Source organism: Microbacterium sp. LTA6, assembly GCF_045690355.1.
GTDB lineage: Bacteria > Actinomycetota > Actinomycetes > Actinomycetales > Microbacteriaceae > Microbacterium.
Map to the genome: position 1 here is coordinate 3,180,524 of NZ_CP147855.1, position 226,705 is coordinate 3,407,228.

Annotated in this window: 212 protein-coding genes, 7 tRNA genes, 1 other RNA gene and 1 pseudogene (2 of these 221 cut by a window edge); 140 read left to right on the top strand and 81 right to left on the bottom strand. The window is 67.3% G+C overall.

The features are described 5' to 3' along the window. Positions 1-352 carry the 3' portion of a YczE/YyaS/YitT family protein gene (locus LTA6_RS15110; RefSeq protein WP_407358190.1) on the top strand. It extends 314 nt beyond the left edge of the window, so 352 of the gene's 666 nt are visible here — the last part of the coding sequence; its start codon lies beyond the left edge, outside the window; it ends in the stop codon at positions 350-352. Between the two features lie 69 nt (positions 353-421). Here LTA6_RS15110 and LTA6_RS15115 read toward each other — a convergent pair whose 3' ends face one another. The 6 genes from LTA6_RS15115 to aceE all read right to left on the bottom strand — a co-directional run bounded on the left by LTA6_RS15115 (position 422) and on the right by aceE (position 8,047). After that, the gene (locus tag LTA6_RS15115; RefSeq protein ID WP_341974564.1) at positions 422-1,660 is read right to left on the bottom strand and encodes a beta-ketoacyl-ACP synthase II; all 1,239 of its coding nucleotides are present in this window, start codon (positions 1,658-1,660) and stop codon (positions 422-424) included. Positions 1,661-1,757: 97 nt separating this feature from the next. Then, on the bottom strand, positions 1,758-2,006 hold the full coding sequence (locus tag LTA6_RS15120; protein WP_102192880.1) for an acyl carrier protein: 249 nt from the start codon (positions 2,004-2,006) through the stop codon (positions 1,758-1,760). Positions 2,007-2,073: 67 nt separating this feature from the next. Beyond that, complete coding sequence (locus LTA6_RS15125; RefSeq protein ID WP_341974566.1) at positions 2,074-3,075, bottom strand: beta-ketoacyl-ACP synthase III; 1,002 nt, start codon at positions 3,073-3,075, stop codon at positions 2,074-2,076. Beyond that, complete coding sequence (locus LTA6_RS15130) at positions 3,072-3,992, bottom strand: ACP S-malonyltransferase (RefSeq protein WP_341974567.1); 921 nt, start codon at positions 3,990-3,992, stop codon at positions 3,072-3,074. Before LTA6_RS15130 ends, LTA6_RS15125 begins: the two co-directional genes overlap by 4 nt. 94 nt (positions 3,993-4,086) lie before the next feature. Continuing rightward, positions 4,087-5,289 carry a helix-turn-helix domain-containing protein gene (locus LTA6_RS15135; protein WP_341978407.1) on the bottom strand — a complete coding sequence of 401 codons (1,203 nt, stop codon included), beginning with the start codon at positions 5,287-5,289 and terminating at the stop codon, positions 4,087-4,089. Positions 5,290-5,320: 31 nt separating this feature from the next. Next, positions 5,321-8,047 (bottom strand): pyruvate dehydrogenase (acetyl-transferring), homodimeric type, encoded by a 2,727-nt coding sequence (aceE, locus tag LTA6_RS15140; protein ID WP_341974568.1) that lies wholly within the window; start codon positions 8,045-8,047, stop codon positions 5,321-5,323. A gap of 153 nt (positions 8,048-8,200) precedes the next feature. Between aceE and LTA6_RS15145 the strand changes: the two genes are divergently transcribed. From LTA6_RS15145 to LTA6_RS15155, 3 genes are all read left to right on the top strand, one after another. Then, positions 8,201-8,276, top strand: a tRNA-Val gene (locus LTA6_RS15145). A gap of 73 nt (positions 8,277-8,349) precedes the next feature. Then, a complete protein-coding gene (locus LTA6_RS15150) occupies positions 8,350-8,916 on the top strand; it encodes a hypothetical protein (RefSeq protein ID WP_341974569.1) in 567 nt (188 codons plus the stop codon). Positions 8,917-8,935: 19 nt separating this feature from the next. Continuing rightward, positions 8,936-9,823 carry a TIGR01777 family oxidoreductase gene (locus LTA6_RS15155; RefSeq protein WP_341974570.1) on the top strand — a complete coding sequence of 296 codons (888 nt, stop codon included), beginning with the start codon at positions 8,936-8,938 and terminating at the stop codon, positions 9,821-9,823. A gap of 17 nt (positions 9,824-9,840) precedes the next feature. On the opposite strand, the gene LTA6_RS15160 is transcribed toward LTA6_RS15155, so the two are convergent. Continuing rightward, complete coding sequence (locus tag LTA6_RS15160) at positions 9,841-10,692, bottom strand: aldo/keto reductase (RefSeq protein ID WP_341974571.1); 852 nt, start codon at positions 10,690-10,692, stop codon at positions 9,841-9,843. Positions 10,693-10,735: 43 nt separating this feature from the next. Between LTA6_RS15160 and LTA6_RS15165 the strand changes: the two genes are divergently transcribed. From LTA6_RS15165 to rnpB, 4 genes are all read left to right on the top strand, one after another. Then, positions 10,736-11,158, top strand: a complete 423-nt coding sequence (locus tag LTA6_RS15165) for a YchJ family protein (protein ID WP_341974572.1) — start codon at positions 10,736-10,738, stop codon at positions 11,156-11,158. Then, positions 11,155-11,886: a C4-type zinc ribbon domain-containing protein gene (locus LTA6_RS15170; RefSeq protein WP_341974573.1), complete on the top strand. Its 732-nt coding sequence runs from the start codon at positions 11,155-11,157 to the stop codon at positions 11,884-11,886. The genes LTA6_RS15165 and LTA6_RS15170 overlap by 4 nt, the downstream gene beginning before the upstream one ends. A 70-nt stretch (positions 11,887-11,956) precedes the next feature. After that, positions 11,957-13,612 (top strand): bifunctional 3'-5' exonuclease/DNA polymerase, encoded by a 1,656-nt coding sequence (locus LTA6_RS15175; RefSeq protein WP_341974574.1) that lies wholly within the window; start codon positions 11,957-11,959, stop codon positions 13,610-13,612. Between the two features lie 14 nt (positions 13,613-13,626). After that, positions 13,627-13,998: RNase P RNA component class A (gene rnpB, locus LTA6_RS15180), an RNA gene on the top strand. 63 nt (positions 13,999-14,061) lie between these two features. Here the strand turns inward: rnpB and ppgK are convergent. Further along, positions 14,062-14,808, bottom strand: coding sequence for a polyphosphate--glucose phosphotransferase (gene ppgK, locus LTA6_RS15185; RefSeq protein ID WP_407358191.1), 747 nt, complete (start codon positions 14,806-14,808; stop codon positions 14,062-14,064). 68 nt (positions 14,809-14,876) lie between these two features. Between ppgK and LTA6_RS15190 the strand changes: the two genes are divergently transcribed. From LTA6_RS15190 to LTA6_RS15205, 4 genes are read left to right on the top strand one after another with little or no spacing between them, the layout of a single operon-like run. After that, complete coding sequence (locus tag LTA6_RS15190) at positions 14,877-15,092, top strand: SPOR domain-containing protein (protein ID WP_341974578.1); 216 nt, start codon at positions 14,877-14,879, stop codon at positions 15,090-15,092. A gap of 2 nt (positions 15,093-15,094) precedes the next feature. After that, a complete protein-coding gene (gene glnA / locus LTA6_RS15195) occupies positions 15,095-16,432 on the top strand; it encodes a type I glutamate--ammonia ligase (RefSeq protein ID WP_341974580.1) in 1,338 nt (445 codons plus the stop codon). A 6-nt stretch (positions 16,433-16,438) separates the two neighbouring features. Next, positions 16,439-19,414, top strand: a complete 2,976-nt coding sequence (locus tag LTA6_RS15200; protein WP_341974581.1) for a bifunctional [glutamine synthetase] adenylyltransferase/[glutamine synthetase]-adenylyl-L-tyrosine phosphorylase — start codon at positions 16,439-16,441, stop codon at positions 19,412-19,414. A gap of 45 nt (positions 19,415-19,459) precedes the next feature. Further along, positions 19,460-20,380 carry a diacylglycerol/lipid kinase family protein gene (locus LTA6_RS15205; RefSeq protein WP_407358192.1) on the top strand — a complete coding sequence of 307 codons (921 nt, stop codon included), beginning with the start codon at positions 19,460-19,462 and terminating at the stop codon, positions 20,378-20,380. Here the strand turns inward: LTA6_RS15205 and LTA6_RS15210 are convergent. Both LTA6_RS15210 and glnA (LTA6_RS15215) read right to left on the bottom strand, forming a co-directional pair. After that, positions 20,367-21,518, bottom strand: a complete 1,152-nt coding sequence (locus LTA6_RS15210) for an AI-2E family transporter (protein ID WP_407358193.1) — start codon at positions 21,516-21,518, stop codon at positions 20,367-20,369. The two genes, LTA6_RS15205 and LTA6_RS15210, sit on opposite strands and share 14 nt — an antisense overlap. 146 nt (positions 21,519-21,664) lie before the next feature. Further along, entirely contained in the window at positions 21,665-23,089 is a 1,425-nt protein-coding gene (gene glnA / locus LTA6_RS15215; RefSeq protein ID WP_341974585.1) for a type I glutamate--ammonia ligase, read from the bottom strand. Between the two features lie 122 nt (positions 23,090-23,211). Between glnA (LTA6_RS15215) and LTA6_RS15220 the strand changes: the two genes are divergently transcribed. Next, the gene (locus LTA6_RS15220) at positions 23,212-23,640 is read left to right on the top strand and encodes an RDD family protein (RefSeq protein WP_407358194.1); all 429 of its coding nucleotides are present in this window, start codon (positions 23,212-23,214) and stop codon (positions 23,638-23,640) included. A gap of 3 nt (positions 23,641-23,643) precedes the next feature. On the opposite strand, the gene LTA6_RS15225 is transcribed toward LTA6_RS15220, so the two are convergent. Further along, entirely contained in the window at positions 23,644-24,132 is a 489-nt protein-coding gene (locus tag LTA6_RS15225; protein WP_363547009.1) for a RimK/LysX family protein, read from the bottom strand. 17 nt (positions 24,133-24,149) lie between these two features. Between LTA6_RS15225 and LTA6_RS15230 the strand changes: the two genes are divergently transcribed. Beyond that, a complete protein-coding gene (locus tag LTA6_RS15230) occupies positions 24,150-25,337 on the top strand; it encodes a RimK family alpha-L-glutamate ligase (protein WP_341978409.1) in 1,188 nt (395 codons plus the stop codon). Between the two features lie 68 nt (positions 25,338-25,405). Here the strand turns inward: LTA6_RS15230 and LTA6_RS15235 are convergent, their stop codons facing one another. Continuing rightward, entirely contained in the window at positions 25,406-26,116 is a 711-nt protein-coding gene (locus LTA6_RS15235; protein ID WP_341974588.1) for a DUF4191 family protein, read from the bottom strand. 191 nt (positions 26,117-26,307) lie between these two features. On the opposite strand from LTA6_RS15235, the gene LTA6_RS15240 reads away from it, so the two are divergent. Continuing rightward, positions 26,308-27,699, top strand: a complete 1,392-nt coding sequence (locus LTA6_RS15240) for a hypothetical protein (RefSeq protein ID WP_407358195.1) — start codon at positions 26,308-26,310, stop codon at positions 27,697-27,699. A gap of 21 nt (positions 27,700-27,720) precedes the next feature. Here the strand turns inward: LTA6_RS15240 and sucB are convergent, their stop codons facing one another. The 3 genes from sucB to LTA6_RS15255 form a co-directional block, all read right to left on the bottom strand. Next, complete coding sequence (sucB, locus tag LTA6_RS15245; protein ID WP_407358196.1) at positions 27,721-29,463, bottom strand: 2-oxoglutarate dehydrogenase, E2 component, dihydrolipoamide succinyltransferase; 1,743 nt, start codon at positions 29,461-29,463, stop codon at positions 27,721-27,723. Positions 29,464-29,531: 68 nt separating this feature from the next. After that, entirely contained in the window at positions 29,532-30,905 is a 1,374-nt protein-coding gene (lpdA, locus tag LTA6_RS15250) for a dihydrolipoyl dehydrogenase (protein WP_407358197.1), read from the bottom strand. A 3-nt stretch (positions 30,906-30,908) separates the two neighbouring features. Next, positions 30,909-32,381: a leucyl aminopeptidase gene (locus LTA6_RS15255; RefSeq protein ID WP_407358198.1), complete on the bottom strand. Its 1,473-nt coding sequence runs from the start codon at positions 32,379-32,381 to the stop codon at positions 30,909-30,911. Positions 32,382-32,496: 115 nt separating this feature from the next. Here LTA6_RS15255 and LTA6_RS15260 point away from each other — a divergent pair, with 115 nt between their 5' ends. The 6 genes from LTA6_RS15260 to LTA6_RS15285 all read left to right on the top strand — a co-directional run bounded on the left by LTA6_RS15260 (position 32,497) and on the right by LTA6_RS15285 (position 38,679). Further along, complete coding sequence (locus LTA6_RS15260; protein ID WP_341974593.1) at positions 32,497-33,438, top strand: PAC2 family protein; 942 nt, start codon at positions 32,497-32,499, stop codon at positions 33,436-33,438. Positions 33,439-33,605: 167 nt separating this feature from the next. Then, complete coding sequence (locus LTA6_RS15265) at positions 33,606-34,874, top strand: RNA polymerase sigma factor (protein ID WP_341974595.1); 1,269 nt, start codon at positions 33,606-33,608, stop codon at positions 34,872-34,874. Next, the gene (locus tag LTA6_RS15270) at positions 34,874-36,190 is read left to right on the top strand and encodes a MurT ligase domain-containing protein (protein WP_407358199.1); all 1,317 of its coding nucleotides are present in this window, start codon (positions 34,874-34,876) and stop codon (positions 36,188-36,190) included. Before LTA6_RS15265 ends, LTA6_RS15270 begins: the two co-directional genes overlap by 1 nt. Then, entirely contained in the window at positions 36,187-36,945 is a 759-nt protein-coding gene (locus LTA6_RS15275) for a glutamine amidotransferase (RefSeq protein ID WP_407358200.1), read from the top strand. Before LTA6_RS15270 ends, LTA6_RS15275 begins: the two co-directional genes overlap by 4 nt. Position 36,946: 1 nt before the next feature. Beyond that, entirely contained in the window at positions 36,947-37,645 is a 699-nt protein-coding gene (locus tag LTA6_RS15280) for an alanine racemase (protein ID WP_407358201.1), read from the top strand. Further along, a complete protein-coding gene (locus LTA6_RS15285; protein ID WP_407358202.1) occupies positions 37,642-38,679 on the top strand; it encodes an alanine racemase in 1,038 nt (345 codons plus the stop codon). The genes LTA6_RS15280 and LTA6_RS15285 overlap by 4 nt, the downstream gene beginning before the upstream one ends. Positions 38,680-38,683: 4 nt before the next feature. Here the strand turns inward: LTA6_RS15285 and LTA6_RS15290 are convergent, their stop codons facing one another. Further along, entirely contained in the window at positions 38,684-38,902 is a 219-nt protein-coding gene (locus tag LTA6_RS15290; RefSeq protein ID WP_102192227.1) for a hypothetical protein, read from the bottom strand. Positions 38,903-39,084: 182 nt separating this feature from the next. Here LTA6_RS15290 and LTA6_RS15295 point away from each other — a divergent pair, with 182 nt between their 5' ends. After that, a complete protein-coding gene (locus LTA6_RS15295; RefSeq protein WP_407358203.1) occupies positions 39,085-41,163 on the top strand; it encodes a type IIA DNA topoisomerase subunit B in 2,079 nt (692 codons plus the stop codon). On the opposite strand, the gene LTA6_RS15300 is transcribed toward LTA6_RS15295, so the two are convergent. Beyond that, positions 41,125-42,387: a glycosyltransferase gene (locus LTA6_RS15300; protein ID WP_407358204.1), complete on the bottom strand. Its 1,263-nt coding sequence runs from the start codon at positions 42,385-42,387 to the stop codon at positions 41,125-41,127. The genes LTA6_RS15295 and LTA6_RS15300 overlap by 39 nt on opposite strands. 74 nt (positions 42,388-42,461) lie before the next feature. Between LTA6_RS15300 and LTA6_RS15305 the strand changes: the two genes are divergently transcribed. Genes LTA6_RS15305 through LTA6_RS15325 form a run of 5 tightly spaced genes read left to right on the top strand, consistent with a single transcriptional unit; the run spans position 42,462 to position 47,409 of the window. Continuing rightward, a complete protein-coding gene (locus LTA6_RS15305; RefSeq protein WP_407358205.1) occupies positions 42,462-43,451 on the top strand; it encodes an NAD-dependent epimerase/dehydratase family protein in 990 nt (329 codons plus the stop codon). Further along, a complete protein-coding gene (locus LTA6_RS15310) occupies positions 43,448-44,242 on the top strand; it encodes an MBL fold metallo-hydrolase (RefSeq protein WP_407358206.1) in 795 nt (264 codons plus the stop codon). The genes LTA6_RS15305 and LTA6_RS15310 overlap by 4 nt, the downstream gene beginning before the upstream one ends. Beyond that, entirely contained in the window at positions 44,242-45,546 is a 1,305-nt protein-coding gene (locus LTA6_RS15315; RefSeq protein ID WP_407358207.1) for a F390 synthetase-related protein, read from the top strand. Before LTA6_RS15310 ends, LTA6_RS15315 begins: the two co-directional genes overlap by 1 nt. After that, on the top strand, positions 45,530-46,465 hold the full coding sequence (locus LTA6_RS15320; protein WP_407358208.1) for a 3-oxoacyl-ACP synthase III family protein: 936 nt from the start codon (positions 45,530-45,532) through the stop codon (positions 46,463-46,465). The genes LTA6_RS15315 and LTA6_RS15320 overlap by 17 nt, the downstream gene beginning before the upstream one ends. A 26-nt stretch (positions 46,466-46,491) precedes the next feature. Further along, complete coding sequence (locus tag LTA6_RS15325; RefSeq protein ID WP_407358209.1) at positions 46,492-47,409, top strand: arginase family protein; 918 nt, start codon at positions 46,492-46,494, stop codon at positions 47,407-47,409. Here the strand turns inward: LTA6_RS15325 and LTA6_RS15330 are convergent. Together LTA6_RS15330 and LTA6_RS15335 are read right to left on the bottom strand one after the other, a co-directional pair. Next, positions 47,406-47,948 carry an AAA family ATPase gene (locus LTA6_RS15330; protein ID WP_407358210.1) on the bottom strand — a complete coding sequence of 181 codons (543 nt, stop codon included), beginning with the start codon at positions 47,946-47,948 and terminating at the stop codon, positions 47,406-47,408. The two genes, LTA6_RS15325 and LTA6_RS15330, sit on opposite strands and share 4 nt — an antisense overlap. Then, the gene (locus LTA6_RS15335; protein WP_363546963.1) at positions 47,948-50,389 is read right to left on the bottom strand and encodes a DNA topoisomerase IV subunit A; all 2,442 of its coding nucleotides are present in this window, start codon (positions 50,387-50,389) and stop codon (positions 47,948-47,950) included. The genes LTA6_RS15330 and LTA6_RS15335 overlap by 1 nt, the downstream gene beginning before the upstream one ends. A gap of 45 nt (positions 50,390-50,434) precedes the next feature. Between LTA6_RS15335 and LTA6_RS15340 the strand changes: the two genes are divergently transcribed. Continuing rightward, entirely contained in the window at positions 50,435-51,562 is a 1,128-nt protein-coding gene (locus tag LTA6_RS15340) for a nucleotide pyrophosphatase/phosphodiesterase family protein (protein ID WP_363546960.1), read from the top strand. A gap of 16 nt (positions 51,563-51,578) precedes the next feature. Here LTA6_RS15340 and sepH read toward each other — a convergent pair whose 3' ends face one another. Beyond that, a complete protein-coding gene (sepH, locus tag LTA6_RS15345; RefSeq protein WP_363546957.1) occupies positions 51,579-52,643 on the bottom strand; it encodes a septation protein SepH in 1,065 nt (354 codons plus the stop codon). Positions 52,644-52,839: 196 nt separating this feature from the next. Between sepH and LTA6_RS15350 the strand changes: the two genes are divergently transcribed. Next, complete coding sequence (locus tag LTA6_RS15350) at positions 52,840-53,133, top strand: DUF4193 domain-containing protein (RefSeq protein ID WP_102192284.1); 294 nt, start codon at positions 52,840-52,842, stop codon at positions 53,131-53,133. Between the two features lie 97 nt (positions 53,134-53,230). Here LTA6_RS15350 and LTA6_RS15355 read toward each other — a convergent pair whose 3' ends face one another. Next, a complete protein-coding gene (locus LTA6_RS15355; RefSeq protein ID WP_407358211.1) occupies positions 53,231-53,704 on the bottom strand; it encodes a DUF3093 family protein in 474 nt (157 codons plus the stop codon). A gap of 3 nt (positions 53,705-53,707) precedes the next feature. On the opposite strand from LTA6_RS15355, the gene dut reads away from it, so the two are divergent. The 4 genes from dut to LTA6_RS15375 all read left to right on the top strand — a co-directional run bounded on the left by dut (position 53,708) and on the right by LTA6_RS15375 (position 58,504). Next, positions 53,708-54,199, top strand: a complete 492-nt coding sequence (gene dut / locus LTA6_RS15360; RefSeq protein ID WP_363546951.1) for a dUTP diphosphatase — start codon at positions 53,708-53,710, stop codon at positions 54,197-54,199. Next, the gene (locus LTA6_RS15365) at positions 54,192-54,779 is read left to right on the top strand and encodes a DUF3710 domain-containing protein (RefSeq protein WP_363546948.1); all 588 of its coding nucleotides are present in this window, start codon (positions 54,192-54,194) and stop codon (positions 54,777-54,779) included. The genes dut and LTA6_RS15365 overlap by 8 nt, the downstream gene beginning before the upstream one ends. Continuing rightward, the gene (locus LTA6_RS15370) at positions 54,776-55,516 is read left to right on the top strand and encodes a DUF3159 domain-containing protein (protein ID WP_407358212.1); all 741 of its coding nucleotides are present in this window, start codon (positions 54,776-54,778) and stop codon (positions 55,514-55,516) included. The genes LTA6_RS15365 and LTA6_RS15370 overlap by 4 nt, the downstream gene beginning before the upstream one ends. Before the next feature lie 153 nt (positions 55,517-55,669). After that, positions 55,670-58,504 carry an aconitate hydratase gene (locus tag LTA6_RS15375; RefSeq protein WP_363546942.1) on the top strand — a complete coding sequence of 945 codons (2,835 nt, stop codon included), beginning with the start codon at positions 55,670-55,672 and terminating at the stop codon, positions 58,502-58,504. A 395-nt stretch (positions 58,505-58,899) separates the two neighbouring features. Here LTA6_RS15375 and LTA6_RS15380 read toward each other — a convergent pair whose 3' ends face one another. Together LTA6_RS15380 and LTA6_RS15385 are read right to left on the bottom strand one after the other, a co-directional pair. Next, a complete protein-coding gene (locus LTA6_RS15380; protein ID WP_407359305.1) occupies positions 58,900-59,379 on the bottom strand; it encodes a hypothetical protein in 480 nt (159 codons plus the stop codon). Between the two features lie 163 nt (positions 59,380-59,542). After that, positions 59,543-59,782 (bottom strand): annotated as a pseudogene (locus LTA6_RS15385) (hypothetical protein); the annotation flags it as partial. Here LTA6_RS15385 and dxs point away from each other — a divergent pair. Further along, complete coding sequence (gene dxs / locus LTA6_RS15390) at positions 59,763-61,703, top strand: 1-deoxy-D-xylulose-5-phosphate synthase (protein WP_407358213.1); 1,941 nt, start codon at positions 59,763-59,765, stop codon at positions 61,701-61,703. The pseudogene LTA6_RS15385 and the gene dxs overlap by 20 nt on opposite strands. Positions 61,704-61,743: 40 nt before the next feature. Here the strand turns inward: dxs and LTA6_RS15395 are convergent, their stop codons facing one another. The 3 genes from LTA6_RS15395 to LTA6_RS15405 all read right to left on the bottom strand — a co-directional run bounded on the left by LTA6_RS15395 (position 61,744) and on the right by LTA6_RS15405 (position 64,631). After that, positions 61,744-62,439: an SPFH domain-containing protein gene (locus tag LTA6_RS15395; protein ID WP_341974627.1), complete on the bottom strand. Its 696-nt coding sequence runs from the start codon at positions 62,437-62,439 to the stop codon at positions 61,744-61,746. Between the two features lie 138 nt (positions 62,440-62,577). After that, positions 62,578-64,026 (bottom strand): glycerol-3-phosphate dehydrogenase/oxidase, encoded by a 1,449-nt coding sequence (locus tag LTA6_RS15400; protein WP_407358214.1) that lies wholly within the window; start codon positions 64,024-64,026, stop codon positions 62,578-62,580. Next, positions 64,023-64,631: a TetR/AcrR family transcriptional regulator gene (locus tag LTA6_RS15405; RefSeq protein WP_407358215.1), complete on the bottom strand. Its 609-nt coding sequence runs from the start codon at positions 64,629-64,631 to the stop codon at positions 64,023-64,025. Before LTA6_RS15405 ends, LTA6_RS15400 begins: the two co-directional genes overlap by 4 nt. A 20-nt stretch (positions 64,632-64,651) precedes the next feature. Here LTA6_RS15405 and LTA6_RS15410 point away from each other — a divergent pair, with 20 nt between their 5' ends. From LTA6_RS15410 to LTA6_RS15420, 3 genes are read left to right on the top strand one after another with little or no spacing between them, the layout of a single operon-like run. Then, complete coding sequence (locus tag LTA6_RS15410; RefSeq protein ID WP_407358216.1) at positions 64,652-66,274, top strand: FAD-binding oxidoreductase; 1,623 nt, start codon at positions 64,652-64,654, stop codon at positions 66,272-66,274. A 1-nt stretch (position 66,275) separates the two neighbouring features. Then, positions 66,276-67,187, top strand: coding sequence for a YegS/Rv2252/BmrU family lipid kinase (locus tag LTA6_RS15415; RefSeq protein WP_407358217.1), 912 nt, complete (start codon positions 66,276-66,278; stop codon positions 67,185-67,187). Continuing rightward, positions 67,184-68,806, top strand: coding sequence for a GMC oxidoreductase (locus tag LTA6_RS15420; protein WP_407358218.1), 1,623 nt, complete (start codon positions 67,184-67,186; stop codon positions 68,804-68,806). Before LTA6_RS15415 ends, LTA6_RS15420 begins: the two co-directional genes overlap by 4 nt. A gap of 49 nt (positions 68,807-68,855) precedes the next feature. Here LTA6_RS15420 and LTA6_RS15425 read toward each other — a convergent pair whose 3' ends face one another. The 4 genes from LTA6_RS15425 to LTA6_RS15440 all read right to left on the bottom strand — a co-directional run bounded on the left by LTA6_RS15425 (position 68,856) and on the right by LTA6_RS15440 (position 74,053). After that, positions 68,856-71,000 carry a 3-hydroxyacyl-CoA dehydrogenase NAD-binding domain-containing protein gene (locus tag LTA6_RS15425; RefSeq protein WP_341974635.1) on the bottom strand — a complete coding sequence of 715 codons (2,145 nt, stop codon included), beginning with the start codon at positions 70,998-71,000 and terminating at the stop codon, positions 68,856-68,858. A gap of 5 nt (positions 71,001-71,005) precedes the next feature. Then, positions 71,006-72,211, bottom strand: a complete 1,206-nt coding sequence (locus tag LTA6_RS15430; protein WP_341974637.1) for a thiolase family protein — start codon at positions 72,209-72,211, stop codon at positions 71,006-71,008. A 74-nt stretch (positions 72,212-72,285) separates the two neighbouring features. Next, complete coding sequence (locus tag LTA6_RS15435; RefSeq protein ID WP_341974639.1) at positions 72,286-73,479, bottom strand: ribonuclease D; 1,194 nt, start codon at positions 73,477-73,479, stop codon at positions 72,286-72,288. Continuing rightward, positions 73,472-74,053, bottom strand: coding sequence for a DUF3000 domain-containing protein (locus LTA6_RS15440; RefSeq protein WP_341974640.1), 582 nt, complete (start codon positions 74,051-74,053; stop codon positions 73,472-73,474). Before LTA6_RS15440 ends, LTA6_RS15435 begins: the two co-directional genes overlap by 8 nt. A gap of 25 nt (positions 74,054-74,078) precedes the next feature. Between LTA6_RS15440 and LTA6_RS15445 the strand changes: the two genes are divergently transcribed. Then, a complete protein-coding gene (locus LTA6_RS15445) occupies positions 74,079-75,233 on the top strand; it encodes an alpha/beta fold hydrolase (RefSeq protein ID WP_341974641.1) in 1,155 nt (384 codons plus the stop codon). On the opposite strand, the gene LTA6_RS15450 is transcribed toward LTA6_RS15445, so the two are convergent. Next, positions 75,217-75,648 carry a SufE family protein gene (locus LTA6_RS15450; RefSeq protein WP_341974643.1) on the bottom strand — a complete coding sequence of 144 codons (432 nt, stop codon included), beginning with the start codon at positions 75,646-75,648 and terminating at the stop codon, positions 75,217-75,219. The genes LTA6_RS15445 and LTA6_RS15450 overlap by 17 nt on opposite strands. A 35-nt stretch (positions 75,649-75,683) precedes the next feature. Next, positions 75,684-76,577, bottom strand: a complete 894-nt coding sequence (locus tag LTA6_RS15455) for a sulfurtransferase (RefSeq protein ID WP_407358219.1) — start codon at positions 76,575-76,577, stop codon at positions 75,684-75,686. 147 nt (positions 76,578-76,724) lie between these two features. Between LTA6_RS15455 and zapE the strand changes: the two genes are divergently transcribed. The 3 genes from zapE (at position 76,725) to LTA6_RS15470 (ending at position 79,723) form a co-directional block, all read left to right on the top strand. Further along, on the top strand, positions 76,725-77,780 hold the full coding sequence (zapE, locus tag LTA6_RS15460) for a cell division protein ZapE (protein WP_407358220.1): 1,056 nt from the start codon (positions 76,725-76,727) through the stop codon (positions 77,778-77,780). Positions 77,781-77,894: 114 nt separating this feature from the next. Next, complete coding sequence (locus tag LTA6_RS15465) at positions 77,895-79,130, top strand: ammonium transporter (RefSeq protein WP_363546911.1); 1,236 nt, start codon at positions 77,895-77,897, stop codon at positions 79,128-79,130. Between the two features lie 23 nt (positions 79,131-79,153). Then, positions 79,154-79,723, top strand: coding sequence for a type II toxin-antitoxin system PemK/MazF family toxin (locus LTA6_RS15470; protein WP_407358221.1), 570 nt, complete (start codon positions 79,154-79,156; stop codon positions 79,721-79,723). Between the two features lie 24 nt (positions 79,724-79,747). Here the strand turns inward: LTA6_RS15470 and LTA6_RS15475 are convergent, their stop codons facing one another. Further along, a complete protein-coding gene (locus tag LTA6_RS15475) occupies positions 79,748-80,890 on the bottom strand; it encodes a DUF1611 domain-containing protein (protein ID WP_407358222.1) in 1,143 nt (380 codons plus the stop codon). Between the two features lie 234 nt (positions 80,891-81,124). Here LTA6_RS15475 and LTA6_RS15480 point away from each other — a divergent pair, with 234 nt between their 5' ends. Further along, positions 81,125-81,511 (top strand): SPW repeat protein, encoded by a 387-nt coding sequence (locus LTA6_RS15480; protein WP_341974652.1) that lies wholly within the window; start codon positions 81,125-81,127, stop codon positions 81,509-81,511. A 69-nt stretch (positions 81,512-81,580) separates the two neighbouring features. Here the strand turns inward: LTA6_RS15480 and LTA6_RS15485 are convergent, their stop codons facing one another. Then, entirely contained in the window at positions 81,581-82,006 is a 426-nt protein-coding gene (locus LTA6_RS15485) for a GIY-YIG nuclease family protein (RefSeq protein ID WP_407358223.1), read from the bottom strand. Positions 82,007-82,099: 93 nt separating this feature from the next. Further along, positions 82,100-82,175: transfer RNA gene (locus tag LTA6_RS15490), tRNA-Val, on the bottom strand. 151 nt (positions 82,176-82,326) lie between these two features. Here LTA6_RS15490 and LTA6_RS15495 point away from each other — a divergent pair. The 3 genes from LTA6_RS15495 (at position 82,327) to LTA6_RS15505 (ending at position 82,621) form a co-directional block, all read left to right on the top strand. Beyond that, positions 82,327-82,398 (top strand) — tRNA-Gly (locus LTA6_RS15495). 53 nt (positions 82,399-82,451) lie between these two features. Then, positions 82,452-82,522, top strand: a tRNA-Cys gene (locus tag LTA6_RS15500). Positions 82,523-82,549: 27 nt separating this feature from the next. Next, positions 82,550-82,621: transfer RNA gene (locus tag LTA6_RS15505), tRNA-Val, on the top strand. A gap of 62 nt (positions 82,622-82,683) precedes the next feature. Here the strand turns inward: LTA6_RS15505 and LTA6_RS15510 are convergent. From LTA6_RS15510 to LTA6_RS15520, 3 genes are read right to left on the bottom strand one after another with little or no spacing between them, the layout of a single operon-like run. Beyond that, positions 82,684-82,866: a hypothetical protein gene (locus LTA6_RS15510; protein ID WP_341974677.1), complete on the bottom strand. Its 183-nt coding sequence runs from the start codon at positions 82,864-82,866 to the stop codon at positions 82,684-82,686. Between the two features lie 44 nt (positions 82,867-82,910). Beyond that, positions 82,911-84,260, bottom strand: coding sequence for a cryptochrome/photolyase family protein (locus LTA6_RS15515; protein ID WP_407358224.1), 1,350 nt, complete (start codon positions 84,258-84,260; stop codon positions 82,911-82,913). Continuing rightward, positions 84,257-84,682, bottom strand: coding sequence for a hypothetical protein (locus tag LTA6_RS15520; RefSeq protein ID WP_407358225.1), 426 nt, complete (start codon positions 84,680-84,682; stop codon positions 84,257-84,259). The genes LTA6_RS15515 and LTA6_RS15520 overlap by 4 nt, the downstream gene beginning before the upstream one ends. A 122-nt stretch (positions 84,683-84,804) precedes the next feature. On the opposite strand from LTA6_RS15520, the gene LTA6_RS15525 reads away from it, so the two are divergent. The 4 genes from LTA6_RS15525 (at position 84,805) to LTA6_RS15540 (ending at position 88,984) form a co-directional block, all read left to right on the top strand. After that, complete coding sequence (locus tag LTA6_RS15525; protein WP_407358226.1) at positions 84,805-85,494, top strand: alpha/beta fold hydrolase; 690 nt, start codon at positions 84,805-84,807, stop codon at positions 85,492-85,494. A 118-nt stretch (positions 85,495-85,612) separates the two neighbouring features. After that, positions 85,613-86,377: a GIN domain-containing protein gene (locus tag LTA6_RS15530; RefSeq protein WP_407358227.1), complete on the top strand. Its 765-nt coding sequence runs from the start codon at positions 85,613-85,615 to the stop codon at positions 86,375-86,377. Between the two features lie 136 nt (positions 86,378-86,513). Then, positions 86,514-88,439, top strand: a complete 1,926-nt coding sequence (gene thrS / locus LTA6_RS15535; protein WP_407359292.1) for a threonine--tRNA ligase — start codon at positions 86,514-86,516, stop codon at positions 88,437-88,439. Then, positions 88,436-88,984 carry an HIT family protein gene (locus LTA6_RS15540; RefSeq protein WP_407358228.1) on the top strand — a complete coding sequence of 183 codons (549 nt, stop codon included), beginning with the start codon at positions 88,436-88,438 and terminating at the stop codon, positions 88,982-88,984. Before thrS ends, LTA6_RS15540 begins: the two co-directional genes overlap by 4 nt. Positions 88,985-88,986: 2 nt before the next feature. Here LTA6_RS15540 and pdxY read toward each other — a convergent pair whose 3' ends face one another. Together pdxY and LTA6_RS15550 are read right to left on the bottom strand one after the other, a co-directional pair. Further along, positions 88,987-89,838, bottom strand: coding sequence for a pyridoxal kinase PdxY (pdxY, locus tag LTA6_RS15545; RefSeq protein WP_407358229.1), 852 nt, complete (start codon positions 89,836-89,838; stop codon positions 88,987-88,989). Positions 89,839-89,873: 35 nt separating this feature from the next. Next, positions 89,874-91,181: an aminotransferase class I/II-fold pyridoxal phosphate-dependent enzyme gene (locus tag LTA6_RS15550; protein ID WP_341974685.1), complete on the bottom strand. Its 1,308-nt coding sequence runs from the start codon at positions 91,179-91,181 to the stop codon at positions 89,874-89,876. A gap of 94 nt (positions 91,182-91,275) precedes the next feature. On the opposite strand from LTA6_RS15550, the gene pdxS reads away from it, so the two are divergent. After that, positions 91,276-92,172, top strand: coding sequence for a pyridoxal 5'-phosphate synthase lyase subunit PdxS (gene pdxS, locus LTA6_RS15555; protein ID WP_341974686.1), 897 nt, complete (start codon positions 91,276-91,278; stop codon positions 92,170-92,172). Next, a complete protein-coding gene (gene pdxT / locus LTA6_RS15560) occupies positions 92,162-92,779 on the top strand; it encodes a pyridoxal 5'-phosphate synthase glutaminase subunit PdxT (protein WP_341974687.1) in 618 nt (205 codons plus the stop codon). The genes pdxS and pdxT overlap by 11 nt, the downstream gene beginning before the upstream one ends. Here the strand turns inward: pdxT and LTA6_RS15565 are convergent. Beyond that, positions 92,776-94,140 (bottom strand): aminotransferase class V-fold PLP-dependent enzyme, encoded by a 1,365-nt coding sequence (locus LTA6_RS15565; RefSeq protein WP_341974689.1) that lies wholly within the window; start codon positions 94,138-94,140, stop codon positions 92,776-92,778. The two genes, pdxT and LTA6_RS15565, sit on opposite strands and share 4 nt — an antisense overlap. A 125-nt stretch (positions 94,141-94,265) precedes the next feature. Here LTA6_RS15565 and LTA6_RS15570 point away from each other — a divergent pair, with 125 nt between their 5' ends. The 8 genes from LTA6_RS15570 (at position 94,266) to LTA6_RS15605 (ending at position 102,891) form a co-directional block, all read left to right on the top strand. Further along, on the top strand, positions 94,266-95,024 hold the full coding sequence (locus tag LTA6_RS15570) for a YebC/PmpR family DNA-binding transcriptional regulator (protein ID WP_341978420.1): 759 nt from the start codon (positions 94,266-94,268) through the stop codon (positions 95,022-95,024). A gap of 46 nt (positions 95,025-95,070) precedes the next feature. Beyond that, on the top strand, positions 95,071-95,655 hold the full coding sequence (gene ruvC, locus LTA6_RS15575) for a crossover junction endodeoxyribonuclease RuvC (protein WP_341974691.1): 585 nt from the start codon (positions 95,071-95,073) through the stop codon (positions 95,653-95,655). 9 nt (positions 95,656-95,664) lie between these two features. After that, a complete protein-coding gene (gene ruvA / locus LTA6_RS15580; RefSeq protein ID WP_341974693.1) occupies positions 95,665-96,285 on the top strand; it encodes a Holliday junction branch migration protein RuvA in 621 nt (206 codons plus the stop codon). Next, positions 96,278-97,306, top strand: coding sequence for a Holliday junction branch migration DNA helicase RuvB (gene ruvB, locus LTA6_RS15585; protein ID WP_341974694.1), 1,029 nt, complete (start codon positions 96,278-96,280; stop codon positions 97,304-97,306). The genes ruvA and ruvB overlap by 8 nt, the downstream gene beginning before the upstream one ends. Positions 97,307-97,380: 74 nt before the next feature. After that, entirely contained in the window at positions 97,381-97,788 is a 408-nt protein-coding gene (gene yajC, locus LTA6_RS15590) for a preprotein translocase subunit YajC (RefSeq protein WP_341974696.1), read from the top strand. A gap of 64 nt (positions 97,789-97,852) precedes the next feature. Continuing rightward, on the top strand, positions 97,853-99,583 hold the full coding sequence (gene secD / locus LTA6_RS15595) for a protein translocase subunit SecD (RefSeq protein ID WP_341974697.1): 1,731 nt from the start codon (positions 97,853-97,855) through the stop codon (positions 99,581-99,583). Further along, positions 99,583-100,572 carry a protein translocase subunit SecF gene (secF, locus tag LTA6_RS15600; RefSeq protein WP_341974698.1) on the top strand — a complete coding sequence of 330 codons (990 nt, stop codon included), beginning with the start codon at positions 99,583-99,585 and terminating at the stop codon, positions 100,570-100,572. The genes secD and secF overlap by 1 nt, the downstream gene beginning before the upstream one ends. 69 nt (positions 100,573-100,641) lie before the next feature. After that, positions 100,642-102,891, top strand: a complete 2,250-nt coding sequence (locus LTA6_RS15605) for a bifunctional (p)ppGpp synthetase/guanosine-3',5'-bis(diphosphate) 3'-pyrophosphohydrolase (protein WP_341974700.1) — start codon at positions 100,642-100,644, stop codon at positions 102,889-102,891. A gap of 8 nt (positions 102,892-102,899) precedes the next feature. On the opposite strand, the gene LTA6_RS15610 is transcribed toward LTA6_RS15605, so the two are convergent. After that, positions 102,900-103,439 carry an SAM-dependent methyltransferase gene (locus tag LTA6_RS15610; RefSeq protein ID WP_341974702.1) on the bottom strand — a complete coding sequence of 180 codons (540 nt, stop codon included), beginning with the start codon at positions 103,437-103,439 and terminating at the stop codon, positions 102,900-102,902. Between the two features lie 62 nt (positions 103,440-103,501). After that, positions 103,502-104,854 carry a DUF349 domain-containing protein gene (locus LTA6_RS15615; RefSeq protein ID WP_341974704.1) on the bottom strand — a complete coding sequence of 451 codons (1,353 nt, stop codon included), beginning with the start codon at positions 104,852-104,854 and terminating at the stop codon, positions 103,502-103,504. A gap of 219 nt (positions 104,855-105,073) precedes the next feature. Here LTA6_RS15615 and nirB point away from each other — a divergent pair, with 219 nt between their 5' ends. From nirB to LTA6_RS15635, 4 genes are read left to right on the top strand one after another with little or no spacing between them, the layout of a single operon-like run. After that, positions 105,074-107,656, top strand: coding sequence for a nitrite reductase large subunit NirB (nirB, locus tag LTA6_RS15620; protein ID WP_341974706.1), 2,583 nt, complete (start codon positions 105,074-105,076; stop codon positions 107,654-107,656). After that, positions 107,653-108,015 carry a nitrite reductase small subunit NirD gene (gene nirD, locus LTA6_RS15625; RefSeq protein WP_341974708.1) on the top strand — a complete coding sequence of 121 codons (363 nt, stop codon included), beginning with the start codon at positions 107,653-107,655 and terminating at the stop codon, positions 108,013-108,015. The genes nirB and nirD overlap by 4 nt, the downstream gene beginning before the upstream one ends. Beyond that, complete coding sequence (gene cobA, locus LTA6_RS15630) at positions 108,012-109,247, top strand: uroporphyrinogen-III C-methyltransferase (RefSeq protein WP_341974709.1); 1,236 nt, start codon at positions 108,012-108,014, stop codon at positions 109,245-109,247. Before nirD ends, cobA begins: the two co-directional genes overlap by 4 nt. Further along, complete coding sequence (locus LTA6_RS15635) at positions 109,244-110,383, top strand: uroporphyrinogen-III synthase (RefSeq protein WP_341974710.1); 1,140 nt, start codon at positions 109,244-109,246, stop codon at positions 110,381-110,383. The genes cobA and LTA6_RS15635 overlap by 4 nt, the downstream gene beginning before the upstream one ends. A 58-nt stretch (positions 110,384-110,441) precedes the next feature. On the opposite strand, the gene LTA6_RS15640 is transcribed toward LTA6_RS15635, so the two are convergent. Together LTA6_RS15640 and LTA6_RS15645 are read right to left on the bottom strand one after the other, a co-directional pair. Further along, complete coding sequence (locus LTA6_RS15640; protein WP_341974711.1) at positions 110,442-111,356, bottom strand: formate/nitrite transporter family protein; 915 nt, start codon at positions 111,354-111,356, stop codon at positions 110,442-110,444. 144 nt (positions 111,357-111,500) lie between these two features. Continuing rightward, positions 111,501-111,806 (bottom strand): hypothetical protein, encoded by a 306-nt coding sequence (locus tag LTA6_RS15645; RefSeq protein WP_341974712.1) that lies wholly within the window; start codon positions 111,804-111,806, stop codon positions 111,501-111,503. Between the two features lie 88 nt (positions 111,807-111,894). Between LTA6_RS15645 and LTA6_RS15650 the strand changes: the two genes are divergently transcribed. The 12 genes from LTA6_RS15650 to LTA6_RS15705 all read left to right on the top strand — a co-directional run bounded on the left by LTA6_RS15650 (position 111,895) and on the right by LTA6_RS15705 (position 124,256). Next, positions 111,895-113,241, top strand: coding sequence for a replication-associated recombination protein A (locus LTA6_RS15650; protein WP_341974713.1), 1,347 nt, complete (start codon positions 111,895-111,897; stop codon positions 113,239-113,241). Positions 113,242-113,424: 183 nt separating this feature from the next. Next, on the top strand, positions 113,425-114,054 hold the full coding sequence (gene rpsD / locus LTA6_RS15655; RefSeq protein WP_341974715.1) for a 30S ribosomal protein S4: 630 nt from the start codon (positions 113,425-113,427) through the stop codon (positions 114,052-114,054). A gap of 105 nt (positions 114,055-114,159) precedes the next feature. Then, positions 114,160-114,348, top strand: a complete 189-nt coding sequence (locus tag LTA6_RS15660) for a hypothetical protein (RefSeq protein WP_102192160.1) — start codon at positions 114,160-114,162, stop codon at positions 114,346-114,348. Between the two features lie 57 nt (positions 114,349-114,405). Then, entirely contained in the window at positions 114,406-117,066 is a 2,661-nt protein-coding gene (gene alaS, locus LTA6_RS15665; RefSeq protein ID WP_341974718.1) for an alanine--tRNA ligase, read from the top strand. Then, entirely contained in the window at positions 117,063-117,536 is a 474-nt protein-coding gene (gene ruvX, locus LTA6_RS15670; protein WP_341974720.1) for a Holliday junction resolvase RuvX, read from the top strand. Before alaS ends, ruvX begins: the two co-directional genes overlap by 4 nt. A 2-nt stretch (positions 117,537-117,538) precedes the next feature. Next, positions 117,539-118,942: an endolytic transglycosylase MltG gene (gene mltG, locus LTA6_RS15675; RefSeq protein WP_341974723.1), complete on the top strand. Its 1,404-nt coding sequence runs from the start codon at positions 117,539-117,541 to the stop codon at positions 118,940-118,942. 15 nt (positions 118,943-118,957) lie between these two features. Further along, positions 118,958-119,788: a shikimate dehydrogenase gene (locus tag LTA6_RS15680; RefSeq protein ID WP_341974724.1), complete on the top strand. Its 831-nt coding sequence runs from the start codon at positions 118,958-118,960 to the stop codon at positions 119,786-119,788. 60 nt (positions 119,789-119,848) lie between these two features. Beyond that, positions 119,849-121,078: a chorismate synthase gene (aroC, locus tag LTA6_RS15685; RefSeq protein WP_341974725.1), complete on the top strand. Its 1,230-nt coding sequence runs from the start codon at positions 119,849-119,851 to the stop codon at positions 121,076-121,078. Next, positions 121,065-121,580, top strand: a complete 516-nt coding sequence (locus LTA6_RS15690; RefSeq protein ID WP_341974726.1) for a shikimate kinase — start codon at positions 121,065-121,067, stop codon at positions 121,578-121,580. Before aroC ends, LTA6_RS15690 begins: the two co-directional genes overlap by 14 nt. Beyond that, entirely contained in the window at positions 121,577-122,665 is a 1,089-nt protein-coding gene (gene aroB, locus LTA6_RS15695; RefSeq protein ID WP_341974727.1) for a 3-dehydroquinate synthase, read from the top strand. The genes LTA6_RS15690 and aroB overlap by 4 nt, the downstream gene beginning before the upstream one ends. Further along, a complete protein-coding gene (locus tag LTA6_RS15700) occupies positions 122,662-123,192 on the top strand; it encodes a GNAT family N-acetyltransferase (RefSeq protein ID WP_341974729.1) in 531 nt (176 codons plus the stop codon). Before aroB ends, LTA6_RS15700 begins: the two co-directional genes overlap by 4 nt. Before the next feature lie 104 nt (positions 123,193-123,296). Next, entirely contained in the window at positions 123,297-124,256 is a 960-nt protein-coding gene (locus LTA6_RS15705) for a squalene cyclase (protein ID WP_341974732.1), read from the top strand. Here the strand turns inward: LTA6_RS15705 and LTA6_RS15710 are convergent. Together LTA6_RS15710 and LTA6_RS15715 are read right to left on the bottom strand one after the other, a co-directional pair. Beyond that, positions 124,246-125,034 carry a PaaX family transcriptional regulator gene (locus LTA6_RS15710; protein ID WP_407358230.1) on the bottom strand — a complete coding sequence of 263 codons (789 nt, stop codon included), beginning with the start codon at positions 125,032-125,034 and terminating at the stop codon, positions 124,246-124,248. The two genes, LTA6_RS15705 and LTA6_RS15710, sit on opposite strands and share 11 nt — an antisense overlap. Beyond that, positions 125,031-125,621, bottom strand: coding sequence for a GNAT family N-acetyltransferase (locus tag LTA6_RS15715; protein ID WP_341974735.1), 591 nt, complete (start codon positions 125,619-125,621; stop codon positions 125,031-125,033). The genes LTA6_RS15710 and LTA6_RS15715 overlap by 4 nt, the downstream gene beginning before the upstream one ends. Before the next feature lie 38 nt (positions 125,622-125,659). Here LTA6_RS15715 and LTA6_RS15720 point away from each other — a divergent pair, with 38 nt between their 5' ends. The 37 genes from LTA6_RS15720 (at position 125,660) to LTA6_RS15900 (ending at position 170,368) form a co-directional block, all read left to right on the top strand. Then, complete coding sequence (locus LTA6_RS15720) at positions 125,660-126,670, top strand: serine aminopeptidase domain-containing protein (protein ID WP_341974736.1); 1,011 nt, start codon at positions 125,660-125,662, stop codon at positions 126,668-126,670. 19 nt (positions 126,671-126,689) lie between these two features. Next, complete coding sequence (gene aroQ / locus LTA6_RS15725) at positions 126,690-127,124, top strand: type II 3-dehydroquinate dehydratase (RefSeq protein WP_341978422.1); 435 nt, start codon at positions 126,690-126,692, stop codon at positions 127,122-127,124. A 221-nt stretch (positions 127,125-127,345) separates the two neighbouring features. After that, complete coding sequence (gene efp, locus LTA6_RS15730; protein ID WP_341974740.1) at positions 127,346-127,906, top strand: elongation factor P; 561 nt, start codon at positions 127,346-127,348, stop codon at positions 127,904-127,906. A gap of 3 nt (positions 127,907-127,909) precedes the next feature. Further along, on the top strand, positions 127,910-128,320 hold the full coding sequence (gene nusB / locus LTA6_RS15735; protein ID WP_341974742.1) for a transcription antitermination factor NusB: 411 nt from the start codon (positions 127,910-127,912) through the stop codon (positions 128,318-128,320). Between the two features lie 47 nt (positions 128,321-128,367). Continuing rightward, positions 128,368-131,643, top strand: coding sequence for a DEAD/DEAH box helicase (locus tag LTA6_RS15740; RefSeq protein ID WP_341974744.1), 3,276 nt, complete (start codon positions 128,368-128,370; stop codon positions 131,641-131,643). A 205-nt stretch (positions 131,644-131,848) separates the two neighbouring features. Next, positions 131,849-133,252: a nitrate/nitrite transporter gene (locus tag LTA6_RS15745; RefSeq protein WP_341974746.1), complete on the top strand. Its 1,404-nt coding sequence runs from the start codon at positions 131,849-131,851 to the stop codon at positions 133,250-133,252. A 2-nt stretch (positions 133,253-133,254) separates the two neighbouring features. Continuing rightward, the gene (locus LTA6_RS15750) at positions 133,255-134,877 is read left to right on the top strand and encodes an FAD-dependent oxidoreductase (protein WP_407358231.1); all 1,623 of its coding nucleotides are present in this window, start codon (positions 133,255-133,257) and stop codon (positions 134,875-134,877) included. Then, complete coding sequence (locus tag LTA6_RS15755; protein ID WP_341974749.1) at positions 134,874-136,982, top strand: molybdopterin oxidoreductase family protein; 2,109 nt, start codon at positions 134,874-134,876, stop codon at positions 136,980-136,982. The genes LTA6_RS15750 and LTA6_RS15755 overlap by 4 nt, the downstream gene beginning before the upstream one ends. A gap of 72 nt (positions 136,983-137,054) precedes the next feature. After that, positions 137,055-138,632 carry a Rieske 2Fe-2S domain-containing protein gene (locus LTA6_RS15760; RefSeq protein WP_341974751.1) on the top strand — a complete coding sequence of 526 codons (1,578 nt, stop codon included), beginning with the start codon at positions 137,055-137,057 and terminating at the stop codon, positions 138,630-138,632. An 81-nt stretch (positions 138,633-138,713) separates the two neighbouring features. After that, positions 138,714-139,244: a bifunctional pyr operon transcriptional regulator/uracil phosphoribosyltransferase PyrR gene (gene pyrR / locus LTA6_RS15765; RefSeq protein ID WP_341974753.1), complete on the top strand. Its 531-nt coding sequence runs from the start codon at positions 138,714-138,716 to the stop codon at positions 139,242-139,244. Beyond that, positions 139,241-140,206, top strand: a complete 966-nt coding sequence (locus tag LTA6_RS15770; protein ID WP_341974755.1) for an aspartate carbamoyltransferase catalytic subunit — start codon at positions 139,241-139,243, stop codon at positions 140,204-140,206. Before pyrR ends, LTA6_RS15770 begins: the two co-directional genes overlap by 4 nt. Beyond that, on the top strand, positions 140,203-141,507 hold the full coding sequence (locus LTA6_RS15775) for a dihydroorotase (protein ID WP_341974757.1): 1,305 nt from the start codon (positions 140,203-140,205) through the stop codon (positions 141,505-141,507). Before LTA6_RS15770 ends, LTA6_RS15775 begins: the two co-directional genes overlap by 4 nt. After that, positions 141,504-142,031: a hypothetical protein gene (locus tag LTA6_RS15780; RefSeq protein ID WP_341974758.1), complete on the top strand. Its 528-nt coding sequence runs from the start codon at positions 141,504-141,506 to the stop codon at positions 142,029-142,031. The genes LTA6_RS15775 and LTA6_RS15780 overlap by 4 nt, the downstream gene beginning before the upstream one ends. After that, positions 142,028-143,170, top strand: coding sequence for a glutamine-hydrolyzing carbamoyl-phosphate synthase small subunit (gene carA, locus LTA6_RS15785; RefSeq protein ID WP_341974760.1), 1,143 nt, complete (start codon positions 142,028-142,030; stop codon positions 143,168-143,170). Before LTA6_RS15780 ends, carA begins: the two co-directional genes overlap by 4 nt. Further along, complete coding sequence (gene carB, locus LTA6_RS15790) at positions 143,170-146,457, top strand: carbamoyl-phosphate synthase large subunit (RefSeq protein ID WP_341974762.1); 3,288 nt, start codon at positions 143,170-143,172, stop codon at positions 146,455-146,457. The genes carA and carB overlap by 1 nt, the downstream gene beginning before the upstream one ends. Beyond that, on the top strand, positions 146,454-147,299 hold the full coding sequence (gene pyrF / locus LTA6_RS15795) for an orotidine-5'-phosphate decarboxylase (protein ID WP_341974764.1): 846 nt from the start codon (positions 146,454-146,456) through the stop codon (positions 147,297-147,299). The genes carB and pyrF overlap by 4 nt, the downstream gene beginning before the upstream one ends. After that, the gene (gmk, locus tag LTA6_RS15800; RefSeq protein ID WP_341974767.1) at positions 147,292-148,200 is read left to right on the top strand and encodes a guanylate kinase; all 909 of its coding nucleotides are present in this window, start codon (positions 147,292-147,294) and stop codon (positions 148,198-148,200) included. Before pyrF ends, gmk begins: the two co-directional genes overlap by 8 nt. A 64-nt stretch (positions 148,201-148,264) precedes the next feature. Next, positions 148,265-148,522 carry a DNA-directed RNA polymerase subunit omega gene (rpoZ, locus tag LTA6_RS15805; RefSeq protein ID WP_042536631.1) on the top strand — a complete coding sequence of 86 codons (258 nt, stop codon included), beginning with the start codon at positions 148,265-148,267 and terminating at the stop codon, positions 148,520-148,522. 90 nt (positions 148,523-148,612) lie between these two features. After that, the gene (metK, locus tag LTA6_RS15810) at positions 148,613-149,806 is read left to right on the top strand and encodes a methionine adenosyltransferase (RefSeq protein WP_341974769.1); all 1,194 of its coding nucleotides are present in this window, start codon (positions 148,613-148,615) and stop codon (positions 149,804-149,806) included. Positions 149,807-149,840: 34 nt separating this feature from the next. Continuing rightward, positions 149,841-151,799, top strand: a complete 1,959-nt coding sequence (locus tag LTA6_RS15815) for a primosomal protein N' (protein WP_341974771.1) — start codon at positions 149,841-149,843, stop codon at positions 151,797-151,799. 17 nt (positions 151,800-151,816) lie between these two features. After that, positions 151,817-152,737: a methionyl-tRNA formyltransferase gene (gene fmt, locus LTA6_RS15820; protein WP_341974772.1), complete on the top strand. Its 921-nt coding sequence runs from the start codon at positions 151,817-151,819 to the stop codon at positions 152,735-152,737. Beyond that, positions 152,734-154,263: a transcription antitermination factor NusB gene (locus LTA6_RS15825; protein WP_341974773.1), complete on the top strand. Its 1,530-nt coding sequence runs from the start codon at positions 152,734-152,736 to the stop codon at positions 154,261-154,263. The genes fmt and LTA6_RS15825 overlap by 4 nt, the downstream gene beginning before the upstream one ends. Further along, positions 154,241-154,948, top strand: a complete 708-nt coding sequence (gene rpe / locus LTA6_RS15830) for a ribulose-phosphate 3-epimerase (RefSeq protein ID WP_341974775.1) — start codon at positions 154,241-154,243, stop codon at positions 154,946-154,948. Before LTA6_RS15825 ends, rpe begins: the two co-directional genes overlap by 23 nt. Then, entirely contained in the window at positions 154,945-155,208 is a 264-nt protein-coding gene (locus LTA6_RS15835; protein WP_341974777.1) for a phosphoribosyl-ATP diphosphatase, read from the top strand. The genes rpe and LTA6_RS15835 overlap by 4 nt, the downstream gene beginning before the upstream one ends. A gap of 38 nt (positions 155,209-155,246) precedes the next feature. Next, positions 155,247-156,086 (top strand): ATP phosphoribosyltransferase, encoded by an 840-nt coding sequence (gene hisG, locus LTA6_RS15840; protein WP_341974779.1) that lies wholly within the window; start codon positions 155,247-155,249, stop codon positions 156,084-156,086. Beyond that, on the top strand, positions 156,086-156,847 hold the full coding sequence (gene hisF, locus LTA6_RS15845; protein ID WP_341974781.1) for an imidazole glycerol phosphate synthase subunit HisF: 762 nt from the start codon (positions 156,086-156,088) through the stop codon (positions 156,845-156,847). Before hisG ends, hisF begins: the two co-directional genes overlap by 1 nt. Next, positions 156,844-157,203: a phosphoribosyl-AMP cyclohydrolase gene (gene hisI / locus LTA6_RS15850; protein WP_341974783.1), complete on the top strand. Its 360-nt coding sequence runs from the start codon at positions 156,844-156,846 to the stop codon at positions 157,201-157,203. Before hisF ends, hisI begins: the two co-directional genes overlap by 4 nt. Beyond that, complete coding sequence (locus LTA6_RS15855) at positions 157,200-157,790, top strand: Trp biosynthesis-associated membrane protein (RefSeq protein WP_341974786.1); 591 nt, start codon at positions 157,200-157,202, stop codon at positions 157,788-157,790. The genes hisI and LTA6_RS15855 overlap by 4 nt, the downstream gene beginning before the upstream one ends. Positions 157,791-157,838: 48 nt before the next feature. Further along, positions 157,839-158,084: an HGxxPAAW family protein gene (locus LTA6_RS15860; protein ID WP_341974788.1), complete on the top strand. Its 246-nt coding sequence runs from the start codon at positions 157,839-157,841 to the stop codon at positions 158,082-158,084. After that, the gene (trpC, locus tag LTA6_RS15865) at positions 158,084-158,863 is read left to right on the top strand and encodes an indole-3-glycerol phosphate synthase TrpC (protein WP_341974790.1); all 780 of its coding nucleotides are present in this window, start codon (positions 158,084-158,086) and stop codon (positions 158,861-158,863) included. Before LTA6_RS15860 ends, trpC begins: the two co-directional genes overlap by 1 nt. Then, positions 158,860-160,083, top strand: coding sequence for a tryptophan synthase subunit beta (gene trpB / locus LTA6_RS15870; RefSeq protein ID WP_341974792.1), 1,224 nt, complete (start codon positions 158,860-158,862; stop codon positions 160,081-160,083). Before trpC ends, trpB begins: the two co-directional genes overlap by 4 nt. After that, positions 160,080-160,883, top strand: a complete 804-nt coding sequence (gene trpA / locus LTA6_RS15875; RefSeq protein ID WP_341974795.1) for a tryptophan synthase subunit alpha — start codon at positions 160,080-160,082, stop codon at positions 160,881-160,883. Before trpB ends, trpA begins: the two co-directional genes overlap by 4 nt. A gap of 10 nt (positions 160,884-160,893) precedes the next feature. Then, on the top strand, positions 160,894-161,922 hold the full coding sequence (lgt, locus tag LTA6_RS15880; protein WP_341974797.1) for a prolipoprotein diacylglyceryl transferase: 1,029 nt from the start codon (positions 160,894-160,896) through the stop codon (positions 161,920-161,922). An 80-nt stretch (positions 161,923-162,002) separates the two neighbouring features. Then, on the top strand, positions 162,003-166,577 hold the full coding sequence (gene gltB, locus LTA6_RS15885) for a glutamate synthase large subunit (protein WP_341974799.1): 4,575 nt from the start codon (positions 162,003-162,005) through the stop codon (positions 166,575-166,577). Continuing rightward, the gene (locus LTA6_RS15890; protein WP_341974801.1) at positions 166,570-168,036 is read left to right on the top strand and encodes a glutamate synthase subunit beta; all 1,467 of its coding nucleotides are present in this window, start codon (positions 166,570-166,572) and stop codon (positions 168,034-168,036) included. Before gltB ends, LTA6_RS15890 begins: the two co-directional genes overlap by 8 nt. Before the next feature lie 55 nt (positions 168,037-168,091). Further along, complete coding sequence (pyk, locus tag LTA6_RS15895; protein ID WP_341974803.1) at positions 168,092-169,540, top strand: pyruvate kinase; 1,449 nt, start codon at positions 168,092-168,094, stop codon at positions 169,538-169,540. A gap of 171 nt (positions 169,541-169,711) precedes the next feature. Further along, the gene (locus LTA6_RS15900; protein WP_341974804.1) at positions 169,712-170,368 is read left to right on the top strand and encodes an alpha/beta hydrolase; all 657 of its coding nucleotides are present in this window, start codon (positions 169,712-169,714) and stop codon (positions 170,366-170,368) included. 42 nt (positions 170,369-170,410) lie between these two features. Here the strand turns inward: LTA6_RS15900 and LTA6_RS15905 are convergent. Next, positions 170,411-170,493: transfer RNA gene (locus LTA6_RS15905), tRNA-Leu, on the bottom strand. 99 nt (positions 170,494-170,592) lie between these two features. Between LTA6_RS15905 and LTA6_RS15910 the strand changes: the two genes are divergently transcribed. Continuing rightward, positions 170,593-171,228 carry a response regulator gene (locus LTA6_RS15910; RefSeq protein ID WP_341974806.1) on the top strand — a complete coding sequence of 212 codons (636 nt, stop codon included), beginning with the start codon at positions 170,593-170,595 and terminating at the stop codon, positions 171,226-171,228. Next, positions 171,228-171,791 (top strand): GNAT family N-acetyltransferase, encoded by a 564-nt coding sequence (locus LTA6_RS15915; RefSeq protein WP_341974808.1) that lies wholly within the window; start codon positions 171,228-171,230, stop codon positions 171,789-171,791. The genes LTA6_RS15910 and LTA6_RS15915 overlap by 1 nt, the downstream gene beginning before the upstream one ends. Here the strand turns inward: LTA6_RS15915 and LTA6_RS15920 are convergent. Then, positions 171,766-172,194: a hotdog fold thioesterase gene (locus tag LTA6_RS15920; protein ID WP_341974809.1), complete on the bottom strand. Its 429-nt coding sequence runs from the start codon at positions 172,192-172,194 to the stop codon at positions 171,766-171,768. The genes LTA6_RS15915 and LTA6_RS15920 overlap by 26 nt on opposite strands. Positions 172,195-172,239: 45 nt before the next feature. Between LTA6_RS15920 and polA the strand changes: the two genes are divergently transcribed. From polA to LTA6_RS15950, 6 genes are all read left to right on the top strand, one after another. Further along, positions 172,240-174,873 (top strand): DNA polymerase I, encoded by a 2,634-nt coding sequence (gene polA / locus LTA6_RS15925; RefSeq protein ID WP_341974810.1) that lies wholly within the window; start codon positions 172,240-172,242, stop codon positions 174,871-174,873. Between the two features lie 63 nt (positions 174,874-174,936). Then, positions 174,937-176,610 carry a DUF885 domain-containing protein gene (locus tag LTA6_RS15930; RefSeq protein WP_341974811.1) on the top strand — a complete coding sequence of 558 codons (1,674 nt, stop codon included), beginning with the start codon at positions 174,937-174,939 and terminating at the stop codon, positions 176,608-176,610. Between the two features lie 108 nt (positions 176,611-176,718). Further along, the gene (locus LTA6_RS15935; protein ID WP_341974812.1) at positions 176,719-177,753 is read left to right on the top strand and encodes an LLM class flavin-dependent oxidoreductase; all 1,035 of its coding nucleotides are present in this window, start codon (positions 176,719-176,721) and stop codon (positions 177,751-177,753) included. Positions 177,754-177,802: 49 nt separating this feature from the next. Further along, positions 177,803-179,155: an MFS transporter gene (locus LTA6_RS15940; protein WP_341974814.1), complete on the top strand. Its 1,353-nt coding sequence runs from the start codon at positions 177,803-177,805 to the stop codon at positions 179,153-179,155. Between the two features lie 50 nt (positions 179,156-179,205). Continuing rightward, a complete protein-coding gene (locus tag LTA6_RS15945; protein WP_341978424.1) occupies positions 179,206-179,952 on the top strand; it encodes an SGNH/GDSL hydrolase family protein in 747 nt (248 codons plus the stop codon). A 19-nt stretch (positions 179,953-179,971) separates the two neighbouring features. Further along, positions 179,972-180,721, top strand: coding sequence for a formylglycine-generating enzyme family protein (locus tag LTA6_RS15950; protein ID WP_407358232.1), 750 nt, complete (start codon positions 179,972-179,974; stop codon positions 180,719-180,721). Positions 180,722-180,730: 9 nt separating this feature from the next. Here LTA6_RS15950 and LTA6_RS15955 read toward each other — a convergent pair whose 3' ends face one another. Genes LTA6_RS15955 through LTA6_RS15965 form a run of 3 tightly spaced genes read right to left on the bottom strand, consistent with a single transcriptional unit; the run spans position 180,731 to position 183,038 of the window. Continuing rightward, positions 180,731-181,150: a GNAT family N-acetyltransferase gene (locus LTA6_RS15955; protein WP_407358233.1), complete on the bottom strand. Its 420-nt coding sequence runs from the start codon at positions 181,148-181,150 to the stop codon at positions 180,731-180,733. 21 nt (positions 181,151-181,171) lie between these two features. After that, positions 181,172-182,503: an MFS transporter gene (locus tag LTA6_RS15960; protein WP_341974820.1), complete on the bottom strand. Its 1,332-nt coding sequence runs from the start codon at positions 182,501-182,503 to the stop codon at positions 181,172-181,174. A 28-nt stretch (positions 182,504-182,531) separates the two neighbouring features. Continuing rightward, complete coding sequence (locus tag LTA6_RS15965) at positions 182,532-183,038, bottom strand: DUF2127 domain-containing protein (RefSeq protein ID WP_407358234.1); 507 nt, start codon at positions 183,036-183,038, stop codon at positions 182,532-182,534. A gap of 70 nt (positions 183,039-183,108) precedes the next feature. Between LTA6_RS15965 and LTA6_RS15970 the strand changes: the two genes are divergently transcribed. After that, entirely contained in the window at positions 183,109-183,474 is a 366-nt protein-coding gene (locus LTA6_RS15970; protein WP_407358235.1) for a VOC family protein, read from the top strand. 62 nt (positions 183,475-183,536) lie between these two features. Here the strand turns inward: LTA6_RS15970 and LTA6_RS15975 are convergent, their stop codons facing one another. Together LTA6_RS15975 and LTA6_RS15980 are read right to left on the bottom strand one after the other, a co-directional pair. After that, positions 183,537-184,016, bottom strand: a complete 480-nt coding sequence (locus LTA6_RS15975) for a hypothetical protein (protein WP_407358236.1) — start codon at positions 184,014-184,016, stop codon at positions 183,537-183,539. A gap of 117 nt (positions 184,017-184,133) precedes the next feature. Then, positions 184,134-184,679 carry a GNAT family N-acetyltransferase gene (locus LTA6_RS15980; RefSeq protein ID WP_407358237.1) on the bottom strand — a complete coding sequence of 182 codons (546 nt, stop codon included), beginning with the start codon at positions 184,677-184,679 and terminating at the stop codon, positions 184,134-184,136. A 129-nt stretch (positions 184,680-184,808) separates the two neighbouring features. On the opposite strand from LTA6_RS15980, the gene LTA6_RS15985 reads away from it, so the two are divergent. Beyond that, entirely contained in the window at positions 184,809-185,891 is a 1,083-nt protein-coding gene (locus LTA6_RS15985) for a DNA polymerase IV (protein ID WP_407358238.1), read from the top strand. 31 nt (positions 185,892-185,922) lie between these two features. On the opposite strand, the gene LTA6_RS15990 is transcribed toward LTA6_RS15985, so the two are convergent. Both LTA6_RS15990 and LTA6_RS15995 read right to left on the bottom strand, forming a co-directional pair. Continuing rightward, positions 185,923-186,477: a GNAT family N-acetyltransferase gene (locus tag LTA6_RS15990; protein WP_407358239.1), complete on the bottom strand. Its 555-nt coding sequence runs from the start codon at positions 186,475-186,477 to the stop codon at positions 185,923-185,925. Between the two features lie 11 nt (positions 186,478-186,488). Next, positions 186,489-186,824, bottom strand: a complete 336-nt coding sequence (locus LTA6_RS15995) for a glyoxalase (protein ID WP_407358240.1) — start codon at positions 186,822-186,824, stop codon at positions 186,489-186,491. A 197-nt stretch (positions 186,825-187,021) separates the two neighbouring features. On the opposite strand from LTA6_RS15995, the gene LTA6_RS16000 reads away from it, so the two are divergent. The 4 genes from LTA6_RS16000 (at position 187,022) to LTA6_RS16015 (ending at position 189,507) form a co-directional block, all read left to right on the top strand. Continuing rightward, positions 187,022-187,549 carry a GNAT family N-acetyltransferase gene (locus LTA6_RS16000; RefSeq protein ID WP_407358241.1) on the top strand — a complete coding sequence of 176 codons (528 nt, stop codon included), beginning with the start codon at positions 187,022-187,024 and terminating at the stop codon, positions 187,547-187,549. Between the two features lie 93 nt (positions 187,550-187,642). After that, entirely contained in the window at positions 187,643-188,020 is a 378-nt protein-coding gene (locus LTA6_RS16005; RefSeq protein ID WP_363546686.1) for a YciI family protein, read from the top strand. 71 nt (positions 188,021-188,091) lie between these two features. Next, positions 188,092-188,637, top strand: a complete 546-nt coding sequence (locus LTA6_RS16010) for a GNAT family N-acetyltransferase (RefSeq protein ID WP_407358242.1) — start codon at positions 188,092-188,094, stop codon at positions 188,635-188,637. Between the two features lie 114 nt (positions 188,638-188,751). Continuing rightward, positions 188,752-189,507, top strand: coding sequence for a CPBP family intramembrane glutamic endopeptidase (locus tag LTA6_RS16015; RefSeq protein ID WP_407358243.1), 756 nt, complete (start codon positions 188,752-188,754; stop codon positions 189,505-189,507). A gap of 153 nt (positions 189,508-189,660) precedes the next feature. Here the strand turns inward: LTA6_RS16015 and LTA6_RS16020 are convergent, their stop codons facing one another. Then, on the bottom strand, positions 189,661-190,479 hold the full coding sequence (locus LTA6_RS16020) for a phosphotransferase (RefSeq protein ID WP_341978426.1): 819 nt from the start codon (positions 190,477-190,479) through the stop codon (positions 189,661-189,663). A 72-nt stretch (positions 190,480-190,551) separates the two neighbouring features. Between LTA6_RS16020 and LTA6_RS16025 the strand changes: the two genes are divergently transcribed. Continuing rightward, the gene (locus tag LTA6_RS16025) at positions 190,552-191,202 is read left to right on the top strand and encodes a GNAT family N-acetyltransferase (RefSeq protein WP_407358244.1); all 651 of its coding nucleotides are present in this window, start codon (positions 190,552-190,554) and stop codon (positions 191,200-191,202) included. 408 nt (positions 191,203-191,610) lie between these two features. Further along, entirely contained in the window at positions 191,611-192,264 is a 654-nt protein-coding gene (gene tyrS / locus LTA6_RS16030; protein WP_407358245.1) for a tyrosine--tRNA ligase, read from the top strand. Between the two features lie 67 nt (positions 192,265-192,331). Here the strand turns inward: tyrS and LTA6_RS16035 are convergent, their stop codons facing one another. The 4 genes from LTA6_RS16035 to LTA6_RS16050 form a co-directional block, all read right to left on the bottom strand. Next, positions 192,332-193,420: a serine hydrolase domain-containing protein gene (locus tag LTA6_RS16035; protein WP_407358246.1), complete on the bottom strand. Its 1,089-nt coding sequence runs from the start codon at positions 193,418-193,420 to the stop codon at positions 192,332-192,334. Between the two features lie 137 nt (positions 193,421-193,557). Further along, positions 193,558-195,915, bottom strand: coding sequence for an ATP-binding cassette domain-containing protein (locus LTA6_RS16040; RefSeq protein ID WP_407358247.1), 2,358 nt, complete (start codon positions 195,913-195,915; stop codon positions 193,558-193,560). A gap of 35 nt (positions 195,916-195,950) precedes the next feature. After that, positions 195,951-196,361 (bottom strand): VOC family protein, encoded by a 411-nt coding sequence (locus LTA6_RS16045; RefSeq protein ID WP_341974856.1) that lies wholly within the window; start codon positions 196,359-196,361, stop codon positions 195,951-195,953. Positions 196,362-196,366: 5 nt separating this feature from the next. Beyond that, on the bottom strand, positions 196,367-196,765 hold the full coding sequence (locus LTA6_RS16050; protein ID WP_341978428.1) for a helix-turn-helix transcriptional regulator: 399 nt from the start codon (positions 196,763-196,765) through the stop codon (positions 196,367-196,369). Between the two features lie 178 nt (positions 196,766-196,943). On the opposite strand from LTA6_RS16050, the gene LTA6_RS16055 reads away from it, so the two are divergent. After that, a complete protein-coding gene (locus LTA6_RS16055; protein WP_341974857.1) occupies positions 196,944-197,498 on the top strand; it encodes a DUF308 domain-containing protein in 555 nt (184 codons plus the stop codon). Between the two features lie 96 nt (positions 197,499-197,594). Here LTA6_RS16055 and LTA6_RS16060 read toward each other — a convergent pair whose 3' ends face one another. Continuing rightward, the gene (locus LTA6_RS16060; protein WP_407358248.1) at positions 197,595-198,359 is read right to left on the bottom strand and encodes an SDR family oxidoreductase; all 765 of its coding nucleotides are present in this window, start codon (positions 198,357-198,359) and stop codon (positions 197,595-197,597) included. A gap of 120 nt (positions 198,360-198,479) precedes the next feature. Between LTA6_RS16060 and LTA6_RS16065 the strand changes: the two genes are divergently transcribed. The 4 genes from LTA6_RS16065 (at position 198,480) to LTA6_RS16080 (ending at position 201,173) form a co-directional block, all read left to right on the top strand. Then, positions 198,480-198,953 (top strand): NfeD family protein, encoded by a 474-nt coding sequence (locus tag LTA6_RS16065; RefSeq protein WP_407358249.1) that lies wholly within the window; start codon positions 198,480-198,482, stop codon positions 198,951-198,953. Positions 198,954-198,962: 9 nt separating this feature from the next. Continuing rightward, positions 198,963-199,898: an SPFH domain-containing protein gene (locus tag LTA6_RS16070; protein WP_341974863.1), complete on the top strand. Its 936-nt coding sequence runs from the start codon at positions 198,963-198,965 to the stop codon at positions 199,896-199,898. Further along, positions 199,895-200,671, top strand: coding sequence for a glycerophosphodiester phosphodiesterase family protein (locus LTA6_RS16075; protein WP_407358250.1), 777 nt, complete (start codon positions 199,895-199,897; stop codon positions 200,669-200,671). Before LTA6_RS16070 ends, LTA6_RS16075 begins: the two co-directional genes overlap by 4 nt. Before the next feature lie 118 nt (positions 200,672-200,789). After that, on the top strand, positions 200,790-201,173 hold the full coding sequence (locus tag LTA6_RS16080; RefSeq protein ID WP_341974867.1) for an RNA polymerase-binding protein RbpA: 384 nt from the start codon (positions 200,790-200,792) through the stop codon (positions 201,171-201,173). On the opposite strand, the gene lnt is transcribed toward LTA6_RS16080, so the two are convergent. The 9 genes from lnt to LTA6_RS16125 form a co-directional block, all read right to left on the bottom strand. Beyond that, positions 201,170-202,693: an apolipoprotein N-acyltransferase gene (gene lnt / locus LTA6_RS16085; RefSeq protein WP_407358251.1), complete on the bottom strand. Its 1,524-nt coding sequence runs from the start codon at positions 202,691-202,693 to the stop codon at positions 201,170-201,172. The two genes, LTA6_RS16080 and lnt, sit on opposite strands and share 4 nt — an antisense overlap. A 10-nt stretch (positions 202,694-202,703) precedes the next feature. Continuing rightward, positions 202,704-205,175, bottom strand: coding sequence for a DEAD/DEAH box helicase (locus tag LTA6_RS16090; RefSeq protein WP_341974870.1), 2,472 nt, complete (start codon positions 205,173-205,175; stop codon positions 202,704-202,706). Beyond that, on the bottom strand, positions 205,172-205,930 hold the full coding sequence (gene tatC / locus LTA6_RS16095; RefSeq protein ID WP_341978430.1) for a twin-arginine translocase subunit TatC: 759 nt from the start codon (positions 205,928-205,930) through the stop codon (positions 205,172-205,174). Before tatC ends, LTA6_RS16090 begins: the two co-directional genes overlap by 4 nt. A 63-nt stretch (positions 205,931-205,993) precedes the next feature. After that, complete coding sequence (tatA, locus tag LTA6_RS16100; protein ID WP_363546648.1) at positions 205,994-206,230, bottom strand: Sec-independent protein translocase subunit TatA; 237 nt, start codon at positions 206,228-206,230, stop codon at positions 205,994-205,996. Positions 206,231-206,270: 40 nt separating this feature from the next. Then, positions 206,271-207,254 (bottom strand): helix-turn-helix transcriptional regulator, encoded by a 984-nt coding sequence (locus LTA6_RS16105; protein WP_407358252.1) that lies wholly within the window; start codon positions 207,252-207,254, stop codon positions 206,271-206,273. Further along, positions 207,251-208,243: a helix-turn-helix transcriptional regulator gene (locus tag LTA6_RS16110; RefSeq protein WP_407358253.1), complete on the bottom strand. Its 993-nt coding sequence runs from the start codon at positions 208,241-208,243 to the stop codon at positions 207,251-207,253. Before LTA6_RS16110 ends, LTA6_RS16105 begins: the two co-directional genes overlap by 4 nt. Then, positions 208,243-209,169, bottom strand: coding sequence for a hypothetical protein (locus LTA6_RS16115; RefSeq protein WP_407358254.1), 927 nt, complete (start codon positions 209,167-209,169; stop codon positions 208,243-208,245). The genes LTA6_RS16110 and LTA6_RS16115 overlap by 1 nt, the downstream gene beginning before the upstream one ends. Positions 209,170-209,179: 10 nt before the next feature. Then, positions 209,180-210,199 carry a tRNA (adenine-N1)-methyltransferase gene (locus LTA6_RS16120; protein ID WP_341974881.1) on the bottom strand — a complete coding sequence of 340 codons (1,020 nt, stop codon included), beginning with the start codon at positions 210,197-210,199 and terminating at the stop codon, positions 209,180-209,182. Beyond that, on the bottom strand, positions 210,196-210,846 hold the full coding sequence (locus LTA6_RS16125; RefSeq protein WP_407359293.1) for an HAD family hydrolase: 651 nt from the start codon (positions 210,844-210,846) through the stop codon (positions 210,196-210,198). Before LTA6_RS16125 ends, LTA6_RS16120 begins: the two co-directional genes overlap by 4 nt. Before the next feature lie 123 nt (positions 210,847-210,969). On the opposite strand from LTA6_RS16125, the gene LTA6_RS16130 reads away from it, so the two are divergent. Then, positions 210,970-211,818, top strand: a complete 849-nt coding sequence (locus tag LTA6_RS16130) for a PAC2 family protein (RefSeq protein WP_341974883.1) — start codon at positions 210,970-210,972, stop codon at positions 211,816-211,818. A gap of 4 nt (positions 211,819-211,822) precedes the next feature. Here LTA6_RS16130 and LTA6_RS16135 read toward each other — a convergent pair whose 3' ends face one another. Then, the gene (locus LTA6_RS16135; protein WP_363546633.1) at positions 211,823-212,647 is read right to left on the bottom strand and encodes an undecaprenyl-diphosphate phosphatase; all 825 of its coding nucleotides are present in this window, start codon (positions 212,645-212,647) and stop codon (positions 211,823-211,825) included. Between the two features lie 50 nt (positions 212,648-212,697). Further along, positions 212,698-213,993 carry a M20/M25/M40 family metallo-hydrolase gene (locus LTA6_RS16140; RefSeq protein ID WP_407358255.1) on the bottom strand — a complete coding sequence of 432 codons (1,296 nt, stop codon included), beginning with the start codon at positions 213,991-213,993 and terminating at the stop codon, positions 212,698-212,700. A gap of 111 nt (positions 213,994-214,104) precedes the next feature. Here LTA6_RS16140 and LTA6_RS16145 point away from each other — a divergent pair. After that, positions 214,105-214,187: transfer RNA gene (locus LTA6_RS16145), tRNA-Leu, on the top strand. A 61-nt stretch (positions 214,188-214,248) separates the two neighbouring features. Beyond that, positions 214,249-215,340 (top strand): PQQ-dependent sugar dehydrogenase, encoded by a 1,092-nt coding sequence (locus tag LTA6_RS16150; RefSeq protein WP_407358256.1) that lies wholly within the window; start codon positions 214,249-214,251, stop codon positions 215,338-215,340. Between the two features lie 6 nt (positions 215,341-215,346). Here LTA6_RS16150 and LTA6_RS16155 read toward each other — a convergent pair whose 3' ends face one another. Next, a complete protein-coding gene (locus LTA6_RS16155) occupies positions 215,347-216,447 on the bottom strand; it encodes a VIT1/CCC1 family protein (RefSeq protein WP_341974887.1) in 1,101 nt (366 codons plus the stop codon). Between the two features lie 130 nt (positions 216,448-216,577). Beyond that, complete coding sequence (locus LTA6_RS16160) at positions 216,578-218,320, bottom strand: DEAD/DEAH box helicase (protein WP_341974888.1); 1,743 nt, start codon at positions 218,318-218,320, stop codon at positions 216,578-216,580. Between the two features lie 126 nt (positions 218,321-218,446). Between LTA6_RS16160 and LTA6_RS16165 the strand changes: the two genes are divergently transcribed. After that, positions 218,447-219,274 (top strand): SGNH/GDSL hydrolase family protein, encoded by an 828-nt coding sequence (locus tag LTA6_RS16165; RefSeq protein WP_407358257.1) that lies wholly within the window; start codon positions 218,447-218,449, stop codon positions 219,272-219,274. A 3-nt stretch (positions 219,275-219,277) separates the two neighbouring features. On the opposite strand, the gene LTA6_RS16170 is transcribed toward LTA6_RS16165, so the two are convergent. Further along, positions 219,278-219,970, bottom strand: coding sequence for a hypothetical protein (locus LTA6_RS16170; protein WP_407358258.1), 693 nt, complete (start codon positions 219,968-219,970; stop codon positions 219,278-219,280). A 40-nt stretch (positions 219,971-220,010) separates the two neighbouring features. Next, a complete protein-coding gene (locus tag LTA6_RS16175; protein WP_407358259.1) occupies positions 220,011-220,811 on the bottom strand; it encodes a TrmH family RNA methyltransferase in 801 nt (266 codons plus the stop codon). A gap of 64 nt (positions 220,812-220,875) precedes the next feature. Between LTA6_RS16175 and LTA6_RS16180 the strand changes: the two genes are divergently transcribed. Together LTA6_RS16180 and LTA6_RS16185 are read left to right on the top strand one after the other, a co-directional pair. Continuing rightward, complete coding sequence (locus tag LTA6_RS16180) at positions 220,876-221,706, top strand: Sir2 family NAD-dependent protein deacetylase (protein WP_407359294.1); 831 nt, start codon at positions 220,876-220,878, stop codon at positions 221,704-221,706. Then, positions 221,703-222,287, top strand: a complete 585-nt coding sequence (locus tag LTA6_RS16185) for a histidine phosphatase family protein (protein ID WP_363546613.1) — start codon at positions 221,703-221,705, stop codon at positions 222,285-222,287. The genes LTA6_RS16180 and LTA6_RS16185 overlap by 4 nt, the downstream gene beginning before the upstream one ends. Positions 222,288-222,294: 7 nt before the next feature. Here the strand turns inward: LTA6_RS16185 and LTA6_RS16190 are convergent, their stop codons facing one another. The 3 genes from LTA6_RS16190 to pdhA are packed head-to-tail and all read right to left on the bottom strand — an operon-like array spanning position 222,295 to position 225,790. After that, positions 222,295-223,665 carry a dihydrolipoamide acetyltransferase family protein gene (locus LTA6_RS16190; protein WP_341974893.1) on the bottom strand — a complete coding sequence of 457 codons (1,371 nt, stop codon included), beginning with the start codon at positions 223,663-223,665 and terminating at the stop codon, positions 222,295-222,297. Next, positions 223,662-224,672, bottom strand: a complete 1,011-nt coding sequence (locus LTA6_RS16195; protein ID WP_341974894.1) for an alpha-ketoacid dehydrogenase subunit beta — start codon at positions 224,670-224,672, stop codon at positions 223,662-223,664. Before LTA6_RS16195 ends, LTA6_RS16190 begins: the two co-directional genes overlap by 4 nt. A gap of 2 nt (positions 224,673-224,674) precedes the next feature. Beyond that, positions 224,675-225,790, bottom strand: a complete 1,116-nt coding sequence (gene pdhA, locus LTA6_RS16200; RefSeq protein ID WP_407358260.1) for a pyruvate dehydrogenase (acetyl-transferring) E1 component subunit alpha — start codon at positions 225,788-225,790, stop codon at positions 224,675-224,677. A gap of 171 nt (positions 225,791-225,961) precedes the next feature. Between pdhA and LTA6_RS16205 the strand changes: the two genes are divergently transcribed. After that, a complete protein-coding gene (locus LTA6_RS16205) occupies positions 225,962-226,435 on the top strand; it encodes an Lrp/AsnC family transcriptional regulator (protein ID WP_341974896.1) in 474 nt (157 codons plus the stop codon). Here LTA6_RS16205 and LTA6_RS16210 read toward each other — a convergent pair. Continuing rightward, positions 226,407-226,705, bottom strand: the 3' portion of a protein-coding gene (locus tag LTA6_RS16210) for an alpha/beta fold hydrolase (protein ID WP_407358261.1). The gene runs 601 nt beyond the window's last position; the window shows 299 of its 900 coding nt (coding positions 602-900); its start codon lies off the right edge, out of view; its stop codon occupies positions 226,407-226,409. The genes LTA6_RS16205 and LTA6_RS16210 overlap by 29 nt on opposite strands.

Sequence of the window (226,705 nt, forward strand, 5' to 3'; positions counted from 1 at the left end):
GTGGCTGCTCCCGCCGGTGCCCTCGGTGTGGGTCGGGGCGCCGCTCTTCGTTCTCGGACTCGTGCTGCTCGCGTTCGCCACCGGGCTCTACATCGCCGCGCGCTTCGGTCCCGGCCCGCGTGACGGGTTGATGACCGGACTCGTCCGGGTCACCGGGTGGAAGGTGTGGATCGTGCGCACGTTTATCGAAGGCAGCGTCCTCCTCGTCGGCTTCCTGCTGGGCGGCCCCGTGGGCGTCGGCACGGTGCTCTTCGCCCTGGGCGTCGGGCCGCTCATCGGATGGTTCCTGCCGAGGATCACCCGGCTCGGCGAGCAACGATCGCGTCGGCTCGTTCCCGCTGATTCGTACTGAGACCGACGACGGCAAGAACGACGAAGGCCCCGGGAGCGATTCCCGGGGCCTTCGTCGTATGCACGTCGGTCAGTCGGCGCTCGCGAACGCGACGACGGCGTTGTGGCCGCCGAAGCCGAACGAGTTGCTGATGGCGAGCTGCGGGCCGTCGCCCAGAGGCTGCGCTTCTCCGGACAGACGGAACGGAACGGCAGGGTCCTGTTCGGTCATGTTGATCGTCGGCGGTGCGACACGATCGCGAAGAGCGAGGATCGTGAAGATGGCCTCCAGCGCGCCTGTTCCGCCGAGGAGGTGGCCGGTGGAGGCCTTGGTCGCCGAGACCGGGATCTCGTCGATCCGGTCGCCGAACACGCGCTTCAGCGCGACGTACTCGTTCGGGTCACCGACGGGCGTCGAGGTCGCGTGGGCGTTGATGTGAGTCACCTGGTCGGCGCTGGCTCCGGCCTCTTCCAGAGCCTGCGTGACGGCGCGCGCCGCGCCCCAGCCCTCGGGGTCGTTGCCGGTGATGTGGTACGAATCGGCCGTGATGCCGCCGCCGACGAGGTAGGCGTAGATCTTCGCGCCGCGCGCCTTGGCGTGCTCTTCGGTCTCGAGGATCAGCACGGCGGCGCCTTCGCCCATGACGAAGCCGTCACGGTCGATCGCACCGGGGCGCGAGGCGGTCGCGGGGTCATCATTGCGGCGCGAGAGGGCCTGCGCCGAAGCGAAGGACGCCATCGTGATCGGGTGGATCGCCGACTCGGCGCCACCGGCGATCACGACGTCCGCGAGACCGTCCTGAAGATGGTGGAAAGCATGGATGAGCGACTCGGTGCTGGAGGCGCAGGCGCTGACCACGGTCTGCGCGTACGCGCGGGCATGGAACTGCAGCGACAGGTTGCCGGCTGCGGCGTTCGCCATCAGCATCGGGACCGTCAGCGGCATCACGCGTCGGGGGCCCTTCTCCCTGAGCGTGTCCCAGGCGTCCAGCAGCGTCCACAGTCCGCCGATGCCGGTGGCGAAGTCGACGCCGAGACGCTCTGGCGCGACTTCGGGGGATCCGGCGTCTTCCCACGCCTCGCGGGCGGCGATCAGCGCGAACTGGGAAGACGGGTCCAGGCGCTTGGCCTCGTGGCGGGGGAGGATCTCCTCCGGACGCACCATCGCCTCGGCCGCGAAGGTGACCGGAAGCTCATACTTCTGCACCCAGTCGTGCTCGAGGGTGCGGGTGCCGGACATCCCGGCGAGCAGGTTGGTCCAGTTCTCCGGTGCCGTACCGCCGATGGCGGAGGTGGCGCCGATGCCGGTGACGACGATGCGCTTGGTCATGGGGGTGTGGTTCCTTGTCGAACGGGTGTCGAGCGGATGTCGAGGGGAGGCAGGAAGGATGCCACCCCGCGCAGGGCGGAGGTGGCATCCTGCAGTATTACTCCTGGCCCGCGACGATGAAGTTCACAGCATCGCCGACGGTCTTGAGGTTCTTGACCTCGTCGTCGGGGATGGTGACGCCGAACTTCTCCTCGGCATTGACGACGATCGTCATCATCGAGATCGAGTCGATGTCGAGGTCGTCGGTGAACGACTTCTCGAGTGCGACCTCGTCTGCGGAGATGCCGGTCTCGTCGGTGATGAGCTCTGCGAGGCCAGCGAGGACCTCATCGTTGGTGAAAGCCATGTGGTCTTCCTCTTTCTTGCGGGTTGTATTCGGAACCGTGGAACAGTCTAGAGAAGGTCGGGCGTTCTCAGGGGAGGACGACGACCTGTGCGGCGAACACGAGTCCGGCGCCGAAGCCGATCTGCAGCGCCAACCCGCCGGACAGCTCGGGGTGCTCGGCCATCAGGCGGTGGCTCGCCAACGGGATGGAGGCCGCCGAGGTGTTGCCCGTCGTCTCGATGTCGCGCGCGATGACCGTGGTCTCCGGCAGCTTCAGCTGCTTGGCGAACTCGTCGATGATGCGCAGGTTGGCCTGATGCGGGATGAAGGCTGCAAGGTCGGATGCCTCGATCCCTGCCTTCTCCAGCGCCTGGCGGGCGACCTTCGCCATCTCCCACACCGCCCAGCGGAACACCGTTGGTCCTTCTTGACGCAGGGTGGGCCATGGCGCGACGCCGTCGCGGAAGTCCGTGAGGGTGTGGTTCATGCCGACGGCATCCGCCTTGGAGCCGTCGGACCCCCATACGGCCGGGGCGATTCCCGGTGTGTCGCTGGGGCCGATGAGGGCGGCGCCGGCGCCGTCGCCGAGGAGGAACGAAATGCTGCGATCGGTCGGGTCAACCACGTCGGACAGCTTCTCGGTGCCGATGACCAGGGCATAGCGAGCGGCCCCGGCCCGGATGAGCGCGTCGGCCTGCGTCACTGCGTAGGCGTAACCGGCGCACGCGGCGTTGATGTCATAGGCGGCCGCCGGGTTCGATCCGACGCGATCGGCGACGATGGCGGACACCGAGGGAGTCTGCTTGGGGTTGCTGATGGTGGCGACGATCACCAGGTCGATCTGGTCGGCGGGAACTCCGGCCTTCTCGATCGCCTCCGTCGCAGCGGCGGTCGCGAGATCGATCGCATCGGTCTCCTTGACCGCACGGGTGCGCGTGATGATGCCGGTGCGCTGCTGGATCCACTCGTCGCTGGAATCGATCGGGCCGACGAGGTCGTCGTTCGGCACGGCGATCTCGCCGCGAGCCGCGCCGAAGGAGTAGATCCGCGTGAACGCGGGACCCGTGATCTGAGTCAGCGTCGGGCTCATGCGGCTTCTCCATTCAGCAGCGCGACGGCCGCATCGAGGTCTTCGGGGGTCTTCACGGCGACCGTCGGCACACCGCGCAGGCCGCGCTTGGCGAGGCCCGTCAGGGCGCCGGCGGGCGCGAGTTCGATGAGTCCGGTGATGCCCTGCTCGGCGAACGACGCCATGCACAGATCCCAGCGCACCGGCGAGGAGACCTGATCGACGAGGTAGTCGAGAGCCTGGACGCCGCTGTTGACCACGGAACCGTCACGATTCGTCCAGAGAGTGATCTGGGGATCGGCGGGCGTGACCGTGTCGACGGCATCGCGGAGGGCGGCGACGGCCGATGCCATGTACGCGGTGTGGAACGCCCCGGCGACCTGCAGCGCAATGACGCGGGTTCCCTTAACCGGCTCCGCGGCGAGAGCGGCGAGCGCGGGGAGGGCGCCGGCGACGACCAGCTGGCCACCGCCGTTGTAGTTCGCGGGGGAGAGGTCCAGTTCGGCGAGTCGTTCCAGCACAGCCTGCTCGTCGCCACCGAGGACGGCGCTCATGCCGGTCGGGGTCTGGGCGGCGGCATCCGCCATCGCACGGCCGCGGATGCCGACCAGACGCATTCCGGTCTCGGCGTCGAGAACCCCGCTGCCGACGAGTGCGGCGATCTCTCCGACCGAGTGGCCGGCGATGCCGTCGGCCGAGCGTCCGGCGCGGGCGGCCAGGGCGTCTGCGGCGATCAGTGATGCCGCGACGATGAGCGGCTGTGCGACGCGCGTGTCACGAATCGTGTCGGCATCCGAGACGGTGCCGTGCTCGTGCAGATCGACGCCGGCGGCTTCGGAATAGCCGGCGAGGCGCTCGGCCGCACCGTCCAACTCAAGCCACGGAGAGAGGAAACCGGGGGTCTGCGAACCCTGACCTGGGCATACGACGACAATCACACCCCCAGTCTGCCAATGATCGGGGGCGAGCGGTGGATGATCCATCACAAGATTGCGAGAAACCCTTGTGTGTGGCGCACAGTACCCGCGGGTCTCAGCGCGGGGTGCGGCGCAACCCGGGACGGCGCCGTACCTGATCGGCGGCGCCGATGGAACCGAGGATCAGCGCGGTCTGCAGGATCAACGCCTCGCGGGGCCCCGTGGCGTCCCAGCCAATGACCTCGCTGACGCGCTTGAGACGGTATCGGACCGTGTTCGGATGCACGAACAGCTCGCGGGCCGTCGCCTCGAGGGAGCGGCCGTTGTCGAGGTAGCTCCACAGGGTGGTCACGAGGTCGGTCGAATGTGCCTGCAGCGGGCGGAAGATGCGTTCGATCAAGGTCTGCTTCGCGAGAGGGTCGCCGGCGAGGGCGCGCTCGGGGAGCAGATCGTCGGCCTCGACCGGGCGCGGGGCGCTCCGCCAGGCACGGGCCACCGCGAAACCGGCGAGTGCGGCGCGAGCGCTCTGGCTGGCATCCACGAGAGCGGCGACAGCGGGGCCGAGCACGACGTAGCCAGGGCCGAACAACGGCTCCAGGCGGGCGGCGATCTCCAGGAACGCCAGCTCGTCGTCTTCTTCCTCGTTCTCGTGACCCGCGATGCGCGCGCGACCGAGCACGAGGACGAGACGGGAACCCTGCACCCCGATCAGCACGTCGACGGCGAGCTTCCTGGCGGTTCGGCGCACCTGGTCGACGTCGAACTGCGGAGGAGTCGTGCCCACGAGGACGGCGACCTCTCCGTGACCGTGCCAGCCGAGAGCGGCGATCCGGCTGGGCAGCTCCTCATCGGCTTCACCGGTGAGGATCGAGTCGACGACCAGCGCTTCGAGGCGTGCGTCCCAGAGTCCGCGGGCTTCCGCGGCGCGGGCGTACACGTCGGCGGCGGCGAAAGCGACGTCGCGTGAATACAGCAGGATCGCCTCACGGATGCTGTCGCCCCTGCCGGCGACGCGCTCCTCGGTGACTTCGACCGTCACGCGGATCAGTTGCAGCGTCTGCTGAAGGCTGACGCTGCGCAACAGCTCCCGCGGCGCCGCGGCGAAGATGTCCGCCGCGATCCAGGGGGTCGAGGTCGGGTCGTCGTACCACTGGATGAACGACGTGATGCCGGCCTGAGCCACCAGCCCGACCGCAGAGCGGCGGGCCGGTGGCATATCGGCGTACCACGGGAGGGTGTCCTCGAGCCGCTTGATCGTCACCGAGGCGATGTCGCCGGAGATCCGGCGCAGCCAGGTGAGAGTTGCGGCCTTGTCCATGGCCGTGCGGGACGAACCTGTCACCGAGAGCTCAGCTCTCGCCGCCCGCGTTGCCGCTGGTCCCGGCGTTCACGTCGTGCAGTCGATACTTCTCGATGGCCTGAGCGGCGAGCGAACGATCGACGACGCCGTCGTCGGCAAGCGACTGCAGCGTGCGCACCACGATCGACGGGCCGTCGATCTTGAAGAAGCGACGCGCTGCCGCGCGCGTGTCGGAGAAGCCGAACGTGTCGGCTCCGAGCGTCGCGTACCGCTGCGGCACCCACGGGCGGATCTGATCCTGCACGGCGTGCATGAAGTCACTGACCGCGACGACCGGTCCCTGAGCATCCCGCAGCTTCTCGGTGAGGTAGGCCGTCCGCGGCTGCTCGTTCGGGTACAGGAAGTTGTGCTCGTCGGCGGCGAGGCCGTCGCGGCGCAGCTCGGTCCACGACGTGACCGACCAGACATCTGCGACGACACCCCAGTCGTTCTTCAACAGCTCCTGGGCCTCGAGCGCCCAGGGCAGACCGACGCCGGAGGCGAACAGCTGCGCGCGGTGTCCTTCGCCGGTGCCCTCGGAGACGCGGTGGATGCCACGGACGATGCCATCGACATCGACGTTCTCCGGCTCGACCGGCTGAACGATCGGCTCGTTGTACAGAGTGATGTAGTACATCACGTTCGGGTCGGGGTGGTTCCCGCCGTACATGCGCTCGAGTCCGGTACGCACGATGTGCGCGATCTCGTAGCCGTATGCCGGGTCGTAGGAGACCGTGGCGGGGTTCGTCGAGGCGAGCAGGTGTGAGTGCCCGTCCGCGTGCTGCAGCCCCTCACCGGTGAGCGTCGTGCGACCGGCTGTGGCGCCCATGATGAATCCGCGGGCCATCTGGTCGGCAGCAGCCCACTGGGCGTCTCCGGTGCGCTGGAAGCCGAACATCGAGTAGAAGATGTAGATCGGGATCAGCGGCTCGCCGTGCGTGGCGTACGACGTTCCGGTCGCGGTGAAGGCGGCGAGAGCGCCCGCTTCGTTGATGCCGACGTGGATGATCTGGCCCTGCGGGCTCTCCTTGTAGGCGAGGAGCAGCTCACGGTCGACCGACGTGTAGTGCTGGCCGTTCGGGTTGTAGATCTTCGCCGTCGGGAAGTACGCGTCCATGCCGAAGGTGCGTGCCTCGTCCGGGATGATCGGCACGATGCGGTGACCGAAGTCCTTGGACCGCAGGAGGTCCTTCAGCAGTCGGACGAACGCCATCGTCGTGGCGATCTCCTGCGAGCCGGAGCCCTTCTTGGGGAGGGCGTACGCGGAGTCATCCGGAAGCGACAGCCCGACATGCGTGGAGCGGCGCTCCGGCAGGTATCCGCCGAGGTTCTTGCGTCGTTCCAGCATGTACTGGATGGTCTCGTCCTGAGCGCCCGGGTTGTAGTACGGGGGCAGGTACGGGTTCTCCTCGAGCTGCGCATCCGTGATCGGGATGTGCATCGTGTCGCGGAACGTCTTGAGGTTGTCCAGCGTCATCTTCTTCATCTGATGGGTCGCGTTGCGGCCCTCGAAGTGCGGACCCAGGCCGTAGCCCTTGACCGTCTTCGCCAGGATGACGGTCGGCTGGCCCTTGTGCTCGACGGCGGCCTTGTACGCGGCGTACACCTTGCGGTAGTCGTGGCCACCGCGCTTGAGCTGCCAGATCTGGTCATCGGTGTAGTCCTTGACCAGGGCGGCTGCGCGCTCGTCACGGCCGAAGAAGTGCTCGCGGATGTAGGCGCCGGACTCCGTCTTGAAGGTCTGGTAGTCGCCGTCCGGAGTGACGTTCATGATGTTCAGCAGCGCACCCTCGGTGTCGCGTGCGAGCAGGTCATCCCATTCGCGGCCCCAGACCACCTTGATGACGTTCCAGCCGGCGCCGCGGAAGAACGACTCCAGCTCTTGGACGATCTTGCCGTTGCCGCGGACCGGGCCGTCGAGGCGCTGCAGGTTGCAGTTGATCACGAAGTTCAGGTTGTCCAGGCCCTCGTTCGCGGCGACCTGGAGCTGACCACGGCTCTCGACCTCGTCCATCTCGCCGTCGCCGAGGAACGCCCACACCTGAGATGCGGAGGTGTCCTTGATGCCGCGGTTCTCCAGGTACTTGTTCGACATGGCCTGGTAGATCGCGTTGATCGGGCCGAGGCCCATCGACACGGTCGGGAACTGCCAGTAGTCCGACATCTGGCGCGGGTGCGGGTAGGACGGGATGCCGAACGGCGCACGGGACTGCTCCTGACGGAAACCGTCGAGGTTGTCCTCGCTCAGCCGGCCCTCGAGGAAGGAACGGGCGTAGATCCCGGGGGAGGCGTGACCCTGGACGAAGATCTGGTCTGCGCCGCCGGGGTTGTCCGCACCGCGGAAGAAGTGGTTGAAGCCGACCTCGTAGAGCGCGGCCGACGATGCGTAGGTGGAGATGTGGCCGCCGACGCCGATGCCGGGACGCTGCGCGCGGTGCACCATGACAGCGGCGTTCCAGCGCATCCAGGCGCGGTAGCGGCGCTCGACGTCTTCATCGCCGGGGAAGTCGGGCTCGTTCTCCGAGGCGATGGTGTTGATGTAGTCCGTGGTCGGGACCATCGGCACGTTGAGGTGCAGCTCCTTCGAGCGCTTGAGAAGGCTGAGCATGATCTCGCGGCCACGTCCGTGGCCCTTCGAGTCCACCAGCTCGTCGAGCGACTGCTGCCACTCACCGGTCTCTTCCGGATCGCTGTCGAGGGGGCCCTGGGAGTACGGATCCTGGTCGTGGACGGTCACGGTGGAGCCTTTCGTCAAGCTGGCGGTTCTCGCCGGGAAACGGGAAGCGACGCGGGGGAGTCTTGTCGACTCGACACAACGCACGCCGGAATCAGCCTAGCCCTCTTCTACGACGACGCGGATCACTGTGGCATGGATAGACTGATCGGGTCAGGGCCTTTAGCTCAGCTGGTAGAGCGCCACGTTTACACCGTGGATGTCGTCGGTTCGATCCCGGCAGGGCCCACCACAGTTCCTCGTTGCACTGAGATCGCCTGCTCCGCCGGGAGTGCGGACAGAGCTGCACCTGCGAGGATCGAACGGTGACTGAAATCCCGCTCTGGCTCCGACCGACTTCCGCAGGCTGGCGTGTCGTCGTGGACGACGACCGTACGCATATGGACGTGCTGGACCCCGCCGGTGCTCGACAGGCTCGCGTGCCGATCAAACCGACGGAGACCTTCACCGGACCCTTCGCCGACAGGATGAACTCCACGACGAACAAGGCGTTCGAAGACAACGGGCCGCAGCTCACGTTCGCCCGAAGACCTGTTCCGTTCGAACTGCCCGGCAGCGGTGACACCGGAACTCTGACGCCGGGTGCGGCGGACGGGAAGCGTTCGACCAAGAGCATCGTGATCGAGCTCCGAGGCCGGCACTACGTCTTGCGCCACACCTCGAGCAGCAAGGCCGACGTGCTCCGCGACGGCTCCCTGATCGTCACGTTCTCGAAGGGACGTCAGAACGGCGTGCTTCAGTACCTTCGCACCGACCTTGTCGGACTGGATGCGACGGACGAGATCGCCCTCACCATCTTCGAGAAGCTGGGTCGCCCAGGCCGCGCCGGGGCGATATCCGACTTCTTCACTGCCCTGTCGAACCTGTCCTGACGTACCGGGAGGAAGCACCATGAAACGTCGCATTGTCATCAGCGGAGCATCCGGTCTGATCGGCTCCGCGCTCTCAGACTCGTTGCGCGCCGACGGCGCGGAAGTGACGACACTCGTGCGTCGCCCACCGCGCGATGGTTCTGAGATCCAGTGGGCGCCGGGGGAGCATCCGCTCCACGCCGATATCCTCGCCGGGGCTGACGCCGTCGTCGCGCTCGGCGGTGCCAGCGTCGGCCGGCTGCCGTGGACGCGGGCTTACCGGCGAGAACTCGTCCGCTCCCGCCTGCAGGCCACTGGCTCGCTCGCCACCGCGTTGCGCGCCCTGGGAGCCGATGCTCCGGCTTTCGTCTCCGCGTCTGCCGTGGGCTACTACGGCTCGGCGCCGAGCGCCGTTCTCGACGAGAGCTCGGCGGCCGGCGACACATTCCTCGCGAAGCTCTGCGTCCGCTGGGAGGATGAGGCACGGCGCGCGGGCGACGACGTCAGGGTCGCCCTGTTGCGCACCGCACCCGTCATCCACCCACGCGGCGTGCTCAAGCCCCTGATCACTCTCACCAGGCTCGGCATCTCCGGCCCGCTTGGGACGGGCACCCAGGTCTGGCCGTGGATCTCGCTCGATGACGAGGTGCGGGCGATCCGGCACGTCATCGACGAGCAGCTGGACGGACCGGTCAACCTAACGGGACCCACAGCAGCCACCGCGAACGACATCGGACGCGCCCTGGCCCGAAAGATGAATCGGCCGTTCTGGCTACCCGCTCCCGCGTGGGCGCTACGTTTCGGACTCGGAGCGGCCGCGGATTCCCTGCTCCTCTCCGACGCCGACGTGCGACCGGCCGCTCTGGAGAAGTCGGGCTTCCGCTTCACGCACGTGACAGCGCAGGAGGCCGTCGACGCCGCGGTCTGACGAGGGTCGACGGCCTGCTACGACTCCTCGTGCGTCGCCGGATCCCCGTTGAACAGTCGTCCGTCAGGCCTGCCCAGCGCCGTGATCGCCGCGACCTCGGCATCGTCGAGGACGACGGCTGCCGCGGCGAGGTTTGCGACCTGGTGCTCCACCGACGAAGCCTTCGGAATCGCCACCGTGCCCCGGGCGACGTGCCACGCGAGCACGGCCTGAGCAGGGCTGATGCCGTGCGCCGAGGCGATCTCCCCGATGATCGGCTCGGCGAGTACGTCTTGACCTCGCCCGATCGGACTCCATGCCTCGGTGAGGATTCCGCGTTCCCGGTGGTACGCGAGCTGCTCCTCCTGTGGGAAGTACGGATGCACCTCGATCTGATTCACAACGGGGCGGACCCCTGTCTCGTTCTCGATGCGCTCCAGGTGCTCCGGCAGGAAGTTGGACACGCCGATCTGGCGCACGGTGCCGCGTTCCTGAGCCTCCACGAGGGCCGTCCAGGCCTGCAGGTACTCGTCCTGCGCAGGATTCGGCCAGTGGATGAGATGCAGATCGGTGACGCCGACGCCGAGCCGGAAGCGGCTCTCTTCGACACTCGTGCGGGCACGCGCTACGGGGTGGTGCCGACCGGGGAGTTTCGTGGTGACGATGATCTCGCCTCGGTCCACTCCGGAATCCCTGACGCCCTGACCGACGGCGCCTTCGTTCTCGTAGTTGAAGGCGGAGTCGACGAGTCGGTAACCGGCGTCGAGGGCGCCGGCCACTGCGGCCGCACCGGCTTCGCCGTTCAAGCGATATGTCCCGAGGCCGATCGCGGGGAGAGCGAAGCCGTTGTGGGCGGCAAACAGGGGGACGGTGACGGGCTGAGTGCTCACGGTGCTCCTTCGAGGCGGACTGGCTTCAGCGTACGCTGGGGCGATGGTCTCAGCAGGTGACGTTGCCCCAGATGACCGCTGCCCCTGCTTCTCGGGAGATCTCTACCGCGGATGCTGCGGTCCACTGCTGGAAGGCGCATCCGCCCCGACGGCTGTCCGCCTGATGCGCTCGCGATATACGGCCTTCGCGGTCGGCGATGCCGAGTACCTCCTGGCGACCTGGCATCCGTCCACGAGACCGCTACGCGTCGAGATCGACGACGAACTGGTCTGGCGCCGGCTCGTCGTCCTGGAAACGGTCGCGGGCGGACCGTTCGACCGGGAAGGCGTCGTCGAGTTCGAGGCGCTCTGGCGACAGGGCGACGAACGCGGCGTGATGCACGAGCGCAGCCGGTTCGTGCGGGAAGACCGTCGCTGGCTGTACGTCGACGGCGGTGTCGCGCCAGCGACTAGGTTGGAAGGGTGAACGCAGCCCCGGAACACCAGCGCATCCTGCTCGACGTCGCCGACCTCGATCGGCGCATCGCGCAGGCCGAGCGTGCGCGTACCCAGCCGACGCAGTCCGGGCGGATCAGTGAACTCGCCGCGCTCCGTCAGGAGCAGCTGCGAGACCTCACGGCCCTCACCGGAACACGCGAAGATGCACGTACCGAACTCGTCCGGCTGGAGGCCGACGTCAAGGTGGCCGAGCAGCGTCGCGCACGCGATGCGGATCGGCTCGCCGCCTCTGCGAACTCCAAGGAGGCGCAGGCTCTCGAGCATGAGCTCGCCAGCCTGGCCAAGCGGCTCAGCGACCTCGAAGACGCCGAGCTCGACGTGATGGGCCGCGTCGAGGATGCAGATGCCGCCGTCGCGGCGCAGCAGGCACTCATCGATGCGACCACCGCCGAGGGCACTGAGCTCACGGTGCAGGCAAAGGCCGACATCGCGGCGGCGACCGAGCTGATCGCCCAGCTCGGACGCGATCGCGCTGCCGTCACGGCGCCGCTCCCGGCTGACCTCCTCGCCGAGTACACGCGGCGCTCCGCGAAGACCGCCGGAGCGGGACTGCTCACTCGAGGCACCTGCGAAGGATGCCGCATGGTGCTCTCCAGCACCGATCTGAACGACATCCGCCGTGCCGCGCCCGACGCCGTGATCTCCTGCCCCGAGTGCGGCTGCATCCTGGTGCGTACCGAAGAATCCGGCCTGTGATCTTCCGCCGGGGCGCTCGACGGCGGTGACCGCCACGCCTCGACCAGCTCCAGAACGCCGGATCGCTCTCGTGGAGACCGCACCGAACGCGTTCCTGGCGATCGAGGTCGACGAGCTCGGCGTCGAGACGAGCCGTGTGCCGCTGGACGCGACCGGTCTCATCGACTGGGTGCGAGAGGTCGAGGCTGCGCAGACGCCGCGCTGGATTCTGCGCAGCGCCAGACAGATCTATCCGCGACTCCTCGAGGCCGGTGTACGCCTCGCCCGCACGCACGATCTGATGCTGTGCCACGCCATCCTCCGGGACACGGCCTCGGTGGAGCATCCGCTGCCGCCGTCCCCGGATTGGGTGCCCCGCGAACTCGTCGTCGAGGCGCCGGCGCTGTTCGACGTGGACGAGCGCTCGGCTGGCGACCCGGTCACCGAACTCCTCGACCAGTACCGTGCGCACCGTCGAGTCATCGGTGAGGCAGCCGACGGCCGGTTGACCCTCCTGTGCGCGGCGGAGTCGGCGGGCGGACTCGTCGCCGAGGAGATGCGCGCTGCGGGGCTGCCCTGGGACGTGGCCGCCCACGAGGCGATCCTCACCGAGACGCTCGGAGCCCGCCCGATCGCTGGCGGTCTGCCCAGCGGGATGGTCGCACTCGGCGAGAAGGTGCGGGCGATCCTCGACGACCAGACGCTGCATCTGGACAGTCAGCCCAAGCTGCTCAGGGCGCTGCACCGGGTGGGCGTGCACGTGGAATCGACAGGCCGGTGGGAACTGGCCGAGCATGATCACCCCGTCATCGAACCCCTGCTGGCGTACAAGAAGCTCTCGCGCCTGCTCAGCGCCAACGGTTGGTCGTGGCTGGCCGAGTGGGTGCACGACGGACGCTTTCGCCCCGTCTACATCACCGGCGGTGTCGTCACCGGCCGCTGGGCATCATCGGGTGGCGGAGCGCTCCAGGTGCCGCGGAGTCTCCGGCCGGCGGTCAGGGCTGATCCCGGATGGATCCTGGTCGTCGCGGACGTCGCCCAGCTGGAGCCGCGGATGCTGGCGGCGATGGCGCACGATGAGGCGATGGCCAGAGCGGCGCGGGGGACCGACCTGTATGCCGGTGTCGTCGAATCCGGTGCCGTCAGCACGCGCGAAGAGGCGAAGTACGCGGTGCTCGGGGCGATGTACGGTGCGACGACCGGAGACAGCGGTCGCCTCGTTCCGCGGTTGCGCAAGGTCTACCCGCGGGCGATGGGGCTCGTCGACGAGGCAGCGCGTGTCGGGGAAGACGGCGGCGTCGTGTCGACCTGGCTGGGCCGCTCGTCGCCGCGTCCGTCCGCCGAGTGGGCGACGCTGCAGTCGCGTGCCACCGCCGCGGATGCCGATGCAGCGGAGGTGAACGTGGCCCGACGGCGTGCGAGGGACTGGGGGCGGTTCACCAGGAACTTCGTCGTGCAGGGCACGGCCGCGGAGTGGTCGCTGATCTGGCTCGCCGAGCTGCGCCACCGGCTGCAGCGCCTTCCCGCTGCGCGGACGCCGGCACCGGCATCCGGGCCCTTCGCCCACGAGGCTCATCTGGCGTTCTTCCTGCACGACGAGGTGATCCTGCATGTTCCCGAGGAGTGCGCGGATGCCGCCGCCGAGGCCGTCCGTGAGGCCGCGGCCGCTGCGACCCGCCGTCTGTTCGGAGCGTTCCCGATCGATGTTCCGCTTGATCTGCGGATCGCGCGCTCGGCCGAGAAGTAGACTGGGCCTGCGAATGGGTCGACTGGACGGTCGCGTGGCGGGAAACCGCACCGAGGAACGTCCGGGCTCCACAGGGCAGGGCGGTGGGTAACACCCACCCGGAGCAATCCGCGAGAAAGTGCCACAGAGAGTAGACCGCCGGAACCTCGCTCGTCGAGGATCCGGTAAGGGTGAAAGGGTGGTGTAAGAGACCACCGGGGGCCGTGGTGACACGGCCCGCCAGGTAAACCTCGCCCGGAGCAAGGTCAGACAGAGGATGTTGACGCGGCTCGCCGAGTCCTCGGGTAGACCGCTGGAGCGGCACGGCAACGTGTCGCCGAGAGAGATGGCCGTCGAAGGGGCGAAGAACCCCGGAACAGAACCCGGCGTACAGGTCGGCCCATTCGCCTACACACGCAGAAGGCCCCGCTGGATCAGCGGGGCCTTCGTGCGTTCGGATTCGTCTGAGGTCAGTCGCCGGCCAGGGATGCCGCGCCGATGATGCCCGAGTTGTTGCGGTGGATCGCGGGAACGATCGGGGTCTTGAGCTCGAGCAGCGGGAGGAAGTCGCCGGCGTTCTTCGATACGCCGCCGCCGACGACGAACAGGTCGGGGCTGAAGAGGAACTCGATGTGCGAGTAGAACGCCTGCAGGCGCTCGGCCCATGCGGCCCAGCTGAGGCCCTCGCGTTCGCGTGCCGAGGTCGCTGCCCACTTCTCCACGGAGTCGAAGGTGCCGAAATTCAGGTGCCCGAGTTCGGTGTTGGGGATCAGGACGCCGTCATAGAGGAACGCCGAGCCGATGCCGGTGCCGAGCGTCGTCATCAGGGTCAGACCGCGAACGTCCCTGGCGGCGCCATGACGAGCTTCAGCGACGCCGGCGGCGTCGGCGTCGTTCACGAAGACGATGTTGCGTCCGAGACCGTCGCGGAAGAACCGCTCGGCGTCGAAGTCCACCCATTCCTTGGAGACGTTCGCTGCCGACAGCGTCTTCCCGTGCTTGACGATCGCCGGGAAGGCGACGCCGAGAGGAAGAGTCGAGTCGTGCACGTCAAGGGTCTTGAGGACCGTCTGCACCGCCACGAGGACATCCTGCGGTGATGCGCCTTCGGGGGTGGGGACGCGCACCCTGTCGGATGCCATGGTCCCGTGGTCGAGATTGACGATTCCTGCCTTGATGCCAGTGCCGCCGATGTCGACGCCGATTGCTTGAGCCATGGCCGATAGCTTAGCGAGCGGTGGTACTCCCAGTAGGATCGATGACAGTTGATGAAGGGACTTGGACCATGTCAGACGGCGATCAGAAGTACTGGTACAACCTCAAGACCGCGCAGGTCGAGTTCGGGATGATCTCGCCGGCGGTTGACCGCGTCGGCCCGTTCGACACCGAGGCTGAGGCGGCTCGCGCACCGGAGACGCTGGAGGAGCGTTCGCGCGCCTGGGCCGAAGACGACGCAGCAGACGACGGCTGGGCTCCCGGCAAGGGCGCTGGCGGAAAGTAACCATGGACAAGCAGAGGGATTTCGTGCTCCGCACGATCGAAGAGCGCGGCGTGAAGTTCGTCCGGCTGTGGTTCACGGACGTCATCGGCACGCTCAAGTCGGTCGCCATCGCGCCGGCCGAGGTCGAAGGCGCGTTCGCGGAGGGCATTGGTTTCGACGGCTCCGCCATCGAAGGCCTGACCCGCAGCTTCGAGTCCGATCTGCTTGCGCAGCCGGATCCGACCACTTTCCAGACCCTGCCGTGGCGCGGTGAGATCGACCCGACCGCGCGGATGTTCTGCGACCTCACGACTCCCGACGGCCAGCCGGCAGTGGCCGATCCGCGTCACGTGCTCAAGCGTGCGCTGGCGAAGGCTGCGGACGCCGGTTTCACGTTCTACACGCATCCGGAGATCGAGTTCTACCTGCTCAAGTCTTCCTCGTTCGGTCCTGAGGGTCCGGTCCCCGTCGATTCCGCCGGCTACTTCGACAACGTTCCAGGCGGTACGGCGCACGACTTCCGCCGCCGCTCCGTGCGGATGCTCGAAGACCTCGGCATCTCTGTGGAATTCAGCCACCATGAGGGCGGACCGGGTCAGAACGAGATCGATCTGCGCTACGCCGACGCGCTCACGACTGCAGACAACGTGATGACCTTCCGTACCGTCATCAAGGAGGTCGCGATCGAGCAGGGCGTGTACGCGACGTTCATGCCGAAGCCGCTCGGCGGCCAGCCGGGCAGCGGTATGCACACGCACATGTCGCTGTTCGAGGGCGACCAGAACGCCTTCTACGAAGAGGGCGCGAAGTACCAGCTCTCCAAGACCGGTCGACACTTCATCGCGGGACTCCTCAAGCACGCCAATGAGATGGCTGCGGTCACGAACCAGTTCGTGAACTCGTACAAGCGTCTCTGGGGCGGAGATGAAGCGCCGAGCTTCGTCACCTGGGGGCACAACAACCGCTCGGCTCTGGTGCGCGTGCCGATGTACAAGCCGAACAAGGGCCAGTCATCCCGCGTCGAGTATCGCGGACTGGACTCCGCGGCCAACCCGTATCTCGCATACGCGCTCATGCTCGCTGCGGGCCTCAAGGGCATCGAGGAGGGCTACGAGCTGCCGCCGGAGGCCGAGAACAACGTCTGGTCGCTCAGCGAATCGGAGCGACGGGCCCTGGGTTACTCGGCGCTGCCGACCAGCCTGGACCACGCCCTGGAATTCATGGAGGGGTCGGAACTCGTCGCCGAGACGCTGGGGGAGCAGGTGTTCAACTACGTGCTGCTCAACAAGCGCAAAGAGGTCGAGGCCTACCGCAGCCAAGTGACGCCGTTCGAGCTGAAGAGCAACCTCGAGCTGCTCTGAGCCCGTATGGCACGCCTGGACGATTCCGTCTCGCTCTCCGCGCTCGCACGCCTCGGATTCGCGGAACTCAGCGCAGCTGCAGAATCCCTCGCCGAACTGGCGACGCTGCTCGGCCGTGAGCGCGCGCTGCTGCTCGAAGACGTCGGAGCCGCCGATCCCGACGCCGCGGTTCTCGGGATGCTGCGGGTCGCTCGCCGCGACCCTGCGCCGCTGCGGGCGCTGAGCGACGACCCGGCTGCCCGGCGCAGAATCTGGCGCGTGTTCGGAGCGTCGCAGGGGCTTGCGGACTTCTTCCTGCGTCATCCCGGGGAGATCTCCGTCCTCGGTGAGGCGACGGACGAGCTGCCGACGGCGGAGCAGCTGCGCGACGACCTGCTCGCCTCGGTCGGGGCCCGCGACGGGTTCGCTGAAACCGGCGACGATGCGGCTCTCGTCGCGTTGCGAGTCGCCTACCGCCGCAGCATCGCGGCGATCGCGGCCGTCGACCTCGCGCATCCGGATCCGACCGCCTTGGTGGCGGCGGTGTCGGCCGCCCTGGCCGATGCGGCCGGTGCAGCACTGGAGGCGTCACTCGCCGTCGCCCGTACGCGCCTGCTGGACACGACCGGCCGCGAAGAGATCGCGGCGACGCAGCTCGCGATCATCGGGATGGGCAAGGCCGGTGCGCGGGAGCTGAACTACGTCAGCGACGTCGATGTGATCTTCGTCGGAGGAACCGCGGACGAAGATGTCGTCGCGGAGCCCAAGGCCATCGACATCGCGACCCGCCTCGCCCGGGAGACGATGCGCGGACTCAGCGGCATCGAGGTCGAGCCCCCGCTCTGGGAGGTCGACGCGGCGCTGCGCCCCGAGGGCAAGCAGGGCGCGCTCGTGCGGTCGCTGGCCTCGCATCTGGCGTACTACGACCGCTGGGCGAAGAGCTGGGAGTTCCAGGCGCTGCTGAAGGCTCGGCCTCTTGCGGGGGACCAGGCGCTCGGCATCGAGTACATCGCCGCCGTGCAGCCGAAGATCTGGTCCAGCGCCGCCCGTGAGGACTTCGTCGACAGCGTGCAGCGGATGCGCGAGCGCGTCATGGAGCACATCGACCCGGAGGACGCGCCGTACCAGCTCAAGCTCGGCTCCGGTGGCCTGCGTGACATCGAGTTCACGGTGCAGCTGCTGCAGCTCGTGCACGGGCTCACCGACGCCACTCTGCGAACGCGCGGGACCCTGGAGAGTCTCGACGCGCTCGTCGAGGGCGGGTACATCGGTCGAGCCGAGGCGGCGACGTTCGCCGACGACTACTGCATCCTTCGGCTCATGGAGCACCGGCTGCAGTTGCGAGAACTCAGCAGAACGCACCTCATGCCGCGCACGCCGGCCGGGCTGCGCATCCTTGCCCGGGGCAGCGGCCTCGCCGAAACGGGCGACGGCATCTGGGAGCGTTGGGAACATGTCCGCCGCGAGGTCCGAGACATCCATACGCGCCTCTTCTACCGGCCGCTGCTGAGCGCTGTGGCTTCACTGCCGGAGGAGGAGCGCACTCTCTCCACGGAGCAGGCGCGCGATCGACTCGCCGCCATCGGATTCCGCGACCCGGCAGGCGCTCTCCGCCACATCGGCGCCCTCACGACCGGTCTCAGCCGCAAGGCGACGATCCAGCGCCATCTGATGCCGATCATGGTGCGCTGGTTCGCGGACGGCAGCGACCCCGACTACGGCTTGTTGGCGTTCCGCCGGATCAGCGAGCGTCTGGGCGACACCCCGTGGTTCCTCCGGATGCTGAGGGACTCATCCGGAGCGGCCGAGAGCCTGACACGACTGCTGTCGTCGTCGCGCTACGTCGGCGAGCTCATGGACGGGTTCCCGGAGTCCGTCGCCTGGCTCGACAGCGCAGAGCTCCTCACGCCGCGCGGACAGTCGGCCCTCGACGAGGAAGCCAGGGCCATCCAGACCCGGCATGGCACGACCGGGGATGCGCTGCGCGCGGTGCGTGCGCTGCGCCGCCGCGAGCTGCTGCGCACTGCGATGGGCGGCGTGCTCGACGTCCTCTCGATCGAGCAGATCGCCACCGCGCTCACCGAGATCACGGACGCGACGATTCAGTCCGCCTTGCGCGCCGTTCGTCGTGAGATCGTCCCGCCCGAAGACGATGCGCTGGACTTCGCCGTGATCGGGATGGGTCGATTCGGCGGTGCTGAGCTCGGGTTCGGCTCGGATGCGGACATCCTGTACGTCTATGACGCGAACGGGGTCGATCCCCAGCGTGCGCAGACCCTCGCCGCTCGTCTCGTCGCAGCGCTCCGCGAGCACCTCACCGATCATCGTGTGCCTCTCGATCTCGATGCCGACCTCCGACCCGAGGGCCGCAACGGGCCCGTCGTGCGTTCGATCGAAGCGTACGCGGAGTACTACCGCCGCTGGTCGCTCTCCTGGGAGGCGCAGGCGCTCCTCCGGGCGCGCGGCGTCGCCGGAAGCCTCAAGCTGATCGCGAAGTTCACCGCGATGGCCGATGCCATCCGATACCCGGCGACGGTCGATCTCCAGGGCCTCCGCGAGATCAAGCGCATCAAAGCCCGCGTCGAGGGGGAGCGGCTACCGCAGGGCGCCGATCCTCGACGGCATCTGAAGCTCGGACCCGGGTCGCTCAGCGACGTCGAGTGGCTGGTGCAACTCGTGCAGCTGCAGCACGCCCACGACGTGCCAGGGCTGCGGACGACCTCGACGCTCGGTGCGCTCGATGCCGCTGTCGCATCAGATCTGATCCCGGAGCAGGCCGCGGAGCTTCTTCGGGAAGCTTGGCGCCTCTCCAGTCGGCTGCGTTCCGCGATCACGCTGCTCACCGGGCAGACCAGCGACGTGCTCCCCACGGACCGCAGGCAGCTCGACGCCATCGGCCGTCTGCTCGGATATCCCGATCGCTCGGCCACCGAGGTGGAGGAGGACTACCTCGCCGTCACTCGTCGCGCACGGCGTGCCTTCGAGCAGCTGTTCTACGGCTGATACGGCCGAGTTGCACGGATCGTCATCGTCGCGCAGAGTGGCCTCATGACGAACTCCACCATCGGCGTGATCTGGAATCCCTCGAAGATCGACGAGGAGAAGCTGCGCGCGGCTGTAGCGGATGCCTTCGCCGCAGACGCCGACGTGCAATGGTGGGAGACGAGCGTCGATGATCCCGGGAGGGGAATGGCGCAGGAGGCCGTGGATGCCGGATGCGACACCGTGCTCGCCGTCGGCGGCGACGGCACCGTCAGGGCGGTCGCCGAGACTCTCGTCGGCACAGACGTCGCTCTCGGCATCGTTCCTCAGGGCACCGGCAATCTCCTCGCCCGCAACCTCGAGCTTCCGCTCGACGACATCCCCGCAGCGCTCGCCCGCGTCAGGTCGGGCAAGACCCGGACCATCGATCTCGGCTGGGTGGAGGTCAACGGTGAGGAACACGCCTTCGCCGTCATGGTGGGCTTCGGCATCGATGCGCAGATGCTGGTCGAGACCAATGATGACCTGAAGGATCGTGCAGGCTGGCTCGCTTACGTCGAGGCGATGGGCCGCGCTCTCGCCGGTACGGAGATGACGCCGATCACGTTGACCCTCGATGACCAGGAACCGCAGACGGTCGAGGGTCATACGCTGCTGATCGGGAACTGCGGGATGGTTCAGGGCGGAATCCGCCTGCTGCCGGGTGCGACCCTCGATGACGGGCTGCTCGATCTGCTCCTGATCAGCTCGGACGGAGCCCTACAGTGGCTCGACACGGTGCGCTCGGTCGTCTGGGACAACGGCATCCGTCGGTTGTTCACCCCTGGCCAGGAGGCGGTGAGCACGGACTCGACCCGCCATCTCTCCGCGAAGCGGATCGTGGTCGAACTGGAGAAGCCTCAGGCGTTCGAAGTCGACGGGGAAGAGCTCGGCGACGTGTCGGGGTTCACCGTGCGCGTGCAGCCCGCTGCCGTCAGGGTGTACTGACGATCAGATCGCCGTCCGGCGGCACGGTCTTGCTGTCCTGAGCGGGGAACGTCACCTTCTGGATGATGATGATGACGCTCGCGGCGATGGGAATCGCCACGAGTGCGCCGAGGATTCCTCCCAGCGCGCCGCCGCCCACGGCGGCGATCACCACGACAGCACCGGGGACTGCGACAGCCTTGCTCATGATTCTCGGGCTGAGGAAGTATGCCTCGATCTGCATGTAGACGAGGTAGTAGATCGAAGCGATCAGCGCCATCTGCGGGTCGGTGATCAGGCAGACGAGCGAGATGATCACGGATGCGGTGAGCGTGCCCACGAGCGGGATCAGCGAGCCGATGAAGGCCAGGAGGGCGAGCAACGCCGGAACCGGGGCTCCGATGATGCTGAGGAAGAACAGGCTGAGGACGCCGTTGATCAGAGCGAGACTCGCCTGGCCGATGACGTAACGACCGACAGCGCCGGACACGTCCTCGAGGAGTCCGCTGAACCGCTCCCGCTGGTACGCGGGGACGAAGCGGACCGCTGTGCGCTTGATGCTGCGAAGAGACGCCATGAAGTACAGGGTGAGGATCAGGACGATCGTGACGGCGGTGAAACCACCGGCGATGCCGGCGCCGACAGCGAAGACGCCGCCACTGATGTTCGCGAAGTTGCCCGGATCCTTGAAGAAGTCGAGGATGCCGTCCGCGGCGTCCTGGAACACCGAGCCGAACTGGGCGCTCATGTCCTTGAACCAGGCGCTGGCGGTGATGTCGGCGACCATCTGGGGCCCGTCATCGATCAGGTTCGTGATCTGCTCGACGACGATGGGAACGATGGCGACGATGATTCCCGCGAACACGAGCAGCACGGACGCGACGACGATCGTGACGGCGGCCGGGCGGGGCAGCTTGGCTTCGATGAGAGTGACGATCGGGTCGAGACCCAAGGCGAGGAAGAGCGCAACGCCGATGTAGACGAGCACGGTCGCGAGCTGACCGACCATGCTCCCGATGAGCAGCGCGACGAGGACCCCGAGGGCACCGAGCAGACCGAACAGGAACGGGTTGATCTTCCACGCCCCCGAAGGACTGGTCTTTCCGGGCGCGTGAAGGTGATGTTCGACCGTCGTGACGGCAGCCTTGCGTCGACGCATGATTATCCCCCTGGTGTTTCCGATCCCGATGCAACAGTTGAACTCTATGTCGATCCGCGGTCAAACCCCTTGACGAAGCGCCGGGTGCAACGGCGAGAGCCCGCCCCAGCAGGCGCTGGGGCGGGCTCTCTCGGTGCTGCAGTGGATCAGACCCCGAAGTACAGCTCGTACTCGAACGGGTGCGGGCGCTGGGCCATCGGCAGGATCTCGTTCTCGTACTTGTAGGAGATCCAGGTCTCGATGAGCTCCTTGGTGAAGACGCCGCCCTCGAGCAGGAAGTCGTGGTCCTCCTCGAGCGCCGTCAGCGAGTCCAGCAGCGAGTTCGGCACCTGGGGGATGTTCTTCGCCTCCTCGGGGGGAAGCTCGTACAGGTCCTTGTCGATCGGCTCGAGCGGCTCGATGCGGTTCTTGATGCCGTCGAGGCCGGCCATCAGCTGTGCGGCGAATGCCAGGTACGGGTTGCCAGAGGCATCCGGCACGCGGAACTCGATGCGCTTCGCCTTCGGGTTGGAGCCCGTCAGCGGGATGCGGATCGCTGCCGAGCGGTTTCCGGCGGAGTACGCCAGGTTGACCGGAGCCTCGAAGTGCTTCACCAGGCGGTGGTAGCTGTTCAGCGAGGGGTTGGTGAACGCGAGCACGGCGTGAGCGTGCTTCAGCAGACCGCCGATGTACCAGCGCGCGACGTCGCTGAGCTGGCCGTAGCCGGTCTCGTCGTAGAACAGCGGCTTGCCTTCGCTCCACAGCGACTGGTGGGTGTGCATGCCCGAGCCGTTGTCGCCGTACAGCGGCTTCGGCATGAAGGTGGCAGCCTTGCCCCACAGCTCAGCGGTGTTCTTGACGATGTACTTGAACTTCAGGATGTCGTCTGCCGCGTGCACCATGGTGTCGAAGCGGTAGTTGATCTCCTGCTGCCCGGCGGTGCCCACCTCGTGGTGCGAGCGCTCGAGGATGAAGCCGGCGTCGATGAGCTTCAGGGTGATGTCGTCGCGCAGGTCGGCGGTCTTGTCGACCGGCGAGACGGGGAAGTAGCCGCCCTTGTACGGGGTCTTGTTGGCGAGGTTTCCGCCCTCTTCCTCACGACCGGTGTTCCACGCGGCCTCCTCGGAGTCGACCTGGTAGAAGCTCTTGCCTGCCGAGACCTCGTAGCGGACGTCGTCGAAGAGGTAGAACTCGGCCTCGGGGGCGAAGTATGCGGTGTCGGCGATGCCGGTGGAGGCGAGGTACTTCTCGGCCTTCTTGGCCACCTGACGCGGGTCCTTCGAGTAGATCTCGCCGGTGCGCGGGTTGTAGATGTCGAAGAGCATCACGATGGTGCTCGCCTCGCGGAACGGGTCGACATAGGCCGTGGAGACGTCCGGGATGAGCTGCATGTCGGACTCGTGGATGCTCGCGAAGCCGCGGATCGAGGAGCCGTCGAACAGCTGGCCGTTGACGAAGAAGTCCTCGTCGACCGTGCTCGCGGGAATGTTGAAGTGCTGCTGAACGCCAGGCAGATCGGTGAAACGGATGTCAAGGAACTTGACGTCGTTCTCCTTGATGTAGCTCAGCACCTCAGATGAATCTTTGAACATGTGTAACGACTCCTGAATAGCGGATCGGGGTTCACGGCCACTCTGCACAGTACGGCGAGGGGGTTACCTCCCAGTATCCACTTTGTTTCGGGCGTGTTACAGACGCTGGGTAGGCTGGGGAGGTGACGGATGCTGTGAACGCGTACCCCGGTGAACGACTCGGACTCCCGCGAACGGGCAGTGGCAGCGTCGCCCGCGTCGGTCGCCGGATCGGCGCCCTGCTGATCGACTACACAGCCGCGACCATCATTGCGACCGCGTTCCTCGGCTTCAATCAGTTCGCGCTGCCGTCAGAGGCCGGACTCACGCAGTTCACCCCGCTCGTGGTGTTCGCGCTGCTGCAGATCCTCTTCATCCCGACCGCGGGTGGCAGCCCGGGTCACCGCATCCTCGGGATGCGTCTGGTCAGTCTCGACGGCGGCTGGGTGGGCCTGTGGCGCCCGATCGTGCGGACACTCCTGCTGATCGTGGTGATCCCCGCCGTCATCTGGGACGAGGATCAGCGCGGCCTGCACGACAAGGCCGTGCGGACCGTACTCGTCCGGACCTGAGACTCAGTCGCGTCCGCGATTACGGCGACGCGCCTCGCGCGGCGCGCGGCCGCCGAGGAACGACCGAGCGGGATCGACGATGTAGCCGCCGCGGAGTGCCTCCCGGCCGATGAGCATCCGGAATCCCATCTCGTCGCGGTTGCTGAGCGTCACTTCCGCGAGAACCTCGCGATCGACCAGACGGACCAGCAACTTCACGACGAGCCGTTGCTGTGCGTGGCCGGAGGAGCTGCGGATGGCGCGGCGGTCATGCACCGGGCACTCGACGACCACGGCATCCTCTTGGCTGTCCTGCCAGGGCTTGACCTTGAAGCGCACCCAGGCGACATCGTCGCGTTCGAACTCGTGGATGTCGAAAGCGTGCAGCGACGAGGTGCGTGCGCCGGTGTCGATCTTCGCTTTGAGCCAATCGACACGGAGATCGGGCAGGCTCACCCACTCACGCCAGCCCGTAAGGGTGTTTGAATGGGTTGACCTACTCACCTGATACATCCTGGCAGGAAAACTTCGTGAAGATCGCCGTGCTCTCCCGTGCCCCGCAGGCATACTCGACTCAACGACTGCGAGCCGCCGCCTTGCAGCGCGGCCACACCGTCAAAGTCCTCAACACCCTGCGCTTCGCCATCGACCTCACCGCTGATGAACCCGACCTGCACTACCGGGGCCGCCAGCTCAGCGACTACGACGCGATCCTGCCCCGGATCGGCAACTCGATCACCTACTTCGGCACCGCTGTGGTCCGGCAGTTCGAGCAGATGGACGTCTATACGCCCAATACGGCGAACGGCATCTCCAGCGCGCGCGACAAGCTCCGTGCCAATCAGATCCTGTCCCGCCACAACATCGCCATGCCGCCGACGGCCTTCGTGCGCAACCGCGCCGATGTGCGGCCGGCGATCGAACGCGTCGGGGGAGCGCCCGTCGTCATCAAGCTGCTCGAAGGCACCCAGGGGATCGGCGTCATCCTCGCCCCGCAGGTGAAGGTCGCCGAGGCGATCATCGAGACGCTGCATTCGACGAAGCAGAACGTGCTGATCCAGAAGTTCATCTCCGAGAGCCGCGGCCGCGACATCCGCGCCCTGGTCGTCGGTGACCGCGTCGTCGCCGCGATGCGCCGATCCGCCGCCGGTGACGAGTTCCGCTCGAACGTCCATCGCGGCGGATCCGTGGAGCGGGTCGAGCTCGACCCGGTGTACGAGCGCACCGCGGTGCGCTCAGCCCAGATCATGGGACTGCGCGTCGCCGGTGTCGACATGCTCGAGGGCGAAGACGGTCCGTTGGTGATGGAGGTCAACTCCTCGCCGGGCCTGCAGGGCATCGAGACGGCGACGAACCTCGACGTCGCCGGAGCGATCATCGACTACATCGCCGGCCAGGTGGCGTTCCCCGAGATCGACGTCCGTCAGCGGCTGACGGTGTCGACCGGATACGGCGTCGCCGAGCTGCTCGTGCACGGTGCGGCCGACCTCGTGGGCAAGACGCTGGGAGAGGCGGGGCTCTGGGAGAGGGACATCACCGTGCTGACTCTGCACCGTGGCGTATCGGTGATCCCGAACCCCCGAAAGCATGTCGTGCTGGAGGCAGAAGACCGCTTGTTCTGCTTCGGCAAGCTGGACGAGATGCGTTCGATGATTCCTGAGCGTCGTCGACGCCGGGCGAAGGTGCGCCGGCTCCCGCGCGAGCCGCTCTCGGAGTGATGCCCTGAGAATGCAGAAGCGCGGCCGCCCTCGAAAGGGGCGGCCGCGCTTCTCTGTCTGCGGGGGCGTCAGCGCGGACGTTGCGCCCGGGCCTTTGTCGGGTCGATCCCCTTGGGGATGGGCAACGAAGACAGAGACTGCGAGACGGATTCGATCCGCCGGATGACCGCGGCCATCGTCGTCTTGTCGATCGCCTTGGGCAGCTTCTTGATGGTCTTGGCGAGTTGGCTGATCGGCACATCGTCTTCGCCGTGACCGACGTAGAGCACCGTCACCGGGACGCCCTGCGCGACGCGCTGCACCTTCTGGCGCTCTTCGTTGATGAGGCGGGTGAGGCGTCCACGGGAACCCTCGCCGACGACGACGACCCCGCCGCGCCCGACGGTGCGGTAGACCGCCTCCTGGGTCTTGGGGTTGATGCCGACGGGGGAGTCCGATGCCTGCCAGCTGCGACCGAGGCTGCTGCTGAGCACGTGACCGGTGGCACCGGGCATGCCGTCGATCTTCTTGTACATCGCGTTCGTCGACAGACGCGTCATCAGGAAGAGCGCACCGAGCACACCGAGCATGAGGCCGGTGATACCCCAGAGGACCAGCGTCCACACCTGGAAGGGCGGAATCACATAGCCGACCACCAGGCCGACGAGGATGCCTCCGAGGAGGATCGCGATCTGGGCCCAGGGCAGCCAGGCATAAGCCTCACGCGTGAACCGGAAGAGGGACTTGATCTGGGAGAAGAACCCAGGACGCTTCTCGGGGTCAGGAGCACGCTTTGCCATAGGTATCAGCCTACCGAGTCCGGGATGCTGCGGATGTCGGCGTTCGCGTCGGGCGGATTCGAATTTCTCTGCACGATCCCGGGACGATCTCTCCGCCACCACTTCTCCTGCACAATGGCGGGTTCGACGGAGTTCGTCCACATCGGGCTCCCGGGCCCCCATCGGATGCGTCGCTGCGCTCTCATGGATCCATGGCAGATCGTGAAACGGACGGCGGCGACCGGACGCTCGTGACCGGCGCGCATCGCGTGATCCGGACGTTGGACGCGCAGGAGGGGCCCTATCCCGGTGCTCTCGTCACGCGCGGGGACGGCGTCGCGGTGCAGACCGATGCCGCCTCGCTCAGTGGATGGGACGGGTGGGCGTATGCCGGCGCAGAGCACGTGGCCGGCCCTTTGGACGTGGTGCGCCGTGTCGACGGCCAGGATGTCCTCCTGCCGTGGTGTTCCGAGCGGCTCGCGGCCTTCTTGGGGCGGCGTGCAGCCGCCGGCGTCGCCGTGTCGGCCGGGGAGACGGCCACGCTCGTCGGCAGCCTTCTGCGAGGCCTCGACGAGCTCGGCGGCGGGGCGACTGTCGGCGGCAGCTGGTGGCTGACCGACGAAGGACGGCCGGTCTTCGTTCTCGGCGATGGTGAGAGTGCTCGGGAGTCCGCAGCGCGGATCGTCGGACGACTGCAGGAGAGCACCACGGATCGGGCGCTGGGGCGCACGCTCACCACCGTGCAGCAGGGACTTGTACAGCCGCGGGTGCCGCGACGCGTGCAGGACGATTGGGAGCGCGAGCTGTTCGAGAACGCGGCGCCCAAGCCGCTGCGCCGTGAAGTCTTCCCGCCGGAGCGGGCGCGTGACATCGCTCCGCAACGCGCTGCTCTCGACGACTTCTCCGAACCGGTTCACGGTCATGGACCGGCGGTGTTCGTCGAGGGGCTGCGCAGCCGCATTCTCGAGCGATGGCGGATGCTGATCGCTGAGCGTCCGCAGAAGGACCGGGGGCGGAGATCGAAGGTTTCTGAGAGTGCGCCGCGACGACGCAGAACTCTGGTCGTGGCGGGTGCGGCTGCCGCTGCGGTGCTCGCAGTCGGTTTGCTCTGGCCCACCGGCGGGTCGGACGAGGCCGGTGCGCAGACCGACGGGGCATCGGAAGCGGCGACGCGTGCGCAGGACGACGCGGTGCCGCCCGCCGAGAGCTCGACTCCGAGTTCGGAGACGCACGAGCCGACGGACGAGACGGATGCTGCACCGACCGCGGAGACCAGCGACCCGCTGTACGCCGCCACAGCGCTGCTGGCGGTCATCCGAGCCTGCGCGGAGGCGGAGGACGGGACGTGTGACGCAGCGGTTGCTGAGGGAGCCGCCGGTGTCGTGGAGCGCCTGGGGGCGGTTGCGCAGGATCGGGAACTGGCGCTCGTCGACGAATACGGCGATGTCGCGGTGATCCGACTGACCCCGACGGCTTCGACTTCCGAGCCGGGCGGAGCGGACGAAGAGGAGAAGCCGATGTCAGAGCTGATGATCGTGCTCGTGCGCCTCAACCAGAACTGGCTGGTCCGCGACGTGTACGACGTCGCGGACCAGCCAGGCTGATCGGTTCAGATGTCTGTCGGATCAGGCGCCGAGAGCGGCAGCGAAGTCCGCGGACTCCAGGCGAGCCTTGACCGCGCCGAGATAACGCGCGGCATCCGAGCCATCGATGATGCGGTGATCGTACGAGAGCGCGAGGTACACGTACGAGCGGATGGCGATCGCGTCGGCGCCGTCGACCTTGACCAGGCCGGGACGCTTCACGACCGTTCCGGTTCCGAGGATCGCCGACTGCGGCAGGAACACGACAGGCGTGTCGAACAGCGCGCCGCGGGAGCCGGTGTTGGTCAGCGTGAACGTGCCGCCGCCCAGCTCGTCGGGCTTCAGCTTGTTGTCGCGGGTGCGCGCGGCGAGGTCAGCGATCTCATGTGCGATCTGCGCGATGTTCTTCGACGCGGCATCCCGCAGCACCGGAGTCAGCAGGCCGCGCTCGGTGTCGACGGCGATCGAGAGGTTCTCGGTCGCCGGGTACACGATGTCGGTGCCGTCGACCGTCGCGTTGACGATCGGGAACGCCTGCAGCGCCTCGGCGGCCGCAAGAGCGAAGAACGGCAGGAACGACAGCTTGTCGCCGGTCTTCTGCAGGAAGGACGCCTTCACGCTGTCGCGGTACTCGGCGAGCTTCGTGACATCGACCTCGACGACCGTGGTCAGCTGAGCGGTCTGCTGCATCGAGGCGACGGCACGCTCGGCCAGCACCTTGCGCAGGCGCGACATCGGCTGCGTGGTTCCGCGCAGCGGCGAGACCTCGAGCGGCGCGGGAGCCGCAGCGGCGGGAGCAGCGGCCGGGGCGGCGGATGCCGTCTCCGCTGCCTTCAGCACGTCTTCCTTGCGGATACGGCCACCGACACCCGTGCCGGTCACCGAGGCGAGGTCGACGCCCTGCTGAGAGGCCAGACGGCGCACCAGCGGGGTGACGTAGAGGCTGTCGCTCTCGGTCGGCAGCGTGAGCTTCGGAGCAGCAGGCTCGGCCGCGGCGGGAGCTGCCGGAGCGGGAGCCGGGGCAGCAGGGGCGGGAGCCGCAGGAGCAGCGGCTGCCGGTGCCGGCGCGGCAGGGGCGGCAGGAGCTTCAGCAGCCGGAGCGGCAGGAGCTTCAGCGGCCGGAGCGGCAGGCGCGGCTGTCGGAGCGGCACCCGATCCGACCCGGGCGAGGACAGCGCCGACGGCGACGGTCTCATCTTCGCCGGCGACGATCTCCTGCAGGATGCCGGCGACCGGCGAAGGGATCTCCGTGTCGACCTTGTCGGTCGAGATCTCGAGCAGAGCCTCGTCGACGGCGATGGTGTCACCGACCTGCTTGAGCCAACGGGTGACCGTGCCCTCGGTGACGCTCTCGCCGAGCTCGGGGAGCACGATGTCGGTGGCGTCGCCGGCCGGAGCGGAGGGAGCGGCTTCTGCCGGAGCCGCGGGGGCCGGGGCTTCGGCGGCCGGCGCCGCGGGGGCGGCCGGTGCTGCTGCTTCGGCCGCAGGCGCTTCCTCTGCTGCCGGAGCGGCGGCTTCCGGAGCATCCGCTGCCGGTGCCGCATTCGAACCATCACCGATACGGGCGAGCAGAGCGCCCACCTCGACGGTCTCATCCTCGGCGACGAGGATCTCCTCGATCACACCGCTGACGGGGGAGGGGATCTCGGTGTCGACCTTGTCGGTCGAGATCTCGAGCAGGCCCTCGTCCGCCTGAACGGTGTCTCCCACCTGCTTGAGCCAACGGGTGACCGTACCCTCGGTGACGCTCTCACCGAGAGCGGGGAGGACCACGGATGTGCTCATGACGGAGTCTCCTTCAAGAAGTTGTATAACGCTTGTCTAGCTTAGTGACCTGGTTGGCCGATTGGTGTTCAGAGGGCGTGCAGCGGTTTGCCTGCGAGGGCGAGGAACGCCTCGCCCAGTGCCTCGCTCTGTGTGGGGTGGGCGTGGATCAGAGGAGCGATGTCCTCCGGGTGCGCCTCCCAGGCGACAGCGAGCTGGCCCTCGGTGATGAGCTCGCCGACGCGATCTCCGAGCAGGTGGACACCGAGCACCGGGCCGTCCTTGAGGCGGACGATCTTCACCAGGCCGCCGGTGCCGATGATCTCGCTTTTGCCGTTTCCGGCCAGGTTGTACTCGTAGGCGACGACGCTGTCCGCGCCGTGCTCGGCGACGGCGGCTTCCTCGGTGACACCGACGGAGGCGACCTCCGGGCTGGAGTACGTGACCTTCGGGATCTGCACATCGGGGATGTTCGCGGGCGAGAGTCCGGCGATCCGCTCGGCGACGGCGATGCCCTGCTGGAAGCCGCGGTGGGCGAGCTGCAGGCCGGGAACGATGTCGCCGACGGCCCAGACGCCGGCTGCGGAGGTCCGGAGGTCCTGATCGACGGTGACGAAGCCACGGTCCAGGGTCACGCCTGCCTCTTCGAAGCCGAGATCCGCGGTCACCGGACCACGGCCGACGGCCACGAGCAGGTAGTCGGCGGTGAACTCGGTGCCGTCTTCGAGCGTGACCGTGACGGACACGTCATCCTGTGCGGCGGTCTGGAATCGCTTGCCCAGCGAGTACTGGATGCCGCGGCGGCGGAAGGCGCGCTCGAGGCCCTTGCTGAGCGCGATGTCCTCGTTCGGGACCAGGTGCGGCAGAGCCTCGATGATGGTGACTTCGGCGCCGAACGAGCGCCACACACTGGCGAACTCGACGCCGATGACACCGCCGCCGAGAATGAGGACGCGCTCGGGGATGACGTCGAGCGCCAGAGCCTGCTCGCTCGTGAGGATGCGTCCGCCGATCTCCAGACCGGGGAGGGTGCGGCTGTAGGAGCCGGTCGCGAGGATCACGTCGGCACCGACGTACACGTCGTCCCCGACAACGATGCTCCGGTCAGCCTGCAGTCGTCCGAGACCGGGGACCGTCGTGATGCCGCGTGCTTTGACCAGGCCTTCGAGGCCCTTGAACTTCTTGGCGACGATGCCCTCGCGGTACGCCCGGACGCCCGCGGGGTCGATGCCCTCGAGAGTGGCGGTGATGCCGACGTGCGCGGCGTCACGCACGTGCTCGGCGACCTCCGCCGCGTGCAGCAGCGCCTTGGTGGGGATGCATCCGCGGTGCAGGCAGGTCCCGCCGACCTTGTCCTTCTCGATGAGTGCGACGGACTTGCCGAGTTCGCTGGCGCGGATGGCTGCGGCGTAGCCGCCGCTGCCGCCGCCGAGAATGACGACGTCGAAGTTGTGAGTGGTCATGTGTCATGCCTCCGTGTGGGATGCTTCGGCGAAGGCGATGATCGATCGGACCATCGCTCCGGTGGGGCCCTTCTCAGTGAAACCGTACGGCGCGCCGTTGTGCTCGCTGGAGCCGGCGATGTCGAGATGCACCCAGGGGATGCGGGGTGCGTCGTCCTCGGTCGATGTGCGTCCGACGAACCGGCGCAGGAACAGACCTGCGTACGAGGCTCCGCCCATGCGATCGCTCATGTTGACGTTCTGCAGGTCGGCGATCGGGGAATCCATCGCCTCCTCCATGTGCGCGGGCAGCGGCATGTGCCAGGCCGGCTCGTCCGCGGCGTCGGCCGCGGCGAGGAACCGGGCGACGGTCTCGTCGTCCCCGAAGACTCCGGTGAGGCGGTGTCCGAGCGCGGCGACGATGGCACCGGTGAGGGTTGCGACGTCGATGATGACGTCGGGGTTCTCACGGCTGGCGGCCACGAGCGCGTCGGCGAGGACCAGTCGGCCCTCGGCATCCGTGTTCAGCACCTCGACGGTCGTGCCGTCGAGGATCCGCACCACGTCGCCGGGGCGGATGGCCCCGCCCGACGGCATGTTGTCGGTGATGCCCAGCCACGCGGTCACCCGCACCGGAAGCTGCAGGGTGGCGATCGCGCGCAGCGCGGCGAGACTGGTCGCGGCACCCGCCATGTCGAATTTCATGCCGACCATCGAGGCGGCGGGCTTCAGAGACAGGCCGCCGGTGTCGAAGGTGATGCCCTTGCCGACGAGCGCGATGTGCTGAACGGCGTCGGCGGGGGAGTAGTCGAGTCGGACCAGGCGCGGCGGGCGCTCCGAGCCCTGAGCGACGCCGAGGATGCCACCGAAGCCCTGCTTCGCGAGCGCCTTCTCGTCGAGGATCTCGACGGTCACGTCGAGATCAGCCACGCTGTCTGCAGCGCTCTGCGCCAGCTGGGCCGGGCTCTGCCACTCGGCGGGGACGAAGACCAGATCCTTCACCAGCGACACAGCGTCGCCCACCGTATTGACGCGAGCGGCGGCCGCGTCGTCGAGATCGGCGTGCAGGATGACCGCTGTGGCCCGCGGCTTGCCCTTCTCGGCCTTGTAGTTCTCGAAGCGGTAGCCGCCGAGGACGGCGCCCTCAGCGGCGGCGCCCGCGAACTCCTCGATGCCGGGCGCAAGTGCCACGGAGACGGTCTCGAACCCGGTCAGAGTGCGGAGCGCCGTACCGACGGCGTTCCGCACGGCGGCAGCGTTCGGCGTCTTGCCGGCGCCGACGACCGCGAACGGGAGAGCGGTCACCTCCGGGGCGTACACGCGTGCGAACGCGGATGCAGCGCCGGTGAAGCCGATGCCGTTCAAGGCCTCAGCGAGACCGCTGAACGCACCGATCGACTCTGTCGAATCGGAGAGATCGGGAACGACGAGCACTGCGGCATCTGCGGTGCTTCCGGGAAACGGGTCAGTCGTGTGCGACAGCACGGGAAGCGTCATGTCTCCATCCTAGGTATTCGCGCACCCGTCGGCGCGCGAGCGGCACGAGCTGCGTGTTCGCTCTCAGCATGACCCGGCCAACCCCCGGATGGATGGTGCCTCGTAGCATGGTCATATGCCGTTTTCCGGAGACCTCTACGAACGCGTCGCCAACGCACCGACTGTGCCGCGCGGACTCCCGCTGGTGATGCTCCTGACCGGCTTCACAGATGCCGGGAGCGCTGTTTCCGGCCTGATCGACCACCTCCGCGAGACGACTTCGCCGCAGCCGATCGTGGTGTTCGACAACGACGTACTGCTCGATTACCGCGCCCGGCGTCCGGTGATCGTCTTCGAGCAGGATCACCTCACGGAGTTCCGTCCGGCGCGGCTCGAGCTCTCCCTCGCCACGGACGCGCTCGGACAGCCGTTCCTTCTGCTGGCCGGTTACGAGCCGGACTTCGCCTGGAATGCGTTCGCGCAGACGATCCTCCAACTGGCCGCAGACCTCGAGGTGTCCGGGCTCAACTGGGTGCACTCCATCGCGATGCCGGTGCCGCATACCCGTCCGATCGGGACCACAGTCAGCGGCAACCGTCGCGAGTTGACCGTCGCGCATTCGGTCTGGCGTCCCCGCACTCAGGTTCCTGCGACAGCGGGCCACCTCCTGGAGTTCCGCTTCGCCGAGCGCGGTGACCGGGCCGTCGGTTTCGTGCTGCTGGTGCCGCATTACCTCGCCGAGACCGAGAACCCGGATGCGGTGATCACGGCGGCCGAACGCCTGATGGCCGCGACCGGGCTCGTGCTGGTGATGGATGACGTGCAGGAGCGGCGAGACGACTACCTGGCGCGCGTCGACGAGCAGGTCCTCGGCAACGAGGAACTGCAGCAGATGGTGCACACCCTCGAACGGCGCTACGACGCATACATGGCCGGTCGGAACCCCGACGACGACTCATATGACGATGGTGGCTTCAGCGAGCGCGATCTCCCGAGCGCGGACGAACTCGCCGCTGAACTCGAGCGCTACCTCGCGTCACGGCCCTCCAGTGATGACGAGAAACCGGGCCGGGGCTGACCCGATCTCAACGAACTTCGACGGAATGCGCTCGCTCGGTCTCTCGTGTGCGATACTAGGACTCTGACCCGTTGTCAATCGTTCTTTCCGGAGAACGGACTTGACAAGGGTCTTACTAGTGTCCGAAATGTCCCGGGGCGTATCTGTGGCCCCGTGAAAGGCGAAACGTGACTCCTGCCACGACCAACAGTTCCCGGACGAAGAAGACCGCTGACGAGCCCGCGCTCGACGCGCAGCCCGAGGTTGCAGCGGAGAAGGCTCCGGCGGCGAAGGCTGCTGCCGAGAAGCCCGTCGCCCAGACCGCCGCGAAGCGCGCGGCGGCGAAGCGAGCGCCCGTCAAGAAGAAGAAGGCCGACGACATCGTCGAAGACGATGAGGTTCCCCCTGCTGCAGCCACCGACGTCGATGACGACGACGAGGACAGCAAGCCGAAGTTCACCGAGCCGCTGCCCACGGGCGCGATCGTCATCTCGTCGAACGACGATGAAGACGTCCCGGTCTACTCGACGCAGATCACCGGGGCCACCGCCGACCCCGTCAAGGACTATCTGAAGCAGATCGGTAAGGTCGCACTGCTGAACGCGGCCGAAGAGGTCGAGCTCGCGATGCGCATCGAGGCGGGTCTCTTCGCCGAGGAGAAGCTGTCGACGATGTCCGGCGCAGAACGGACCGGCCAGCTCGGACTCGACCTGCAGTGGGTCGCCCGCGACGGCCAGCGCGCGAAGAGCCACCTGCTGGGTGCCAACCTGCGCCTCGTGGTCTCGCTCGCGAAGCGTTACACCGGTCGCGGCATGCAGTTCCTCGACCTCATCCAGGAAGGCAACCTGGGCCTGATCCGTGCTGTCGAGAAGTTCGACTACACCAAGGGCTTCAAGTTCTCCACGTACGCCACCTGGTGGATCCGTCAGGCGATCACCCGGGCCATGGCCGACCAGGCTCGCACCATCCGCATCCCTGTGCACATGGTCGAGGTCATCAACAAGCTGGCGCGTGTGCAGCGTCAGATGCTGCAGGACCTCGGTCGCGAACCCACTCCGGAAGAGCTCAGCCGCGAGCTGGACATGACGCCGGAGAAGGTCGTGGAGGTGCAGAAGTACGGCCGCGAGCCGATCTCGCTGCACACCCCGCTCGGCGAAGACGGCGACAGCGAGTTCGGTGACCTCATCGAGGACACCGAAGCCGTGGTTCCGGCTGACGCCGTGGGCTTCACGATGCTGCAGCGTCAGCTCGAGCAGCTGCTGGATTCCCTCTCCGAGCGCGAGGCCGGCGTGATCCGCATGCGCTTCGGGCTGGGCGACGGTCAGCCCAAGACGCTCGACCAGATCGGCGACACGTTCGGTGTGACGCGTGAGCGCATCCGCCAGATCGAGTCCAAGACCATGGCGAAGCTGCGTCACCCGAGCCGCTCGCAGTCGCTCCGGGACTACCTCGAATGATGACGGGCGCACCTCAGGCGCGCTCCGCAGGCATCCGCTACGTCTTCCCGGTTCTGGCTGGGAAGCTGGCTCGATTCGCGACGCGTCTGCGGGGCGGCGGTTCGGCGTTTCCTGGGTACCTGACGAACAAGCTCTCTCCGTCACTGCTGCCCACTCTGGCTGATCAGTTCCGGTACGGGGTCGTCTTCGTGCTGGGCTCGAACGGCAAGACGACGACGACGCACATGATCAGCGAGGTGCTGCGCGCACACGGGCTGACCGTGTTCACGAACCCCACCGGGGCGAACCTGCCTCAGGGGGTCACGAGCGCGCTGCTGGCCGACGCGACGCTCACCGGTCGCATCCGCGCCGATGTCGCAGTGCTCGAGGTCGACGAGGGCTACGCCGCCGATCTCGCGGATCAGCTGTCGCCCGCGGTGATCCTGTCGTTGAACGTGCAGGTCGACCAGCTGTACCGGTTCTACGAGACCGAGCGCGTCGCCGACATGATGCTCGATGCCTCGACTCGCGCCTCGAGGCATGTCGTCGTCAACCGCGACGATCCCTATCTGAGCAAGATCGACACTGACGCGATGCGCGGCGAGGTCTCGTTCTTCGGCGTCTCGCCGGAACTCGTCGCCGCATCCGCGCACGGTCTCGCCAACGCGGCGGACACCCGCAGCGGCAACACGGGCACGCGTGCCCGTGACGCGTACTCCGAGGTGCTCAGAGCCCAGGGACGCGAGATCGCGGTGCGCGTCGGCGACGTGGACGCGGAGATCACGCTTCCGGCCCGCGGCCTGCACTACGCCGCCGACGCCGCCGCCGCGCTCACGGTCGCAGCCCGCGTGCTCGGCTCTGACTTCTCCGCCGCGAAGGCGGCGACCGGATTCGCCAGGATGGCTCCGGCCTATGGTCGCGGCGAAGTCATTCCGCTGCGCCGGGATCCGGCGGGCGAACAGGTCGAATTCGTGATGTTCAAGAACGCGCCGAGCCTGCAGATGAATCTCGATGCACTGGACGGAGCGCCCGAGCGCGCGCTCATGGCGATCGACGAGGGAACTCCCGACGTCTCCTGGCTCTACGATGTCGATTTCGATGCGCTCCCGCGGGTGGATGTCGTCACCGGTGAGAAAGCCAGTCAGCTCGCGTTGAGTCTCGAGCACGCCGGCGTCGAGATCGGCGTCGTCGAACCGGACATGGAGAAGGCCGTCGCGCTGATGCGCGCGCTGGACCCGGCGGCGTCCGGACGTCAGACCTGGTTCGTCAACTACGAGCTGATGATGATCGGCCGCAAGCTGCTCGGTCACGGAGACCAGGAGGTTGCACGCCGATGAGCGAGTCAGTGCGAATCGTCCAGCTGTATCCGGTGGAGCTCGGCATCACCGGAGATCGCGGGAACGTGCGCGCCCTGCAGGTGCGCCTGGAGCGCGGCGGCGTCGCCACGGACGTGCAGACGGTGGGCATCGGAGAGGCGATTCCTGCCGACACCGACGTCCTGGTTCTCGGAAACGGTCCGCTGTCGGCGATGCGCGGCGTGATCGACGACCTGCGCGGTCGTGCTGCAGAGCTGGAGAGCTTCGTCGATGGCGGCGGTACGCTGCTCGCCGTCGGCGGCTCGGCCGAGCTTCTGAGCGAGGGTGTGGAACCGCTCGAGGGCGCGCCCCTCACGGGACTCGGCATCTTCCCCTTCCGCGTCGTGCGCACGCGCGAGCGCAAGGTGGGATACATCATCGTCGATACGTCGGACGGCCGGGTCATCGGGTTCGAGGATCACGCGTCCCAGTGGTCGCTGGGAAACGGCGCGCTCCCGTACGGAACGGTGGCCGCCGGCCGCGGCAGCTTCGAGCATGCCGGTTCGCGCGGCGAGATCGTCCGTCGTGGCCAGGCCTTCGCGACCAACGTGCAGGGTCCGGTGCTGCCGTTGAATCCACGCTGGACCGATGCGATGCTCACCGCCGTGACGAACCGTCGCGGCATCGATTGGGCTCCTGGCACGGCGCATGCGCCGCTGGACGAGCACGCGGACGGCGCCCGCGCCGCGATCGAGCGGCTCGTGCACGGCAAGGACATCAGCTCGATCGGACTCTGAGGTGACGGGCAGCAGTGCGCTTCCGCGGGCGGTGATCTCACGCTCCGCTCTCACCGCTGCAGCCGCGGCGGCCGTTGCCGCCGGCGGGACCATCGCGGATCTCCGGCGTGACGCCTGGGGCCACGGGATCCTGTCGGTCGCACACGTCGCCCTGGCGGCGGGCGCAGAGGCCGTTCTCGTCGACTCGTCGGACGAGGTGGATGCGCTCGGAGACGAGGGGATCACGGCGACCGCGGATGCGGAGGCGGACATCGACTCCCGCATCCTGTACGGCCTGCCGGATGCGGACGGGCAGCTGAGCACGGCACCCGTGCTGCGTCTGGTCGGACGGGTGCTCTCCACCAAGCGCCTCCTCGCGGGTGAGGCCGTCTCCTACGGGTACACGCACCGCGCCACGACCGACACGACCGTCGCACTGGTCTCGGGCGGGTACGCGCAGGGGATCGTGCGCGCGCTGGGCAATCAGGTCCACGTCGCGGTCGACGGGGAGCAGCGGCCGATCGTCGGCCGGGTCGCAATGGATGTCTGCGTCGTCGACCTCGGGGGCCGCGATGTGCCGGTCGGCGCCGAGGTGACCTACTTCGGCGGATCCGGATCCGCCGCGCCTGCCCTGGCACGATGGGCCGCAGTGACCGGGTTCACCGTCGCTGAGCTCGTGACCGTGACGGGGCTGCACGCCGAGCGGGAGTGGGAAGCATGATTCGACCGACCCTGCACATCTCGCGTGACCAGTTCCGCGCGAACATCACGGCGGTGGAACGGCGGATCGCCCCCTCCGCGCTGATGCTCGTCATGAAGGACGACGCCTATGGCCACGGGCTGGGCTGGGCAGTGGAGGAAGCCGCCGACGCAGGCGTGACCTGGTTCGGCGGCTACGACATCCGCACGGCGCTGCGTATCCGCCGGCTGTTGGTCGGCTCGCAACGGGTTCTGGCGTGGGCGACGTCCACCGACGAGGAGATCGCCGAAGCGCTTCTGCACGATATCGACCTCGGCATCGGCACGTCCGAGTACCTTCGCCGAGTGATCGCCCAGGCGCAATCGCTGGGTCGACGGGCGCACGTGCATCTGAAGATCGACACCGGGCTGCGCCGCAACGGCGTGCTCCCCACGGAGTGGGACGGCTTCGTCGCCGAAGCCCGCGCGGCGGAGGGCGCCGGCACGCTGGAGGTCGTCGGCGTGTGGAGCCATCTCGCCGAGGCGAGTGACCCGGAGGACGATGAGGCGCAGCAGGTGTTCCTCGCCGCGGTCGACGCGGTTCGTCGCGCCGGGAGTTCACCGGAGCTGTTGCATCTGACGGCGTCAGCCGCGTCGTGGTGGCGGCCGGAGCTGCGCGGCTCACTGTCTCGGGTCGGCGCGTTCTGCTATGGCATCCGATCTGCAGACGGCCCGGAGCTCGACGGCATCCGTCCGATCGCCACCCTGAGCGTGCCGGTGGTACACGTCGACGACGGTGACGCCGTGATCGCGATCGGCAGTTTCGACGGCCTGCCGTCGACGCTCGCCGGCATCGAGGTCGGAACCCCTGCCGGTCTCCGGCTTCTGCGCGAGGTCGATGCGACGACGTCCATCGTCGCGGGGTGGCCGGGGATGCAGCCGGGCGATCAGGTCCGCGTGTTCGGTCCGGGGGACCAGGGTGAGCAGAGCGCGACGACGCTCGCCGAGCGCATCGGCACGGTCGGCGAGGAGATCCTCACCCGACTCACGCCGCGCGTGCGGCGAACGATCGTCTGAGCGGTCAGACCGCGTCGATCAGGCGAGCGGTCTCATCGTGCCAGCTGGTCGCGATGCTGCGCAGCTTCTCTTCGTACTTGCGGCCGTGGTGGGCGCAGAAGAGCAGTTCGGAGCCGTTGACCTCGGCAGCGATGTAGGCCTGAGCGCCGCATGAATCGCATCGATCCATCGCGGTCAGTCGGAACTCGATAACGGAGGCCTCACGTTCGGTCGTAGCGTTCATCTCGGTGCCTCCTCGGGTGTCAGGCTCATTGCTTGAGTGTGCTCAATACAACCACGCCACAGCTGTATGCATGCCCGGATCACGGCGTGTTTCGCTCAGCGCGTACGGCGATGGGCTCGGCCGCATCACGATGGGGAGTGTCTGCGGGGCTGCGGGGCGCCCCGGGAATAGAATTGTTGATTGTGACCGCCGAGTATTCCGCCCATCATCTCCAGGTGCTCGAAGGGCTCGAAGCGGTCCGCAAGCGCCCCGGTATGTACATCGGGTCGAACGGCTCGCCCGGGCTCATGCACTGCCTCTGGGAGATCATCGACAACGCCGTCGATGAGGCCGTCGACGGCAACGGCAACCGGATCGACATCATCCTGCATGCGGACGGCAGCGTCGAGGTGCACGACCGCGGCCGCGGCATCCCGGTCGATGTCGAACCGCGCACCGGTCTCAGCGGCGTCGAAGTCGTCTTCACCAAGTTGCATGCCGGCGGCAAATTCGGCGGTGGCTCGTATGCGGCATCCGGAGGACTGCACGGTGTCGGCGCCTCCGTCGTGAACGCACTCTCGGAGCGTCTGGACGTCGAGGTCGATCGCGGCGGCAAGACCTATGCGATGTCCTTCCATCGCGGCGAGCCCGGCAACTTCAAGGACACCGGCGAGAAGCGTCCGGATGCTCCTTTCTCGCCGTTCGAGGAGAAGAGCGAGTTGCGGATCGCCGGCAAGGCGCCGCGCGGTGTCACCGGCACGCGTGTGCGCTACTGGGCGGATCGCCAGATCTTCACGAAGGATGCCGCGTTCCAGCTCGCCGATCTCGAGACTCGCGCCCGTCAGACCGCGTTCCTCGTGCCCGGTCTCGAAATCGTCATCAAGGACGAGCGCGGTGAGGGATCGAACGAGACCTCGTACCGCTACGACGGCGGCATCGCGGAGTTCGTCGAGTACCTGGCCACGGACGCGCCGGTGACCGACACCTGGCGGATCCAGGGTGAAGGCTCCTTCAAAGAGACCGTGCCGGTACTGCAGGCCGATGGCCACATGATCGCCACCGAGGTCGAGCGCGCATGCGTCGTCGACATCGCGCTGCGCTGGGGAACCGGCTACGACACCACGTTCCGCTCGTTCGTCAACATCATCGCCACGCCCAAGGGCGGCACTCATCAGCAGGGCTTCGAGCAGGAGATGCTCAAGGTGCTCCGCGCACAGGTCGAGCAGAACGCGCGCCGGCTCAAGGTCGGCAACGACAAGCTGGAGAAGGACGACGTCCTCGCCGGTCTCACTGCGGTGCTGACGGTGAACGTACCGGAGCCGCAGTTCGAGGGACAGACCAAGGAGATCCTCGGAACTCCGGCCGTGCGCCAGATCGTCGCGCAGGTGGTGCGCAAGGAGCTGGGCGAGCGTTTCAGCTCGACCAAGCGCGATGACAAGAGCCAGGCGACGCAGCTGCTCGACAAGATCGTCGCCGAGATGAAGGCCCGCGTCTCTGCGCGGGCCCATAAGGAGACCCAGCGCCGCAAGAACGCGCTCGAATCGTCGACGCTGCCCACCAAGCTCGTCGACTGCCGTACGAACGAGGTCGATCGCAGCGAACTCTTCATCGTCGAGGGCGACTCGGCGCTCGGCACGGCGAAGAATGCCCGCAACAGCGAGTTCCAGGCACTGCTTCCGATCCGGGGCAAGATCCTCAACGTGCAGAAGGCCTCTGTCGGCGACATGCTCAACAACACCGAGTGCGCGTCGATCATCCAGGTGATCGGTGCGGGCTCAGGGCGCAGCTTCGACATCAGTGCCGCGCGCTACGGCAAGGTCATCCTGATGAGCGACGCCGACGTCGACGGCGCGCACATCCGCACGCTGCTGCTCACCCTGTTCTTCCGCTACATGCGGCCCCTCATCGAAGACGGCCGCGTCTATGCTGCGGTTCCGCCGCTGCACCGCGTGATCGTGATGAATCCCGGCTCGAAGCCGAACGAGACGATCTACACGTACAGCGAGCAGGAGATGCACGCGCTGCTGGCGAAGCTCCGCAAGGCGGGCAAGCGGTGGCACGAGCCGCTTCAGCGCTACAAGGGCCTCGGCGAGATGGATGCCGAGCAGCTGGCGAACACGACCATGGATCGCGGCGGGCGTCTGCTCCGCCGGGTGCGCATGGAGGACGCCGAGGCGGCAGGGCGGGTCTTCGAGCTGCTGATGGGCAACGAGGTCGCCCCGCGCCGTGAGTTCATCATCGAGTCATCCGATCGGCTCTCCCGCGAGGCGATCGACGCCTGACCCGTCCGACGGCCCCGGGCGAGCCGCTGCCTCGTAGACCGCGAGCAGGGCCTCGAGATGCGTGTTCTGGGTGACCAGCGGGCGGTGCGCGATCGCAGCAGCGCTCATCTCTCGGATGCGGGCGGGGGAGTCTCGCAGCTGCGACAGGGCGGACGCCACACCGGCGGCATCCGGGGTGTCGGTGACGATGCATCCGTATTCCGGGAGCGTCTCGGCCAGATCGGGGTCCGTGACCACCACAGGGAGCCCGGACGCGATCGCCTCGAGCAGCACCATCGGCTGGTTGTCGAAATCGAGCGAACTCGAGACCAGGACATGCGCGTCGCGCATCGCCTGCAGGACCGCTGACTGCGGCACGGCGCCGTGCACGGTGAGCCGCTCACGGGGCAGCGCATCGACGCGTTTCGCGATCGCCGCGCGTGCGATGCCGTCGCCGAACATGCCGGCAACGATTCCCGACACCTCTGCCACGGCGTCGACGAACACGTCGGGCCTCTTCTCGGGCGACACGCGACCGCACCACATCACGCGCAGCGCCTCTCCCGGTGTGACGGATCGGGGCATCGGATCGCCGACCGCATCCAGCACGGAATCCTCCAGCCCGTTCGAGATCACGGTGACGGGTGTGGTCACGCCTTGTGCGAGCAGTTTCGCGGCGAAGTGCCCCGAGGGCACGATCACCTGATCCGCGTGGTTGGCCTGACTGACCATCAACCGCCAGATCCGGCGAGCCATCCGGGTCCGGGTGTACGGGGTGTCCGCACCGATCCGCACCTCGCCGTGGCTCAGCTGTCGTCGGTGCAGAGCGGCCAGCAGCACTGTCGTCACCGCCGGCACCGGGAGCACGGAGCGGGTGTAGACGTCGACGCGGCCGTGCATGGTCTGCACGATCGGGATGCCGAGATCCTTGGCCGCGCGGAATCCGGCGAGCGCAGCGAACATCTCGGAGTGCACGTGCACCACCTCGATGCCGCGCACTCTCAGCTCGGTCCGGAGGGTCGCTGCCGCCGCGGACGGGGTCCAGGTGAACGGGTATCCATCGGGTGCGAAGCCGCGCGCGGTCGGCAATCCCACCACGGTGGGGTCGCTGCTCGGCGATGTCAGCGGTGAGAACACGGTCACCTCGTGGCCGGCGTGTTCCAGAGCCTCCTTGTGGGCCTTGATCACCGTCTGCACGCCGCCCAGAGTCGGCAGGTAGTAGTCGGTGACCATTGCAATGCGCACCCCACCACATTAGGGGGAGAGGGTCGTGCTGCCCGGCCGACGCCGAACCGTGCCCTAGCATCGGGGATATGTCGATGGCCGCCTCCCGCGTGCTCGTGACGGGGGCCAGCGGGTTCCTCGGCGGGTATGTCGTGCGCGATCTCCGCGCCAACGGACACGAGGTCTTCGCCGCGGGACGCAACGCGAATGCCCTCGCCGCAGTGGCGGATTCCGCGCACCGTGTCATCGGCGACCTCGCGTCGTTCGCCGATCTGCGTCTGGACGTGGATGCCGTGATCCACTGCGCCGCGCTCTCCACGCCCTGGGGGCGGTGGCGGGCCTTTCAGGAGACGAACATCGACGGTACCGGGCACGTGGTGGAGTTCGCGCGCCGCAACGGCGTGCGACGGATCGTGCACGTCTCGTCGCCGAGCATCTATTCGGCTGCGCGGGATCGGCTGAAGATCAGCGAGGACGACGTCGACTCGAAGAACCGGCTCAACGGATACATCCGCTCGAAGATCGCCGCCGAGGAGCTGCTGCAGCGCGCCCGGCGTGAAGGAGCCGTCGACGAGCTGATCATCATCCGCCCGCGCGGTCTGATCGGAGTCGGCGACCCGAGTCTGATGCCGCGGCTGCTGGACGTGCACCGCCGTGTCGGCGTGCCGCTGTTCGACGGCGGCGAGAACGTCATCGACGTCACCGCGGTCGAGAACGTGGCGACGGCGCTGCGGCTCGCGCTGACAGCGGGGGACGCCGCCGGCGGCGTCTACAACATCACCAATGACGACCCCCGACCGTTCCGAGAGTTGCTCGGCACCTTGCTGCAACTGCTGGGGGAGACCCCGCGGCTGCGGCCGATGAACCGGCGCGCGGCGTGGGTTCTGGCGGCTGCGCTCGAAGGCGTGTGCCAAGCCATTCCCGGACAACCGGAGCCCCCGTTCACCCGCTACACCCTCAGCACCATCGCCTACTCGCAGACGCTCGATATGACGCGGGCGAAGGCGGAGCTCGGTTACCGCCCAGAGGTCGCCCTGGATGATGCGCTCCGCCGTGTCGCCGAGCATCTGCGGGTGGCCGCGTGAACGGGCGGCTTCGTCACTACGGGTGCGGCAGCACGACGCACGATGCCGCCCGGATGTTCCGCGGTGCGCAGCCGGGAATCCGCACCTTCCCCTCAGGGTCGTTCCTCTACGACGGCGGCGAGGGACGCCGCGTGCTGTTCGATACCGGATACGCGACCGGTCACTGGGACACCGGCTGGCGAGGTGCCGCGTACCGGCGCTTGCTCCCACCGCAGGTGTCCGAAGAGGATGACATTGCTGCGCGCCTTCGCGAAGACGGCCTGGATCCGGCATCCGTCACCCATGTCGTCCTCTCGCACTTGCATCCGGACCACGTCGGCGGAGCCCGCCGCTTCCCCGACGCGACCTTCGTGCTCACGGCGGGGCACCTGCGCACGCTCGCCTCGCCGCGCCTGAGCGCTGGAGTCCTGACCGGGCTGTTGCCTGAAGGGTTCCCGGGGGCGGCGCGCATCATCGGCGATGACGATTTCGAACAGGTGACGCACGCGGGCACCGTGCTGCGCGCGGTCGACCTCTTCGACGATGGCTCCTACCTCGTGATCGATCTGCCCGGTCACGCCGACGGCCACATCGGCGCTCTCGTCGAGGGCCAGGTGCTGCTGGCCGGCGACGGAGCGTGGGGGCGCGACCTCCTCGACGCCGCACCGCGCATGAAGGCGCTGCCGCGGGTCGTGCAGTACGACTTCGATGCGTACCGACGCACGGGCGACCTTCTCACGGAACTCGCCGCCTCCGGAACCCGCGTGGTGTGCAGTCACGATGCGGTCGGAGAGACGGAGCTGCTGAACTGATGTCGAAGATTCGAATCATCGGCGAGTTCGCCGCCGTGCGGTGGTTCCGGCCGTTGCGCAGCCGCCGGGCCGTCGAGCGGCGTCAGCGCCGCCTGTTGAGGCGGCACCTCCGATTCTTGCGCAGGCATTCCGCGTACTTCCACGATCTCCTCGCGGCGCACGGCGGCTTCGCGGACCTTCCGCTCATGGACAAGAGCGTCATGATGGGGCGATTCGACGAGATCAACACGGTCGGCGCGCACCGTGACGAGGCTCTGGCATTGGCGATCGCGAATGAACGTTCACGGGAGTTCGACGCCGATCTCGGGACGAACTCGGTCGGACTCTCCAGCGGCACCAGTGGTCATCGCGGACTGTTCGTCGTCAGCGCTGAAGAACGGGACGCCTGGGTCGGCACGGTCCTCGCCCGCACCCTTCCCAAGGGCCGCCTCTTCGGTCACCGCATCGCGCTGTTCCTGCGCGCCGACAACACGCTGTACGAGTCGGTCGGCTCGAAAGCGGTGTCGTTCTCATATTTCGATGTGCACGCGGACATGGCCGCGAACATCGCCCGCCTCCAGGAGTACCGCCCCACGATCCTGGTCGCCCCGGCCTCGGTGCTGCGCCTGATCGCCCGCGCCGCCGACGACGGGCGCTTCGACGCGCTGCCGGAGAAGGTCTACGCCGTCGCCGAGGTGCTGGAGATCTCGGACTCCCAGCGCATCCAGGCGTCGCTGCGCCAGCCGCTGTTGCATCAGCTCTACCAGTGCACCGAGGGGTTCCTCGCGCACACCTGCGAGCGCGGCACCTTGCACCTGAATGAGGACAACATCCTCGTCGAGCGAGAGCCGCTCGGCGACGGAAGATTCACGCCGATCATCACCGACCTTCGGCGCCGTGCGCAGCCGATCGTGCGGTATCGCCTGGGGGATGTCCTTCTCGAGCGTGCCGAGCCGTGCCCTTGCGGGAGTGCCCTCGCGGCTATCGAGCGGATCGAGGGCCGGGAAGGGGACACGCTCGTCTTCCGTACGGCCGAGGGCCTCCCGGTGCCGGTGTTCGCCGACGTCGTCACCCGTGCGCTGCTGTACGCGGACGGTTTCGACGAGTACCGCGTCGCGCAGACGGGCCCGATGAGACTCGAGGTGTCGCTCGATGTCCTCGATGCGCACACCAGGCAGAGCGTGACCGAGGAACTGCACACGCTGGCGGATCGGGTGGGGAGTCTGCGGCCGGAGGTCTTCTTCACGGCTTATCGGCACGACGGAACGGTGAAGCTGCGCCGCGTGACGCGGACCTGGAGGGGACCTGATGACGAGAAGCTGTGAGATCGCGGGCTGGGGCACGGTGCTGCCGACGCAGGTCGTGCGTTTCGGTGATGAGGTGCGTTACCGAATCGAGGACGGCGTCTCCCACCTCGACATGCTCACGGGAGCGTGCGAACGGGCGCTGGCGCACGCGGGTCTCACTGCTGACGACGTGGATCTCGTGCTCAGTGCCTCTGCAGCCGGCATCCAGCCCATTCCGTGCACGGCAGCCCTCGTGCTCGAACGGCTGACTCTGACCGGACACGCTGCGGCCTTCGACGTGAACTCCACCTGCACGAGCTTCATCACCGCCGTCGACGTCGCTTCCCGCTACCTCGACGCCGGAGATTACGAGACGATCCTGGTGTTCTCCGGCGATGTCGGCACCCGGTTCCTGAACCCGGAGCAGCGTGAGAGCTACGAGCTTTTCAGCGATGCCGCGGCGGCCGTCGTTCTCCGCCGTTCGAAGGACCCGGACCGAGGCGTGATCGGCAGCCTGCAGCAGACCTGGCCGGCGTACGCGCACGACACCGAGATCCGTGGCGGGCTGTCGCGCTCTCCCGCGCAGGTATATACCGCCTCCGACCCCGCCGACTACCTCTTCGACATGAACGGGCGGCGCGCGCTGCTCGGAATGATGCGGGTGCTCCCCGACTTCTTCGACCGCTTCCACCGGCGTTTCGGGCTCTCTCGTGACGATGTCGCGCTGTGGATCCCGCACCAGGCGTCCGCCGCCCTCGGCCCGATGCTCGACCGACTCGGGATCCCCGCCGACCGGCGCATCGATGAGGTCGCCGCCTTCGGGAACATGGTGTCGGCATCCGTACCGTTCATGCTCGCCAGGGCGCTGGATTCCGGCAGGGTGGCTCGCGGTGACACCGTCGTCCTGTGCGGCACGGCGGCCGGACTCACGGCGAACGTGCTGGCGCTCCGGCTCTGAGCACGCCCGACTGCGATGATGGATCGATGATCGCGCTCGTTTCCGCACCGTCGAACCTGGGTCTGCAACCACCGATCGCCGGGGCGGTTCCCGGCACGGCCAAGGCGCCGGAGGCACTTCGTGAAGCCGGCCTCTACGAGGCCTTCCATGTGCGTGGGGCCGTCGACGGCGGAGTGATCCTCCCCAGGCGATACATCGACGACGTTCGCCGTCGCGAGGGTACGGTGCGCAACCAGGACGCGATCATCGACCACGCCAGGCGTCTGGCGCACCGCTTGGTCGCGCTCCGCACTGCGGGTGATTCACCGCTCGTTCTCGGCGGAGACTGCAGCCTCGTGATCGCCGCGGGCCTGGCCACCAGGGTCACCGGCGATGGCGGCCTCGTGCACGTGGACGGCCACACCGACTTCCGGCATCCCGGCAACAGCGCGTCCATCGGCGCACTGGCGGGCGAGGACCTCGCCGCCGCGATCGGCCGTCATATCCCCGAGGTCGCTGACATCGACGGGCTCGGTCCGTACTTCGACGCCGCCGCGACCGCGCACGTCGGCTGCCGCTACGACGACCCGCATCTGGCCGAGGTCGATCAGGCGATCGCTCTCGCCGTCCCGGCAGATCAGATCATCCTGCACGGCGCGTCTCGCGCTGCCGCCCGGGTGCTCGCCACTGCCGGCCTCGATCGAGGATTCTGGCTCCAGGTGGACGTGGATGTGCTCGATCCGGCACACATGCCCGCTGTCGACAGCCCGCATTCGGGTGGATTGTCGCCGGAGGAGCTGACGATCTTCCTCGAGATCGTCGCGCCGCGCGCCTGGGGCGCGTCGATCACGGTCTTCGATCCGGACCTCGATCCGGACGGGACCCACGCTCGGACCGTCTCGGACATCGTTTCACAGGGTCTGGTTCGCCTCGGGGAGGATGCCTCGGACCCGGCTGCTGACTAAGCGGATGCCTGGTCGGTCGGAAGGAGAGCGTCCGACCAGCCTTCCCTGATGGCGGACAGCGTCTCGTCCAGGGACAAGGTGCTGGTATCGAGGCGCAGTCCTGGGGAAACCCAGGAATCCTGATCGGCACGTAGATGCGACCAGGATGCCGCGACGTGCTTGTCACGGTCGCCGTCGCGGGAGGCGATCGTCTCTGGCGACGCGGTGAGAAGGACGAAACGCAGCCCGGTCGCCAGGCCCGCGGCGTAGCGGGCCAACAGGTCCGCCCAGAGCACGACGTCGGAGATCACGACGTCGAAATCCGCCGCGACGAAGTTCCGCGCGAGGGCGATGATGTTGTCGCGCCGCAGGACGAGTTGCCGTTCCGACTCGTCCTCGGACTCCTCGCCGGGGAGCACGAGACCCGAGACGATGAAGTTCTCGCCGATATCGTCCGTGTCGAGATGGACTCCGCGGGGGAACGTCGAGGCCAGCGCTCTGGCCGCCGTCGTCTTCCCCACCCCGGGGAGCCCGGAGACGAGCGTGACAGACCCGGTCATCAGATCAGGGTTCGGCCGATGGAGCCGATCACCGCGTCGACCGGCTGACCGGAAGCGTCACGGCGCGCGCCGGGTTCCGGCAGCTTGCGTACCGCTCCGGTCGGATCGACGGCCTGTGCGGGAGCGGGGCCGACCCAGGCGACGGTGAGACGATCCTCGCCCTTCAGGAACGAGTGGGCGCGCACGCCGCCGGTTGCGCGGCCCTTGGCCGGGTACTCGGAGAAGGCGCTGATCTTGGCCCGGCCGGCGTCGGTTCCCGGCAGGATGCTCTCGGCGCCCGACACTGTGGCGACCACGGCATCCGAGTCGGCGGGCACCGCACTGAAGAAGAGCACGGATGCTCCGGAGCCGAGCTTGATACCCGCCATACCGCCGGCCGCCGCACCCTGCGGACGAACGGAAGAGGCCGAGAACCGCAGCAGCTGGGCGTCGGTCGTCACGAAGACGAGCTCGGCGTCGTCGGCTGCCTCGGCGGCGCCGATGACCGCGTCGCCCGGCTTCATGCCGATGACCTCGAGGTCGGGTCGGACGGGGAGAGCCGTGGGGATGATGCGCTTCACGGTGCCCTGCGCGGTGCCGAGCGCGATCGGGATCTCACTGTCGAAGCGGACGAACGCGACGATCCGTTCGCCGCGGGTCGTGATGCCGAGGTAGTCGCGCAGCGGCGTGCCCGCGGCGAGCTGCACGGAGCTCGCCGGCACCGATGGGAGATCGACAGGGGAGAAGCGCACGACGCGGCCGGTGCTGGTGAGGGCGCCGATCTCGGCGCGCACTGTCGCCTCGATAGTCGTGAGGATCGCATCGTGCTTGCTGCGCCGGGCCGGAACAGTCAGTTCCTGCCCTTCGGCGAGGTCCACGCGCACGGCGCGTCCCGTCGTCGACAGCACCAGCACGGTCGGCGCGTCCGCGATCTGCAGGTCGACGGCGCCCTTCGTGGCGCGCGGCTTCGGGGGAGCAGCGTTCATCAGCAGCGTGCGCCGCGGCGTGCCGTAGGCGTCTGCTGCGGCGTCCAGCTCCTTTGCGACGACGGCTCGCAGCAGCACCGGGCTGCCGAGCAGTTCGCGGAGGGCAGCGATCTCGGCCTTCAACGCATCGCGCTCGGTCTCGAGCTCGATGCGGGAGAACCGCGTCAGGCGGCGCAGGCGCAGTTCGAGGATGTACTCGGCCTGCAGCTCGCTGAGATCGAACACCTCGCGCAGGCGCATGCGCGCCTGCTCCGAGTCGTCGGAGGAGCGGATGACTTGGATGACCTCGTCGATGTCGAGGATCGCGATGAGCAGTCCCTCGACGAGGTGCAGTCTCTCCTCACGACGGGCCAGGCGGTAGCGGCTGCGGCGCGTGATGACCTCGAGGCGGTGCGCGACGTATACGCGCAGCATCTCCTTGAGGCCGAGGGTGCGCGGCTGGCCATCGACGAGGGCGACGTTGTTGATGCTGAAGGAATCCTCCAGCGGCGTCAGCCGGTACAGCTGCTCCAGCACCGCGTTCGGGTCGAATCCGGTCTTGATGCCGATCGCGACGCGCAGCCCGTGGTTGCGGTCGGTGAGGTCGGTGACGTCGCTGATGCCCTGCAGCTTCTTGGCCTGCACAGCATCGCGGATCTTCTCGATGAGCCGCTCAGGACCGACCATGTACGGGAGCTCGGAGACGATGATGCCGGTGCGGCGGGGGCCGAGCGGTTCGACCGAGACCTTGCCGCGCACCTTGAAGGCTCCGCGCCCGGTCGTGTACGCATCCTTGACGCCGTCCAGTCCCATGATCACGGCACCGGAGGGGAAGTCCGGACCAGGGACGAACTCCATGAGCTCTTCGGTGGTGGCATCCGGGTTCTCAAGGAGATGCGTCGCGGCGGCGACGACCTCGATGAGGTTGTGCGGAGCCATGTTCGTCGCCATGCCGACGGCGATGCCGCTGGCACCGTTCACCAGGAGGTTCGGGAACGCGGCCGGCAGCACGGAGGGCTGCTGGAACTGGCCGTCGTAGTTCGGGACGAAGTCCACGACGTCCTCGTCGAGGTTCTCGGTCAGCGCGAGTGCGGCCGGCGCGAGTCGTACCTCGGTGTAACGCGCGGCGGCCGGGCCGTCGTCGAGCGAGCCGAAGTTTCCGTGGCCGTCGATCAGCGGGACGCGCAGTGCGAAGTCCTGCGACAGTCGTACCAGGGCGTCGTAGATCGCAGTGTCGCCGTGCGGGTGCAGCTTGCCCATCACCTCGCCGACGACGCGGGCGCTCTTCACGTGTCCGCGGTCGGGGCGCAGCCCCATCTCGGCCATCTGGTAGAGGATGCGCCGTTGTACGGGCTTGAGCCCATCGCGCGCGTCGGGAAGTGCGCGCGAGTAGATGACCGAGTACGCGTACTCGAGGAACGAGCCCTGCATCTCATGGGACAGGTCTATGTCCTGGATGCGCTCCTCGACGGGCTCGGGCGGCGGGGTTTTCGGCATGTACTTCCTGAGGGCGTGCTGGTGGCCTGTGTCAGACTGGCTCGGATGTCCCTCATGTTACCGTCCGGCTCCGCGACAGCCCGGAGCGTCGTCGGGGTGGCGGATGACCTGTTCTCCTCACTTCGCGGCGAATCGCTCACGCTGCCTCGCGCGGAATCCGTTGTGCTCGTCCTCGTCGACGGGCTGGGGGCCATCAATCTGCGCGCTCACGCCGGTCATGCCCGCACGCTCACCGGGAGCATGGCGAAGAAGGATGTCGCTCGTTCCGTCTTCCCGTCGACCACGGCCGCGGCGCTGACCAGCATCCTCACCGGCGTCTGGCCGGGGGAGCACGGACTCGTCGGATATCGAGTGCTCGACCCGACGCGGGATGTGCTCGTGAACCAGCTGACCGGATGGGAATCCGAAGGAGTCGACCCGGAGAGTTGGCAGGCATCGCCCACCATCTTCGAGCGGGCCAGCGCCGCGAGCAGGGAGAGCTTCGCCATTGGCGTCGCCGCCTACGCGAACAGCGGGTTCACCAGGGCGACCCTGCGCGGTGCGCAGTTCGTCGCTGCAGCCACACCTGCCGAAAGGGTCGCCGCCGCGTACGAGCTCGCCGCACGGCATCCGGGATCATTCGTGTACTGCTACCTGCCCGAAGCGGACAAGGCCGGCCACAAGCACGGCGTCGCGTCCGGGGAATGGGTTTCTGCGCTGGAGGACATCGACGCCGCGCTGTCGGTGCGGGTGCCGCCAGGCGTCGGCGTGCTGGTGACGTCGGATCATGGGATGGTCGATGTGCCGCCGCACCGGCAGGTCGTGCTGGACGACACCGGCGGGCGCTACGCGGGGGTCCGGCACATCGGCGGGGAGCCGCGGATGCTGCACGTCTATCTGGAGTCGGACGCCGACGCAGCCGGTGTTCTCGCCCGCTGGCGGAGCGAACTGGAGGGCACCGCAGACGTCGTGTCGAAGGCGGATGCGATGGCTGCCGGTCTGTTCGGACCGTCTGTGACGGATGCCGCTGCCGCTCGCATCGGCGATCTGATGGTGATCGCTCGCGGCGTCTGGGCAGTGTACGACGGCACGGCCGCCGATCAGCGAGGTCGCACCATGGTCGGCCAGCACGGTGCGCTCACGCCGGAGGAGCAGAACGTGCCGCTGATCAGACTCGGAACGTTCGCGCGCTGAGTGGCGCAGCACGCACTCACTCGTCCGTGCGCGCTCCGAATACGATCTCGTCCCAGGAGGGCATCGCGTTGCGACGTCGTCGGCGCGCCGGGCTGTCAGCGGGCGGTTCGACTGCCGGGGGTGTGTCCGAGCCCTGTTCGCCCGCCTCGGAGTCCTGCTCGAACGCGTCGAACAGTGCGATCGGACTCGAGCCGCGTTCCGGTGCGTCGATGGCGACGTCGTCGGCATCGATGAGGGGTGCGGTCTCACGCTGACCGCGACGGCGGCGCAGCGCCTCGAGCAGGTCGGCGGTCTCCGGATTGGTCGTCGACGTCTCCGGTGCACGATTGATGGCGGCAGCCTGTGCCGCGGCATTCGAGCGCTGGGGAGCCGTGTGGTCGGTGTCGGTGTCGGCATCCGCAGCCGGTGCCGGCAGCAGCCGAGGCCCGAATGCTCCCGAGTCGAAGCGACTCTCGTCCTTGTACGGCGACGTGGGACGATCGGCCTCCACAGCACGCAGTCGGGGGATCAGGCCCTCGGGCAGCGAGCCCTGGCGTGAGAGCTGGGTGGCGTCGGCATTGAGCGGCGACAGCGCACTGCGACGCGGGTCGAAGCTCCATCGCGCGTCGTGCTCGACGTCGCTGGCGGAGAACTCCAGCTTCACGATCCAGCCGGACTCGTCCTTCCAGCTCGCCCAGCGTTCCGCGGTGGCGGACACCTCGGCCAGCTTCGCGCGGATGGCGACGCCGAAGGTCGGCTGCGCGTCCGGCTCCACTTCGCTGCCGATGAGCACGGGGACTGCGAGGGCCTGGTCGATGATGTGCTCGCGTTCGGCGAGCACAGGACTTTCGAAGCGCGCGACGTCTTCGAGACTGATGCCGAGGAGTTCGGCGACCTCTGCGGCAGTGAGACCGGCGCGGATCTGCGCCTGGATGTCGCGGGGACTGGCCGCGAGGCGCTGCGTCGCAGGTTCGCTCTGCCGTGTGGCACGACGGATCTCCCGCTGCAGAACGTCGTCGATGGAGAGCGCGAAGCGCTCGCCCGACTCGGTCGCGAGCACGAGGACTCCTGCTTCGGTGCCGACGATGGTGACGTTTTCCATGCGAATGCCCCTCTGATGGGTGTGGATTCATGGTGTCACGCGTCAGCCCTCAGAGCCGGGAATACCCTGGGCGTGCCGTGAGTTTGCTCTGTCGCACGCCACGGCATTTGCTTATTGCTCCCACGTCGTGCAAACTATGGCCGCCGATCCCTGCGGCACACCACCCACTCGCACCATGAAAGTGGAGATCTACAGCATGGCCACCGATTACGACGCTCCGCGCAAGAGTGAAGACGACTCCGAGTCGATCGAAGCCCTCAAGGAGCGTGTGCCGGACAAGCTCTCCGGCTCCACCGGGGACGAGGACGCCGACAACCCGTCGAGCTTCGACCTCCCGGGTGCCGACCTTTCCGACCTCGACCTCGACGTCGTCGTGCTGCCAGCGCAGCAGGACGAGTTCACCTGCATGAGCTGCTTCCTGGTGAAGCACCGCTCGCAGTTGGACCACGAGGACGCTTCGGGTCCGATCTGCAAGGAGTGCGCTGCCTGAGCGCAGCTTCGCGATACAACGCGCCCCCGACCGCATGGTCGGGGGCGCGTTGTCGTCAAGGCCGGCGTCGGCGTCGAACGTCGGCGTCGAATCGTCGTCAGGGGCGGGCGGCGCGAATGGCGGCGGCCAGACGGTCGGGCGTCCGTGAAGAGATCGTCCAGGTTTCGACCGGATCATCCGGGTCGATGTTCGGAACCACGACGATGCCGTCGATTCCTCCGCGGATGAGGTGCCAGCCGTTCGCCGGAAGTCCTGGCCCGCGCGCGTGTGTCGCCTCTTCGCCCGTCAACGCGACCGGCTCGCCCAGGTGGTGGGCCTCGATGTGCGCGCGGCCGGCGCGGAGCACGGTTCCCTCCACGAGGACGACGGGTGTCATCGCGATGAAACCCAGGACGAGGATGGCCGAGACGGCGCCGCCGATCACGAGTGCGACGGTCGATCCGACCGGAACGAAGATCAGCGAGACCATGGGGCCGGCGAGGGCCACCGTGGCGAGCAGGCGCAGACTCGGCGCCAGGCGTTCGCGGTAGAGCGGACGTGCGTCTGTGCGGGGGTTCTGCATTAGCCTCATGGGGTGACCGATTCCGTTGATGTCCCCATTATCGCTCCTGTCTTGGCCGGCGACGTCGTGATGCCCGGATACGCGCACCCGGGAGACGCCGGTGCGGATCTCGTCGCAGCCGAGGCTGTTCACCTCGCCCCGGGCGAGCGGGCGCTGGTCGGCACCGGCCTGCGGATCGCCCTCCCCGAGGGTTTCGCAGCATTCGTCGTCCCGCGCAGCGGACTCGCCGCGAAGCACGGAATCTCGATCGTGAACTCGCCGGGGACCGTCGATGCCGGCTACCGCGGTGAGATCAAGGTGAGTCTGATCAACACCGATATCCACAGCGCGTACGATGTGGCCGTCGGAGACCGCATCGCACAATTGATCGTCATGCCGGTGACGCGCGCCGTCTTCCTTCCGGTCGAAGAGCTGTCGGACAGCGTCCGCGGCGTTGGCGGATTCGGATCCACCGGATACCAGGCAGAACAAAACCAAACCCCAGCAGGGCAGGGCAATGACTGACAACACCCCCCACACTCAGAAGTCGGCACCGCTGAACCGGGCCACCGACGGCCCCTTCGACGACTCCGAGGCGAACCCGGTTCGCCCGTACATCGATCTCGGCGGCATCAAGATCCTCCCGAGGGAGGGCCTGAACCTGCGCCTCGAGGTCGAGGAGCAGACCAAGCGGATCGTCGCGGTCGGACTCGACTACGCCGACTCGTCGCTCCAGGTGCAGCCGTTCGCCGCTCCCCGCTCCGGGGGGCTCTGGGACGAGACCCGCGTGCAGCTGCGCGATCAGGTCCGCACGCAGGGCGGCCGTGTCGAGGAGCGCGACGGCCCACTGGGCAAGGAGCTTCTCGCTGAGGTCCCCGCCCCGGCGAGCGAGGGCTCCGGACTCCGGCTCGCCCGATTCATCGGCATCGACGGTCCGCGCTGGTTCCTCCGCGGTGTCATCGGCGGAGCCGCCGCATCCGACCCGGAAGCGGCGGAGAAGGTCGAGGACCTCTTCCGTTCGATCGTCGTCGTCCGCGGCGGTTCGCCGATGCCTCCACGCGACCTGATTCCGCTGAAGATGCCGGCCACGCCGGGTTCCGCGTGAGCGCGAGCGCACCCGATCCCGACGCCGGGCGCGAGCAGAGCGCGACGGAGATCTTCGGCGCGGCGCTCGGCGGTGCTGCACGTCGCGCGGGGCTCGACCCCGCAGACAGCTCGTCGACCCACAAGGTCGTGTGGTCGGCGATGGGCGGATGGCGCGGCATCCTCGAATCCGTCCTGCCCAGCCTCGCCTTCGTCGTCCTCTTCACGGTGAAGCCGGATCCACTGATCCTGGCGCTCGGCGTCTCTGTCGGCATCGCTGCGGTGTTCACGATCGTGCGGCTGCTGCAGAAGTCGCCGCCGGCTGCCGCACTGGGCGGGCTCGTCGCGGCCGGCGCCGCGGCTGCCCTCGCGCTGTGGACGGGGCGTGGCGAGGACAACTTCGTTCCCGGATTCATCACGAACTCGTTGTACGGCTCGGTTCTTCTCATCTCCGCGCTCGTCGGGTGGTCGCTGATCGGGCTCGCCGTCGGCTTCCTGATGGGGGAGGGCACGGCGTGGCGCAGCGATCGGCGCAAGCGTCGGGCGTTCTTCTGGCTCGGCATCGCATGGGCCGCGCTGTTCTTCGCGCGTCTCGGCGTGCAGCTGCCGTTGTACTTCGCCGGTGACGTCACGGCGCTCGGCACGTTGAAGTTGATCATGGGATTGCCGCTGTTCGCGCCGATGATCGCTGTCACCTGGCTCGTGGTGCGGGCACTCTATCCCCGCACGCCGTCGGAGGACGTCGCCGTCGAATCGTGATAGATTTATCTTGACGTCAAGATAAATTGAAAGCTTCTGCCGAGAGGCCGAAACGCGCAGACTGGTTAGGTCCGCCTTGCTAGCCGCCGGACCTCAGAGGCGAGCAAGATGGAGACGCCTGCCGCTCCCATCCGATCAGAAGGAGACGCACTCGTGTCGACGGTGAACAGCTTCGGTGCCAAGAGCACCCTGACGGTCGGCAGCACCGACTACGAGATCTTCCGCATCGACACGGTGCCCGGTTTCGACAACCTCCCCTTCAGTCTCAAGGTCCTCCTGGAGAACCTGCTTCGCACCGAAGATGGCGCGAACGTGACGAAGGCGCAGATCGAGGCGCTCGGATCGTGGGATGCCGCCGCTGAGCCGAACACCGAGATCCAGTTCACGCCGGCGCGCGTGGTCATGCAGGACTTCACCGGCGTGCCGTGCATCGTCGACCTCGCCACCATGCGTGAAGCCGTCACGGCTCTCGGCGGTGACGCGAACAAGATCAACCCGCTCTCTCCCGCCGAGATGGTCATCGACCACTCGGTGATCGCCGACCTCTTCGGCAGCGAGAACGCCCTCGAGCGCAACGTCGAGATCGAGTACGAGCGCAACGGTGAGCGTTACCAGTTCCTCCGCTGGGGCCAGACGGCGTTCAGCGACTTCAAGGTCGTCCCCCCTGGCACCGGCATCGTGCACCAGGTCAACATCGAGCACCTGGCCAAGGTCATCTACGACCGCGATGTCAACGGTGTCCTCCGTGCCTACCCGGACACCTGCGTCGGCACCGACTCGCACACGACGATGGTCAACGGCCTCGGCGTGCTCGGCTGGGGCGTCGGCGGCATCGAAGCCGAGGCTGCGATGCTCGGCCAGCCCGTGTCGATGCTCATCCCGCGCGTCGTCGGCTTCAAGCTCTCCGGTGAGATCCCGGCCGGTGTGACGGCGACCGACGTCGTCCTCACGATCACCGACCTGCTGCGCAAGCACGGGGTCGTCGGAAAGTTCGTCGAGTTCTACGGCGCCGGCGTGGCATCGGTCCCGCTCGCGAACCGCGCCACCATCGGCAACATGAGTCCGGAGTTCGGCTCCACGGCGGCGATCTTCCCGATCGATGACGTCACGCTCGACTACCTGCGCCTCACCGGCCGCAGCGACGAGGCCGTCGCGCTCGTCGAGGCTTACGCCAAGGAGCAGAAGCTCTGGCACGACGCCTCGCACGAGCCGACCTTCAGCGAGTACCTCGAGCTCGATCTCGGAACCGTCGTGCCGTCGATCGCCGGACCGAAGCGCCCGCAGGACCGCATTCTCCTCTCCGAGGCGAAGGCGCAGTTCGAGCAGGACATCCTCAGCTATGCGTCGGCATCGACGTCGGATGACATCGTCGATCTCGACTCGAAGCACTCGTTCCCGGCATCCGACCCCGGCTCCGTCCCCGGTGAGGAGGAGACGACCACCCGTCCCGTGCACATCAACAGCGGTGCACCGGCGAATGCGTCGAAGCCGGTGCCGGTGACCACGCCGTCGGGGGAGAAGTACATCCTCGACAACGGCGCTGTCACGCTTGCCGCGATCACGTCGTGCACGAACACCTCGAACCCGTCGGTGATGATCGCCGCCGGACTCGTCGCGCGGAAGGCCCTCCAGAAGGGTCTGAAGCAGAAGCCGTGGGTGAAGACCACGCTCGGCCCGGGGTCGAAGGTCGTCACCGACTACTACGAGAAGTCCGGTCTCGACAAGGATCTCGAAGGCCTCGGCTTCTACACCGTCGGCTACGGCTGCACGATCTGCATCGGCAACTCCGGTCCGCTGATCGAGGAGGTGTCCGAGGCGATCAACTCTCACGATCTCGCCGTCACCGCAGTCCTCTCCGGTAACCGCAACTTCGAGGGTCGCATCAGCCCCGACGTGAAGATGAACTACCTTGCCAGCCCGCCGCTGGTCATCGCGTACGCGCTGGCCGGTTCGATGCACTTCGACTTCGAGAACGATGCACTCGGAAAGGGCACCGACGGCGAAGACGTCTTCCTGCGGGACATCTGGCCGACGCCCGACGAGGTGCAGAACCTCGTCGACTCGTCGATCTCCCGTGAGCAGTTCATCAAGCAGTACTCGACCGTCTTCGAGGGCGACGAGCGCTGGAAGAGCCTGCCGACCCCGGATGACGCGATCTTCCAGTGGGATGAGAACTCGACGTACGTCCGCAAGGCTCCGTACTTCGACGGTATGACGATGGAGCTCACCCCGGTGCGCGACATCCAGGGCGCGCGCGTGATGGCGACGCTCGGCGATTCGGTCACCACCGACCACATCTCGCCGGCCGGAAACATCAAGACGGGCACGCCGGCCGCGGAGTACCTCACCGCGCACGGTGTGGATCGCAAGGACTTCAACTCGTTCGGCTCGCGCCGCGGCAACCACGAGGTGATGATCCGCGGCACGTTCGCGAACATCCGTCTGAAGAACGTCATGGTCTCGGCCGTCAACGACGGTCAGGTCGTCGAAGGCGGCTTCACGCGGGACTTCACGAAGCCGGGTGGACCGCAGTCGTACATCTACGACGCCTGCATGAACTACGCCGAGCAGGGCACCCCGCTCGTCGTGTTCGGCGGCAAGGAGTACGGTTCTGGATCGTCTCGTGACTGGGCGGCCAAGGGCACCAGCCTGCTGGGCGTCAAGGCGGTCATCACCGAGAGCTTCGAGCGCATCCACCGCTCCAACCTGATCGGCATGGGCGTCGTTCCCCTGCAGTTCCCGGCTGGGGAGAGCTGGGAGTCGCTCGGACTCGACGGCACCGAGATCGTGTCGATCGCAGGCCTCGAAGAGCTGAACTCGGGCGTGACCCCCAAGACGGTGCGCGTCACGGCGACCCCGAGCGAGAACTCGGCCGAGGGCAAGCAGCCGATCGAGTTCGACGCGGTCGTGCGCATCGACACCCCCGGTGAGGCGGACTACTACCGCAACGGCGGCATCCTGCAGTACGTGCTGCGTTCGCTGGTGTAGTTCTGAAGTGAGTAGCGCCCCGTCCGGCATCAGCCAGGCGGGGCGCTTTGCGTTGAAGAACGCGCCATAGAAATGACGGCGTGAGCCGCTGCCAACGCTAGCCCCGCTCCGGGGCCGCGACCGACGAGGGGACACCTCCATGCGCAGCGCGCTCTGCAACGCTGTCTACCAGTTCACCGGACGCCGCATCTGCTGCGGCCGCATCGCCTCCTGGACCGCCCGCATGGGGCAGCGGTGGGACGCATGCGACGTTGCGCCATGGAACCTGTAGAACGTCATCTGGCGGGCGCAGGACTGGGTGCACGGCGGGATGAGCTGACACTCTGGCAGCATCCAACGAACAGCGAAGGCCCGCGCTCCCCGGACGGGAGGCGGAGCCTTCGGAGGATCGAGTGCTACGGGCGCAGGCGCAGCACGTCGCCCGGCTGGATGGTGCCCTGCAGGTGAACGTCGTTGAAGTAGAACAGGCCTGTCCCGAACACGCAGAAGCGGGCACCGATTCCCTGGATCGCATCGCCCGGCGCGACGGTGTACGTCGTCGGGATACCGTCAACGAGGCCGACCTCGCCGACCGCGAATTCGCGCGGACCGTTGTCGACGGGTGCGTCGAGCCGCGGAGTGATCGACGGATCGTTCGGGTAGTACAGGAGAGCGCAGTCGCCGTGCATGCCATCCAGGATCGGCGCATGAGACGCGACCGGCTCATCAGCCGGAGCAGTAGCGGCATCAGTCGGAGCAGCAGCTGCGGGCTGGTTGAACAGCGCCCAGCCGCCTATATCCGACGCGACCGACGCGACAGCGGGAGCAGCCACAGCGGCGAGGCCCGCGACGACGAGCACCGACACGGTAGCGGCGACCTTCTGAGAGCGGTTCATCCGTCTCACCTTGGCACCGAACGCCAGTAAATGCCAGAGGCAGGAAGCGAAGAGCACCGCCGCCCCGTGAAAGGACTTTGGTGAGCCAGGGGCGACGTGACAGTGCCGACTTCACCGCCGCGATGGACGTGTCACGGTTGGCGCTGACGAGCACGAACGAGAACTCGTGTACGTCGAGGTCGCGCAGCTCGTATGCCGTCCGGCCGTCGCTGAGCCTGACCTTGGCAGCGTCGAGGACCTCGTAGGCGAATGACAGCTGGCGGATGCGGCCGCCCTGCAGAAGCGGCTTCGCTCTCCGGGGATTCCCGGAGAGCCGCGATAGGATCGAGGGGTTCTCGTCCGTCCGATCGGACGAGCCGCACAACGCCTGTGAGGAGGTGCAGATGCCCATTCTTCCGAGCATCTCAGGACCCCGGGATCTGGACGCGCTGTCCACCGAGCAGCTGGTGGAACTGGCTGAGGAGATCCGCGCTTTCCTTGTCGAGAACGTTTCGCGGACGGGCGGCCATCTCGGTCCTAACCTGGGTGTCGTCGAGCTGACCATCGCCCTTCACCGGGTCTTCTCCTCACCGGACGACCCCTTCATCTTCGACACCGGGCATCAGTCGTATGTGCACAAGCTGCTCACCGGGCGTCAGGACTTCTCTGATCTGCGTGTGCGTGGGGGCCTCGCCGGTTACCCGCAGCGCAGCGAGAGCCCGCACGACGTGGTCGAGTCTTCGCACGCCTCGAGCTCGCTCAGCTGGGCGGACGGGATCTCACGTGCGCTGACTGCGACCGGCCGTTCGGACCGTCATGTCGTGGCCGTCGTCGGCGATGGGGCGCTCACCGGCGGGATGACGTGGGAGGCGTTGAACAACATCTCCGACGACAATGACCGCAACCTCGTCATCGTCGTGAATGACAACGGCCGATCCTACGCGCCGACGATCGGCGGCATGTCGCGGTACCTGAACAGGGTGCGCACCGCCGCCGCGTATAAGGACCTGCACCGCAAGTCGGATCGCCTGTTCCGAGCATTCGGACCCGTCGGACGGGCCGTTTTCCGGGGCGTGCGTGGCGGAACGCATGGGTTCCTCTCGCGCTTCACGAACAACGAGGCGCTGTACTCGAATCTCGACATCAAGTATCTCGGGCCGGTCGACGGGCATGACCTGGGCGCGCTCCTGGAGACTCTCGAGCTCGCCAAGTCCTATGGCGCTCCCGTGATCGTGCACGCGATCACCGAGAAGGGCCGCGGGTACCAGCCGGCGCGTGACGATGAGGCCGACCAGTTCCATGCCGTCGGGCGCATCGACCCGACGACAGGCGAAACCTTGTCGAGTGGGGGCCAGGGGTGGACGGATGTCTTCTCCGATGCGCTCGTCGACGCAGGGCAGCGCGATCCGAAGATCATCGCGATGACGGCAGCCATGCTGCGGCCGACCGGACTCGCGCCGTTCGCTGAACGCTTCCCGGACCGGGTCTACGACGTGGGGATCGCCGAGCAGCACGCGGTGGCCTCTGCGGCAGGTCTCGCCTATGGCGGCTTGCACCCGGTTGTCGCCGTCTACGCCACGTTCATGGGTCGAGCTTTCGACCAGGTGCTGATGGATGTCGCCCTGCACCGCGCAGGCGTCACGTTCGTTCTTGATCGGGCCGGCGTCACCGGTCCCGACGGGCCGAGTCATCACGGCATGTGGGATCTGGCGATGCTGCAGATCGTCCCGAACATCCGCATCGCGGCTCCCCGTGACGGTGCCCGGCTGCGCGAGGCGCTGGACGAGGCCGTCACCATCGACGACGGTCCCACCGTCATCCGCTTCCCGAAGGGCGAGGTGGCCGCGGAACTTCCCGCGATCGAGCGCCTCGATGACGGCGTCGATGTGCTCGCCCGTGGCGAGTCCGAGGATGTGCTTCTGGTCGGGATCGGTCCCTTCGCCGCATTGGCGATGGACGTCGCTGCGCGATTGCGCGCGCAGGGGATCGGGGCGACCGTGATCGATCCGCGCTGGGCGATTCCGGTGCAAGCATCCGTCGTGACCCTGGCCGCTCGGCATCGTCTGGTGATCACGCTCGAGGATGGCATCCGCGTCGGCGGAATCGGCACGCGCGTTCGGCAGGTGCTCCGGGAATCCGGCATCGATACGGCCGTCGATGAACTCGGCCTCCCGGATCAGTTCATCGACCACGCGTCGCGCGAGCAGATCCTCGCGGATGCCGGCCTCACTGCCTCCAAGATCGCGCAGGACGTCGTGTCTCAGGTCCTCGGCACCCGGATCCCGGTCGCGCGCAACGCCGGCGAGACCGGCGCGATCGACCTCCCGCTGCACGAACGGCGCTGAGCGGCCTCAGCGGCTCGCCAAGACGTTCTTCGCTTTGCCCTCAGTTCAGGGCGTGCAGCGATGCGACCGCCTGGGCGCCGCGGTCGGTGTCGCGCAGGGCCGTCGACAGCAGGTAGCCGTCCGTCAGCGAGTCGCCGGTGACCATCACGCGGACGAGCTCCACGCCGCAGGCGCGGCGCACTTCCTCAGCGCTGGCAGCGATCACCCGGGTGTTGATCTCGTCGTTGTGCGGGAGCTCTGCGTCATCGAATCCGCGGATCACGTCTCTCAGGGCCGCGCCGACGATGTTCGACGCGCGCTCTTTGACGTTGACGACATCGAGTTCGAAGACGCGCAGATCACGGCCGGTCGGAATGGGTCGCCACTCGAAGGAGGCATGCACCCGGAACTGTCGCCCGGTGGCGCCGCTCATCTCGCGTGCGGGGAGGTCAGTCGCCCGGCACCGCACGTCGATGAGCCGGTACCAGTAGAAGAGCGGGAAAGCGCCGTGCGACCCCGGATCGAGGACGACGACTTCTCCGACTGCGCCGCCGCGGTTCGTCGGACGCCGCTGCGGACGGTTGCGGATGATCGGCTTGCCGTTTCGTGTGCGGATCGCCGCCCAGCCCTCGTCGACGGTCACGATGAAGATCTTCAGGAGAGCCGGAACGACCAGCAGAATCGTGAGGATCGCGGTGCCTGTCTTGAACAGACCCGATATTCCCTTGCCGCCCAGCATCGAGAGGAGCATGTCCATGACACCACTGTGCACGCTCCGCCGCCCGCGCGCGGCGTCCTGAGGCACAACAGCGGTGGTGTTCACGCGCTGTTCCGTGCCTGTTCCCTGCCGAGTCGTGCGGTGGAAACGCAACGACAGGCGCCGGTGCTCGATCGTTCAGGAGAGCTGCGCGAGAGTCTCCGCGAGCACGGCTTCCGCCGTCGCCGTCGCGCGGACTCGATCAACGGCGACGAGACCCACACGGGAACGTCGATCGAGGATGTCATCGACCGTCATGGCGCCTTCGGCGCGGACGGCGAACTCGATCTCTGCACGTGTGAGTTCAGCAGGGGAGGCCGCGCCCGACGTCGGAATCACGGCGCTGTCCACGAGTCGGAGTGATGCCGTCCGGCTCGGGGGTGCGCCAAGTGCGCCGGTGCTCGAGGCGAGGTCGACGGCGTCCTCGGCCATCCGACGGTATGTCGTGAGTTTGCCGCCGAGCACGTTGACGAAGCCGGATTCCGAGACGGCGACGAGATGGCGGCGGGAGATGTCCGCTGTCGAGTCTGCGCCTGAGTCCACCAGCGGGCGGAGCCCGGCGAAAGCGCCGCGGACCTGATCCCTGCGGATGGGGACAGACAGCATCCGGTTGAGATTCGACAGCAGAAACGTGATCTCGCCCTCCGTCGGGACGGCGACCCGGGGCACTGGGCCCGGCGCGTCTTCGTCCGTGAGACCGACGATGACGCGCCCATTCACCTGTGGCAAGGCGAAGACGTAGCGACTGATCGAGCCCTCGTGCGGGATGGTGAGCGCCGCGGATGGGTGACCGAGGTCGGCGGCATCGAGCACGATGTGGGTTCCCCGGCTGGGACGGACCGTGATCGACTCGTCCAGTGTGCCCGCCCAGACGCCGGTGGCATTGATGACGCTGCGCGCTCGGATCTCGAGGCGTTCGCCGGTCAGCGCATCCTCGGCCTTCGCCCCGCCACCGTGGAGCTCGAGTGCCCTCACCCGAGTGAGGATGCGGGCACCGAGACCTGCGGCGGTGCGCGCCACCGTCACGACCAGCCTGGCGTCATCCACGAGCTGACCGTCGTACGACAGCATCCCCCCTCGAAGCCCGCGCGGGTTGAGAGCGGGAACGAGAGCGTTGGCTGTGCGGGCCGAGACGAGACGTGGCGCAGGCAGCGCCTTTCGTGGGGTGCGCGCCCGCATCCGAAGCAGGTCGCCCATGCCCATGCCCGCTATGCCGGCCGCGCGCTGTCGTGCCGTCACACCGGGAGCGAAGGGGAGCAGCTGACCGAGGGGCCGGATGAGGTGCGGTGCGATGATCGTCATCAGCAGGTGGCGTTCGAAGGCGCTCTCCTTCGCGGTGGCGATGTCGCCGGTCGCGAGGTAGCGAAGACCGCCGTGCACGAGCTTGGAGCTGAATCTGCTGGTGCCGAACGCCAGGTCGTCCGCTTCGAGAAGAGTGACGCTCAGTCCACGTGACGCGGCGTCGAGCGCGACTCCGACGCCCGTGATGCCGCCTCCGATGACGAGCACGTCGACCGTCTCCTGAGCCGAGCGGCGGAGTTCTTCGGCCCGACGCGCGACATTGAGGTCGGGGGAGGGAGAGGTCATGGTCGGAGCAGCCCATCGAGCGCGGCGCGAAGCTCGCGCTCCCACGCCTCCGGGGAGATCAGCTCGGACACGGTGCCGTGCGACAGCACTGCCGATTGCGCGATGAGAAGCAGCATCACCGCGATCTCGTTCGGCTCGCCATCACGAACAGTGCCACCCTGTTGCGCCTCGCGGATGGCGATCGTCAGCCACTGCAGGATCATCCGCTGACTCGATCCGACGCGCTGCAACGTGTAGCGGGTGAAGACCTCGGGCTCGTCCTCGAGCAGTCGCCCGTAGACGGCATCGTTGCGAAAGAGCGAAGAGAACCGAAGCACGTCGTCGACCAGGTTCTGACGCGACCCGGCCCGGGCGGGGAACTGCTCGACGATTCCCGCCACGCGCCGGAGCAGAGCCGCGCGGACCACGTCGTCGGCATCGCTCCAGCTTCGATAGATGGTCGGTCGGCTGTGGCCTGCTCGCCGTGCCAGTTCGGCGATGGTGACGCCGTGTACCCCGCGGCGGCTGATCAGCGCGTCGGCCGCGTCGAGGATGCGCGACTGCGTGGCATCCCATTGCGGCGACGGCACGATCGGCGGATCGGCGATGACTTGACGTTCTTCCATGATGTGTCACACTGTAACGCATGACGCAGGAGAACGGCAGCGACGCCGCACAGTCGGAGATGCGGTGGAACGGTTGGGGCGACCCGGCCAAGGCGCAGGAACTCCCGCGAGCGGTGCGCGCTCTTCTTCCGTTGCTGCTCGGGCGGATTCGCAAGCCGGATGCACCGGTCGACCTGGGCGATGTGCACCTCGAACCCTCGGCGCTTCAGCCAGCCGATATCGAGGCGTTCTCCGAAGTCGTCGGTACCGCACACGTGGATGAGTCCGCGCAGGCGCGGATCCGTCACGCCGGGGGGCGCTCGACTCCCGACCTGCTGAGGCGACGCAGACAGCACCAGGCCGCGCCGGATGCCGTGATCCTCCCTGGCAGTCACACCGAGGTCGCTGCCGTGCTCGGCGTCGCGGCCGAGCGTGGTGTCGCGGTGATCCCGTTCGGCGGCGGAACGAGCGTCGTGGGAGCTCTCGCACCTGAGCGCGGCGCGCATCGGGGCGTCATCAGCTTGGATCTGCGGCGGCTCACCGGCCTCATCCATCTCGATGAGGTCAGCGGTGAGGCGCTCCTGGCCGCCGGCACGACGGGCCCGGACGCCGAGGCTCTGCTGACCGCACGCGGATACGAACTGGGTCACTATCCCCAGAGTTTCCGCTATGCCACGATCGGCGGATTCGCGGCTGCGCGCTCATCGGGGCAGAACTCTGCGGGCCTCGGGAGATTCGACACGATGGTCACGGGGATCCGCGTGGCTACCCCGACCGGCGACATCGAACTCGGTCGTTCACCGGGGTCGGCAGCAGGCCCGGATCTCATCCGCGTGTTCCTGGGGTCGGAGGGCATCTTCGGGGTGATCACGGAGGTCCGTGTGCGCGTGCATCCGGTACCTCGCGAACGCATCCTCGAGTCGTGGAGCTTTCCCGACTTCACCCGGGGCGCCGATGGACTGAGACAGGTCGCACAGCACGGAGGAGGACCGACGGTCATCCGCCTGTCCGACGAAGCGGAGACCGCTGTCAGTCTCGCGCAGGTGGGCAGGATCGGGAAGGCGCTCGCGAAGGGTGCCAGCATCGTCACGGTGTACGAGGGGGAGGGCATCTCCGATCGTCGCGCTCGTACGTCGGCACTGCTCACCGCCGCAGGAGGAACGTCATCCGGTGAGGGGGCGGCCGAGGAGTGGCTGGATGGACGCTTCGACGGTCCCTACCTGCGCGACGCGCTGCTGGACGCGGGCGTCTTCTGCGAGACGCTGGAAACGGCGACCACGTGGTCGAACCTGCACGCGTTGCGGTCGGCCGTGACCGCCGCTCTGCACGAAGGAATCACGGATGCAGGTGCGAGGCCGTACGTGATGTGCCACGTCTCGCACATCTACCCGACCGGCGCGTCGCTGTACTTCACGGTCCTGGCCAGCATCCGATCGGATCCTCTCGAAGCCTGGGAGGTGATCAAGGGGCGTGTGAACGATGCGATCATCGCGACGGGCGGCACGATAAGCCACCATCACGCCGTCGGACGCGATCATGCGCCGTGGCTCGAACAGGAGATCGGTGAGACGGGGGTGCGGATCCTCGCCGCGATCAAGCGCGAACTCGACCCCTCTGGGATCCTCAACCCCGGTGCCGTGATCTCGATGGATCGAGCGCGCTGACGTGGCCGAGCACATCGCGGTGCTGTCGAATCCGTTCGCGGGCAAGGGGCGAGGGCGCAGAGAGGCCGACGCCGCCGTTGCCCACCTGCGAGCTGGTGGCGCCGAAGTGAAGGTCTACACGGGGGATTCGGCGGCGTTGAGCCTGGTGCTGGCGGCGCAGGCGCTGGATGCGAATCCCCGGGTACTCGTGGTCGTGGGCGGCGACGGAACCCTGTCCGGCATCCTCGACCTCGTCTGCGCCGCTTCCGTCCCCGTCGCGCTGGTGCCGGCCGGGACCGGCAATGACCTCGCGCGGGCGCTCGGCCTGCCACGGCACGACCCGATCGCCGCGGTGGAACTTGCGCGCACCGGTGCGCGCAGAGCTATCGACGTCGGCACGATCCGCACGGCGGAGCGCACTGCCTCTTTTCTCACTATCGCGGCTCTCGGGTTCGATGCGAAGGTCAGCGACCGCACGAATCGGCTCCGTTGGCCGCATGGCGCGCTGCGGTACTACGTGGCGTTGCTCATCGAGCTCGCGCGGCTGCGTCCGATGGAGTTCTCGGTCGGATTGGACGGCGCCGCTCCGACGAACGCCGCCGGGACACTGATCGCCGTCGGCAACACCGCCAGCTACGGAGGCGGGATGCCTGTCTGCGCCGGGGCAGCACCCGATGACGGGATGCTCGACGTCGTCAGAGTCGCGCCGCTCTCGCGCATCCGTCTCCTGACTCTCTTCCCCCTGCTCCTGCGCGGGACGCACTTCACGCGCCCGGAGGTACGACACGACCGCGTGCGCGAGGTCACCGTGAGCGCCCCCGGACTCGTCGTCTACGCCGACGGCGAGCGCATCGGCGAGGATGCATGCACCATCAGTGTGCGTCCGGCCGCGCTGACCGTGATGGTGCCGGCGGCACCGGAGGTTTCCGCATGATCGAGTACGACGAAGACGTCGTTGTCATAGGGTCGGGTTTCGGCGGCTCGGTCGCGGCACTCCGACTCGTCGAGAAGGGCTACCGCGTCCTGGTGTACGAAGCGGGGCGACGCTTCGAGGACAACGACTTCGCGAAGACCAACTGGAACGTACGTCGCTACCTGTGGGCGCCTGCCCTCGGCTGCTTCGGGATCCAGCGCATTCATCGCCTCCCGCACGTGATGATCCTCGCGGGCGCCGGCGTGGGCGGCGGATCGTTGAACTACGCCAACACCCTGTACCAGCCCGGCGGCGCGTTCTTCGCGGATCCGCAGTGGGGCTCGCTGGCGGATTGGGAGACGGAACTCGCCCCGCACTACGCGACGGCGAAGAGGATGCTCGGCGTGGTCGAGCGCTATCCGCACACTGGTCCTGTCGAGCGCATCATGGCCGGTGCCGCCGAGGATCTCGGCGTGGGGAGCACTTTCCGCCACGCACCGGTCGGCGTGTGGTTCGGCAGGCCGGGAGAGCTCACGGCTGATCCGTACTTCGGCGGTGAGGGCCCGGCGCGCACCGGCTGCACGCTCTGCGGCAACTGCATGGTCGGATGCCGGGCGGGCGCGAAGAACACGCTCATGAAGAACTACCTGGCTCTCGCCGAGCGCCGAGGTGCGGTCATCGAGCCGTTGCGAACGGTGACGGACGTCCGCGAGCTCGCGGACGGCGGATTCGCCGTCACGACGCAGCGCAGCGGTGCCTGGCTGCGCCGCGGGCAGCGGACAGTGCACGCCCGCCAGGTGGTGCTGGCGGCGGGCACCTGGGGTACCCAGCAGCTTCTGCACCGGATGAAGCAATCCGGTGCTCTCCCTGGTGTCTCGGATGCCGTCGGACGTCTCACGAGGACGAACTCCGAGGCCCTCGACGGAGCGGTCGCGGTCGCCGTACCGGAATCCCTCGAGCTCGCTCGCGGTGTGGCGATCACGACATCGTTCCACGTCGACGAACGCACCCATGTCGAGAACGTGCGGTACGGCCCCGGATCGAACCTGATGGGCGCACTCGCATCGGTCATGGTCCCCGGCGACCGGCGGCTCGGACGACGTCTTCTCAGCCTCGCCGGAAGGGTTCTTCGTGCGCCGATCCGTCAGTTCCGGCTGGGATCACTCCACCGCTGGAGTGAACGCGGGATCATCGCGCTGGTCATGCAGACCGCCGACAACTCACTCACGTTGTCGCTGCGGCGACGGTTCGGGCGGTTGGCGATGACGAGCGCGCAGGGACACGGTGAACCGAACCCGAGCTATCTGCCGCAAGCGCATCGCGCAGCAGCAGCGATCGCGGCGCGGGTGCAGCAGGAAGGTGGCGTGCCCACGGAGGCCAGAGGGTCATGGCCGGAGGTCTTCGGCATCCCGATGACCGCCCATTTTCTGGGTGGTGCGGTGATCTCGGAGACGCCGGAGACCGGGGTCGTCGACCGCTACCACCGCGTGTGGGGTCATCCGAGGCTGCACGTCGTCGACGGTGCCGCTGTGCCGGCGAACCCGGGAGTGAATCCTTCGTTGACGATCACCGCGCTCGCGGAGAGGGCGATGTCCTTCTGGCCGCGCTCCGGTGTAGAGGACGAGCGCCCCGCGCAGTAGACGCACAGAAGGGGGCCGCGCTCAGCGCGGCCCCCTTCTTCTCAAGCGATCAGCGGTGATCGATCCCGCGGATCTGCGGAGTGTGGAAGGAGCCGCCGAAGGCCCTCTCCGACGCGCCCTCGCGGTCCAGGTACGGCGATGCACCACCGTCGATGAACGGCCAGCCTGCTCCGAGGATCAGGCAGAGGTCGATGTCTTCGACCTCGGGTACGACGCCCTCGTCCAGCATCAGCTTGATCTCCTGCGCGAGCCCATCCTGCACGCGGCCGAGGATCGTCGCGGCGGATGCGGGGGTGGAGCCCACAGCCGGCTTGATGACCTTCTCGGCCTGCTTGGTCCAACCGGTCACTCGACCGCCCTTGTCCTTCTCGACGACCGCATCGAGCTGGGCGAGGGCATGGAAGTTCTCGTTGGCGTAGAAGCGATCCGGGAACGCGTGCACCATGGTGTCCTGCACGTGAGCGGCGACCTTCCAGCCGACGAGGTCGATGAGCTGGAACGGACCCATCGGCAGGCCGAGCGGCGCGAACGCCTTCTCGACGTCGGCCACCGGCGTGCCCTCGTAGACGGCGCGCGCAGCCTCGCCCATGACCTTGGCCAGCAGGCGGTTCACGACGAATCCGGGAGCGTCGGCCGTGAGCACGGCGTTCTTTCCGAGGTTCTTCGCGACGACGAACGCAGTGGCGAGCGCGGCCTCCGAGGTCGCCGGCGTCTTCACGATCTCGATCAACGGCATCACCGCGACCGGGTTGAAGAAATGGAACCCGACCAGACGCTCGGGGTGAGCGAGCTTCGAGCCGATCTCCTCGACGGACAGCGACGAGGTGTTGGTCGCGAGGATGGCGTCCTCCGCGATGATCTTCTCGATCTCACCGAACACCTGCTGCTTGACGCCCACCTCTTCGAACACGGCTTCGATGACGAAGTCGCAGTCCGCGTAGAGGCTCTTGTCGGTCGTGCCGGTGACCAGCGCACGCAGCTTGTTCGCGGCGTCGGCGTCCAGACGACCCTTCGCCTCGAGCTTGCCGATCTCCTCGTGGATGTATGCCACCCCCTTGTCGACGCGGGCCTGATCCAGGTCAGTGATCAGAACCGGCACCTGCAGCTTGCGCACGAACAGCAGAGCGAACTGGCTCGCCATGAGACCGGCGCCGATGATGCCGACCTTGGCGACCTTCTTCGCCAGTTCCTTCGGCGGAGCACCGACAGGGCGCTTCGCCCGCTTCTGCACGAGATCGAAGGCGTACATGGATGCCGCGAACTGATCGCCGGCGACGAGATCGGCGAGCGCTTCGTCTTCACGTGCGAACCCGTCCGCCTTCGTTCCGCTCTTCGCCTTGTCCAGAAGGTCGAGGGCGACGTAGGGGGACTTCGGCACGGTGCCGATCTTCGACTCCAGCATGCCGCGTGCCATCTTGATCGCGATCGGCCACTTCGTCAGCCGCTCGATCTTGCCTGGCTCGTTCTTGCGATCGACCTTCTTGCCGCCGAGGACGGCGTCCGCCCAGGCGAGCGAGTTCTCGAGGTAGTTCGCCGCGGGGAAGATCGCGTCGACGATCCCGAGGTCGAATGCCTGCTGCGGCTTGAGCATCCGGTTCTGCTTGAGAGGGTTCGAGATGACGACCTCGAGAGCGTTCTCGATGCCGATCAGGTTCGGCAGCAGGTACGCGCCGCCCCATCCGGGGATGATGCCGAGGAAGACCTCGGGCAGCGCGATTGCGGCCGCCGAGGAATCGACCGTGCGGTAGGTCGAGTTCAGCGCGATCTCCAAACCTCCGCCGAGGGCCAGCCCGTTGACGAAGGCGAAGGAGGGAATACCCAGATCCGACAGCTTGCCGAGAACCTTGTGACCGAGCTGCGCGATCAGGCGTGCGTTGTCGCGCGAGCCGACCTTGCTGATGTCGGACAGATCGGCGCCGGCGGCGAGGATGTACTGCTTTCCGGTGACGCCGACCGCCTGGATCTCGCCAGCGGCGGCGCGCACCTTGAGAGCGTCCAGCGTCTCGCCGAGCTCGGTAAGGGTCGCCGGGCCGAGGGTGTTCGGGCGGTTGTGATCGCGGCCGTTGTCGAGCGTGACCAGTGCAAGAACCTTGCCGGAGGCGAGACGGACGTCGCGCACGGGAGAGTGCGTGACGACCTCGCCCTCGGTGAGGGCCTGGATGGGGGAGAAGTCGATCTCTTCGTAATTCGTCATCGCGACTACTTCCTCTTCTTGCCGTTGTAGTGCGGGTTCTCCCAGATGACCGAGCCGCCCTGGCCGAGTCCGACGCACATCGCGGTCAGGCCGTACCGGACGTCCGGACGCTCGGCGAACTGCGCGGCGAGCTGGATCATCAGACGCACGCCGGACGCGGCGAGCGGATGTCCGAGCGCGATCGCCCCACCCCACTGGTTCACGCGGGGGTCATCGTCTGCGATCCCGAAGTGGTCGAGGAGCGAGATGACCTGAATCGCGAAAGCCTCGTTCAGTTCGAAGAGGCCGATGTCGGAGATGTCGAGGCCGGCCTTCTTCAGAGCCTTCTCTGTGGAGGGGATCGGGCCTATGCCCATGATCTCCGGCTGAACGCCCGCGAATGCGAACGAGACCATGCGCATCTTCGGTGCCAGGCCGAACTCCTTGACGGCGCCGCCGCCGGCCAGCAGCGACATCGTCGCGCCGTCCGTGAGCGGCGAGGAGGTACCGGCGGTGACGCGTCCATGCGGACGGAACGGTGTCTTCAGCGCGGCGAGGTCGTCCATCGTGGTCTGCGGGCGGCGGCCCTCGTCCTCGGTGGCGAGGCCCCAGGCGCCGTCGGCTGTCTTCGTCGCGACCGAGACGAGATCCGGCTGGATCTTCCCGGCGTCGTATGCGGCCTGCACCTTGTGCTGGCTGAGCATTCCGAAGCGGTCGGAACGCTCCTTGGTGAGGTGCGGGAAGCGGTCGAAGATGCGCTCAGCGGTGACTCCCATGTTGAGGGCGCCGGGGTCGACCATCTTCTCCGCGACGAAGCGGGGGTTGGGGTCGGCATTGCCGCCGATCGGGTGGTGTCCCATGTGCTCGACACCGCCGGCGAGGGCGAAGTCGTACATGCCGATGCCGATCGATGCGCCCATCGTCGTGACGCTGGTCATCGCGCCGGCGCACATGCGCTCGACGGCGAGGCCGGGAACGGTCTGCGGGAGCCCGGCGAGCAGTGCCACCGAGCGCCCGAGCGTGAGGCCCTGGTCTCCGGTCTGCGAGGTCGCGGCGATCGCCACATCATCGATGCGGTCGGTCGGAACCGCCGCGTTCCGCTCCAACAGGCCGATGGTCGCCTTGACGGCGAGGTCATCAGCGCGGGTGTTCCAGTACATGCCTTTTTCGCCGGCGCGCCCGAAGGGCGTGCGCATTCCATCGACGAAGAAGACGTCCGAGATCTCGGCCACTCTGCCTCCAAGTTTGTGCGGAGCCCTCAGTCTATGGAGGCCCGAAAAACCGGGAGGAATCGCTTGGATCGAACCTACGAAGCGGGTGCGTCGGGTTCGGGGGCCGGTTGCGCAGCTTCTACAAAGGCAGCCGCGATCTTCTGTGCAGTCTGTGCAATCTGCCAGGGGCGAGCGCCGAGCGCTGTGAGCGCTTCGCCGATCTCCTCGGCGCTGGATCCCGGCGGCTCCCATGCCACCCGACGGAGGAACTCCGGGGTCAACAGGTTCTCGGTGGGCATTCCGAGTTCCTCGGCGACGGCCTCGACGACGGGTCGTGCAGCCTTCAGCCGAGCATCGGCTTCCGGATTGCGATCCGACCACGCGCGAGGCGGGGGCAGGGCATCGCTGGGCACGCGCTCACGGGGGATCTCGGTCGTCTCCCGCCCCGTCGTGATGGCTTGCCACCAGCGATCGAGCTGAGAGCGGCTTGCGCGCCCCTGGAAATCCTTGAGCGCGGCGAGTGCCTGTTTGCTCTGCGGGTTCGCCATCACGGCTGCGACGAGGGAACGGTCAGGAACGAGGCGGCCAGGGGAGACATCCTGATCCTGCGCGAACGTCTCGCGCGCGACCCAGAGCTCCCGCGCGACGGCGAGGTTGCGCGCTCCACGGACCTGGTGCAGACCGCTCAGCCGGCGCCACGGATCTTCCCGCGGCGGCTTCGGAAGGCGGGTGAGCGTCGCCGCGAACTCCTCGGCAGCGAACTCCGTCTTGCTCTGCTCCGCGAGTTCGGCAGCGAGGGCATCACGCACATCGACCAGGTGCAGGACATCGAGTGCGGCGTACTCGAGCCACGAAGCGGGGAGCGGCCTCGTCGACCAGTCCGCGGCCGAATGCTCCTTCTTCAGCGTGATGCCGAGCGTGGATTCGACGACAGCGGCGAGTCCTACCCGCTCGTGGCCGAGCAGGCGAGCGGCGAGCTCCGTATCGAAGATCGAGGCGGGGGAGAGTTCGAGTTCCCGGAGGGAGGGGAGATCCTGACTGGCAGCGTGGAAGACCCACTCCTCCTCGCCGATCGCCTCTTGCAGCGGCGCGAAGTCGCCGAGCGGCGGCGGGTCGAAGAGGAACACACCCGCATCTCGGCGGAAGACCTGAACCAGGTAGGCGCGCTGAGAGTAACGGAAGCCGGAGGCGCGCTCCACGTCGACTGCAACCGGTCCGGTGCCTGCGGCGAGTGCGGAACAGGCCGCACGGAACTCCCCGGCATCCGTGATCACGGAGTAATCAGTCACGTGCAGCCTTTCGCGCGCCGATCACGGCGATGTCCTCGGAACCGGGCGGAAGTCCCGCCAGCATCCCGACCAACTCGGCCCATGCTTCGACGTGCGGTCGGAACGGGCCATCCGGTGTCCAGGACGCCCGCAATTCTATCTGTGCACCGTCTCCTTCGACCGCGAGGCCGCCGAAACCCTTCGAGAGGGTCTTTGTCGACGTGCCGGATGCCGAATGGTAGATCGCATCCCTCGAGTCGAGCGCATCGACCAGCCACGACCAGGTGACGTCGGCCAACAGCGGGTCTGTGCCGATCTCCGTCTCCAGCGGAGCCTGCGCGAACGTGACGATGCGCCAGGCGCCGCCCCACGCATCTGGAGCGTCAGGGTCGTGCAGCAGCACGAAGCGGCCGGTGCCGTACACCGATTCACCATCGCTGCCCGGTCGCACGTCCGCGGCGAGCGCGATCGCGAACGGCGCGAGTCCTTGCGGAGTGGGAATCTCGCGCACGGTGATGTCGGCACGGAAGACGGTCTCACGCAGTTCGGTCGTCGCCGCTTCGAAAAGGGCCCCGGCATCGGGATGTGCGGTCACAGCGACAGGCTAGAGTCAGGAAGCGATGAAGAGTCTCAGGCACGCCGTTGCGCTCCTTGTCCCCGCTCTCCTTGCGCTCGGGGCGGCGCTGGCGTTCATCGTGTTCGGCGTGGCCCGACGTGTCGTCACGCCCACTCGCCGCGCTCCCGACACCGCGATCCTCGCCGTCGACACCGGAGCGCAGACGATCGAACTCACCCGCACCCCCGACACCGAGCTCCCCGGCCGCTACGGCCTGTTCACGACCGGCACCTACGGCTATGTGAAGCTCGGCGCGGTCCTCAGTGCCGACGCGACCACTGTGCGTCGCAAGTTGCTCACGCAGATCGAGTCCGGCGCGCGGGTCGACCGCGATGCAGGGTTCAGCGGATGGTACTACTCGTCGCCGAGCGAACTGCACCTGCGCTGGGAGAGCGTGCTCATCGGTTCACCGGCCGGTCCGTGCCCTGCGTGGTTCTTCCCCGCGACGTCGTCGACCTGGGTGATCCAGGTGCACGGTCGCGGCGTCACCCGTGCCGAATGCCTGCGCGCCGTTCCGGTGCTGCACGCTCTCGGGCTGCCGAATCTCGTCGTCTCCTACCGGAACGACGGCGAGGCTCCGCGCAGCCGCGGGGGAGCCTATGCTCTGGGCGCCGCCGAATGGCGTGACGTCGACGCGGCAATCGGCTACGCCCTGCGTCACGGCGCTGACCGTGTGCTGCTGATGGGCTGGTCGATGGGCGGCGCGGTGTCTCTTCAGGCAGCGGTGAACTCCGGCAATCGCGATCGCATCGCCGGCCTCATCCTGGATTCCCCGGTGATCGACTGGCGCACCGTGCTGCGATTCCAAGCGCGAGAGGCGGGGATGCGTGCGCCGCTGCCCGACCTCGCGATGAGTGCGCTGTCGCTTCCGCTGACGGCGCGCCTGAGCGGTGCGGAGGAGGCGATTCCGTTCGACCGCCTCGACATGGTTGCCCGTGCCGATGAGCTCACCATGCCGATCCTGATCCTGCACAGCGATGACGACGGTTTCGTGCCCTCCGACGCTTCCCACGCCCTGCAGGAGGCGCGGCCGGACCTCGTCACGATGCCGCACTTCTCCGTCGCCAGGCACACGAAGCTGTGGAACTACGACCAGGTGAGCTGGACCAGGGCGATCACCGACTGGGTGACCGAGCAGGGCTTCAGCGCTTCTGCCTGACCTGCTTCTTCGCCCGCATGAGCATCCCGGTCATGCCGCCGATGCGAAGCGGGGACACAGCCTTGGTCAGGCCGATGGACTGCGGGTAGTCGTCGGGGATCGCGAGCACCTCGTCGGCTGTCAGACCGGTGAGGCCCTGCACGAGGATGCTGGCGAAGCCGCGTGTCGTCGGCGCCTCGGGCGGTGCGGTCGCGTGCATGGTCACGACGTCGTCGGTGACCTCCACGTAGATGTACACGGGGGACTGGCATTCGGCCACGCGCTCGTACATCTCGGGATGCTGCGCGACCTCGTCCGAGACCGGTGGGAGCTCGTCGGAGAACTCCAGCAGGAGCAGCAGGCGATCGGTCTCCGGGGTCTCCAGGAACGCGTCGCGGATCTCCGCGAGAGAGTCAGGAACGGCGGTGGTACTCATCCCTGACATTCTCCCACGGCCAGCGACTCACGTGCTCAGAGTGCGCCCGGCTCCGTGCCCGTGACGATCGGCACGCGCACGGCACTGCCCCACTCCGTCCAGGAGCCGTCGTAGTTGCGGACGTTCTCGAAGCCGAGGAGGTGCGTGAGTACGAACCACGTGTGGCTCGAGCGCTCACCGATACGGCAGTATGCCACCACGTCGTCCCCATCGCGGAGGCCGGCACCGTCGCGGTAGATGGCGTCGAGTTCGGCGCGGTTCTTGAAACCGCCGTCCTCGGCCACTGCCTTCGCCCAAGGGACGCTCTGCGCGGTGGGGATGTGACCGGCACGCAGCGCTCCCTCGTCGGGGTAGGCAGGAGCCGTGGTGCGCTCACCGCTGTATTCCTCGGGCGAGCGCACATCGATCAGGGGATTGCCGATGTGCGCGAGAACGTCTTCCTTGTAGGCGCGGATGATCGAATCGTCGCGTTCGACCACCGGGTAGACGGTCGCCGTCGGAGTCGGGTTGTCGCGCGTGATCTCCCGTCCCTCCGAGATCCAGCGGTCGCGGCCACCGTCGAGCAGTCGCACATCCTCGTGTCCGAAGAGGGAGAAGACCCAGAGCGCGTATGCCGCCCACCAATTGTTCTTGTCGCCGTAGATCACGACCGTGTCGTCGCGTGAGATGCCCTTGCGGCTGAGGAGAGCGGCAAAGCCCTCGCCGTCGACGTAGTCGCGCACGACGGGGTCGTTGAGCTCGGTGTGCCAGTCGACCTTCACCGCACCGGGAATGTGGCCGGTCTCATAGAGAAGGACGTCTTCATCGGACTCGACCACGACGAGGCCGGGTGTTCCGAGGCGCTCCGCGAGCCACTCGGTGGTCACGAGTCGGCCGGGTTCGGCGTATTCGGCGAACTTGGCGGAAGTCGTATCGAACTCGATGGCCACGGGGGTCTCCTCAAAGGGTGGGCGAGCGATGGTGCGGATGCCGACGGCGTAAGGTTGGAGCCGTCCCTTCGACGATAGATCCCCGCTGTGTGCGCTGCACCCGATTCGTAAGACTTCGACACAGCCAGCCCCCGATTCAGGAACCGAATGACTGAGACGACGAGCCGCCCAGGCATCGTGCACCTGACCGAGCGCCAGCCCAATGTGACGGGTCCCGAGATGCTGGCGAGCCTCGTGCCGCCCCCGCAGTTCGATACCGCGACGTTCGACAGCTACCGTGTCGATGCTGCCTACCCCTCTCAGGAAGAGGCGAAGGAAACCCTGGCCCGCTTCGCGGGGCGTGGAACGCCTGCGAAGCGAGGCGGCTTCTTCAGCCGAGCGAAGAAGGAACCGGAACTGAAGCCCGGCGTCTACCTGGACGGCGGGTTCGGGGTCGGAAAGACTCACCTCCTCGCATCGATCTATCACGCGATGCCGGCCCGTCGGAAGTACTTCGGATCCTTCATCGAGTACACCGCGCTGGTCGGAGCTCTCGGCTACAAGAACACCGTCGACCTCCTCAAGGGCGCAGACCTGATCTGCATCGACGAATTCGAGCTCGACGATCCGGGCGACACGATGGTGATGACGCGACTGCTCGGCGAGCTCGTTCCGACCGGCACCCGGCTCGCGGCGACCTCGAACACCCCGCCCAATGCCCTCGGTGAAGGGCGCTTCGCCGCACAGGACTTCCTCCGCGAGATCCATGCGATGTCGGACAGCTTCCAGACGCTGCGCATCGACGGCGTGGACTTCCGCCAGCGCGCCCTCGACGGACATGCCGTGGTCAGCGATCAGGGTCAGTACGCCCGCGCGGTGACGGATGCCGGCAGCGCGGGGACCGCATCCGACGACGTGTTCGGTGATGTCATCCGCCACCTCGCTCGCGTGCACCCGTCGCGGTACCTGCGGGTGATCGACGGGCTCGACCTCGTCGGGCTGCGTGACGTGCATGTGCTCACCGATCAGTCCGAGGCGCTGCGTTTCGTGGCCTTCGTGGACCGCGTATACGACGCGCAGATCCCGATCGTCGCGACGGGGGTCAGCCTGGAGCAGGTGTTCGCGGACGAGATGCTCGGTGGTGGTTACCGCAAGAAGTACCTGCGCGCCATCTCCCGCCTCAACGCGTTGACGCATTCTGCGCAGGACAGCAGCCCCGCGTAACACGAAGTTCACACGCCGCCGCACGGCGTAACGTCCCCGAAACACACCTCGCTCACATCGGTAACCGAGCATCTCCACACTGAAGCTCTCAGTTACCCGAATGTGAGGTTTGACATGGATTCACCCGGCAACATCTCCTGGGCGATCACCGCGACCGCCCTTGTCCTGCTGATGACGCCCGGCGTCGCCTTCTTCTACGGTGGCCTGGTCAAGGCGAAGAGCGTCGTCAGCATGATGATGATGAGCTTCGGCTCTATCGGGCTGGTGGCCGTGCTCTGGGTGCTCTTCGGATTCTCGATGAGCGCGGTCGAGAGCCCCGGCCAGTTCGCGGGCAATCCCTTCGCCGACTTCGGGCTGAACGGCCTCGCCAGCGGTGAAGGCTCCAACGTCGCACTCATCGGCGTCGCGTATGGCGCGACCTTCGCGATCATCACGGTCGCCCTGATCTCAGGAGCCATCGCGGACCGCGCACGCTTCGGCCCGTGGCTCATCTTCGCCGGCGTGTTCGCCACTGTCGGCTACTTCCCGGTCGCCGCATGGGTCTGGGGCGGCGGCTGGATCATGAACCTCGGCACCACCCTGTTCGGTGAGGACAGCGGCATCGCCGTGATCGACTACGCCGGTGGCACCGCGGTCCACATCAATGCCGGTGCCGCCGCTCTGGCGCTCGCCCTCGTGCTCGGCAAGCGCATCGGGTTCCAGAAGGGCATCCTCAAGCCGCACAACGTCCCGCTGACGCTGCTCGGTGCGGCGCTCCTCTGGTTCGGCTGGTTCGGTTTCAACGCGGGTGCTGAATGGCTCTCCGAAGACATGGGCAAGGTCGGACTGATCGGCATCAACACCCTGGGTGCCACGGCCGCCGCGATCCTCGGCTGGATCCTGGTCGAGCGCATCAAGGACGGCAAGGCCACCTCGGTCGGTGCCGCCTCCGGTGCGGTCGCGGGTCTGGTCGCGATCACGCCTGCCTGCGCGAACCTCAGCCCCGGTTGGGCGCTGCTGCTCGGCGCGCTCTCCGGTATCGCCTGCGCCCTGGCGGTCGAGCTGAAGTTCCGTCTCGGCTTCGACGACTCGCTCGACGTCGTCGGAATCCACCTCGTCGGCGGTCTTCTCGGGACGCTCTACCTGGGATTCTTCGCCACGGAGCAGGGCCTGTTCACCGGCGGCGATCTGCGGCTGCTCACGGTGCAGGCGATCGCAGCCGGCGGAGTGCTGCTCTACTCGTTCATCGTCTCCTTCATCATCGGCTTCGCCATTGAGAAGACGATCGGCTTCCGCGTCACGAACGAGGACGAGATCGCCGGCGTCGACCTGGTCGTGCACGGCGAAGAGGGCTACGCCCTCGCGGAGTAGTGACGTGCGGCTAGGGTGGCCGGGTGACTTCCTCGAAGAGCATCCTGGCCACCCTCGCCGAGATCCTGCTCAAGGCACTCGGATCTGAGCGGCCGTCTCGGACGCCTGTGCGCCCGAGACGGCCGGATGCGCGTCTGCGGCCGGCCGGCGAGGAGATCGCTGATCGCGGACGCGACGGCGACACCGCGACGGCACGCGTCGACCCCGACGGCGTCCGTGATCTGCGGATCGCCTATGCGCCGGACCAGGACGGCGCCCCGGATGCCGGAGAGATCGTCTGGACCTGGGTGCCCTATGAGGAGAATGACGGTCGCGGCAAGGATCGTCCTGTGCTGGTGATCGCTCGCGCGTCAGCGGAGCGCGTGTACGCCGTCCGCATGACCAGTCGCTCGCATGACGGTGACCGCGACTACCTGTCCATCGGTTCAGGTTCCTGGGATGCGCAAGGTCGCGAATCCTGGGTCGACATCGAGCAGCTGTACAGCGTGCACGAGGACGGATTGCGCCGAGAGGCCGCTGTGCTCGACCCCCAGCGCTACGGTCGTGTGACCGCAGCGCTCAGGGATCGCTACGGGTGGCGAGCGGGGGAGTAGGGGCCTCGCCCCTGGCGCCGGCGCTCAGACGCGCGTCGCAAGCGGCGCGTGCGCGAGCTGCGGGAAGGCCTGCAGCACCATCTCGACGAGATCGTTCAGGGGCCTGGTCAGCGGATCGGTGGCCGGAAGGCCGAGTTCGAGTTCGATGGCGTCGATGGCCTCGCCGATCTCGTCGGCGGCCATGCCCTCGTGATTGACGGTGATGCCGATGACCTTCGTGTCGGCGAACGCCTCGATCAATGCGACCTCGCTGGCGACTGTGGGCATCTTGACCATGGGGAAGTCGCCGAGCGTGCGCCGTTTCGGGGCGTGCTGGACGATGACGCCTGCGGGCTGGCTGCCGCGGAGGATGTGTGCCGAAGTGATGTAGGCAGGGTGGCTGAGCGCGCCCTGGCCCTCGACGACGATGATGTCGGGATTCTCGCCTTCGAACGCGGCGACGACCTGGTTCTCCACCTCACCCGAGCAGTACTGCGGCACGAGTGCGTCGAGGGCCACGCCGTACTTGCCGCCCTGGATGATCGTCGTCTGCCCGGTGCCGACCATCACGGCGTGGATGCCGCGCGCATTCAGCGCCTGCACCAGGAGAGTCGAGGTCGTGCGCTTGCCGATCGCGCCGTCGGTGCCGAGCACCGCGATGCGCGGGCAGGTGACATCGAAGATCCGACCGGAGAACAGGTGGAGTTCGTGCATGCTGCGCGGTCGACGGACGTCGGTGATGGTGACGCCGGCCAGCAATGCGGCGGCAGCGAACTCGGCGTCATCGTTCAGGAACTCATGCAGCCCGTTGATGATGTGCATGCCGCGGGCGATCCCGTCGAGCAGGACGACGCGCTGCGCGGGCGAGAGGAGACCGTCGGCCGGGGCAACGCCGCAGATCAGGTAGTCCGGGACGCGGTCGGCGTGAACGACGGACTGTGCGAGGTTCGCGAGGATCGGGATGCCGTTGGGGGTGCCGTCGAGGAACATCCCGGCGTCGGCACCTGCCCGCGTGCTGTCGATCACGCTGAGGATGTCGTACTTCTCGGAGTGGCGGATGAGACCGTTCGCGGTCTTGCCGTCCTGCTCGCCGAACTGGCCTTCGCAGTAGACCACTGCGGTGGCGCCGACGGGAAGGATTGCCGCGTCACTGAGCACGGTCGTATGGACTGGGGACGACGAATTCATCGGGTTCCTCAACGGTCGCACAGAGGAGGCGACAAGAAACGGAGGGCCGTTGAAAGCTGTCGGTCGACGAGAAGTCTTCCCTGATGATCGGCAAAATGCCGACTACTGCACCGTAGCAGGCGCGTATCCGCAGCGGCTGTGAATCACGGACGCACGACCGCGATCCAATCCGATGGGCCTCGCACGCCGAACTCTCTGTGAGTCGCTTCCGCGGCCGCATCCCAAGGAGGAATCATGCGTTTCATCCCGACCAAGGTCCACGGCATTCTCGACTACATCGTCGGCGTCGCTCTCATCGCCGCCCCCTGGGTCTTCGGATTCGCGTCCGTCGGCGGCGCGGCCGTCGTCATCCCGATCGTCCTCGGCGTCGGCCTCATCGTCTACAGCCTGTTCACGAAGTACGAGTGGGGACCGTTCGGGTTCATCCCGATGCCGGTGCACCTCGTCTTCGACGTCGCTGCCAGTCTGTTTCTCGCCCTTTCGCCGTGGATCTTCGGGTTCGCCGGCGAAGCATTGAACGTCTGGCTGCCGCACGTGGTCGTCGGCGCCGCCGTCATCGTCGTCGTGCTGTTCTCACAGCCGCAGCCGGCAGGTGCTCGCGCGCGCGTCGCTACCGCCTGAGGGTGGCTTCCCCGGGGCCTCACGGCCCTGGGGAGCCGTCCTTTCACGTGATCTCTGGGCGGGTGAGGATCACGATCGCAGCGCTTCGCTCAACCACCGTGCGTAGAGCGACCAGGGGTCGCCGTGTTTCCGAAGGGTACTGATGTGGGCACGGAGGTCGGCGGTGAGCGTGAACCACTCGCCGCCTTCGCGAGCCGCCGCGAACTCCCGATGCCGCCGCTGTTCGACAGGACGCCCGCCGCGCTCGAACGCGAGCAGCTCTTCATGCCGGATGCTCGCCAGTCGCTGACGGGGACGTCGACTCGTTCCGATCTTCACTCTGCGGTCGTAGCGGATGTAGTAGACGACCTCGATCACGGGTCGGGGGAGATCATGGTCGGGAACGTCGCCGTATCGCCAGCCGCATACCGCGCATATCCAGGCCCCGCCGATGCGAGCCCCGAACTCGTTGGCGCAGAGGTTGCAGGGACCGGGTAGCCGGCTGTTCGTCACCACGGGGTCGACGGTACGCGCGGGTTGCGACACTGCGTTGGCCTGACAGAGTCCTGGACAGCGAAAACCCCCGAAGATCGATGATCTCGGGGGTAGTGGTGGGCGATACCGGACTCGAACCGATGACCTCTTCCGTGTGAAGGAAGCGCGCTACCAACTGCGCCAATCGCCCATGACCCAGGGGGTCGACAACCGATATTACCTGACTCGAACTCGTCTCGCTGACCACTCTGAGAGACACGCGCGAGATACGCGGCCGGTTTGGCCATGCGGCGATCTTCGGCTAATGTTTCATAAGTGCCCGGGACAACCGGGAACAAAATGCGGATGTAGCGCAGTGGTAGCGCATCACCTTGCCAAGGTGAGGGTCGCGAGTTCGAATCTCGTCATCCGCTCGAGTGCAGTGAGTTTCTCTTGGAGACTCGAAGCACGTGGGGTCAATCCACACGGTGGCGTGGCCGAGCGGCTAGGCACCGGCCTGCAAAGCCGTTTACACGGGTTCGAATCCCGTCGCCACCTCGTCGCAAAAATGAATAGCCCAAACGGGCGCGATTGGCGCAGCGGTAGCGCGCTTCCCTGACACGGAAGAGGTCACTGGTTCGATCCCAGTATCGCGCACAGACAAAACCCCCGGTTTTCCGGGGGTTTTTGCGTTTCCGGCGAGAGACCACCTTCCAGTCCTAGCGGTTCGCGCGGCGCGCCCGATGAGATGCGATGAGACCCGAGATCACCGCGCCGATCAACGAGTTGATGGCGAACACAAGGCCGAATGCGAGGCCAAACACCGCGACCACTGCGCCGGCGGCCAGGCCGAGCCAGAACGGCACGGCGATGAACGCGAAGAGAAACGACCCGTTGTCCATGCGCCCAGAGTAAACCCGCGACTGAACGATGCACGCCGCGCCGGTCACCCGCTGTCGCGCGCCGCCCGTTTCACGACGTCGTAGGCGTCGAGCGCTGCATTTCGCGTCTCGCGCAGATCCACGATCGCCTCAGCGCCGGAGTCCGGTGCCCATTGTGAGACATACAGGCCCTGGGCGTCGAACTTCTTCGCCTGCAACTCGGGGTTGAAGATGCGGAAGTACGGTGCGGCATCCGCACCGGAACCTGCCACCCACTGCCAATTGAACGGGTTGTTCGCGCCATCGGCGTCGACCAAGGTGTCCCAGAACCACTCTTCGCCGCGTCGCCAATCGACGAGAAGGTTCTTCACGAGGAACGACGCGGTGACCATGCGCACGCGGTTGTGCATGTAGCCGGTGCGCCAGAGCTCTCTCATTCCTGCGTCGACGAGGGGGACGCCGGTGCGACCGCGCTGCCAGGACTCCAGATGCGCCTGGTCGAGGCGCGGCCACGGAAACGCATCGAACTCCCGACGCAGATTCTCCGTGGCAAGGCCCGGGAAGTGGTACAGCGAGTGCCAGGCGAACTCACGCCACCCGAGCTCCGACAGGAAGCCTCCAGCCCCGTCGACGGCGGTCGCCTCATGCCAGACCGTGAAGGGGCTCAGCTCGCCCCACCTCAGCCGTGGGGACAGCAGCGATGTCGCACCTGCCGACGGCTCGTCCCGAGCGCGGTCGTACGCGGGGAGGTCCTCCTCGAGGAACTCGCGAAGTCGTCGTCGAGCGGCCGGCTCGCCGGGCTCCCACGTCTCCCGAAGCCCTTCTGCCCAGTCGGGTCGTGCGGGCAGCAGGTCCCAGTCGTCAAGCGCATCGGATGCCGCATCCGATCGCCATCCGTCGATCTCGCGCGGCTCCGCAAGGGGCATACGGGGCGTCGGCAGGGCGAGGCACGCGCGCCAGAAGGGGGTGAACACCGAATAGTGCGTCCCGCCGCCGGTCGTCACGGTCCACGGTTCGTGGAGCAGGGAGGCGGCGAACGACGCGACCTCGATCCCATCCGCCCGTAGCGACGACTTCAGGTGCGCATCGATGGCACGTTCCGCGCCCCCGTAGCGTCGGTTCCAGAACACCGCAGCGGCGCCGAGGTCGCTCACGACTTCACGCAGGATGCGGTCTGCCGGTCCCCGACGCAGGATCAGCTGTGCGCCGCGTTCGCGCAGCCGCTCCGCGAGGGATGCGAGCGAGTGATGAAGCCACCACCGCGCGGCGCCGCCCAGCGGCCGCATTCCCGGCGACTGCTCGTCGAGGACGTAGAGCGCCACGACAGGCTCGCCGCGCTCGATCGCTGCGTGCAGCGCGGGGTTGTCGGTGATCCGCAGATCATCGCGGAACCAGACGAGCGACGGGGAGGTCACCGCGGACTCCTCATCCGGCGACGCCTCGCGGTCGAGGTCGTCTGTTCGCCGGTGGCCCAGAGGGCCCAGAGCACGAGCAGCGGCTGCAGGAACAGCCGGCCGAGTCGCTTGGCATCGGTGTCGAGCCCGGGCGTTGAGCGCTGGGTGCGCCACTGATGGACGTTGCCGGGGAACACGGCCACGAAGAAGGCGGCGGTCGCCCATCCGATTCGTCGTCGTTCCTTCGGCAGAGTGAGCAGACCAGCGGCGAGTGCGACTTCAGCGGCTCCCGAGGCGATGACGATCGCATCCTTGTCGAGCCGGGTCATCCGCGTCGCCCAATCCGGCACGACGACGCGAAAGCCACGACTGGAGACGAAATGCGCGATTCCGATCGCTCCCAGCGCGATCGCAAGGGCCCATCGTGCGATTGCTCTGCTCATCTCTTCACGCTACATGTGACACCTGGAGCCACTTCTTCACTTCATGAGCGGCGTTGCCTACCATCGTCACAACGGAGCGAAGCTCGCCGCGTCAGCGGGGCGGGCATCGAGGAGGCTGCATCATGACGACATTCCTGCTCATTCACGGGGGAGGCGACACCGGGTGGGCTTGGCATCGCGTGCAAGCCGCTCTGGAGTCACGAGGGCACCGGGTCTTCGCCCCTGACCTGCCAGGCGACGATGACTCGCTGACGCTGGACGACTACGCCGAGGCGGCCGTCGCCGACATCGAAGAAGGAACGAGCCTGGTTGTCGTGGGGCACTCGTTCGGAGGCTTCACCGCTCCGCTGGTGGCCGCGCTCCGGCCGGTGGAGCAGATCGTCTTCCTCGCGGGCATGGTGCCGCGGCCCGGCGAATCGCCGGAGGAGTGGTGGGGGAACACCGGCTCCGCCGAGGCGGTGACCGCGCAAGCCGCCGTCGATGGCGGGCTCACGGGCAACAGCGATCCGTTCATCAGCTTCTATCACGACGTTCCTCGTGTGCTTGCCGAAGAGGCGATGTCGCGCGAGCGGGCGCATCCTTCGGCGGCGGCCATGTCGACGCCGTGGCCGCGGGATGCGCTACCGGACGTGCTGGCGGCCTTTCTCCTCTGTCGCGATGACCGGTTCTTCCCTGCCGCTTTCATGCGTCGCATGGTGCGGGGCCGATTGGGTATCGAGCCGGAGGAGATTCCAGGAAGCCATTGCGCTCCGCTGAGCCACCCCGAAGAGGTGGCCGATGCGCTCGAACGGGTATCGGAGCGACGAGAGTAGGCGTCAGAGTTCCCGGCGGGCGTCGTCGCTGCGCAGTCGCCCCCATACCCGGGTAGGACGGAGATTTGATACCCGCGTAGCTGTCGAGGCATCGGAGCGCGAGCCTAGGCTGACGCCCATGCGATCACGTCTTCTCGTCCTCTCTGCTGCCGTCCTTCTCATCGGTTCGGCGCTCACCGGATGCACGTCGTTCGGCGCAGGCCCCAGAGTCACCGAGAGCCTGACGATCGACGATGTGTCCGCTGTCGAGCTGGATACGGGCGGCAGCCTTCACATCACGCTGGGGAACGCACCATCGCTGACGGTGACTGCCGGAGCGAAGGTGATCGATCTGCTCACCGTGGAAGTGTCCGCCGGTGTGCTGCGCCTCGGCACGCAAGGGGAGTTCTTCGAGTACCTCGGCGAGATCCGTTACGACCTCACCGTGACCTCGCTGGCCTCACTATCCGTGCTGGGCTCGGGCGACGCCACGGCCGACTTCGCCGGGGCATCCGACCCGATCATCCTCGTCAAAGGATCAGGGAGCGTCGATGCCACCGGAATCGACGGACAGACTGCCTCGCTCACCGTCGACGGTTCGGGTTCGATAACCGCGGATGCGGCGGTCAGAGCACTCACCGCGCGGATCGACGGCTCCGGCGGCATCAGCATCAATGGCAGCACCACGGATCAGATCGTCGAGATCCGAGGGTCAGGCGGTTACGAGGCCCTCGAGCTGCAGAGCGCCAATACGCGGATCGTCACGCGCGGCGCCGGCGATGCCGAGCTGCTCGTCTCCGACACGCTCGACGTGATCATCGACGGGAGCGGCGACGTCGAGTACTCCGGTGATCCGCGCCTGACGAAGAGCATCTCCGGCTCGGGCGACCTCGTGCAGCGCTGAGGCGGGTTCGCGAGGCGGGCCGGCACCGCGCGGGCGAGTAACCTGGAGATGACCCTCTAGATGGAGATTCTCTGTGCCTGAAGATGCCCAGCCGAAAGACGGCTTCGCCCTGTTCTCTGATCGATCCGTCGTCGCCATGCGCGTCAACGGCACTCTCAAGGACCTCGCGACGACACTGACCGACGGCGACGAGGTCGAGCCGGTCACGATCGACAGTCCAGACGGATTGAACATCCTCCGTCACTCGGCGGCCCACGTGCTCGCGCAGGCGGTGCAGCGGATCAACCCGCAGGCGAATCTCGGCATCGGCCCGCCCATCACCGACGGCTTCTACTACGACTTCGGCGTCGAGCACCCGTTCACCCCGGAAGATCTCAAGGCCGTCACCAAGGAGATGCAGCGCATCGTCCGCGAGGGACAGCGGTTCGTCCGTCGCGTCGTCACGGACGACGAGGCGCGCGTGGAACTCGCCGATGAGCCCTTCAAGCTCGAGTTGATCGGACTCAAGGGCGGTAAGGAAGCAGCAGAAGGCGCCTCCGTCGAGGTCGGCGAGGGCGAACTCACGATCTACGACAACACCACCCGCGACGGCGAGGTCGTCTGGAAGGACCTCTGCCGAGGGCCGCACCTGCCGAACACCCGCATGATCGGCAACGGCTGGGACCTCACCCGCATCGCCGCCGCCTACTGGCGCGGCAGCGAGAAGAACCCGCAGCTGCAGCGCATCTACGGCACGGCCTGGCCGTCGAAGGATGAGCTGCGCGCCTACCAGCACCGGCTGGAGGAGGCCGCGAAGCGCGATCACCGTCGCCTGGGCAAGGAACTCGACCTGTTCTCGTTCCCCGAGGAGATCGGATCGGGCCTGAGCGTCTGGCATCCGCGTGGCGGCATGATCCGCGGCGAGATGGAGCAGCACGCACGTAAGCGCCACATCGAGGGCGGCTACACCTACGTCTACACGCCGCACATCTCGAAGGAAGACCTCTTCCTGACCTCGAACCACCTCGTCACGTACAAGGAGGGCATGTTCCCGCCGATCGTCATGGACGAGGAGCGCGACGAGAACGGTGAGATCACCAAGCAGGGCCAGGACTACTACCTGAAGCCGATGAACTGCCCGATGCACATCCTGATCTACAAGGAACGCGCGCGCAGCTACCGCGACCTGCCCCTGCGATTCGCGGAGAACGGCACCGTGTACCGCAATGAGCTCTCCGGGGCGCTGCACGGCCTGACCCGTGTGCGCGGTTTCACCCAGGACGACTCGCACCTCTTCGTCACCCCCGATCAGCTCGAAGAAGAGGTCGCCAAGGTCCTCGAGTTCATCCTCTCGATGCTGCGCGATTTCGGCCTCACCGATTTCGAGCTCGAGCTGTCGATGAAGGACGACGAGAAGTCGAAGTGGATCGGCTCCGACGAGTTCTGGGAGAGCTCGACGGATGCCCTGCGACGCGTCGCCGTGGCATCCGGTCTGAAGCTGACAGAAGTTCCCGGCGAAGCCGCCTTCTACGGCCCGAAGATCGACCTGAAGACGCGCGACGCCATCGGTCGTGTGTGGCAGCTCTCGACGGTTCAGGTCGACCCGAACCTGCCGGAGCGCTTCGACCTCGAGTTCATGGACAAGGACGGGCAGAGGAAGCGCCCGATCATGATCCACCGTGCGCTGTTCGGCTCGATCGAGCGATTCTTCGCCATCCTGCTCGAGCACTACGCCGGTGACTTCCCGGTGTGGCTCTCGCCGCTGCAGGTGGTCGGCATCCCGATCGCAGACGACTACGCCGACTACCTCGGCGAGGTCATCGATACCCTGCGATCCCACGGCGTCCGTGCGGAACTCGACGTCTCCGACGACCGGATGCAGAAGAAGATCCGCACGCACACGACCGGCAAGGTCCCGCTGCTGCTGATCGCGGGGGAGCAGGACCGGAACGCTGGGACGGTCTCGTTCCGCTACCGTGACGGCACCCAGGAGAACGGCGTGCCTATCGCGGATGCCGTGGCTCGCATCCGTGCCGCCATCGACGCGCACACGCTCGTGCAGACAGTAGGGGATCTGGCGTGACAGATACGCCGGAGCAGCCGCTGGAGGCGTCCGGGCACCTCGCCGGTGTCCCGGACGAGTTCCAGCGGCTGTGGACCCCGCACCGGATGGCGTACATCCAGGCGGGGCCCGAGCCGTTGCGCGAGGAGTGCCCGTTCTGCGAGGCCCCGAAGCACGAAGATGTCGACCGGCTCATCGTGGCCCGCGGAAAGACGGCCTACGTGCTGCTGAACCTCTTCCCGTACAACTCAGGTCATCTGCTGGTGTGCCCGTACCGGCACATCGCGACGTACGACCAGGCCACGGCGGAAGAGGTCGCCGAGATCGGTGCGCTGACGCAGACGGCGATGCGGGTCCTCCGTGAGGTCTCGCGTTGCGACGGATTCAACCTCGGCATGAATCAGGGCGCCGTCGCCGGAGCCGGAGTCGACGGCCATCTGCACCAGCACGTGGTGCCGCGGTGGACATCCGATGCCAACTTCTTCCCGATCATCGCGAAGACTAAGGCGCTGCCCCAGCTGCTCGGCGAAGTACGGCACGCGGTGGCTGCGGCCTGGCCGCAGTAGCCTCAGCGCACCTGGCGGGCGGTGAACTGCATCTGCGGATTCGCGTAGAACTCCTGCGCTTCGATGAGCTGGAGTTCCCGCTCGCCGGATTCGAGGGTCGCCTTGAGGAGATCGTAGACGCTGGATGCCGTGCGCTCGAGCGCCGTCCGGGCGCTGCCGGTCTGCACGTAATGCGCGGTGAACAGCGCTGCGGTGACGTCACCTGACCCATTCGCCTTCATCGGCAGATGCGGCGTCTGCACGATCCATGCGCCCTCATCGTCGACCGCGAGCATCTCGATCGTGCCCTCTTCTCGATCGGGACGCTCGACGCTCGTGACGAGGACCGTGCGCGGCCCCATCGCCCGCCCGATGTCCGCCGAGGCAAGGGTGGATTCGAGCGTGTCCGGCTCGGTGCCGGTGAGGAAGCCGAGTTCGAACTGGTTCGGCGTGATGATGTCGGCGACCGGCACGACACGCTCACGGAGCAGCACCGGGATCGCCGGTGCCACGAAGCACCCCGACTTCGCGTTGCCCATCACCGGATCGCACGCGTAGACGGCCTTCGGATTCGCGGCCTTCACGCGAGACACGGCGTCGATGATCACGTCTCCGATGCCCTCGCCGCCCTGATACCCGGAAAGCACCGCATCGAGCTCGCCGAAGACGCCGCGCTCCTCGATGCCGGTGATGACCTCACGAACGTCATCCGGCGCGATCAGAGGACCCCGCCAGGCGCCGTAGCCGGTGTGGTTCGAGAAGTTCACCGTGTAGACCGGCAGCACCTCGACGCCGATGCGCTGCAGCGGGAAGACCGCGGCCGAGTTGCCGACGTGGCCGTAGGCGACGGCCGACTGGATGGAGAGGATCTTCATCCTTCGATCCTGCCATCAGACAGTCCCGGATGACGTCAGCGGATCGCCGCTGCCAGATCGGACACGAGCGTGGCCGTGTCGTCGTCCGACAGGTCATGCACGGTCAGACGAATATGGTGAGACGGTTCTGCCCGGTCGTCGAGAGCGAAGTCGTCGCCGGTGCGCACCAGCCACCCACGGCGCATCAGCCGTTCCGACACGAGCCGGGCCGGCTGGGGAAGCTCCACCCAGAGACTCAGCCCGTCCGTCGACGGGACGCGGAGGCCGAGCTCACGCAGCCGCGCCGCGAATGCTTCGTTGCGCTCGGCGTAGTGGCGTCCGGCAACGGCGATGCGGGCCATCACCTCCGGATCGGTCACCTGAGCCAGAGTCAGCCGCTGCAGCAGATGACTCACCCACGTGGTGCCGGGGCTCAGCCGCATGGCCAGCCGTTCGGCCGTCTCGGGGTCGGTCGCGGCGACGGCGAGGCACATGTCGGGGCCGAGGAACTTCGATACCGACCGCACCAGTGCATATCGACGGTGACCGGGGCCGATCAAGGATTCATGCGGGCGCTGCGACAGCATCGAGAAATGATCGTCCTCGATGATCAGGACGTAGGGGTGATCCGCCAGCACGGCGCGCAGGTCGGCCGCACGCTGCGCGGACATGCTCGCCCCGGTCGGATTCTGCGCGCGTGGCGTGCAGATCACCGCACGGATTCCGGCATCCAGTGCCGCGCGCAGACCGTCGACCGTCATCCCCTCATCGTCCACCGGCACGGCGATCGCCCGGTAGCCGCCGAGGCGCACGGTGTGGATGCTGGCCAGGAAGCAGGGATCCTCCAGTGCCACGGCGTCGTCGCGCATCAACGCCTGCGCGAGAAGTCGTTCGACGGCATCCACCGCCCCGCTGGTGATCGTGATGCGGAAGTCGGACTCGCCGAGGTCGGACGCCACCCAGTTCCGCGCCCACGTCTCGAGCGCGCCGTCGATGACCGGTTCACCGTAGAGCACGGGGCGGCCGGTGACGGTGGCCAGGGCGGGGGAGGGATCGGGGATGAGCCGGGCATCCGGGTTGCCGGTGCCGACATCGCGCAGCACGTTGTCCGCGGCGTAGCCCTCCTGGGCGACGGCGTCGACGCCGGCGATCACGGTGCCTGCGCGTCCGCGCGAGATGACCAGCCCGGCTTGCGCCAGCTGTCGATACGCGGCGACGGCGGTGTTGCGATTGACTCCGAGCGTGGCGGCGAGCTCCCGAACCGGCGGCAGCGGGCTCCCCGGACGCAGCGCCCCGCGCTCCCTGAGCCCGCGCACGCTGGCGGCGATATCGGCCGCAGTCGAGCCTGTGATCTCGTGGTTCATGTCACCCCTCGTCATCCGATTCTAGATTGTCCGGACCGGTGCTATCTTTTGACATAGATCAAACACCATCATTGGTTCACCCGAGAGGACCGCAATGACTGACACTGCCCCCACCACCGGTTCCGCACGCGTGAAGCGCGGCCTTGCAGAGATGCTCAAGGGCGGCGTCATCATGGACGTCGTCACCGCGGATCAGGCCAAGATCGCCGAGGATGCCGGCGCTGTCGCCGTCATGGCCCTCGAGCGTGTGCCCGCAGACATCCGCGCCCAGGGCGGCGTCTCGCGGATGAGCGACCCCGACATGATCGACAGCATCATCGCCTCGGTCTCCATCCCGGTGATGGCCAAGGCCCGCATCGGACACTTCGTCGAGGCGCAGGTGCTGCAGGAGCTCGGTGTCGACTACATCGACGAGTCCGAGGTGCTGTCGCCGGCCGACTACGTCAACCACATCGACAAGTTCGGCTTCACCGTGCCTTTCGTCTGCGGTGCCACCAACCTGGGCGAGGCGCTGCGTCGCATCAACGAGGGCGCGGCGATGATCCGTTCGAAGGGCGAGGCCGGCACCGGTGACGTCTCCGAGGCCACGAAGCACATCCGCAAGATCAAGAGCGAGATCAACGTGCTCCGCTCGATGACGAAGGACGAACTGTTCGTCGCGGCCAAGGAACTGCAGGCGCCGTACGAGCTCGTCGCCGAGATCGCCGAGACCGGCAAGCTCCCCGTCGTCCTGTTCGTCGCCGGCGGAGTCGCCACCCCGGCGGATGCCGCGATGATGATGCAGCTGGGCGCGGACGGCGTGTTCGTCGGTTCCGGCATCTTCAAGTCGGGTAACCCCGCGGAGCGGGCGAAGGCGATCGTCAAGGCCACGACGTTCTTCGACGACGCCAAGATCGTCGCCGAGGTCTCCCGTGGACTCGGTGAGGCGATGGTCGGCATCAACGTGACCGATCTCCCGGCGCCGCACCGCCTGTCCGAGCGTGGCTGGTGACCCGCTGAGCGCGTCGAAAGGCCTGAGGGCCGGCGTTCTGGCATTGCAGGGTGACGTGCGCGAGCACGCCACCCTGCTCACCCGGCTCGGTGCCGAGGTGCGTCTGGTTCGCCGACCCGAAGAACTCGCGCTCGTCGACGGCCTCGTGATCCCCGGCGGGGAATCGAGCGTCATCGACAAGCTCTCCCGGATCTTCGGGATGCAGGAGCCGATCCGCGCTGCGATCGCGGAGGGGATGCCGATGCTCGGCACCTGCGCCGGGCTCATCATGCTCGCCGATCGACTCGTCGACGCGATCGACGGTCAGGAATCCTTCGGGGGACTGGACGTCACCGTGCGCCGGAACGCGTTCGGGCGGCAGACGGAGTCGTTCGAGGCTCAGCTCGACGTTCCTGCGCTGGGCGCGGAGCCGGTGCGAGCCGCGTTCATCCGGGGTCCGGTCGTCGAAGCCGTCGGCGACGCCGCCTCGGTTCTGGCGAGTCTCGACGACGGCCGGGTGGTCGCGGTCGAACAGGGAAACCTGCTCGGCATCAGCTTTCACCCGGAGATCACCGGCGAGACCCGTTTCCATGAGCGGTTCCTCGCACGCGTTCGCGCGGCCGCCTAGTCCGTCACGAGCCTGCGGATCGCGGCGACGGTGCGATCGACGTCCTCTGCGGTGGTCACCCACGATGACATCGAGCAGCGCAGCGCCGCGCGTCCGCGCCATTCCGCACCGGTGACGACCGCCGTGCCGTCGCGGAGAATCGCCGCGCCCAGATCACGGGTCGCCTCATCCGATCCGAGGCCGAACATCACCTGCGTGTAGTCGACGTCGTTGCGCACCTCCACGCCCTCGATGGCCGCGAGGCCGGCGGCCATCGACACGGCGTTGGCGTGCAGCCTTTCGATGAGCTCTGCGATTCCCGTGCGACCGAGGCTGCGCATCGCCGCCCAGGCGGGTACCCCGCGGGCGCGGCGCGAGAGCTCCGGCGTGACGTCCCACGGATCCAACCCGGAGTAGATCAGGTAGTCGCCGCCGGTACGGAACGCGGCGATCGAGTGGGCCGGATCGCGGACGATCGCCATGCCGCAGTCATAGGGGACGTTGAGCGTCTTGTGCGCATCCGTCGCCCAGGAGTCCGCCTGTTCGATACCGGCAGTCAGCGATCGAAGAGACGGGGATGCCGCTGCCCAGAGCCCGAAAGCGCCGTCGACGTGCACCCATGCGCCATGGTCCCGCGCGATCGGGATCAGGGTCGCGAAGTCATCGAACGCGCCGGTGTGCACCTCGCCCGCCTGCAGGCAGACGATCAGCGGACCCTCGCCGCCGTGGAGCATCCGCTCCAGCGCATCCGCCCGCATTCGGCCTTGGGCGTCGGAATCGACGACGATCATCTCGGCGCGTCCGATCCCGAGGAAGCGTGCCGCGCGGTCCACCGAGCCATGTCGATGGGCCCCGACGACGAAGCGCAACGGTGGGGCGGAGCGCAGACCGTCCTCGGCGAGGTCCCACCCTGCGCGACGCAGGACTTCGTTGCGCGCAGCCGCGAGGCCGGTGAAGTTGGCCACCTGTCCGCCGGTCACGAACCCGACGCTGGCCGATTCCGGAAGTCCGAAGAGAGCGAGCATCCACTGTCCGGCGACGCGCTCCATCGCGACGGTCGCCGGCGTCAGCGTGGACGAGCCGGAATTCTGATCCCACGCCGACACGAGCCAGTCGGCCGCAAGAGCAGCCGGAAGGGTCGATCCGATCACGAAACCGAAGAAGCGCCCACCGGGAATCGCGACCAGTCCCGGGTCGGCGCGTCGAGCGATCTCCTCGATCACCGCAGCAGGGTCGGCGCCCTGCGCTGCCAAGGGGCCGCCGAACGCCTCCAGCATGTCGTCGAGGCTCGCGCGCGGCCAGACGGGCCTGTCATCGAGCGTGCGGAAGAACTCCGTCGCGCGATCGTGGGCGGCATCGAGAGCACGCTCTCGTTCATCCATGGGCGCAAGTCTTCCACCGGGCGAACGGCCCGACAAGACCGATCCATGCGAGGCGGGCGGACGGGTTCGTTAGAATGGACGACGCCCTGGGCACTGCTCCCGGGCGTGACGACGAGCGGAGAACTATGTCCGGGCATTCCAAGTGGGCGACGACCAAGCACAAGAAGGCGATCATCGACTCTCGCCGTGCGAAGTCGTGGGCCAAGCTCATCAAGAACATCGAAGTCGCGGCGAAGCTGGGCGGTGCCGATCTTCAGGGCAACCCGACGCTGTTCGACGCCATCCTCAAGGCGAAGAAGACCTCCGTCCCGAAGGACAACATCGACCGTGCAGTCAAGCGCGGTGCCGGAATCGGCGGCGAATCCGTCGAGTATCTGTCGATCATGTACGAGGGCTACGGGCCGAACGGCGTCGCCCTCATGATCGAGTGTCTGACCGACAACAAGAACCGTGCCGCCGCCGAGGTGCGCACCGCACTCAGCCGCAACGGCGGCAATCTCGCCGACCCCGGCAGCGTCGCGTACAACTTCACCCGCAAGGGCGTCATCGTGGTCGGCTCCGAGGGCACCACGGAAGACGACATCATGATGGCGGTCCTCGAGGCGGGTGCCGAGGAAGTCGAGCCGCACGGCGACGGCTTCGCCGTCATCACCGAGGCATCCGACCTGGTCGCGGTGCGCACCGCGCTGCAGGACGCGGGCATCGAGTACGAATCGGCCGATGTCGAGTTCGTGCCGAACCTCAAGGTCGAGGTCGACGCCGACACCGCGCGCAAGATCTTCCGGCTCATCGACGCCCTCGAAGACAGCGACGACGTGCAGAACGTGTTCAGCAATTTCGATCTGACCGCCGAGGTGCAGGCCGAGCTCGAGAACGACGAGTAAGGCGAGCCGCACGCTCGATGTCCGCCGTCGCACCTAGCCTGGGGGAGTGACCTCCTCCTCGCTGCGGGTGCTCGGCATCGACCCCGGCCTCACCCGGTGCGGTGTCGGCGTCGTCGACGTCGACCCGGCGCGCCGCGGCACGCTCGTGCACGTCGGCGTGATCCGCTCCTCGCCGGATGCGCCGATCGGTGAGCGTCTCGCGATCATCGCGGCCGGCATCCGCGAGGTCATCGCAGCGCATGAGCCGGATGCGGTGGCGGTGGAGCGCGTCTTCGCGCAGCAGAACAGCCACACCGTGATGGGCACGGCGCAGGCGAGCGGCGTGGCGCTCCTCCTCGCCGCCGAAGCGGGTCTCCCCGCCGCCACGCACACGCCGAGCGAGGTCAAGGCCGCTGTGACCGGCTACGGCTCCGCCGACAAGCGACAGGTGCAGTCGATGATCGCCCGCATCCTTCGTCTCGATGCCCCACCGCAGCCTGCTGACGCCGCCGATGCCCTGGCGATCGCCCTCTGCCACGCCTGGCGGCGGGGGAGCGGTGCCGGCTCGACGCAGGGGGTGCTCACGCCTGCGCAGCGCGCCTGGGCCGACGCGGAGCGTGTCGCTCGAACATATCTACGATCCGCGCCATAGGCTGAAGCAATGATCTCCTCGCTGCACGGTGTCGTCCTGCACACGACGCCCGATCAGGTCGTCCTCGATGTCGGTGGCGTCGGATTCGCCGTCGCCGTGCCCGGCGATGTCGCGCACACCGCGACGGTCGGGGAGCGACTTCTCCTGCACACCAGCCTCATCGTCCGCGAGGATGCGCTGTCGCTTTTCGGATTCGCCGACCGGAGCGAACTCGAGGTCTTCGGACTCCTCATCAGCGTCACCGGCGTCGGACCGAAATCGGCACTCGGCGTGCTCTCCCACCTCACCGTCGACCAGATCGCCGAGGCGGTGACCGCCGAAGACGACGCCCCGTTCCGCCGTGTCTCCGGCATCGGGCCGAAGACGGCGAAGCTCATCGTGCTGCAGCTCGCGGGCAAGGTGAGAGCGGTGGGATTCACCTCGAAGCCGGCTGCCGCCGCAGGTGCAGACGTGGTCACCCAGGTGGCTGCGGCTCTTGTCGGCCTCGGCTGGTCGGAGAGAGTGGCCGCCGAGGCGGCAGCGCAGACGGCCGCAGACTCCACGGATGCCGAGCGCGGCTCTGTCGCGGCTCTGCTCCGACGCACGCTGGCGCTGCTCGGGCCCGCACAGGGCGGTCAGACGCGTGGCTGACGGCCGCGAGGCCGCGGAGCCGGTCGACGACGTCGAGCTCGCGATCGAAGGCGCTCTGCGCCCGACCAGCCTCAGTGAATTCGTCGGACAGCAGAAGGTGCGCGGCCAGCTCGAACTGCTGCTCGAGGCCGCGCGCATCCAGAACCGCACGGCCGATCACATCCTGCTCGCGGGCCCGCCCGGTCTCGGGAAGACCACGCTCGCGATGATCGTCGCGCATGAGAGCCAGCGACCGTTGCGGCTCTCCAGCGGCCCGGCGATCCAGCACGCAGGTGATCTTGCCGCGCTGCTGTCCAGCCTGATCCCGGGCGAGGTTCTCTTCATCGACGAGATCCATCGGATGGCCCGCTCCGCCGAAGAGATGCTCTATCTCGCGATGGAGGACTTCCGTATCGACATCATGGTCGGAAAGGGCGCCGGGGCGACCAGCATCCCCCTGGAGCTGTCGCCGTTCACCCTCGTCGGTGCGACCACGCGGTCCGGTCTGCTGCCGAACCCGTTGCGTGACCGTTTCGGTTTCACCGGCCACCTCGAGTTCTACGACGAGTCGGAGCTCGAGCGGGTGATCGCGCGCTCGGCGCTCGTGCTCGGGGTCGATCTGCCGTCGGATTCGCTGTCCGAGATCGCCCGTCGCTCGCGCGGAACGCCCCGCATCGCCAATCGCCTGCTGCGCCGCGTGCGCGACTACGCCCTCGTGCACGGCAAAGGCGCATCGGCCTCGCTCGGCGACGTGCGTGCGGCACTCGAGCTCTACGACGTCGACTCGATCGGTCTGGACCGCCTCGACCGGGCGGTGCTCGAAGCCCTGGTGCGTCGCTTCCGAGGGGGGCCGGTCGGGCTCAGCACGCTCGCGGTCGCCGTCGGCGAGGAAGGCGAGACGGTCGAAAGCGTCGTCGAACCCTACCTCGTCCGGATCGGTTTTCTCGGGAGGACTCCGCGCGGGCGAATCGCGATGCCGGAGGCATACGCGCACCTCGGGGTGTCTCACCCGGACGGGGCGCTTCGCCTCGATGACCTATAATCGCTGAAGACTTCCCCCCGATACCCCTTGTGCGCCCAAAGGCTGGCGCGTGCACCTGAGAAAGGCGCTTCTCCATGCCCATGGAATTCCTCCTCTTCGGCCTTCTTGCCGTCCTCCTGGTCTTCATGATCTTCAACACGCGCAAGCGCACGAAGCAGATGAAGGCAGAGCAGGAAGAGAAGGCCACCAAGACGGTTCCCGGCGTGAAGGTGCTCCTTCAGGGCGGCATCTTCGGCACGATCGTCGCGTACGACGCTGAGGACCTCGATGCTCCGGCGCTGGTCGAGATCGCTCCCGGAACGGTCATCGAGGTGCACAGCCAGGCGATCCTCCGGATCGTCGAGCCGAAGGACGTCGTCGTCGAAGACGTCGAGGCCGAGCTCGATGGCGATGCCGTCGTCGCGGATGCAGCGGCATCGGACGTCGAGACCGTCGAAGAGACTCGCGCCCGCCTGGACAACGACTCCGACGACAAGAAGTAGTCGCGGCGCCGCGCCCGGCCAATTCTTGCACCGCACAACCGGCTACTCAGAAAGCTGAACTCACGTGGCTTCATCCTCTCCGGTCCGCCATGCGTGGCGGGTCCTCCTCGGCCTGCTTCTCGTGACGGCGGCCCTCTTCGGTGTCAACGCGCTCGGCGTGTACGGATTCCAGAAGAGCTCCTGGACACCTGAACTGGCACTCGACCTGCAGGGCGGCACGCAGATCGTTCTGGGAGCAGCCACCGGAGACGGCTCGGCTCCGACCCAGGAGCAGATGGACCAGGCGGCATCCATCATCCGGCAGCGCGTCGACGCCGCCGGTGTCGCCGAGGCCGACATCACCACCGAGGGCGGACGCAACATCGTCGTCCAGATCCCCGGGGTGGCCGACGAGCAGACGCGTGCCCGGATCCAGGCCAGCGCCCAGCTCGAGTTCCGTGCGGTGATCGCCACGAACGCAGGCACGAACGAGTTCGTCGGCGAGGACGGCAAGAACACGCCGTATCCGACACCGGACCCCTCGCTCAACGCCGTTCCGACGCCGGAGCCCACGGACGCGAGCGACATGGCCTGGGCCACGCCGAAGCTGACGGCTGAGTTCCTCGCCTACGACTGCGCCAACCCCACCGGAGACCCGGCCAATGCGCCGGAGGATCAGCCGCTGATCACCTGCGACGAGACCAAGCAGTTCAAGTACCTCCTCGGCCCGGTCGAACTCACCGGTGATGTGATCGAGGACGCGACCAACGGTCGTGACCCGAAGACCGGGGCATGGCTCGTGCAGTTGACGATGGACGACAAGGGCACCGAGGCCTTCGGCAAGGTCAGCCAGCGTCTGAACGAGAACCGGATCGCCGGTCTCTCGCCTCGTGACCAGTTCGCTTTCGTGCTCGACGGCGATGTGATCTCCGCACCGCGGATGAACGGCCTCATCCAGGACGGCCGCCCCAGCATCTCGGGCAGTTTCACCCTGGAGACCTCCAAGACGCTCGCCGACCAGCTCAAGTACGGTGCACTGCCGCTGAGCTTCACCGTGGAGAGCTCCGACACGATCTCGGCGACCCTCGGCACCCAGCAGCTGCAGATCGGTCTCATTGCCGGTCTCATCGGACTCGCGCTGGTCGCGGTGTACTCGCTGATCAGCTATCGAGCACTCGGCACCGTGATCATCGCCTCGATCGCCGTGATGGCCGTGCTCACCTATGTGATCATCTGCATCCTCGCGTGGCGTCTCGGCTTCCGGCTCTCGCTCGCTGGCGTCGCGGGACTTATCGTGTCGATCGGATTCACGGCCGACTCGTTCATCGTCTACTTCGAGCGCATCCGTGATGAGCTCCGCGACGGCAAGTCGATCACGTCGGCGGTCGAAGACGGATGGGGGCGTGCCAAGCGCACGATCTACATCTCGAAGTCGATCAACATCCTCGCCGCCGTCGTTCTGTACATCCTCGCCGATGCCACGGTGAAGGGCTTCGCGTTCACGCTCGGCCTCACCACCCTGATCGACGTCTTCATCTTCGTGATCTTCACGCACCCGGTGATGCAGCTGCTCGCGCGCACCCGCTTCTTCGGAGGTGGCCATCGCCTGTCTGGTCTCGATCCGGAGGCGCTCGGCTCTGTGTACCGCACTCGCTCGCAGTACCGCGAGGTGGCCACGTCGACCGCCGGTCGCGCCGCCAAGAACGCCCGCTCACGCGGGGAGGCGGATCGTCGGCAGACCATCGCCGAGCGCAAACGCGCCGACGCCCTCGCCGGCGATAGAACCACGAGCTCCGGAAATGAGGGAGACGCCTGATGGCTTCCATGAGTGAGTTCGGCAACAACCTGTACTCGGGAAAGACCTCTTTCCCGTTCGTCGGCAAGCGGCGGTTGTGGTTCATCATCGCGATCGCTCTCGTCGTCGGCGCGGCCCTCGTGCCGGTGTTCCGCCCGATCCAGTTCTCGATCGAGTTCACCGGCGGATCGCAGTTCACGATCGTCGCTCCGGAGAGCACCGACCAGGCGCGCGCCACCGATGCGGTCCGTTCCGTGGCACCCGAGGCCACGACCAAGGTCGTCATCGTCGGCGGAGCCGACGTGCGCGTGCAGACCGACCAGATGAGCGCGGAAGAGACGCAGCAGGTCGCGAGCGCTCTCGCCGACGCCTACAAGGTGGAGGCCGAGAGCGTCACCTCCTCGTTCATCGGCCCGGCCTGGGGTGAGAACGTCACGAAGCAGTCGCTGTGGGGCCTGGCGATCTTCCTCGCCCTGACGTTCCTGATCCTCGCGATCTACTTCCGCACCTGGAAGATGTCGGCTGCGGCCATCATCGGCCTGCTCGATGTGCTGGTCATCACCGTGGGCGTGTACGCGCTGGCAGGCTTCGAGATCTCGCCGGCCGCCGTGATCGGATTCCTGACGATCCTCGCGTACTCGCTCTACGACACCACCGTGGTCTTCGACAAGATCCGCGAGAACACGCTGGAGGACGGCGAGCGTACGTCGCGTCTGTTCGGCGAGTCCGTGAACCTGGCCGTCAACCAGACGCTGATCCGCTCGATCAACACGTCTGTCGTCGCGGCCCTTCCGGTCGGCGCGATCCTCTTCATCGGCGCGTTCTGGCTGGGGGCCGAGACCCTCACCGACATCTCGCTGTCGATCTTCGTCGGCATCATCGTCGCGACCTACTCGACGCTGTTCGTCGCGGCCCCGTTGTACTCGCTGTTCCGCGAGAAGGAACCGCAGATCGCCGAGCGCGACGCGAGGATCCTCGACGCGCGGAGCCGTGCCACGGTCGACGCCTAGACAGTGCTTTCGCTGGCGGGGCTGAGTCCCCGCCAGCGCGCGTAGGATGATCTGACCCGGAGGTGATGGATGGCGGAGGCGAACCCGTCGGCGCAGGGCTCGAGTCTGCGACGGCTCGTGCCCCGTATCTTCTCGCGCGCTCCGCGGATCAATGATCTCGACAATCTGATCAGGACGGTCAGGGCGAACCATCCGCGCGGTGACTTCTCGGTCATCGAACGGGCCTACGCGGTCGCGAAGGACAAGCACTCCGGGCAACTGCGCCAGAGCGGCGAACCGTACATCACTCATCCGCTCGCCGTGGCCCAGATCCTCGCCGAACTCGGCCTCGGTCCGCGTGCGATCGCTGCTGCCCTGCTGCATGACACGGTCGAGGACACCGGCTACGCACTCACCGATCTGACGGCGGAGTTCGGCGACGAGGTCGCGATGCTGGTCGACGGCGTCACCAAGCTCGACAAGGTCAAGTACGGCGAGAGCGCACAGGCCGAGACGGTCCGCAAGATGATCGTGGCGATGTCCAAGGACATCAGAGTGCTGCTGATCAAGCTCGCCGACCGTCTGCACAACGCTCGGACCTGGGGCTTCGTCCCCCCGGAGAAAGCCGCCAAGAAGGCCAAGGAGACGCTGGAGATCTATGCGCCCCTGGCGAATCGACTCGGCATCCAGGCCATCAAATCGGAGCTCGAGGATCTCTCCTTCGCGGTTCTGCATCCGAAGATCTACAACGAGATCCACAGCCTCATCGCGCAGCGCACGCCGCAACGAGAGCAGTACCTGCAGAAGGTCGTGGAGGAGATCGACGAGGATCTTCGTGACCTGCGCATCCGCGGCAAGGTCGTAGGCCGGCCCAAGCAGCTGTATTCGGTGTACCAGAAGATGGTCGTGCGCGGTCGCGAGTTCGACGACATCTACGACCTCATCGGCATCCGGGTCCTGGTCGGCTCCGTGCGCGACTGCTACGCCGTGCTCGGTGCGATCCACGCCCGCTGGACGCCTCTGCCGGGGCGGTTCAAGGATTACATCGCCACCCCGAAGTTCAACCTCTACCAGTCGCTGCACACCACGGTGATCGGCCCAGGTGGCCGGACGGTCGAGATCCAGATCCGCACCAACGAGATGCATCACCAGGCCGAGTACGGCGTCGCCGCTCACTGGATGTACAAGGAACGGATGAACGGCGGCAAGACCGAGGTCCGCGCCTCCGATGCGGACATGGCGTGGCTTGCGCACATCTCGGACTGGCAGGCGGAGACGGCGGATCCCGGCGAGTTCCTCGATTCGCTGCGCTTCGAGATCGGGGCGAAAGAGGTCTACGTCTTCACGCCGAAGGGGCGTGTCGTCGGCCTGCCCGCCAGCGCGACTCCGGTCGATTTCGCGTATGCCGTGCACACCGAGATCGGCCATCGCACCATGGGCGCGAAGGTCAACGGACGGCTGGTGCCGCTGGAGTCGGAGCTGAAGAGCGGCGATGTCGTCGAAGTCTTCACGTCGAAGAACCCCGATGCCGGACCGAGCCAGGACTGGCTGGGATTCGTGCGCAGCACACGTGCGCGCAACAAGATCCGCGGCTGGTTCACCAAGGAGCGTCGCGAAGAGGCGATCGAGCAGGGCAAGGAAGCCATCGCCAGGGCGATGCGCCGGCAGAATCTGCCGCTGCAGCGTCTGATGAACCAGGACTCCTTCGCGGAGGTCGCCCACCAGCTGCGCTACGAAGACGTCTCGGCGTTGTACGCGGCCGTCGGCGAAGGCCATGTCTCCACCCAATCGGTGCTCGAGAAGGTCACCGCCCTCGTGGCCGACAACGACACCACCACGGGCGCGATCGACCTTCCGGGCAGCGTACCGACCAGGGAGCCGCGCAGCGGCGACTCCGGCATTCTGGTCCGCGGTGCCGCCGACATCCTGGTCAAGCTCGCGAAGTGCTGCACCCCGGTACCCGGCGACCCGATCGTCGGCTTCGTCACCCGCGGCAGCGGAGTATCAGTGCACCGCGCCGACTGCGTCAACGTGAAGGCGCTGAGCGGGGAGCAGGATCGATTCGTCGAGGTCTCCTGGGCGCCGACGACGAAGAGCGTGTTCCGGGTCCACATCCAGGTCGAAGCGCTGGATCGCTCCGGTCTTCTCTCGGATGTCACTCGTGTTCTGAGCGAGCACCACGTGAACATCCTCTCGGCAACCGTCTCGACGACCGACGAGCGTCTCGCGATCAGCCGTTTCGTGTTCGAGATGGGCGATGCCGTGCATCTGGACCGGGTGCTCAACGCGGTGCGAAGGATCGATGCGGTCTACGACGTCTACCGGGTCACCACCTCGTAGCCGCTTCTTCATTCCCGCTGTTCGATCCACGTCAGGGCGGCGCGGGTTCCGGGCACCCGGTGCAGAGTCCGCACCTCGTGCGCGGCGGCCGCAACGAGCCCGGGGGTGAGCTCTGCGAGGGCCGCCGCCCAGGTCGCCGAGGCAGGATCCCGGTGGATGCCGAGGATCAGATCGATCATGGTGCGCAGTGGCGTCGATACCGACAGCCCGGCGATCTGCGTGAGATCACCGGGCGCGAGAAGCACATCATGGAAGATCAGTCGTGCGCTGACAGCAGGGCGCAGGCGTCTGGCGACGGCACGTCGTGCGTGATGGGGCGACGGCGGACCGTCACCCGCTCCGTGGATCCAGGCCGCGGAAGGGCCGGACGCCGCCATGCCCGGCATGATCAGCGAGCGGAGGCCCGCAGCCCGCACCTCGGGTCCCTCGACAAGATCCGCCGGGATGTAGCCCTCTCCGAGTTCGACGACGTGGCCGTCCAGTCGCGCCGCACTCAGCTCCGGCTGTGCGAGCCGGTCACCGGGCAGATAGAAGAGCGCGGGGTGCATCACGCCAGTGTGGCGCAGCGCACCCCGCGCTCAGATCCTCCGCAGAGGATCTGTGGATAACGTCAGGAACCGAGGGCGTTCAGCCAGGCGCGACGCGCCTCCAGGGCATCCGCCGCGGCCTTCGCCGCCTTCTTATCGCCGGCCTTCTCCGCCGCAGCCAGTTCGGCCTCGAGCTTCTCGATGGCCTCGAGCAGCTGCGAACTCATGTCGTTCGCCCTGGCCGTGGTCGTCGGGTTGTTCTTCTTCCAGTCGACGTCCTCGCGGGCCTTGAGCGCCTGCTCGATGACGCGCAGTCGGTCGTCGAGGGCACGTTCCTTCTCGCGCGGGAAGATCCGTCCGCCGTCGTCCCACTGGCGCTGGATACGAGTGAGCAGGGCGCGGGCGCGCTTGATGTTCGACTCGTCGGCAACCGCCTTCGCCTCCTCGAGAAGCGCTTCGCGCTCCTCGATCCGGGGAGCGGATTCGGCTTCCTCGGCTGCTGCCTGCTCGCTGCGCGCGGCGTAGAGGGCGTCGCCGGCGGCCTTGAACTTCGCCCACAGTGCGTCATCGACCTTGCGGCCGGCCCGTCCTGCTGCCTTCCACTCGTCGAGGAGCGTGCGGTAGGAGGGGATGCCGTCGACACCACGAGGGGCCAGAGCCTCTGCGCGCTCGACGAGACGTGCCTTCACATCGCGTGCGGCCTTGTGCGTGTCGTCGAGTTCCGAGTAGAACGCGCGGCGCTGCTTGTCGACCACGGCGCGAGCATCACGGAAACGCTTCCAGAGCTGCTGGGAGATGCCCTTGGACAGTCGCGGGCCATTCTGCTGCTGGGCCTGCCAGGTGTCGAAGAGCTCGCCGAGCTCAGCGGTGACCTGCTTCCACTGCACCTTGGTGAGGTCTCGCGCGGCGATCTCCTCGGCGCGCTCGACCAGAGCGGTGCGCTCGGCCACGGCCTGGTCGACGAGTTCCTTCGCCTGCTGCGCCTCCTGAGCGGTCGCCTCCGAGAGAGAGGAAGTCAGAGCGTTGAGGCGCTCGCGCAGCGAGGCGAGGTCGCCGACAGCGGCCGCATCCGTCGCCTCGTCGAGGAGGTGACCGGCCTGCTTCACCAGGTCGCTGGCGGTTGCGCCGCCGGCCTTGTGGCGCTGCTCGAGCGTGTGCACCTTGAACGCGATGTCATCGAACTTGCGCACGAAGTAGGCGAGAGCCTCGTCGGATGTGCCGTCCGGGTACTGTCCGACGACCCGCCACTCGTCGCCCTCGCGCACTTCGACCGTGCCGTCCTCCGCGACTCTGCCCCACTGGGCTGCGCCGCTGGTCGCGGGCGCGGTCGGCGTCACCGGGGCGACGGCCGCCGGTGTCGGGATCTTCCGCGGCAGAGGAGCAGCCGGGGGAGCAGGAACGGGTGGAGTCGGCTTCGAAGGCTCGTTGGCAGACACAGTGAATTCTCCTTGCGCGGTCAGCCCGCGGGAGGCGGAAAGGACGAGGTTCAGCCTAGTACGTGACGACTCCACGAACAGGGCACGCGTGTTCACACGACCGTCACTGGATTGTGAGGAGATCGTTCGACGGGTGAAACACAGATCGTCACGTCCGGGAAACACCGCGCTCCTATCGTCGCCAGCACGACATATCCATCCCGGTCGACAGGAGCGATGATGAACGACACCGCGAGCACGCAGCAGGAGATCCTGGTCGTCGGAGCCGGAATGGTGGCGCACCGCTTCGTGGAGAGCCTGCTCACCCGCACCGATGCGGCACTGCGGGTCACCGTGGTGGGCGACGAAGGACGACACCCCTATGACCGGGTGGGACTGACCGGCTTCTTCTCGGGGGCATCCGCCGACGATCTGGTCCTGGATCGCGCCGTGTTCGACGATCCTCGGGTCCGTCTCATCCCGGACGACCGGGTGCTGCGCATCGATCGGGCCGCGAAGACGGTCTCCACCAGGGCCCGGCGCACGCTGAGTTACGACTCGCTGGTGCTCGCGACCGGGTCGTACGCGGCCAGGGTGGCTGTGGACGGTGCCGACCTCCCCGGATGCTTCGTGTACCGGACGTTGGACGACGTGCAGGCGCTGCGCGACTTCGTTCAGAAGCGCGAGCGGATGCTGGGGCGCCCGCTGCGTGGCGCGGTGATCGGCGGCGGCCTGCTCGGCCTCGAGGCTGCGGGTGCCCTTCAGGGGATGGACGTCGACGCCACGGTCGTGCAGTACTCGGACCGGCTGATGTCCAACCAGCTGGATGCCGCCGGGGCCGGCATGCTGCGCCGCCTGCTCGAGGCGCGCGGTATCTCGGTACGTACCGAGGCGCGCACCACGCGACTCGATCCTGACGACTCCGGTGCGGTCACGGCGCTCGAGTTCCAGGACGGATCTTTCCATCGCGCGGACGTGGTCGTGTTCACGGTCGGCGTGCGGCCACGCGATGAGCTCGCCCGTGGCGCGGAGCTCGCCGTGCACCCGCGCGGCGGCGTCGTCATCGACGAGCGCTGCTCGACCTCCGATGCGCACATCCTCGCGATCGGCGAGGTCGCGAACTACGAGGGGCGCTGCGTCGGTCTCGTCGCTCCCGGCTATGCGATGGCCGAGGTCGCGGCGACCAGGCTGCTCGGCGGTGAGGCGACTTTCCCCGGCTACGACGAGTCGGCGAAGCTCAAGCTCTCGGGTGTCGACGTGGCGAGCTTCGGCGATGCGATGGCCACCACCCCCAACGCGCTCGACGTCGTCTACGCCGATCCGGTCGCCGGCGTCTACAAGAAGCTCGTGCTCTCCGATGATGCGCAGACGCTGCTCGGCGGCATCCTGGTTGGTGATGCTGCGGCCTACGGCTCTCTGCGTCCGCTCGTCGGGGCCCGGTTGGGCGCGGATCCGGCCGCCTATCTGCTGCCCGAGGGCGGCGTCGAGGCACCCGGCGGCGAACTGCCCGACGAGGCCGTCGTCTGCTCCTGCTCCAATGTGACGGCTGGTCGCATCCGCCAGGCCGTGCACGAGGAGGGCTGCGCCGACGCGGCAGCGGTCAAGGGGTGCACGAAGGCGGGCGCCACCTGCGGCTCCTGCGTGCTGATGGTGAAGAAGGTCGTCGGCCAGGAACTCACCAAGCTCGGTCAGACCGTGTCGAACGCGCTGTGCGAGCACTTCGAGATGTCGCGGCGTCAGCTGTTCGACGCCGTGCGGGTCGCTCAGCTCACGACCTTCAGCTCGATCGTCGAGCGATTCGGCCGCGGCCGGGGCTGCGACATCTGCAAACCGGCCATCGCCAGCATCCTCGCGGTCCTCGTCGGCGCCCACGTGCTCGACGGCGAGAATGCCACGCTTCAGGACACCAACGACCACGTGATGGCCAACATGCAGAAGGACGGCACCTACTCGGTCGTGCCGCGGATGCCCGGCGGCGAAGTGACCCCGGACGGCCTGCTCGTGATCGGTCAGATCGCCAAGGACTTCGCGCTGTACACGAAGATCACCGGCGGGCAGCGGATCGACATGTTCGGTGCGCGGATCGAGCAGCTTCCGGCGATCTGGGGCCGGCTCGTCGACGCAGGCTTCGAATCCGGGCACGCCTACGGGAAGTCGCTGCGCACGGTGAAATCGTGCGTCGGCTCGACGTGGTGCCGGTTCGGTGTGTTGGACTCGGTGGGGATGGCCGTGCGCCTGGAGCTGAGGTATCGCGGACTGCGCGCTCCGCACAAGCTGAAGGTCGGCGTATCGGGCTGCGCCAGGGAATGCGCCGAGGCGCGCTCGAAGGACGTCGGGGTGATCGCAACCGAGACCGGGTGGAACATGTACGTCGGCGGCAACGGCGGCTTCTCACCACGGCATGCCGAGCTGCTCGCCACCGATCTCGACGACGAAGGGCTGATCCGCGCGATCGATCGCTTCTTCATGTACTACATCCGCACCGCCGACCGGCTGCAGCGCACCGCTCCCTGGTGCGAAGAGCTCGAGGGCGGACTCGACGGCCTGAAAGCGGTGATCTTCGACGACAGTCTCGGCATCTGCGCGGATCTCGACGAGGCGATGGCCGGGCACGTCGACCGCTACGAGGACGAGTGGGCGGCCACACTTCGCGACCCCGCGAAGCTGGCGCGCTTCCGCTCGTTCGTCAATGCGGGGGACACCCCGGATCCCTCGCTCGCCTATGTGGCCGAGCGCGGGCAGATCCGCCCGGCGACGACCGAGGAGCGCCGCACCGGTGGCGTCCTGATCGCGGGCACGGCATTGGAGGTCAGACGAGGATGAGCACGGTGATCGATGTGACGATGGTACGGGTCTGCACGCTCGACGATCTCGAGGTGGAGCGCGGCAGGGCTGCCCTGATCGATGGCGACCAGGTCGCGCTCTTCCTGCTGGCAGACGGCACGGTGCATGCGGTCGACAACCTCGACCCGTACAGCGGTGCGCAGGTGATCTCGCGGGGAATCGTCGGCAGCAGGGGTGAGGCGCCGACGGTCGCCTCACCCCTGCACAAGCAGGTGTTCGATCTCCGCACCGGGAAATGCCTCGACACCCAGGGCAAGGCGAACGCCGAGCTGCGGGTGTGGGGCGTCCAGGTGATCGACGGCGCCGTGCACCTGGAGATCGGACGGGAGCGGTCATGACGACGATGCTCGGCCTTTCGCTGCGCGGCCGCGAGGTGCTGATGGTCGGCGGAGGTGCGGTGACGGCCCGCCGGCTGCGCCGTTTCCTCGCGGACGGTGCACGGGTGCGCGTCATCGCACCGGAACTTTCGGACGAGACCCGCGATCTCATCGCGGAGAACGCCGTCACCTGGTATCCGCGGCGCTTCCGCCGTGGGGACATCGCCGGCGCCTGGATCGTGCACACCGCCACCGGCGACAGGAAGGTCGATCGAGCCGTCGCCGCTCAGTGCGAGCGTCGACGTGTGATCTGCATCGACGCCTCGGACGGCACCATCGGCTCGGCACGGCTGACGGCTCAGACGTCGTCCGGTGACGTCGTGATCGGAGTGACCGGCGAGCTCGGCGTCGACCCCCGGCGTTCCGTCGAGGTCCGCGACGCTGTCGCCGGGTTGCTCACCTCGGGTCGACTGCCCGTTCGACGTCATCGGCCGGGACTGCTCGGACGCGTCGATCTGATCGGCGGTGGCCCCGGCCCCGCTGACCTGATGACGGTGCGGGCGCGGAGACTGCTCGCCGAAGCCGATGTCGTCATCGCCGATCGGCTGGGCCCGGCGGCGGAACTGCGCTCCGAACTGGCCCCCGGCGTGCTCGTGATCGACGTCGGCAAGCGTCCGGGGCACCACCCTGTGCCCCAGCACGAGATCAACGCCCTGCTTGTCGAGCACGCGCGAGCCGGGAAGCGGGTGGTCCGTCTGAAGGGCGGCGATCCCTTCGTCCTCGGTCGCGGTGGCGAGGAGGTCGTCGCCTGCGTCACGGCCGGAGTGCCGGTGGACGTGACGCCCGGCGTGAGCAGTGCGATCTCCGTGCCGCAGTCGGCCGGAATCCCGGTCACTCACCGGGGTGTGGCATCCGCCGTGCATGTCGTGAACGGCCAGGGCGACGTCACCGATGCCACCTTCGCCGCGATGAAGGATGACTCGGTCACCACTGTCGTCCTGATGGGGGTCGCGGCGTTGCCGCGGATCGTCGCGGCAGCGCTCGCGTACGGCATCCCCGAGCAGCAGCCTGTGGCTATTGTGGAGAACGGCCATACCCCCATCCAGCGGACGATCCGGAGCACACTGATGAACGTCGTCGCCGAAGCGGATGCAGCGCAGGTGCAGAACCCGTCCGTGATCGTCTTCGGCGGCGTTGCCGCGGCCGGCCTGCTGCTGCCGATCACCGGACAGCTCGCCGAGAGCACCGCGTGACGAAGCCGCGAGCCACAGGGCCGCGCGTGCTCGATGCCGCACTCGCCGGTTGTACCATCATCGTCGCGGCGGATCGCCGCTCGGTGGACCTCGCCACGGCGCTGGAACGACGTGGCGCGCAGGTGCACCGCGCCCCGGCGCTGAGTATCGTCCCCAACGCGGACGATGCTGAGCTGCTGCGCCGAACCGAGCAGCTGGTGGCGTCTCCTCCCGACATCGTCGTCGTCACCACGGGTGTGGGCTTCCGCGGCTGGATGGATGCCGCTCATGAGCACGGCCTCGACGCACGTCTGGACGCCGCTCTCGCGGATGCGCAGTTCGTCGCGAGGGGGCCGAAGGCGCACGGGGCGATCCAGCAGGCCGGATTCACCGCCGACTGGGTCGCGGAATCGGAGACCTCCGCCGAAGTGGGCGAGTATCTGCTCGCCTCGCGTATCGCCGGCAAACGGATCGCCATCCAGCACCACGGCGCGGGCGCCGACGGTCTCGATGAGCTACTCGCCGCCGAGGGCGCCGACGTCGTCAGCATCACGGTGTATCGCTGGGGACCGCCGCCCGACCCCGAGATCGTGCGGCGATCCGCGCTGCAGGCGGGCTCCGGCGAAGCGGATGCGGTGCTGTTCACCTCGGCGCCGGGCGCGGCATCATGGCTGCGCGTCGCCGAGGAAGTCGGCGCTCTTGACGAGATCAGAGTCCGCGCGAGCACGGGCCGCCTGCTGCTCGCGGCGGTCGGACCGATCACGGTGCAGCCCCTGCTCGACGCCGATCTGCGCGCGACGGTCGCCGAGCGCGGGCGCCTCGGCTCGTTGGCGCGATGCGTCATCGGTCATTTCGGCGGTGGTCGGGCCCCGTCCCGACACACGGCGGCAGGACGCGTGGAGGTGCGCAGCGGCGGCATCCTGGTCGACGAGACGTTCATTCCCTTGTCGCGCACGGCGGCCCGGCTCATCGAGGCGCTCTTCCTCGCGGGCGGGAACGTTCTCTCGCGGCAGGAACTCGGCCGGATCCTTCCCGGTGCCGAGCGCAACCCGCACGCGGTAGAGGTCGCGATCGCGCGCCTGCGTGACGCTCTCGGCGATCTCGATCTGGTCCGCACCGTCGTCAAGCGCGGCTATCGCCTCGCCGTCGAAGACTGACCGCAGACGCGACGGTGCCCGGTGAGCGAACGCTCACCGGGCACCGTCATGCGTCAGATCAGCCGACGTTCGCCGGCTCCGCATTCACCGGCTCGACGATACGATCCGCCGGTGCGACCTGCTTCGGCGTCCGGACCCGGGGAGCGGAGCCGTCCACCCGCGCAGCGCGAGCCCTGCGCGCCGACGGGCGACCGTGGGTCAGGTAGAGCGGGAGCCCGACGAACAGCAGGCCGCCGACGAGGTTGCCGACCACGGTGGGGATCTCGTTCCAGATCAGGTAGTCCATGATCGTGAAGTCGGCGCCGAGGAGCAGCCCGGACGGGAACAGGAACATGTTCACGATCGAATGCTCGAAGCCCATGTAGAAGAACAGCATGATCGGCATCCACATCGCGACGATCTTCCCGAGCACGTTGTCGGAGATCATCGCCATGACGACGCCGGTGGATACCAGCCAGTTGCACAGCACGCCTCGGATGAACAGGGTGAGCATTCCGGCAGCACCGTGATCGGCGTAGCCGACGGTCCGTCCGTGGCCGATCTCGCCGATCGCGAGTCCGACGGCACCGGGCTCGGTGGAGAACCCGTAGGTGAAGTACACCGCCATGAGGACGGCGACCATGAACGCGCCGCCGAAGTTGCCCAGGAAGACCAGGCCCCAGTTGCGGAGCATTCCGCCCACGGTCGCCCCTGGGCGCTTGTCGAGGAGCGCGAGCGGAGTGAGCGTGAAGACTCCGGTGAGCAGGTCGTATCCGAGCAGGTAGAGCATCACGAAGCCGACGGGGAAGAGCAGCGCACCCAGGAGTGGCTGGCCGGTATTGACTGAGACCGTGACCGCGAACGCGGCGGCGATCGTGAGGAGAGCTGCGCCCATGAATGAGCGGATCAACGTGTCCCGGGTCGACATCTGCAGCTTGTAGGCGCCGGCGTCGACCATGCGGGTCACGAGTTCCGCGGGCTTGACGTAGGACATGAGAGACCTCCAGAGGGACAGGGAGCCACGAGTTCGGCTGTGGTCAGCATGACTCAGCGGCGTTTCCCGGAGGGACCAGGCACGTTACGCCCGTGCACCGGGTGGCTCACAAACGCCTGCGAGGCGGTGTGAGCGTCGCTGCGGCTACGGAGCCGGCGTCTCCGCGGGAGTATCGGACGGAATCGGAGCGGGTGTCTCCACCGGAGTCTCGCTCGGGGTCGGGGCGATGCTCTGGGTGGGCTCCGGCTCGGGGGCGGTGACCTGGGCGTGCACGACCTGGCTGGCGATCACGCCGGCGATGAGGAGCCCGCCGGCGACACCGGCGACGATGTTGTCCCGTACGCGTCGGCGTTCCTGGCCCTGGTGCCACTCGCTGCGAGCCGTGTACAGACGGGCGCGTTCCGCTGCGGCGCGTGCCCGCTGATCGTTCTTCGAACCACGTCCGGCCATGCCGCTCACACCTCTCCCTGCACCCCCGCTGGGCGCCGCCTGCGAGCCTACCGCCGCGAACGTCGGAGACCCGCATTAGCCTGGGGGGATGACCTCCGCCGCCGCGCTGCTCTCCGGGCAGACACCTCTCGCCGTGCGGATGCGGCCGGTCGCACTCGCAGAGGTCGCCGGACAGCAGCATCTCCTGCGCGCCGGGTCTCCGATCGTGGCCCTCGCCGACCCGGACGCGACGTCGCCCGGTGCTGTCTCGATCATCCTCTGGGGGCCGCCCGGTACTGGCAAGACGACCCTGGCGCAGGCGATCGCCCGGTCCTCGGGCCGCCGCTTCGTAGAACTCTCCGCCATCACAGCCGGGGTGAAGGACGTCCGTGAGGTGATGCAGGAGGCGATCACCCAGCGCGACCTCTACGGGCAGACGACGATCCTCTTCCTCGACGAGATCCACCGGTTCACGAAGGCTCAGCAGGACGCACTGCTGCCGGGCGTCGAGAACGGCTGGGTCATCCTGATCGCTGCCACCACCGAGAATCCGTCGTTCTCGGTGATCTCGCCGCTGCTGTCGCGTTCCCTGCTGCTCACTCTGCATGCACTCACCGACGACGATATCGGCATGCTCGTCGATCGCGCCGTCACCGACCCGCGAGGTCTGAACGGCACTGTCGCGCTCTCCGACGAGGCACGCGGAGCGCTCATCCGACTCGCATCCGGCGACGCGCGACGCGCGCTCACGGGGCTCGAAGCGGGAGCGGCCGTGGCACTGTCACACGGCGTGGACGACGCCGCTGACGCCGGGTCCGCGCCAGAAGTCACCGCCGACGACGTTGCGCAGGCGGTCGATCGCGCACTGCTGCGCTACGACCGGCAGGGCGACGAGCACTACGACGTCATCAGCGCGTTCATCAAGTCGATCCGGGGTTCCGATCCGGATGCCGCTCTGCACTACCTCGCCCGGATGATCGAGGCCGGTGAGGACCCTCGTTTCATCGCCCGCCGCCTCGTCATCTCGGCCTCAGAGGACGTCGGGCTCGCAGACCCGCAGGGACTCGTGATCGCTGTGGCAGCCGCCGATGCGGTGGCGTTCATCGGAATGCCGGAGGGGCGGATACCTCTGGCCGAGGCGACGGTGTATCTCGCGACGACGGCGAAGTCGAACGCCGCGTACAAGGGAATCGATGCGGCGATCGCCGACATCCGATCCGGAGGCTTCGGCCGAGTACCGCTGCACCTGCGCGATGCGCACTATCCGGGCGCGAAGAGGCTCGGACACGGCAAGGGCTATGTCTACTCGCACGACAGCGAATACGGCGTCGTGCCCCAGCAGTACCTTCCGGATGAGCTCGACGGACGCCGGTACTACGAGCCCAAAGAGCTCGGCGCCGAACGCGACATCTCCGCTCGACTCGAGAAGATCCGCCGGATCCTCGGCGACCGCTGACCCCGCTGCTGAGGAGCGGTTCCCGGATCTGTTAGACTTGATCGGCTCGAAACACAGTTTTCGGGCATCCCCTCGCTCTCACTCACCTTCCTCCGTGCCCCGGCGTGCACCTGGAAGGGCCGGCGGGGGAGATACGTCCGTGAGTCGTGAAAGACGCGACCACGTCATCGGAAGGAAAACTTCGTGACCACGAAGTCCCAGGACCGCCGCAAGGTCCGCCTGTCCCGCGCGCTCGGTATCGCGCTCACCCCGAAGGCAGCCCGCTACCTCGAGAAGCGTCCCTACGCTCCGGGCGAGCACGGCCGCACCAAGCGCAAGGCTGACAGCGACTACGCCGTCCGTCTGCGCGAGAAGCAGCGTCTCCGCGAGCAGTACGGCATCCGCGAGAAGCAGATGCGCAACACGTTCAACGAGGCACGTCGTCAGGACGGCCTGACCGGTGAGAACCTGGTCGAGCTGCTCGAGATGCGTCTCGACGCTCTCGTCGTGCGTTCGGGCTTCGCCCGCACCACCGCGCAGGCTCGCCAGCTCGTCGTGCACCGTCACATCCTCGTCGACGGCCAGCTCGTCGACCGCCCGTCCTTCCGCGTGAAGCCGGGTCAGCTCATCCACGTCAAGGCCAAGAGCGAGGGCACCGAGCCCTTCCAGGTGGCAGCAGCCGGCGGTCACGCCGAGGTCCTGCCCCCGGTTCCGGGCTACCTCGAGGTCGAGCTCGACAAGCTCCAGGCTCGCCTGCTGCGTCGTCCGAAGCGCGTCGAGGTCCCCGTGACCTGCGAAGTGCAGCTCGTCGTCGAGTACTACGCAGCTCGCTGATCGAGTTCATTCACCAAGAGGCGTCGGGGCAACCCGACGCCTCTTGGCGTTTCCGCTTACGATGGAGGCACCGCGTCTCCGCGGACCAAGGGCAAGGATGACGACATGAAGACTGTGCTGTGGTTCCTCATCGGTGTGATCGGCGGATTCGTCGCCGCACACTTCATGGACAAGGACCCCCGCGGCCACGACATCCTCGCCGATGTGGACGCGAGGATCAACGAGTTCACCGGCATCCTCGGCGACGCATATCGCGAGCAGCAGGCGCGGCTCACCGAGCCCGGCAACAACTGATCCAGCGCGCGCACGCGCGGCTTCTTCACCCTTCACGCAAGGACACTCACTACCCCTATGAATACTGCGGAGATCGCGCAGCGCTATCTCGATTTCTTCGAGAAGAACGACCACGTCATCGTCCCCTCGGCCTCTCTTGTCAGCGACGATCCGTCATTGCTGTTCACGGTTGCGGGAATGGTGCCGTTCATCCCGTATCTCACCGGCGTGGTGCCGGCGCCGCATCCGCGGATCGCCGATGTGCAGAAGTGCATCCGCACCAACGACATCGAAGAGGTCGGCAAGACGGCCCGTCACGGGACGTTCTTCCAGATGATGGGCAACTGGTCGTTCGGCGACTACTTCAAAGAGGGCGCGATCCGCTATGCCTGGGAGCTGCTCACCAGTGCCGAATCCGACGGCGGCTACGGCTTCGAGGAGAAGGATCTCTGGGTCACGGTCTACGAGACCGACGACGAGGCCGAGGCGATCTGGCGGGACATCATCGGTCTGAAGCCGGAGCGCATCCAGCGTCTCGGCCGCGCCGATAACTACTGGAACACCGGACAGCCCGGGCCGGGCGGTCCCGATTCGGAGATCTTCTTCGATCGCGGCCCCGCCTATGGCAAGGACGGCGGCCCCGCCGTCGATGACTCGCGGTTCCTGGAGATCTGGAACCTCGTCTTCATGCAGGACTTCATCGAGAACGTCCGCGGCAAGACAGAGTTCGACATCGTGGGGGAGCTGCCCCAGAAGAACATCGACACCGGTATGGGCCTGGAGCGCGTCGCGTTCCTCAAGCAGGGCGTCGAGAACATGTACGAGACGGATCAGGTGCGCCCGGTTCTCGACCGTGCCGTCGAACTCTCCGGTCGCCGCTATGGCGCGGTGCACGAAGACGACGTGCGCTTCCGCGTGATCGCCGACCACGTCCGCTCGTCGCTGATGCTGCTCTCCGACGGCGTACGGCCGTCCAACGAGGGCCGCGGCTACATCCTGCGGCGTCTGATGCGCCGCACCGTCCGCGCGATGAAGCTGCTCGGCGTGGACGAGCCCACCTTCCCCGAGCTGTTCACCGCATCGCGCGACGCGATGCAGACGGCCTACCCCGTCCTCGCGAAGGAGTGGTCGACGCTGTCGGCTTCCGCCTTCGCCGAGGAGGAGACGTTCCGCCGCACGCTCGCACAGGGGTCGACGATCCTCGACCTCGCGCTGGACGAGACGAAGAAGGGCGGCGGCGCCACGCTCAGCGGCCCTGAGGCGTTCCTGCTGCACGACACCTACGGGTTCCCGATCGATCTCACACTCGAGGTCGCCGAAGAAGCCGGTCTGTCCGTCGACCGTGCCGCGTTCGACTCGCTCATGCTGGAGCAGCGCACCCGCGCGAAGGAAGATGCGCGCAACCGCAAGCGCCAGCTGGCCGATGTCTCGGTCTACCGGGAGCTCCGCGGACTCGGCGAGACCGGGTTCGATGGCTACACCGAGCTCGAGGTCGAGTCACGTATCCTCGGCATCCTCGTCGACGGCCAGCCGGTCCGCACCGCGAGTGAGGGGCAGATCGCTGAGGTGGTGCTGTCCGAGACCACGCTCTACGCGGAGTCCGGCGGCCAGGTCGCCGACAAGGGCACCATCGTGGGTGCGGGCTTCGTGCTCGAGGTCCTCGACGTGCAGCGACCCGTCGCCGGCCTGATCAGCCACACGATCGAGGTGGCCAGCGGCAGCGTCTCGGTCGATGACGCCGCCACAACCGTGGTGGACGCCGCGAACCGTCGTGCCGCCCGTCAGGCGCACTCCGCGACGCACCTCGTGCACGCGGCGCTCCGCGACACGCTCGGGCCGACGGCGACCCAGTCCGGCTCCTTGAACCGTGCCGGGTACATGCGGTTCGACTTCGCGTGGTCCCAGGCGCTGTCGGCAGACACGCGCACCGAGATCGAGGAGATCACGAACCGCGCTGTGCAGGACGCGCTCGAGGTCACCACACGCATCATGTCGCTCGACGAGGCGAAGGAAGCCGGCGCCATGGCGCTGTTCGGCGAGAAGTACGGCGACCGCGTGCGGATGGTCGACATCGGCGGTCCCTGGTCGCGCGAACTGTGCGCGGGCACCCACGTGAACACCAGCGCCGAGATCGGCATCGTCAGCGTCGTCGGAGAATCCTCGGTGGGCGCATCCAACCGCCGCATCGAGGCTCTGGTCGGTCAGGACGCGTTCCGCGAACTGGCCGCGGAACGCGCTCTCGTCTCGCAGCTCACCAGCGCCCTGAAGACGCCGCGTGACCAGCTCTCCGAGCGCATCGCCGATCTCGCGGCGAACCTGAAGGCAGCGGAGAAGCGCATCGCGCAGTTCGAGGCCAAGGAACGCGCAGGACAGATTCCGGCGATCGCCGAGGCCGCCGTGCGCGTCGGTGCACATCGGGTGGCGGCGTTGTCGCTGGGCGAGATCGCCTCGGCAGATGACGTCCGCGAGCTCGCGCTCGGCGTGCGAGAGCGCCTCGGCGCGGATGCTGCTGTCGTCGCGCTCGGCGGGATCGTGGCCGGACGCCCGGTCGTCGTCGTTGCGACGAACGACGCGGCACGCGCTGCCGGTGCGAAGGCTGGCGCGCTCGCGAAGCGTGCTGCCGGTGTGCTCGGCGGTGGCGGTGGCGGTCGCGACGACGTCGCGCAGGGCGGCGGCACGGATGCTTCGGCACTGGCATCGGCGCTGGAGGCCATCAGCCAGGAGCTTCGCGGCGCGTGAGTGGTTTCCGACGGGGCGTGCGGCTCGGCATCGATGTCGGCAAGGCCCGAATCGGCGTCGCCCGCTGCGATCCGGACGGGATGCTCGCCTTTCCGATCGAGACGGTGCCCCGTGCCGAGACATCGCTCGGCCGGATCGCAGAGCTCGCAGAGGAGTACGAGCCCATCGAGTTCGTCGTCGGTCTGCCCGTGAATATGCAGGGTACTGACACACCGTCGACGGCAGATGCACGGACGTTCGCTGCCGACCTGCAAGCCCGCACGAAGATCCCGGTGCGCCTGGTCGACGAACGGCTCAGCACTGTTACCGCACACGCGGCTCTGCGTTCTTCGGGGAGAACCCAGAAGAACTCTCGTAGCATTGTGGATCAGGTCGCCGCCGTGGTGCTTCTGCAGCAGGCGATCGACACGGAGAAGAGCACCGGAAACCCGGCCGGTGTGGCCGTCCCGCTTGACGAGGAGTCCGCCTGAACATGGCTGAACGCGAGAATCATCCCCCCCAGCATGATTCGGATGCCCGTCTGGGCGCCCTGTTCGGGAACCTTCCGGAGCCGACCGCGCAGCTGCCGACGGTCGACACCAGCGCCCCTGTGCCCGGTTCTCGCCGGGCGGCCAGAGAGGCCGCAGAACCGCGACCGGCATCGCCGACCCCGCCGGTCGTCTCCGAAGACCCGTTCGTGACGCCCACCGCCCCGGCGCCGGTGGCCGTGTCGGAGAAGCAGGGAGGGCGTCTCGAAGACCTTTTCGATGCCCATCACGACGACGTCGATTCTCACGTACCTCCCAAGAAGCGACGCCGCGGATGTCTGATCGCGTTGATCATCGTCCTCGTGATCGTGGGCGGCATCGCGGGCGCGGGCGTCTGGGCCTGGAACACTTACGGCGACAAGATCAGCGACGCCATGGGCTGGGGTGAGCCCAAGGACTGGGAGCCGGGCCTCGCGACCGGTGAGGTCTTCGTGACGATTCGCGACGGGGACACCGGTCGCCCGGTGTCCACCGCTCTGCACGAGGCCGGCGTGACCAAGACGGAGGACGTCTTCTACGACTACCTCATCGAAGAAGCGATCGCCGTCACCTTCTACCCGGGAGTGTACCGCCTTCAGGAGAAGATGACCGCCGAGGCTGCTCTGGCAGCGCTCCGCGACGACGCCAACAAGCTGGAGAATTCGGCAAGCGTGATCGAGGGCAGCACGATCAAGGCGATGCTGCCGGGGATCGCGGAGAGCATCGGCATCCCGCTCGCAGATTTCGAAGCCGCCGTCGCCGACCCCTCGGCCTACGGAGTGACCGCAGAGTCTCTCGAAGGCTGGCTGTTCCCAGCCGTCTACACGTTCGACCCGGAGGTCACCGCCACCCAGGTGATCCAGCGGATGGTCGACCGCACCCGGGAATCGCTCACGAAGGCAGGGGTCCAGGCCGGAGACGAGCAGCGCGTGCTCACGATCGCCTCGATCATCCAGCGCGAGGGCAGCACCGCCGACTTCGACAAGGTGTCTCGGGTGATCGAGAATCGCCTCGAGGAAGGCAATCAGGAGACCCACGGGCTGCTGCAGATGGACTCGACCGCCCAGTACGGATACGGGCTCGCACACGAGGGCCCCGTTTCCAGCTGGGACTGGAACGCCGTCGTCGGCGATCAGAACCCGTGGAACACGTACAAGCACGCGGGACTGCCCACCGGTCCGATCTCGGCCCCCAGCGATGCCGCCATCGACGCGGCTCAGAATCCCGCGGATGGGCCCTGGTTCTATTTCGTCACCGTCAATCTGGATACCGGCGAGACGGTCTTCTCCGCGACGTACGCGGAGCAGCAGCAGGCCGAGGCCCGGTACAAGCAGTGGTGCCAGGACAACCCTGACGGCGGCTGCTACTGATGCACGGCGCCTGACATGGTGAATCAGCGCCGTCTCGCCGTCTGGGGTGACCCGATCGCGCACTCGAAGTCGCCGGCGCTGCACGCCGCCGCTTATGCGGTGCTCGGCCTGGACTGGGAGTACGGGCGTCTGCAGGTGACCGGAGACGGTTTCGCGGATGAGCTCGGCTCGCTGGATGAGTCGTGGCTCGGCCTTTCGTTGACGATGCCTCTCAAGGAGCATGCGTTCCGCGCGGCGGCGACGCACGACCGGCACGCCGAGATGACGGGAGCCGTGAACACGCTGCTTCTGGGCGAAGAGCTTGCGGGGTTCAACACCGATGTCGGGGGCATCATCGATGCCCTGGCTGAGCGCGGCATCACTGAAGTCCGCACGGCGCGCATCCTCGGCGCCGGCGCGACCGCGGCCTCGGCGCTGGTCGCCGTCGCCGAGATCGGCGCCATTCGGGTGGACGTGCGCGCCCGCAGGCCCGAGCGCGCGGCCGGTCTCGTCGAGCTCGGAGCGCGGCTGGGCATCGATGTCCAGGTCGCGCCGCTCGATGACGCAGCGGAAGCGGTCGACATCACCGTCGCCACCCTCCCCAGCGGGACGGTGCTCGCGGAGGAGTCGGCCGCGCGTCTCGCTCATGCCGGTGGTGCGCTGTTCGACGCCGCGTACGCACCGTGGCCGTCGGCGCTGGCGACAACGTGGGGGGAGGGCGTCGTCGTCTCCGGCCTCGGGATGCTGCTGCACCAGGCGGTGCGGCAGATTCGCATCTTCCTGAATGGCGACCCCGCGCACGTGCTGCCGGATGAGACGGCCGTCGTGGCCGCGATGCGCGCGGCACTCGAGCACCCGAAGCCGTAACCCCGGCTGCGCAACGACACGCGGACAGCATCCGGTCGGATCGCATGGGAGACTAGAGCAATGCTCCGCGTGCTCACGGCCGGCGAATCCCACGGCCCAGAACTCATTGCCGTCATGGAGGGTCTGCCCTCCGGCGTTCCGGTGTCTTCCGAGGCCATCCAGGCAGATCTCGAGCGTCGCAAGCTCGGCTACGGCCGCGGCTCGCGCATGAAGTTCGAGCAGGACGAGCTCACGATCTCCGGCGGTGTCCGCCACGGGAAGACGCTCGGCAGCCCGATCGCCCTGCGCATCGGCAACACGGAGTGGCCGAAGTGGGTGGAGGTCATGAGCCCCGAGCCGGTGGAGCTCACCGACAAGTCCCGTGGTCGTGGCGCTCCGCTGACGCGCCCGCGTCCCGGCCATGCCGACCTCGTCGGCATGCAGAAGTACGACTTCGATGAGGCACGTCCGATCCTCGAGCGCGCGAGCGCCAGAGAGACCGCCGCACGCGTCGCACTCGGCGCCATCGCCCGATCCTTCCTGGGCGAACTCGGCATCCGCCTCGTCAGCCACACGCTCTCCATCGGTCCCGTCCAGGTGCCGGCCGGATCGCCGCTCCCCACGCCGGACGACGTCGATGCCCTGGACGCCGATCCGCTGCGCTGCTTCGACGCGGCCACCTCGGCACTGATGGTCGCCGAGGTCGACGATGCCAAGAAGGAGGGCGACACACTCGGCGGCATCGTCGAGGTGCTCGCCTACGGTCTTCCGCCGGGACTCGGTTCGCACGTGCACTGGGACCGTCGCCTCGACGCGCGGCTCGCGCAGGCTCTGATGAGCATTCAGGCGATCAAGGGCGTCGAGGTCGGTGACGGCTTCGAGACCACCCGCCGCCGCGGCTCGGCAGCGCATGATGAACTCTTCGCGACGACCGACGGGATCACGCGCGGCTCTGACCGTGCCGGCGGCACCGAGGGCGGCATGTCGACCGGTACCGTGCTGCGCGTGCGCGCAGGCATGAAGCCGATCGCCACCGTTCCGCATTCGCTGCGCACCATCGACGTCGCAACCGGAGACGTCGCCACGGCGCACCACCAGCGCTCGGACGTGTGCGCAGTGCCCGCCGCCGGAGTCGTCGCCGAGGCGATGGTCGCGGTCGAGCTGGCCAACGCCGTCCTGGAGAAGTTCGGCGGCGACAGCATCCGCGAGACGCGGCGCAACTTCGACGGCTATCTCGCCGGCATCCCGGCAGAACTGCGCACTGCGCCGGCCTCCGAGGCAGCGCTCATCGCGTCTGATGTCGGAGACTGAGCCGCTCACGCTGGTCCTCGTCGGCCCGATGGCCGCGGGTAAGACCAGCATCGGCAGGCGGGTCGCTCGTCGGCTCGCGGTGCCGTTCATCGACACCGACAAGCGGATCGTGGCCGCGCACGGGCCGATCCCGGTGCTCTTCGCCGAACAGGGTGAAGCGCATTTCCGGGAGCTCGAGCGCGCCGCGGTGTCGGCGGCGCTCGATGAGGGTGGAGTGATCTCGCTGGGCGGCGGAGCGGTGACGGATGCCGGGACGAGGGAGCTTCTGCGCCCGCATCCCGTCGTCTTCCTCACCGTGTCGGCTGAGGCCGTCGCCGACCGGATCCGCGGCGGAAGCAGGCCGTTGCTCGCGGGAGACGACCCGCTTGAGCGCTGGACGAGGATCTTCGAGGAGCGCCGCGATTGGTACGACGAGGTGGCGAGCACAGTGTTCGACACCTCTCGTCGCCCGATGCAGCGCATTGCCGACGAGATCGTGACATGGAGAAGAGAGCAGCGATGACCACGACGACCATCAGCGTCACCGGGAACGATCCCTACGACATCACCATCGGACGCGGCATCCTCGATCGCGTATCGGCGGCGCTCGCGCCGACCGTGCGGAAGATCCTCGTCGTGCACCCGCCGACGCTGGCCGCCCGAGCCGCGGAACTCAGGGACCGATTGCTCGCCGATGACGAGAACGGCCCCCGTGAGGTGCTGCTGGCCGAGATCCCGGACGCCGAACAGGGCAAGCGCATCGAGGTCGCCGCGTTCTGCTGGCAGGTCATGGGACAGTCCGACTTCACCCGCACCGACGCCGTCGTCGGTTTCGGCGGGGGAGCAGTGACCGACCTCGCCGGTTTCGTCGCCGCGACCTGGCTCCGCGGCGTGCAGCTCATCCAGGTGCCCACCACGGTGCTCGGACTCGTCGACGCATCGATCGGCGGCAAGACCGGTGTCAACACCGCTGAGGGGAAGAATCTCGTCGGCGCGTTCTGGGCACCGCGTGCAGTGATCGGCGATCTCGACGAACTCGCCAGCCTCAGCGAGAACGAGGCGACAGCAGGCTTCGCCGAGGTGGTCAAGGCCGGTTTCATCTGGGCTCCCGAGATCCTCGACATCGTCGAGGCCGATCCTCGGCGCGCGGTCGACACGAAGACCGAGGAGTTCCGGCGGGCGATCGAGCTGGCGGTCGACATGAAGGCGCGCGTCGTCTCCGAGGACTTCCGAGAGGCGGGCCAGCGCGAGATCCTCAACTACGGTCACACGCTCGGCCACGCCATCGAGCACGCCGAGCGCTACCGGTGGCGCCACGGCGCAGCGATCTCGGTCGGGATGCTGTACGCCGCCGAACTCTCCCGGCTCGCGGGGCGTCTCTCCGATGACGCCGCGAACCGGCACCGCACCGTGCTCGAGTCGCTCGGTCTGCCGACGTCGTACCGGGCCGGTGCCTGGAAGCAGCTCCTCGCCACGATGCAGCGCGACAAGAAGAGCCGTGGCGGGATGCTCCGCTTCGTCCTGCTCGACGACATCGCAAAGCCCACGATCCTGCAGGCGCCGGATGAATCCCTGATGTTCGCGGCCTACCAGGAGGTCGGTGCGTGAGCTTCACCGTTCGTCGCGTCCGCGCTGACGAATGGGAGAAGGTGCGCGACCTGCGCCTGGATGCCGTGCGGGATCCGGCCGCCGCGATCGCGTTCCTGCATTCGTATGCCGACGAGGCTGCGCATCCGGACGAGTTCTGGCAGGAGCGTACCGCTGGCAACGCGGCCGGTGACTCGGTCGCCCAGTTCGTCGCGGAGGCGGAGGGGGAGTGGATCGGCACCGTCACGGTTCTCCGTTGGCGCCCGGGAGCGACCGACCATCATGCGCGTGCGGTGCTCGAAGCGCGTGGTGATGTGGTGGGCGTGTACGTGCGCCGCGGGCATCGCGGAGCCGGAACGGTCGATGCACTGCTCGATGCGGCGGCCGAGTGGGTGCGCGCCTTCGGCGACCGCGCGCTGACCCTCGACGTGCACGTGGACAATGCCCGCGCTCAGGGAGCGTATCGGCGCGCCGGATTCGTCGATACGGGTCTGCGTTTCACGGGTGTGATCGGCCCGGAGTTGGAGATGCGACGCGCTCTCGTGTGATCCGGACGGAGAAGCCTCGCGGCATGAATGCGTTGCGCCTCTCGTGCAGATCATCTACTGTGAGTGCGTCTTCGATCGTGTGACGACAGGCCCGGAGGCCGATCATGCTCGATGCTCGGATAGCGGAATGGCTCCTTGACGCCGACCCGGCATTGCGATGGCAGGTGGAGCGCGACCTTCTCGGCGCTCCCGAGGACATCTGGCAGGCGACGCGAGCCCGTGTGACCACCGAAGGCTTCGGAGCTGAGCTGCTTCGTCACCAGGATGCCGATGGCCAGTGGGCCGGCGGCCCATTCTTCCCGGCAGGGTGGGAATGGGGAAGCGGGGAACCGCAGCCATGGACAGCGACGACCTGGGCCCTCAAGGACCTCCGGGAATGGGGCATGCCCGCGTCGGCGCTGACAGGGACGGCGGAGAAGCTCTCGGCAACACGATGGGAGTACGACGACCTTCCGTATTGGGGCGGCGAGGTCGACTGCTGCATCAATTCCTGGACTCTGTCGAATGGGCTGTGGCTCGGGGCGGACGTCGACGCGATCGCCGACTGGTTTCTCGAGCATCAGCTGGGGGATGGCGGGTGGAACTGCGAATGGGTCGAGGGATCGCAGGTTTCGTCTTTCCATTCCACCCTCAATGCGTTGATCGCGCTGCTCGACTTTCAATGCAGCACGGGGGATACCGAGCGGATCAGGGCCGCACGAAGAGCTGGCGAGGAGTATCTGTTGACGAGGGCCCTGTCTCGTCGCCGATCGACGGGTGAGCCGTTCAACGAGTGGGTGTACAGCCTCGCGCATCCGCGTCGCGCCTACTACAGCGTGCTGGCTGCGGCCGATTACTTCCGCGCGGCGTGCATTGCAGATGGGATACAACCCGACCCCCGGATGGCCGAGGCCATCGAGAACATCCGTTCTCAGCGGCAGGCTGACGGGACCTGGGTCCAAGGTCATCGCCTGCAGGGCGAGGTCTGGTTCCATGTCGACGTTCCGGCCGGAGAACCGTCCAAGTGGGTGACGTTCCAAGCGACGCGGGTACTCGGGTGGTGGGATTCGGCGACTAAGGAATGATCCAGCCCTCGTAGATCGAGGCGGTGCCCGCCTGGCTGGCGGCGTCGTTCCAACGGATCAGCCACTGGCGGCGCACCTCGGTCGGTGGCCATGGCGTGTCTCTGAGCTCTGGCGGAATGAGCGGGTCGTCCCGGAGGGCGCGGTCGAGAGCGTCGGCGAGCCGGAGCTGCCGGACGAGCGCCGGCAACGAGTCGTCATCACCCTCGATCGCATGGGCGAGTGCCCCGTATGCGTCGAGGGTCGGCGCCGCATGCCAGAGGGACGAAGCGATCTCTTTTGATTCGGTCAGGCCCCGAATCGCCAGCTGCTCGGCAACGGCGGTGACGAGGTACGGCATGGCATCGGACGACAGGAGCCCTGTCAGGTCGTGCGGGCTGGCGTAGAGCCCAGTCGAGATCGGGGCGGCTCCCAGCCCGAGAAGGTCTCGACGCAGCGAATCTCGAATCGCCCGCTCGCTCTCCGGCGCACTGATCGCCACGAGGTGCCAGCATCCGTCCCACGGCGCCCGCCCTGCGTCCTGCTCGAAGGCGAGGTTGAGTCCGACTCGGTCGCGATGCATGCGCCGTTGTCCCTCATCGGTCAAGAAGATCGCCCCTGAGCGTCCGCGTCCCCGCTGCTCGATGTCGCCGCTGCCGATGAGGCGTCGAAGTGCGAGGCGGACGGGCTGGTCATCGACCCCCAGCTGGTTGGCGGTGTCGTAGATGACGGCCAGGCTCACGTCGCCGTCGAGGGGGAGGAACGCCTCGATGATCGTACGAGGTGCGATCTGCGAGTTCACGCGAGTACCGCCTTCTCCATGACGGTGTACCGTTCGAACCCGTAGACGTAACCGAGCAGTCCCAGGGAACCGGTATCGGTGGGCGAGAACCCTTGACGCCGGTACAGTTCCTCGGCGCGGACATTCGAGTCGATCACGGACAGCTGCACTGATCGCAACCGGCGCTGGCGTGCAGCCTCGACGGCTGCCGCGAGCAGCGCTGTTCCCGTCCCCTCACCGCGGCGCGCCGAATCGACGCAGATCCCGTCGAGAACCAGCGTGTGGTCTTTGCTGTTTCGTGCCAGCACGCTCAGGACGAGGGACGCCCGAATGGCTTGCCAGGTCGGCAACAGGTGGCGAAGCAGCGCCCAGGACAGATTCGCGGCGCCGAGCCCCGTCTCGAAGAAGCCGCACACCCCGGTGATGACGCCCTCGGTGCGCGCAACGAGCATGCGGTCCGGACGCATTGCGGCCTGCACCACGCGTCTACCGGTGTCGTTGCTCGTGAATGCCGGACGGAGCTTCCGATGAAACGCCTCCCAGTAGAGAGCGCCGACTTCAGCACGTTCGGATTCTTGGAAGCCGAGGGCGATCTGGTGTGCCTGCATGTCATCAATCTATCATGTACGCTACGATCGTGCACAGAATGACCCTTAAGCGACTCGCCTTTTCCATCGCCGTCGTCGCTGCGATCATCGTCGCGGCTGTCGGAGTTGCCGCCGTGGGGAATGACTATCGCTTCACACAGACCGCGGTGCAGATTCCGATGGGTGTCGGGCACCTCGAAGGGGTACTGACGACGCCGCGACAAGGCGACGCGAATGGCGTCGTCGTCGTCGTCCACGGCGACGCTGCAGTGGAGGCGACACAGGACGGCCTCTACTTCCCGTGGTTCGAAGGTGCAGCGGATGCGGGATGGGCCACGTTGTCGTGGAGCAAACCCGGGGTCGGAGGATCCAGCGGAAACTGGCTGGACCAATCCATGGATGACCGTGCGGCGGAAGTCAGCGCAGCGATCGACTGGGCGCTGGGAGAGCAGCAGGTGCCCACCGACCGCATAATTCTCTGGGGCGCGAGCCAAGCAGGCTGGGTGGTTCCGAAGGTCGTCGCCGAACGCGACGACGTCGATGGCGTTGTCGCCGTGGGCACGGCGATCAACTGGCTGTCGCAGGGACGCTACAACCTCCTCGCCGAGCTTGATCGCCGAGGAGCGACGACGGCGGAGCGCGACCAGGCGATCGCAGACAGCGATCGGGTGCGCGAACTGCTCGCAAGAGGCGCGAGCTACGACGAGTATCTGGCGGTCACGACGGAGCAGTCGCCGATGTCGGCCGATCGGTGGGCATTCGTCGGACGCAACGCGAAGGCCGATGCCACGGACGATCTTCGCGCGGCAGCCACGCGCGAGATCCCCGTTCTCCTCATGGTCGGCCTGCATGATCGGAACGTCGACGTCGGCGAGACCGAAAAGGTCTATCGTGACGTTTTCGGCACAGCGCTGACAGTGAAATCCTTCGACTCCGCGCATTCCATGGCGAGGCCCATCGTCGAAGACAACGCCGTCGTGGGCACGACCGTCGGGCTCCTCTGGCCTCGCGCGCTCCTCGCGGCGGACGTCATCGACGGGTACCGCGACTTCCTGCGAGAGATCGGCTGATAGTGTGCCGGACGTGACGATGCCCCACCGCCTGCTCCTGGTCAATGGCCCGAACCTCAACCTGCTCGGCACGCGTGAGCCCGAGGTCTACGGCACGGCCACCCTCGCCGATGTCGAACGACTCACCACGGATGCGGCGGCCGCGCTCGGATTCGAGGTGCGTGCCATCCAGAGCAACCACGAGGGCGTGCTCATCGACGCTATCCACGCGGCGCGCGAGGATTGCGCCGGAATCATCATCAATCCGGGCGGCCTCACGCACACGTCTGTTGCGCTGCGCGATGCGCTCACGGGTATCGGGCGCCCATTCGCAGAGGTGCACATCTCCGACGTGTACAAGCGCGAGGAGTTCCGGCATCACTCCTACCTGCATGACGTTGCGGCGGTGCGCGTGATCGGTCGGGGCGTCGACGGCTACGCGGATGCCGTGCGCGAACTGGTCGCTCAGCTGTAGAACCGCGGAACGCCAGGTCAGAACGGCGGGGGAGCGTTGCGCACCGACACAGAAGCGGCTCCGGCACCCCAGCGAACCTCTGAACTCAGCGCGGAAACCCCGGATGACATCGAAAGAAGTCGGCCCCCGTACAGCCATCCCGTAGAATCGACTGTCGGTCCTTCCTGACCCGGTTGCAGGGCGGCCCGCGGACAACCACACACGAACGGAACTCTCAGCGCATGGCATCTACCGCAGACATCAAGAACGGCGTCGTCCTCAGCATCGATGGACAGCTGTGGAACGTCATCGAGTTCCAGCACGTCAAGCCCGGAAAGGGCGGCGCGTTCGTCCGCACGAAGCTCAAGAACGTCATCTCCGGCAAGGTCGTCGACCGCACCTACAACGCCGGCGCGAAGATCGAGATCGAGAACGTCGACCGCCGCGACTTCACGTACCTGTACGCCGACGGCGACGGCTTCGTATTCATGGACACGTCGGACTACGACCAGATCACGGTCCCCGGGCCGACAGTCGGCGACGCGAAGAACTTCCTGCTCGAGAACCAGCAGGTGACCATCGCGCTCAACAACGGCAACCCGCTCTACATCGACCTGCCGGCATCCGTCATCCTCGAGGTGACGTACACCGAGCCGGGCCTCCAGGGAGACCGCTCCTCGGCCGGCACCAAGCCCGCCACGGTCGAGACCGGCTACGAGATGCAGGTTCCGCTGTTCGTCGAGACCGGAACGAAGATCAAGGTCGACACCCGCACCGGTGACTACCTCGGTCGCGAGAAGTAAGGCGTGGGCGCTCGTACGAAGGCGCGCAAGCGCGCACTCGACATCCTCTTCTCCGCAGATGTCCGAGGCGACGACGTCGCCGTGGCTCTCGCCGCCGAAGCCAAGCGCGCTGTCAGCGAACCCGCCCGCGAGGGGTCGTGGCTGTACGCCCGCGAGGTCGTCGACGGCATCATCGACCACAGCGACGAGATCGACGAGCTGATCACCACGCACAGCCGTGACTGGAAGCTCGAGCGGATGCCCGCGGTCGACCGCGCGCTGCTGCGGATCGGCACCTGGGAGATCATCTACAACGCCGAGGTGCCCACCGCGGTCGCCATCGACGAGGCCGTCGAGCTCGCCAAAGAGTTCTCCACCGACGATTCCGGCGCCTTCGTGCACGGTGTGCTCGCCCGGGTGGCTCGCGCCGCCTGAGCGGACACCGCAATCCGGATGTCGGATGCGGTGGGGAGGATGAAACCATGTCCGCACCCCACGTCGATCTCCGAGATCTCCTGCGGATCACGGATGCCGGCGGCTACAAGCGCGGGCTCGCGTACTTCCGCGAGGGGAACGTGCTCCGGGTCGTCTGGGATGAAGAGACCCAGCAACTCGGTGCTCAGGTGCGCGGAAGCCACGACACTCCGTACCGCACAGAGGTGCGTTTCTCACCGACCGGCGGCAAGCGGGCGATCCGATCGACGTCGTGCACCTGCCCGCTGCGCTCCGGGTGCAAGCACGTCGTGGCGACGCTGCTGTCGTCGAACACGGGCGCCGACGCGGACCGCGCTGCGGCGCTGACGGTACCGCCGTCGCAGCCTCCGCAGCCCTCCGCACCCGCCTGGAAGTCGCTCCTCGGCCGCACGGCGGTCGATCGAACGGTGCCGCTCGCCCTCGGCGTCGAGCTGCGTCACCGCGCGGCCAAAGGCGACAACCACTGGGCACCGCGTCCGGTGAGGTCCGCCACCGCGCGAGACGTCGCGAAGGCGGAAGGGGAGCTCCTCCTCGGCATCCGTCCGCTGATGCGGAGCAGTTCGACCGGCGCCTGGATCCAAGGCCATGCCGCGTGGGACGTCGTGCGTCGTGATGCGATCCAGTTCGGTCGGACTCAGACCCGCTGGTTCGCCGACCTCCTCAGCATCGCCCGCGATTCGCTGCTCTCCGGAAACGCCGGCGAATGGCTGATCGTGGATCAGATCGAATCGAATCTGCTCTGGGCGCACCTTCGCGCAGGATCGGCCGCCGGTATCCCGCTGGTACCGAGCCTGAAGAGCACGACGGTGGCCCTCGCCGATTCCGGGTCGATCTCCGCCCGCGTCACCCGCGCAGATGATGGCGGTCTCGCTGTCGACGCGGACATCGTCATCGACGGCAGTGAAGTTCCGTCAGCGACCGTGCACGCCATCGGGCACTCCGGCGTCTATGTGGCGACTGTGCGGGGGAGTCGCATCGAGGTCACTCTCGCCGAGGTCCCGCTCAGCGATCCGGTGCGTGCCCTGCTCGACGCAGCTGGGTCCATTCCCGTCCCGGCCGCCGACGAGGCGGCTTTCCTGCACGACGTGTACCCGGCGTTGGCGCGAAGGGTGCGGGTTGAGGCGGTCGGAGCCGTGCAGTTGCCGGTCATGCCGCTCCCGCAGCCGACGCTGGTCCTCTCGTTCCATCGCGGCGATGTGGTGAAGTTCTCCTTCGAGTGGACCTATGAGGGGCACGGCCGCGTACCGTTCGCTCCGTCGGCGGATGCGGTGCGCGACCAGACCCTCGAGATCGAACGCCGTCGCGTGCTCGAGACGCTCTGGCAGGAGCAGTACGGCGAGCCGTTCGCGGAATCAGGGTCCTTCGCAGACGTCGACGCTGCCGAATTCGTCACACACGTCGTACCGGGGCTCGAGGCGCACGGGGTTCTCGTCGTCGCAGACAAGCGCAAGACCTATCAGGAACTCACCGGTGATCCGGAGATCACCGTCTCGACGGTCGAGAGCACCGATCCGGACTGGTTCGACCTCGGTGTCATCGTCAAGATCGACGGACGCAATATTCCCTTCGGGCCGTTGTTCACCGCGCTCAGCAAAGGGAAGAAGAAGCTCCTGCTCGTCGACGGCAGCTATTTCTCGCTGAACCATCGAGCCCTCGACCAGCTGCGCGAACTGATCGACGAGGCAGCCGAGCTGAACGAGTGGGAGACCGGACCGCGGATCAGCCGCTATCAGACCGATCTCTGGGAGGAGTTCGAGGATCTCGCCGACGAGGCTCTTCCTGCCGTCAGCTGGCGTGCGACGGCGGACGGACTGCGGGCGGCGACCGAGGTACCCCCGAGTCCACTCCCGAGCGGACTCCAGGCCGAACTGCGGCCGTACCAGAAGGCCGGGTTCGACTGGCTCGCCTTCCTCTGGCAGCACCGGCTCGGCGGTATTCTCGCCGACGACATGGGGCTCGGCAAGACGCTGCAGCTGCTGACACTCGTGCTGCATGCGCGCGAGTCGGGGGAGCGTCGCCCCTTCCTGGTCCTTGCTCCCACGTCGGTGCTCGCGACCTGGTACGCAGAGGCCGAACGATTCGCGCCGTCGTTGCGGGTGCGCATCCTGGAGAGCACCTCAGGCAAGCGCGACGACTCTCTCCGCGAGGCTGCGGCCGAAGCCGACCTCGTCGTGACGTCGTACACGCTCGCGCGGCTCGACGAGAGGGAGTTCGCCGACATCGAATGGGCCGGGCTCATTCTCGACGAGGCGCAGTTCGTGAAGAATCCGAAGACGAAGCTGCATCGCTCGATCGCCGGATTCCGAGCCGACGTGACCTATGCCGTCACCGGCACCCCGCTGGAGAACAGCCTCAGTGAGCTGTGGGCGCTGCTCAAGCTCGCGGCGCCCGGTCTTTTCGCGTCGGCGCGGAAGTTCCGCGAGGAGTACATCCAGCCGATCGAGAAGGGCAAGGTCCCGGAGAACGAAGAGGGCGGGGAGTACCGGCAGCGGAGGATCGAGCGGCTGCGCCGTCGCATCCGTCCGCTCATGCTGCGCCGCACCAAGGAACTCGTCGCACCCGATCTGCCGGAGAAGCAGGAGCAGCTGCTCGAGGTGGAATTGAGTCCAGCGCATCGCGCCCTCTACGACGTGGTGCTGCAGCGTGAGCGGCAGAAGGTGCTGGGGCTGCTGGCAGATCTCGATCGCAACCGCTTCATCGTCTTCCGCTCGCTCACGATGCTGCGGATGCTGAGTCTCGCGCCCGGTCTCGTCGACGAAGCCGACGCGAAACTGGGCTCGCAGAAACTGGACGTGCTCCTGGAACGGGTCATCGAGCTGCAGGCCGAGGGGCACCGCGCTCTGGTGTTCAGCCAATTCACCTCGTTCCTCGCTCTCGCCGCCGCACGTCTGGAGCAGGCCGGAATCCCTTACGCCTACCTCGACGGTTCCACGCGCAAACGACAGCAGGTCATCGACGGGTTCCGGTCGGGAGAGCAGCCAGTGTTCCTGATCAGCTTGAAGTCCGGCGGGTTCGGGCTGACGCTGACCGAGGCCGACTACGTGTTCATGCTGGACCCGTGGTGGAATCCGGCAGCCGAGGCTCAGGCGATCGACCGTACGCACCGGATCGGTCAGACCCGGCCGGTGATGGTCTACCGGATGATCTCGAGCGGAACCATCGAGGAGAAGGTGCTGGCCCTGCAGCAGCGCAAGGCGCGGCTGTTCACCGCCGTCATGGACGACGAAGCGCTTTTCGCGCAGGCGCTGACGGCAGACGACATCCGCGGTCTGTTCGACTCCTGATTCGTGCAGCCGACGTGTTTCCGGCATGTGACGGGACGCTAACGCCGCGGCGCTGACCGGCGTGACATGGAAGTGACACAGCGGTAACTCGCGGTGCGGGGTGCCGAAACACGCGCTCCCTAGCATCGGTCTCGAGCCCCCCGGATGCCCCGCATCCGGTCGACCCCCGCTCGATCGCACCGCTCGTCCAACACAGGGAGCCCGCATGGTCAGCACTGAAACCTCGCACCCCATCGACACCTCCGGCATCGCAACGGCCTCCTCGACCACGCTCACGCGTCGTCCAGGGCGCTGGATCGACGGATTCGACCCCGAGAACACCGACTTCTGGGAGTCGGAAGGGCGCTCGATCGCCCGTCGCAACCTCGGCTGGTCGATCTTCGCCGAGTTCCTCGGCTTCATCGTCTGGCAGCTGTGGAGCATCGTCGTCGTGATGCTCCCGGCAGCGGGCTTCGCCTTCACCAGCGCCGAGACGTTCTGGCTGATCTCGCTGCCGAGCCTCGTCGGCGCGACGCTCCGCTTCCCGTACACGTTCATGGTGCCGAAATTCGGCGGGCGCAACTGGACGATCGTGTCGGCCGCGCTGCTGCTCATCCCCGCCATTCTGCTGAGTTTCGCCGTCGGCAACCCGGAGACGCCGTTCTGGGCGATGCTCGCGATCGCGGCCCTCGCCGGCTTCGGCGGCGGCAACTTCGCGAGCTCGATGGCGAACATCACCTACTTCTTCCCGCAGAAGGAGAAGGGGTGGGCGCTCGGCCTCAACGCCGCCGGCGGAAACCTCGGCACCTCCGTCGCTCAATTCGTCGTGCCGATCGTCGTCACCGCCGTCGCCGGTGTGACTCTCCTCCCGCTGGCCGGCTGGATCTGGGTGCCGCTGATCCTGATCGCGATCTGGGGCGCCTGGCGGTACATGGACAACCTGTCGTCCGCCAAGGCCGACTTCGCCGGCTCCGCCGCTGCCCTTCGCGAACCGCACCTGTGGCTGCTCGCGCTGCTCTACATCGGCACGTTCGGCTCGTTCATCGGGTTCGCGAGCGTGTTCCCGAAGCTGATCGCCGATCAGTTCCCCGAGTTCTCCGCGATTCAGATCGGCGCGGCCGGAGTGTCGCTCGCCTTCCTCGGCGCGCTCGTCGGCTCGCTGTTCCGTCCGCTCGGTGGCCGGCTCTCTGATCGCTTCGGCGGAGCGCGGGTGACGATCGGAGCATTCGCGGTCATGGCGGCCGGTGCCTTCGGAATCATCGGCGTTCTCGCGCTCAACGAGTTCTCTCTGTTCCTCGCCTGCTTCCTCGTGCTGTTCGCGGCCACCGGGATCGGCAACGGCGCGACGTACCGGATGATCCCCAGCGTGTTCCTCGCCCGCGCCGCGGCCACCGGCATGACCGACATCGGAGCGACCCAGCGCAAGGCCGCAGCTGCCCTCGGACTGATCTCGGCGATTGGCGCCTACGGCGGGTTCGTGATCCCGCAGGTGCTGAACGCCTCGCAACAGGCATCCGGCGGCTACCAGCCCGCCTTCGTCGGCTTCGGCATCGCCTACCTCCTGCTGCTGACGCTCACGGTCGTCATGTACGTGGTGCCCCGCGCATCGCTCGCCCAGCGTCAGGTCTGACTGTGACGGCGCCGGATGCAGCGCTGCGGGTGGTCGTGGTCGGATTCGGCCCGGTCGGCGCACGGTTCTGCGAGGAGCTGCTGCCCGGCGTGCGATCGGGGAGCATCGAACTCACCGTCGTCGGTGCGGAGTCGGAGGCTCCGTACAACCGGGTCCTCATCGCCGAGGTGGCGGTCGGACATGCCGAGTTCGACGACATCGTGCTGCACGACCCGGCCGAGATCGTCGAGGCGGGAGCCCGGGTCCTTTCCGGAACCCGAGTCGTCCGCATCGGCCGAGAGCAGCACGAGGTCGAACTCTCGACCGGTGAACTGCTGTCGTACGACCGGCTCGTCCTCGCGACAGGCGCGCGATCGAACATCCCGACGCTCGTCGGCGTCGAACGCCGGGCATACGACGCCGCAGCACTGGCACGTGCGGGGGCCGGCGTGATCGGAGCCGACCCCGCACTGCCGGAGGGCGTGACGGTGCTGCGCGACCTGGCGGATGCCGACCGGATCGGGTCGGCCATCCGGTCCGGCGCCCGCATCGTCGTCCTCGGCGCCGGCGTGCTCGGCCTGGAGTTCGCCCTCCTCGCCGCCCGCGCCGGGGCGCAGGTCTGCGTCGTGCATCACGGTCCCACCCCGATGCCGCGCAACCTCGACCGCGGTGCCGGTACGGTGCTCGCCAGAAGTCTGCGCGACGCGGGTGTCGCCGTGCTCGCGCACAGCGTCGCCGAGTCCGTCGCCTTCCATGCGGAGGAGGCCGGTGTCCGCCGCTTCGACGCACTCGTCACCGCCGATGGAAACTATGTGCGCGGCGATCTGCTCGTGATGTCGTGCGGCGTGGGCGCGAGGGCAGAACTCGCCACGGCGGCGGGGCTCCGCACCGCGGCCGGCGTCGTGGTCGACAGCTCACTGCGCTCGTGGACCGATCCCGACGTCTACGCCATCGGCGACTGCGCGCATGTCGTCGATCCCGAGCTCGTCCGCGATGCGGGGGACCGCCTGCCCGGCGCGCCGTCCGGACTCATCGGACCGGGCTGGCGCCAGGCCGAATGGCTGGCCGCGCAGCTCAGTGCGGAAGCCGACGGCGGATCCTTCCAGGACGGTCCGCCGGTGGAGCGCCCGGCGGTCGTCATGCTGAAGGGCGAAGGCGTCGACGTGGTCGCGGTCGGCGACGTCAGCATCGAACTCTGGGACACCCCGCCCTACGGGGAGTCCGGACCGCATCGGCACGTGGCGCAATGGGCTGATCCGCAGCATGGCCGCTACGTGAAGATGGTCTCGCGAGACGGAGTCCTCGAGGCGTTCGCCAGTGTGGGGATGCCGCGCACGGCCGCAGAGCTGACGGTGCTCTACGAGCGCGGGGGCGAGCTTCCCTCCGACCGCTCGCTCCTGCTGCGTCTCGACGGTCCCGATGACGACCCGAGCACAGGTGGCGACGCATTCGCGCCGACCGCGACCGTCTGCTGGTGCAACGGCGTCACCGTCGAGCGTGTGGAGGCCTCCGTCCAGGCAGGGAACGCCACGGTCGCGTGCGTCGGCAAGGACACCCGCGCCGGCACGGGATGCGGCGGCTGCAAGGGCCGTCTGGCCGAGCTCATCGAGCGCTTCGATTCGCCGCTTCTGGCGCCGTCCGCATGACCGCCGGCGTCGAGACCCACTGCCCGTACTGCGCCCTGCAGTGCGCGATGACGCTCCTGCCGAAGCTGCCGGGAACACCGGATCACGATCCTCGTCTGACCGTCGAAGGTCGCGCGTTCCCGACGAACAGGGGCGGGCTCTGCAAGAAGGGCTGGACGTCGTCGACCCTGCTCGACGCGGCCGACCGCGTCATGCATCCCCTCGTCCGCAACGACGACGGCGAGCTGCGGCCCGCGACCTGGGACGACGCCCTCGATCTCGTCGCCGAGACGCTCCGCCGCGTCCGCGCACAGCATGGCGCCGACGCCAACGGAGTGTTCGGCGGCGGTGGCCTCACCAATGAGAAGGCCTACCAGCTCGGCAAATTCGCCCGCATCGCACTCGGCACCTCGCGCATCGACTACAACGGCCGCTTCTGCATGTCCTCTGCGGCCGCGGCATCGAATCGCGCGTTCGGAGCCGATCGCGGGCTGCCGTTCCCGTTGACCGATCTCGACGCCGCGCACACCGTCCTGATGCTGGGGTCGAACGTGGCCGAGACGATGCCGCCGTTCCTGTCGCACATCGAGGGGGCGCGCGCGGCCGGCGGGCTGATCGTCGTGGATCCGCGCCGCAGTTCCACCGCACGTCTGACGGACGACGACCAGGGGATCCACGTCGCGCCGGCCCCCGGCACAGATCTCCCGCTGCTGCTCGGGCTGATCCACATCGTCATCTCCGAGCGGCTCCACGACGCCGAGTACATCCGCGAGCGGACGGTCGGCTTCGCCGCGCTCCGTCGCTCGGTCGCCGGCTGGTGGCCGGAGCGAGTGCAGCAGGTGACGGGCGTGCCGGTCCCCGTGCTGCGGCAGGTGGCGCGTCGGCTGAGTTCGGGACTGCCCACTTACATCCTGACCGGTCGCGGCGTGGAACAGCATGTCAACGGCACCGACACCGCCACCGCCGCCATCAACCTGGCGCTCATCCTGGGCCTGCCCGGTAAGCCGGACTCGGGATACGGCACGCTCACCGGACAGGGGAACGGTCAGGGCGGTCGCGAGCACGGCCAGAAGTCCGATCAGTTACCCGGCTACCGCAAGATCACAGACCCAGAGGCGCGGGCACACGTGGCGGCGGTGTGGGGTGTGCATCCGGACGACCTCCCAGGACCCGGGCTGCCGGCGGTGCAGCTGTTGGCCTCCATCGGCTCTCCTGAGGGCATCCGCACGCTCCTCGTGCACGGATCGAACCTGTCTGTCTCGGCACCGAACGCCGGAGACGTCCGTGAACGACTGCGCAGCCTCGAGCTGCTCGTCGTCTGCGACTTCTTCCTCTCCGAAACCGCCAGGCTCGCCGACGTCGTGCTCCCGGTGACGCAGTGGGCCGAGGAGGAAGGGACCATGACGAGCCTCGAGGGGCGCGTCATCCGGCGCCGGAGGGCGATCGATCCGCCCTCCGGCGCGCGCAGCGAACTGTGGATCATGGCCGAGCTCGCCAGACGGCTGGAGGCACCTGGACGCTTCGACCTGAACCCGGCGGATGTCTTCGACGAGCTCGCCCGCGCATCAGCCGGTGGCATCGCGGACTACTCCGGCCTGAGCCATGCACTGCTCGACGAGGGAATCGCGGCGTACTGGCCGTACCCGGTCGGCTCCGTCGGCACCCCGAGGCCGTTCGAGAACCGCTTCGCGCATCCCGACGGCCTGGCCAGGATCGTCGCCGTCTCGGTCGCGCGCCCTGCCGAGTCCGCAGCGACCGGAGACGAGCTCACGCTCATCACCGGCCGACTCCTCGAGCACTACCAGTCCGGCGCTCAGACGCGCCGCGTGCCGGAGCTGATGGCCGCGCGCCCACGGCTCGAGGCGACGCTGCACCCGGCGACGGCCGCCGATCGCGGTCTGGCGGACGGCGACGACATCGAGGTGTCCAATGCCCGCGGCGTGGTCCGCGCACGGGTGACGACGACCACCGGCATCCGCCCTGACACGGTGTTCCTGCCGTTCCACTTCCCTGACGAGCACAGCGCGAACCTCCTCACCAGCGACGCCACCGACCCGCTGTCGTCGATGCCGGAGTTCAAGAGGGCGGTCGTGCGGATTCACGCCGCCATCGACGGCGCACCCTGATCCCGGCTCGGTCTCCGCGGGCGCACAGAGAGGCCTGGGTAGAATCGAGCGGTCCACTTCAGAAGGAGCGCAATGCGGATCACGGGACTCGGCCACGCCGGGATGTTCATCGAGACGACCGGCGGAAACATCATCTGCGACCCCGTGCTCGGGCCCTCCTTCTTCGGCTCCTGGTTCCCGTTTCCCGACAACCGCGGCCTCGACTGGGAGCGCTTCGGACGCGAAGCGGACTTCCTCTACATCTCGCATCGTCACCGTGACCACTTCGACCCGAAGCTGCTGGAGCGGTACATCCGCAAGGACATCGAAGTGCTTCTTCCGGAGTACCCGATCGATGACCTGGAAAAGGACATCCGCGCGCTCGGCTACGAGAACATCACCTACGCGCCCGCTGGCGAGGTCATCCAGCGCGGTGACCTGAAGATCATGATCACCCCGTTGCGTGCGCCCAGCGACGGACCGATCGGCGACTCCTCGCTGAGCGTCGACGACGGCACCGGGTCCGTGCTGAACCAGAACGACTCGCACCCGCTCGACCTGGAGAAGCTGTTGGACTTCGGCACGCCGGACGCGTACTTCACGCAGGTGTCCGGTGCCATCTGGTGGCCGATGGTCTACGACCTGCCGCTGGACGCCAAGCAGAACTTCGCCCAGCTCAAGCGCGATGCGCAGAACAAACGCGCGATGTACTACATCGAGAAGGTCGACGCTCCGCACGTCTTCCCGATGGCGGGCCCGCCGATGTTCCTCCGTGACGAACTGTTCGACTTCAACGGGCTGGGCAGGAACGGCGAGTCGATCTTCACCGATCAGAAGCAGTTCCTCGCGCACATGAAGGAACTGACGCCGCAGTACGACGGACACCTGTTCGTCCCCGGCACTGTGGTGACCGTTGCGGACGGTGAGGTCTCGACGGAGCAGTCCCTCTACACGGATGCCGAGATCGCGCACGTCTTCGACGAGAAATGGGAGTACCTCGAAGCGCAGCGAGCGAGCCGCCAGCAGGAGATCCGCGACGAGGAGGCATCGCGCGCGGAGATCATCCCGCCCGCCGAGATGCTCGACGCCCTCAAGACCTGGTGGGAGCCGCTGCTGAAGAAGTCGCGCACCATCCGTCTCGGTGTCGGCGGATGCGTGCGGTTCCGCATCGGCGACCTCGACATGGTCGTCGACTTCCCCCGCGCGAAGGTCCGGGAATACGCGGGGGAGGAGTGCATCTACTGGTACACGATCCCCGCCGATCTCGTCTCGACGAACATCCGCGACCACGAGATCGACTGGTCGAACTCGATCTTCCTGTCCATGCAGTTCCAAGTGGGCCGCAGCGGCAAGTTCAACGAGTTCCTCACGACTTTCCTCAAGTGCCTCTCGGTCGACCGCATCGAGTACGTCGAGAACTGGTACTCCGAGCAGACCGATCAGACCGAGGACGCCGAGGTCGGCGACTGGATCGTGCAGCGCCGCTGCCCGCATCTGCGCGCTGACCTGACGAAGACCGGAAAGGTCGATGAGAACGGCATCCTCACCTGCAGCATGCACGACTGGAAGTGGGACCTGAAGACCGGTCGCTGCCTGTCGACGAGCGGTCACGCGATCCGCTCGACGAAGATCGACGACGTCACCGATGAGGCGCTGCGTCCGGCGGTCTGATCCGCAGGTTCGCGTTCCGGTAGACTCGACCACGCAAGCAACCTTTAACACCGTCCTGTGAGGCGGAGAAGGGAGCGGCCGATGAGCACGCGCACTGTGCTGCATGAAGCCGATATCTCGCGGGCATTGACCCGTATCGCACATGAGATCCTCGAATCCAATCGGGGGGCTTCCGACCTCGTCCTGCTGGGGATTCCGACCCGGGGCGTCACGCTGGCTCACCGCCTCGGCGCGCTGGTCAGCGACATCGCGCAGACCATCATCCCGGTCGGGTCGCTCGACATCACGCTCTTCCGCGATGATCTGTCCAAGCATCCGACGCGGTCCCCGCACCCGACGGACATCCCCGCCGGCGGCATCGACGGCAAGACGGTCGTCCTCGTCGACGACGTCCTCTTCTCCGGCCGCAGCATCCGCGCCGCCCTCGACGCGATCCAGTCGATCGGCCGACCCGCAGCGGTGCGACTGGCGATCCTCGTCGACCGCGGGCACCGCGAGCTGCCCATCCGACCCGACTTCGTCGGCAAGAACATCCCGTCCGCTCGGACCGAGCGGGTGAACGTGCGCCTGCGTGAGAACGACGGCGCCGAGGAGGTGACGATCGGCGAATGAGACACCTCCTCGACACCCGCACGCTCGACAAGGCGACCGCCCTGCAGATCCTCGATGTCGCCGAGGACATGGCAGACACCCAGTCCCGCGAGGTCAAGAAGCTGCCCACCCTGCGCGGCAAGACGGTCGTGAACCTCTTCTTCGAGGATTCCACCCGCACGCGCATCTCCTTCGAAGCCGCAGCGAAACGTCTCTCTGCAGATGTCATCAACTTCGCAGCCAAAGGCTCCAGTGTCTCCAAGGGCGAGAGCCTCAAGGACACGGCGCAGACCCTGGAGGCCATCGGAGCGGATGCCGTCGTCGTGCGCCATCCGGGTTCCGGCGCCCCGCAGACCCTCGCCACCAGCGGCTGGATCTCCGCCGGCGTGGTGAATGCCGGCGACGGCACGCACGAGCACCCGACCCAGGCGCTGCTCGACGCGTACACGATCCGCAAGCGTCGCTTCGGCGCTTCCAGCCGAGGGCGCGACCTCTCCGGGATCCGCGTCGTCATTGTCGGTGACGTGCTGCATTCCCGCGTCGCACGCTCCAACGTCTGGCTCCTCGCCACGCTCGGTGCCGAGGTGACGCTCGTCGCTCCTCCCACGCTGGTGCCACAGAACGTGTCGCTCTGGCCGGCGCGCGTCGTCTACGACCTCGACGAGGCTCTCGCCGAGGCGCCGGATGCCGTGATGATGCTGCGGATTCAGCTCGAGCGCATGAATGCCGCATATTTCCCGACTGAGCGGGAGTATTCCCGACGGTGGGGCTTGGACGCACTGCGTGTGGCCCGGCTTCCGGAAGGTAGCATTGTGATGCACCCCGGTCCGATGAACCGAGGACTGGAGATCTCCTCCGAAGCCGCTGATTCGCCCCGCTCGACGGTGCTGGAACAGGTGGCGAACGGAGTCTCCGTCCGGATGGCTGTGCTGTACCTGCTGCTGGCAGGAGAACGATACGACGAACGAGGGGGAGACCTGTGAACGAGACCCTCGTCATCACCGGCGCACGGCTTCTCGGCGCGGAGAGCGCCGACATCATCATCGAGAACGGAACGATCGCCGAGATCGGCGCAGGCCTCAGCAGGGCAGGTGCTCGCACCATCGATGCAGACGGGCTCGTGGCGCTGCCCGGCCTGGTCGACCTGCACACGCATCTGCGTGAACCCGGCTACGAAGCGTCCGAGACGATCCTCACCGGCACCAGAGCAGCTGCCGCCGGTGGGTTCACGGCCGTCTTCGCGATGCCGAACACCTCACCGGTCGCCGACACGGCCGGCGTCGTCGAGCAGGAACTCGCCCTCGGCGAGGCCGCAGGCTACGCCACCGTGCAGCCCATCGGCGCGGTCACCGTCGGGCAGAAGGGCGAGCGCCTCGCCGAACTCGGCGCCATGGCCTCCTCCCGTGCGAAGGTGCGCGTCTTCAGCGACGACGGCTTCTGCGTGTTCGACCCCCTCATCATGCGCCGGGCTCTCGAGTACGTGAAGTCCTTCGGCGGCGTCATCGCGCAGCACGCGCAGGACCCGCGCCTCACCGAAGGCGCGCAGATGAACGAGGGTACGGTCTCGGCAGAGCTCGGCCTCGCCGGCTGGCCCGCCGTCGCCGAAGAATCGATCATCGCCAGGGACGTTCTGCTCGCCGAACATGTGGGATCGCGTCTGCACGTCTGCCATCTCTCCACGGCGGGCTCCGTCGACATCATCCGCTGGGCCAAGAAGCGCGGCATCAACGTCACCGCCGAGGTCACGCCGCACCACCTGCTCCTCACGGACGAGCTGGTGCGGGGCTACGACGCCCGGTACAAGGTGAACCCGCCGCTTCGTCGGGAAGAGGACGTGCTCGCCGTGCGCGAGGGCCTCGCTGACGGCACGATCGACATCGTCGCGACCGACCACGCTCCGCACCCCAGTGAGCACAAGGCGTGCGAGTGGCAGGCGGCAGCCAACGGCATGGTGGGCCTGGAGAGCGCCCTGCGCGTGGTGCACCAGTCCATGGTGCAGACCGGCCTCATCGGCTGGGCGGACGTCGCGCGGGTGATGAGTGCTGCCCCGGCGCGTATCGGCATGCTCGCCGGACACGGCACACCGCTCGAGGTCGGCGCACCCGCGCAGATCACTCTGTACGACGCGTCGGTCGACGGCGTCTTCACCGAGGCCGACCTGCACGGGCGCAGCACCAATTCGCCCTACCTCGGCCGACCGCTGCCCGGTCGCGTGCAGTACACGGTGCACGCCGGCACCGTGACGGTGGATGCCGGCGCTGTCGTCGAGGAGCTGAACGGATGAGCGTACGCGACATCGCCATCGCGATCACGATCGCCGTGGCACTGCTCGTGCTGCTGACGATGTACTTCGCCTGGCGACGACGTCTGCGTCGCGATTCCGGCCTCACCGCCCCGCTGGGCGTCCCCGAGCACGCCGAGGTCGACAGCCGTCACGAAGTCCTCTACGTCTCGACCACCCAGCACGACAAGCCGCTGGAGCGTCTCACGATCTCGCCGCTGGCGTATCGGGCGCGGGGCGAGCTCGCGATCACCGACCGCGGAGTCGCGCTCTGCCTGGACGGCGCCCCGACGGTGTTCCTCGCCTCGCCGAAACTCCGCTCAGTCGATCGCGCGACCGTCACCATCGACCGTGTCGTCGAACCCGGCGGCCTCGTCCGCATCGCCTGGAATGTCGACGACGACACGATCGTCGACTCCTACCTTCGCCTCACCACCGGCGACCCGAAGAACCTGATTTCCGCACTGCAGCGACTCGTCGCCGCATCCGACGGCCCAGCCGCCCCCGACACAGGAGCCGCACAATGACCTCTCTGCCAGAACCCGCCGTCCTCGTCCTCGAAGACGGCACCCGCCACACCGGACGCGCCTACGGCGCGCTGGGCACCACGCTCGGCGAGGTGGTCTTCGCCACCGGCATGTCGGGCTACCAGGAGACGCTGACCGATCCGTCCTACGCCGGGCAGATCGTGCTGCAGACCGCACCGCATATCGGCAACACCGGCATGAACGACGAGGACCCCGAGTCCCGCCGCATCTGGGTGTCCGGCTACATCGTCCGCGACCCCTCACGTGTCGTCTCCAACTGGCGTGCCGACACCTCGCTCGATGCCGCGCTCATCGCAGACGGCATCGTCGGCATCAGCGGCATCGACACCCGGTCGATCACCCGGCACATCCGCGCGGCCGGATCCATGCGCGGCGGGATCTTCTCCGGCCCGGCCGCCGGGCTCGACCCGGAGGAGCAGCTGCGCTCCGTGCAGGAAGCCCCGCAGATGGCCGGCCGCAACCTCTCGGCCGAGGTCTCGGTCGACGTCGCGACGATCACCACGGCGCTGGGAGACCGGATCGGTGACCTCGCCGTCCTCGACCTCGGGGTCAAGCAGGCCACGATCGACAACCTCGCCGCTCGCGGTTTCGACGTGCACGTGCTGCCGCAGAACGTCACCATCGACGAGATCCGCGCGATCGATCCGGTCGCCGTGTTCTACTCCAACGGTCCCGGTGACCCGGCGGCATCCGACGGGCACGTCGACCTGCTGCGCGAGGTGCTGGATGCGGGCCTGCCGTTCTTCGGCATCTGCTTCGGAAACCAGCTGCTCGGCCGCGCTCTCGGCCTCGGCACCTACAAGCTGCCGTTCGGCCACCGCGGCATCAACCAGCCGGTGCTCGACAAGACCACCGGCAAGGTGGAGATCACCGCGCACAACCACGGCTTCGCCGTCGACGCTCCGCTTGACGGCCCCTTCGACAGCCCGAACGGCTACGGCAAGGTCGAAGTCAGCCACATCGGGCTGAACGACAACGTGGTCGAAGGACTGCGCGCCCTCGACATCCCCGCCTTCTCGGTGCAGTACCACCCCGAGGCCGCTGCCGGCCCGCACGACGCCAACTACCTCTTCGATCGCTTCGCGGCAATGGTCCGCGAGAACAAGGACGCCAAGTAATGCCCAAGCGCGACGACATCCGCTCCGTCCTCGTCATCGGCTCCGGCCCCATCGTCATCGGCCAGGCCTGCGAGTTCGACTATTCCGGCACCCAGGCGTGCCGTGTGCTCCGCGAGGAGGGCGTCCGCGTCATCCTCGTCAACTCCAACCCGGCGACGATCATGACCGATCCGGACTTCGCCGACGCGACCTACGTCGAGCCGATCACCTGGCAGGTCATCGAGACCATCATCGCCAAGGAGAAGCCCGACGCGATCCTCCCGACTCTCGGTGGCCAGACCGCGTTGAACGCGGCGATCGAGCTGCACAATCACGGCATCCTCGAGAAGTACGACGTCGAGCTGATCGGTGCCAGCTTCGAGGCGATCAACAAGGGTGAAGACCGCCAGATCTTCAAGCAGCTCGTGCTCGACGCCGGAGCCGATGTCGCGGACAGCCGCATCGCGCACACGATGGACGAGGTTCTCGCCGCTGCAGGCGAGCTCGGCTACCCGCTCGTCGTGCGCCCCTCGTTCACGATGGGCGGTCTGGGCTCGGGCTTCGCCTACGACGAGAACGACCTGCGCCGCATGGCCGGGGCAGGGCTTCACGACTCGCCGACCAACGAGGTGCTCCTGGAGGAGTCGATCCTCGGCTGGAAGGAGTACGAGCTCGAGCTCATGCGCGACACGGCCGACAACACCGTGGTCGTCTGCTCCATCGAGAACGTCGACCCGGTCGGCGTGCACACCGGCGACTCGATCACCGTCGCCCCCGCGCTGACGCTGACCGACCGCGAGTACCAGAAGCTGCGCGACATCGGCATCGACATCATCCGCGCCGTCGGCGTCGACACCGGCGGCTGCAACATCCAGTTCGCCGTAAACCCGGAGAACGGCCGGATCATCGTCATCGAGATGAACCCGCGCGTCTCGCGCTCGAGCGCCCTCGCCTCGAAGGCGACGGGGTTCCCGATCGCCAAGCTCGCCGCCAAGCTCGCGCTCGGCTACCGTCTCGACGAGATCCCGAACGACATCACCGGAGTGACTCCGGCGAGCTTCGAGCCGACACTCGACTACGTCGTCGTCAAGGTGCCGCGCTTCGCTTTCGAGAAGTTCCCGGCCGCCGATGTGACGCTGACCACCACCATGAAGTCCGTGGGCGAGGCGATGGCGATCGGCCGCAACTACGCCACAGCGCTGCAGAAGGCGCTCCGCTCGCTGGAGAAGCGCGGCTCGAGCTTCCACTGGGGCACCGAGGACCGTAGCGTCGAGGAGCTCCTGGAAATCTCGAAGACCCCGACGGACGGCCGCATCGTGGTGCTGCAGCAGGCGCTGCGCAAGGGCGCCACGATCGAGCAGGCATTCGACGCCACCGCCATCGATCCCTGGTTCATCGACCAGATCGTCCTCATCAACGAGGTCGCCGAGATCGTGCGCACGGCGGACGAACTCGATGCGGCCACGCTCCGCTACGCGAAGGAGCACGGCTTCTCCGATGCGCAGCTGGCCGAGCTCCGCGGCACCACCGAGGCCGAGGTGCGCGGGGTGCGCCACGGATTCGGCATCCGCCCGGTCTACAAGACGGTCGACACCTGCGCCGGCGAGTTCCCGGCACTCACGCCGTACCACTACTCGAGTTACGACTTCGAGACCGAGGTCGCGCCGTCCGATCGCACCAAGGTCGTCATCATCGGCTCGGGCCCGAACCGTATCGGACAGGGCGTCGAGTTCGACTACTCCTGCGTGCACGCCTCGTTCGCGCTCTCGGATGCCGGCTTCGAGACCGTCATGGTCAACTGCAACCCGGAGACCGTCTCCACCGACTACGACACCTCCGACCGGCTCTACTTCGAGCCGCTCACCCTGGAGGACGTTCTCGAGGTGCTCGACGCGGAAGCCGCCAGCGGCACCATCCTGGGTGTCGTCTGCCAGCTCGGCGGCCAGACCCCGCTGGGGTTGGCGAAGGGCATCGAAGCGGCCGGTTACGCCGTGCTCGGCACCAGCCCCGAGGCGATCGACCTCGCCGAGGAGCGTGCGCTGTTCAGCGGCATCCTGGATGCCGCAGGGCTCGTCGCCCCGCGTCATGGCACCGCAACCGATGTCGATGGCGCCGTCGCGGTCGCCGAGGACATCGGTTACCCGGTGCTGGTCCGCCCGAGCTTCGTGCTCGGCGGGCGCGGCATGGAGATCGTCTACGACACCGAGAGCCTGCGCGACTACTTCGTGCGCACGGCTGGCGAGGTCATCATCGAAGAGGGCAAGCCGCTCCTGGTGGACCGGTTCCTCGACGATGCGATCGAGATCGACGTCGACGCGCTGTACGACGGCGTGGATCTGTACATCGGCGGCGTCATGGAGCACCTCGAAGAGGCCGGCATCCACTCCGGAGACTCCAGCTGCACCCTGCCCCCGATCTCGCTCGGTCGATCCGACATCGACCGGGTGCGCACCGCCACGCTGGCGATCGCCGAGGGCGTCGGCGTCCGCGGCCTGCTGAACGTGCAGTTCGCGATCAGCGCCGGCGTGCTCTACGTCATCGAGGCGAACCCGCGCGCGAGCCGCACGGTGCCGTTCGTTTCGAAGGCTCTGGGTATCCCGCTCGCGAAGGCCGCCAGCCGGATCATGGTCGGCGCGACTGTCGCCGAGCTGATCGGCGAGGGGATGCTGCCGGAGCGCGATGGCTCGCGCGTGCCACTGGGCGCGCCGGTCGCCGTCAAGGAGGCCGTGCTGCCCTTCAAGCGCTTCCGCACCAAGGACGGCAAGATCGTCGACTCCGTGCTCGGCCCGGAGATGCGCTCCACCGGTGAGGTGATGGGCATCGACAAGGACTTCCCGACCGCGTTCGCGAAGAGCCAGGCCGCTGCCTACGGCGGCATGCCGACATCGGGAACCGTGTTCATCTCGGTCGCCGACTCCGACAAGCGCGCCGTGATCCTGCCGGCTCACCGGCTGCAGCAGCTGGGCTTCACGATCGTCGCGACCGAAGGAACGGCCGAGATCCTGTCGCGCAACGGCATCGCGGTGACGGTGGTCGAGAAGTACAGCGAGACGCAGACCAGCGGCGCGCAGAACATCGTCGACCTCATCAACGACGGACAGATCGACATCGTCGTGAACACGCCGTCCGGTGGCACGGCGCGTGCCGATGGCTACGAGATCCGGGCGGCCGCCGTCGCCGCGGACAAGGCCCTCTTCACGACGATGGCGGTGCTCGGTGCTGCGGTCAGCGGAATGGATGCCGCGCACAAGGGCTTCGACGTCCGCAGTCTTCAGGAATACGCGCTCGATCGTCAGGCGGCCCTGTGAGCGCACGTTTCGGGGAGCGGGTTCGCGCGGCGCTGCTCGCGCGCGGACCGCTCTGCGTCGGCATCGATCCGCACGCCGGCCTCCTCGACTCCTGGGGGCTGTCGTACGATGCGGCCGGCGCCAGGGAGTTCGGTCTTCGAACGGTGGATGCCGCAGCCGGCCGTGCAGCGATCGTGAAGCCGCAGGTGTCGTTCTTCGAAAGATTCGGCTCTGTCGGCATCGCCGCCCTCGAGGACGTGCTCGTGGCCGCCCGCGCAGCCGGCCTCATCGTGATCGCGGATGCGAAGCGCGGTGACATCGGGTCGACGATGGACGCCTACGCCGCCGCCTGGTTGACCCCGGGTTCGCCGTTGGAGGCCGACGCCGTCACCGTGAACCCGTTCCTCGGTGTGGGAGCGCTCGACGGCGCCTTCGCGCTCGCGGAGCGAACCGGCAAGGGGCTGTTCGTCCTGGCGGCGACCAGCAACCCGGAGGCCGAGGTTCTGCAGCGCTCCTCGAACGAGCGGGGCGAAACCGTGTCGTCCGCGGTGATCGCCGAAGTCTCGGCACGGAATGCCCAGTCCACGCCGACGGGGGAGTGGGGGAGCTTCGGCTTCGTCATCGGCGCCACCGTCGACTGGACGGATGCCGGACTCGCGGCCTTCGCGCCGCCCGCACCGATCCTCGCCCCCGGCTTCGGCGTGCAGGGTGCCGCACCGGAGGACCTCCGCGCGCGGTTCGGCACGATGAGCGATTGCGTGATCGCGAGCGAGAGTCGCAGCATCCTGACGGCCGGCCCGGCGGGTCTCGCCGCGGCCATCGACGCGCGCAACGCGCAGTATCTCGAGGTGACCCATGGCTGAAGTCAGGACCGTCCCCGATGTCGACCGCGCAGCGGCGGCACGGAAGGCCGTCGAGCGTCGGCGCGCGCGCGCCGCGCTCAAGCGTGACCTCACGATGCGGGTGACGACGCCGCAGACGGTGCTCTCACACGCCATCGCCGATGCCGACTCCGTCGCCGGCTCCATGCGCATCACCGACTTCCTGCTGGCGCTGCCGGCGATCGGTTCCGGAAAGCGCGATCGGATCCTCGACGAGCTGCATATCTCCCCGGTGAAGCGGCTCGGTGGACTCGGCGTGCGCCAGCGCGTGCTGCTCAGGGAATGGCTGGACGGGCGATTCCCGGAAGCGCAGCCCCGTGATGGCCGCAGTCGTCTGCTCGTGCTGGCCGGCCCCACGGCCGTCGGTAAGGGCACGGTCGCAGCGCACATCAGGGAGAACCACCCCGAGATCCATCTCTCGGTCTCGGCGACGACTCGGGCACCTCGACCGGGGGAGATCGACGGCGTGCACTACTACTTCGTCGATGACGCCGAGTTCGATCGCCTCATCGCCGACGGAGAACTCCTGGAGTTCGCCGTGGTGCACAACCGCTCCCGCTACGGCACGCCGCGGGCGCCGATCGACCTCGCCCTGAGCCAGGGAAAGACCGTGCTGCTCGAGATCGACCTGCAGGGAGCACGCCAGGTGCGCAAGGCCGAGCCGTCCGCGACGCTGATCTTCCTGCTGCCGCCGAGCTGGGACGAACTGGTCCAGCGACTCGTCGGACGCGGCACCGAAGAGGCGGAAGAACGGGCCCGTCGACTCCGCACGGCGAAGGTCGAACTGGCCGCCCAGAGCGAGTTCGATCACCGCATCGTGAACGAGGACGTCGCCGTCGCCGCGCGCGAGGTCGTAGAATTGTCTTCAAGCTCTGCGCGCTGAATGTCTCCCGCGCCTATTGCACCGTCTTCGCGACGATCCCGTCGCCTGATCAGGAGGTCTCACCATGGCCGGACACCACACCAACGGAATCATCGATCCCCCCATCGACAACCTGCTCGACCGCGTCGACTCGAAGTACGAACTGGTCATCTACGCGGCCAAGCGCGCCCGTCAGATCAACGACTACTACTCGGACCTGCACGAGGGCAACCTGTTCGACAACGTCGGCCCGCTGGTCGACTCGTCCGTCGAGGACAAGCCGCTCACCATCGCGCTGCACGAGATCAACGAGGACAAGCTCCGCCTGCGTCACGCAGAGTGACATTCGGACCGCGCCTCCCCGTTTGTCGGAGGCGCGGTTCAGAATGGGTGCATCCACCCTTTCCCCGTCCGTCCCCGTTCTGGAGCACCGATGAGCGCGCTGCGTCTGTTCACGTCCGAGTCCGTCACCGAGGGGCATCCGGACAAGATCTGTGACCAGATCTCAGACAGCATCCTCGATGGCCTCATCGCCAAGGACCCGGAATCCCGGGTTGCTGTGGAGACTCTCGTGACCACGGGGCTCGTGCACGTCGCCGGCGAGATCCGCACCGAGGCCTACGTCGACATCCCCACGATCGTCCGCCAGGTCGTGAACGGCATCGGCTACACCTCCAGCGACACCGGCTTCGACGGCGATTCCTGCGGCGTGAGCATCTCGGTGGGCGAGCAGTCGACCGACATCGCCCACGGGGTCGACAACGCGCAGGAGCATCGCGACGGTTCCTCGAGCGACCCACTCGACGCGCTCGGCGCCGGCGACCAGGGCATCATGTTCGGTTTCGCCACGAATGAGACGCCGCAGCTGATGCCGATGGCCGCCTGGACGGCGCACCGCCTCGCGGAACGCCTCGCCGAGGTGCGCCGCTCCGGACTGCTCCCGTTCCTGCGCCCCGACGGCAAGACCCAGGTCACACTCGGCTACGAGGGCTTCACTCCGAAGACCGTCGATGCGGTGGTGCTGTCGACGCAGCACAATCCGGATATCTCCCAGGATGAGCTGAAAGCACAGCTGCGCGAGCACGTCATCGCTCCGATCCTGGCGACCACGGGCCTCGACCTCTCCGATGTGACGTACTACATCAACCCGGCCGGCCCGTTCGTCACGGGTGGCCCCAAGGGCGACGCCGGCCTCACCGGCCGCAAGATCATCATCGACACGTATGGCGGTGCGGCGCGCCACGGCGGCGGCGCCTTCAGCGGCAAGGACCCGTCGAAGGTCGATCGGTCCGGCGCCTACGCCACCCGATGGGTCGCGAAGAACGCGGTGGCCGCAGGTCTCGCCGACCGCCTCGAGGTGCAGATCGCCTATGCCATCGGGGTCGCCCGTCCGGTCGGCCTGTACGTCGAGACGTTCGGTACCGGCAAGGTCTCCGACGAGGCGATCATCCAGGCGATCAGCACGGTGTTCGACCTCCGTCCGCAGGCGATCATCGAAGAGCTCGACCTCCTCCGGCCGATCTACGCGCAGACCGCCGCCTACGGGCACTTCGGCCGCGAGCTTCCCGACTTCACCTGGGAGCGCACCGACCGCGCCGAAGAGCTGCGCCGCGCTGCCGGGCTCTGATGGGGAATCGGTTCCCCCGGATACCTCAGCCCTCATGAGCACCGAGAGCCGACGCATCGCGCGAGTTCTCCTGGACTCCCCGCTGCCGCAGCTCGACCGGCTTTTCGACTACGCGCTGCCTGCGGAACTCGGCGAGGTGCCGCTCGGCGTCCGCGTTCGCGTCCCCCTGCGCACGGCGGGCCGGGTGATCGACGGGTACGTCATCGAGGTCGATACCGAAGATGACGCGGATCGTGCGCTCTCCGAGGTGGAGAGCATCGTGTCGACGGCCTCGGTGCTGCCGGAACGGCTGTATCGCCTGGCCCGGCGTGCCGCTGATCGGGCCGCGGGTTCCGCCTCGGACGTCCTGCGCCTCGCCATTCCCAAGCGGCAGGTCCGAGTCGAGAAGGCATGGACGGCGGATGCTCCTGCCGTCCGCCCGCACGAGACCGCGCTCGCTCGTGCCGCAGAGGTGATCGGGCGCTACGAAGGTCTCGAGGCTGTACTCACGGAGCGCGGACGCGCCGCGGTCGAGGCGATCCCTGCGCTGGATGACGATTCTCCGGCATGGGCGCAGCTGCTGGCGGCCGTGGCGGTGCGCACCCTGTCGTCGGGGTCGTCGGCGGTGCTCGTCGTCCCGGATCACCGAGACGTCGACAGCCTGCTGAAGACGCTTTCGGTTCTGGTGCCGGACGAAGCCGTGGTGCGCCACGACTCGAGACAGTCGAATCCTGATCGCTATCGCGCGTTCCTGCGCACCCTCGAAGATGCGCCGTGCATCGTCGTCGGCAACCGCTCGGCCGTCTACGCGCCGGTCGAGGCCGGACTGGTCGTCATCTGGGACGACGGAGATCCTCTGCTCGGAGAGCAGCTCGCGCCCTACATCAACGCGCGCGACGCGGCGCTGCTTCGCCAGGAGCAGGAGGGGTCGGCCCTCCTGATCGCCGGAAACACCCGCACCACCGACACCGAGCGGCTCGTGCTGCACGGCTGGCTTCAGGACGTTCGTGCGGCGCGGCGCGTGCTACCGCGCGTGCTGTTGAGCACTCCGCAGGAGATGGAGCAGCCGCAGGGGCAGCGACTGCCGTCGTCGGCCTTCCTCGCCGCGCGGACAGCCGCGGCGGAGGGACCGGTCCTCGTCCAGGTGTCACGCCCGGGCTTCTCGCCGTCACTGGTGTGCGCAGGATGCCGCACGCCGGCCCGGTGCGCACATTGCGGCGGGCCGCTCGGAGCGCGACACCGCGGAGCCGTGCCGGTCTGCGGCTGGTGCGGGCGGTCGGCGCGCGCCTGGGCCTGCCCGTCGTGCTCCGGGGTGCAACTGCGCCTGGCGTCGTCAGGGAGCGAGCGCACGGCAGATGAACTCGGTCGTGCGTTTCCCGGAGTGCGTGTGATCGTCGCCGATGGCGCACACCCCGTCGCCAAAGTCGATGCGCGGCCGGCGCTGGTCGTCGCCACTCGCGGAGCGGAGCCGCTCGCCGAGGGCGGCTATCGTGCCGTGGTGCTCCTGGACGGTGCACGGATGCTGCAGGCCCCCGATCTTCGCGTCGGCGAGGCATGCCTGCGCTGGTGGTCGAACGCGGCCGCTCTCGCCGCACCCGGCGCTCCCATCCACCTGGTCGGCGTCAACGGCCCGGTGGCGATGGCGCTCGCGACCTGGAACCACGCGGGGTACGCCCGAACGGAACTCGAATCCCGCGCGCCGCTGCACATGCCTCCGATCATGAGGGTCGCGCAGATCGAGGGCACCACCGACGCCATCACCCGCGCCCTGGAGACGGTGCGAGAACTCGCACTGCCCGCCGACGCGCTGCTCGGACCGGTGCCGATCGAATCGAACGATGACCCTCCGCGCCTGCGCGCCCTGCTCCGGTTCGATTACGGATCGGGCCAGCGCGTCGCCACGACACTTCGCGCCGCCGTCGTCGCCGAGGCCGTTCGTCACCGCCGCGGCCGCGGCCGTGCGACCCGCAGCACTCTCACGGTGCGCCTCGATATCCTCGACCCAGAGCTTTGACCTTCCGGAGAACCTTCATGCGCCTCGTCTTCGCCGGCACACCAGCCGCCGCCATCCCGACACTCCGCCGCTTGGCGACGGAGCACGACATCGCCGCGGTGGTGACCCGGCCGGATGCCCCCCTCGGTCGCAAGCGCGTGATGACGCCCTCGCCCGTCGCGGCGGTCGCAGGCGAACTCGGTATCCCGGTGATCAAGGCGGCTCGTCTGGACGAGGAGGCTTCGGCGCGCATCGCCGCGTTGCGTCCGGACCTCGGCGTGATCGTCGCGTACGGCGGTCTGGTGCGCGAGCCGCTGCTGTCGACGCCGACTCGAGGCTGGATCAACCTGCACTTCTCGCTGCTCCCGCAGTGGCGGGGTGCCGCGCCTGTCCAACGTGCCCTCATCGCGGGTGACGCAGAATTCGGAGCGAGCGTGTTCCAGCTCGTCGCCGAGTTGGACGCCGGCGACGTCTTCGCCGCACGGACGATCGCGATTCCGGACGGAGCGACGGCGGATGCCGCCCTCGACGCGCTTGCCGTCGGGGGCGCCGAGCTCACCGCAGAGGTCGTCGCCGGCATCTCGACCGGCGCGGCGCACGCCATGCCTCAGACCGGCACGGCGACCGTCGCTCCCAAACTCACCCTGGAGGACGGGTTGCTGGACTGGTCGCAGACCCTCGACCTCGTCTATGCGCGGTTCCGTGGTGTGACCCCCGAGCCCGGGGCCCACACGACCATCGGCGGATCGCGGGTGAAGATCCTCGAAGCCCAGAGAGCCACCGACGTCGAAGCGATGCCGCCGGGGACGATCGCGGCGGGCAAGGCGGCACTGCTGATCGGCACGTCCACCGCCCCGCTCGCCGTGACCCGCGTCCAGCCGGCCGGAAAGGCGGCCATGAGCGCCGTCGACTGGTGGCGCGGTCAGCGCGGTGCGGAAGATCTGCGAGCAGGCGCATGAGCGGCCAGCAGCGTCGTCCCCGGCACCCGCAGGGCCAGGGCGCACCCGGATCCGACCGCCGGAGTTCGAGCCGCGGTGGCGGCCAGCCGTCCCGTACGGTGCAGCCTTCCCGGGCGGTCCAGCCCGCACGCCGCGTCGCCTACGACGTGCTGCGCGCGGTCAGCGACTCCGACGCCTACGCGAACCTCCTGCTGCCGTCGGCGATCGCCGACGCAGGACTCTCGACGCAGGATGCGGCTCTCGCCACCGAACTCGCCTATGGGACGCTCCGCCGACGCGGCATGTACGACGCGATCATCGAGGCGGCAGCGGATCGCGACACCGCATCGATCGATCCGGCCGTGCTCGATGCGCTGCGACTCGCGGTGCATCAGCTCCTGGCGACGCGAGTGGCCTCGCACGCCGCTGTGAACGAGTCGGTGAATCTCGCCGCAGACGCTCAGGGCCGCGGGGCGGCGAGCTTCACGAATGCGGTGCTCCGGCGGATCGCGAGGGAGACACCGGGGGAGTGGCAGGAGCGGATCGAGCGGTCGGCGCGGTCCGACGACGAGCGACTCAGCCTCCGCACGGCGCATCCGGTGTGGGTGATCCGCGCGCTGCGCAGAGCCCTCGCCGCTGAGGGTCGCGCGGACGAACTGGAGGCGCTTCTCGAGGCCGACAACGTCTCACCCGAAGTGACGCTCGTCGCCTTGCCGGGACTGGCCGAGCAGGGGGAGCCGCGCCGCCCGTACGCCGCGACCGCCTTCGGCTCGCCCGGCGGCGATCCCCATCGGATCGTGGCCGGCTCCGGAGGCAAGGTCCGCGTCCAGGATGAGGGATCCCAGCTCGTGGCTCTCGCCCTTGCCGCGGCGGCGCCGATCCGCTCGGGGGAGCGCTGGCTCGACCTGTGCGCCGGCCCCGGTGGCAAGACCGCACTGCTGGCGGCCATCGCCGCGCAGCACGGCGCTCTTCTCGAGGCCAATGAGATCATCCCCGCGCGGGCGGGGCTCGTGCGCAACGCTCTCCGCCCTGTTCCCGGTGACGTCGTCGTGGACGAAGAGGACGGCCGCACGCTCGCTCGCGACCGTGTCGGGCAGTACGACCGCATCCTGGTCGACGCACCGTGCACGGGCCTCGGCGCCCTTCGCCGTCGGCCTGAGGCTCGCTGGCGGAAGACCCCGGCCGATGTCGCCGAGCTCGTTCCGCTGCAGGAGGAGCTCCTGTCGGCCGCTGTGGAGGCGCTCGCGCCCGGTGGCATCGTCGCCTATGTCACCTGTTCACCGCACCTCGCTGAGACCACCGGGGTCGTGCAAGAGGTGCTGCGCGGGCGCGCTGACCTCCACGAGCTCGACGCACGGGCGGTGCTGACGCACATCGCGCAATCGCCGATCGATCTCGGGACGCGCGACGACCAGCCCGATGGCGGATCCGTGCAGCTCTGGCCGCACCGCCACGGCACCGACGCGATGTTCCTCGCGCTGCTGCAGCGCACCGCGGCAGATCCGGCCGCGACAGATCCCGGCGATGCCGCCGGGAAGGGAGAATAGACCCGTGGACCTTCCCCGCGCCCCGCGCATCAATCCCAGCATCCTCGCCGCCGACTTCGTCAACATGCAGCGCGATCTTGCGAAGATCGCCACCGCCGATTTCGCCCATGTCGACGTGATGGACAACCATTTCGTGCCGAACCTCACCTTCGGGACGCAGATGGTCGAGCGCATCCAGGCGACCAGCCCCATCCCGCTCGACGTCCACCTCATGATCACCGACCCCGACCGCTGGGCGCCCGCGTATGCCGAGCTGGGAGCCGCCAGCGTCACGTTCCACCTCGAAGCGGCCGCCGATCCGATCTCGCTCGCGCGGCGCCTGCGTGACATGGGTGCCCGCGCCGGAATAGCCATCAAGCCGGGCACCCCGGCCGAAGGCCTGTACGACGTACTCGATGAGTTCGACCAGATCCTCGTGATGACGGTGGAGCCCGGATTCGGCGGCCAGGGCTTCATGCCCGAGACGATGCCGAAGCTGCGCTCACTGGCCGACGAAGCACGACGGCGCGGCTCGAACGTCTGGCTGCAGGTCGACGGCGGCATCTCGGACAGCACCATCGAGCTCGCCGCCGCCAGCGGAGCCGATACGTTCGTCGCCGGCTCCGCCGTCTACGGGGCCGACGACGTGGAGGCCGCCGTCACGCGGCTCAGGGACGCCGCACGAGCCGCTAGCCTGGAATCGTGAAGACTTTCGACGAGCTGTTCGCCGAGCTCAGCGTCAAGGCCGAGACTCGTCCGGCAGGATCGGGCACGGTCGCCGAGCTCGACGGCGGCGTGCACACGATCGGCAAGAAGATCGTCGAAGAGGCCGCCGAAGTGTGGATGGCCTCCGAGTACGAATCCGACGAGGCAGCGGCCGAGGAGATCTCCCAACTGCTGTACCACGTGCAGGTGATGATGATCGCGAAGGGCTTGAGCCTGCAGGACGTCTACCGACATCTCTGATGCGCTCCGCCCCTGTCGACCCCATCTGAAGGTTTCCCATGCTGCGCATTGCTGTTCCGAACAAGGGCTCGCTCTCCGAGACCGCCGCCGAGATGCTCGCGGAAGCCGGCTATGCCGGACGCCGTGACGCCAAGACCCTGCACCTGATCGACGCCGAGAACGACGTCGAGTTCTTCTTCCTTCGTCCCCGCGACATCGCCACCTACGTCGCCTCCGGTGCACTCGACGTGGGCATCACCGGCCGCGATCTGCTGCGCGATGTGCCTCAGCAGGCGAGGGAGATCGAGTCGCTCGGCTTCGGCGGCTCCACGTTCCGCTTCGCGGGTCCTCCCGGGAGATTCCACACGGTCGCAGACCTCGCAGGCGTCCGAGTCGCTTCTGCCTACCCCGGCCTCGTCGGTGATTTCCTGCGTGAGCACGGCGTTGCGGCAGAGCTCGTCCAACTCGACGGAGCCGTCGAATCCGCGGTGCGACTCGGTGTCGCGGATGCCGTCGCCGATGTCGTCTCCACCGGAACCACGCTCCGACAGGCCGGACTCGACATCTTCGGTCCGGTCATCCTGGAGTCCGAGGCGGTGCTGATCAGCCGCCCCGGCGATGCCGAGGGCACCGAGACCCTGCTGCGGCGCCTGCGCGGTGTGATGGTCGCTCGGCGCTTCGTGCTGATCGACTACGACCTCCCGGCGGAGTTGGTCGATCAGGCCGTTCAGATCGCTCCCGGCCGTGAGTCGCCGACGATCTCCCCGCTCCGCGATGCCGCCTGGGTGGCCGTGCGCGTGATGGTGCCGAGCCGCGGCGTCAATCAGGTGATGGACGATCTGTACGCACTCGGCGCTCGCGCCATCCTCGTGACCGCGATCCACGCCGCGAGGCTCTGATGGCACTCGCCAGTCGCGTCATCCCCTGCCTCGATGTGGCCGCGGGCCGCGTCGTCAAGGGCGTGAACTTCGAGAACCTCCGTGACATGGGCGATCCCGTCGAGCTCGCTCGCCACTATGCCGAGCAGGGTGCAGACGAGATCACGTTCCTCGACGTGACCGCCACCGTCGATGCCAGGGCCACCACATACGACGTCGTGCAGCGCACGGCAGAGCAGGTGTTCGTTCCGCTCACCGTCGGCGGGGGAGTGCGCAGCGTCGACGACGTCGCCCGGCTGCTCGCGGTCGGCGCGGACAAGGTCGGCGTGAACTCCGCCGCGATCGCCCGCCCCGGACTCATCGACGAGATCGCCGACCGCTTCGGCGCGCAGGTGCTGGTGCTGTCCCTCGACGTCAAGCGCGCCGCAGGCACGCATTCGGGTTTCGTCGTCACCACCCACGGCGGGCGTACGACGACGACCCTCGACGCGATCGCCTGGGCACGGGAAGCCACCGAGCGCGGTGCGGGCGAGCTGCTGGTGAACTCGATCGATGCGGACGGCACGCGCGACGGCTTCGATCTGGAACTGGTGCGTCTGATGCGCGAAGCGTCGACGGTTCCGGTGATCGCGTCCGGCGGCGCCGGGAAGGCGTCCGATTTCGCTCCGGCGATCAAGGCGGGCGCCGATGCCGTGCTCGCCGCGAGCGTCTTCCACACCGGAGCTCTCACCGTGGGAGACGTCAAGGACGCTCTGCGGGCTGAGGGGGTGCTGGTCCGATGACGGAGTTGGAGACGCGGATCGCGCAGGTCGCCTGGAACGGCGACGGACTCGCCCCGGTGATCGTGCAGCAGTGGGACACCCGTGAGGTGCTCATGTTGGCCTGGGTGGATGCCGAGGCGCTCCGCCGCACCCTCACCTCGGGTCGCGTCACGTACTGGTCCCGCTCACGGCAGGAGTACTGGCGGAAGGGCGACACGTCCGGCAACATCCAGACCGTCCACGAGGCACGTCTGGACTGCGATGGAGATGCGATCCTGCTGCTGGTCGACCAGACCGGTCCCGCCTGCCACACGGGTACGCGAACCTGCTTCGACACCACGGACCTCGAGGCGGTTCCGGGCCAAGGCGGAGCATGAGCATCGCACGACGCGGCCGTTCGCTCGGAGTCTCCGGCTTTCTGCTGGCCGGAGCCGTCGGCATCATCTCCTCGACCCAGACGTGGCTCACCGTCGAACGCGCCGATGCGGGCGCAGCCATCCTCGTCCCGGGCGCAGATGCGCTCCCGCTGCTCGCCCCGCTCAGTCTCGCCGTGCTCGCTCTCGGCGCTGCGCTGTCGATCGCCGGCCGGATCGTGCGTGTGGTATTCGCGGTGGTCGCTGCGGCGACTGCCGTCCTCCTGGGGTGGTCGACGATTCCGCTGCTCGTGAGCCCACCGCTCAGCGCCGTCGCCCCGAGCGTCACGGACACGACCGGACTCGCCGGGTCTGCGGCGCTGTCCGACGTCGTCGCCTCGATCACTCCGACGTTCTGGCCGTACCTCGTCCTCGCCGCCTGGGTGCTCCTGTTCGCCACCGCGGTGCTTGTTCTGCTGACCTGGCGGCAGTGGAAGACCGGAGGCCGCAGATACCGCACCGAGGGCGCCGCCGCCGATCACGGCGATGGAGCGGTGGACGCCGTCGATTCCTGGGACGAGCTGTCGCGTGGCACCGACCCGACTCGATGACCCCGATAGACTGAGCCGACCCCCGCACGTCGTCCCCCGGAGGAGAACATGACCAACCCGATCGCCGACCCCGGCCACGGACACTCGCCTGCGGCTTGGGCCGCCGTCGTGATCATGCTCGTCGGCTTCACCGTCGGCACTGTCGCGTACTGCCTGGCCGAGTTCAGCCCCGTCTGGGTCGCGCTCATCTGGGTGGGGGCTGCCATCGTCCCGGTCGGTGCGATCGTCGGCTGGATTCTCGCGAAGGCGGGTTACGGCGTGAAGGGCCCCAAGTACTCGCCGAAGGCGCACTAATGGTCCTCGCCGACCTGACGGCCGGCGCTGTCGCAGACGCCGAGCGTCGCGCCCTCTCCCGACCGCTGGCCGCTGTCGAGAAGGCGGCGCTGGCACGCCCGGCAGCGAAGGATGCTCTCGCGGCACTCGCACCCGCAGAACAGGTCAAGGTCATCGCCGAGGTCAAGCGGGCAAGTCCCTCCCGCGGTGCTCTGGCCGAGATCCCGGATCCTGCCCACCAGGCGTCTCTCTACGAGATCGGCGGCGCCTCCGCGATCAGCGTCCTCACCGAGGAGCGCAGGTTCGGCGGCAGCCTCGCCGACCTCGAAGCGGTCACCGCCCGCGTCTCCGTCCCCGTGCTCCGCAAGGACTTCATCGCGACGCCCTACCAGGTGCTCGAAGCCCGTGCCGCCGGTGCCGACCTCGTGCTGCTCATCGTCGCCGGTCTCGAGCCGGCCGTACTGCGCGATCTGTACGCGCTGATCGGCGAACTCGGCATGACGCCGCTCGTCGAGACGCACTCGGCCGATGAGCTCGAACAGGCCATCGATCTGGGTGCGCCGCTCATCGGGGTCAACGCGCGCGACCTGAAGACCCTCGAGCTCGACAGAGATCTCTTCGGGCGGCTCGCCGACCGCATCCCGAGCACATCCGTGAAGATCGCCGAATCCGCCGTGCTCACCCCCGACGATGTCGCCCACTACCGCTCGGCAGGTGCCGATGTCGTGCTCATCGGCGAGGCGCTCGTCACCGGCGATCCGGTCGCCACACTCAAGAGCTTCCTGGAGGTGAAGGGATGAGTCTGCGCGACCAGCAGGGACCGTTCTTCGGTGAGTACGGCGGGCGTTACATGCCCGAGTCGCTCATCGCCGCCATCGACGAACTCAGCGCCGCCTACACCGCCGCTGTCGCCGACCCGGCGTTCCGCGCCGAGCTCGCGTCGCTCCTGAGCTCGTACGCCGGCCGCCCGTCCGCGCTCACCGAGGTGCCCCGTTTCGCCGCACACGCCGGCGGGGCGCGGGTCTTCCTGAAGCGCGAAGACCTCAACCACACCGGTTCGCACAAGATCAACAACGTGCTCGGGCAGGCGCTGCTGACGAAGAGGCTCGGCAAGACCCGGGTCATCGCCGAGACCGGTGCAGGCCAGCACGGTGTGGCCACCGCAACGGCAGCCGCGTTGTTCGGGCTGGAATGCACCATCTACATGGGCGAGGTCGACACCGAGCGCCAGGCGCTCAACGTCGCCAGGATGCGGCTGCTGGGCGCGGAGGTCGTGCCCGTCACCACGGGCTCGCGCACCCTCAAAGACGCGATCAACGACGCGTACCGCGACTGGGTCGCCTCGGTGGAGACCACGAACTACATCTTCGGAACGGCCGCAGGCCCGCATCCGTTCCCCGCGATGGTCCGCGACTTCCAGAAGATCATCGGCGAAGAGGCGCGCCAGCAGCTCCTCGATGAGATCGGCCGGCTTCCGGACGTGGTCGTCGCCTGTGTCGGCGGCGGGTCGAATGCGATCGGCATGTTCGACGCGTTCCTCGACGACGAGGGCGTCGCGCTCTACGGCGTCGAGGCGGCAGGCGATGGCATCGACACCGCTCAGCACGCTGCCTCCATCGAACGCGGTCGCCCCGGCGTGCTGCACGGCGCGCGGACGTACGTGCTGCAGGACGAAGACGGCCAGACCATCGAATCGCATTCGATCTCCGCTGGACTCGATTACCCGGGGGTCGGACCGGAGCATTCCTGGCTGGCCGACATCGGCCGAGCCGAGTACATCCCGGCGACCGACGACGAAGCCATGCAGGCACTGCGCCTGCTCAGTCGCACCGAAGGGATCATCCCCGCGATCGAGTCCGCGCACGCGCTGGCCGGCGCCCTGCGACTCGGACGCGAGCTCGGTCCGGATGCCGTGATCGCGGTATGCCTCTCGGGCCGTGGCGACAAGGACATGGACACCGCCGCGCGCTACTTCGACCTCTACGATTCGACCACCGAGGCGCAGGAGGGCAACGCATGAGCCGCGTGGAACAGGCGATCCAGAAGGCGCACGACGCCGGGCGGACCGCCTTCATCGGCTACCTGCCCGTCGGGTTCCCCGACCTGGACACCAGCATCCAGGCCGCCATCGCGCTCGCTGAGAACGGCGTCGACATCATCGAACTCGGCCCGCCCTACAGCGACCCGGTGATGGACGGAGCGATCATCCAGGAGGCGACCAGAACCGCTCTGGCTGCCGGATACCGCACCGCCGATCTCTTCACCGCGCTTCGCGAGATCACCGCCGCGACGGATGTCCCGGTCGTCGTGATGACGTACTGGAACCCCGTGCTCCAGTACGGCGTCGACCGTTACGCGGATGACCTGCTCGCCGCCGGCGGTGCGGGCCTCATCACGCCGGACATCACCCCCGAGTCCGCAGCGGAGTGGATCGCGGCCAGTGAGCGCACCGGCCTCGACCGTGTCTTCCTCGCGGCTCCCACCTCGACCGATGAGCGTCTCGACCTTGTCGTCGCGTCCTCGACCGGCTTCGTGTACACCGTCTCGACGATGGGCATCACCGGTGAGCGCGCCGACCTCGATCGTGCCGCGCGCACCTTGGTCTCCCGCCTCCGCGAGCACGGCGTCGGTCGCGCCTGCGTCGGCATCGGCATCTCCACGGCAGACCAGATCGCCGCTGTGGGGGAGTACGCCGACGGCGCGATCGTCGGCACCGCGCTCGTCCGCGCCCTCCGTGACGGCGGCGTTCCCGCCCTCGCCGAGGTCACCCGTACCCTGGCCGCCGGCGCTGCGTCGGCACGCCCCGCACACGAGAACTAGAATCGCAATCATGTCCCTCGCGCTCCACAGCACCGTCAACGGCGTGCTCGCCAGCATCCCGAGCCCCCCGGTCTCGTTCATCGACCTGGGCCCGGTCCGCATCCACTTCTACGCGCTCTGCATCATCACCGGCATCATCGCTGCGGTGCTGCTGACGAATCATCGCCTCACCAAGCGTGGCGCGGAGCCGTGGGTCGTGATCGACATCTCGATCCTCGCGGTACCGCTGGGCATCATCGGCGCCCGGATCTTCCACGTGCTCACCCACCCGAACGACTACTTCGGTGAGGGCATCAACACGTGGAATCCGTTCGAGCCCGGTTCCGTGTGGGCGATCTGGGAGGGCGGCATCGCCATCTTCGGTGCGCTCATCGGCGGTGCCGTCGGTGCATACCTCGGATGCCGGTGGACCGGCATCCGCTTCTGGACCTTCGCCGACGCGTTGGCACCGGGACTGCTGCTCGCTCAGGCCTTCGGACGCTTCGGCAACTGGTTCAACCACGAGCTGTTCGGATTGCCGACGGATCTGCCTTGGGGCCTCGAGATTGAATCCACGAACAGCGCCTTCCCCCCGGGACTGCCTGAGGGCACGCTGTTCCACCCCACTTTCCTCTACGAAGTGATCTGGAACGGTCTCGGCGTCATCGTGCTGCTCTGGATCAGCCGCAAGGCGACCGCATTCCAGTGGGGCCGGCTGTTCGCGATCTACCTGATCTGGTACAGCGCCGGCCGTGTGGTGTGGGAATCGATCCGCATCGACCCGAGCGAGATCATCCTCGGCCTGCGCAGCAATGTCGCGGCCGCCATCATCGGTGTCGTCGTCGGTCTCGTGATCCTCGTTGTACAGACTCGCCGCCACCCGGGCCTCGAGCCCTCGCCGTACATGACGGGTCGAGGCCGGAAGGATCTCGAGGCTGATGTAGTATCGCTAACGAATCCCTCCGAATTCGTGGACCTGAGTGAGCCTCCGTCCGACGAAGTCACCGCAGGAGCTACCGCCACAAGCACCGCTCCCACGGACACCGAAGGTTCCCGATAGCCTTCAGGTCCGTGAGGACCCATCGCATCGCCCGGCCAATGACGTCCCCGGGTCACTTGAAGATCTGAGGACGGTACCGCATGGAATCGAGCGACCTCCGCACGCCCCCCGGCTTCCCTGTCAAACAGGGCATGTACAACCCAGCGTTCGAGAAGGACGCGTGCGGTCTGGCAATGGTCGCCACGCTGCGTGGCGAGGCAGGGCACGACATCATCGCGCTGGCACTCGAGGCGCTCCGCAACCTCGAGCACCGCGGCGCGATCGGCTCGGATGCCGGAACCGGAGACGGTGCCGGCATCCTCACGCAGATGCCCGACGAGTTCCTGCGCGCCGTGACCGGATTCGAGCTTCCGCCGGTCGGCGAGTACGCGGCGGGCTTGGCGTTCCTTCCTCGCGATTCCGGACAGCGTCGCCAGCAGAAGGCCGGCATCGAGAAGATCGCACGTGCGGAGGGCCTCCGCGTCCTCGGCTGGCGTGAGGTCCCGACCGTGAACGAGCACCTCGGCAAGCTCGCCGACGAGGCTCGTCCCGCGTTCGAGCAGTTGTTCGTGAGCGCCGGGGGAGCGACCGTCGAAGAGGCACCGCTCACCGGCATCGCCCTGGATCGGGTCGCTTACCGTCTGCGCAAGCGCGCCGGTCACGAGCTTGGCGCCTACTTCGTCTCGCTCTCCTGCCGCACTCTCGGCTACAAGGGCATGGTCACCACGCTCCAGCTCGAGCCGTTCTACCCCGATCTGCAGGACGAGCGCTTCGCCTCGGAACTCGCGGTCGTGCACTCCCGCTACTCGACGAACACCTTCCCGTCGTGGCCGCTCGCGCAGCCGCTGCGCATGCTCGCGCACAACGGCGAGATCAACACCGTCGGCGGCAACCGCAACTGGATGCGCGCACGGCAATCGCAGCTGGAATCCGAGCTGCTCGGCGACATGGCACCGCTGCTGCCGATCTGCACCGACGGTGCCAGCGACTCGGCATCCTTCGACGAGGTGCTCGAGCTGCTCACGCTGACCGGGCGCAGCCTGCCGCACGCGATCATGATGATGGTGCCTGAGGCGTACGAGAAGCAGGCCGACATCACGCCGGAGCTCCGGTCGTTCTACGAGTACCACTCCAACCAGATGGAACCGTGGGACGGACCGGCCGCGCTCATCTTCACCGACGGCACGCTCGTCGGCGCGACGCTCGACCGCAACGGGCTTCGCCCGGGGCGCTGGACCGAGACGACCGACGGGCTGATCGTGATCGGTTCGGAGACGGGCGTTCTCACGTTCGAGCCGGAGCGGATCAAGCGCCGCGGGCGCCTGCAGCCGGGCAAGATGTTCCTCGTCGACACCGCGCAGCGACGCATCGTCGAGGACGAAGAACTCAAGCAGGACCTCGCCACGCTCCATCCGTGGCAGGAATGGCTGGATGCCGGGGCGGTCCGCCTCGCGGATCTGCCGGAGCGCGAGCACATCGTGCATCCGCCGGCATCGATCACTCGGCGTCAGCGCACCTTCGGTTACACCGAGGAGGAAGTGCGCATCCTGCTCACCCCGATGGGACAGAACGGCGTCGAGCCGCTCGGTGCCATGGGGTCGGACACGCCGATCGCCGTGCTCAGCAAGCGCCCGCGTCTGCTCTTCGACTACTTCACGCAGCAGTTCGCCCAGGTGACGAACCCGCCGCTGGACTCGATCCGCGAAGAGGTGGTGACGAGCCTGAAGCTCGGCCTCGGACCGGAGTCCAACCTGCTCACGTGGGGTCCGGAGCACACCCGCACGGTGTCACTCGACTTCCCGGTCATCGACAACGACGAGCTGGCCAAGATCCGGCACATCGACAGGGCGCTGCCCGATCGCTCGAGCGTCACGATCCGCGGGCTCTATCACTTCGACGCTGATGCGCAGAGCCTGCAGAACCGGCTCACCGAGATGTGCGCCGAGGTCGATCAGGCCATCGAGGACGGAGCGGAGTTCATCATCCTCTCCGACCGCGACTCGAACAAGGACCTCATCCCGATCCCGTCGCTGCTCATGATCTCGGCGGTTCATCACCACCTGATCCGCCGGGAGAACCGGATGAAGGTGGGTCTGATCGTCGAGGCCGGCGACGTCCGCGAAGTGCACCACGTGGCCACGTTGATCGGCTACGGCGCATCCGCGGTCAACCCGTACCTCGCGATGGAGACGGTCGAGCACCTCGTTCGAACCGGATACATCACAGGCATCACCCCGGAGAAGGCCGTACGCAATCTGATCTATGCGCTCGGCAAGGGCGTGCTGAAGATCATGTCGAAGATGGGCATCTCCACGGTGTCCTCGTACGCCGGCGCACAGGTCTTCGAGGCGGTCGGTCTCAGCCAGGATTTCATCGACGCGTACTTCACGCGCACCGAATCGAAGCTCGGCGGAATCGGCATCGAGGATGTCTTCGCCGAGAACCAGGCACGCCACGACTACGCCTATCCCGAGGATGCCGCGGCTCGGGCGCACGAGCGTCTGTGGACGGGCGGCGAGTACCAGTGGCGTCGCGACGGATCGCCGCACCTGTTCAGCCCGGAGACGGTGTTCAAGCTGCAGCACGCCACACGCACGCGCCGCTACGACATCTTCCGCGAGTACACGAAGCTGGTCGATGACCAGGCATCCGAGCTGAAGACGCTCCGTGGCCTGTTCAAACTGCGCACCGGAACCCGCAAGCCGGTACCGCTGGACGAGGTCGAGTCGGTCTCCGACATCGTGAAGCGTTTCTCCACCGGCGCGATGAGCTACGGCTCCATCTCACGCGAGGCGCATGAGACGCTCGCGATCGCGATGAACCGGATCGGCGGAAAGTCGAACACCGGCGAAGGCGGAGAAGACGCCGATCGCCTCGTCGACCCTGAGCGCCGCAGCGCCATCAAGCAGGTGGCATCCGGCCGATTCGGCGTGACCAGCCTGTACCTCACCGAGGCCGACGACATCCAGATCAAGCTCGCCCAGGGTGCGAAGCCCGGCGAGGGCGGACAGCTGCCGCCGACGAAGGTGTACCCGTGGGTGGCGCGCACGCGTCACGCGACCGCCGGCGTCGGGCTGATCTCCCCGCCTCCGCACCACGACATCTACTCGATCGAAGACCTCAAGCAGCTGATCTTCGATCTGAAGAGGGCCAACCCCGAGGCGCGCATCCACACGAAGCTCGTCAGCCAGTCCGGCATCGGCGCGGTCTCGGCCGGTGTCGCGAAGGCGCTCAGCGACGTCATCCTGGTCTCCGGCCACGACGGCGGCACGGGTGCGAGTCCCCTCAACTCTCTCAAGCACGCCGGAACGCCGTGGGAGCTCGGACTTGCCGAGACGCAGCAGACCCTGATGCTCAACGGCATGCGCGACCGTGTGGTCGTGCAGGTGGACGGCCAGCTGAAGACCGGCCGCGACGTGATCATCGGCGCCCTCCTGGGTGCCGAGGAGTTCGGCTTCGCGACCGCGCCCCTGGTGGTCAGCGGCTGCATCATGATGCGCGTCTGCCACCTCGACACCTGCCCGGTCGGCGTCGCCACGCAGAATCCTGCTCTTCGGGAGCGGTTCACCGGCAAGCCGGAGTTCGTCGTCAACTTCATGGAGTTCATCGCCGAAGAGGTGCGCGAACTGCTGTCCGAGCTCGGCTTCCGCTCGCTCGACGAGATCGTCGGTCGCACCGAGTTCATCGAGGTGAACGGCGCGATCGAACACTGGAAGGCCGAAGGCCTGGACCTCAGCCCGGTACTGGACGGACCGGCGTTCCCCGCCGGCGAGCCCCGCCGGAGCGGACGCAGCCAGGATCACGAACTCGACAAGCACTTCGACGTCGCCCTGATCGACATCGCGAAGGATGCGCTGCTGAACGGCGAGCCGGTGCTGGTCGAATTGCCCATCAGCAACACCGAGCGAGCCGTCGGGACGATGCTCGGCCACCAGGTGACCGCGCGGCACGGCGCCGGGGGTCTCGCTCGCGAGACCATCGACATCACGCTGCACGGCACCGCCGGTCAATCGCTCGGTGCGTTCCTGCCGCCTGGCATCATCCTCCGCCTGGAGGGCGACGCCAACGACTACGTCGGCAAGGGTCTGTCCGGTGGCGACATCACGATCCGGCCGCCGCGCGGCTCGGTGATCGCTCCGCACGAGAACGTCATCGCGGGCAACGTGATCGGTTACGGTGCGACGTCGGGCACGATGTTCATCTCGGGTGTCGTCGGCGAACGGTTCCTGGTGCGCAACTCCGGAGCGACGGCAGTCGTCGAAGGCGTCGGCGATCATGCCCTCGAGTACATGACCGGCGGTCTCGCCGTGATCCTGGGCACGACCGGACGCAACTTCGGTGCCGGTATGTCCGGGGGAGTGGCGTACGTTCAGTCGCTGCGCACCGAGAAGATCAACGCGCAGTCCCTCGACAGCGGCGAACTGCTGCTGGAACCGCTCGACCGAGCCGATCTCGAGGTGCTGCGGAGTCTTCTCGTCGCGCACGTCGAGCGCACGGCATCGCCGCTGGCGGCCGGCATCCTCGAACAGTTCGAGACCGCCGCATCCGAATTCGTGAAGGTTCTCCCGCGTGACTTCGCCGCTGTGCGCAGCATGCGTGAGGAAGCAGTGGCCGAGGGCATCGACCCTGACGGCGACATCGTGTGGAACCGCATCCTGGAGGTGACCGGTGGCTGATCCCAAAGGTTTTCTGAAGGTCACCGAGCGTGAGCTTCCTGCCCGACGCCCGGTGCCGGTACGCATCATGGACTGGAAAGAGGTCTACCAGCCCGGCGATCAGGCGGTGCTGCGACGCCAGGCCAGCCGATGCATGGACTGCGGTGTGCCGTTCTGCCACTCCGGCTGCCCCCTCGGCAATCTCATCCCGGAGTGGAACGATCTGACCTGGCGCGGCGAAGGCCGTGCGGCGATCGAACGTCTGCACGCGACGAACAACTTCCCGGAGTTCACCGGTCGCCTCTGCCCGGCCCCGTGCGAGAGCTCCTGCGTGCTGGGGATCAACCAGCCGGCGGTCACGATCAAGCAGATCGAGGTCTCGATCATCGACGAGGCCTTCGCGAAGGGCTGGGTCGACGCACAGCCGCCGGCACGCCTGACCGGCAAGACCGTCGCCGTCGTCGGCTCGGGCCCCGCCGGACTCGCCGCCGCGCAGCAGCTGACCAGGGCCGGTCACACCGTGGCCGTCTTCGAGCGCGATGACCGCATCGGCGGACTGCTGCGCTACGGCATCCCGGACTTCAAGATGGAGAAGACCCACCTGGAGTCCCGCCTGCGGCAGATGCAGGAAGAGGGCACGCGTTTCCGCGCCGGTGTCGAGATCGGCAAGGACATCTCCTGGGCCGACCTCCGGGCTCGCTACGACTCCGTGGTCATCGCCACCGGGTCGACCGTGCCCCGCGACCTGTCGATCCCCGGCCGCGACCTCGCAGGTGTGCATTTCGCGATGGAGTACCTCGTCGAGTCGAACCACGCCGTCGCCGGCGACACGGTGCCGGAGCAGATCACGGCCGAGGGCAAGCACGTCATCGTCATCGGCGGCGGCGACACCGGCGCCGACTGCATCGGAACCGCTCACCGCCAGGGTGCGCTCAGCGTCACCAACCTCGCGATCGGCAAGCAGCCGGGCGAAGAGCGTCCTGACCACCAGCCGTGGCCGATGATGCCGACCATCTTCGAGATGCAGTCCGCGCACGAGGAAGGCGGAGAGCGGGTCTTCCTCGCTTCCACCGTCGAGTTCCTCTCGAACGAGGTCGGCGAGCTTCGCGCCCTGCGTGTTGCCGAGACCGAGTACGTCGACGGGCGCCGCGTCCCCAAGAGCGGCACGGAGCGGGAGATCCCCGCTGACCTCGTGCTGATCGCCATGGGCTTCACCGGCCCGGAGCAGGATGGCTTCACCGAGGACACCCGCCCGCAGGTGACCGACCGTGGTGCGTTCCAGCGGGATGCCTCGTACGAATCGACCGTTCCTGGCGTCTTCGTCGCGGGTGACGCCGGGCGCGGGCAGTCCCTGATCGTCTGGGCGATCGCCGAAGGACGAGCCGCCGCTGCGAACGTCGATCGGTTCCTCATGGGCTCCACCGTGCTCCCCGTGCCGGTGGGCCCGAATGATGTCGCGCTCGGCCTTCAGCCCGCGTAGGCTGAGCCGCGGCACCGTCGCCTGATTTCTATCCCCCTCTAATCTGGAGTATCTGTTGAGACGCGCGAAAATCGTCGCCACCCTGGGCCCTGCCACTTCCACCTACGACACCGTGCGCGCACTGATCGACGCCGGAGTGGATGTCGCCCGCCTGAACCTCAGCCACGGTGACTACTCCGTGCACGAGAACAACTACGCGAACGTCCGTCGCGCTGCCGAGGACTCCGGTCGTGCCGTTGCGATCCTCGTCGACCTCCAGGGGCCGAAGATCCGCCTCGGCAAGTTCGAGGGCGGCCCCTATGAGCTCGAGGTCGGTGACATCTTCAAGATCACCACCGAAGACATCATCGGCAACAAGGACATCTGCGGCACCACGTTCAAGGGCCTCCCGCAGGACGTCAACGCCGGAGACTTCCTCCTCATCGATGACGGCAAGGTCAAGGTCGAGGTCGTCGAGACCGACGGCGTGACCGTGACGACCCGCGTGGTCGTGGCCGGAGCGGTCTCGAACAACAAGGGCATCAACCTTCCCGGCGTGGCTGTGAACGTGCCGGCGCTGAGCGAGAAGGATGAGGACGACCTGCGTTGGGGCCTGCGCATCGGCGCCGACCTCATCGCGCTGTCGTTCGTGCGCAACGCCAGCGACGTCGAGCGAGTGCACGAGATCATGGCCGAGGAGGGCGTGAAGATCCCGGTCATCGCCAAGATCGAGAAGCCGCAGGCGGTCGACGCGCTCGAGGGAATCGTCGACGCGTTCGACGGCATCATGGTCGCCCGCGGCGACCTCGGTGTGGAGCTTCCGCTCGAGGCAGTGCCGATCGTGCAGAAGCGGGCCGTCGAACTCGCTCGCCGCATGGCGAAGCCTGTCATCGTCGCCACGCAGATGCTCGAGTCGATGATCAACAGCCCGGTGCCGACGCGCGCCGAGACCTCCGATGTCGCCAACGCCGTCCTCGACGGCGCCGACGCGGTGATGCTCTCCGGTGAGACCAGCGTGGGCGACTACCCGGTCATCGTCGTCGAGACGATGGCACGGATCATCGAATCCACCGAAGAGCACGGTCTCGAGCGCATCGCGCCGCTCAACACCAAGCCGCGCACGCAGGGCGGCGCGATCACACTCGCGGCGCTCGAGGTGGCCGAGTTCGTCGATGCGAAGTTCCTCTGCGTGTTCACGCAGTCCGGAGACTCCGCCCGGCGCCTCTCGCGACTGCGCTCGCGCATCCCGATGCTCGCGTTCACGCCGGAGCCCGGCATCCGCCGTCGCATGGCACTGACCTGGGGCATCCGCTCGACGCTCGTCGATCTGGTCCAGCACACCGACCTCATGTATCTCCAGGTCGACACCTATCTGCTCACCAACGGCCTCGCGGAGACCGGTGACCGGGTCGTCGTGATCTCGGGATCCCCTCCCGGAATCGTGGGTTCCACGAACGACATCCGAGTCCACAAGGTCGGGGACGCCGTCGGCGGCGCCGCCCCCATCTACAAGGCTGTCATCTGACGCACTGACGCGAGGAGGGTCGGGACCAGACGGTCCCGACCCTCTTGCGTGTCGCGGCCACGAACGTCAAGCCCCCGACGCCGTTCTTCCTGGCGGGAGTACGGTGGCAAACATGGTGAACCACCCGCACGATGCCGGTCGCACTTCGCCGGTCACGGAACGCGTGACGGAGTGCTGAAAGCGGCAGCCTGGTGGCTCCTGGACTATGTCTATGCGGCCTACTGGCAGACGCGCGCGCTGATGAGCCGAACGGATGCATCGACATTCCGTACCGGGAATCGCGCACCGATCATCGTCCTGCCCGGTATCTACGAGACCTGGCGGTTCATGCAACCGATCGTCGAAGCGCTGCATGCGCGCGGACATCCGGTGCATGTCATCGAGACGCTCGAGCGGAACCTGCAATCCGTGGCCGAGATGGCGGACCAGGTCACGGATTACCTGCAGCGGTACGACCTGGGCGACGCGGTTCTCGTCGCCCACAGCAAGGGCGGCCTCGCCGGCAAGCTCATGATGACCAGCGCGGCGTCTGACCGGGTGCGGGGCATGATCGCCGTCGCCACGCCGTTCGGTGGATCGAGGTATGCCCGAATGATGCCGACACGCACCCTGCGAGCATTGTCGCCGGATGATCCGTCGATCGTGGGTCTCACGCAGGATCGCACGGCGAATTCGAGGATCATCTCGATCTTCGCGCGCTTCGATCCGCACATTCCGGAGGGGAGCGAGCTCATCGGAGCGACCAATATGCGTCTCGAGACGGGTGGTCATTTCCGGATACTCGCCCACCCGCGCGTCGTCGCCGAGATCGCCGTCTTCGCGGGCTGAGGAAAACGGCTGTGCACGGCATGACAGGTCGCCCCATTGAAGTGCCGGCGGTGGGACTCGAACCCACACGCCCTTTCGGACAAAGCATTTTGAGTGCTCCGCGTCTGCCATTCCGCCACGCCGGCTCGTGTGTCGCGTCTTCGACTTTAGCGCAGCGAGCGCCCTGCTCTGCTCAGCACGATCGCTCACCGTCCGTTCAGCGGCCTCTCCAGTAGGATGGGTCTGTGACCGAGCAAGAACAGCAAGAGCATGTTGAGCCGTCTGAGCAGCCGACAGCATCCGCACCCCGACGCGTCGTCGTCGCAGAGGACGAATCGCTGATCCGCCTCGACATCGTCGAGATCCTCCGTGACAACGGCTTCGACGTCGTAGGCGAGGCCGGTGACGGCGAGACGGCCGTTCAACTGGCGACCGAGCTGCGCCCGGATCTCGTCATCATGGATGTCAAGATGCCGCAGCTCGATGGCATCAGCGCCGCCGAGAAGCTCCACAAGGGGAACATCGCCCCCGTCGTGCTGCTCACCGCGTTCAGCCAGAAGGAACTCGTCGAGCGCGCGAGCGAGGCGGGCGCTCTCGCCTACGTCGTCAAGCCGTTCACTCCGAACGACCTCCTCCCGGCGATCGAGATCGCGCTGGCCCGTCACGAGCAGATCATCACGCTCGAGGCCGAGGTCGCCGATATGGTCGAGCGCTTCGAGACCCGCAAGCTGGTCGATCGTGCCAAGGGCCTGCTCAACGAGAAGATGGGCCTGAGCGAGCCGGAAGCTTTCCGCTGGATCCAGAAGGCGTCCATGGACCGCCGACTGACCATGCAGGATGTCGCCAAGGCGATCATCGAGCAGCTCGCACCGAAGAAGTAGTGTTCGCACTCGACGCGGAGCACATCCTGCGTCCGGTGCACACCGGTGACGGGGTGGCGCTCGCGCGCGCGTACACAGCCAATCGAGCGCATCTGGCGCCCTGGGAGCCGACGAGAAGCGAAGCGTTCTTCACGTCCGAGGACCAGGAACGGCATGTCGCAACCTGCCTGGAGGATGCAGCGACGGGTCGCGGCGTTCGATTCGTGATCGAATCAGCCGATGGCGAGATCCGCGGCCGCGTGAACCTGAACAACATCGTCCGCGGCGCCTTCTGGAGCGCGGACCTCGGCTACTGGGTCGACGGCGCGCGTCAGGGGAGGGGGCTCAGCACGAGAGCTGTCGCTCAGGTCGTTTCCTACGCTCGGGACGAGGTGCGTCTGCATCGGCTGCAGGCGGCGACTCTCGTCCACAATCACGGTTCGCAGCGCGTGCTGGGCGCGAATGGATTCGAGCGGATCGGCGCCGCTCCTCGCTATCTGAAGATCGCGGGGAAGTGGCAGGACCACATCCTGTTCCAGCGGATCCTCGAGGAGCCGCTCAGCGTGCCGCCGGCACGTCCTTGATCATGTTCGTGATGCGGATCGTCGAGCAACGGCGGCCCTGATCGTCGGTCACGACGATCTCGTGCACAGTGACGCTGCGGCCGAGGTGGATCGGCGTGCAGATGCCGGTGACGACCCCCGAGGTCGCGGATCGGGTGTGCGTGGCGTTGATGTCCACACCGACTGCCAGGCGGCCAGGGCCCGCGTGCAGGTTCGCAGCCATCGATCCGAGCGATTCGCCGAGGACGACGTACGCGCCGCCGTGCATCAAGCCGACGGGCTGCGTGTTGCCTTCGACCGGCATGGTCGCGACACAGCGCTCGAGGCTGAACTCGAGGAACTCCATGCCCATCTTCTGGGCGAGCGCGCCCATCCCGCGGGCGGTGGCCCAGTCGAGTCCTTCGGTCGTCGCGGTCTCGCTCATCGATCCTCCTCAGCGGGTGTCTGTCGTCCTCGTTAGGCTGACAGGGTGACGGACTCCGCAAAGCCTACCCTCATGGTCGTCGACGGCCATTCGCTCGCCTATCGTGCATTCTTCGCCCTCCCGGTCGAGAACTTCACCACGAAGGACAATCAGCACACGAACGCCATCTACGGCTTCCTGTCGATGCTGGTGAACCTCATCAAGGCCGAGCAGCCGACGCATATGGCGATCGCGTTCGACACCTCCCGCCATTCCTTCCGTACTGACGTGTACCCCGAGTACAAAGCGACCCGATCGGAGAGCCCGCAGGAGTTCCGTGGACAGATCCCGCTCCTGCAGGACTGCCTCGCGGCGATGTCCATCCAGGTGCTCACAAAGGAGGGGATCGAGGCCGATGACATCCTCGCGACTCTCGCGAGCCAGGGCGCCGAGCAGGGATTCGAGGTTCTCGTCGTCTCCGGCGATCGTGACACGATCCAACTGGTGACGGATGACGTGACCCTGCTGTATCCGTCGGTGCAGGGAGTCTCGCAGCTGAAGCGCTACGACCCGACGACGGTTCAGGAACGCTACGGAGTGCGCCCGGAGCAGTACCCCGACATCGCCGCGCTCGTCGGCGAGACCAGCGACAATCTGCCCGGCGTCCCCAAGGTGGGGGAGAAGACCGCCGTCAAGTGGCTGACGCAGTTCGGTTCGCTCGATGAACTGCTGGAGCGCGCAGGCGAGATCAAGGGTGTCGTCGGCGGAAATCTCCAGACCCACATCGAAGATGTCCGCCGTAACCGGCAGCTGAACCGGCTCCTCCGCGATGTGGAGCTTCCGGTCGGCCCGGCAGACCTCGAGGTCGCTCCGATCGATGCGCAGGCCGTTCGTGACATCTTCGCGCGCCTCGAGTTCCGCACGCTGCTGCCCCGCGTCTTCGAGGCGGTCGGGGCCGGAGAGGTCGCCGAGGATCCGGCATCCGTCGTCGTGCTGCCGACACCGGTCGAAGTGACGCCGGCAGAGCTCGCCGCCTGGGCGCAGGCGCAGTCCGGTGACGTGGCGCTTCGGATTACCACCGCGGGAGGTCTCCCGACGCGCATCGGCGCCGCCACCGAGACGGAGCTGCGCGAGACCGACTGGAACGACGGCAGTGCCGAGTCGATGCGCGCCTGGCTCGAGTCCGATGCCCCGAAGGTCTTCCACGATGCCAAGCCTCAGGTGAAGTCGCTGCGCCGCGTCGGCATCCAGCTCGCCGGACTGGCGTACGACACGAATCTCGCCGGCTGGCTGCTGCGGCCGAGCTACCCGGACAAGACGCTCGCCGACCTCGTGGAGCGATACCTCGGTGAGAAGTTGCCGCAGGCGGATCCGACGCAGCTCGTCCCCGAGACAGAGGGCGCCACTCCCGCTCAGGAGGCGTGGTTCACGCTGCGAACGGCGGCCGCCCTTCGTGAGGACATTCCGGAGAGCGTGTCGCAGGTGCTCATCGACATCGAGCTGCCGACCCTGCTCACGCTTGCCGATATGGAAGTCGCCGGGGTCGCCGTCTCGCATGACGTGCTCTCGACGTTCTCCACCGAGCTGGCCACGCGCGCCGAGGCGCTCGCCCAAGAGGCATTCACGGTCGTCGGACGCGAGTTCAATCTGGGGTCCCCGAAGCAGCTGCAGGAAGTGCTCTTCGAAGACCTTCAGCTTCCCAAGACCCGCAAGACGAAGACCGGTTACTCCACGGATGCCGCGGTTCTCGTCGACCTGCAGGAGACGAATCCGCATCCGTTCCTGAACCTGCTGCTCCAGCACAGGGAGGCGACGAAGCTCCGGCAGATCATCGAGTCGCTCGACACCGCGATCGGCGATGACCACCGGGTGCACACGACCTACGTGCAGACCGGGAGCCAGACCGGCCGGCTCTCCAGCACCGACCCGAACCTGCAGAACATCCCGGTGCGCACTGAGGAGTCGCGTCACATCCGCAGCGCCTTCCAGGTGGGCGACGGCTACGAGACCCTGCTGACCGCCGACTACTCGCAGATCGAGATGCGCATCATGGCTCACCTCTCCGGCGACGAGGGACTCGTCGAGGCCTTCAACAGCGGAGAGGACCTGCACCGATTCGTCGGTGCACGGGTATTCGGTGTCGAACCGAGCGATGTCACCTCGGCGATGCGCACGAAGGTCAAGGCGATGTCGTACGGCCTCGTCTACGGGCTGTCGGCGTTCGGCCTGTCCAAGCAGCTGCGCATCGAACAGTCCGAAGCGAAGCAGCTCATGGTCGAGTACTTCGCACGATTCGGTGCTGTGCGCGATTATCTGCGCGCCTCGGTGATGAAGGCGAAGGAAGTCGGTTACACCGAGACTATCTTCGGACGACGTCGTCCTTTCCCCGACCTCGCCAGCCCCAACCGAGTACTGCGCGAGAACGCCGAGCGCGCAGCGCTCAATGCACCGATCCAGGGCAGTGCGGCCGACATCATGAAGATCGCGCTGTTCCGCATCCACGACGATCTGCGCACGGAGGGCCTCGCCTCGCGCGCGTTGCTCCAGATCCACGATGAGCTCGTCGTCGAGGTCGCACCGGGGGAGTGGGACGCGGCGGAGCGCATCGTCCGCACGCGAATGGGCGGCGCCGCGGAGCTGTCGGTTCCGCTCGACGTGCAGGTCGGACGCGGGCAGAACTGGAACGAAGCGGCGCACTGAGAGCAGGGACACGACGGGCGACCGGAGCCTGCTGGCGCGGGGGTCGAGGGATAGGCTGGAGGGATGACTTCAGCCCCCCGTACTCCCTCTGCCATCGACAAGGTCGCCGATGAATGGGTCGACACCATTGCCGTGCTATCTCCGACGCTCGGCACCTACATCGGACGCACTGAGGCGGGCGATCGCTTCGGCGATCTCAGCCCTGCCGGACTCGAGGAGATCACTGAGGCGACCCGCGCGACCCTCGGCAAGCTCTCGGCATTGGAGCCCGTCGACGCGATCGACGAGGTCACGAAGACCGATCTGAGCGCCGAACTGCAGCTCGACCTCGACCTCCACGACGCGAACTGGCATCTGCGCGACCTGAACGTGATCGCCTCCGCCGCCCAGGACGTCCGAGCGGCCTTCGACCTGATGCCGACGGCCACGGCCGACGACTGGAGCGTCATCGCGAAGCGTCTCGCCGCCGTTCCTGATGCACTGCGCGGCTACACCGAGACGCTTCGCGAGGGGATCGCACAGGGCGTGACCCCGGCTCGACGGCAGGTCGTCGAGGTCGCCTCGCAGATCGTTCGGTACACGGCAGACGACGGGTTCTTCGCCGCGTTCGTCGCGGAGGCCACGCCGGACGAGGGGCAGCTGCCCGCGTCGCTCGCGCGCACGCTCGCCGACAACTCGGCCGCGGCACGCGTCGCCTACGACGACCTTGGCCGATTCCTCGCCGACGAGCTGGCGCCCGTCGCCGGTGGCGTCGACGCAGTCGGCCGCGAGCTGTATGCCCTCAACTCGCGTCGGTTCCTCGGCGCGACGATCGACCTCGACGAGACCTACGAGTGGGGTCGTGAAGAGCTGGCCCGCATGGTGGCCGAGCAGACCGCCATCGCCAACGAGATTCTGCCCGGCGCATCGGTCGAAGAGGCCGTCGCGCACCTCGAGGCGGATCCCGCCCGCAAGCTCGTCGGCACCGAGGCGCTGCAGCGCTGGATGCAGGAGACCAGCGATCGTGCGGTCGCCGAGCTCGGTGCGACGCACTTCGACATCCCGGAGCAGATCCGCACGCTCGAGTGCATGATCGCCCCGACACAGGAAGGCGGGATCTACTACACCGGCCCGACGGATGATTTCTCCCGTCCCGGGCGGATGTGGTGGTCGGTGCCCGAGGGCGTCACCGAGTTCGACACCTGGCGTGAGCTGACCACGGTCTACCACGAGGGCGTTCCGGGACACCACCTGCAGATCGCTCAGGCGGTGCACAACCGCGCAGAACTGAACTCATGGCGTCGTCTTCTCGCCGGCACTTCTGGGCACGCCGAGGGCTGGGCATTGTACGCAGAGCGCCTGATGCAGCAGCTCGGCTATCTCGACGATCCGGCCGATCGCCTGGGCATGCTCGACGGCCAGCGGATGCGCGCGGCCCGCGTCGTCCTCGACATCGGTGTGCACCTCGGCAAGCCCCGCCTTGACGGAACGGGTATCTGGGACGCCGAGTACGCGCTGGACTTCATGCGGCAGAACGTCAACATGTCGGACCAGTTCGTGCAGTTCGAGGTCAACCGCTACCTGGGGTGGCCGGGACAGGCTCCGTCGTACAAGGTGGGACAACGCATCTGGGAGCAGGTGCGCGATGCGTACCAGGCCGAGCGAGGCGCGGACTTCGACATCAAGGAGTTCCACAAGCGCGCTCTCGACATGGGCGGCGTCGGGCTCGACACGCTGCGCACCGCGCTGCTGCGCTGACCAGCACTCGGCGCGGTCTCCCTGATCTCGGGAACCGTGCGGGTCGTTGCCGGGAATGCCGGAGCGATCCGCACGGTTCATTCATGTGAATACGAAAGGCTGACGCACATGGATATCGAGTTCGGGCTGGACACATTCGGCGACATCACCCGCGACGCGGACGGAACGCTGCTCACCGCAGCGCAGACGATCCGCAACATCGTGGCTCAGGCCGAGTTGGCAGACGCCGTCGGCGTCGACTTCTTCGGAGTGGGGGAGCACCACCGCACCGAGTTCGCCGTCTCTGCGCCGGAGATGGTGCTCGCAGCGATCGCCGCGCGCACGAAGAGCATTCGTCTCGGCACGGCGGTGACCGTGCTGTCATCGGATGACCCGGTGCGCGTGTTCGAGCGGTTCTCCACGTTGGACGCGCTTTCCGGCGGTCGCGCAGAGGTGGTGCTGGGCCGCGGATCGTTCACGGAGTCCTTCCCGTTGTTCGGATACGACCTGCGAGACTATGAGGCTCTTTTCGAGGAGAAGCTCGACCTCTTCGTGGAGCTGCTCAAGGAGCAGCCGGTGACCTGGTCCGGAACGATGCGCGCGTCTTTGGAGAACGCGGATGTCTTCCCCAAGACCGAGAACGGCCTTCGCACGTGGGTCGGGGTCGGTGGCAGCCCGGAGTCGGTGGTGCGCGTCGCTCGTCACGGTCTCGGTCTGATGCTGGCCATCATCGGCGGGCCGGCCGTGCGCTTCAAGCCCTTCGTCGAGCTGTACCACCGCTCGGTCGCCGCATTCGGTACGACCTCGCATCCGATCTCCGTGCACTCACCCGGGCACATCGCCGCCACCGACACGGAGGCGTGGGACGCCGCGTACTCCGGATTCGAGGCGATGAACAACACCATCGGGCGCGAACGAGGCTGGCCGCAGTACAGTCGGGCGCGGTTCCAGAATGACGTCGGCCCGGAAGGCGCGCTGTACGTCGGCTCGCCGGACCGGGTCGCCCAGAAGATCGCCGACACCGTCACGACGCTCGGCCTCGGCCGATTCGATCTGAAGTACGCGACCGGAACGCTCTCGCACGACGCGATGATGCGCAGCATCGAGCTCTATGGCACCGAGGTGATTCCGCGGGTGCGCGCCATCCTCGACGCGAAGAACTGAGCCGTCACGGCGCAGCGCGTGGCCTCGGCGCACGTTTACGATGAGGAGCATGGCCAACACCGCCTTGCCGAGTCGTGCTTCGCTCGCCGAGCGTCTCGATGAGCTCCCGTTCACCCGCAGGCACGCCCGGCTTCTGACCGGTTCCGGCCTCGGGTGGGCTCTTGACGCGATGGATGTCGGGCTGATCTCGTTCATCCTCGCCGCGCTCGTCCAGCAGTGGGATCTCACCCGGACGGAAGCGGGGTGGATCGCTTCGGTCGGATTCGTCGGCATGGCGGTCGGCGCGACGCTGGGCGGATTGCTCGCCGATCGTCTGGGGCGACGCCAGGTGTTCGCCATCACCCTTCTCGTCTACGGCATCGCAACGGGTGCCAGCGCGTTCGTCGGCGGCCTCGCCGCCCTGCTCGCGCTCCGGTTCTTGGTCGGCCTGGGACTGGGCGCCGAACTGCCGGTGGCCTCCACATACGTCAGCGAGTTCGCTCCAGCCAGGATCCGCGGGCGACTGATCGTGATCCTCGAGGCGTTCTGGGCGGTCGGGTGGACGGCGGCCGCCCTGATCGGCTACTTCGTCATCCCTGCATCCGCCGACGGCTGGCGCTGGGCATTCGCGCTCGGCGCGATCCCCGCGCTCTACGCGCTCGTCGTGCGCTGGGGGCTGCCCGAGTCGCCACGATGGTTGGCATCGCGCGGTCGCATCGCCGAAGCAGAACGCATCGTTGCTGCTTTCGAGGCGGATGCCGGCGTGGTCGCAGAACCCGCGATCCGCAAGGAGCCGCCGTCCCGTTCCATCGCGGTGACCGCACGTGCGCGCCTGCAGACCCTCTGGAACCCGGAGTTCAGCAGAAGGACGATCTGCCTCTGGCTCGTGTGGCTCACCGTCAACTTCGCGTACTACGGCGCGTTCATCTGGATCCCTAGCATCCTCGTCGAGGCGGGATTCGATCTCGTGAGATCCTTCGGCTTCACGCTCATCATCACCCTCGCCCAGCTCCCCGGTTACGCGGTCGCGGCGTGGCTGATCGAGGTGTGGGGGAGACGCACCACCCTCTCCGTCTTCCTCGTGGGCTCAGCCGTCTCGGCGGTCTTCTTCGGCACCGCGACGACAGAGCCGGCGATCATCGCCTCCGGCATGGCACTGTCGTTCTTCAACCTGGGCGCCTGGGGCGCTCTCTACGCCGTGACTCCGGAGATCTACCCGACGTCGCTGCGCGCCACCGGTGCCGGCTGGGCCGCGGGTGTCGGTCGGATCGCGTCGATCGTGGCTCCGCTCGTGGTGCCGATCCTGCTGGTCGCGGGCGGCGCACCGCTGCTCTTCGCGGTCTTCGGCGCGTGCTTCCTCATCGCAGCAACCGCCGCCTGGGGCCTTGTCGATCGCAAGGGTGTCGCGCTCGACGACCGCTGATCCCGGTTCTGGGCGGTCGCTGCCGGGCATATTCTGGACGGGTGACTGACGTGCGTTTCGTGGCGATCGGCGACTCCTTCACCGAGGGCGTCGGCGACGTCCTACCCGATGGCCGGGAGCGAGGCTGGGCCGACCTCGCTGCACAAGGCTGGGCGAACGCCGCGGGACACTCGATCCAGTACGCGAACCTCGCCATCCGGGGCCGGCTCGCCTGGCCGATCGTCGAGCAGCAGCTCGAACCTGCGCTGGCTCTTCACCCCACTCACCTCTCATTCAACGGCGGCGGCAATGACATGCTGCGTCCGCGCACCGACGTCGAACATATCGCCGACGCGTTCAGCCGGGTCCTGCGCCGGTGCGACGAAGAGGGAGTCACCATGATCCTCCTGTCGGGGGCGAACCCCAGTGGTCAGCTCCCGATGGGCAACGTCGTGCAGCGACGCGGCGACCTGCTCTCCGAAGCCGTGCTGCGTCGCGTCGAACATCGTCCCGATGTGATCCGCGCCCTCAACTGGCCGGATAACGAGTTGGCCCGCGCCCCGTACTGGTCCGAGGACCGTCTGCACATGAACGCCGCCGGGCACCACCGAGTGGCGGCACGCGTGCTGCACGCGCTCGGATTCGAGCCACCGGAGACGTGGTGGGCACCGCCGGAGCGCACAACCACCGGTCGCTCCGGGCTCGCCTACTACCGTGAGCACGTGGGGCCGTGGGTCAAGCGTCGCGTGACCAGGACGTCGTCAGGCGATGGACGCGCGGCCAAGTACCCCACGTGGGTCGACCGAGTGCCGCAGTGAACCAGGTGGCAGCCAGGTCATGACGGGCGACATCGAACTCGCGCGGATCTCCGAAGGATCGGTCACGCTGCACGACGCACGGCGGAAGATGCAGCGCGTCGTAGAACTCGCCGAGTTCGAGATCGGGGTGTATCCCATCACCGAGGAGCAGCTCGCAGAGATCCTCGGGATATCGGCACGGAATCCACGCCATCCCGCGCGCGATGTCAGCTGGCTGCGCGCTGTACGAATCTGCAACGCCGCGTCCGATTGGGAAGGCCTGGATCCGGCCTACCGATTCGACGGCGAGGACGTCACCTGGGACGTGACCGCAGACGGTTATCGGCTTCCCACCGAAGCCGAGTGGGAGTTCGCGTGCCGTGCCGGTTCGACCGGCCCCCACTACGCACCGCTCACGGATGCCGCGTGGACCAGCGCCGACGGTGTGAACACGCCGCAGCCGGTCGGTCTCAAGCTCCCCAACCTCAACGGCCTGTTCGACACGCTCGGCAACGTGTGGGAATGGTGCTGGGATCTGCTCGATCCCGCGCGATACGACGACTATCGCGTGTTCCGCGGCGGCGGCTTCGCCGACGACGCCTGGAGCGTGCGCGCATCGGTGCGCCGAGGAGGTGCTCCGCGCATGCATCACGAAGACGTCGGGTTGAGGCTCGCGCGCGGCGCCTTCGACACACCCGGTGAGGCACAGGGCTGGTCGGCGCGAGCCGACCGGGAGCGGGCGTTGATCGACGGGGCGCTCCCGTCCGGTTGGACGCCTCGTGGGCAGTGAGAGCGCGGGTCAGGGCCGCATCTGCTTGATCATGTAGCGGTTCGGATCTTCGGCGGGGGCGAATCCGTACTGGGCGTAAAGGCCATGGGCATCTGCTGTTGCCAGGAGCATCCGGGTGAGGCCGAGCGGCTGCAGATCCTCGATGACATTCTCGATGAGCATCTTTCCGATCCCCCTTCCGCGTGCCTCCTCCGCGACGAAGACATCACACAGCCACGCGAAGGTGACGGCATCCGTGACCACGCGCGCGTAGGCGACCTGCTCACCGGATGTATTCCAGATCCCGTAGTTACGGGACCCGTCGATGGCGGCATCCTGCACCTCACGCGCGCGGCCGGCGGCCCAATAGGACTGTTCGCTCAGCCAGGCATGCACGCGCTCGCGATCGATGCGGGAGGTGTCATTCGAGAAGATGTAGGACGAAGGCATGATCCATCCTACGAACCCGGATCAACGGCGACGGACGCGTTCGGGGTCGAGTCCCATCCGGATGCGGGTGCGTTTGCGTTCGATCACGATGAAGACCACCCCGATGATCCACAGGGGGATCGGCGTCAGGAAAGCGATGCGGAACGCGTCGAGGGAGTAGGTCTCCGGGGTCCCTGCACCTTGCATGTCGAGGGCGAGTCCGATGAGGAAGATCGCGATGAGCGCAGCGATGAAGCCACCCGCGTTCGTGACACCGGTCGCGGTGCTGAGGCGATGAGACGGGTTGTGCGTTCGCGCGTGGTCGAAGGCGATCATCGATGCGGGTCCGCCGGTGGCGAGGGCGACAGCAAGTGCGTACAGGAGCCAGACGGGCGCTGGGCCAGGGAGTGCGATGACGCTCACCCAGGCGACCAATTGCACGGCGACGGCTGGCAGCACGAGGGCGTACGAACGCTGGTTGGGGATGCGCCGGGACAGCTCGCCGATCACCGGACCGAGTGCCATACCGGCGATGACATAGACCGAGATGATTCCGGCCGCGTGCGCGGTGCTGAGGCCTTGGCCTGCGGTGAGGAAGGGCATTCCCCAGAGCAGCACGAACGCGGTTCCGGCGAACGGCGTGGTGAAATGCGACCAGAACGCGAGGCGTGTACCGGGGTGGGCCCAGGAGGCACGGATGCCGACTCCGGTGTCGATCGCGGAGGTGACGACGCGGATGACTCCGGTGTCGGTGTTGACGGACACGTCGGCACCGCGTTCCGGCGGGTGATTCCGGATGACCATCGCGACGAGGATCGAGAACAGCACACCGAGCCCGGCGATACTCCCGAACGTGATGGTCCAGCTCGTCGCGTGCAGGAACGCGGCGAGCGGGACGAGTGCCACCAGCTGACCCGCTTGACCGATGATCCCGGTGAACTGCACCATGAGCGGGGCGCGTTGGGCGGGAAACCAGGTCGCGACCAGCCGGAGAACGGCGGGGAAGATCGCCGCGTCACCAGCGCCGAGCAGGATGCGGGCAATGAGCGCGACACCGATGCTGGGCGAGAGCGCCATCGTCAGCTGACCGGCCGCCATGAGGAGCATGCCGATCGTCATGATCGGCCGAGATCCATAGCGGTCGAGCAGCACGCCCACCGGGATCTGCATGCCTCCGTAGACCGCGAGCTGGACGACGGCGAAGAGCGCGAGAGTGGCGGCGTCCGCCTGGAAACGATCCGCGGCGTCGACGCCGACCGCGCCGAGCGAGGTGCGATTCGTGATGGCGAGGACGTACGCGGCGACGCCGACGGACCAGATCAGCCACGCACGCCATCCCGGTCGCGCAGTGGGGGAGACGGGGATGGTGCGCACAAGTCAACGCTACTCCTGGCGCGGAGCCCTACGCGGGCGCTGCAGCCCGCGTTGCTGCGTGTGACTCGCGGTGCAGCTGCCATTCCCGCAGCGTGAGAGCGACGATGAAGAGATCGAACAGGGTCAGCACGACCATCGCCCACGTGAAGTGCACCAGGATCTCGTACACCTGATAGATGATGAAGACCACGAGAGCGACGATCATCCACGGGTACGCCCAGAGTTGCTGCTTCAGGAGTGCCCACACCAGCACCACCTTGATCACGCCATGGAGGATCAGATACACCGCGGCGAAGATCGTGGCGTCTGTCCCGAGGTTGTCGGCAAGGTGGTCGAACCACATTGCGATCGGCGAGTGATCATGTCCGACGAGCAGGTGGGCGGTCAGCCATCCGAGCGACTGCCGGATCATTTCCGGGTTCACGAAGAACAACGCGAAACCGCCGACGAGTTCGGCGATTCCGACGATCCCCTTGAGTGTGATGCTGACATCGAAGACTCGATCGAGCAGCGTGTGGTCCGGTGACTCGGGCATGCGGTGATCGTATCGAAGGGTGATCTTGCACGCGCTCGATCGACATGGGGAGCGAAGCTAGGGTGCATTCATGACCACCGCCGCAATGCATCATTCGATCAACTACGTCGAGATCACCGTCACCGACCTCGACGCCGCCAAGTCTTTCTACGCCCGCGCCTTCGGGTGGGAGTTCGTCGACTACGGCCCCGGGTACGCAGGCATCGCCTCGCGGGCGGGCGGAGACGAAGTCGGTGGTCTTCTGGTCAGTGAAGTAGCGCGCCCGGTCGGAGGTCCCTTCGTGCTGCTCTACTCCGACGACCTCGACGGCTCGGCCCGCGCCATCGCAGAGTCCGGGGGCACGATCACACAGGGGCCGTACGCGTTCCCGGGCGGACGACGCCTGCATTTCACGGACCCGAGCGGAAACGAACTCGGCGTGTGGGCGAGCGACTGACACGACGGCACACGAAAACGGAGCCCCGCGATTTGCGGGGCTCCGTTTCGTTCAGGCAGTGATCAACCGGCGCAGAGTTCGCCGACTGCAGCGGCCGATTTCTGGATCTCTGTCGCGACGGCGCCGAGCTCGGCGACCGCGGCCGTGTCCTGGTCGATGAGTACCTTCGAGAGGATGTCCGTCATGGACGAGAAGTCCTCGTGGAATGCGCTGACGGCGGCCTTGACCTCTGGATTCGAGATCGATTCGGCGGCAGCACCGACGGCCTCGGCGGCCTCGGTGTATGTCGCGATCGTTCCCTGCGGGTCGGCTGCCGCGGCCGCGACGTCCAGATCGTTCAGACCGGAGGTAGCCTTCTGCACCTGAGCGCCCGCCTCTGCACAGGCATCGGTCAACGACTGGTCGCTGCTCTGCTCCTGCGCGGGGGCGGAGTTCCCAGCGTTCGGAGTCGATTCGCCGGAGGACGACGGCGACCCAGAACATGCGGTGAGTCCGAGGACGGCGACGGTGGCGATGGTCAGCGCTGCGATACGACGATTCATTGATTCCCCCATAGTGCGTTTCAGCGTCTGCGCACGTGCACGCAAACGTCGCCCAGTAAACCACACGAAGATGCCGGGACCGTCGTCGAGTCAGCTGTGCGCGGGATGTGTCGCAGGTCAGCGAAGTCGTCGGCCGAGAATCTCCAGCGCGGGGGAGGCGCCGATGTGCACGCCCGATTCAATCGTGTCCCACCCGAGCCGCGCATAGAGCCGTCGTGCCGGGAGCGCTTCGGCGTAGCATCCCAGGATCGCCGTCTCGTAGGGCAGGTTCTCGAGTACCGCATCCATCAGCTGCTCAGCGGCACCCTCGCGCCGAAAATCGGGGGAGACCGCGAGCTCCGCGATCGAGAAGCAGGCCTCACCGAGCCATTCCTCCTGCTGCTCGTGACTGAGCACCTCCGTCAGGCGGTCCCGCCACCAGTCGCCTTCGGCCGCCCCTGTGCCGAGCACCAACCCGATCACGTCGTCACCATGGGTAGCGATCAGAAATCGGAAGTCTGCGTGCGACAGGGCGTAGCGCTGCACGCGTTCGATGAACGAAGAGCGACTCGTTTCCGGATCCTCGCCGTACGGGGGCTCGGCGAAGACCGAGGCGTAGAGTTCGGCGCTCCTCTCGAGCTGCGTGTCCGTGGCATCCCACGCCGTGATTCGGATTTTGCTCACACGACCAGCATCTCAGGTGCGCGGGGGCTTCCGCCGGAACCATCGCCCACGGAAATCGTGACCGGCGTGCAGGTGCGGGGCTACAGTGGGCGCCATGCGAGCGCACGCGAGAGGTACCTGGAGCATCTGATGAATCCGGCTCCCTGGGTGCTGCACGTCGACATGGATCAGTTCATCGCCGCCGTCGAGGTGCTGCGCCACCCGGAACTCTCCGGCAAGCCCGTCATCGTCGGTGGCAACGGCGATCCGACGGAACGGGCCGTCGTTTCCACCGCCTCGTACGAAGCTCGTGCCTACGGGATCGGCTCGGGGATGCCGTTGAAGATCGCTGCCCGCAAGGCTCCGGATGACGCCGTGTTCCTCCCTGTCGATCACGAGGCTTATGAGGCGGCATCCGACGCAGTGATGATGACACTGCGCGCTCGACCAGGAGTCGTGCTGGAGGTCATCGGCTGGGACGAGTGCTTTCTGGGCGTGAGCACCGACAACCCTGAGACCGTCGCGCGCGACGCCCAGGTCGCTGTCCTCGAGGCGACGCGTCTGCACTGTTCCGTGGGCATCGGCGACAACAAGATTCGCGCCAAGATCGCGACCGAGTTCGGCAAGCCGGGCGGGGTCTTCCGTCTGACGGAGAAGAACTGGTTCGAAGTGATGGGGGAGCGACCGACCCGCGACCTCTGGGGCGTCGGCTCCAGGGTGCAGAAGCGGCTCGCAGATCTAGGCATCCGTACCGTCCGCGAGCTCGCCGACGCTGAGCGGGACGATCTGGTCGCCGAATTCGGACCGAAGATGGGCGTCTGGTATCACGGACTCGGCTCGGGAGACGGGCCGAGCGTCGTCGACGACACACCATGGGTCGCGCGCAGCCACAGCCGGGAAACGACGTTTCAGGCGAATCTGACAACGGCGCGAGAGATCGAGGAAGCCATCCGCGGGCTGGCGGAAGAGGCATTCGACGATTGCGCGGCAGAGGGACGAGCGGTCATCCGCGTTCATCTCAAGGTGCGCTACGCGCCGTTCGTCACCAAGACGACCGGACGCAAGCTCGCTGAGCCGACGACCAGTCGCGAAACCTTCATCGCTGCGGCACTGGCTCTCGGCGGCGCACTCGACGAGGGACGCGAGGTGCGTCTGCTCGGCGTACGCGCCGAGATGGAGATGCCCGTTGACGGTGACGCTGCCGAGCGAACGCCGGTGCGCGGGAGGATCTGAGCGATGATTTCATCCCGTGGGTGGTGTCCGGTCACCACGGAGTGCCGTGCAGGTCGACCTCGCCCTCAGGCCACTCCTGCAGGGACGAATGGACGGGATAGATCAGGATCGGGGAGTCGCGAGTGGTGATGATCTCATGGGGTTTCTGCCAGGAGACGCAGTGTTCGACGACCTGGATGCGGCGCCACCCGGTCGCTTCGTAGAAGGCGATGACCTCGTCCCGGCAACCGAGATATCCGAAGGAGACAGACGGGTTCGCGCGCATCGCGTCCTGGGCGTGTTCCATGGCTCGCGTGCCCAGCCCCGTCCCGCGCCGGGTGGCGTCCACGAGCACGCCACCGGTTCCGGCCACTGTCACGGTGGCGCTGCCCACGGAGATGGTGCGGATCTGGTGGCCGACGTGGGCCACCAACTCCGCGCCGTCGAAGACCATCGTGTGCACGTCGGCCGGCGCGTAGCCGTACGGTGCATCGGGTTCCCAGGGCCCGAACGCCGCGGCATACTCGCGGTCGAAAAGTGACCGTAACTCGGCCGTATCGCCTGCCGAAAGCGAGTCGTGCGGGACGTTCCTGACGTGTTCAACCACGAGACGAGAGTCTACGAGCCCCGCTCGGCAGCGGACGACGATGACGGGCGCGGAGTCAAGACCTCCAACCGATTGCCGAATCCGTCGCGGGCATGGAACCGGATGTATCCCTCAAACGTTTCACGATCGGCCCAGGACAGGTCGAAGCCGCGTGCCTCGATCCGTTGCGCCATCGCTTCGAGCGCCGCGACGCTCTCGACCACGAGCGCAGGGTGCGCCTTCTTCGCCGGCACGAACGGGTCGTCGACGCCGACATGAATCTCGGCGTTCACGCCTCCTTCATCAACGCTGCGAAACCAGCATCCTCCCCGTCCCGCGAGCGATGGCGGCTTGTCGACCTCGGTCAACCCGACAGCATCCCGATAGAAGCGACGTGTCGTCTCCTCGCCGCCGGGAGGCATGGACACCTGTACGTGATGTAGTCTCACTTGATCTCCAAATTTATCTTGACGTCGAGATAAATCTAGCACCGGCCCCGTTGATCCTTCGGGATCGCCGATCGCCGCGCTGACACTTCTCATACCGCTGCTGAGACAATGCGCGTATGTCGCAGGCACCCGATCCGAACACCCTCGAGACCGACCGACTCATCCTCCGACCCCAGCGAGTGGGGGATGCGGCCGTCTTTCATCAGTTGTGGACCGAGAGGGATGCACGCGTGCCGGTGCACCGACAGATCGGCCCGGACGGGCGGCCAACGGAGGCGGATATCGTGTCGCATATCCGCGCACAGCAGGGCGACTCGGGTCTGGGCCTTCTCACTGTGGAGCGTATGGGCGCGGCCGTCATCGGATACTGCGGGTTGGTCTTCAATGGCAACGGGGAGGCCGACGAACCCGAATTGGCGTTCGAGTTGTTGCGCAGCTTTCACAATCACGGGTACGCGACCGAGGCGGCGTGGGCCGTGATCTCGCGGGCGGCGGACTTCGGCTATCCGCGGCTATGGGCGACGGTATGGGACTGGAATGTCTCGTCGCGGCGGGTGCTCGAGAAGCTCGGGTTCCGCGACACCGGACGCGTGAATGCCGATTCCAGGCACGGTCGCAGTCTGCTGACCGTACGGGACAGCTGACGCCATGATGTCTGAGATGTCGATCGGGCGCCGTCTCGTTCGACGTAGTAGTGAGGGCGACATGACGTCGTCCCGGAATGAAAGGATCCGACCATGTCGCAGTACTTCCTGACCGTGCCTCACGACACGGCGACAGAGCCGACCATGGCCTCGATGCAGGAGTTCGCCCCGGCAGAACTCGCAGCCGTCATGGCAGCCGTCGATGCATTCAACACCGAACTGAAGAATGCCGGCGCCCTTCTCTTCGCCGGCGGCCTCAACCCGCCGTCGACCGCGAAGACGGTCGACGTCTCATCAGGGGAGACCCGAGTGCTCGACGAGCCGTTCGTCGTGGCAGATTCTTACGTCGGGGGCTTCTGGGTGATCGAAGCGGCCGACGACGATGCCGCCATCGAGTGGACGATCAAGGCCGCAACCGCTCTGCAGGGCCGCATCGAGGTTCGCGCGCTGCAGGAGGCACCCACGGAGTAGCCCCCGAAACGAGGCGGCGTGCGATGCGCCGGTCCCATGCGTGTCAGGTGCGGGGAGGGAATACTGGGGTGATGACGGCCTTCCCGCGAATCGTTGTTCCCCGCATCACCGGGACCAGCGTTCTCCTCCGCCCGTTTGAGGAGATGGATGTCGAGGCCGTGTTCGATGCGTCGGCGGACCCGGCGATCACAGCTGTCACCACGGTTCCCAATGCCGTCGATCATGGTCTCGCCGCGGAATGGATCGCCAGGCAGCATGAACGCGCGAGCACCGGTCTCGGCTACTCATTCGCGATCCAGTCCGATCACGAATGCGTGGGGCAGATCGGGCTCTGGCTGCGGGATCTGCATCAGGGACGCGCAACGATCGGCTACTGGATCCGCCCAAGCCGTCGCCGTCGCGGGCACGCCTTCAGCGCGCTGCAGACCCTTTCGGAGTGGGCGTGGAGCATCCCTGAGCTTCATCGGCTGCAACTTCACGTTGAGCCGGCGAACGAGGCGTCATGTCGGACGGCTGAGCGCGCCGGATTTGAACGCGAAGGGTTTCTCCGCTCCTGGCAGGTCATCGACAAAGAACGCCGCGACATGCTCGTGTACGGCCTCATCAGACCGCAGTAGCGGAAGTCATCGCGACTGGTCGATTGGGTGCCCGAGCTGGATTCATTCCACTAGCAGCGGTCTCCTCTCCAACGCATTCACGGACAGGCCACGACCACCCGGTAAGGTGCGCGCGTGACCATCGATCGTTGGCAAGCTCTCGGATTCGGCGCAGGAGTGCATCTCCTTCGCTTCGGGGTGATCGCGGGAGCACTCGCGCTCGCACCACTGCTGGGAATCTCAGGTTGGTACCTCGGGCTCGCCGCAAACGTCGCTTGCGTTCTCCTTGCCGTCGTGCTCGTGACCGCACGCGGCCAGTGGCGCCGGTCTGGTCTGTTTTCGCTGTGGCGGGGGAGAACCGCTGCCCTGTTCCTCATACCTTTCGTTGCCGAGTTGCTGCTGTGGGCGGTGCCAAGTGGTCTCGTCGAGCGTCCGCCCGGGTTCGGGCTCTGGGCACTCACTCTGCTCCTCGTCGGCGTGAACGAAGAACTCATCAGCCGCGTCGTCGTGCTGGAGCGTATGCGGAGCTCTTTCGGTCCCTTCGGCGCCGTCGCGCTCACCGGCGCCCTGTTCGGCCTGCAGCACCTCTCCGCGTTCGCCACCTCCGCACGCACGGTCGAGGATGTGCTCCTCAATGTTCTTGTCTCCGCGTGCTATGGCATCGGATTGGCCGCATTCCAGTACCGCTTCCGCTGGGTGCTTCCGCTGGTACTCCTGCACGCTGCCGTCGACTTCACGACGATCCTCTCCGCGAATCCGCTGCCAGACCCCGCCGTCGCCGTCACTTGTCTCGCGTTCCTAGCGACCGCGGCGGTGATCCTGCGCCCGCTCGTCACCGACCGCGGTTCTTTCCGTCGTCGCCCCGCCGAATCCCGAACTGGGTCTTCCTGACTGCTTCTACGAGGTCGGTGACAACGCCTGTGAAGTCGAGCCCCGCAGCAACCTGTGGAATGCAATCGGATCTTTACTCCGGAAGCTCCGTGGGGGGTGCCAGCCACGCGATCACCCACAGCGATCTGCTCCACGTTCCAGGTCAACGCGCCACTATCGGCTGATGAGCCTCATCAAGTGGCCGACCTGAGCTTCAGTTGTGCCAGGCGGGTTGCGGCGGAAAGCGCTGTTGCCGGGAAGGAGCATCGCCAACCAGAAGGCTGCCCAGAGCGGTCGGTATGCACGCATCCGCACTCGCTCTTCTTCTGACAAGCCGACAGCGGCGGTCAGCGCTTCGGCATCGAACACGCCATCGAGGCGAGCGGCAATGTGCTCGACGTGATCGGCCAGGTCGTATGCCGGATCTGTGAGGCCACCGTCTTCGAAATCAACAAGGCGGCATGTACGACCATCCCAGAGGATATTCGCGGGGTTCAGATCCGCGATCCCGAGTGCCACGAGCCGCGGGTCTGGGAGTACATCGGGTCGAGCCAGCCATTCACGCGCGGCTTCGATTCCGTCCGCCACCTGTAACGAATCCTGGCAGGGGGAGAGGTCGTAGGTGCTGCTCAGCCAGCCCGTAAGGGCGTGAGGAAGCGACGACGGGCCGTAGCGGCGCTCTGTGATCCCCGCGGCCGCGATGTGCTCGACGGGAATGCTGTACAGGCGCTGCAACGCCCGCCCCAGAGACACTGTCTGCTCTGATGTCAGCGGCGTGTGGCCGAGGGGCTCTCCAGCCAGCCGTTCCATGATCACAACCGGATGCCCTTCGACGGTCTCTCGTCTCAGTGGTCGGGGAGTGATCCCGGGCGCGTGCTCCCAAATGAGGCGGAGACAGCTCCATTCACGATCAGCTTCTCCGTCGGCCCAATGCAGAAATCTCTTCCGGACCTCTGTGTCGCTGAAGCGCAGATCGTGAGTCCGAGACGGCATGCCACACAGCCTATGGGGCTTGTAGGCGACTCTTTCAAAGAAGCGCCTGGCCAACCGAGATAGTGTCGCGGTATGGAACTGGAAGAGATCTGGCCCCTGTTCGGGCTCGAGATCGCCACGCCGCGACTCGTGTTGCGACCCGTCCGAGACGACGACCTGCCGGAACTGGTGCAGGCCGCGCTCGACGGTGTGCATGATCCCGAACGCACGCCTTTCAGCATCCCGTGGACCGATGCTGCTCCCAGCGAACTTCCGGGTAATCTCGCGTCTTTTCAGTGGAGCCTGCGCAACCGGGTCCATGCGCACAATTGGGCGATTGCGTTCGCTGTCCACTACGAAGGTCGCGTGGTGGGATCGCAGGACCTTTCCGCATACGACTTTGCGAATCGACGCACTGTGAACACCGGGTCGTGGCTCACCAAGTCGGTCCATGGCCACGGCCTCGGGACCGAGATGCGCGCGGCGCTGTTGCTGTTCGCCTTTGACACGCTCGGTGCGGAGTGGGCCGAATCAGGCGCCGCGAGTTGGAACGAAGCGTCCCTCAAAGTCTCGAAGAAGCTCGGCTACGAGCTGAACGGCGTGACACGCGTCGCTCCGCGCCCGGGGGAGTCGGTCGACGAGCAACGAGTGCGCCTGGAGAAGAAGTCTTTCGTCCGGCCCGATTGGTCGATTTCCATTCGCGGCGCAGCGCCGGCCCTTGCCCAGTTGGGAATCGACGGATAGTCAGTCCTGCCCACTTGCATCGCTATCTGATCAGTCGAACGCGAACGGCATCCTGCGTGCACCTCTGAGCTGCAACGCGAACGGTTCCCGCTCCGAAGGGGGAGTGGCACCTCGGCTCCCGGTCGGGACCCGGCGGAATGGACGGTTCATCAGTTCGGCGACCACAAAGCTACGCTGCATCAGCGGAGATCGCTATGGTTGCTTGCATGGCGATCGTTTCGGTGTATCTCGACGGCTCTGGAGTGAGCCCTCGGCGCGCGCATCGCTGATCCCAGACACACGGCACACCCCAGAGCCCCAAGGTGAAGACCATCCGGTCTTCACCTTTCTTGCGTTCCACGCGAGCGGGGTCTGCTGGGAGTTCTCGCTCACAGATCGAGGGAGAATTCCAAGACCACACCTGACCAAGTGCTCGACCGACTGAGCCGCACGACTGAGCAGATCTTCGGCCGTGAAGACCTGCTGGAACGGCTCTCCCTCGGGAGGCCGCTCCGGATCGAGTTCGGCGTCGATTGCACTGCGCCCGACCTGCATCTCGGCCACGCAGTGAATCTCTGGATGATGCGGTATCTGCAGGATCTCGGTCACGTCGTCGTCTTCCTTCTCGGCGACACCACGACCCGAGTCGGCGACCCCACCGGCCGCAGCAGCACCCGCCCCGTGCTCACCACGGACCAGATCGAACGAAATGCTCAGGCATTCCTCGATCAGGTGAGCCTCGTCCTGCGACAGGAGCCGGACGTGCTCGAGATCCGTCGCAACTCGGAGTGGTACGACTCCATGTCGATCAGCGACTTGATCGGCGAGCTGAGCCTTGTCACACACAGTCAGCTGATGGCCCGCGACATGTTCCAGAAGCGGGTCGAGGAGCGTCGTGAGATCGCGATGCACGAGTTGGTCTACCCGGTGCTGCAGGGCTTCGACAGCGTGGCGCTGCAATCGGATCTGACGATCGTCGGCTCCGATCAACTTTTCAACGAGAACATGGGGCGAGAGCTTCAGGTGAAGCACGGCCAGCGGCCACAGACCGTCATCAGGGCGGGACGACAATTCACGAGCTGACATAATGTGCATTATCGGCTACAACCCAATGTGGTGCGGCAGATGCGACGCGGCCCTGAACGCAACCTCAGCGGCCGCCGTAAAGGTGGTCGCGAAGAACGCTCATGGCTTCCGACGCGGTGCTCGCCCCAGGGACAGTTTCTCTGCCGGCGACGACGATCACATCGTCATGATCCGCGTACACAGACCATTCGGCCGAGAACACATCGTTACCGCCGTCGTGCCAGTAAAAACGCCCGAGATCTGGCACGTCTTGAACGACGAGCCCATAGCCATAGAAACTCGTGCCGGAAGCGTCTTCCGCGATGTGAGGATGCAGAAGCTGTTCCACGGATGCTTCGGAAAGAATCTTTCCATTAAGAACGGCCTGGAGGAAACTCAATAAGTTCTCGGCGGTCGTGACCAGCCCACCGTTGCCGATGAGGTGCCACGATGCGTCATGACCTCCCCAGCTGGCGTCGATGACGCCCTTTCCTTCCGTGGATCGAAGCGAGCGTCCGTCGTCATAGGACGACAAGTAACCGATGCTGTCCAGCCCTGCCGGCGCCAGTACCTCGTCGCGTAGGTATTGCTCGTACGAGCGGCCGCTGCGCACTTCGATGATGGCAGCGAGTATCGAGTAACCGACGTTCGAATAGGCGTATTGCGTACCAGGAGTCTCGACGAGTGGAGATGCGAATGCTCGCTGGAGAAATTCGTCCCTGTTGATCTCCTCGGCGTCATCGCCGACGGATTCGGTGAAGCCACCGGCATGAGTAAGAAGCTGCTCGACCGTGATCGTCGCCTTGTCAGTGGGCACCTCGCGAAAGATGTCCGAAAGCGTCTCGTCGAAGCGCACTCCGGACTGTTCGACAAGTTTCGAGACCGCCACCGCCGTCACCGTCTTTGTGATCGACCCGATGTCGACGAGAGACTTCTCGGGAGCCACGGCGTCATCTCGAAGCGCACCGAACTCTCGCACGACCGCGGGCGCTCCGTCGTGGGAAAAGGCCACGATCACGGGTGCCATCTCACGCTCGAGGACGTCGAAAGCCGCGGCGAGCCGGTCGTCCGTCGTCGAGGGCAGCGCCTCGTCAGGCTCGCGCTCGGCGCTACTGCAGCCGGCAATCGATAGCACCAGAACGACGCTGGAGATGGCACAGAGCAGTCGACGCACGTGTCGACGTTAGAAGAGAGCAGGCGGCGCCGCGACCTTTCAAAGGGAACCGAGAACATCCTGTGGGCGGGACCACAGGACCGATCCGGCCGGCTACTCCCCCGCCCGTGCCCACAACGCCATCCACACGGTCCCGGTTACGAGCCGACGTACTCCGCCAGATGCTCCCCCGTCAGCGTCGATCGATCCGCCACGAGCTCTGCCGGAGTCCCCTCGAAGACCACACGCCCGCCGTCGTGACCGGCCCCCGGTCCGATGTCGATGATCCAATCGGCGTGCGCCATGACAGCCTGGTGATGCTCGATGACGATCACGGTCTTGCCGGAGTCGACGAGGTGATCCAGCAAACCGAGGATCTTCTCCACATCGGCCAGGTGCAGACCGGTCGTGGGCTCGTCGAGCACGTATACATCACCCTTCTCCCCCATCTGGATCGCCAGCTTGATGCGCTGACGTTCTCCTCCGGACAGGGTCGAAAGCGGCTGACCGAGCGACAAGTAACCGAGCCCGACGTCCTCGAGCCGACCGAGAATCGCCGCGGCCGCTGGAATCTTCGCCTCCCCTTCCGAGAAGAACCCGCGGGCTTCTGACACCGGCAGATCCAAGACCTCGGTGATGTCACGCCCCGCCAACTTGTACTCGAGCACGCCCGCCTGGAAGCGCTTGCCACCACAGTCCTCACACGGGGTCTCGATGGTGTCCATGAAGCCGAGCTCGGTGATGATGACGCCCGCGCCCTTGCAACTCGGGCATGCGCCCTCCGAGTTCGCGCTGAACAGTGCCGGCTTCACGCCGTTCGCCTTCGCGAAGGCCTTTCGGATCGGCTCGAGCAACCCCGTGTACGTAGCCGGGTTGCTGCGCCGCGAGCCCTTGATCGCGCCCTGGTCGATCGACACGACGCCCTCGCGCTTCGAGACGGAGCCGTGGATGAGCGAGCTCTTCCCTGAGCCCGCCACTCCGGTCACGACCGTCAGCACGCCCAGGGGGATGTCGACATCGACGTCCTGGAGATTGTTCGCCGTGGCGCCGCGCACCTCGATCGCACCGTCGCCGGTGCGGACCTCTGCCTTGATCGCAGCACGATCTTCCAGATGGTTGCCCGTGAGCGTGCCACTGGCCTTGAGTCCGGCGACGTCGCCCTCGAAGCAGATCGTTCCGCCGCGGCTTCCGGCGCCGGGGCCGAGGTCGACGACGTGATCCCCGATCGCGATCGTCTCTGGCTTGTGCTCGACGACCAGCACGGTGTTGCCCTTGTCCCGCAACTTCAGCAGCAGCGAGTTCATCCGCTGGATGTCATGCGGGTGCAGCCCGATCGTCGGCTCGTCGAAGACGTAAGTGATGTCGGTCAGCGACGAACCCAGATGACGCAGCATCTTGATGCGCTGCGCCTCTCCCCCGGACAGAGTGCCTGACGGCCGGTCGAGACTGAGATATCCGAGTCCGAGAGTCACGAATGCGTCGAGGTTCGCGCTCAACGCCTGCAGCAGAGGCGCCGCCTCGGGAAGCTTCAGCCCACGCACCCACACGGCGAGATCGGTCACCTGCATCCGGCAGGCATCCGCGATGCTCACCCCGTCGATCTTCGACGATCGCGCTCCTTCAGTGAGCCGAGTCCCCTCGCATTCAGGGCAGACGGCGAACGTCGCGACGCGCTGCACGAAGGCGCGGATGTGGGGCTGCAACGCGTCGATGTCCTTCGAGAGCATCGATTTCGTGATCTTCGGGATCAGGCCCTCATAGGTCATGTTGATCCCGGAGATCTTGACCTTGGTGACCTCGCCGTAGAGGAACAGATGGCGCTGCTTCTCGGTGAAATCGGCGATCGGCTTGTCGGCGGGATAGAAGCCGGAGGCCGAGAACCCCTTCACCATCCAGCCGTCCGCTGTGTATCCGGGGACCATGATGGCACCGTCGTCCAGCGACTTCGATTCGTCGACGATCTGTGCCAGATCAAGATCGGAGACCGCTCCCCTGCCCTCGCATCGCGGGCACATGCCGCCGAGATAGATGGCGTCCTTGACGATCTTCTTCTCGCCGCCGGGCCCCGTCATCACACCGCTCGCTCTTTGCGTGGGGATGTTGAAGGAGAACGCCGTCGGTCCACCGATATACGGATGCCCGAGCTTGCTGAACAGGATGCGCAGCATCGCGTTCGCGTCGGTCACCGTGCCGACCGTCGAACGCGGGTTCGCGCCGAGACGCTCCTGATCGACGATGATCGCGGTCGTCAGCCCCTCCAGCACATCGACATCCGGACGCGGCACCGACGGCATGAACCCCTGGACGAAGGCGCTGTACGTCTCGTCGATCATCCGTCGCGACTCCGCGGCGATGGTGTCGAAGACGAGTGAGCTCTTCCCCGACCCTGATACCCCGGTGAACACGGTGAGCCGCCGCTTCGGGATATCGACGCTGATGTCCTTCAAGTTGTTCTCGCGCGCGCCCTGCACACGGATCAGGTCATGGGTATCGGCTGCATGGGCGGCAGAGCTCATCAGTGTCCTTCTGGTTCGAGAGTGAGAGGGGAAGGTCAGGCGGTCTGATTGATGCGGAGCAGGTTTCCCGCAGGATCGCGGAATGCGCAGTCACGGACACCATAAGGCTGTTCCATCGGCTCCTGAACGACGTCGGCGCCCTTCTCGACGAGGCGTTCGAACAGGGCATCCAGATCGTCACTTGCCAGCGTCAGCGCCGAGTAGCTCCCCTTGGCGATGAGCTCGAGAATCGTCTGACGCTCAGCGTCGGTGATTCCAGGGTCCGTTGCCGGTGGGTGCAGGACGATCGATGTGTCGGGCTGCCCCTCGGGGCCGACGGTCAGCCAGCGCAGGCCGTCGTAACCGACGTCGTTGCGCACCTCGAACCCGAGGGCGTCGCGATAGAAAGCGAGCGCGGCCTCGGCATCGGTGTGCGGGAGGAATGCGTAATGGATGCTGATATTCATGGTGTTCACACTATGTTCGCGTCGGTGCGGGGCGCTTCTTGATTCCTGATCGGTCGGATGACCTGCTTCGCCTGGAACGTCGGGATCCCGTCCACGTTGGCGGCGCGTTCACGGTACACGCTGGGTGAGACACCGACCAGTTCGGTGAATCGGGTGCTGAAGGTGCCGAGCGATGAGCATCCGACCTCGAAGCACACGTCGGTGACGCTCAGATCGCCGCGTCGCAGCAACGCCATGGCCCGCTCGATACGTCTGGTCATGAGATAGGAGTATGGCGACTCGCCGTAGGCCTCACGGAACTTCCGACTCAGATGCCCCGCCGACATATGCACGCCCCGCGCCAGAGCCTCCACGTCGAGCGGACGCGCGTAGTCCCGATCGATTCGATCACGCACCTTCCGCATGACCGCGAGTTCACGGAGTCGGGCATCGTCGACAGGTGTCACGAATCGATCCTGGCACGCACAGGCGCCTCCGCCTATGACGTCTTGCAACGCCCTGAGACGACCACTCCCCTGTTCTTGGCCCTTTCGGCGCTACGCTGAGGCCAACCTCACAGGATGTTCTCAGAAAGGGCCCAAAATGTCCGAATCATTCACGGAAGCGCGGTCGGCTCTCAAGTCGATCCGCATCACGCTCGCGATCTCCGGCGCACTTGCACTGATCGCCGGCCTCGTGCTCCTGATCTGGCCGGTGAAGTCGGCGGTCATCATCACCGGGATCTTCGCCTCGTACCTGATCATCGCCGGACTCGTCTACGTCGGGATCGGCATCTTCTCCGGCAACAAGGGATGGGCTCGTATCGGGCACCTCGTGCTCGGACTGCTGTACATCGTCGCGGGCGTCATCGCCTTCACGAACCTCACCGCGGCCGCAGCGAGCCTGGCGATCATCGTCGTGATCTTCATCGGCATCAGCTGGATCGTGGACGGAGTCGTCTCCCTCACGCTGCTGGGTCAGGACGGCTCCCGCGTCTGGACGCTGCTCTACGCGCTTCTGAGCGTCGTGGCCGGCATCGCCGTCCTCACGCTCGGGTTCGCAGCCGTGCCGCTCTTCTGGCTGCTCCTTGCCGCTTCGCTGATCGCGCTCGGCATCGTGCAGATCGTTCGCGCGATCACCCTCGGCAAGTCGGCGTAACAGCCCCTGCGACGCGAATCGGCCCCGTTCTGCACAACAGCAGACCGGGGCCGATTCCGTTGCCGATCGGCTCGGCGCCGGTCGGTGGCGTTCAGTTCACTCAGCCGCGAACGCGCTCACATCGCCGACGAGGCGCGTGTTGTCGGCCGGCACAGGATCAACGGCCGCCTGCGCGACCTCAGCCGCGAACTCGGAGACGTTGTAGAGCTTGCCGGCCGATTCGCGCCGCTCGGCGATGGCGCCAGGATTGGCGCGCTCGAGAAGCGTGGCCGTGATCGTGCCTTCGATCATGTCGCCGGAGACGACCGTGAAGCCGACGCCCTTCTCGGCGAGGCCAGGGATGAGCTCGCGCAGTGCGTCTTCTCCGGCACGCTTGGAGAGGGCGACCGGCTCGTATTCCGGCATGGTCGGCGTCGTCCGGATGAAATGAGCCTGGTGGCTGGTCACGAAGACCACACGGGCCCCATCACCCAGAAGCGGGAGCGCGGCGTTCAGCACGTTGAGCTGAGCATCGCGATTGAGCGTCAGCGCGTAGTCCTCGGCCATGCCGGATTCCATGCCCCCGGATGCGTTGAGCACGAGGATGTCGAGACTCCCGAACTCCTCGCGTACCGCGTCGAACATGTCGGAGACGGATGCGGGATCGGTGAGGTCGGCGGCCACGGTGAGGACGCGCCGCCCGAGAGCGCGCAGTTCGACGGCGAGCTTCTCAGCGCGCGGCGCCTTGTTGCGGAAGTTGATGACGACATCGGCGCCCGCTTGCGCGAGATACCGGATGGTGTCGGCGCCGATCCCCCGGGATGATCCGGTGACAAGGGCGACCTTGCCGTCGAGGGAACCTGCGGGGAGAAGCTCGGTCACGGTGACTCCTTGTGATGCGTGAGACGCCGCGATCACGCGGCATCCTCACACTATCAATCCCCACTCCCGACACCCGATCCGAGCCAGGGCGCGTGATAGGTTGACCGCAAAGGAGAGCGCATGGACACTTTCGCCACATTCGTTCAGTTCATCGACCAGTGGGCATGGATCGGCTGGCTCGTCCTGATCGCCGCTTTCCTGGTGATCGAGATGCTGACACTCGATTTCACCTTCCTGATGCTGAGTTTCGGCAGCGCCATCGGTCTCGTCACCGATCTCATCGGGCTTCCGGTGTGGGTGCAGGTGATCATCGCCGCCGCAGCCGCCGCGATCTTCATCCTCTTCCTTCGGCCGCCGCTGCTCAAGCGCCTTCGTCGCGGCGAGGATCCGACCAAATCGAACGTCGACGCCCTCATCGACCTCCGCGGCATCGCGCTGCATGAGATCACGCAGGTATCGGGACAGGTGAAGCTGAGCAACGGCGACACCTGGACCGCACGAACCCCCGCCGGTGTGCCCATTCCGCAGGGCGCGACGATCGCGATCACCGCGGTCAGCGGCGCGACCGCCATCGTCCGACCCGTCAACGACTAGGAGACTTCAGTGAACGATTCCTCGTTCATCCCGACCGCGATCCTCTGGATCCTGGTGGTCGCGATCATCATCTTCGTGGTGGTGACCATCGCCCGATCGATCCGGATCATCCCGCAGGCGACTGCGGGAGTCGTCGAGCGGCTCGGCCGGTACCACAAGACCCTGATGCCCGGTCTGAACATCCTGGTGCCCTTCATCGATCGCCTCCGCCCGCTTATCGACATGCGTGAGCAGGTCGTCTCGTTCCCCCCGCAGCCGGTGATCACGGAGGACAACCTCGTCGTCTCGATCGACACGGTCGTGTACTTCCAGGTGACGGATGCTCGAGCGGCGACCTACGAGATCGCGAACTACCTCGGCGCCGTCGAGCAGCTCACGACCACCACGCTCCGCAACGTCGTCGGTGGACTGAATCTCGAAGAGGCGCTCACCAGCCGTGACAACATCAACGGCCAGTTGCGCGTCGTCCTCGATGAGGCCACGGGCAAGTGGGGAATCCGCGTCGGCCGCGTCGAGCTCAAGGCGATCGACCCGCCCCTGTCCATTCAGGACTCGATGGAGAAGCAGATGCGCGCCGAGCGTGACCGCCGCGCCGCCATCCTGACGGCCGAGGGAACCAAGCAGTCCGCGATCCTCGAGGCTGAGGGCGCACGGCAGGCAGAGATCCTCCGCGCCGAAGGTGACAAGCAAGCCGCCGTCCTCCGCGCCCAGGGAGAGGCGGAGGCGATTCAGAACGTCTTCACCGCCATCCACCAGGGCGCACCGGACGACAAGCTGCTCGCGTATCAGTACCTGCAGATGCTGCCGAAGATCAGCGAGGGCCAGTCCAACAAGCTGTGGATCATCCCGAGTGAGCTCACCGAGGCGCTCAAGGGCATCGGCACCGCTTTCACGCCGCGTCCCGGATCCGGCCAGCCGCCGACCAGCCCACCTCCGGGCGTGTGACGCACCCCTATTTCGGCAAGGCGCGGCATCCTCGAGTCCTCGCCCATCGTGGTCTTCTCACCGCGGCGGGCGAGGATTCCGGTGTCTGGGACAACACGGCCGCCGCCTTCGCAGCCGCTCATGCCGCGGGAGCCGAGTACATAGAGACCGACTGCCAGGTCACCGCAGACGGTGACGTCGTGCTCTTCCATGACGCGACACTTCAGCGCCTTACCGGCGATCCACGGCGCGTCGATGAGGTGGGCACGGTCGAACTCGCCCGACTGTTCGCCGACCACGGCGGCCTTCTGACGGTGGCTGAGGCTCTGGACTCCTTCCCCACTGCGCGGTTCAACATCGACGTGAAAACCGCCGCCGCCGTGGAACCGTTGGGGCCGATCCTCGCCGACCATACTCATCGCGTACTGGTCACGAGCTTCTCCGACGCGCGCCGACGCGCGACGATCGCAGCGGTGCTACGCGCCGGCGCCGCCCTGCCTCCTGCCAGCTCAGCCGGAAGCCGCACCATTGCGGCGCTTCGCGGGTTGTCCTCGGTGCGCCTCTCCCCCGCGCGTCTTCTCCGCGACATCGACGCGTTGCAGATTCCGGAGAAACACGGCGCGATACGCGTGCTCACACCGGCCCTCCTGCGTGCCGCACATCGGCACGGCGTGGAAGTCCACGTCTGGACCGTCAACGAACCCTCAGACATGCAACGGCTCGTGAGGCTCGGCGTCGACGGCATCGTCTCGGACCGTGCCGACATCGCGGTGAAGACCCTCCAATCGTTCTGACCCCTCCGCACGTCCCTGGGCGCTGAGATTCGACTGTGAATCCAGGCCAAAGGTCGCTGACATGGATGAAGCGCACAGGCTGAGGCGTTATACCTGACAACGACGAGAGGACCACACAATGGCAGATCGCAGCCTGCGCGGCATCCGACTCGGCGCCCAGAGCCTACAGAGCGAAGAGGGCGTCGTTTTCATGGAACGCCGCGAGACCATTTACACCTGTGACGAGTGCGGACACGTCACCAACCTGATGTTCTCGGCCGAGGCCGAGCCGCCGCAGACCTGGGAGTGCCGCTCGTGCGGCGCCGACGCGCGTCTGAACATCGACGGTCAGGCCGTGACCCTCGAGGTCACCGACGAGAAGGCTGTGCGCACGCACTGGGACATGCTCATGGAGCGCCGCACCCGGGCGGAACTCGAGGAACTGCTCGAAGAGCGCCTCGCCTTCATCCGCGCCCGCCGCGGTGCCGGTGAGGACCCGACCAGGGAGAAGATCGGCGCCTAACGCCGACGTGCGCGCCACCCACTGAGGATGAGCGCGCCCAATCCGCCCCACATCAGCAGTTGCTGAACCCAGGGGCCCAGCAGCACACCAGCCGTGAGGCCGGAGCGGAGCTCGACATCCTCGAGCATCGCCCCGGCCTCATCTGCGTTCAGCGACACCACCGTCGAGCCGTCGGGGCGAATGATCTGGCTGGTGCCGACCGTCGAGATGTTCACCACGGTCCTGCCGGTCTCGATCGCCCGCATCCGCGCGATCGCGAGCTGCTGGAGATTCTCGTCGGTGCCACGGAAGTCGGCGTTGTTCGTCTGGAAGACCAAGACTTGCGCACCGGCGTTCAGTCCTGCGTTGATGACATCGTCGTAGATCACATCGAAACAGATCGCCAGCCCGACCGTCGCGGCGTCCACCTCGGCGACCGGCGGGTTCGTGCCCGGCGTGTATTCACGTTGGAGCAGACCGATCAGATCCGGAGCGAGTGCGTTGAAGAACGCACGATCGGGCACGTACTCCCCGAACGGAACCGGATGCCGTTTGTCGTGCAGTTGATCCGCAGTGCCTGCCTGTGTCCACAGCAGCGAGGTGTTGAAGTATCTGTCGTCGCGCGCCGTCGCCGCGTTCACCAGAAGCGGCGCGTCGAGTCTGGTCGATAGCAGCGTCAGACGCCGAGCCAACGTCGGGTCCGCGGTGGGGTCGCCGTCGAGTGACCCTTCCGGCCAGACCACGAGGTCGACGTCCTCGCCGATGAGCGGCTTCGTCGCATCGGTCTGCGCCTGGATCACCGAGTACGGCTCACGGACGTCGAAGTAACCGGTCGGGCCGTTACCCTGCACGGCGCCGATCCGCAGCGTGCCGGTGGGCGACGTCGGGAACAGCGGGGTGAAGAGCATCACCAGCACGAGGACGACCGGCGCGATGAGCCGCACCGGCCGCTGCCAGGCGCGCAGGCGGACGACTTCGATGAGCATCGCGACGAGCAGGATCATGAGGAAGCTCACACCGCTCACGCCGAGCCAGGATGAGATCGGAGCCAGCGGGCTCTGCGCCTGACTCATTCCGATGCGTGCCCATGGAAAGCCGCCATACGGCCAGGAGCCGACGAAGAGCTCACGACCGACCCAGAGGGCGGCGATGACGGCCGGAAGCCCGAGGAGACGCCCTGTGGTGCCGGGGAAGGCACGTGGCATCCAGCGATAGGCCAGCGCGATCGGAATGATGCCGACGGCGGTGAGGACGCCTTCCACGACGCTGAGGGCGGCCCACGGTACCGGACCGAGATAGCGCGAGGTCCAGGAGACCAGCAGGGTGAAGAAGACCACGCCGTACACCGTGCCGACGAGCAGTGCTCCCCCGGCGCGCCGACCGATCAGTGCCAGCAGCAGAAACGCCGCGGCGGGGAAGGCGAGAATCCAGGCGGCGACGTCCGGGTAGGCGAGATCCATCAGTCCGCCGGCGACCGCCGCGAAGACCACGGCAGCCCAGAGCGGCAGGAGCGGCTTCAGGCGCGCGGGAGCGTTCGGCATCCGCTCCTCCTCACATCGACGAGTATGCGACGATGCCACGGCGCACGCCGTCGAGTGCGGCCCGGGCGGTCCGCGCAAGGGCAGCATCCTCGGCCACGATCGAGAGCTGGTCGAGCAAGTCGATCGTCTGCTTCGCCCACCGCACGAAATCGCCCGCGGCCATGTCTGCGTCGATGAGCACTCGGTCGAGCATCCCTCCGCGCGCCCAGCTATGCATCGCCCCGGCGAGCCCCGCAGCCAGGGGCTCGCTCCCCGGCAGATGATGGTCCTTCTCCAGGTCGTCCAGCTGAGCCCACAACGTCGACGTCTTCTCGTACGCCGCACGGAACGCGCCTCTGGGAAGGCCTCGCTCCCCCGAGTTCGCCTCATCGCGTCGGGGTTCGTAGACCAGGCAGCAGGCCATCGCGGCCAGCGACGGCGCGTCCAGTCCGGTCCACAGGCCCTGGCGAAGCGACTCCGCGACGAGCAGATCGCGCTCACCGTAGATGCGGCGCATCGTACGCCCGGCATCCGTCAGGCTCGTCTCGGCTCCTGATCCGGTGACGTAGTCGAGGGTCTCGAGCACTTCGACCACCCGGTCGAAGACTCGCGCGACCGTACCCGTCCTCGTCTCGATCTGCCGGCGGATCCGGTCGTTCTGCCGCTTGAGCTTCCAGTAGCGCTCGGCCCAGCGGGCGTGCGTCTCTCGGTCGGGACAGTTGTGGCACCCATGCCGCTGCATGCGTGTGCGCAGACTCTGAATGCGCTTGACCCTCTTCTCGCGCTCTGCGCGCGAGCCATGGGAGTCCTGACGGTTCTTCTTCTCCAGATCGCTGAGCTCACGGCGGATCGCCGCATACTCGGGGAAGTCGCCGTGCTCGCACGCCATCGACTTCTGATAGCCGGCGAGGGACTCCTCGGCTTCGCGCACCTGGCGCGCCAGACCCACCACGGCGCGGTCGGCTTGGAACTGGGCGAACGAGGACTCCAGGATCTGCCTGGCTCGCGTCTTCCCGAACAGGTCGATGAGGTTGACGGCCATGTTGTAGGTGGGACGGAAGCTGGAGTTCAGCGGATAGGTGCGCCGCGATGCGAGAGCGGCGACCGCCTGCGGATCCATCCCCTCGGTCCATTGCACGACCGCGTGGCCTTCGACGTCGATGCCGCGACGCCCGGCGCGACCGGTGAGCTGCGTGTACTCCCCCGACGTGATCGCCACGCGCGCCTCGCCGTTGAACTTCTCCATCTTCTCGAGCACCACGGTGCGCGCAGGCATGTTGATCCCGAGCGCCAGCGTCTCGGTGGCGAAGACGGCCTTGACGAGCTTGAGGCGGAAGAGCTCCTCGACGACCTCTTTGAACGCCGGGAGGAGTCCGGCGTGGTGGGCGGCGACGCCGCGCTCGAGGTTGTCCAACCAGTCCCAGTACCCGAGGACACCGAGGTCCTCCTCCTGAAGCGCACGGGTGCGCTCCTCGACGATCGCGCGGATTTCGGCGCGCTCCTCGACCGTGGTGAGGCGGATGCCGGAACGGCGCACCTGCTGCACGGCGGCGTCGCACCCGACACGGCTGAAGATGAAGAAGATCGCGGGCAGAAGATTCGCGCGCTCGAGCAGTCGCACGACATCCGGGCGATCCATGCGCTCGATCCGCCGCACGTTGGCCGCGCGTGCCGGTTTGTGGCCTCCACGCGGTCGTTGCGCGTGCCTTCCCGCATGACGTTCGCTGCGATACGTCTGCGCCTCACGGTTGCTGTCGTACCTGGACCCGGTGAAGGAGCGGATGCGCATCAGCTCTTGATTCACCTGAGCGGTCGCGATGCCTGCACGGTCGTCGAAGAGCGGGAGCAGGTCGTCGCGGACGAGCACATGCTGTTCCAGCGGCACCGGCCGGATCTCGGAGACGATCACTTCGGTGTCGCCGCGAACCGTGTCGAGCCAGTCGCCGAACTCCTCTGCGTTGGAGACGGTGGCGCTGAGGGACACGAGCCGCACCTGCTGCGGGAGGTGGATGATGACCTCTTCCCAGACAGCTCCGCGGAAACGGTCCGCGAGGTAGTGGACCTCATCCATCACGACGTAGCGGAGATCGCGAAGGGCGGCGGAATCCGCATAGATCATGTTCCGCAGCACCTCGGTGGTCATCACCACGATCCGGGCGTTGCCGTTGATGTTCGTGTCACCGGTGAGAAGGCCGACCTGATCGGCGCCGTACACCTCGACGAGCTCACGGAACTTCTGGTTCGAGAGCGCCTTCATGGGCGTCGTGTAGAAGGCCTTGTCGCTCGGCGTCTGCATCGCGAGATGGATCGCGAACTCGCCGATGATGGTCTTTCCCGCGCCGGTGGGAGCGGCGACCAGCACGCTGTGACCGCGCTCGAGTGCGTGGCATCCGGCGACCTGGAACGGATCCAGGTCGAAACGCTGGACTGCCGCGAAAGCGGTCGTCTCAGGATGATCGGTCGCGTCCCGTGCGGCGGAGTACCGCTCGGACGGCGAACTCATGCGGTGTCCGGGATGAGCCCGGCCGCCGCATTGCGCTTGTGCTTACGCCGATCGAAGAGCATGGACAGTCCAGCGGCCGCGAAGTACAGCACGATCAGGATGCCGGCGAGCATCAGCATGCTCACCACATCGGCTGCGGGAGTCGCCAGCGCCGCGAATACCGTCGCGATGATGATCGCGATCCGCCATCCCTTGAGGATCGCACGGCCGGACATGATCCCCGCGAAGTTCAGCGCCACGAGGAAGACCGGGAGCACGAACGAGATGCCGATCACGATCATCAGTTTGAAGACGAAGTCGTAGTACTCCTGCGCGTAGTAGAAGTTCGTCGCGCCGTCAGGTGTGAAGCTCCACATCAGTTCGATGACGTGAGGCATGATCATCACGCCCAGGTAGCAGCCCCCGAAGAAGAGCGGCACGGCCGCGAGGACGAACCCGACGGTGTACTGGATCTCCTTGCGAGTGAGCCCCGGCATGATGAACGCCCAGACCTGCCACAGCCATATCGGCGCGGACAGGAACAGTCCGATCGAGAACGCGATGCGCATACGCATGTCGAACGCGGACGTGATCGTGCCGAAGTTGAGGGCGCTGAAATCGTCACCGCGTTTCTCGGTGATGATGCGGATCGGCTCGGTGATGAAGTGGATGATGGGATCCGCGACGATGAACGCGATCACCATACCGACCAGCAACGCGAGCGCTGCCCACATCAGGCGCTTGCGCAGCTCGACGAGGTGCGCGCCTAGCGACATCCTCCGGTCGCGGTGCGGCGTCTTACCTTTGTCCGCGGTGGATTCTGAGACTTCCACGGACGGTCAGGCGCGCGGCGGAGTCTCAGGCTCGGAACCGGGGTCCTTGACCGTGCTCTGCTCGGCAGAGGTGGAATCGGCGCGCGCGCCGTCCTCTTCCTTCATGGCCTTCATCTCGCCCTTGAACACGCGAGCGGACTGCCCCATACTCTTCGCAAGTGCCGGGAGCTTCGCTGCTCCGAACAAAAGAAGGATCACAGCGAGGACGATCAGCAGATGCCAGCCTTGCATTCCAGCGAACATGTCTTCTTCCCGTCGTAGGTGGTTTCGATCAGTCTAATGGTCAATCATCGTGCTGCGGATGCCGATACAGTGCGAGTCCCGCCGCCGCCCATTCTCGGGTGGCCGTCCGCGCGATGCCGGGGTCTTTCACCTCGAGTGCGCCGCCGAAGCGGGCGGCGATGCGCTTGATGCCGCGCGGGTCGGCCAGACGCAGGCGGGCTTCGAGGACTCCGTCGCGTGTTTCGACGTTGTCCGCGGAGAGGAATCCGCCGAGCAGGGGTGCGAGTCGCTCAGGGAGCACTACCCGAACCTCGCCCTCTTCATCGACGGCGGAGAACGCCTCGGGGACGGAGTCGCCCGCGTGCGTGATCGGAATATCTGTCAGCTGCGGGTCACTGACGCGGTCCAGGTGGAAGGTGCGCATCGCCTCGCGCAGATGACACCAGCCCTGCAGATACCATTGCGCGTTGGTGATCAGGATCTGCACAGGGTCGACCGTGCGCGTCGTCGGTGCGGCATCCGGCGCCTGATACGTGAAGGAGACGGCTACGCCCTCCTGCACTCCCCTGGCGACGACCTGCCGCACGTGATCGACGGCGCTCGGGGCGACGACCACCTCGGCCGGCGCGTTCGCCGCACCTCGGGACAGCTTGGAGATGAGTCCGGCGATGAGGCCCGAATCGGAGACCGCAGGCACTGCTGCGACCATCTGAAGCCCGGCGAGCAACGCTGCCGCCTCCCTCGCGGTGAACCGAGGCACTCTCCGTAGGGCGACGTCATTGGTGATCTCGATGACGTCGTCCTCGTCGAGGAGATCCCAGTTGATGTCGAACATCTCCTGGGGCTGCTGCCAGTAGCCGGAGTCGCCCGGCAGCCCGATAACGGTGAGCTTCTCCACCATCCCGCGCATCTCCTGGGGCGTCACACCGAACTCCTCGGCGGCCTCGGCGAGCGATACCTGCCCGTGCTCGAGGAGGTACGGCACCAGTGTGAGATAGAGCCGGACTCGGTCGGCTGCGAGCAGCGGCTTGGTCTGAGCGCTCATCGTGCCTCCTCCGCATCCGTATGGCTCTCGATGACCGCACGCAGACGGGCGATCACCGCATCGCGCAGCGGGGCAGGCTCCACGACTCTGACCTCAGGACCGTAGGACGCGATCTCGTCGGCGAGGATGTGAAGATCCACGAACGGCACGCGGATGCCCTGCGGTGCCGCCGTCGCTCGACGCCCCAGCCGCAGCGCGGCCTCTGTGCCCGGTGTGACCTCCAGGAGAGCCGTGTTCTCCGCCGCAACGCGGTCGAGACCGGCCAGCGCGCGTTCTCCCGCCCCGTCACGCAGTCCGGGAGCGAAAGTCTCGTTCGTGATGGTGACATCGCCAGTGATCCGGCTGAGCAGGAACATCCGATCGGCGTCGGCATCGACATCGATGCCGAAGACATGCCATCGCGCCGCATAGTCCACGAGCGCCAGAGGGCGGATCCGACGGCGCCGCGGAGCATCCTCACCCGGCTTGAGATAGTCGAACACGACCACTCGGCATTTCTCGATCGCGTCCTGAAGGGGCGCGAATCCGGCGTCGCGTGCGGTGATCCGCGGCGCGAATCCGATGATCGGCTCGTCTCCGTCGATTCCGAGCGCACGGATCTTGCGCACTCCGGACTGCGCGTCGGCCGAAACGGATTCCGCGCTCCAGACGCTGCCTGCCAGTCGCAGTACCGCAAGCTCGGCGGAACTGAACTCGATGTCGCTGGGCAGGTCGTATTCTGCCTGCGGTATGCGATACCGAGCCTCGCGGAGGTCATTCGGGTCGGACGGATCTCCGATGGTCTCGATCGGCACACCGAGTGTGCGCAGTTCATCCTTGTCGCGCTCGAACATCTTCTCGAGAGCATCCGCGCGCGTTCCGGCATCGGCACGCTGCCGATAACCGGAGACGTTGTCGAGGATCTGCTGCTTGGTGAGCCCGATCTCCGTGGCCATCAACGCCACGACGAGATTCGTCAGGCGCTCCTCCGCGGGAATCCGGGCAGCCATCACTGCGTCGGTGCCGAGGTGACACCCAGAACATCGACGACGACCGCGACCGCGGGCGAACCGTCGGTCGCCGGCAGCACGACCATCACCTGGGAGCCGACCGGCTGGCCGACGAGAGCGTCGGCCACTGGGGCGGGGAGCTGCGCACTTGGCTTGTCGCCCCACGTGGTCTGCAGAATCTGCTTGTCGTCCCAGCCGATGGCGGTGAAATTGACCAGCGGAGTCTGCTCGGCCGTCAACACTTCACCTTCACCCTTGATGAGCGTCTGCACCGTCTGCTTCTCGGGTGCTGCACTGTCCGGAATGATGATGCCGGGGGTGCCGTCTGACGCGCGGACGACGGTCGGCAGGCCGCGCGCATCGTTGAACTGGAGAGTACCCTCGGCCTTCGGCAGGAATGCGTCCAGCACGTCGATCACGAAGATCGCGGTGTCGTCGGCGGCCAGACCGAGTCCTTCGATGTTGGCCGGTCCGAAGTCATCCGCGGTGAGCGCGGCGAGGATGCGTGTACCGGCGGTGGCGCACTGCAGGACGTCGCCGAGACCCGGCGAGCGTTCCGCCCACTCGTTGATGGTCAACGCCGGCGCTGCGGCGTTCGAGTCGTAAGGCGTGGCGAACACCTGCTTGCCGGTTTCGCCGCTGTAGATCGACAGCTCGAGGTTCAGCGCCTGCTGCGCGCTCACCAGCGCGCGGCCATCACCCGTTGCGACGTCGGTGAAAGACGTCTTCTTGACGTGAACCGGCGAGAACACCTCGACCTCTGGGGCTTCGCCCACTTCGCCTTCGACGGTGACAGCCTCGCCGATGCCGCTCGCCGACGCCGTCCGATCGCAGGAAGCACCGTTGAAGGTCGGAGCCGCGGTGCACCCGGTCAGGGCGAGGACGGCAAGGCTGAGGGTGGCCAGAGCGGCGGACGTTTTACGCACGCGCTCCAGTCTATTCCGTCCCCTGCTCGGTTTCGCGCGATGCCGAGGCGAGACGCGCCCCATCGGCCGCCTTCGCGGCCTCCCTGGCACGCTTGCGCAGATTCTTATCGGTGATCTCGCGGTCCCCCACAGCCCCGGGGGTCCACTGCTCGACATCGGCGTCACCGTAGCTGCTCTTGGACGCACGGCGCTTGACAGAGGGAGCGATCGCCCCCGGTGCCAGACGACGCGCGGTGAGCAGGAAACCGGTGTGCGCGACCATTCGGTGGTCTGGTCGGACAGCGAGCCCCTCGACGTGCCAGCCGCGGACCATGGTTTCGGACGCGTCCGGATCCGTGAAGAGTCCGGTGCCACGGATGTACTCGGCAACCCTCGAGAGCTGCGTCGCGGTCGCGACGTAGCAGAGCACCACGCCACCCGGTGTGAGCGCCTCGGCGACAGCATCCATGCATTCCCAGGGCGCGAGCATGTCGAGCACCACGCGATCGACGCTCCCGGAAGGCTGCTCGAGAGGAAGAGCCTCGGTCAGGTCGCCGACGACGACGCGCCAGGTATCCGGAGTTCCGCCGAAGAAGGTCGCGACGTTGCCCTTGGCGACCTCTGCGAAATCGTCGCGACGTTCGAACGACACGAGCTTTCCAGCGGGACCGACCGCGCGCAGCAGCGAGAGCGACAGCGCCCCCGAGCCCACCCCGGCCTCGACCACTGTGGCACCGGGGAAGATGTCGGCCTGCATCACGATCTGCGCAGCATCCTTGGGGTAGACGATCGCCGCGCCGCGCGGCATCGACATCGCGAAGTCCTTGAGCAGTGGGCGAAGCGCGAGGTACTCGTGCTCCGAACTGTTCGCCACGACAGAACCGTCTGGAAGGCCGATGAGATCCCGGTGCCGCAGGACGCCGTGGTGCGTGTGAAGCTCGCCGTCCTCCTTGAGGGTGACGGTGTGCAGGCGGCCCTTGGGTCCCGTGAGCTGCACACGATCGCCCTCGCGGAACGGCCCACTGGGGCGCTGTGCGCTCGCTTCGGTCATCGGGTGACTCCTGTCATTGCGGTCATTCGGCCGAAGAGGTCGACCAGATCGGCGGCTTTTCGCTCATGCAGCGTCGGCCAGAGTTCGTGGGCGCCGAGATCGTCGAGGGAGACGATGTGGGGCACGCCAAGCGCCACGGCGCCCGATGCGATTCCAGAACGCAGCCCGGTCGGGGAATCCTCGATGACGACGGCGTGCGCGATGTCGATGTCGAGCAGCTCAGCGGCTCGGAGGTACGGCTCAGGGTGCGGCTTCGGTTGCTCGACATCATCGCCGGCGACCACGATGTCGAACGCGTCGAATTCGATGAGCTCGACGACGCTCAGCGCCATCCGCCGCAGCGACATGGTCACGAGGCCGGTGCGGATGCCCGCATCCTTGAGGTCGCGGAGAAGCTCACGCGCGCCGGGGCGGAACGGCACGCCATTCGTCCGCAGTGACTCCTGCACCTGGTCCGTCAAGTACTGGATGATGGCCTCGGGGTCCATCTCGACGCCCGCGTTCCGCAGAATCACGGCACTGTCGTGGAGGCCGTTGCCGACCAGCTGCAGCGCATCGGCGTGGCTCCACGTTCCGCCGAACGACTCCACCAGCACCGTCTCCGCAGCCATCCAGTACGGTTCCGTGTCGACGAGTGTTCCGTCCATGTCCCAGAGGACTGCCTTGGGCTGTCTGATCACTGAACCCATGTTAGCCGCGGCCGCGCCCACACCCCCGCCGACGCCGACTAGCCTTGGGGTACCTGTCCACGACCTCGAAGGGAGCCCACGATGGATGTTCTCGGTTCGCGCATCATCATCGCCGCCTTCGACGGCTGGAACGATGCGGGCGAGGCGGCGAGCGGTGCGATCGAGGCGCTGCGGTCGATGACCGACTACGACCTCGTGCACTCGATCGACCCCGAACTGTACTTCGACTACCAGTACACGCGCCCGGCCACCCGGATGGATGCCGAGGGCAGACGTCAGCTGCGATGGCCCGAGGCCGGACTGTGGCGACCGCGCGATGCCGGCACCGGTCCCGAGTTCTGGCTGCTCACCGGCGTCGAGCCGGCACGCACCTGGCAGGCGTTCGCCAGCGAGTTCATCGACGTCGCACTGCGCGACGACGTATCCGGTCTGGTGACGCTCGGTGCCATGCTGTCCGACGTTCCGCACACGCGCCCGATCTCGATCTTCGCATCGAGCCAGAACGAGCAGGTGCGCGAAGCGCACGGTCTGGAGCGCTCGCTCTACGAGGGGCCGGTAGGCATCCTGAGCGTCTTCGAGCACTTCGCCGAGCATGCCGGCATTCCCACGGCCAGCCTCTGGGCGAGCGTCCCCCACTACGTCGCCACGGCGACTCCCTCGCCGAAGGTCACCCTGGCGCTGCTGGACAGGCTCGAAGAGCTGACCGGTGTCAACGTCCCGCGGGATCATCTGCGCACGGAGGCAGCGGCGTGGGAAGCCTCGATCGACGCGGCTGCGGCAGAGGACGAGGACATGGCCGAGTACATCCGCCAGCTCGAGCGCACCCGCGACACCTGGGACTCCCCCGACGCCTCCGGCGATGCCATCGCCCAGGCCTTCGAGCGCTACCTGCGTCGCCGCGGCGACGGGCCGGGCGACTTCAAGCGCTAGGCGCTCAGGCGGCGATCACTCCGGTGCCGAGCAGGACGAGCAGCACGACGCCGAGCAGGATCCGGTAGATCACGAACGGCAGGAAGCTGCGCTTCGAGATCCAGTTCATGAAGAACGCGATCACGCCGAGGGCGACGACGAACGCGATTCCGGTCGCGGCCAGGGTGTCGCCCAACGAGAAGATCGACGGCTCATCCCAGCTCTTGAACAGCTGATAGAAACCGCTGCCGAAGACGGCAGGGATCGCCAGCAGGAATGCGTAGCGCGCGGCAGCCGCGCGCTCGTAGCCCAGGAACAGCCCGATCGTGATCGTGCCGCCCGAGCGCGAGACACCGGGGATCAGCGACAGCGACTGCGCGAGACCGAACGCGATGCCGTGCGGGACGGTGAGCTCGTTCAGCTTGCGCCGCTTCGCCCCGACGTAGTCCGCGATTCCGAGCAGGATGCCGAAGACGATGAGCATGATGGCGATGAGCCACAGCGAGCGGAAGACGGTCTCGATCTGATCCTGGAAGAGCAGGCCGAGCACGACGATCGGGATGCTGCCGATGATGATCAGCCATCCCATGCGTGCATCCGGGTCGTTTCGCGGCGCCTTCCCGGTCAGGGACCGGAACCACTGCGAGATGATCCGCACGATGTCGCGCCAGAAGAACACCACGACGGCGGCCTCGGTGCCGATCTGCGTGATCGCGGTGAAGGCGGCCCCCGGGTCCTCACCGGAAGGCAGGAACGTTCCGAGAATGCGCAGATGCGCGCTGGAGGAGATCGGCAGGAACTCGGTGAGTCCCTGGACGATGCCGAGGATGAGCGCTTCAAGCAGGTGCATGGAGGAGCCTTCTGTGTTCGTGGAGCGGCGCAGGTGCGGTGGATGCGCGCTCAGTAGTGGCGCAGCAGATCGGTCAGCACCTGCTGGCCGAAGACAAGTGATTCTACGGGCACGCGTTCGTCGACTCCGTGGAACATCCCGGTGAAGTCCAGATCGGCCGGCAGCCGGAGAGGGGCGAAGCCGTACCCGGTGATGCCGAGGTAGGACAGCGCCTTGTTGTCGGTTCCGGCGCCCAGCAGGTACGGAATCACCGGAACACCGGGATCGTGCCGTCCGAGGCTCGCGACCATCGCCTCCACGAGATCGCCGCTGAAGGGCGTTTCCATGCCGATGTCGCGGACCACCGTCTCGATGGTGATCTCGTCTCCCACGATCTCCTGCAGCTGCGCGAGCACGTCGTCCTCGGTGCCGGGGATGACGCGCACGTCGATGAGCGCCTCTGCGCGCTCCGGGATGACGTTGTGCTTGTATCCCGCGGTGAGCACGGTCGGGTTCGTGGTGGTGCGGAACGTGGAGCGCAGGAATGCCTCGGCGGGGCCGGCGGCGGCAGCCAGAGCGTCCGGATCGTCCACGGGGCGACCGCTCAAGGCACTGAGACCGTCCAACAGCGCCTCGGTCGTCGCTGTGAGCCGGATCGGCCAGCGGGTGCGCCCGATCGCGGCGACCGCCTCGGCGAGTTTGGTGACGGCGTTGTCTTCGTGCAGCCTGCTCCCGTGGCCTGCTCGCCCCTTGGCGACGAGGCGGATCCAGATGAGCGCCTTCTCGCCGACCTGGAGCAGGTACGCGCGCCGGTCGTCGACCGTGATCGAATATCCGCCGACCTCGCTGATGGCCTCCGTCGCTCCGGCGAACCATTCCGGTCGGTTCTGGACAACCAGCGCCGAGCCTTCGACTCCGCCGTTCTCCTCATCGGCGAAGAACGCCAGAACGAGGTCGCGCTCCGGCTGCTCCCCCGCGCGCAGGATGTCGGCGACCGAGGTGAGGATCATCGCGTTCATGTTCTTCATGTCGACCGCTCCGCGGCCCCACAGCATCCCGTCCTGCACGATGCCGGCGAACGGGTCCACACTCCAGTCCTTCGCCATCGCGGGCACGACGTCGAGGTGGCCGTGCACGACCAGCGCCGGCTTCGTACGGTCACGGCCGGGAACGCGCGCCATGACGTTGGTGCGCCGCGGGATCGGCTCGTAGTACTCCGGCGTCAATCCGAGCGATTCCAGGTACGCGCCGACGTACTCGGCTGCCTCGCGCTCACCCTTCGCGTTGCCACCTCCGAAGTTCGAGGTGTCGAAGCGGATGAGTTCGCTCGCGATGCGGACGACCTCGGGGACGGAAGGATCGATCATGCATCCCAGGCTATCGAAACGACGTGCCACGCCCGGGCGCTGCCCCGGTTCGAACAGTCTCGCGGATCGTGCTAGTGTCATTCTTCGGTCGGCAACGATCATCCAACACCTGCGCGGGTGGCGGAATGGTAGACGCGCTGCGTTGAGGTCGCAGTGCCCGCAAGGGCGTGGGGGTTCAAGTCCCCCTCCGCGCACAGGTATGGAGAAGGCCCCCGAGAGGGGGCCTTCTTCGTATCCAGGGTGATCGGAGTCGCCATGCCAGGACTGAAACGCGGGATGCTCTCCCTCTTCGTCGTGTCAGCGGTGCTGCTCACAGCGTGCACGCAGCCGGTTCTGTCCGGGAACCCCGGTTCCTCCCCGTCGCCCGGTCCGACAAGGTCATCGCCTGGTCCGATAGACACGGGAGAACCGACCGTCATCGCCTCCGGTCTCGATGCGCCGTGGTCGGTCGTCTTCGCGGGCGATACCGCACTCATCAGCGAGCGCGACACGGCGATCGTGCGCGAACTGCTCGCCGACGGCTCGACGCGCGAGGTGGGCACCGTAGGCGGCGTCACCGCCAGAGGCGAGGGCGGCCTGCTCGGACTCGCCGTGCACGACGACACCTCCCTCTACGTCTACTCGACGGGCAGCGACGGCAATCGCATCCAGCGTTTCCGCCTCACCGGCGAGCCGGGATCCCTGTCGATCGGCGCAGTGGAGACGATCATCGATGGACTGCCATCGGCCGGAAATCACAACGGCGGCAGGATCGCCTTCGGCCCCGACGGGATGCTGTACGCCACGACCGGCGACGCCGGGGATCCGGACAGCGCGCAGGATCGCGACAGTCTCGGTGGAAAGATCCTGCGACTCACACCGGATGGCACAATCCCCGCCGACAACCCCTTCCCCGACTCCCCCGTGTACAGCTTCGGCCACCGCAACCCGCAGGGCATCGCATGGTCGGAGGACGGCACCATGTACGCCTCGGAGTTCGGACAGGACACCTGGGATGAGCTGAACGTCATCGCTGCCGGGGAGAACTACGGGTGGCCCGAGGTCGAGGGCATCGCCGGCGCACCGGACTATGTCGACCCCGTGCAGCAGTGGGCGCCGGCTGATGCGAGCCCGAGCGGCATCGCCATTCGCGGAGGGATGCTCTACATCGCGAATCTGCGCGGTGAGCGACTCCGTGTCGTGCCCCTGGACGATCCGTCGACCTCCTCGGAGATTCTCGTCGGCACGCATGGGCGGCTGCGCGACGTCCTCGAGACCCCGGACGGTGCCCTGTGGGTGCTCACGAACAACACCGATGGGCGCGGGGACCCCGGCGAGGACGACGACCGGTTGCTTCAGCTCGACTGAGCGACCTCAGAGCGCTCCGACGCCGAAGACCAACCCGAGCACGTAGGTGACGGCAGCTGCCCCGAACCCGATGGCCAACTGGCGGAGTGCGCGACGCAGAGGGGGGCCGCCGGAGAGGATGCCGACCATGGCTCCCGTCGACAGCAGCGCTATGCCGACGAGCACGAGTGCCACGATGATGGCTGTGGTTCCTTGCAGGCCGAACAGCCACGGCAGAACCGGAATGATCGCCCCCGACGCGAACAGCAGGAAACTCGAGATCGCCGCCGTCCAATCTCGGCCGACGATCTCATGGTCATCGGATGCACCGTGGACGCGGACAGGTCCGGTGACCGTTCGACGCACGCCTTCCTGCGCTGCCGCGACGACGCGGCGCGCCCGCGCCAGCGCCTCCTCCTGGGCCATCCCCCTCGCCCGGTAGACCAGCGCGAGCTCGTTCTCGTCGATGTCGAGGTCGGCCGCGGCATCCGCTGCGTCCTCATTCGCCTCCGTGGATGCGAGGAGCTCGCGCTGGGAGCGCACCGACACGAACTCCCCCGCGCCCATCGAGAGCGCTCCGGCGAGCAGACCGGCGATGCCACTGAAGAGCACGAATCCCGAACTCACCCCGGTCGCACCGATGCCGAGCACCAGGGCCAGGTTGCTGACCAGTCCGTCATTCGCGCCGAACACGGCGGCACGGAAGGAGCCGGAAAGCCGCCGTCGGCCCCGCGCGGCGAGTCCTCGGACGACCTCGTAGTGGACCTTCTCATCTGCCCGCATCGCCGGTGTGGCGTACTGCTCAGCGTCGTAGGGCGAGCGTGCCTCGGCGTTCTGCGCGAGGGCCAGAACGAAGATCGAGCCGAAGCGACCGGCCATCCAACCGAGCATCCGAGAACGCGCGCCGGCGCTGGGAAGACGTGCGGGTTCTCCGCCGAGCAGGTCGAGCCAGTGCTGCTCGTGACGGCGTTCGGCATCAGCGAGATGGAGCAGGATCTGCTGTTCTTCGCCGGTTCGTCGCGCGGCGAGCTTCTGATAGACGAGTCCCTCCGCTCGCTCTTCCACCAGGTAACGGGCCCAGCGGCGGCGATCGGCTGCGGTCGGCTCGGCGGCAGCGGGCGCGGTCATGGAACCTCCAGGTCGATTGGCAACCGTTCCACGCTATCCGCGCGGCGGGACCGGATACGGCCGGATACCCGGATTGCCAGCATTTCGGGCATCCGAACGGGCCGGCGGACGGCTCTGCGCGAGGCTGGAACTACGACCGCACGCGTTTGCGAAGGACATCGATCCGTGACTGCAATTGCGTCACGGTCGCCTGTGCGACGGCGGGACCGCCGCAGATGCGCCGAAGCTCGGCATGCACCGCACCGTGCGGCTCGCCGGCCTGGCGGGCGTAGAGTCCGACGAGGCTGTTCAACAACTGTCGCTGCTCTCGAAGGGTGCGGTGCAGCGGCGCGGGCAACGTGGAGGTCGCGGTGGGTTCGGTGTTCGCTTCGCGTGTCTCGCGCAACCGTGATTGGCGCGCCTGTCGCTGCATCAGCAGCTCGTGCACGTGCTCCGGCTCGAGCAGGCCGGGGAATCCGATGAACTCCTCCTCCTCGGGCGTACCGGGCTCGGCGAGCTGGCCGAACTCGTCGCCGTCGAAGACGACACGGTCGAAGTGGGCGAGCGACGAGATCGCCTTGTAGCTGAACTCCTGCGTCAGGGCGTCTGAGGCGTCTTCTTCGCGGTTCGCACTGTCCAGGAGCGAGTCGTCGAGACCGTCCTCGTCTTTGCTCTGGCGATCCAGCGCGTGATCGCGCTGCTTCTCCATCTCGTTGGCGAGGCCCATCAGCACGGGGACGTTGGGAAGGAACACGCTCGCGGCCTCGCCTCGGCGTCGCGCACGCACGAAGCGTCCGATCGCCTGTGCGAAGAACAGCGGCGTCGACGAAGACGTCGCGTACACGCCGACGGCGAGCCTGGGCACATCCACGCCCTCGGACACCATGCGCACCGCGACCATCCAGCGGTCGGTGCTCGCGCTGAACTTCTCGATGCGCTCCGAGGCCGTCGCGTCGTCGGAGAGGACGACCGTCGGATGCTGACGAGTGATGCTGTGCAGGATCTTCGCGTAGGCCCGCGCCACCGTCTGGTCGGTGGCGAGGACCAGTCCCCCGGCATCCGGCACGTGATGGCGGATCTCGGTGAGCCTGCGATCTGCGGCCGACAGCACCGCGGGCATCCAATCGCCCTCAGGGTCCAGAGCCGTCCGCCACGCCTGTGACGTGACATCCTTCGTGTTGTCCTGCCCGAGATGCGTCTCGATCTCGTCACCCGCGCTGGTGCGCCAGCGCATCTTGCCCGCGTACATGTGGAACAGCACAGGCCGCACGACGCCGTCCGCGAGAGCGCGACCGTAGCCGTAGCGGTAATCAGTGCTGGAGACGCGCGCGCCGGATTCGTCCGGCAGGTAGTCGACGAACGGAATCGGCGCGGTATCGCTGCGGAACGGCGTTCCGGACAGCAGCAGACGGCGCCGCGCCGGGCCGTAGGCGTCGCGAATGGCATCGCCCCAGCTCAGCGCGTCGCCGCCGTGATGCACCTCGTCGAGGATCACCAGCGTCTTGGCGTCTTCGGTGAGGTGACGGTGCACGGATGACTTCGCCGCGACCTGGGCGTACGTGACGACCGCACCGTGGTAGTGCCGCGCCGGCGCCCAGTGACTGTTCTTGAACCGCGGGTCGAGCCGGATGTGGACGCGAGCGGCGGCATCCGCCCACTGGGTCTTCAGATGCTCGGTCGGCGCCACGACGATGATCCGGTCGACCTCACCGATGCGCAACAGCTCGACGGCGAGCGTGAGTGCGAAGGTCGTCTTACCTGCGCCCGGTGTCGCCGCCACCAGGAAATCCCGCTGATCGGCCTGGAAGTACGCGTCGAGCGCCTCCCGCTGCCAGGCGCGGAGCTTGTCGGCCGTCCCCCACGGGGCGCGCTGGGGGAAAGACGGAGAGAGCATCGAGTCAACGATAATCGCTGTGTCCGACATTCCTCGCGCGCGCTCCCCCGGCGCTCGGTGCGAGGTAGGCTCGGTCACTGCGCCGTGGCCACCGCCGGACGGTGTTCGTTCGCGAAGGAGAGCTGGATGACCGACCAGGATTCGACTCGGACCTCACCCCTCGACAACGAGACGGTCCACCCGTGGCGACGTTTCGTCGCCGTCGGGGATTCATTCACCGAGGGAATCGGCGACCCCGATCCCGCTGCCCCTGGCGGACACCGCGGTTGGGCCGACCGCGTCGCCGCGGTTCTTGCTCAGCAGGTCGATGACTTCGCCTACGCGAATCTCGCGGTGCGCGGGAAGCTGATCGCTCAGATCGTCGCGGACCAGATCGAGCCCGCCGTCTCGCTGCGCCCGGACCTCGTGTCGATCTGCGCGGGCGGGAACGACGTCATCCGGCCCGGCACCGATCCGGACGCCATCGCCGCCCAACTCGAGGATGCGGTCGCCCGCCTCGCCTCGACCGGCGCATCCGTGCTCTTGTTCACCGGCATCGATACGGGGTTCACGCCGGTGTTCCGTCCGTTCCGAGGAAAAGTCGCGATCTACAACGAGAACGTGCGCGCGATCGCCGATCGGCACGACTGCATCATCGCCGATCAGTGGGCGCTCAAGGTCGTGCAGGATCTGCGTTTCTTCGACGACGACCGCCTGCACTACAACGCACTCGGCCACCACGAAGTGGCGCGGATGGCGCTGCGCGCCCTGAACGTCCCGAACGACCTCTCCGCCATGCAGCCGGAAGCCATCCCGATGCGCACCTGGCGCGAGGCCCGCTCCGAAGACCTCGGCTGGGCACGCGAGCACCTGGTGCCGTGGGTGCTCCGGCGCATTCGTCACCAGTCATCTGGGGACAACATCGGGGCCAAGCGACCCGATCCCGCGCCGGTCGTCTGGCCGCAGGCCGACTAGACGTCAGACCCGCCGAGCGAGTGAGACCTCGATCAGCGGGAGGAACTCGCGTGGGATGACCGCGGTGACGACGAGGTCGTCGGCCATCCTGACGCCGATCGCGTAGACGAACGGGTCTGTGTCGATCTCGACGGACGGGATTCGAGTCCCATCGACCACGACGGATGCCGCGGTGTTCACCGCCGCCGGCGTCACCTGCCACCCGGTCGTCTCGAAAGGTCCGGGTGGGCCGGCGGGTATGCCGAGCTCTTCCCGGAATCGGTTCATCAGAATGTGGTTCGTATGGTGGATGATCTGGTTGCCGAGATCCTCAGGGGTCGGATCTCGGCGCCACGTCGTGCGCACCGCCTCCCAGATGCGGGGATAGCGCATCTTCTCGGCCCCTCGGACGAGCCAGTCCGGCCGGGGCCAGGGCGGAACCTCGTCGAGAGCCGCGCGGGTCTGCTCGTCGAGTTCGGCGAGATTGACAGGATCGTCACGGTCCTGCGGGTTCCGCCAGACGGTGTATCCAACCGCAACCTCGAGCTCTCCGGGTCCGCCGGAACCCCCGACAGTTCCGAGACCCGGTGAGCGATCGTCCTCGAGCGAAGGCTGCGCGCCGAGTCCCCAGACCGGAAACGGAAGCGCCCGTATCCTCGCTTCAGCCTGGGCGAACGGATCCGGTGCATCCGGTGGCAGAACTCCCGCGAACTCCATCATCCGAGTCTGCGGCAGTCCCCTCGTTGGGGCAAGAACGTCAGCGCGACAGCGACCACAACGCCACCGCCGCCGCTGAAGCGACGTTGAGGGAATCCACTCCCCCACGCATCGGGATCGTGACGACCGCATCCGCGACCTCCAGCGCGCGCTCCGAAAGACCGTGGCCTTCGGACCCCATCACCAGCGCCACCCGGGGCGGGCGATCCGCCGCATACGCGTCAAGCGTCACCGCGTCATCGCTCAGCGCGAGGGCCGCGAGCTCGAAACCCACTGCATGCAGTTCCTCCGCCGCGGCATCCCATTCTCCGAGCCGTGTCCACGGCACCTGGAACACCGTGCCCATGCTCACTCGTACGCTTCGACGGTACAGCGGATCGCTGCACCGCGGAGACACGAGCACGGCATCCGCTCCGAGCCCCGCGGCCGCACGGAAGGCGGCGCCGACATTCGTGTGATCCGCGAGGTCGTCCAGGATCAGAACCAGGGAGGCGTCTTTCACGACTTCGGAGACAGACGGGAGCACGGGCCGGTGCATCGACGCGATCGCGCCTCGATGCACGGCGAACCCGGTGACGCTCTCCGCCACGTCGTCCGGAACCACGTAGACCGGAACCGGCGCACCATCAAGGATCGTCCGGATCTCGTCGACTCGACGCTGCTGCACCATGACCGACCGGGGACGATGCCCCGCGGCGCACGCGCGGGCGATGACTTTCGCTGATTCCGCGATGTACAGGCCTCCCGCGGGCTCCACAACGCGGCGCAGAGCGACCTCGGTCAGCGATCGATAGTCGTCCAGGCGCGGGTCGTCCGCGGTGTCGACGTGCACGAGTTCCATAGGCGTCCAGCCTGACACGTCCCGCGGGCATCGTAGAATCACTCGAGGAGGTGCCGTGAGCGCGATGACAGACGAAGAGCTTCAAGCTCGCCTCGTCGAATCCGCTGATCTGCTCCGCGGGCACCGGATCGCACTCCTCACCGGAGCGGGCATCTCGACGGATTCCGGCATTCCCGCCTATCGTGGCGAGGGCGCACGTCCCGGCAGCGATCCCATGACGATCCAGACATACCTGGGCGATGAGGCTGCTCGCCGCCGGTACTGGGTCGGTGGGCATCTCGGCTGGCGCGCGTTCGCGAATGCGGCACCGAACGCCGGCCATGTCGCGCTCGCCGAGATGGAGTCATCCGGCGTCGTCAGCGGCGTGATCACGCAGAACGTCGACGGACTGCACCTGCGCGCCGGGAGCTCGCACGTCATCGAGGTGCACGGGACGATGCGCCGTGTCTTCTGTCTGCACTGCGGTCAGGTCTTCGACCGTCGTGACGTCGCTGTGCAGATCGAAGAACGCAACCCTTGGATCGCGGTGCCCGAGAACGTGGCGCTCGCCCCGGACGGCGATGTCCTGCCGGAGACGACCGCGGGCTTCGTCATCCCGACGTGCACGGTGTGCGACGGGATGCTCAAACCGGACGTCGTCTTCTTCGGCGAGTATGTACCGCCGGACCGGTTCCGCGCCGCCGAGTCGCTGCTGCGCGCCAGCAACGCCCTGATCGTGGCCGGCTCCTCGCTCGTCGTCAACTCGGGCGTGCGTCTCATCGAACGCGCTCGCCGCCGCGGCATTCCGCTGATCATCGTCAACCGAGAGCCGACTCGCGCGGACCCGTGGGCGAATGTCACCATCGCCGCGGGCACCAGCGATGTGCTCCCTGCCCTCCAGGAGCTGTTGAAGTGACCCTGCTCACGCTCGTCCGCCACGGTCAGACCGATTGGAACCTCGACCGCCGTATCCAGGGCACCACGGACATCGCCCTGAACGACACCGGACGCGCCGATGCGCGCACGGCGGCCGCGCTCCTCGCCGATGGAACGCACCACACGATCTATGCCAGTCCTCTGGTGCGCGCACACGAGACCGCGCAGATCATCGCTGCGGAGCTCGGCCTCGACGCGCCGCTGCTCGTGCCCGACATGCGGGAGCGGGAGTTCGGTGCGGGCGAGGGGATGCTGGTCACCGACTACATCCAGACCTACGGCGATTGGCTCTCCGACGTGCCTGGTGCGGAGTCGCTCGCCCAGGTTTGCGAGCGCTCCATGTCGGCGCTTCATCGGATCGCGAGGGACGCGCGTCGCCGCTCGGCGCCCCTCGCCGAGTCCGTCATCGTCGTGACCCACGGCGGCGTGATCCGTTCGCTGATCGACCATGTCTCGGGCGGCACTCTGCCTCGGGACGGCGAACCGCTCCGCAACGGCTCAGTGCACCGATTCGAGGCGTCCCCCGGATCGCTGCGCCTGCTCGAGCACGCCGTCCTCTGACAGATCGTCAGCTGAGCAGCATCGCCCGCCCCGGTTCCTCCAGGATGTCGGCGACATCCTTGAGGAATCGCGCCCCTTCCGCGCCGTCCACGAGACGGTGATCGAAGGAGAGGCTCAGTGTCATCATCTGGCGCAGCGCGATCTCGCCGCGGTACTCCCACGGCTGTCGGCGGACCGCGCCGACCGCGAGGATTCCGGACTGTCCCGGCGGCAGGATCGGAGTGCCCGCATCGACGCCGAAGACGCCGATGTTCGAGATCGAGAAGGTCCCGCCGGCGAGTTCCGCCGGTGACGTCTTCCCGGCGCGCGCGGTCTCCGCGAGGGAGCGCAACGCATCGGCGAGTTCGACGAGTGTGAGCCGTTCCGCGTCTCGGATGTTCGGGACGATGAGCCCTCGCTCCGTCGCTGCGGCGATGCCGAGGTCGACGAAGTGGTGCTGCACGATCTCTGCCGCAGCTTCGTCCCAACTCGAGTTCAAGCCCGGGGTGCGCCCCAACGCGAGGCACACGGCCTTCGCGATAATCGCGAGAGGGCCGATCCGATGACCGGAGAGCGAGCGGTCCTCGCGCAGTGACGCGAGCAGATCCATCGTCGCCGTGACGTCGACCGTGTGGAAGACCGTCACGTGCGGCGCGGTGAAGGCGCTCTGCACCATGGCCGCGGCCGTGTGCTTACGAACCCCGCGGATCGGGATCCGCGTCTCTCGCTCCGCGTCGGCGAAGGATCCGACCGACCGCGGTGCCGCGAACCCGATCGCTTCGGCAGCGGGAGTTTCGACGGCCGTTGCAGCGCCGACCCGCTCAGCGTAGACATCGACGTCGCGGCGGGTGATCACCCGATCGCCGACCTCCGCAGCCACCAGGACGAGATCGATGCCCAGACGCTTCGCGTGAGCGCGCACGGGGGGCGTGGAGCGCGGGCGCTCGAGGACCTGCTCCGTGGTCGCTCGGGGACTGGCGTCGTGCGGGGCTGCTTCGAGCACTGCGGTGTCGGCCGAGACGGACACCGCCGAAGCGCGGCGGGTTCGACGAGCGGGGCGACCGGAAGACGACGGTGCTGCACCGTAACCGACGAGGTTCGGCTGCGCCTTCTCCTGCGGTTTGTCCTGGGCAGGCGCATCCGTCGTTGACGGCTCCTCACCGACCACATCGAATTCGATCAGCGGAGCGCCAACGGCGACGGTCTCCCCCGCCTCCGCATGCAGCGCAGACACCGTTCCCGCATAGGGCGACGGAAGCTCGACCACGGCCTTCGCCGTCTCCACCTCGGCGAGCGTCTGGTTCAAGGCGACGGCGTCGCCGGGTGCGACCAGCCACTGCACGACCTCGGCCTCGGTGAGTCCTTCACCGAGGTCGGGAAGTCGGAACTCGGCGATCATGCTTCGGCCCCCGTCAGGCTGTTCGGACGGTCCAGAACCCGGTCGACGGCATCGAGGAGCCGGTCGAGATCCGGGAGGTGGTACTTCTCCAGCTTGGCCGGCGGGTACGGGATGTCGTGGCCGGTGACCCTGAGGGGTGCGGATTCCAGGTACTCGAAGCAGCGCTCGGTGATGCTGGCGATCACTTCGGCGGCGACTCCTGCTTCTCGCGATGCCTCGTGAGCGACGACGACACGCCCGGTCTTGCGCACGGATGCAGCGACGGAGTCGTAGTCGATCGGCGACAGAGAGCGCAGGTCGATGACCTCGATCGAGATGCCGTCGTCCTCGGCCGCCTCGGCCGCCTGCAGCGCGGTGGAGACCATGGCGCCGTAGGTGATGAGCGTGGCATCCGTGCCTTCACGCACCACACGGGCGAGGCCCATCGGAGGTGCGTCCGCGAGCGGGGCATCGAGGTCGACCTCCCCCTTGTGGTGATAGAGCCGCTTGGGCTCGAAGAAGATCACCGGGTCGTCGGAGGCGATCGCCTGGCGGAGGCTGCGATAGGCGTCCTCCGGGTTGGACACGGCGATCACGCGAAGCCCGGCCGTGTGCACGAAGTATGCCTCCGGCGACTCCGAGTGGTGCTCGGCCGCCCCGATGCCGCCCGCCCAGGGAATGCGGATGGTGATCGGCATCCGCACGCGGCCCTGCGTGCGATAGTGCAGCTTGGCGACCTGAGCGACGATCTGGTCGAACGCCGGATAGACGAATCCGTCGAACTGGATCTCGACGACCGGGCGATACCCGCGGAACGCCAGACCGACGGCGGTGCCGACGATGCCGGACTCAGCCAGTGGAGTGTCGATGACGCGCTTCGCGCCGAACTCGTCGAGCAGACCGTCGGTGATGCGGAACACGCCGCCCAGCTTGCCGATGTCCTCACCGAGGAGCACAACCTTGTCGTCGTCGCGCATGGCCTGACGCAGGCCGGCGCCGAGGGCCTTGCCCAGAGTGAGCTCGGTCATCGTCACACCTCTCCGTCGAACGTCGCGAGGTAGGCGGCGTACTCGCCGCGCTGACGCTCGAGCCCGGTGTGCGGTTCGGCGTAGACGCCGTCGAACACCGCGAGCGGCGGGCGCGTCGTCATGCCGAGGCAAGCCGCACGCATGTCCCGCGCCACGTCGTCGGCCGCGGCCTGAGTCTCGGCGAGATGCTCATCGCTGAGCTCGCCTGCTGCGCGCAGATGCGCCTCGAGGCGCGCGATCGGGTCGCGCTGGCGCCACTGATCCAGCTCGGCGCTCTCCCGGTAGCGGGTCGGGTCGTCCGCCGTGGTGTGCGGGCCCATGCGGTAGGTGACCGCTTCGATGTAGGCAGGGCCCTTGCCGGCGCGGGCGTGAGCGAGCGCCCAGCGCATCGCCGCCATGCATGCCAGGACATCGTTGCCGTCGACACGGAGGCTCGGGATTCCGAATCCCGGCGCTCGGCCGGCGATCGGATACTGGGACTGCAGCGCGACCGGCTCGGAAATCGCCCAGTGGTTGTTCTGGCAGACGAAGACGACAGGAGCCTGGTACGACGAGGCGAAGATCATCGCCTCGTTCACGTCACCCTGGCTGGTGGCTCCGTCGCCGAAGTAGGTCACTGCGACCTCGTCGGCGCGGTCGTGCTTGATGCCGAGCGCGTAGCCGACCGCGTGCAGGGTCTGCGCGCCGATGATGATCTGCAACGGTGCGACGCGCAGACCAGACGGGTCGTGGCCAGCGCCTTCCTCACCACGCCACATCCGGACGTAGTCGCCGGGGGCCGCACCGCGTGCGTAGATCACGCCGGTCTCCCGGTAGCTCGGGAAGATGTAGTCCTGCGGAGCGATCGCGCGGGCAGTACCGATCTGAGTCGCCTCCTGACCCTGGCACGGCGCCCAGAGACCGAGCTGCCCCTGGCGCTGCAGGGCGACGCCCTCGGCGTCGATGCGGCGAAGAATGATCATGTCTCGGTGCAGCGCCCGCAGCTGTTCTGCATCGACGTCGGCGACGTATGCATCCAGCTGGGGGTTCGAGATGCGAGTGCCGTCCGGTGCCAGGATGCGCTCAGCGAGCTCCAGATCCTGTGCGGTGTCGGCGATCGGCGTGATCTGCGGTGACATCGTCGTCCTCCCAAGTCTCAGCGGGCCCTTGTGGGGCGCAAACGCTGCGGCCCGGCGTCTTCACCGGATGCTCTGAGCGTACGACCGTTGAACACCTCGCTCAAGCAATGGAAAAGCTCTTGAGCATGTTGCTCAATTCTGCCGGTTCACACCCTGCTAAGGTTTGGCACTATGCCCGGACTAGACCGCATCGACCTCGAGCTGCTCGCCGCGCTCGCCGACGATCCACGGATCACGATCGTCGCCCTCGCCGAGAGTCTCGGCCTCTCTCGAAACACCATCCAGGCCCGAATGGCGCGGCTGGAGCAGAGCGGGATATTCCTCTCCTACGAGCGCTCGTTCTCCACCGACGTGCTCGGCTTCCCGTTGCAGGCCTTCGTCAGCATCGGCGTGCGTCAGACCGAGCTCCCCCGCATCATCAGCGAGCTCGCGCGCATCCCCGAGGTCGTGCAGGCGCACGGCCTCAGCGGCTCGATCGACCTGCTGGCCCGGGTGGCGTGCCGCGACGCGCGGCACCTGTTCGACACCGACGCGCGCATCCTCTCGATCGAAGGCGTGGAGCGCACCGAGACGTCCCTCGCGATGGGCGAGGTCATCCCGTTCCGGGTCGCCGGACTCATCGGCCTCGCTCGACGGGAACCTTGAGGAAACGCCGGATCGCGCCGGCCGCCTCTGCCGGCGTCTCGTAGTGGATGAGATGCCCGACGTCGGCGATCTCCACGAGTGAGGCGTCGTCGAACAGGGTCACCAGCGTGCGCTCGGCCTCGATGGGCGTGATGTCATCCTGCTGAGCGGCGACGAGCAGGGTCGGCACCGAGATCGCCGGCGCGAACGCCCGCACATCATGCGAGACGCTCGCGACGAATGCGTCGCGCAGCACGTCGCGATCGGCGAACCGGGAGAAGTACGTGTCGT

Excerpts from the sequence above, each read along its gene's own strand:
- LTA6_RS15115 (WP_341974564.1), bottom strand. The coding sequence starts at position 1,660 with ATGACCAAGCGCATCGTCGTCACCGGCATCGGCGCCACCTCCGCCATC.
- LTA6_RS15120 (WP_102192880.1), bottom strand. The coding sequence starts at position 2,006 with ATGGCTTTCACCAACGATGAGGTCCTCGCTGGCCTCGCAGAGCTCATC.
- LTA6_RS15125 (WP_341974566.1), bottom strand. The coding sequence starts at position 3,075 with ATGAGCCCGACGCTGACTCAGATCACGGGTCCCGCGTTCACGCGGATC.
- LTA6_RS15135 (WP_341978407.1), bottom strand. The coding sequence starts at position 5,289 with ATGGACAAGGCCGCAACTCTCACCTGGCTGCGCCGGATCTCCGGCGAC.
- LTA6_RS15155 (WP_341974570.1), top strand. The coding sequence starts at position 8,936 with ATGAAACGTCGCATTGTCATCAGCGGAGCATCCGGTCTGATCGGCTCC.
- LTA6_RS15165 (WP_341974572.1), top strand. The coding sequence starts at position 10,736 with ATGGTCTCAGCAGGTGACGTTGCCCCAGATGACCGCTGCCCCTGCTTC.
- ppgK (WP_407358191.1), bottom strand. The coding sequence starts at position 14,808 with ATGGCTCAAGCAATCGGCGTCGACATCGGCGGCACTGGCATCAAGGCA.
- LTA6_RS15190 (WP_341974578.1), top strand. The coding sequence starts at position 14,877 with ATGTCAGACGGCGATCAGAAGTACTGGTACAACCTCAAGACCGCGCAG.
- glnA (WP_341974580.1), top strand. The coding sequence starts at position 15,095 with ATGGACAAGCAGAGGGATTTCGTGCTCCGCACGATCGAAGAGCGCGGC.
- LTA6_RS15200 (WP_341974581.1), top strand. The coding sequence starts at position 16,439 with ATGGCACGCCTGGACGATTCCGTCTCGCTCTCCGCGCTCGCACGCCTC.
- LTA6_RS15205 (WP_407358192.1), top strand. The coding sequence starts at position 19,460 with ATGACGAACTCCACCATCGGCGTGATCTGGAATCCCTCGAAGATCGAC.
- LTA6_RS15210 (WP_407358193.1), bottom strand. The coding sequence starts at position 21,518 with ATGCGTCGACGCAAGGCTGCCGTCACGACGGTCGAACATCACCTTCAC.
- glnA (WP_341974585.1), bottom strand. The coding sequence starts at position 23,089 with ATGTTCAAAGATTCATCTGAGGTGCTGAGCTACATCAAGGAGAACGAC.
- LTA6_RS15225 (WP_363547009.1), bottom strand. The coding sequence starts at position 24,132 with ATGTATCAGGTGAGTAGGTCAACCCATTCAAACACCCTTACGGGCTGG.
- LTA6_RS15235 (WP_341974588.1), bottom strand. The coding sequence starts at position 26,116 with ATGGCAAAGCGTGCTCCTGACCCCGAGAAGCGTCCTGGGTTCTTCTCC.
- LTA6_RS15240 (WP_407358195.1), top strand. The coding sequence starts at position 26,308 with ATGGCAGATCGTGAAACGGACGGCGGCGACCGGACGCTCGTGACCGGC.
- sucB (WP_407358196.1), bottom strand. The coding sequence starts at position 29,463 with ATGAGCACATCCGTGGTCCTCCCCGCTCTCGGTGAGAGCGTCACCGAG.
- lpdA (WP_407358197.1), bottom strand. The coding sequence starts at position 30,905 with ATGACCACTCACAACTTCGACGTCGTCATTCTCGGCGGCGGCAGCGGC.
- LTA6_RS15255 (WP_407358198.1), bottom strand. The coding sequence starts at position 32,381 with ATGACGCTTCCCGTGCTGTCGCACACGACTGACCCGTTTCCCGGAAGC.
- LTA6_RS15260 (WP_341974593.1), top strand. The coding sequence starts at position 32,497 with ATGCCGTTTTCCGGAGACCTCTACGAACGCGTCGCCAACGCACCGACT.
- LTA6_RS15270 (WP_407358199.1), top strand. The coding sequence starts at position 34,874 with ATGACGGGCGCACCTCAGGCGCGCTCCGCAGGCATCCGCTACGTCTTC.
- LTA6_RS15275 (WP_407358200.1), top strand. The coding sequence starts at position 36,187 with ATGAGCGAGTCAGTGCGAATCGTCCAGCTGTATCCGGTGGAGCTCGGC.
- LTA6_RS15285 (WP_407358202.1), top strand. The coding sequence starts at position 37,642 with ATGATTCGACCGACCCTGCACATCTCGCGTGACCAGTTCCGCGCGAAC.
- LTA6_RS15290 (WP_102192227.1), bottom strand. The coding sequence starts at position 38,902 with ATGAACGCTACGACCGAACGTGAGGCCTCCGTTATCGAGTTCCGACTG.
- LTA6_RS15305 (WP_407358205.1), top strand. The coding sequence starts at position 42,462 with ATGGCCGCCTCCCGCGTGCTCGTGACGGGGGCCAGCGGGTTCCTCGGC.
- LTA6_RS15315 (WP_407358207.1), top strand. The coding sequence starts at position 44,242 with ATGTCGAAGATTCGAATCATCGGCGAGTTCGCCGCCGTGCGGTGGTTC.
- LTA6_RS15320 (WP_407358208.1), top strand. The coding sequence starts at position 45,530 with ATGACGAGAAGCTGTGAGATCGCGGGCTGGGGCACGGTGCTGCCGACG.
- LTA6_RS15325 (WP_407358209.1), top strand. The coding sequence starts at position 46,492 with ATGATCGCGCTCGTTTCCGCACCGTCGAACCTGGGTCTGCAACCACCG.
- LTA6_RS15330 (WP_407358210.1), bottom strand. The coding sequence starts at position 47,948 with ATGACCGGGTCTGTCACGCTCGTCTCCGGGCTCCCCGGGGTGGGGAAG.
- LTA6_RS15335 (WP_363546963.1), bottom strand. The coding sequence starts at position 50,389 with ATGCCGAAAACCCCGCCGCCCGAGCCCGTCGAGGAGCGCATCCAGGAC.
- LTA6_RS15340 (WP_363546960.1), top strand. The coding sequence starts at position 50,435 with ATGTCCCTCATGTTACCGTCCGGCTCCGCGACAGCCCGGAGCGTCGTC.
- sepH (WP_363546957.1), bottom strand. The coding sequence starts at position 52,643 with ATGGAAAACGTCACCATCGTCGGCACCGAAGCAGGAGTCCTCGTGCTC.
- LTA6_RS15350 (WP_102192284.1), top strand. The coding sequence starts at position 52,840 with ATGGCCACCGATTACGACGCTCCGCGCAAGAGTGAAGACGACTCCGAG.
- LTA6_RS15355 (WP_407358211.1), bottom strand. The coding sequence starts at position 53,704 with ATGAGGCTAATGCAGAACCCCCGCACAGACGCACGTCCGCTCTACCGC.
- LTA6_RS15365 (WP_363546948.1), top strand. The coding sequence starts at position 54,192 with ATGACTGACAACACCCCCCACACTCAGAAGTCGGCACCGCTGAACCGG.
- LTA6_RS15380 (WP_407359305.1), bottom strand. The coding sequence starts at position 59,379 with ATGAACCGCTCTCAGAAGGTCGCCGCTACCGTGTCGGTGCTCGTCGTC.
- dxs (WP_407358213.1), top strand. The coding sequence starts at position 59,763 with ATGCCCATTCTTCCGAGCATCTCAGGACCCCGGGATCTGGACGCGCTG.
- LTA6_RS15395 (WP_341974627.1), bottom strand. The coding sequence starts at position 62,439 with ATGGACATGCTCCTCTCGATGCTGGGCGGCAAGGGAATATCGGGTCTG.
- LTA6_RS15400 (WP_407358214.1), bottom strand. The coding sequence starts at position 64,026 with ATGACCTCTCCCTCCCCCGACCTCAATGTCGCGCGTCGGGCCGAAGAA.
- LTA6_RS15405 (WP_407358215.1), bottom strand. The coding sequence starts at position 64,631 with ATGGAAGAACGTCAAGTCATCGCCGATCCGCCGATCGTGCCGTCGCCG.
- LTA6_RS15410 (WP_407358216.1), top strand. The coding sequence starts at position 64,652 with ATGACGCAGGAGAACGGCAGCGACGCCGCACAGTCGGAGATGCGGTGG.
- LTA6_RS15420 (WP_407358218.1), top strand. The coding sequence starts at position 67,184 with ATGATCGAGTACGACGAAGACGTCGTTGTCATAGGGTCGGGTTTCGGC.
- LTA6_RS15425 (WP_341974635.1), bottom strand. The coding sequence starts at position 71,000 with ATGACGAATTACGAAGAGATCGACTTCTCCCCCATCCAGGCCCTCACC.
- LTA6_RS15445 (WP_341974641.1), top strand. The coding sequence starts at position 74,079 with ATGAAGAGTCTCAGGCACGCCGTTGCGCTCCTTGTCCCCGCTCTCCTT.
- LTA6_RS15450 (WP_341974643.1), bottom strand. The coding sequence starts at position 75,648 with ATGAGTACCACCGCCGTTCCTGACTCTCTCGCGGAGATCCGCGACGCG.
- zapE (WP_407358220.1), top strand. The coding sequence starts at position 76,725 with ATGACTGAGACGACGAGCCGCCCAGGCATCGTGCACCTGACCGAGCGC.
- LTA6_RS15465 (WP_363546911.1), top strand. The coding sequence starts at position 77,895 with ATGGATTCACCCGGCAACATCTCCTGGGCGATCACCGCGACCGCCCTT.
- LTA6_RS15475 (WP_407358222.1), bottom strand. The coding sequence starts at position 80,890 with ATGAATTCGTCGTCCCCAGTCCATACGACCGTGCTCAGTGACGCGGCA.
- LTA6_RS15480 (WP_341974652.1), top strand. The coding sequence starts at position 81,125 with ATGCGTTTCATCCCGACCAAGGTCCACGGCATTCTCGACTACATCGTC.
- LTA6_RS15510 (WP_341974677.1), bottom strand. The coding sequence starts at position 82,866 with ATGGACAACGGGTCGTTTCTCTTCGCGTTCATCGCCGTGCCGTTCTGG.
- LTA6_RS15520 (WP_407358225.1), bottom strand. The coding sequence starts at position 84,682 with ATGAGCAGAGCAATCGCACGATGGGCCCTTGCGATCGCGCTGGGAGCG.
- LTA6_RS15525 (WP_407358226.1), top strand. The coding sequence starts at position 84,805 with ATGACGACATTCCTGCTCATTCACGGGGGAGGCGACACCGGGTGGGCT.
- LTA6_RS15530 (WP_407358227.1), top strand. The coding sequence starts at position 85,613 with ATGCGATCACGTCTTCTCGTCCTCTCTGCTGCCGTCCTTCTCATCGGT.
- thrS (WP_407359292.1), top strand. The coding sequence starts at position 86,514 with ATGCGCGTCAACGGCACTCTCAAGGACCTCGCGACGACACTGACCGAC.
- pdxY (WP_407358229.1), bottom strand. The coding sequence starts at position 89,838 with ATGAAGATCCTCTCCATCCAGTCGGCCGTCGCCTACGGCCACGTCGGC.
- LTA6_RS15550 (WP_341974685.1), bottom strand. The coding sequence starts at position 91,181 with ATGAACCACGAGATCACAGGCTCGACTGCGGCCGATATCGCCGCCAGC.
- pdxS (WP_341974686.1), top strand. The coding sequence starts at position 91,276 with ATGACTGACACTGCCCCCACCACCGGTTCCGCACGCGTGAAGCGCGGC.
- LTA6_RS15565 (WP_341974689.1), bottom strand. The coding sequence starts at position 94,140 with ATGGATGAACGAGAGCGTGCTCTCGATGCCGCCCACGATCGCGCGACG.
- LTA6_RS15570 (WP_341978420.1), top strand. The coding sequence starts at position 94,266 with ATGTCCGGGCATTCCAAGTGGGCGACGACCAAGCACAAGAAGGCGATC.
- ruvA (WP_341974693.1), top strand. The coding sequence starts at position 95,665 with ATGATCTCCTCGCTGCACGGTGTCGTCCTGCACACGACGCCCGATCAG.
- yajC (WP_341974696.1), top strand. The coding sequence starts at position 97,381 with ATGCCCATGGAATTCCTCCTCTTCGGCCTTCTTGCCGTCCTCCTGGTC.
- secF (WP_341974698.1), top strand. The coding sequence starts at position 99,583 with ATGGCTTCCATGAGTGAGTTCGGCAACAACCTGTACTCGGGAAAGACC.
- LTA6_RS15605 (WP_341974700.1), top strand. The coding sequence starts at position 100,642 with ATGGCGGAGGCGAACCCGTCGGCGCAGGGCTCGAGTCTGCGACGGCTC.
- LTA6_RS15610 (WP_341974702.1), bottom strand. The coding sequence starts at position 103,439 with ATGCACCCCGCGCTCTTCTATCTGCCCGGTGACCGGCTCGCACAGCCG.
- nirB (WP_341974706.1), top strand. The coding sequence starts at position 105,074 with ATGAACGACACCGCGAGCACGCAGCAGGAGATCCTGGTCGTCGGAGCC.
- nirD (WP_341974708.1), top strand. The coding sequence starts at position 107,653 with ATGAGCACGGTGATCGATGTGACGATGGTACGGGTCTGCACGCTCGAC.
- cobA (WP_341974709.1), top strand. The coding sequence starts at position 108,012 with ATGACGACGATGCTCGGCCTTTCGCTGCGCGGCCGCGAGGTGCTGATG.
- LTA6_RS15640 (WP_341974711.1), bottom strand. The coding sequence starts at position 111,356 with ATGTCCTACGTCAAGCCCGCGGAACTCGTGACCCGCATGGTCGACGCC.
- LTA6_RS15645 (WP_341974712.1), bottom strand. The coding sequence starts at position 111,806 with ATGGCCGGACGTGGTTCGAAGAACGATCAGCGGGCACGCGCCGCAGCG.
- LTA6_RS15650 (WP_341974713.1), top strand. The coding sequence starts at position 111,895 with ATGACCTCCGCCGCCGCGCTGCTCTCCGGGCAGACACCTCTCGCCGTG.
- LTA6_RS15660 (WP_102192160.1), top strand. The coding sequence starts at position 114,160 with ATGAAGACTGTGCTGTGGTTCCTCATCGGTGTGATCGGCGGATTCGTC.
- alaS (WP_341974718.1), top strand. The coding sequence starts at position 114,406 with ATGAATACTGCGGAGATCGCGCAGCGCTATCTCGATTTCTTCGAGAAG.
- mltG (WP_341974723.1), top strand. The coding sequence starts at position 117,539 with ATGGCTGAACGCGAGAATCATCCCCCCCAGCATGATTCGGATGCCCGT.
- LTA6_RS15680 (WP_341974724.1), top strand. The coding sequence starts at position 118,958 with ATGGTGAATCAGCGCCGTCTCGCCGTCTGGGGTGACCCGATCGCGCAC.
- aroC (WP_341974725.1), top strand. The coding sequence starts at position 119,849 with ATGCTCCGCGTGCTCACGGCCGGCGAATCCCACGGCCCAGAACTCATT.
- LTA6_RS15690 (WP_341974726.1), top strand. The coding sequence starts at position 121,065 with ATGTCGGAGACTGAGCCGCTCACGCTGGTCCTCGTCGGCCCGATGGCC.
- aroB (WP_341974727.1), top strand. The coding sequence starts at position 121,577 with ATGACCACGACGACCATCAGCGTCACCGGGAACGATCCCTACGACATC.
- LTA6_RS15705 (WP_341974732.1), top strand. The coding sequence starts at position 123,297 with ATGCTCGATGCTCGGATAGCGGAATGGCTCCTTGACGCCGACCCGGCA.
- LTA6_RS15715 (WP_341974735.1), bottom strand. The coding sequence starts at position 125,621 with ATGCAGGCACACCAGATCGCCCTCGGCTTCCAAGAATCCGAACGTGCT.
- LTA6_RS15720 (WP_341974736.1), top strand. The coding sequence starts at position 125,660 with ATGACCCTTAAGCGACTCGCCTTTTCCATCGCCGTCGTCGCTGCGATC.
- aroQ (WP_341978422.1), top strand. The coding sequence starts at position 126,690 with ATGCCCCACCGCCTGCTCCTGGTCAATGGCCCGAACCTCAACCTGCTC.
- efp (WP_341974740.1), top strand. The coding sequence starts at position 127,346 with ATGGCATCTACCGCAGACATCAAGAACGGCGTCGTCCTCAGCATCGAT.
- LTA6_RS15740 (WP_341974744.1), top strand. The coding sequence starts at position 128,368 with ATGTCCGCACCCCACGTCGATCTCCGAGATCTCCTGCGGATCACGGAT.
- LTA6_RS15745 (WP_341974746.1), top strand. The coding sequence starts at position 131,849 with ATGGTCAGCACTGAAACCTCGCACCCCATCGACACCTCCGGCATCGCA.
- LTA6_RS15755 (WP_341974749.1), top strand. The coding sequence starts at position 134,874 with ATGACCGCCGGCGTCGAGACCCACTGCCCGTACTGCGCCCTGCAGTGC.
- LTA6_RS15760 (WP_341974751.1), top strand. The coding sequence starts at position 137,055 with ATGCGGATCACGGGACTCGGCCACGCCGGGATGTTCATCGAGACGACC.
- pyrR (WP_341974753.1), top strand. The coding sequence starts at position 138,714 with ATGAGCACGCGCACTGTGCTGCATGAAGCCGATATCTCGCGGGCATTG.
- LTA6_RS15770 (WP_341974755.1), top strand. The coding sequence starts at position 139,241 with ATGAGACACCTCCTCGACACCCGCACGCTCGACAAGGCGACCGCCCTG.
- LTA6_RS15780 (WP_341974758.1), top strand. The coding sequence starts at position 141,504 with ATGAGCGTACGCGACATCGCCATCGCGATCACGATCGCCGTGGCACTG.
- carA (WP_341974760.1), top strand. The coding sequence starts at position 142,028 with ATGACCTCTCTGCCAGAACCCGCCGTCCTCGTCCTCGAAGACGGCACC.
- carB (WP_341974762.1), top strand. The coding sequence starts at position 143,170 with ATGCCCAAGCGCGACGACATCCGCTCCGTCCTCGTCATCGGCTCCGGC.
- gmk (WP_341974767.1), top strand. The coding sequence starts at position 147,292 with ATGGCTGAAGTCAGGACCGTCCCCGATGTCGACCGCGCAGCGGCGGCA.
- rpoZ (WP_042536631.1), top strand. The coding sequence starts at position 148,265 with ATGGCCGGACACCACACCAACGGAATCATCGATCCCCCCATCGACAAC.
- metK (WP_341974769.1), top strand. The coding sequence starts at position 148,613 with ATGAGCGCGCTGCGTCTGTTCACGTCCGAGTCCGTCACCGAGGGGCAT.
- LTA6_RS15815 (WP_341974771.1), top strand. The coding sequence starts at position 149,841 with ATGAGCACCGAGAGCCGACGCATCGCGCGAGTTCTCCTGGACTCCCCG.
- fmt (WP_341974772.1), top strand. The coding sequence starts at position 151,817 with ATGCGCCTCGTCTTCGCCGGCACACCAGCCGCCGCCATCCCGACACTC.
- LTA6_RS15825 (WP_341974773.1), top strand. The coding sequence starts at position 152,734 with ATGAGCGGCCAGCAGCGTCGTCCCCGGCACCCGCAGGGCCAGGGCGCA.
- rpe (WP_341974775.1), top strand. The coding sequence starts at position 154,241 with ATGCCGCCGGGAAGGGAGAATAGACCCGTGGACCTTCCCCGCGCCCCG.
- hisG (WP_341974779.1), top strand. The coding sequence starts at position 155,247 with ATGCTGCGCATTGCTGTTCCGAACAAGGGCTCGCTCTCCGAGACCGCC.
- hisF (WP_341974781.1), top strand. The coding sequence starts at position 156,086 with ATGGCACTCGCCAGTCGCGTCATCCCCTGCCTCGATGTGGCCGCGGGC.
- hisI (WP_341974783.1), top strand. The coding sequence starts at position 156,844 with ATGACGGAGTTGGAGACGCGGATCGCGCAGGTCGCCTGGAACGGCGAC.
- LTA6_RS15855 (WP_341974786.1), top strand. The coding sequence starts at position 157,200 with ATGAGCATCGCACGACGCGGCCGTTCGCTCGGAGTCTCCGGCTTTCTG.
- LTA6_RS15860 (WP_341974788.1), top strand. The coding sequence starts at position 157,839 with ATGACCAACCCGATCGCCGACCCCGGCCACGGACACTCGCCTGCGGCT.
- trpC (WP_341974790.1), top strand. The coding sequence starts at position 158,084 with ATGGTCCTCGCCGACCTGACGGCCGGCGCTGTCGCAGACGCCGAGCGT.
- trpB (WP_341974792.1), top strand. The coding sequence starts at position 158,860 with ATGAGTCTGCGCGACCAGCAGGGACCGTTCTTCGGTGAGTACGGCGGG.
- trpA (WP_341974795.1), top strand. The coding sequence starts at position 160,080 with ATGAGCCGCGTGGAACAGGCGATCCAGAAGGCGCACGACGCCGGGCGG.
- lgt (WP_341974797.1), top strand. The coding sequence starts at position 160,894 with ATGTCCCTCGCGCTCCACAGCACCGTCAACGGCGTGCTCGCCAGCATC.
- gltB (WP_341974799.1), top strand. The coding sequence starts at position 162,003 with ATGGAATCGAGCGACCTCCGCACGCCCCCCGGCTTCCCTGTCAAACAG.
- LTA6_RS15920 (WP_341974809.1), bottom strand. The coding sequence starts at position 172,194 with ATGAGCGAGACCGCGACGACCGAAGGACTCGACTGGGCCACCGCCCGC.
- LTA6_RS15930 (WP_341974811.1), top strand. The coding sequence starts at position 174,937 with ATGACTTCAGCCCCCCGTACTCCCTCTGCCATCGACAAGGTCGCCGAT.
- LTA6_RS15935 (WP_341974812.1), top strand. The coding sequence starts at position 176,719 with ATGGATATCGAGTTCGGGCTGGACACATTCGGCGACATCACCCGCGAC.
- LTA6_RS15940 (WP_341974814.1), top strand. The coding sequence starts at position 177,803 with ATGGCCAACACCGCCTTGCCGAGTCGTGCTTCGCTCGCCGAGCGTCTC.
- LTA6_RS15950 (WP_407358232.1), top strand. The coding sequence starts at position 179,972 with ATGACGGGCGACATCGAACTCGCGCGGATCTCCGAAGGATCGGTCACG.
- LTA6_RS15955 (WP_407358233.1), bottom strand. The coding sequence starts at position 181,150 with ATGCCTTCGTCCTACATCTTCTCGAATGACACCTCCCGCATCGATCGC.
- LTA6_RS15965 (WP_407358234.1), bottom strand. The coding sequence starts at position 183,038 with ATGCCCGAGTCACCGGACCACACGCTGCTCGATCGAGTCTTCGATGTC.
- LTA6_RS15970 (WP_407358235.1), top strand. The coding sequence starts at position 183,109 with ATGACCACCGCCGCAATGCATCATTCGATCAACTACGTCGAGATCACC.
- LTA6_RS15975 (WP_407358236.1), bottom strand. The coding sequence starts at position 184,016 with ATGAATCGTCGTATCGCAGCGCTGACCATCGCCACCGTCGCCGTCCTC.
- LTA6_RS15985 (WP_407358238.1), top strand. The coding sequence starts at position 184,809 with ATGAATCCGGCTCCCTGGGTGCTGCACGTCGACATGGATCAGTTCATC.
- LTA6_RS16000 (WP_407358241.1), top strand. The coding sequence starts at position 187,022 with ATGTCGCAGGCACCCGATCCGAACACCCTCGAGACCGACCGACTCATC.
- LTA6_RS16005 (WP_363546686.1), top strand. The coding sequence starts at position 187,643 with ATGTCGCAGTACTTCCTGACCGTGCCTCACGACACGGCGACAGAGCCG.
- LTA6_RS16010 (WP_407358242.1), top strand. The coding sequence starts at position 188,092 with ATGACGGCCTTCCCGCGAATCGTTGTTCCCCGCATCACCGGGACCAGC.
- LTA6_RS16020 (WP_341978426.1), bottom strand. The coding sequence starts at position 190,479 with ATGCCGTCTCGGACTCACGATCTGCGCTTCAGCGACACAGAGGTCCGG.
- LTA6_RS16025 (WP_407358244.1), top strand. The coding sequence starts at position 190,552 with ATGGAACTGGAAGAGATCTGGCCCCTGTTCGGGCTCGAGATCGCCACG.
- LTA6_RS16040 (WP_407358247.1), bottom strand. The coding sequence starts at position 195,915 with ATGAGCTCTGCCGCCCATGCAGCCGATACCCATGACCTGATCCGTGTG.
- LTA6_RS16045 (WP_341974856.1), bottom strand. The coding sequence starts at position 196,361 with ATGAATATCAGCATCCATTACGCATTCCTCCCGCACACCGATGCCGAG.
- LTA6_RS16050 (WP_341978428.1), bottom strand. The coding sequence starts at position 196,765 with ATGCGGAAGGTGCGTGATCGAATCGATCGGGACTACGCGCGTCCGCTC.
- LTA6_RS16055 (WP_341974857.1), top strand. The coding sequence starts at position 196,944 with ATGTCCGAATCATTCACGGAAGCGCGGTCGGCTCTCAAGTCGATCCGC.
- LTA6_RS16065 (WP_407358249.1), top strand. The coding sequence starts at position 198,480 with ATGGACACTTTCGCCACATTCGTTCAGTTCATCGACCAGTGGGCATGG.
- LTA6_RS16080 (WP_341974867.1), top strand. The coding sequence starts at position 200,790 with ATGGCAGATCGCAGCCTGCGCGGCATCCGACTCGGCGCCCAGAGCCTA.
- lnt (WP_407358251.1), bottom strand. The coding sequence starts at position 202,693 with ATGCCGAACGCTCCCGCGCGCCTGAAGCCGCTCCTGCCGCTCTGGGCT.
- LTA6_RS16090 (WP_341974870.1), bottom strand. The coding sequence starts at position 205,175 with ATGAGTTCGCCGTCCGAGCGGTACTCCGCCGCACGGGACGCGACCGAT.
- tatC (WP_341978430.1), bottom strand. The coding sequence starts at position 205,930 with ATGTCGCTAGGCGCGCACCTCGTCGAGCTGCGCAAGCGCCTGATGTGG.
- tatA (WP_363546648.1), bottom strand. The coding sequence starts at position 206,230 with ATGTTCGCTGGAATGCAAGGCTGGCATCTGCTGATCGTCCTCGCTGTG.
- LTA6_RS16105 (WP_407358252.1), bottom strand. The coding sequence starts at position 207,254 with ATGAGCGCTCAGACCAAGCCGCTGCTCGCAGCCGACCGAGTCCGGCTC.
- LTA6_RS16110 (WP_407358253.1), bottom strand. The coding sequence starts at position 208,243 with ATGGCTGCCCGGATTCCCGCGGAGGAGCGCCTGACGAATCTCGTCGTG.
- LTA6_RS16120 (WP_341974881.1), bottom strand. The coding sequence starts at position 210,199 with ATGACCGAAGCGAGCGCACAGCGCCCCAGTGGGCCGTTCCGCGAGGGC.
- LTA6_RS16125 (WP_407359293.1), bottom strand. The coding sequence starts at position 210,846 with ATGGACGGAACACTCGTCGACACGGAACCGTACTGGATGGCTGCGGAG.
- LTA6_RS16130 (WP_341974883.1), top strand. The coding sequence starts at position 210,970 with ATGGATGTTCTCGGTTCGCGCATCATCATCGCCGCCTTCGACGGCTGG.
- LTA6_RS16135 (WP_363546633.1), bottom strand. The coding sequence starts at position 212,647 with ATGCACCTGCTTGAAGCGCTCATCCTCGGCATCGTCCAGGGACTCACC.
- LTA6_RS16140 (WP_407358255.1), bottom strand. The coding sequence starts at position 213,993 with ATGATCGATCCTTCCGTCCCCGAGGTCGTCCGCATCGCGAGCGAACTC.
- LTA6_RS16150 (WP_407358256.1), top strand. The coding sequence starts at position 214,249 with ATGCCAGGACTGAAACGCGGGATGCTCTCCCTCTTCGTCGTGTCAGCG.
- LTA6_RS16155 (WP_341974887.1), bottom strand. The coding sequence starts at position 216,447 with ATGACCGCGCCCGCTGCCGCCGAGCCGACCGCAGCCGATCGCCGCCGC.
- LTA6_RS16160 (WP_341974888.1), bottom strand. The coding sequence starts at position 218,320 with ATGCTCTCTCCGTCTTTCCCCCAGCGCGCCCCGTGGGGGACGGCCGAC.
- LTA6_RS16165 (WP_407358257.1), top strand. The coding sequence starts at position 218,447 with ATGACCGACCAGGATTCGACTCGGACCTCACCCCTCGACAACGAGACG.
- LTA6_RS16170 (WP_407358258.1), bottom strand. The coding sequence starts at position 219,970 with ATGGAGTTCGCGGGAGTTCTGCCACCGGATGCACCGGATCCGTTCGCC.
- LTA6_RS16175 (WP_407358259.1), bottom strand. The coding sequence starts at position 220,811 with ATGGAACTCGTGCACGTCGACACCGCGGACGACCCGCGCCTGGACGAC.
- LTA6_RS16180 (WP_407359294.1), top strand. The coding sequence starts at position 220,876 with ATGACAGACGAAGAGCTTCAAGCTCGCCTCGTCGAATCCGCTGATCTG.
- LTA6_RS16190 (WP_341974893.1), bottom strand. The coding sequence starts at position 223,665 with ATGATCGCCGAGTTCCGACTTCCCGACCTCGGTGAAGGACTCACCGAG.
- LTA6_RS16195 (WP_341974894.1), bottom strand. The coding sequence starts at position 224,672 with ATGACCGAGCTCACTCTGGGCAAGGCCCTCGGCGCCGGCCTGCGTCAG.
- pdhA (WP_407358260.1), bottom strand. The coding sequence starts at position 225,790 with ATGTCACCGCAGATCACGCCGATCGCCGACACCGCACAGGATCTGGAG.
- LTA6_RS16205 (WP_341974896.1), top strand. The coding sequence starts at position 225,962 with ATGCCCGGACTAGACCGCATCGACCTCGAGCTGCTCGCCGCGCTCGCC.